The organism is Saprospiraceae bacterium (assembly GCA_016714025.1).
GTDB lineage: Bacteria > Bacteroidota > Bacteroidia > Chitinophagales > Saprospiraceae > Vicinibacter.
On the sequence record JADJOB010000002.1, the window covers coordinates 1267672 to 1498357 of the forward strand.

A 230686-nucleotide genomic window follows, 5' to 3' on the forward strand; every position below is an offset into this window, starting at 1 on the left:
TTGTATCGTATCGGGAAGGCAAATCTTTTGTTATGGCCGATATACCGGGTATCATTGAAAATGCACACCAGGGTAAAGGTCTGGGATTGCGATTCATAAGGCATATCGAACGCAACAGCGTTTTATTGTTTATGATTCCTTGTGATAGTCAGCATATCAAGCAAGATTATGAGGTTTTATTGAATGAGTTGGAACAATTCAATCCAGAATTGTTGGATAAGCCTCGACTGATTGCGATCACAAAAATGGATATTGTAGAACCAGAATGGAAGAATCTGATTCAGAAAGAAATTCCATCGGGCATTCCGCATGTTTTTATTTCAGCAGTTACCGGACAAGGTTTAGACGAATTAAAAGACCAGATTTGGCAAGAATTAAACCGCACAGAGCACTAAATCTGCTTACAACTCTTTTTTTGGATTTTGATTTTCTTTGGGTATTGATTGTTCGACCTGATTTAAGGCATCCTGAGTTTTTTGCCAGAACTCAGAAAACAGAGGTTTGCATTTATCAATAGCCCAACGGGATTTGGCGGGCATGGCTTCCAATAAGGGATAAGTAAAAGAGGCCGATTTATTTTCATCGGTCAAAAGTCTTAGTTTATTGGTAAAATAAATAACGGAACTAAACAAAGCCAATGCAATGAGGGCAGATGCAAGTCCGCCGGCTAATTGATTGATCAAATTGATGTGAGCCGTTTCGAGGACTCGCTCAAATCCACTGCCAGCCAATCTGATACAAACCATGACAATTAAAAAGGTAAAGACAAATCCAATCAAAATGCTCAATCTTGGATCTGTATGCATCATCCGTTCAACAATATTGATGGTTACAAATGAAAATTTAAGTGTAAACAAAACGGCAAAGAGAATACTCAAAATTCCAAATACAGATTTAATGATGCCTTTTGAATAGCCCATGTAGAAACTGGAACCAACTATAATCAAACAAAGAATATCAATCACCATAGCTTGTTATTAATTTGAAATGGACTGCAATATTCTAAAAAAATAGCAATTTCTGAAATTGATTTTTTCGAAGGGCCCTGGATTTAAAAATAGCAGTAGTTTTGTTTTAGTAATGATTTAAGGAGTATATGCTTTTTTTTAAAATGAAATATGATGTTGGTGTTTCGGATTAGCTTGATTTCATTGTTATTTTTTCTATTTAATTCATGTACAAAACATGAAAGCCTGGATTATCATGACTATATAAAAATTAGCGATAAAGAGTTGACAGGAATTTGGTTTACAGATTTAAATCAAGCGTTTGTGGTTGGTGGTACCACTTGGTCTGCAGGAATAACTGCAAGTACAAAAGATGCCTGGAAGAATTGGCAACTGGATTCACTTTCCGATAAAGAATTATTTTGTATTTCCGGTACTCCCAATGGTCAGGTTATCGGAATGGGAATTGAATTGTGGGCATATCATCTAAATGAAATTCCAATCCGTATTCAAAAATTAAAACATGTGGGTCCATTTCGCTTTGTTAGATCCATCGCTGCTTATAGCAATGAACTAGTAATGTCAGTCAATGCAAACGGGAATGGCAGTATTGAGCGATTTTCCATTTATGCCGATTCAACGCAAACCGTATTTGAAAGCCGACACGAACTAAATGCCATTTGTTACTTAGATAGTTTGAATTGGTTGGCTGGTGGCTATGGTTTGGTAGTTCATTCAAAAAATGGAGGAGAAAGCTGGGATACGCTGGATATTCAAGGCGATCAATTTGTAGATTTTTCAAAAACAGTTCATGGATCATTATTCATGTTAGGCGTCGCAGGAACAGTTTATAAAATAACAAACAATCCTCTTCGATTTGAAAAAATTCGTAAAGGTGGAGTCATAGGATCGCAAGCGCCATTGCATGCAATATGTTTCAAAGATGCAAATGAAGGAATGATTGCAGGTGAAAATGGATTTATACAAATTACCAGAAATTCAGGAGATGACTGGATTGTAGTAGATGATTTACCGGTATTTGATGTAAAGGATATTTTTTTTGATGGAACCATCTATTGGCTATGTGGCTCGGAAGGAACGATTATGTCCTTGAAAATTTAAAGCGAAGGAGAATTTTCCAATTTTCCAATTTTGCAATGCTGCAATAATGGATTATCCGATGAAGTGGACATTCATTAGTCATTGCACATTGAGCATTGTATATTGAGCATTAGATTTTTCTTTGGAGCATGATTTTTAATGTTCAATGCTCAATGTTCAATGAACAATGTTCAATAGAGGAATAACAGACATTCTTGTTATTTAATTGCTCAGTAAAAGGAAACTCCTTTCTTCCGCAATCGAATTTCCTTTCTTTGATTTTTACCTTATCAAGGTCACGCTTCCGCGAAATACTTTTGCTGAGCCGCATTCTGTTTTCATGGTTGCGTAATAGGTATAGGTATCAATGGGTGCTTGTGCACCTTTGTAGTCTCCATTCCAGCCTTCATCAATTTTATTGCCGGTAAAAATTTTCTGTCCCCAGCGATTGTAAATTTCAATATGGTAATCTGAAATGATTCCATTATATTTTACAGCTGGCTTATATATCTGATTGATTTTTATTTCTGAATTTGGAGGAAAAACATTTGGAAATAATAAATAGGATTCCGAAAAATCTTTTACTTCAAAATCATGTACAAATTCTTGATTACAATATTTCATTGTAACGCGATAGTTACCGATCCGATTGACTTTTCGATTTCTGGAAGTATCACCATCTTCCCATTCATACGAATCTGCATAATCAATAAATGGCACCAATGCGATGCTATCTTCTTCAATAATTGCACAGGAATCCTGTAATACTGTAGATTGATTATTAAATTTTTCTAAAGTAATATTGTAAGTATACCGGAAAGAATCCAGACAATAATAATTTACAACGGTATATATACCAGGATTATTTATTATCCGCAATCCTTTAGAAGTATCTCCATCTGTCCAACGGTATTTAACCCCATCTCTTCCGGTAAATCCGTAAATTGGATAAGGATATTTACAAACATTAAAATCAAAATTTTTATTGGGCATCGGATCCAATCCGACATCAAATGTAATTTTAAAATTGGACTGACAATAATTCACATTAGCAGTGTATTTCCCTGGTCCGTTAATGACTCTAAATCCAGTGGTATCTCCATTATCCCAAACAAAACGGGCACCTGGTCCAACAAATTTATTAGGAAATAAAAAATCCGGATAATTACAAATCATAAACGGTAAGGTAGTATCACGGAAAGTTTTCAAGCTCACAATAAAACTGATTTGATACGGTGCTTCGCATCGGGTAACAGTAACATTGTAAGTACCTGGACCATTAATATCTAAAAATGGTGTGGTTTCTCCATTGGGCCATTTGTATGTGGCATCAGTGCCCTGTTTAGGTTCTAAACGAAATGGATAATCACATTCCTGAAGTGCAATGGTTTGATCTGGGAAACTGATATAAAAGACTTTATAGGTAATGGTAATCGTCTTTCCACAATAAGAAACTTTCAATGAATAATCACCAGCAACTTTTACCCAGGTTCCGGATTGGTTACTTCCATTACTCCAGGAATAGGTTGCATTGGGTAACAGAATCCCCTGTAAAAAAACCGAATCTCCTTTGCAAAGTGGGGTAGGAACCTCGCCATCTTTTAAATCAAAGATTTCGCAATCGCGTGGAAACTTCAGGGTATCTACCAAACTGCGCAATGCAAAATCCAAAGTAGAAATAGGTGCATCTGTTAAATCGCTCAAAGCATTGTTTTGAATTAAAATAGGTGCCCTGACAGAATCTTTGTGACTATCATTTTCACAAGTTTCATAGGTCATGCTGGTTTTAGCATTGAGGATCCCACGATCCATGGCAATATTAACTGCAAAATTGCCATCATTTAGCAAAGCAGATTTATAATCAGTGACTTTTGAAGTTGCAGACCAGTATTTTGATCCGGTTGCATTACCCAAACCATTCCAACTGTGCGCAAAGATTGAGGGAATTGAATCTCCTTTTATAGTATCAATTGTATTTAAAACAATGTTGCTTCTTCCATCAAAAAATAAACGGCTGTTGTATTCAGCTAAAAATGTATCATTGCGATATGCGCGAATGCGATCCGTAAACCATAAAAATTTACCATCCTCATGCAATGCAATCACTTGTTTGTATCGCGGACGTTTAATTGCTGCAGTATCAGGTCTTGAATCTATAAAATCGGTTGAAAAATACAATGCGGTATCATTGCTGAGTACACTGTTAAACATCAATTGATGATTTGCTATGTTTTTTGACCATAAATTTTTTCCACTGGTATCAAATTTCATAACATTGGATCCTGCTCCAATATAAAAATCATTTACCCCCGACATTTTTACCCATCGCATCGGTGTATTTAAAGATAAGTCTTTTGACCATCGGCTGACTAAATTGCGATTCATCATAAAAATCCGACCATTGATGGAATCCGGATTGTTGCCATAATTAAATGCAATTAAAATATGATCCTGATCATAAATAGAAACAAGCGGTTGGAAATTCGAATTTACAGTTGTCGTTCCAAAAACTTTTGACGCCGGAATAGTTCCGGTATTGGTATAAATAAAACTAAGTATTCTTGAATTTGTACCTGTGCCAACGGTAGCCATTACCAAGTAAGCATCTTGTCTAAGGTAGCTTAATTGTACATTGCTTACTTTAACAGAATTGGGAATTTGTAAGGTATAACATCCAACCACCTCACCACAATGATTGAATTCGGTCATTGTTAGACTGGAATCCACACGCAGCATTGCACACATCCATCCCCCTTTATTGTTGGTTACTACATCGACTTCTTTAAATGAAAGGCTGTCGTGTTTGTCGATAAATTGCAGGGGTTGACTAAAACCAGCAATTGAAAAACAGACAAAACACAGTATAAAAGCTAGATAACGCATGATCCATTATTTTTGGAAGCTACAAAATTAGACAAATAAGGGTAGAGCAAGTGTTAAAATTTATTAATGTGCTTATCTCAAAACGTTCTAAATTTCGAATTCGTTGGCTTCTGGGTAAATATTTTAAGTTAAAATGCATCGTATTATACATAAATTATTTTTATTATTTATAATTATGCTGATTAACAGCAATATATATGCTCAATCAGCTGATCACATTCAATTGCTTTCTCAGATCAGGATAGCGGAAAAAGCCAGCAGCATTTGGGGTTACACAGATTCCAGTGGTTTGGAGTATGCTTTATTAGGCACCAGTCTGGGTGTCAGGATCTATTCATTGGCCGACCCTTATAATCCAGTCGAATTAAAATTTATCCCGTGTTCTACTTCCATTTGGAGGGAATTAAAGACTGCCGGAGCTTATGCTTATGTGGTTACAGAATCCGGTGATGGTTTATTAATTATAGACATGAAAACACTCGATCACCAATTTGTAAAAACTGTTTACAATGTATCGGGTGATAGTTTGCGCATTTTATCTTCCCACACACTTTATGTTGATGAGAATCAACTCATTTATTTGGCAGGCTCTTCCGGAGTGGGAGGGTTTATCATTTTAGATCCAGGAAAAAATCCCTGGCATCCCGAATGGTTGAATGCCAGCAGTTTTGAATACATGCATGAAGTACATGTTTACAAAGACACCTTATATGGTGCAGCGATTTACAATGGAATTTTCAGTATATGGGATGTAAAAGATAAAAAAAATCCGATACGCATCGCGGAGCATGAAAGTTCGGGTCATTTCACTCATTCCGTTTGGATTGAAAAGAATCGTCCGATATTATACACTTCCGATGAAACCTCCGGAGCCGCTGTAGAAGCCTGGGATGTTTCGGATCCATCTTTCATTCGCAAAACAGATGAGTTTAAAATTGCCGGAGACCAGGCTCATACGTTGGTTCCACACAATGTTTTTCATAAAGAGGATAAATTATTTGTTTCATATTACACAGAAGGGCTTCGAATTTTAGACACAAAAGATCCATCCAATCTATTGGAAGTGGCATATTACGATACAGATACCTTATCAAAACAATCCAGTGGATTTCGTGGATGCTGGAGTGCGTATCCATTTTTTAATTCAGGAATTTGCATTGCTTCCGATATTGAAAATGGAATGTTTGTTTTGAAATATGATGGCAATGAACCTGCTTACTTACATGCAAAAATTGTTGATTCCATTACCCAAGAGCCTATTTACAATGCCAGATTGACCATCGAGCAAAACGGTCGAAATCAAGAAGCCCGCTCCAATTTAAAAGGTGAGTTAAGAACGGGTTTTCCGGAAGCTGATAGTGCCACGGTGCATGTATACTATAAAGGGTATTTTGAAAAAACCATCCGGGTTTATTTGCAACGCAATCAAATTTTAAAATTAGACATTGCATTGGTGGAATTGCCAAAGCACCAAATACAAATACGCATACAGGATAAAGAAACGCATGAAGCCATTTCATTTGCAAAAGTATTTTTGTCAAATCCAGACTATGAATATGAGTTAATTGCAAATGATTCGGGTGTAGTAATTTTTAATAGCATCTATGAACAAAGCTGGGATCTTTATGCAGGAAAATGGGCTTACAAACAAGCATGGATTCCATCATTTGTCTTGCAAAATGATACCATCATTCACATAGCTCTTGAACCGGGTTACGAAGATGATTTTGTCCTGGATTTAGGTTGGCAACATTTTGGTGCGGACTTAAATGTGCGATGGAAGCGAGGAGATTTTTCTGAAATACCTATTCCATCCAGTAATTTTCCTTCAAAGGATATTGAAGGCGATTTAGGTGCCAAATGTTTATATACAGACAATTTTGATAAGGACGAAAGCGTTTATCGATTTATAGATACCTCGTATTTGTATTCGCCCTGGATGGATCTGAGTAAATTTGATCAGATCGAACTTAATTATACTGCCTGGGCCTATGGCGGAAACAATTCTACTAAAGAAGTATTTTTAGTTTTTTCAGATACCAGCTATTTATTGGAATCGGTCCCAGAAAAACTAAACGGTCAATTTAATGCTGCTTCTTTTTTTCAATTCGGTATTCAAAATAGGAAACGGGATTCGGTCCGTTTGTTATTTAAACTGTACAATGATCCGATGACAGCACAACAAGCCATTCGTATGATGGCTGCCATTGATGGATTTCGATTGACAGGAAGAAAACTAAGTACGCCTGTTTCTTCTTTTGAAGCAAGTGATATTCAAATTGTTCCTAATCCGGCGAGTAATAGAATTAAAATACATTCACTAACATCACTTGTTGAAAAGACCTTAAAGATTTATAATGCTTTGGGAATCATTGTATGTCAGGAGAAGCTGAATACCGATCAATCAATTGATATTTCAAAAATGGATGATGGTGTATATTTTATTTGTGTTGAAGGAATTGCAAACTGTGTTAAGTTTATTATTTTTAATTAGGCATTCGCATTGTTAGAATAACTTCTTTTTCTTTCCAAATTAAAATTTAATAGAAAATGAGTAACTGCAAATCAGTTAGGCTTCACATTTGTAGTATCTTTGCGTTCCAATTTAATACATATGCAATTTCGCAAAGAAAAGGACACCATGGGCATCGTTGAAGTTCCGGCCCATGTGTATTGGGGAGCTCAAACACAGCGTTCGATAGATAATTTTAAAATAGCACGGGATACCGATCGGATGCCGATTGAAATAATTTATGCCTTTGCCTTTCTAAAAAAAGCAGCAGCATTAACCAATCGGGATGCAGGGGTTTTAACTGAAGAAAAATGCAGTTTGATCGCCCGGGTGTGTGATGAAATTTTGGAAGGCAAACTGGATGATCAGTTTCCATTGGTCGTTTGGCAAACTGGCTCCGGAACCCAATCCAACATGAATGTAAATGAAGTGATTGCTAACCGTGCACATGTATTGCAAGGCGGTCATCTTGAAGATGAGAAAAAAGTCATCAATCCCAACGACGACGTCAACAAATCGCAGTCATCCAATGATACCTTTCCTACGGCAATGCACATCGCTGCCTACAAAATTTTGGTCGAACAAACCATCCCAGGAATTGAGAAATTGAGAGATACCCTGAATCATAAAGCAGCTGAATATTATCGATTGGTAAAAATTGGTCGTACCCATTTAATGGATGCAACCCCATTGACACTGGGACAGGAATTTTCCGGTTATGTATCTCAATTGGATCATGGGTTGCGTGCAATTCGTTTTTCATTAAATCATCTTTCGGAGTTGGCTTTGGGAGGAACCGCTGTCGGAACGGGCATCAATACGCCTCCTGGCTATTCTGAACAGGTAGCCAAACACATTGCACAATTGACGGGATGTCCATTTATTACCGCTGAAAATAAATTTGAGGCCCTGGCCTCGCACGATGGCATTGTGGCTGCCCATGGCGCTCTAAAATCAGTTGCAGTGAGTTTGATGAAAATTGCAAATGACATCCGACTGTTGGCATCCGGTCCACGTTGTGGAATCGGTGAAATTTTTATACCGGACAATGAACCTGGTTCTTCCATCATGCCTGGAAAAGTCAACCCCACCCAATGTGAGGCCATGACCATGGTCGCCGCCCAAGTTATGGGTAATGATGTTGCCATAAACATAGGTGGTTCGAATGGTCATTTTGAGCTCAATGTCTTTAAACCGGTCATGATTGCTAATTTTTTGCATTCTGCAAAACTGATTGCCGATGTTTGTGTTTCCTTTAATGATAAATGTGCTTCCGGAATTCGTGCAATTCCAGAAAACATTAAGAAAAATTTGGATAATTCATTAATGCTCGTAACTGCTTTGAATACTAAAATTGGCTATTATAAAGCGGCAGAAATTGCCCAAACTGCACACAAAGAGGGACTGACTCTTAAACAAGCAGCTCTAAATCTTGGCTATCTTACAGAAGCTGAATTTGACCAATGGGTGATCCCTGAACTCATGGTTGGTCCCCTTGATCTCTTTTCTAAATCCTGAATCTGAGTTCTTCAGCCAACTTGTTAATTCCCCATTTTCAAAAATACCATTTGGATAATGGACTGACCGTGCTATTGCAACCGGATCCATCAACAGCTTTGGTCGCTGTATGCGTATTGTATAAAGTAGGATCGAGAGACGAACAAGAATCAAAAACTGGCATTGCACATTTATTTGAACATCTGATGTTTTCCAATAATGGGCCGGGCATTGATTTTGATTCCATCCTTCAAAATGCGGGGGGAGAATGCAATGCATTTACTACCACCGACACAACCCAATATTATTCTATAGCTCCCTCCAATCAATTGGAATTGCTGCTTTCTTTAGAATCCAATCGGATCAGTGGTTTTCATGTCAGTCAAAAGGATTTTAAAACGCAACAACGCGTAGTGATTGAAGAATTCAGTGAAATGTATCTCAACAATCCATACGGTGATTTTAACCACATCCTGATGCAGATGGCGTATAAAACACATCCCTATCGCTGGCCGGTTATCGGGTTTAATCAGGAGCAACTCAAGCATTTAAAATTAGAAGATGCGGAGCATTTTTATCATACGTATTATACCCCTTCCAATGCAATCCTTGTAATACATGGAAACTTTAATGTGGAAGAAACCAAAAACTTGATTCAAAACTATTTTGGAAAAATAAAATCCGGAGCTTCTGTCAGTCGCTATTATCCGGCTGAAGAAAAAATAATCGTACATCGTACTCAGACACTGCATAAAGAATTACCGGAAGAAGGATTTTATTTGGCATTTCCTTATTGCGGACGGATGGATCCTGATTTTTATGCCGTCGATTTTATGACAGATATATTATCAGAAGGGAAGTCCTCGCTTTTGTATAAAAAACTTCGGAAAGAATTGATGATTTGTTCAGGGATCGATTGTTACATTACGGCTACGACAGATCCGGGTCTGATCCTTGTCGAAGGTAAAATTAATCCGGGGCATACTATTGAAGAAGCAGAAGCTGTTTTTTGGAATATCATCGCAGAATTACAATCCAAAGAATTAGACGACCGCACCTGGGAAAAGTATATGAATAAAAATGAATCTGCTTATTTGTTTTCACAAATGGGTGCCATGAATCAAGCATTGAATTTATCGTATGCCGAGTGGTTGGGAAATCCGGAATTGATTTACACCGAACTAGAGAATTATCTCCAATTAACCAAAGAACAAATTCAAACTGCAACGAGAAACTATTTTTCAAAAGAACATTCTTGCAGTTTGTATTATCGTTCATCCCAATAAGTTTTACAAGCTACGGGATTTATTTCCGAATTCCTTTTCTAAATTTCAACACGGAATCAAAATGTATCTGTTGATTTAAATACATTTTGCATTCATCAGGGAGGCTTTGAATTTGCAATGAATTTGGATTTATTTTATAGGGCAGTAACTGCCAAAAAACATTAAAATCGTAAATTCGCTGAAGGGCTTTACTATTTCGTAATGCTACAAGTTTTAATAAGACTTCATCAGACCAAAACAACTTTTCATGTCTTATAAACATCAGGAAAGCTTCTAAATCAATCGCATCTTGCTCTGCTTCGATCCACAGAACGCAACAATGGTTAAATACTTTATGATCCATTCCATGTGATAAATTACCCAAAGCAAGCTGTTCCGTTAATAATTTTTGTTCGAGTAAAAATTCAAAACAAGCAATGGCCAGTTCAATATAGGCCTGTTCTTTTAAAGCAGTCAATAAAATTGGAAACAATTCTTTTTCCTGAATCCATTTTAAATAGGTATGGAAGTTTTCTTGAGTCGTCATAAAACGAAGCGGACTCAAGCGAATGGAGTGTTCGATCGTTGGACTGATTTTTGAATAATATTCGTCCAGACTGTTTTCCGATAAATAATAATGGAATTGAACTAGTTGATTTTTAAATGCAGTTTCGTCCACTGAAAGTTTTAAATAAAGCAATTCTTGGTGCAGTTGTATCTTTTTTGGATTGATGAGAATCTGCAATGCATTCCATTCTGTTTGGGATAATTTAGGATGCAAGATTCGAAGCCATTTAATTTTTTCAGGGTCTTTAAGTTCCTGATGGGTTTGTAAAAAATAATTAAATGCATTTTCCGGATTTCGTTCTCTGAATTTTTCAAAGGCATAAAGCCGTTGATCCAATTTTGAAAACTGCAAAGGATGTTCCTGGTGTTGTTCTGATAAAATGTGAAATTCCGGAAACAGAGTAGCCAGTTGTTGTCCAACGGGTCCAAGAAAAGCTTGCATAAAATTTGCAACGTTCAAATCAGTTCGCGCCCATTCCATTAAAGGAACCAGGATATTTACCGGAAACGAAATTGACTTTCGCTTAAGAAAATGAGTCCATTCAAAAAACAAATCCGATTCTTTTAATTGGATGCCCGCCAGAAGAAATCGATGCAAAGGAGCAGATTGGCATTGAGTGGGAATGTCCACGGTATGGTCAATATCAAGGCTTAAATAAGATGCTCCTTTCACAAGAATGTAAGATTTTACGAGATCCTGAATGGTAATTTCCAGTTCATTTCGGTTAATTCCATACAAGAGACGGGCTGATAAGCTTTCTAAAAGATTAAATTCCTGATTTTCAGTTGATTCGATATTAGAATGGGAATGTGTCAAAGGATTGTCAATAGTTTGGTGAATCGATCCGGATGTATATATATTTGCGCGTCTTTTTAAAACATATATTCAATAAATCATATGACAAACATAGGTCGCGTATCTCAAATCATTGGTCCTGTTGTGGATGTTAGTTTTTCAGGAGAAGGCTCACAGCTTCCAGAAATTTATAATGCCTTGTGTATCAAGCGCCCAGGAAAGGATGACCTCATCCTTGAAGTGCAACAGCATTTAGGGGAAGACAGTGTACGTGCCGTGGCAATGGACTCAACAGACGGTTTAACCCGTGGTGCGGAAGTTATAGATTTAAAAGAAACCATCTCCATGCCGGTGGGAGAAGACATCAAAGGCCGCCTTTTTAATGTGGTGGGTCAGGCCATTGACGGTTTGGGAGATGTATCAAAGAAACATAAATATTCCATTCATAAGAAACCACCGACCTACGAAGATTTATCTACCGAAACGGAAGTTTTGTTTACCGGTATCAAGGTGATTGACCTGATTGAACCTTATTCAAAAGGAGGAAAAATTGGTTTATTCGGAGGTGCCGGTGTTGGTAAAACCGTATTAATTCAAGAGTTGATCAACAACATCGCAAAGGGTTATGGTGGATTGTCTGTATTTGCAGGAGTAGGAGAGCGTACCCGTGAAGGAAATGACTTATTGCGTGAGATGATTGAAGCAGGAATTATTAAGTACGGCGATGATTTTATCCACAGCATGGAAAGCGGTGGATGGGATTTGAGTAAAGTAAACATGGAAGGATTGAAAGATTCAAAAGCCACGTTTATTTTTGGACAAATGAATGAACCACCAGGTGCCCGTGCCCGTGTTGCGCTTTCAGGTTTAACGGTTGCAGAATATTTCCGTGATGGCGATTTAAATGATCCAGCCGGAGGAAAAGATATTTTATTCTTTATTGATAATATTTTCCGTTTCACACAAGCCGGATCAGAAGTATCGGCTTTATTAGGTCGTATGCCATCAGCGGTAGGATATCAGCCAACCCTGGCATCTGAAATGGGTTTGATGCAAGAACGGATCACTTCTACCAAGAGAGGATCAATTACCTCTGTACAAGCAGTTTATGTGCCTGCGGATGACTTGACGGATCCAGCTCCGGCAACTACGTTTGCTCACCTGGATGCTACTACTGTATTAAGTCGTAAAATTGCTTCATTGGGTATTTATCCTGCTGTGGATCCATTGGATTCAACCTCACGAATTTTGGATCCGCTGGTTATTGGAGAACATCATTACAATACGGCACAACGCGTAAAAGGAATCTTACAACGATACAATGAATTGTTAGACATCATTGCCATCCTGGGGATGGAAGAATTGTCTGAAGAAGATAAATTAGTAGTACACCGCGCTCGTCGTGTACAACGTTTCTTATCACAACCATTCCACGTAGCAGAACAGTTTACAGGGATTAAAGGTGTATTTGTTCCAATTGATGAAACCATCAGAGGATTTAATATGATTATGGATGGTGAAGTGGATGAATATCCGGAAGCTGCTTTCAACTTAGTTGGAACGATCGATGATGCAATTGCAAAAGGTAAAAAATTATTAGCAGAAGCATCCAATTAATCGGAATGAAAGTCTATATCCTTACACCTGAAAAAACATTGTACGAAGGAGAAGCAAAAGCAATCATCGTACCTGGAACGCATGGCCAATTTGAAGTGTTGGATCGACATGCACCCATTGTTTCTTCATTAACCAAAGGAAGTGTACAACTCACCGATGAAAAAGGTCAAAAACACGATTTCCCCATCTCCAAAGGTTTTATTGAGGTGATGCAGAATGAGGTGAATGTGTTGGTGAGACAGGGATAATTCAATTAAGAATTAAAAATTAAGAATTAAGAATTACGAATTATGGGAGCGGTTCGAGAATCCTGCGGACTCTCGGGAAATATTAATTTATTCGACAAAAAAAAATAGATTTTTTTGACAACTGTACACTCACTCCTGCCTCTTGATCTATGGCTTCATATTTCTTGTTAGATTTTCCTGCTTAACTGCTTTTTCGTATTTGCTGTGAAATTGATTTTGAATGGTTTTAAAATCGGATTCGGATTTTGAAACTTCTGCTTGCAATGTTTGAATGCGATCGATAACTAAATTGGAGGGTCGTTGTTCTTCGCTTACCACACTGGCGTATGCATCAGAAATTCGTTCGCGTAATTTTTCTTCGTCAGCAAAAATGGATTTTTGTTTAGTCGCTAATAAGTTACTGCGTAATTGTTCTAATGAATCAAGGTATCGTTGCGCCAGGATCACATTCTTTTTGTTTTTCATTTTATCTTTTAACTCGCGAATCTCTTTTTGTTGATTGGAAATTGATTCTACTGTGCGCGCGAGTTGTTCGTGCATATAATAATATTTCATGCAAACTTCGTACTGAAGTTTACGATCGGAAAGAGAATAATTTTCTTTATCCTGGTGAATCAATTGAAAGGTATCGAGATAAGTTTGGTTTCCTACAACCAATTTTAGTTGATAATTTCCTGGCAATACTTTTGGAGCTCCGAAAGCACCAAAATCCAACTTGGTTCCACCTTCAGCGACTTTTGCAGGTTTCATGCGTTGATTCCAGTACACTTTATTGATTCCTTTTCTTTTAGTCGTATTGAGTGCCTGAATTAATTTTCCTTCCATATCCAGCACTTCCATTTTAACTTCACCATTCATTACACGATCTTTCAAATAATATTGAAAGGGTTTTATATCGTCTGGATTTCCTGCAACCCAGCCTCCACTAAAAGGGGATCCTCCTCCATATTTTCCAGTTGTCAATTCCATTTCTTTTGTATCAAACAGCACTACGTTTTTTTCAGCAATGCTTTTACTCATGTTTCGGATTACAGAAATATCATCGATGACATAAATCCCACGGCCATGGGTTCCTACGACCAATGAATGTTCGCGTGGATGAATTTGAATATCCCGTGTCAATGCATAATCCGGAATATTATTCTTCATTCGAAACCATTCCATTCCACCGTCTAAACTGGCAAACAATCCCAATTCAGTTCCCAGAAACAATACATTTTTATTGACGAGATCTTCTTTGATTTTATGAGCAAATCCAGTAAACTCTTTACTTTGAATTCTGGTAAATGTTTTACCCAAATCAGTTGATTTGATTACATAGGTTTGATGATCTCCATAAGTATGATTGTCTAAGGTTATGTAAACAGTATTTTGATCGAAGTTGGATGCTTCGATACTGCTGATCCAGGTCTGTGGAGGGACGCCTGTTGCTATATAATTGCCAGATAAGTTTTTCCAGGTTTTGCCGCCATCAGTTGTGAGTTGTAAATTTCCATCGTCTGTGCCGGCCCAAATTAAATTTTCATTGAGTGGAGATTCTGTAAGGGTGAAAATAGTACAATGGTTTTCTGCGCTGGTGTTGTCTGCGCTTAATCCACCACTGTTTTCCTGTTGTTGTTTTTTCTTGTCATTGGTAGTGAGATCCGGCGAAATAACAGACCAGTTTCTTCCTTGATCTGTTGATTTGAAAATATATTGTGCGGCAACATAGAGGTTTTTCTTATTTTTTGCACCACAAACAATTGGACTGTTCCAATTCCATCGTAATTTTTCTTGTGATGCGGTTTGCTGTGGTTTTATATTATAGGATTTGAAAGTCCTTAAATCAATCCGGGCTGAATTGCCTCCCTGACTTTCAGCATAAACAATGTTAGAATCCAGTGGATCCGGTACCGTCCAAAATCCATCTCCCCAATAGACCGTTTTCCAATCTCCATTGCCAATGCCACCGGGATTTGCACTGGGACCTACCCAGGAACCATTGTCCTGCAATCCGCCATAAATTCTAAAAGGATTTTCGTTATCAATCGCTACATGATAAAATTGACCAACAGGTAAATTGTGACAAAAAATCCAGGTCGCACCCCGGTCATTGCTGATGTATACGCCTCCATCGGTTCCCAGATACATGTTGCTGGTATTTTGTGGATTGATCCAAAGGGCGTGGTGATCACTGTGTACCCATCCGCCATCGTAACTCGCATCATTGAATGAATAACCACCATCATCTGAATATGAAAATTGAAAAGCCGGACGATACACCCGTTTAGGATCTTTTGGATCAATAACCAAGGTTGAAAAATAAAATGGGCGAGACACCACATTGAGTGTGGCACTTTGTGATTTCCAAGATTCCCCATGATCTGACGAAATGTATAAGCCGGTATTGTTGGATTCTACAATAGCCAATAAATTTTCAGGGGCGCTGGGTGCCAATGCAATCGCCACCCTGCCAAAATCACCTTCTGGCAATCCTTTGGTTATTTTGCGCCAGTTTGCACCCCCATCTTCACTTTTATAAAAAGCAGATCCTTTTCCACCAGATTCAAACGTAAAAGCTTTGCGTCTGAATTCCCAGGTGGTGGCATAAAGTATGTTGGGTTGATTTGGGTGAATTGCCAAATCGGCGCAACCTGTTTTTTGATCGATGTATAATATTTTGGTCCAGCTTTTACCGGCATCGATGGATTTATAAAGTCCGCGATGCGGACTGTCAGACCACAAAGCACCGGGAGCGGCTACATAAATGGTGTTTGAATTTTTTGGATCAATTATAATTTTTGAAATGTGTTCGGTACTGTCCAAACCAATTTTGACCCAGTTTTCACCCGCATCCGTAGATTTATACAATCCCACCCCAATGGATACGGAGTTACGCATATTGCTTTCTCCGGTACCTACATACAGTGTGGAAGGATTTGCCTGATCAATGGCGATGGCACCAATAGACTGGCAATATTTATCAAAAATGGGTTTGAAGGAAGCACCGGCATTGGTAGATTTCCAAACGCCTCCACCAGCAGTTCCAATGTACAAGGTTCGGGGTTCAGTATTGACGCCTTCAATGGCTGTGATTCTTCCGCTCATGGTCCCAGGTCCCAGTGCACGGGCTTCCAGTGATCCAAAGGTTGAAGCATTGATTTTGGTTTGTGAAAAGGAATTGTGCGTAACCAATAGGCAAAACAGACAAAGAGCTAAAAATCGCATTGTATTATAGTATTTAAGTTCAAAAATAGTCTTTAGTTCTAATGCAGTTAGATTCATAGACTAAAAGCAAGGAATTAACGACAAAAATACCCGGTTTTATGTAAATACGAAGATATTCGTAGGAAAAAATAATCCCAATGTTTGTAAATAAATGTGCTAAATTTGAAAGACCTGAAATAGAATCTATGAAACCAAGTAACACACATGAGTTAAATACAGAATATTTTAGGAACTTACAAAGCAGGATCCTATTCAGTATTCTTTTAATTTGCTTGTTCATTCCAAAAATTTCGGATGCACAAGATTGCTTTCCAGATACGGAGCCACCGGTTTTAATTTGTAAAAAGATAGACACATTAATGCTTGGTTGGTGTGGAAATGTACAGATTTATGCTTCTGAATTTGTAAAATCTGTAGTTGATAATTGTTCACCCCGGGTAAAAATTACCTTTGACAGGGAAGGTAGATTAGAAGATGCTGATTTGATTTTATTATTAGTTGGTTTGGATACTTCTAATAATTTCATCACAATTTATGCGCACGACAATGCGGGAAATGTAAGTTCGTGTAGTTCCTTTTGCTTTCCGGTTTCAATGCTTAATTTGAAGGTAGATTGTAATATTTTATCAGATTATCGCTATTTTGAAGATGAAACAAATAAGATTGAATTAAGTATAAGAACAGAAGATAATAAACTTCATCCAACGACAATTACTAACAAATGGTATCCAATGCGATTTGAAGGGACTATTTCTTCTATATCAAATCCGAAATCAATTGTTATAAATTCATTAGATTTTGCTTTTGATCATTGGAATATTTCACCAGCTGATATCATCGAAGCATCTCGTATGATTGTTCATTCGAGTCGATATCCATCAGCCATGAATTATTTAAGTGCCGATACCAATTGCGATGGAGAAATTAATTTGCTGGATCTTTATAAAACACTCCAATTTATACTTGGGAATATTGTTAAAGATGATTGTATCGCAAAACCTTTGGCAAGATTTTTAAATGATTCCGGCGTTTTATTAGGCACAGAAACAGATCTTAACTTTAATGCTAATACATTACAAAAAATGGGATTTTGTCAACGAGGTGATATTGACAGAGAAAATTTATTTCCAAACGTTTCATTCTTCAATCCAGTAAGTCAAATCCAAGGTGACCCGGTTAATTGGAAAGTAAAAAATCAATTATTGGAAAGAAATCTTAACTACGTGTTAGATTTTGAATTTTCAGATAGTATGAAATTATTTGGTTTGCAATTCAATGTTAATTTTGATACAAGTTTGGTCCATATTGACACAGTTTATTCAAATTTTATTGGAACTCAATTTAATCGGATTTATCCCAATGATATTCAATGGGTTTGTTGGAATACATTAGACCCTCAAATAGATCATGTTTTACCTAGGATTACATTCCACCTTACCGCTAAAGAAGATGCTAAAGTTGGTGAAGTATTTAAACCAACGGTTCAAACCATTAGTAATTTTTTAGTAGAAGCATCTGGTAACGCACGTCCCATAGGAATTGAGTTTTCAAAAGTAGCAGGTAATCATACTACATTAAATGATGCTGAATGGTTGCAAGCAACTCCCATACCATCTCAGGGCATTGTTAGAATTTCAGTGTTGGTCTCCAAAGAACAAGTAGGTCAATTAGAACTGATTGATGTACATGGGATTCTTGTTCATAAACAACTATTGAAATTTCAGAATGCTCCTTTGCAAATAGACATACCTAAACTTAAGAGTGGAATGTATTTTGCTGTATTAAGATTTGCTGAAAGTAAACCAATACAAAAAACATTTCTAATGATTCGAGAATAATATGTAGGATCTATTTAATAAAATTTGTGCTGTATTAATTTCCTATGAAGAAAAGTTAATCTGAATACACCCTGAATATTGTAATTTGATGATACTTTTTATTGCATTTGGCTTACTCTTCATGATCCTTGGAAATTGCTTTATATTCTGCAATCAATTTTTGTTGAATGTCTGGTGTAACCGGAGCATATTCTAAAAAATGCATGCTGAATTTTGCTTTGCCCTGAGTCATCGAGCGTAAACTGGAAGAGTAATTATGCATTTCAGCTAATGGGACTTTTGTTTTGATTTTTTTGTAATGACCCTCAGAATCCATTCCTAAAATGATAGCGCGTCGTGTTTGTAAGTCACCCATTATATCACCCATGGCATCATCTCCACAAAGTATTTCCAATTCATAAACCGGTTCCAAAATCTGAGCACCGGCCGAGTGAAACGCTTCTTTAAAAGCCATGGTTCCTGCAATTTGAAAAGCCATATCATTGCTGTCAACCGGATGCATCTTTCCATCAAACACTGAAACACGAATATCGGTACAATAAGATCCAGTCAAAGGACCTTCGATCATTTTATTCATTATCCCTTTTTTGATAGCAGAGGAAAATTTAGTGTCAATTGATCCTCCAACGATGCACCATAAAAAGGATAATTTGCCACCCCAACTCAATTCTTCAGCTTCGCGTTGTCTGACATTTAATCCCGCCGGGTCTGCCATTCCTTCATGAAAAGGTTCTACGCGCATGTGCACTTCTGCAAATTGTCCTGCTCCGCCGGATTGTTTTTTATGTCGGTAACTGGTATCCGTTGCTTTGGTAATGGTTTCGAGATAAGGAATTTTTGGTTTTAAAAAATCAATGTGCAATCCATGAAGTTTTTCAATCCGATATTTTAATAAGTCCATGTGCAACTGTCCCTGACCATGCAATAAATTTTGTTTAAGTCTTTGGGATTGTTCCAATACTAAAGTGGGATCTTCTTCCTGTAATTCATGAATCGCTTTAATCAATTTTTCAAGGTCGTTTTTATTTTCTGTTGAAATAGCTGCCCGCGTTCTTGGTTCTGGAAAAGGGATGGGTTCTACTTCTGCATCATGACCTTTTATGCTCAAAGTATTGTTGGTATGACTGTCTTTTAATTTTACAACCACTCCTAAATCTCCAGCAACCAACTCATTGACTGCTTCACGATTTTTTCCATTGGAAACATAAATTTGATTGAGCCGTTCGTATCCCCGATTTGCATTATTATTTAATTCATCACCTGTTTTTACTTTTCCTGAATATACTTTGAAATAGGATACCCGTCCAACTTTAGGTTCACTCATCGTTTTATAGATAAACAACGTTGTCGGACCGGAGGCATCCACTTTTAATTCTCCATTTTTAAGTTTGGCATTGGGTCTATCGGCAGGAGACGGACACACATCATTGATAAATCCCATGATTCTGCCACTTCCCATATTTTTTATAGCAGAACAACAAAAAACAGGAAATAAACTTTGATGAGCGATCCCTTTGCGAAGTCCATCTGCCAATTCTGATTCATCCAGATTGCCGGTTTCAAAAAAATGTTCCATTAAAGTATCATCATTTTCTGCGGCTGCTTCGACAATTGCTGTATGCATTTCCTGAGCTCTGGCTTTTTCAGATTCAGGTATTTCTTTTTTAACCGGTTTACCTCCATCAGCAGGAAATTCATACATCACCATGCGCAATGCATCGATGATGGCATTAAAATTTTTACCTGGATTTAATGGATATTGAAAAGCAATCAGTTTATTTCCAAAACGAGCTTTTGCTTGTTCCAGTGAAGTATCAAAATCTGCTTTTTCATGATCGCATTGATTGATCACAAACATGGCGGGAAGGTGAAATTTTTCTACATATTCCCATATTAATTCTGTTCCGACTTCCACACCATGCGAACCATTAATCGTCATAATTCCCAAGTCCGCTACTTTCATAGATGATAATATTTCACCTACAAAATCATCAGAGCCAGGTGTGTCTATGATATTTATTTTAGAATCCTTCCAACTTACGTGCATGAGTTTGCTAAACAAACTCGATTTGCGCTCTTGTTCGATATCCGAAAAATCAGATACGGTATTACCGGCATCAATCGTACCGCGACGTGTAATGGCTTTGGCTTCGTAAAGCATGCTTTCTATCAGGCTGGTTTTTCCGCTATGCGAATGGCCCAGCAAGACGACATTCCTGATGTGTTTGGGATCCTGGCTCATAAAAGCAATGTTTTTATTGGTTAAGAATAGTTGCTACAAGTTATCTGTATTGAAATTATTTGCAAATGATTTCTGAATATTAATTTTAATATAAAAGCAAATTATTGTATACCAATAAACTATATATATAAACTAAAATGTATTTCAATGTCAAAAACCTAAACGCTTTGTTGGATGGGATTCGAAGCTTTCTGAATCATCCTGCATAGGGTGTCCAAGCGACTGGGTGTTTAATAATTACAATTTTCAACAATTTCTAGATTTTAAAGTGTAATCCCAGCTCCTTTTTTCAAAGCAGATCTGCGTCCAAATTTCCTCTGAATAGGGATCAAGCAGATCGGTTCTTAACAGGTAACCTGGGATTATTTGTATTTAAATCATTGATAATGAATAAGATAAACTAATTTAAATCTAATAGAATTCTAAGGCATATTTTTTCAATAAAAACCATTTTTTTCCGTAAAAGATAGTATTTTTGCAGTCCAATTTTAAAGACCTTAGTCATGATCGCAGTGGTTAATATAGCAGGGCAACAATTTAAAGTCAGTAAAGGCCAAAAATTGTATGTTCACCGTCAGGAAGCCGAAACCGGTAGTCAAGTAAATTTTGATCAGGTGTTGATGCTGATAAATGGTGAACAAACTACCATTGGAATGCCCAACATTGCAGGTGCAAGCATTTCTGCTAAAGTGTTAGATCATATCAAAGGTGATAAAGTAATTGTGTATAAAAAGAAGCGCAGAAAAGGCTATGAAAAAAAGAATGGCCACCGTCAATCTTTTACACAAATTCAGGTTGAATCCATCCAAATTTAATTCTATAAAATTTTAAGCCATGGCACATAAGAAAGGGGAAGGTAGTACTAGTAACGGTCGCGATAGCAACAGCAAACGTTTGGGCGTAAAATTATTTGGAGGTCAGGAAGCAATTCCTGGAAACATCATCGTGCGCCAACGGGGTACAAAATATCACCCTGGTATTAATGTTGGTGTTGGAAAAGATTTTACATTATTTGCTCTTAAAGCAGGTGTAGTTACTTTTAAAAAGACCCGCGAAGATCGAAACGTAGTACACGTTCTCTAAACTGTTTTTCTTCTTATTTATTTATTGAATACCCTGGAGTTATAGAATAACCCTTGTTCCTTTATTTAATTCAACCCAACCAAAGTCTAATTCGGTGGTTTGAACTTTAATCCACCCCTGGATCTGATCTTTTATTTGCAAATAGAGTCCGGCTTTTAGATCATCCTTTTTACTACTGCCCGGATCGGGTGATAAATACAATGGACTTGCCTGTAATAATACAAACCCATTCTGATCATTTCGAATCGAGTCCCGGTGTACCGCCAACAACAAGGAAATGCAAGCAAACAACAACACGAAACGAATCGATTGAAGTGACAGAGGTATTTTGTCTTTGAATAAATAGCCTGCAATCCCTATGGAAACAGTCAAAACAAAAAGCATAAACCAATGAAATGCTTGCATGCTTAATAAGATGGATTTATAAATCTTGAAAAGTATAAATTCAGGTAATTCAAATGTTTCGATCCCTGCTGCTGCCTCGGCGATTTTTAAATTTTTAATGCATGCAGCACAGTTTGGATCCCACTTCAATGCTTTTCGGTAATACAGGATCGCTTGTGGATACTCTTTTAAACCAGTATACGTATTCCCGATATTAAAATAGAGATCTGCTCCTCGCATTCCATTAGCAAGAAGCTGATTCCATTCTGTTAACGCGGTATGATAATCTTTGGCTTTATATGCCTGGATCGCTTTTTCGACTTGAGAAAAACAAACTGTCGGAGCTAAGAATAATAAATAAAGAGCCAGACGTTTCATTTGAATTCCTTTTTAATAATTTCCTCTAATGATTGTGGTTTTTCCTTATTCCTTGGATTAAATCCATCCAGAAATTTTTTACGCCCATCTTGTAAAGGCAACATATTTCCTTTAGGTTTAGTAAAAAAATCGATAAATTCAATCTTTTCATCTGCATTAAAATTCAATCTCATGCTGCTGCACTGAATAAAATTGGTTCCTATAAATCCTTTTTCATCATCTTTTATAAAATATACAGATTCTGCATTGCCTTGCACATCCATGTAATTTATTTTCTTAAGTTCAAAATGTGCTTGAATATCTCTCCCTTTCAATTGGTTTTCAAGATTGGTAAAATCATGATTGATAATAAATGCTTTTTGTTTTAAAAAGATGTCTTTGAGTGATTTTCCGGATAAAAGCATGTGAATCGTATCTCCAGTAAATTGAGTCGTATCTGACCACAATACAGGCTTTTCAAATAAATAGAATGTGGAATCTTTTCCAGAAAAAAACAAGGAATCGCATAAGCCTTGCAATCGCGGACTCCAAATTTTTACCTTACCCCAGGCATACAAAACCTGAAAACTATCAGTACCCGATTGCAATCGTTCTGAAAACAAACTGTCTGCTGATAAATACAAACTGTCGCTGTTAAAAGCTGATGCAATATAGGGTCGGTGGCTTGCACCAAGTGCCCGATATTTGTAATTGGTTTTACTATAAATAAATGTATCGCACACAATGGTATAACCACTGCTGGTATCTTTAACAGAAACACCGCCACTGGCTTGCCCCAGGTCTTTAACTCCGTCGTATTTTAATTGCAGGGCTTCAATGGTTCGACCACTTTCTGTAACACTGGTTTTTCCGGAAACATTAAGCGACTTACTTTTTCGATTGTATTCGATTAGATTTCCAGTAAGCAATCGTTCACCTTCTTTATAACTCGCATTCCGAAACAGCTTTACATCTTGTGTAATTTCGTTAATAACGATGCTATCAGCTCGTGCTTCTTGTTTTGCATCGCGAATGTATCCATCATGAACCAAGGTGATTGTATTTTTAATTGCATCGTGGTAAATATCACGTGCATCTGCAATTTGATTGCCCCGACGATATCTTGGATAATTTCCAAAATAGGATTGTTGCAATTCAACATTGTAATACCCTTTTTCACAATAAATTTCCAAACTGTCTTGCTCAATTAATGTAGGACCGGTAAATCGAACCAATTTATTTTTTGTCTCATATACCAGGGAATCGGATAACAAATTCAGACTGTCATTCAACAATACGATTACGCTGTCTTTAAAATAAGCCGTTCCAGTTTTTGCAAAATAATATCCCCGATTGCTTTTAAGCCGGGCGTTTTCAGATATTAAAATTCCTTTTGTTGGGTATCGTGCAACCCGTGATTTCAAGTCATAATTCAGAATGCTTGTAAACAATTCCTGATCCCGGTGTTTCAAAACAATGTTTCCAATAAAATCTGCCTGTGATAATTCACCATCATATTTAAGACTGTCACCAAAAATTTGTAAACTATCTCCTTCTACAATCCGCACATGCCCCATTGCAGTCATTTTATTTCCATCTATGATTGCTGAATCACACAAAAGAAAGGTTGCTTTATGTCGTACCAATACATCATGCGATAAATATTGAATTTCCCTGCCACCAAATCGCTCAAATTGAAATACGTCTGCATGAATAACCTGGATCTTATTTGAACTGGTGTCAACTTGAGATTGCGCATGCAATGAAAAACATGTCAGGCATGATAACAGAAAACACCCGATAATTCTTAAGTAGGATAGACTCATGCGAATGCTTCATTTTTGAGCAGTAAGTCTGCAGCTTCTTCACCAACCAGGCTACCGATTGCTACACCCATTCCGCCTAGTCGAACAGCCACATAGATATTTTGAGATAGTTGTTTGATAATTGGCTTTTTTACTTCTCCTAAACCCAGTATTCCAGACCATTGTTCAACTACGTTCAATTTTTGACCGGGAAGAATGTACTGTCTTACTAAATCAATAAGATACATTTTAATTGTTTCATTAATTCCAAAAGCATCGGTGGATTCTGTTTTAAAATCCAAATTACGACCCCCTCCAATTAAGAGCTTTCCATCTAATTCGCGGAAATAGACATATCCGCAATTTATGTGAAAACACCCTCTGAATGGAATCATTTTTTCAGCTTCTATAAGCAAGACTGAATTTCTGGCCGGATTTACTTCCAGTTCCGGAAAAAATCGTTTTGCAAAACCATTAACGCAAAAAAGCAATTGTTTCGCATGAAATCGGAAGGTGTCTTCCAATTCGATTTCAACATCTTCTTCCCGGTTTTGCCATGACTTGATGCCAATTCCATGAATTAATTTGCCTCCTTTCGATCGAAATAGCTCCTGGAGGGTATGAATCATCCACATGGGATTGATGCAAGATTCATGTTCATTTGCAATCAGGGATGTAAATCGATTGAATCCCCAGGGTTCCAGGTCCTCGTTTTTAAACCGGTAATAGGATTTTAGTCCGGTTTGATGTTCAATTTCCTGATTTAAATAGTCTAATTCTTTTTGACCCACCTGGATCCGGCTCAATTCAGGATGGATTAATTCGTAACCTCCATAGGGTTTCAGATCCAGCGCAGTCGGTCCGGTCCGTTGGATGAGCTTTTGAATGCCTTGAAAACGCCTGTTAAATAGTTGGAATACCTGTTCAGCATTGGATTTACTTAAATCGTCCAAAAGTTCAGAAGGACTGCCAAAACAGGCAAAACCAGCATTTTTTGTACTTGCACCTAAAGGCAGGTAGTTTTGCTCAATAATTAAAACCCGCAAATGCGCTTGTTTTTCTAAAAGTGAAATCCCTGTACTCAAGCCAACAATACCACCACCAATGATAACGACATCAGTATTTTTAAAGTAAAACGAATTTTCCCAATAACTTAAATGAGGCATAGTCGCGGTTTGGAATTTGGCAAAATTAACAGGAAACAGGCAGTATTTTTTGTCTGCTAATGCCCAATTCTAGCTAATTTTCGGCCTAAATTCATCCAATGATTCAACGCATTCAAAGTATTTATATGTTTTTGGCAGCGATTTGTTTTGCTGCTTTGTGGTTTCCTTCCATGATTTTATTAAAAACAGAAAATCCGGGAGATGCCTATTTTTCAGACGCTATATTTTATGCCAATGAAAGTATGCTCATCATGATTGGTTCCGGTGTTTCGGCTCTAATGGCCCTGATTTCCATATTTCTTTACAAAGAACGAGGGATGCAAATCATTTTAGCAGCCGTTTCCAGTTTGATGCATATGCTATTTTGTATTGGCGCTTGTTTCTGGAGTGTTTTTAAATATCAGAAATTGGCTGAATTTATTCCTGCAAATGGAATGTATTTTAGTATGGCCGGCATCGTACTCGTCTGGTTGGCTGTAAGAGCCATCCGTCGGGATCAGGACCTGGTAAAATCTATGGATCGTCTGCGCTAACTATTCATCAAGCTATTTGTCTGGTCCCGCTGCTCTTATTGTATTTATTAAAAATCCTGTATTAGGCCGGGTTAAAACACGCATTGCTGCCACGGCTGGCGAGGTCCCAGCTTTACAAATCTACCAGCAGTTGCTTGAGATTACTCGGAAACAATGCGCGGACTATTTAGGTACAAAGTATTTATTCTACAGTGATTTTATCGAGCTGTTTGATGCCTGGGATCCCAATATTTTTATTAAAAAACTGCAAAGCGGAAACGATTTGGGTTTGCGCATGCATAATGCATTTAGTGAAGTATTTCAAAAGCATTCAAAAGTAATTATCATCGGCAGTGATTGTCCCTATCTGACAAGCCAACACATCGAACAAGCAAATTCAATATTGGATACTGCGGATTGTGTCATTGGTCCAGCTCTTGATGGCGGTTATTATTTACTTGGATTGAACAGCATACATGAACGTTTATTTCAAAATAAAAATTGGAGTAGTTCAACAGTACTGAAGGACAGTCTTGTCGATTTAAAACAACTTAATTTAAGCTATCAGTTGATGGAGTCATTAGAAGATGTTGATAGCCTGGAAGCATGGAACCGATACCAGAAAAGAAACTAAAAGAAGTAGTCTAGACGAAATGGCATAGAATGAATTTCAATGCTCAATTTTCAGTGTTCAATAAGGATCATTAAACAGAGTTTATTGAATTGGTCAATAATGGATAGACGTAGGCTAAGCCTACGTCTAGCATTTGGAATAAAATTTTATTTCGATGTATGATTTAGTTTGATCAACTTTCTATAAAGTATTATCACCAATTCCAATTTCTTCAGGTTTATGCTAATTATTTTTTATCATTCCAATCTAAACAACAAATTCTTGTTTTAATTCTGGAATCTCGATGGAATTAAATCCTTTAGTATGCAAATAGTTTTTATATGCTTGTTGTGTTTCATATTCACCATGTACCAAAAATAATTTTTTGCAAGTACTGTTTTGATTGCTTAGAAAATCACTCATTTCTTTTTGGTCTCCATGTGCAGAAAATGAATCCATGATTTCAATTTGTGCATTTACTTGTTTGACATCTCCTAATAACTTGATTTCAGTTGCGCCGCGTTGCAATTGTCCGCCGGGAGTATATGGAGCACAGTAGCCAACCAATAAAATGGTGTTGTTTGGATTTTCAATGTTGTTGTACACGTGATGCTGGATACGACCTGCATTTAACATGCCTGCAGCCGAAATAATAATGGCAGGTTCTTTACTGCTGTTTAGTTTTTTTGATTCGCGAACATCTACAATATAACTCAGTCGTTTAAATCCAAATGGATCCGGATCTTTTACAATGTAACGATGCAATTCATCGTCAAAACATTCTGAATGTGCTTTAAAGATATCGGTAGCATTTACCGCTAACGGACTGTCAACATAAACCGGTAGATTGCCTAAGCTGCCTTCATTAACCAGTTGATCTAAAATAAAAACCAGCTCTTGGGTTCTACCTAAACTAAATGCAGGAATGATTACTTTTCCACGACGTTGAAAACAAGTTTGATTTACAATTTCTAAAAAACGTGCTTTTTCTGCTGGTTTTTCTAAATGCAATTTATCCCCATAGGTAGATTCTGAAATAATGACATCCGCAGGCCACATATCCTGAGGATCCCGTAATATGGGTCGGTTGGGTCTTCCAATATCTCCGGTAAATGCAAGTCGCATCTCATCTCCTCCGGTATTGATTACCAGATTTACGCTGGCAGATCCTAAAATATGACCTGCATCTGTAAAAATAAGTTTTACACCTTTCACCAAGTCAATCCAGCGGTCGTAAGACACTGAAACAAAAAGTTTCATGGCTTGTGCAACATCGGCGGCATTGTAAATGGGTTTAACTTTTGTATACTTGAAATTTGGATTGCGTTGTTTTTTTCGTTCAAGATGTTTGTTGTCAAACTCGGCATCGCGTTCCTGAATATGTGCCGTATCCATCAACATGATAGAAGCGAGATCCCGTGTCGCATGCGTACAATATATGTTTCCCCGAAAACCATCTTTTACAAGTTTTGGAATACGGCCACAATGATCTATGTGCGCATGTGATAAAATCAATAAATCAATTTCTGCTGGTTGAAAAGGCCAGGTGGCATTGATTGTATCATCGTCTTCACGCCTTCCCTGAAACATTCCACAATCCAATAAGATTTTAAACCCATTGTCTAAGGTAAGTAAATGACAGGAGCCGGTAACTTCCCTGGATGCACCGCAAAATTTTAATTTCATATGCTTTGATTAATGGGCATTTGTTTAATAAACAAATTTATTTTTTGAATTAATTTAGTTTTTCCCTGAAAGGCAATCATTTTAAATACATCCGGTCCGGTTGGTATTCCGGTCATGCATACCCGCAATAATGGAAATAATTCTCCGGCTTTGATCTGTTGGTTTTTAATAAATTCCTTCAATTCAGATTCAATCGGTTCAGCTTGCCAATTGATTTGATTTTCTAAAAAGCCAATTACCTTGATAAGTATACTTGAAGATTCCGGTTTTAGTTTGCTTTGTATAAATTGTGAATCATACACAAGTTGTTCTTTGAAAAATGGATGGGATTGTTCATAAAAATCTTTAAAAAAATGGATCCTGTCTTTGTACAATTTACAAATTGTATTCGCTTCGTCAATTGATATTGATTGCCCCTGCATTTTATAATCATGAAGAATTCGATGGACACATGCTTCATCACTTATTCGATGCATGTATTGTTGATTAAACCATTTGCCTTTTTCAAAATCAAAACGCGCCCCGGATTTTACAATCTTATCAATTGAAAATGCTTGAATCATTTCGTCAAGCGTAAAAATTTCTTTATCCGTTCCATCATTCCAACCTAGAAAGGCTAAAAAATTGAGTAAAGCATCTGGTTCGAATCCATATTCACGAAACCCTTGATAGGTTTCGCCTTCAGCTGTTTTCCAATCGATGGGAAATACCGGAAAACCAAATTGAGCACCATCCCGTTTCGAAAGTTTGCCATTACCCGTTGGTTTTAAAATCAATGGCAGATGCGCAAATTCAGGCATCCGGTCGGTCCATCCAAATGACTGATACAACAACACGTGATGTGCTGTTGAAGACAACCATTCTTCACCTCGAATTACGTGTGTGATTTGCATTAAATAATCGTCTACTACATTGGCCATATGATAGGTTGGCATGCCGTCTGATTTTATAAGCACCTTATCATCCAGATCCACCGTATGAAATCTTACGGAACCCCTCACCAGATCCTGAATCAGTACATCTTCATTGGCTGGTACTTTTAAACGGATGACATATGGAGTATTGTTTGCCAGTTCCTGTTTACAATCTTCCTCTGATAGCGTTAATGAATTTCGCATTTTAGAGCGGGTATTAAAATCATATTTTTGATTTCCCCCGTTGGATGCTCTGAGTTCATTTAATTCGGTTTCTGTATCAAATGCAAAGTAGGCTTTCCCTGAGGCAATGAGCTGTTGTGCATGTTTCCAATAAAGCTCCTTACGCTCTGATTGGCGGTATGGCCCAAATTCACCTCCAAAACCCGGACCTTCATCCGGAATCAAGCCTACCCATTTAAGGCATTCGATGATATAGGATTCGGCTCCTTCAACATATCTCCCTTGATCGGTGTCTTCAACCCGTAGAATAAATGTCCCGCCCTGTTGTTTTGCAAACAAATAATTGTACAAAGCGGTTCGGATTCCGCCAATATGAAGCGGTCCGGTTGGACTGGGAGCAAATCGTAATCGGACAGGTCTAGGCATATTGGTTGAATGTGTTTTGCAAATATCCAAAGTCCTTTTCAAAATAAGACCTAAAATCAGGGGATTTAGATTATAAGGTATTGTTAATCACTAAAATATTCCTAAAAAGCCGAAATCCAAAAGCCATCTTTACACGTAGATTCTTATATCTCCATGTATCTGAGTTTTACACCTCGATTTTTGCAGAGCATGTTTTCAGAGCTTCTGTGGCGGGTTGAAAGCCAAAGGCCCGAGCTATTCCTTACATTTGATGATGGTCCGATCCCTGATGTAACTCCCTGGGTACTTGATCGATTGGAAGAATTTGATGCCAAAGCCAGCTTTTTTTGTGTCGGACAAAACATCGAACGGTTTCCAGGAATATTTAATCAGATCATAGAGCAAGGCCACACCATAGGTAACCATACCTTCAACCATTTATCAGGTTGGTGTACCGACAATCCTACGTATTTTCATAATGTACAGAAAGGAGCCAAAATCAGTGGATCGAATTTATTTCGTCCGCCTTATGGGCGATTGCGACCTTCTCAAACCAGATTTTTAAAACGGCATTATCAAATAGTAATGTGGGATGTATTGAGTGGAGACTTTGATCCCAATCTAAGTGCAGATGCCTGTTTTAGTAATGTTATTAAAAATACACAACCAGGATCCATCATTGTATTTCATGACTCATTGAAGTCAGCGAAAAAATTGTACGAAGTCTTGCCCAGAATTTTAGAATACTACAGTTTGTTGGGCTATCAATTTAAAGCTTTGAATCCTCAAGGAGTGCACAGCTATTCAGACAAAGAGCATTATTCTTTTGCCTGAGTTTCATAAATCCGGATATAGTCAATTTCAAACACAGCTGGAAACAATTTTGATTTTAATAATTTCCCATGCTTATTGGAATCAATCCCCAAACCTGCAATGATGCGCGCTTTTGTTTTAGGAAAATGTTCCACTTGATTGTAAATCCCTGGTTTTAATTTGTAGGATTTAATCCTTCGATTCGATGAACTGGATTCATATCCAGCAAGCGTCCGTACCAATTTATTATTGACATACCATCTGATAAAAAACGGATCCCATTCAATGGCAAATACATTAAACCCTTCATGCAATGCCGGACTTAAATGCCATTTCGGATCCTGACAATTGTTGTGTGCTTCATAACAATGATGGTAGTTGGTTTGAAATTGTCTCATATACCGTCCATTAATTTCAAACACATCAATTTCTTCCAATACGCCTTCTCCAAGAGTCCAAAACGCAGGCCACATCCCGTATCCGGAGGGCAATTTGCAACGAATTTCAAATCGGCCGTATAAAAATCCTTGTTTTGAAAATAAATTTCCGGAAGTGTAAGGATACTCTTTTCCATACCAACTGGACTTCTGTTTTTTTCCAATAATTTTTAAAGTACCATTTGAAATCACCAGGTTGCTGTCCATTAATACCAAATCACCTCCCAGGGTCCGGCAGGCAGGGCAGGTATCCAATCCGGAGGCAGTGTACGGATAATAACTAAACCATTTACTGACATCCAGTTGATTTCCATCAAACTCATCATGCCAAACGAGTTTCCAGGATTTGGGTGTATCCAGTCTATTGGATTCGTTGGTAATTTCAAATACTGCTTTTACCTGAGCTGACAATTCGAATTGTACCAACAGGCAAAAAACAAAAACTATATTTTTCAAACTCAACTTATTTTGACAACAAGTAAATACTTGGTGAATCATAATATTTTACCAGATCTTGAAGATTCCATTTCTTAATTAAACGGGATTCAATGACTTGATCCGGACCGGTTAAATTGGATGCAATGCAAAGTTTCATATCCGATGGAATGTGCGTCAGAATCAATTCAAGAATTTGTTTGTTGCGATAAGGAGTCTCCATAAAAATATGCGTTGCATGGGATTTACGGATTTCATTCAAAATCCAAATCAATTTGTGTCTTAATTCTTCTTTTTTAGCTGGCAGGTAGCCATGAAAATGAAATTCTTGTCCGTTAAATCCACTGGCCATCAAAGCCATTAATATGGAATTGGGTCCCGGATAAGGAAAAACTGGAATTCCATTCTGATGGGCTTTTGAAACCAAAAGAAATCCAGGATCGGCGATACAGGGCATGCCAGCTTCTGAAACCATCCCCAAAGGTGTCCCGTTTTTAAGCAAATTCAGCATGTCTTGATAAAACAAGGATTCGTCTTTTGGAGGAATTTCAAAAATCTCGATGAGATTGATGGGCGTTGGGTGCTCAATTAATTTAAGATAGGCTCTGGCAGTCTTAGCCCGCTCAACCACAAAATGTCGTAAAGATCTGGCTGCTTCCAGGGAGGATTCACTCAAAGAATTTAAATTTCCTCCGGCAATGGGAACCGGAATTAAATGCAAACCTACTACTGACATAAAAGCTAAGGTAAAGGAAGAAAACCCATCTTACAGAAAAGCACAAGCTTCTTCGGAAGAAACCGCAATTTTTAAGTGCCAGCCCTCATATTTTCCCCGAAAACCCAATTCATTTACCGTAACTTCGCCTTCCTTTTTAGAATAAAATGAATACGTATACCATTAAGTTACAGCAGTTTGAAGGTCCCTTTGACCTGCTTTTATTTTTTATCGAACGAGATGAACTTGATATTTACGATATACCCATTGCTAAAATCACCGAAGATTTTTTAGCCTACGTCCGGCACATTGAGTCCCTGAATTTAGATTTGGCCAGTGAGTTTATTTTGGTTGCAGCAACTTTAATTCGGATTAAAGCAAAAATGCTCCTTCCCCGTAAAGAGCTGGATGAAAACAACCAGGAAATTGACCCAAGAAAAGAATTGGTCCAAAGACTTTTGGAATATAAATCGGTCCGTGAAGTGATTGATGAAATGAGCAAGATGGAGGACGATCGTTATTTCCGAGTTCCGCGTGGAAATATGAAAAAGGAATTTGAAAGTCTTGCAAGCAAAGCTTTAGTTGATGCGGAATGGGAGACGCTGAATCTTTTTAACCTGATGAAAGTATTTCAAAAGGTCATGCAGCGCTTTGAAGAAGGTCCAAAAACAGTAGTACATAAAATCTATAATTACAAATTTGAAATTGTAGACGAACAAGAAAAAGTCATTCACAAAATCCATCTCAGTGGAAAAGTAAATTTTGAAAACCTGTTTGAGGAATGTGAAAACCGCATCCATGCCATCATCGTTTTTTTAGGCATCCTCGAGTTGGTCAATCTTCAACGCATTCACATTTTAAAAGGCGAAACCATTAATCAATTTTGGTTGATGGAAAAACCAGAAGAAGAAGAAGGACTGGAAGAAGAATAGGGTGGTTAGTTGATAGGTGATCGTTGTTAGTTGATAGTAGGAGCTGTTTTTTTTTACCTTTTTAGTTTTTTGCCTTCTTAGCTTTCTTGCGTCTCTGCGTCTTTGCGTGAAATCAATTAGTTGATAGGAGGAACATGTGTATTTCTGTGGATCTCTGTTAGAAATCAATTAGTCATTGCTCATTGAGCATTGAATATTGAGCATTAGATTTTCCTTCGAAGCATGATTTTTAATGTTCAACGCTCAATGTTCAATTATCAACGCTCAATTTATTTAAAGAAACGGTCAGATTTAGTAATGATTCCACTAGTCATTGAGCATTGAATATTGAGTATTAGATTTTCCTTCGAAGCATGATTTTTAATGTTCAACGCTCAATGTTCAATTATCAATGCTCAATTATATATTTATAACCAACATAGGAATTATTCATTGACCTATATAGTTATTTTGGACGATGCAATCTGCTAGTAAATGAATGTCCAATCCACCCCTAATAATTCGTAATTAATTATTTCTCCCTTGAGTACATGAAATTTCCACTATGCTAAATAGATCTTAATTGATTATATTTACTTCAAATTCACTGCAAATGATCCGCTTATTCATCACGCTTTTCCTTTTGGCTTATTTGCAGCCTGTCCATTCACAATTGCCCAATGGATCGGTGGCGCCGGATTTTGATGTAGAAGATGTTAATGGCAATATCTACAGTTTGTATGCCATGATGGGCAATAATAAATCGGCTTGTGTTGGGTTTGAAGCGACCTGGTGTGGTTTCTGCTGGCATTTTCATGAGAGCCATGTCCTGGATCAGGTCGTCAATAATTTAGGAGCAAGCACCACCGCAATCATGTTGGAAGCAGATTGGAAAACCAATACCGAATGTTTATTTGGTCCAGCCGGATGCAATGATTATACTTGGGGAGATTGGGTTACCGGAATGCCTTATCGAATTGCTAATTTATCTGCTACCAATGGTCCTACTGTTGCCAGTGAATATTATCATAGTTATTATCCATTGCTCTATGTTATTTCACCTGATAAACGTACTTGGGAAATCATTGAGCGGACCTATTCCAATTATTTCAATTGGATCACCAAGAGTTTTGCAATGAATGCTACTCCGGTAATTACACATTCTACCTGTGGAGATAATGGGAAAATAAATTTAAATGTGACCGGTGGACATGGATCGATTACTTATAAATGGACGAACGGTGCTAAAACTAAAGATCTGAATAATTTGCCGGGTGGAACGTATTCAGTTACACTGACTGATGGAAATGGCTATTTTAAAAGCTTTGGACCTTACACCATTGAAGGTCCCTCAAAAAGAGTCGATGTAGTTGGATTGGATCTCAATCATGTCAAGTGTTATAATGAAGCAAGTGGAAGTATTACCGTTCAAATGGATTATGGTAATCCACCCTACCAATATAAATGGTCCAACAATACATCGCAGGCAGCCAATCTGAATTTAAAAGTCGGTACTTATAGTTTAACAGTAACCGATGTAAAAAATTGTAGCATGGTTCGTAATTATACGCTTACACAACCTACAGATTTAACTGCAACAGCTACATCTCAACGAGACAACTGCGATCAACAAGATGGTAAAATATCAGTAAAAGCATTTGGCGGATATCCGCCATACACCTTCGATATTGGTGATGGCAGTCAATCAAAATCCGAATTTACCAATCTCGTTGGGGGTAAAGCATATTTTGTTACCGTAACAGATGCAAATGCTTGCACCGAAATTATTAAGCAAGATGTTGATATTACCCATAAACCAAAAGCTGAAGCAGGTTTAAACGATAGCTGGGATTGTATTAAAAAATTTGTAAACTTAAACGGAACCAATTCCGAACAGGCAGCCTGGTTTAATTATTTGTGGAGTAGCCCTACCGGAACCATCCTGGATGGTGCAGAAACACTTACACCAAAAGTGGCAAATCCCGGAATGTATTTCTTAAAAATTACCAATACAAATAATGCTTGCAGTGCAATTGATTCAATGCAACTTATAGATGCACGTATTTTTCCTCACATACAAGTAGCAGGAGATACCAGCTTGAATTGTGCATTTTTTGAAACCACTATTCAAGGTGAAAGTCGGAACCAGGCAATAAAATATTATTGGTCAAAAGTAGAAGACAGTACTTTTTATGCAATACATAAACAGCTTTTCCTCACACAACCCGGACAATATGTTTTTCACGTATACGATACGATCAATCAATGCATTTCACTGGATACAGTCCGCTTACTTGAAAATAAAATAAAACCACTTGCAGCAGTGGATGATTCTTCTTATTTAAGTTGTTTGGATACCATCATATCATTAAACGCAATCACTTCTTCGAATGGATCTGAGTTTGAATATTATTGGTCAACTTTAGATGGTCACTTGGTTGATGGAATCAATACACTAAACCCTACAGTGGATCTACCAGGAAATTATATTCTGGAAGTAAAAAACAAACTGAATTATTGTGTAGCTTCAGATACTGGAATCGTTCATCAACGCAACATTCCTCAAGCGACATTTGATCAAGCGATTCAAGCTAAAGACGTATTGTTTACCGATCAATCCATTGGATTTCCAACTACCTGGAATTGGTCTTTTGGAGATAGTGCATTCAGCGCCGAAAGACAACCGCTGCATACCTTTCCATCAGAAGGAGCATATGAAGTCTGCTTAACAGTGCATAACGATTGTGGTTCAGACAGCATTTGCAAAAACTTGTTGATTGGCATCGCTTCAAGTCTTTCAGTAGTGCATGTTGAACTAAAACCAGTCAGTTGTTTTGGTGGAAAAGATGGATCCATCCAACTGACCATACAAGGGGGAATTCCACCCTATACATATCTATGGAGCAATCAACAAGCGAGTAAAGACCTGATAGACATTCCTACTGGAGATTATCGGGTAGAAATTTCCGATCAGCAAGGAACTAAAATTTTTCAAAATTACACGGTGAACCAGGCGAGCCAAATTAATTTAATTAAAGCTGACATCAATCCATGTAGTTCCGGTGCTATTAACGGTGCAATTTCTTTGCAACTGGAAGGGGGGAATCCACCTTATCAGTATCATTGGTCAAATGGTTTAGCGACCAATCCAATTGTGGATTTGGCCCCAGGAAATTATTTCTGTACCCTTACAGATGTTACAAACTGTCAAAAGGAATTTGGTCCGTTTCATGTTAAAGAACTTACAGCAACAACTAATAGTAGTTTTATAAATCGATTTGAATTAATTCCAAATCCGGTAAATCAACAGGGTCTTATTTTAGTACAATTAAACGAACGTAGACCGTATAGCATTCGCATTGTAAATGTATATGGACAAACAATATATTCAATTCAATCCGATCAGCTCAATTTAAAGTTACCGTTTGATTTTTCAGCATTTCCTAAAACACTTTATTTTGTTGTTCTGAATTCGGATTCATTGAGTCGAACTTTGCGTTGGATGGTCCAAGAGTAAGCTTAGTTTTTAAATTTAAAATTGTATTTTTATTTAACTGAATAAATAAGTAATATGAAACAAATGAAGCGCATCAACAATTTTTGGATAGGCTTGGTTATCCTGATCAGTTTTCTTTTTAGCCAGTCATTTTCTTGTGAGAAAACCGAACACAAGAGCTTATTTGTGATAATAGAAGGCAAATTTAAAGCTGGGGAGGCTGCTTCCGTCGAAGTAAACGGGCAGGATTTTGGTTATGCTACTGAAACAGATCCTCTGATTGCAAAATTGGAACCAGGAGATTATACGATTAAAGCTACTACTCAAGTAGTCCCGGGAACATTTGTTGCAAGTTTTACCAAAAAAAATACCAATGACTATATTTTTAATGTACTATGCGATCCGGCCGAAGTAACCATCAAAGCGCATGCAGACTTTGCATTTCTGGATCAAACATCTTTGATTGAACCTACACATTTTCCTGGGGTTGAATTTTTACCCGGGACTCCTGTAACTGTGAAGGATGTTAAACCATTGGGTAAAACCACCTACAGTTTTTATGATAACAAAGGTCGTTTGCGTTATTCTGTTGTAAAATCTTTAATTTATAGAGAAAAATGGAGTTTAGATATTCCTTATACTCCATAAGCAGGGCAATTCTATATTTTAGATAATAAACCTTCTAGTAATTTTTGTCGTTTTGCATCCAGTTTTATTTTGAATGCAACGCCAGATTCTAAAGAAATTGTTTTTTGTTTGAGTTGATTCAGGATACGCCTTTTTTCTGAGACTGCAACAGATTCAAATACACGTCGCATTAATGGCAGATAGGAATTAAAATGCAATTCATCCAAAGATTGAATCCAATCATCAAGACATTCTAATATTTCAGGATGCATTAAATAAAAGACAGTCTGATTGTGTAAAAATCCTTCAAACCACAATGCAGATTTTGGAATGTCAGAAGATTGTGAAAACTGAAATTTCATGAAATCTATAAATTTATCCCACGGAATTTCTTGTCTTTCCAACATTATATACCATAGTTTGCCTTGCAATCGGGGATGAGTTAAGGCATCGTGAACCATAATCAACCGTTGTTCTTTCCACAGATCTGCATATTCATGTTGCTTGAATTTATCAAAAAACAATTGGATTACCGGAATGACTTCCAACATTTTCAAGCTGCGTTCATCGTCAATAAATTTTACTGCATCGGGTAAATTAATCAACAGTTTCGGCAACAATTTGTCGAGTACATTTTTAATAAACAAGGTATCCATTTTGTGAATGGAACCATACTCTAATCCTGAAAGCAAAGGACGAATCAAACTGCTTAATTGCAACACATCGGTATGGCTGATAATTATCGATTCGATCTTATGGGATAGCAGCGGAAGTATTTCCGGAAAATCTGCTTTGAGTGCATGAACCAGATAATCTGCTAATCGAAACCAGGGAATATTTTTTTCAAGTTCAATTCCAATAAATTTTCTAGCGGCTTCTTTGAGTGTGTTTCCATATAAGGCAATTCGCACTAAGGTAATTTCCATATCAGCCTTCCATTCAAACTGCCAATGTTCATGAAAATTTCCCAAGGCCTGTGTTTCAAGTGCTTTTTCATGAGCCCAATTCAAATGAAACAGTTGTGTATAATTTAAAAATCTGGAAATCTCAAGATGCTTTTCTTTTCTTAGATCCAATTCTAAAATCTGTGGCCCATCATCCACCCAAAAACGATTTAATCGAAGTCGTTTAAGCAAACTCTTAAAAATGCGTATAAACGGCAAGGATTCATCCCCTAAATCAACAGATCCCTGAATACTTCCACAAAGTAATTTTTCTCTTAGCAATTCTAAAGATTCAGAATTCCCAATATTAAAAACAGTGAGGCAGCTTTCCAATAATTCATCAATACCGGGAAATGGAATCTCTCGCATCAATGCCAACATATTCGCCAATCGTTCTGCTTCGATTGCTGAAGCCGGACTCATTTCAGCTCCTTCATTTCGCATTTGATGCATTGCATGAACCAGAAAATTTGAAGCAGCCATTTTTGGATTTTTAAAAAGTGCTTCATGCCATATCGGTGAAACAATTCCTGCACTGTATCCATTGTTGAGACTCATGTTTTTATAGGACCAGGGTATGATACAACAAGCAATCTGATGTGATTGTAATTGTTTTAGTTCATCATTGGTTTGTTTTTCAATAAATTCCTGTGTCAGGACTGGACCATGCCATGCACCGCACACGACCGCAATGCGTTTGTATTTTTTCTTCAACAATTTTCGAAGACACTGACGCATGTATTGTTCACGAACCAGTGTTTCCTCATCATCCAATCCAATGCTCTGATGTCTTAATTCAGCCATAAAGTCCTGAATCAGATCAAAGAGTTTTTCATGATCGGTCCATTGCTCAAAATGGGTTTCCCACCAACGTTCACTATCAGTATAACCGGCTTGTTTTGCAAGAAATGCTATGGGATCCCGTGTTATTCTTTTTTGGTATTTAGTTAAATCAGCCTCGGGATCATTTTTAAAATTTGAGGAAACTAAGGATACTCCAGCAGGTAAATCGATTGGAACACAAGGAATCTGTTGGCGCGTTGCAAATTGTATAGCCTGGTATTCGGGTGAAAACGATGCCAGTGGAAGATAAATCGATTGATCGGGATGATTCGTATTATAATATAAAAATGCAATGGGTGCTTTGACTGCAGGGAGCTGGATTTGTGAAATAAGGGGACTCGATTCTGCAGGCAATTCAATTGCCAGTACATCGGGTTGATATTGTTTTAATGCTTCAAGCAATCGGCGGGAAGATCCTGCGCCATGATGTCTGATGCCAAATAGTTTAATTGAAGACAAGGTTACTGGATTGCAATTTATTTGTCTTTGAAATAGGTATGTAATACTTCATACCAATCTTTAAACTCTGTTCGTTTTTTTATAACTGTTTCTGTGTATTCCTGTAAAATTGTTTTTTCATCATCATCCTGACGGGTGATGGATTGAAAAAGACCAGGGACAATATCTGAAGGCCCAAAAGATTTATCAGAGAAATAATGATGATGAATCCGGGCATGATGTAAAATAGAAATAGCTTCAGCAGGACTTAATCCTGCTTGAGAAGCTTTGATCTTTTGCTTTTTATCGATGCTGTGTCCTTCCCGAAGTTCCCTGAAAATAAGTACCAGTTTCTTAGTCAATGAATCTTTAAGTTGTTCCATTGGAATATTCATTTGTTGTCCGAGTTGTTGCACGCGATCATGGACAATACGAACTTCATCTTCAATGGAATCGGGTAAAGGCATTACCAGGGTATTAAAACGACGTTGCAAAGCAGACGATAAAGGATAAATTCCTTTATCCCGATCATTTGCGGTAGCAATTACATTGAAACCTTGTATCGCCTGAACCTCTTCGTTCAATTCTGCAATGGGAATTATTTTTTCAGATAAGATAGTGATCAGGGCATCTTGAATTTCTGTTGGAATTCGCGTGAGCTCTTCGATACGTACTAATTTACCATTCAACATTGCTTTCATTACTGGTCCTGCAACGAGGGCTTGTTTACTGGGCCCATGCGCAATCAAGTGAGCATAATTCCAACCATACCGTAAGCTATCCTCTCCAGTTCCTGAGGTCCCTTGTACAAGCAAAGTTGAGTCATTGGAAATCGCAGCTGCAAGATGTTCAGACAACCAAGATTTTGCGGTCCCTGGAATCCCGATCAATAATAAAGCTCTGTCAGATAATAGAGATGCAATTGCAATCTCAACTATTTTTTTATCTCCTATGTATTTAGGGGTAATTACAGTCCCATCTTCAAGACGGGTTCCCAGGATATAATTCAATACAGCCCAGGGAGATAATTGCCAACTAGCTGGCTTATCTTTTTTATCAAATTTTTTGAGAGCCTCCAATTCATGAGCAAAAGCTTGCTCTGCATGTGGGCGTATAATTTGTTCCATCGTTTTAATTAAATACCTACAATCTGTTCCAATCTTTATTATTGAGGCGAAAATTTCAAATCAAAATCAATGCGCTCAATTAAAATTTTCTTGATTTTAAATCATAGAGTCATTTTGCATCTGGGCAAACCATTTTATCATCAAATCATTTTTCTTACGCAGCCTCCTTTCCTCTGCGCGAAACCAAGGCATGCACCATGAAACAAATTTACAAACTTTTGGTTCGTCCACCATCAACGGGTACGTTGATCCCGGTTATGTAAGCTGCAAGCGGGCTTGCTAAAAATGCAACTGCATTTGCAATTTCTTCCGGTTCTGCAAATCGCTTCATTGGGATGGCAGCTACAAGTTGTTGTTCAATTTCTTGTTGTGATTTCTGATGAAGTAACTGTTCTTTTTCAATGATGCTTTCCAATCGTTCGGTGCGAGTCGCTCCCGGTAAAATATTATTTACTGTAATGTTGAATGCTGCCAATTCGTTTGCAAGGGTTTTTGCCCAATTGGCTACTGCCCCACGAATCGTATTTGAAACACCTAAATTGTCAATGGGTTGTTTTACAGAAGTGGAGATAATATTTATAATACGCCCATATGCTGCTTCTTTCATGCCGGGAATCAATTGCGAAGTAATCAATTGATTTGCGATTAGATGTTGTTTAAATGCAGATTCAAAGGCCTCAGCAGTTGCAGTATGTGCTGGACCCGCTGGTGGGCCACCGGTATTATTTATTAGGATGTGTATTGGAAAATTTAATACCACATGGTGTATTTTTTTTTCAAGATCCTGTGGATCTTCCATATTTGCTACGACTACATGATGGTTTTGATTATGTGACCTTGGAAGTTGGTGCAACAACTCTTCAAGTAAAACGGCATTTCTGGAAAGAATACAAACCGAAGCTCCTGCCTGAGCCAATCGAATGGCACAAGCTTTTCCAATACCTTTACTGGCGCCACACACTAATGCATTTCTATTTTGTAAATTGATGGGTATCATTATCTAATTAAACTTAGGGATCCGGTTAATTTCGAATTTCTAATCCGATCACAATCCTGGTATTTGAATTCAGCCAAATAAATATATGTGTCCATCGGAATGTCTTCATTAGGTGTCCAGGCTCCGTTTAAATCGGACGTTTCAAATAATTTTTGTCCCCAACGATTGTAAATAAGTAATTTCATTTCAATCACACGATTGGCTTCATGCTTCACAATGGAGGGTCTGAATTTTCGATTGGTTTCTTCTCCATAGGGTGCTAGCACATTTGGAAATTTAATAAACGATTTAATTTCTTTCGTTAAAGCCCGCACGTGAAACGTATCACTTAATTCTTTGCAAATTGTTTTCGCTTTAACAATATAATCACCCGTGTCTCGTACCATGATTTGTTGGGTATTTAATCCGTTGTTCCAGCTAAAATCAAAACAATTACCATTGCAAACTGCATCCAGTTCGATGGTGTCACCAATACACACATTATCAGGCCCTAAAATTTTAATATTAATATTTGGTTCAGTCCGAATGATAACCGTATCACGTAGAATCGTTTTACAGTTATCCTGAAGTTGCACTTCAACCGTGAGAGGTCCGGTTTCTGGCACTTGAATTTCTGCCAGGTTTTCACCGGTACTCCAGCTGATGATCCCTTGATCATAAGGAGCCGGGATGCGGATTTTTTTAATTTCACCGGGGCATAAGAAAATTTCTTTGGGAAGTAAATCTACAAGTTGTGGTGGAGTAATTTCAATCATTTCAAAATCATCTACAAAATAATAGATGGCTACTCCTCCTGGATTGCTAGGTGGATTTGTTCCAATAAAACTGGTATCACCTTTTGATAAAGCTCGGAATCTTCCAACTATAAAATGATCTTCTCCACCGCATGCTGTATAATTGAAACTAAAAAGTTTATAATCTGGTCCTTTTATAAAATCCTGATCTGGAGATTCGTAAGTCGGTTTTAATTGTTTAAGAGGTTCTGCTTGTTTATATACAGCAGGACCGGTTTGAATAAAGACTCCCAATTCATCAATTGCATAAACCGGATTTTGGGTACCGGGCCTGGCCCAAAAACTAAATTGATAAATTGCACCTGCCCTTAATGGATTGGTAAAATGATTGGTCAGGTATTCATGTTTGGCAAATCCTACAAAAAACCCACCGTGCTTTTTGCCCATGTGGGGAGCTATTGAATAAAAATCCGGTGAACCAAATGTAGCTGCAGTCCAATCAATTGGATTGTTTGCACCATAGCCGATTCCCAATTCTTTAAAGCCACGTGCATCGCACTGATCGCATTGTTCGAATCCTGGATTGGGAATTAAATTTTGTGCAGTAATCAGATTCCATTGGATCAATAAAAAACATAGCGAACAAAGTATGCTGCTTTTTAAAGAGCAATGGTAATTATTTTCATATTGAAACAAGTCCATTTTAAGGATTTGAATTACTTTTAAAAAAACCATTTGGGCTGTTTAGATTTGCGAATATACGGAATTCATAGAATGCTAATTTCAATAGGACTAGAATTCATTGAGAATCTATTAGTTTTATAAAGTTTTTAAAAGATGGAAATTCTCGGATTGGTATTAATTGCATTTTTTGCATCCATTTTGACTTTTTACAGTGGATTTGGCCTTGGTACACTCTTGTTACCGGTCTTCAGTCTGATGGTTCCAATTGATCTGGCCATATTAATGACAGCCCTTGTCCATTTTCTAAATTCAATTTTCAAGTTTATTTTGACCCGAAAGGCTTTGCACTGGCCAAGCTTAGCAATTTTTGGAATTGTTTCCTTGATTTTTGCAATTCTGGGTGCTTATTGCCTGCAGTATTTTGTGGTACTTGAATGGATGTATTCTTACACGATTGTCGGGTATGCAGCAAGCACCAATGTATTAAAAATTATTATTGGGAGTTTATTGGTATTGTTTACTGGTATCGAATATTTCGATGTTATAAAAATAAAATCGAATCATCCAATCTATTTAATAATAGGCGGCATATTAAGTGGATTTTTTGGTGGACTTTCAGGACATCAGGGTGCTTTGCGATCTGCTTTTTTGCGCAGTTTGCCTCTGACAAAAGAACAATTCATAGCAACTGGAATTGCATGTGCTTTGATGGTAGATACAGCTCGCTTATTGGTTTATACAAAAATGGATCAACACGCATTCATGAATATTAATTTGCAGTTGGTATTGCCGGCAATTGCAGCAGCCTGGGCCGGAGCCTGGATTGGAAACAAATATTTAAAAAAAATAACCCAGGAACAGATCCAAAAAATTGTTTGTATCTGTCTGATTTTATTTGGCGTATTAATCGGAATGGGATTGATATGAGTGGATCAGCAGTTAGGAATTAGTAGTCAGGGGATTCAGTAGTCAGGAATTAGTAGTCAGGATTCAGTAAGAAGAAATACAAAAGTTCCAAATGCTGTGAGTAGGCTTGGTCTGCGTCCATTACAACAATCCTTAATGAAATGACTATACTATACGATGACCCTTTATTGAAAATTGATAATTGAACATTGAGAGTTGAACGTTTAAAATCTTGCTCCGAAGCAAAATCTAATGCTCAATATTCAATGCTCAATGAGCAATGAATAATTAAATCCTCGCAAAGGCGCAAAGAAATACAAAAGCTCCTTCTATCAACTTTCAACTAACAACTAACAACCATCACCTATCAACTATTTTTTTTTGCAAAAAAAAATCCCGAAGCAATTTGCCCCGGGATTATCTTACCTAGTACGTTTTAGTTTATTCAGATACCACCTCAAAATTAATTTTGGTATGGACATCTTTATGAAAATCGATTGTCGCAGTATAAGTACCTAAAGTCTTGATTTCATCATCCAGATGAATTTTCTTGCGTTGAATATCAAGATTAAATTGGTCTTTCAAAGCTTGTGCTAATTGCACATTGGTAACACTACCAAAGATTTTATCTGAGGCTCCTGTTTTCGCACCGATTTTTAAAACAATGCCGTTTAATTGCTCGGCCATTGCTTTGTATTCATTTACTTTTTTGTTTTCACGGGCATCCTCTTGTTTTCTTAATTCGGCCAGTTTTCGCATATTGGAATCATTTGCCAATAATGCAATACCATTAGGAATTAAAAAATTTCGTCCGAAACCCGGTTTTACTTTTATAACCTGGTGCTTATCACCAAGTTTATCCATATCTTTTAATAAAATAATTTCCATAGCGATAGATTTAGTTTATTTTAAAAGATCGGTTACAAATGGTAAAATAGCTAAATGCCTGGCGCGTTTAATTGCAGTTGCAACCCGTCTTTGATATTTTAGAGAGTTACCAGTTAAGCGACGAGGTAATAATTTACCTTGTTCGTTAACAAATTGAATTAGAAAACTGTCATCTTTATAATCGATGTGTTTTAATCCAAATTTTTTAAAACGGCAGTATTTGGTTTTCTTCTGTCCTATATTAGGATTACTCAGGAACTTTATTTCATCTTGCGTTGCCATGTTTTAGTTTTTATTCTTCTTCAACAATAATTTCTTCCTTAATGATAGGTGCAGGAACCGGGATTGGAGCTGGGGCTGATGTTGGACGAACATATGCTTCAGAACTAGATCCGTCAGCAGATTTGTCTTTCTTTACCCGTTTTCCAATTTTACCATTTCTTTTGTCTTCATTGTACTTGACTCCATATTTGTCAAGCTTGACGGTTAAATAACGCATGATACGTTCATCGCGTTTTAATGCTAATTCCATTTTTCCATTGAATGGTGGATTATCCATTACATATTCAATGCAAAAGTATACTCCGGTGGAGCGATTGTTGATGGGATAGGCCAAAGCCTTTAATCCCATTTCATCTACATGAACGATACTTCCACTTTCGTTTCCGATCATTTCCTTGTAGGTTTGAACTGTCGATTTAACTTCATCGCCCGACAGTACTGGGTCAACGATAAAGCTTACTTCATAATGAGGCATCTTGCTCTAATAATTAGTTTAAAAAGGGTCGCAAAGTTAAGTATTTATCATAAAATCAGTCATTTTTTTCTGATTTTAATAAATTTATACTGGATTGCAGCAGGGAAAGGTAGCTTTGAATAGTCTCCAGGCTTGTCCGGAAACTTAAAATCGCAATACGAATCCAAAATTCACCAACGATGCTGGTAGACGAAACAAATACCCGTCCATCTTCCAATACCAAATCCACCAGACGTTTATTGAATGCGTTAATATCTTGATTTTCAGGTCTATATCTATATATACAGACCGAAGTTTCCGGATAGGGTCCTCTTTCAAAACCCATTTTGCCGATTTCTTCATAGAAATACCTGCACAACAGTATTTTTTCTTCAAGACAAGCCCGAAAAGCATCCAGTCCATAAAGTTTCAATGGAATCCACAATCTCAATCCTCGGAAATGTTTGGTCAGTTCCGGCGATAAATCTGCTGGACTCCATTCCTCCTGTGAACTCAAGGTATCTTGCATATAGGCCGCTTTGTAGTAATGGGCCTTATATTGTGAAACGAGGTCTTTAATTAATACTACACCCAGTCCATAAGGTAAAAACAATCCTTTATGGGGATCTACCACTACGCTATCAGAAAGTGCAATGCCCTTAAAATGGTCTTTTAATTGACTTCCATCCGGGTTTTCCAATTTGCATAAACTAAAAAACCCTCCGTATGCGGCATCGACATGAAACCAGATCCGGTGTTCAGCACAAATGGCTGCCATCGCCTCTAAAGGGTCAATAGCACCGGTGTCAGTCGTGCCGGCACTCCCTACAGCCAGAAAAGGAACCAGACCTTTTTGGATGTCATCCCGCACGATCTGTTTAAATGCGTTCATATCCATTCGAAAGAACGCATCCATAGGCACTTTTCGAATCTGACATTCTGATAATCCTGAAATTCGAATTGCTTTATGGATACAATGATGTACTTGTTCGGTCAGGTAAATGCAGTGCTTTTCTATGTCCCGGGCTGCTATCTGTCGGGCTTCACGAGCTGTTACGATGGCAATTAGATTGGCAATAGATCCACCGCTTGCTAGATTTCCATGACTGGTAATCGGGTATCCAAACAAACGGCTCATCCATCGAATTAATTCGTTTTCTATTTTAACTGCTGCCGGACCACCGTAATAGATACCCGCATATTGATTACTGACTGCTGCCAGATAATCCCCAAGGGCTGCCCCATAAACGCCTCCTCCGGGAATATAACCCAAATGGCCTCCGGATGCTGGATTTAAGCCATAGGAAATTAAATGCGCTTTTAATTCATTAATGACATCAGTTATTGGTTCTGGAATATCAAGATTGCCTTTTAAGTTAAGTACTTGCGACAAACTGCCAAATATCTTAAATGCCTTTTTTGTTGGTAATGAATCAATAAATTCAAACGCAAAGCGTGAAGTTTCATCGGTCCATTCTTTTCTTAATGCGGTTCCAGGCTCCAGTTTACGGGCTTTCAAAGCGCGTTCCTGAATTTGTTCAATTAATTTTTCAGTTTCCATTCTATTTTACAAAGCTGAAAGAATTGTTTTAAATTATTTGCAAAAAATTTCTTAAATCGTTGAAAAACCTAAATGATGATAAGAATTCACCGTATTTTTAGTTCCCTTTTACTAAAATGATGCTTACCCCCTGATTTTTATTAATTTATGCACACAACAGATTTTTTGAAATAGAAACCGATGTACACAAAAGAAGCGATTTACGACGCATTAAAATACCATTTTGGATTTGAACATTTTAAAGATACCCAGGAACACATAATATCCAGCCTTCTAAATGGTAAGGATACATTCGTGATTATGCCCACCGGCGGAGGTAAATCCTTATGTTATCAGTTGCCGGCTTTGATGATGCCAGGGACCGCAATTATCATTTCCCCATTAATTGCCTTGATGAAAAATCAAGTGGATTCAATTCGAGGGTATGGTCAAACGGATGAAATTGCTCACTTTCTAAATTCTTCGCTCAACCGCTCAGAAATTAAACAAGTTAAAGAAGACATCGTACGAAGTAAAACCAAATTACTCTATGTCGCTCCTGAAACCCTGCAAAAAGAAGAAACCATTGAGTTTTTAAATTCCGTCGATTTATCTTTTATAGCAGTAGATGAAGCGCATTGTATTTCAGAATGGGGACATGATTTCAGACCGGATTACCGAAGAATCCGGGATATGATCAATTCGCTTAATAAACACATTCCAATAATTGCACTGACTGCAACAGCTACACCGAAAGTTCAAACCGATATCGTGAAGAGTTTGGAAATGGTTGATCCACATATTTACATTTCATCCTTTAACCGAAGTAATCTTTATTACGAAGTACGGCCGAAAATTACCAGAGATCAAACCATCCGTCAAATTGTACAAATTATAAAATCACATCCGGGTGAATCGGGAATTATTTATGTGCAGGCTCGTAAAACCACTGAAGACCTTGCACAAATACTTTCTGTAAATGGAATTAAAGCGGCTCCCTATCATGCCGGAATGGAAGCCAAATCAAGAACCCAGGTGCAAGATGATTTCTTAATGGAAGAAATTGATATCATTTGTGCAACCATCGCATTTGGAATGGGTATCGATAAACCGGATGTTCGTCTTGTGATTCATTTCGACATTCCAAAAAGTTTGGAAAACTATTATCAGGAAACTGGCCGTGCGGGTCGGGATGGAATGGTGGGTGATTGTTATGCATTTTTCTCAAATGCCGACTTGTTGAGATTGGAAAAATTTCTAAGAGACAAACCTGCTTCTGAACGCGATATGGGTGCCCAATTATTGGATGAAATGGAAGCCTATGTTGAAAGTGCAGTTTGCAGAAGAAAATTTGTACTCCATTATTTTGGTGAAGAATTTGATACAGAATCTTGCAAGCAAATGTGTGACAATTGCAGAAATCCGAAACCTCTGATAGAAGCGAAAGACGATATGCTTTTGGCACTCAAAGCCATTCAAGCACTCAATCAAAATTTTACAATCAAAACATTGGTTGAATTTATTTGTGGTGTTAAAACAAAAGACATTCTGGATTACGATTTGGATCGGAATGAGTTATTTTCAAAAGGAATTGAAAAAGGAAGTTTATATTGGTTTTCACTTTTCCGACAGGGAATTTTAATGAACCTCATCATTAAGGATATTGAAACCTATGGGATCTTAAAATTAAGTGACCTCGGTCTGGAGTTTATCAATAAACCTTATAAAATTCAAATCAGCATTAATCACGATTATGGCGATACTGCATCCATTATCGATGAAGATGCTGCGCCTTCACAAGGAGCTGCACTGGATCCAAATTTATTTAAAACACTGAAAGACATTCGCCTCGAAGTTGCCCGTAAGAATAAAGTGAAACCCTGGGTCATCTTTTTTGATCCTGCTTTGGAAGAAATGGCCACGCGATTTCCAATCACCATCGATGACCTATGTAAAATATCCGGAGTCAGTAAAGGGAAAGCAGAGCGATATGGAGAACCATTTTTAGAATACATCAGGAAATATGTTGAAGAAAATGAAATCGAGCGTGCAGAAGATTTTGTGATCCGGCAAGTTGCTGATAAATCAAAAAACAAAGTGGAAATCATTAAAAACATCGATAAGAAAATTCCTCTGGAGGATATTGCAAAAAATCTTCAGATGAATATGGAGGAGTTGATGGAAGAATTAAATATGATCGTTTCGTCTGGAACTAAAATCAATATAGACTATTACATTAAAGACAATGTGGATGAATATTCAAAAGAGGACATCTACGATTATTTCAATCAGGCTGATTCGGATTCAGCTGAGGAAGCTTATAAATCCTTGAAAGAAGATGATATCACGTTTGAAGAAATTCGTCTGATCCGTCTGAAGTACATGTCTGAAATGGTTAATTAAATGTGGACGATTCCTATCATTCACGGTCCGAATCTAAATCTTACCGGAGCACGTGAACCCTCCATTTATGGAAATCAAACTTTCGAAAACTTCTTTGAGAGTTTGATAACAGAATTTCCAAATTTACAACTGAGCCTCCATCAAAGCAATTCTGAAGGTCAATTGGTTGACTGGCTTCAGGACTTTCGGGTTAAAGCAGATGCAATAATACTCAATCCTGCAGCTTATACCCATACATCCATAGCCATCCGGGATGCAGTTGCCGCAATTAAAATTCCGGTAATTGAAGTACATATCAGTGCGATCCAATCGCGGGAACATTTTAGAAAGCATTCTTTGATTCAAGACTTATGTTTGTTTAACATTCAGGGTTTTGGTTTGAATGGATACCGTATGGCTTTATTAAGGCTCTCAGAAATTCTGGATGCCGATTCACTCAACCCAATTATAAAATAATAATAGTTTTGAAAACATACAGTAGTTTGATTTTTTCAACCGCTCCATGGGAGCGTTTGCATGCATTTTTGGAAAATCAAAAATACAGTGCAATTCATGTGTTGGCTGATGATCAAACCGAAACGTATTGTCTTCCCATTTTAAAAGAAAACCTTCAGCATTCCATTACCAGTTGTTTTGTAATTCAATCCGGAGAATCATCAAAATCTTTGGAATCCTGTATTAAAATTTGGGAGCACTTGCTTCACCAAAATCCGGATCGAAATACATTGATCATCTGTCTTGGGGGTGGCGTTATCACCGATTTGGGCGGTTTTTGTGCTTCGGTTCTTTTAAGGGGAATGGACACACTTTACATTCCTACCAGCTTAATGGCCATGGCTGATGCTGCAATCGGTGGCAAAACAGCCGTTAATTTTGAATATTATAAAAATCAAATTGGCAGTTTCCATGCACCTCTCGGCATTGTAATTGACTATCGGTTTTTAACCACCTTGCCGGATCGACACATGCGCAACGGCTTTGTTGAAATTATTAAGCACAGCTTGATTTCATCACCTTCCTACTGGTGGGATATTACAAATTTAACATGGCCGCTTTCTCCAAGTGTTTTGCAGGATTTTATTAAAAAATCAATACGTACTAAAACTGAAATTGTCGAAAAGGACTACCTTGAAAACGGAAGTCGTAAAGTCCTGAATTTTGGCCATACCATAGGCCATGCACTGGAAAGTTTTTGTATGGCAAATGGACAGGATGTCCTGCATGGAGAAGCCATCGCTGTTGGGATCATTTGTGAATCGTTTCTATCCGGCCAACGCTATCGCTGGAAAACGCATGTAGTAGATCAAATCAAAACGATCTTAAAACCGTTTACAGGCACACTGAAATTTACATCAGACGATTACCCTGAAATAGTAAAGTTTTTAAATGCAGATAAGAAAAAGCAAAACCGGGAAGTCCGTTTTAGTCTGATTGAGCAAATCGGTCAGCCCAATTTAAATCAACGAGTAACGGAAGAAGAGCTGCTCAATTCTTTGGATTATTATAATTTAAGTTAGACTTTTGTAGTTAAAGATTTATGGCATTCTGGAATCAAATAAAATCATCCCTGATTAAACTGTACAAGGAGTTTAAATTTACGGATATTTATTCCGGTAAAACCACAGAAGATAAAGGATGGTTTCCAAATGCCACCTTATTAATTTGGAAAGTTTTTCTCTCAGGAATTGCATTCCTTTACTTGAGTTTGTTTTTAGTGTCTTTTGATAACTTGCCTACATTTGAAGAACTTGAAAATCCATCCTATAATCAGGCATCCATCATTTATTCAAATGATCTGAGCATACTTGGTAAATTTTATATCGAAAACCGGGAATTCATTCCATACGATAGCCTGAATCCACATTTGGTAAAGGCCTTATTGGCAACCGAGGATTCCAGGTATTACAAACATTCAGGAGTTGACTTTTTGGCATTATTGCGGGTTGGAGTTAAAACGATTTTATTAAGCCGCCAGGAATCGGGAGGAGGCAGTACAATTACGCAACAATTGGCAAAATTGTTATTTGAACGTCCAAATCTGGAAGGCAGAAACCCACTCATAAAAATATTTTTAATGCTCCGTATTAAATTTAAAGAGTGGTTAACGGCAATCAAATTGGAAAAGAGTTATACGAAGGAAGAGATCCTTGCTATGTACTTAAATAAGTTTGATTTCTTGTACGGGGCCAATGGGGTTCAAACTGCTTCTCAAACTTATTTTGGTAAAAACCAAAAAGAACTGAGTATTGATGAAGCAGCAACGATTATTGGCATGCTTAAAAATCCTACCAGATACAATCCGAAGCGTTTTCCGAAGTTGGCAACAGAACGAAGAAATACGGTTCTGGCCTTATTGCATGAAAGTGATTACATCAATCAAGCTGATTTTAAAAAATTAATGGCGCTTAAAATGGATGTTACACAGTTTAAAAGAGAATCTCACCTCGAAGGGATGGCCATGCATTTTAGAGCAGAACTGGGAAAGTGGCTTAGAAATTTATTGGATGATGAACGTTATCGGAAAGCTGATGGAAGTAAATACAACTTTTATGAAGATGGTCTAAAGATTTATACTACCATCGATCCGGTTTACCAAAAATATGCTGAACAAGCTGCGCATGAGCATATGATGAAAGTTCAAAAGTCTTATTTTAATATCTGGAATAAAGCAGATCCATGGACGTATGAATCGGATGATAACATGCTAAAAATTCGAAAAGAGGCTTTGAATTTAATGATTAAAGAAACAGATCGTTTTAATACGATTTGGCAACAGCATTTTGGTAGTATTCTGGTAAAAATTGAATCTGAAATTGGCAATGTGGATATCAGTGACCGCACCATTCAACGATTAATTAATGAGGAAAAGGAACCCGGATCTTTAAAAAAGGAATTGAATAAGAAATTAATCAATGAAACGCAATATGATTTTTCTTTGCAGATATTAAAAAGTAAAAACTGGCCGCTATTAAAAAAAGAATGGACCTCATTTGAAACAGATGTTCGGAAAGCAATGACTACACCAATCAAAATGAAAGTGTACGACTATGTGAGTATGAATGAAAAAGATACGGTAATGAGTCCGCTGGATTCCATTAAGTTTCACAGAAAACACATGCAAATTGGATCCATTGCAGTTGACCCGCACACAGGAGAAGTAAAAGCATGGGTTGGGGGTACTAATTTTAAGTATTTCAAATACGATCACGTTACATCGAGAAGACAGGTGGGTTCAACATTTAAACCCTTTGTGTATGCAACTGCAATTGCGCTCCAGGGGATTTCTCCATGCAATGAATTTCAGGATATCCAATATACCATTCCTGCCAATGATCCGAATTTTAATTTACCGGAGGCCTGGTCTCCTGGAAACGCTGTTGAATCTTTTACCGGCGCAAATTTAAATTTGTATAAAGCCCTGGCCTTATCTAAAAATTCAATCACAGTAAAACTGGTTATCTTATTAGGAAGTGTCGAACCTATTCGTGGGTTATTGCACAATATGGGCATAGATTCCTCTTTACGCAGGCGTGATGGGGGTTATTTGATTCCAAAATTTCCATCAATCGTATTAGGTTCTTCAGATCTTTCAGTAATGGAGATGACAGGAGCTTACACAACCTTTTCAAACAATGGAGTGTATACCAAACCAACGTTTGTAACTCGCATAGAAGATAAAAATGGAAAGGTAATTTATCGAAGTACTCCAACAAACAGTGTAGCACTCTCTCCCAATTACAATTATGTGATGGTTGATTTATTGAGAAAGTCTGGCGGTGCCTGGAGTTTGAAAGTGCCCAATGGTGGAAAAACCGGTACCACCAATGATTATGTTGACGGTTGGTATATGGGAATAACACCTAATTTGGTGGTTGGAACCTGGGTAGGTGGAGAAGATCCATGGATTCGATTTTTGTCTCTTGAAATGGGACAGGGCTCCGTGATGGCAAAACCGTTCTTTATGAAGTTTATAGCAAAGCTAGAAGAAGATAAGGATTCTGGTTTTGATCCAAATGTTGAATTCATAAGACCACCGGGGGATTTGGGAGTTGAATTGAATTGTGAAACTTTTAAACAAATGATGGATACACACAATGCCGATCAGTCCTTACAACCAAAAAATAATCAAAATACAACGGATGAAATTTTTGAAGACGCACCGCAGTAATTTAACATTGGCAAGTGGGTGTTTTATTGATTAAATAAATAAGGTATGACAACAAACAAAACGTGTTTACTAAATGGAATCATTTTATTAGCTCTTGGTTTTTGGGGATATGCGGCAAATCAATTTGCCTTGCACACGGGAATCGTTCCTATTGGATTTGGGGCCTACTTATGTTTATTTTCTACAAGACATTCCATTGAAAATAAATCACTTTTCTTTTTTAACGGCGGACTTACCCTTGCATTTATTTTTGCTATGATCCGTCCTTTGCTCCGAAATATCGAGCAAGCAGATTTGGAAGGTATTTGTCGAGTCAGTCTTGAAATGGCTGCTTGCGTAATGGCTGTGATCGTTTATATTCGCAGTTTAAATTCAGGCCACCAAAAGGATGTTGCTTAATGCAAAAAAGAACTTATAGTCTGATCATTGTATTGGGATTACTGTTCCTGATGGGATCGCTTGTGGCATGTTTTCCTCCTGATGATCAGGCAAAATTATCTACTGACTACAATTTAAGGGATCCTGAAATCCGTCAAATTTTAGACGCCTCAGATCGACGTCGTACGGACACACTTTTAGTCTATTTGCAACATGAAAAAGCATCGTTCCGATACCTTGCAGCACTTAGTTTTGCTTCCAACCGGGACACTTTAGCAATTCCAGGTTTGATTCAACTTTTAAAAGATCCTGTAGAAAAAGTAAAGCAGGCTGCTGTATTTGCACTGGGCCAAATTGGAAATTTAAAAGCAGAAACAGCATTGATTCAATCTTTTATTCCTATCGATTCTGTAGGTCCTTATATTCAAACCAATGCCTTGATCCTGGAGGCCCTTGGAAAATGTGGAGGGGATTCAACGCTTAAACTGATTTGTAATATTAGCAGTTATGCTCCCACAGACAGTCTTTTTATTTACGGTCAAATTGCAGCCTTGTATCGATTTGGACTTCGTGAAAAATTTTGTGAAGCATCGGTTGAAAAATTTGTAAAGCTTGCAACTGACAATCAGTATCCGGATAATGCACGATTGCTAGCTGCACATGGATTGCAACGATTCAAATCATTCAAACTGAATGATTATTTTGAACGACTAAAAATTGCATGCCGCGAAGAAAAAAATCCGGATATTCGAATGTGTCTGGTTACCGCTTTGTCCCGAATTCCCGGACCGGCGACCATCAGTACCTTGGAGGAATTGTATTCGCGTGGATTAGACATTCGCATTCAATCCAATATTGTCAAAGGATTGATAAACCAGCAAGGCTTGTCGGCACAATTTTTTGCACTAAAGGCTATTCAAAATCCTTCGCTTCAGGTATCCGTAGAAGCAGCTCAATTTTTAAAAGAAAAAGGATCTTCAGAAATTTCAGAGGAGTTAAAAAAATTATGCGAACAAACCAATCTTCCCTGGCAGGCGCGGAGTCTTGTGTTTGAAGCCGCACTAAAATACATTCCATCCTATTTGGTTTTAACAAAACAATCCATAGAATGGTCGCTTAAAACCAGCATCAATCAAACTAAAAATCCTTATGAAAAAGCTGCTTATCTGAAAGCGATTTCCTGGTTGCCAAAAGAATTGTCATTCATCATCAGCTTGGATCATCCAAAAGCATCCCCCTATTTGCGTACCACCATTGCTGAATGCGTAGAAAAAATTCTCAAGTCTCCGGATTTTACTCAAATCTATAAAGGCAGTTACAATCCAATTTACTATACCTTGTCAACGTATTTTACAAAACAATGCGCTGAAGCAGATCCAGGAGTTCTTGCTATCATGGCTTCTGTTTTTAGTAAACCGGTTCCACTTTCAAAAAAATTCTTTTATGCAGATTCCATGTTGCAACTTTCACAATCAAAATTGAAATTGCCTCAGGACATAGAAACTTATAATGAATTGGGAAAATGTCTTGCATCGCTTCGAAAAACTACATTTACTCCAAAAGTTCCTGAATACAATCATCCGATTCAATGGACTGTTTTAGATAATTACCGGGATACAATTCAAGGAATCATTCTGACCAATAAAGGTGAATTGACGTTCGAACTTTACCCAAAAGAAGCTCCGGCTTCAACAATCAATTTTTTAAATCTCGTAAAAGAGGGTTTTTATAATGACAAAGTATTTCATCGGGTGGTACCAAATTTTGTAGTTCAAATCGGTTGTCCGAGAGGAGATGGTTTTGGTGCGTTGGATTATACCATTCGCTCAGAAATTTCATTTATAAATTATCAAAGCTCAGGAATGATTGGAATGGCAAGTGCTGGTCCGGATACAGAAGCAACACAGTTTTTTATTACCCATTCACCAACTCCTCATTTAGATGGACGGTATACAATTTTTGGGAAATTGATCAGTGGCCAGGAAGTACTGATGAGTATTTGTCAATCTGATGTTATTAAATCCATTCAAATAAAATAAGAAAAAAATTTATGAAAAATACAGCACTAACCGAAGTTCATATTGGACTGGGAGCAAAAATGGCAGAATTTGCAGGATACAATATGCCGATTTCTTATGCAGGAATACGTGAAGAACATGAAGCCGTCAGAAACCATGTAGGCGTATTTGATGTAAGTCACATGGGTGAATTTATTATTCGCGGAAAACATGCACTGGATTTAATTCAAAAAGTAACCAGTAACGATGCTTCCAAATTGAAAATAGGCCAGGCACAGTACTCTTGCATGCCCAACGGTACAGGTGGAATCGTAGATGATCTTTTGGTGTATCGATTAGCAGAATCCATGGGCGATGCAGGTGAACCAGCTTATATGCTGGTAGTCAATGCTTCTAATATTCAAAAAGATTGGGACTGGATCTCTAAACACAATAGTTATGGAGCAACGATGTTGAATATTTCAGATGAAACCGGTTTGCTTGCAGTACAAGGTCCTAAAGCCATTGAATTGTTGCAAAAACTGACATCGGTAGATTTAAGTGCAATTCCTTATTATCATTTCCAAAAAGGAACATTGGCTGGAATTGACAATGTATTGATATCTGCAACTGGCTACACCGGCGCAGGAGGTTTTGAACTCTATGTCGATAACAAACACCTGTTGCATTTATGGAATGAAATTTTTAAAATTGGCAATGATTACAAGCTTCAAGCAGTTGGATTGGGAGCTCGCGATACCTTGCGTCTTGAAATGGGATTTTGCTTATACGGAAACGACATCGATGATACCACCTCCCCACTTGAGGCAGGATTGGGATGGATTACCAAATTGGATAAGGCAGATTTTAATGGCAAACAATTGATGCTCGATCAAAAGAAAAATGGATTGCAAAAAAAATTAGTGGGCTTTATTATTGAAGACCGCAGAGTGCCTCGTCATGGATACCGTGTGATCAATGTCAATGAAGAAGTAATTGGTGTGGTAACTTCCGGAACACAATCTCCTTCACTCAACATTCCAATTGGGATGGCTTATGTTCCAATCGCTTATACCAAGGAAGGGACTCAGATAAAAGTTGAGATGGGTTCAAAATCAGTAAATGCTAAAGTTTGTAAAATTCCATTTTATAAAGCCAATTAAACATTTTCTTTAAGTTCGCTTTGAACCTTTTGCCGGTATTTCAATTTATTCTAAAACCTTTCATTGGAATACAGGGATTGTAAAGACCAGTTTATTGCTACCTGGGGCCAATTAGGCCCACAGTGGGGAATCAATAAAACAATGGCTCAAATCCATGCTCTTTTATTAATTGCTAACGAACCCATGAGTTCAGAGCAAATTCTAACAGAGTTGGCTATTTCAACCGGTAACGTGAATATGAATATTCGTGCTCTGTTGGATTGGGGTTTGGTTTACAAAATCTCTAAAGATGGGGAACGTTGTGAGTTTTACGTCGCAGAAAAAAATTTACACCTGGTTTTCAAACAAATACTCCTCAATCGTAAAAAAAGAGAACTGGATCCAATCCTCAAAGATTTAAATGATTTGGTCAGTTGTACGGATAAATGTGATAAAAGCAAAGAATTTAAAAAAATGGTATCTGAGCTAAATGACTTTGCCCAAAAGGTAGATCATGCACTGGAATTGCTCATTCGAACAGATTCTCATTGGTTTTATAACACTTTAATGAAAATGCTCTGATTCGACTTAAAATTCTCGCTATTTTAGCCCTTTAATTTGCAATGTGAATATTAAACCGTTTCATTACTTATATCCGGATTATAAGCGGATACTCAAAAGTGAAGAATTTTTCAATTCTATCAAGAATACTTTCCCTGATTTACGCAAGGAAGGTCTGTTTCTGGACGGGAATTCTAAATCCCTGTTTGTTTACCGGATAAAATCAAAAATCAAAACCTATCATGGATTACTCGCAGCTATTGATATACATGATTATTTAAAAGGGTTAATCAAAAAACATGAAAATACATTAACCCATCAGGAAGATAATATTAGTAATCTTATGAAGGATCGTCAGGCGATTATCAAACCCGTTTTGATTGCTTACGACGAACAAAAGAAAATCAAAGATTTAATTGCAAGGAGTTTCTTAGGGATTAAACCGAAATTCAAAATTGAATTTGAAAAAGAACAGCAAATCCATGAATTTTTTGAAATTACTGACAAAGTGGTTATTGCTGCTTTTCAAAAAGAATTTAAATCCAAAGTAAAAAAAGCGTATATCGCAGATGGACATCATCGAATGGCAGCAGTATGTAAATTTATTTTACAAAATCCGGAGCTCAGTAAGAAAAGTCTCAATTATATCATGTGTGCATTGTTTGATTTTAACGAATTGAGCATTCTTCCATACAATCGCTTGATTCGGGTGAGTGATGTAATTCCAGTTGACGAGTTTATCAAAGTATTGGGAAAATATGCATCCATAACAAAAATCAGAACCCCCATTGCAAGCTCAAAGAAAAATGAAATCACAATGATCACAGTTAAACAGAGTTATAGTTTTAGCTGGCATAAAGATGTATTACAATACTTCAAACAAAAAAATGGAATTGCTTTTGATATAGATATTTTCAATGAAATAATTCTTCGTGATTTATTGGGCGTGCAAAGCATTCGTTCAAGCGATCGGGTAAGTTATATCGAAGGAATCAAACCACTTAAAACGATCAGTAAGATGGTAACAGATCAACCTGATCATATTGGCTTTGCATTCTTCCCGGTCCGGAAACGTGATTTTATTAAAGTAGCAGACGAACACATGGTATTGCCACCCAAAAGTACCTGGTTTGAACCCCGAATCAAGAATGGGATCGTTGTGCAGGATATTGATCTAAATATGAAATAAGTTGTCAATAGGTACTTGAGAAAATTAACCGCTGATATTATCTATTCCGGAAACCGGGGCTGGTTAAAGGATACAGTGATCTTGGTAGATCACACAGGTCAAATCCTTTCGTTAAGAGATCGATCAGAATTTCAACCCAACGAATACGAATATTTTCCAGGCATGCTGTTACCTGGTTTTATCAATGCACATTGTCATTTGGAATTGTCTCATTTGCGTGGAAAATTTCAAACAGGAACCCAGCTTTTACCATTTCTTAAATCAGTTGTTCAAAATAGAGAAGTAGATCCTGATTTTGTGTTGCAAAAAATCAAAGAAGGCGATGAAGAAATGTGGAAAGAAGGAATTGTAGCAGTTGGAGACATTTCAAATAAAGTGGATACGAAAGCATGTAAAGAAGCTAGTTCAATTTACTACCATACCTTTGTTGAAGCATTTGATTTTTTACAAGAGTCCTTGGCAAGCAGTTTTTTTGAAAGCTATAAATCCGTTTACGATGCATTTGGTAATCTTCCCAAAACGATGGTACCGCATGCGCCCTACAGTGTATCCAAATCCTTATTTTCAAAGATCAATGACTTAAACGCTGGATTTTCAAATATTAACAGCATACACAATCAGGAATGCATCGATGAGGACCTTTTATTTCTAAATAAAACCGGAGGTTTTGTTGAATTTTGGGAATCTTTTGGATTTTCAATGCAGGATTTTGAGCCTATTGGAAAAGATTCAGTATCTTATACGATCAATCATTTGGATCCCTCCCATCCGGTGTTATTTATACACAATACACAAACCAGACTGCATCAAATTCAAACGATTCAACATTGGAATCCTGCTACCTATTTTATAACTTGTCCTAATGCTAATTTATTTATTGAAAATCAGCTGCCTGATTATACGCAATTTAAAAATGCAATCGTATGCATTGGTACAGATAGTCTGAGTTCAAACTGGCAACTTTCTATTTTGTCTGAAATCAAAACCATCCTCAAATATCAATCTTATTTGTCACTTGACGAAGTATTGCGTTGGGCTACTTATCATGGAGCACTGGCATTAAATATTTCTGATTGGGCAGGAAGTTTAGATGCAGGTAAAAAGCCAGGCATCAACTGGATCCAGGATGTTGAACACAATGGAACCGATTGGCAAATAAAACCAGAAGCCAGCGTTTATAAAATTAGTTAGGAATTTTCTTATTAAAGATCAAACGGTATTTGTCTTGCACTAAAACAAAACCCTTGTCAGTTAATTCAGTGATCTTGTATTGATGCAATTGTTGATTTTCTGAATTTTTAAATATAAATTGATCTTCTTTCACTTCCCAGTTAGATCCCATAAATTGAATGTTTTTTGCAAAGGTAGAACTGCTAACCATTTTGCCATCTGCACGCAATTCAACATCCATTTTTATTTTTTGAATTAATTCTTCGGTCATATCCATGGCATTGACTGCAATGTCACCGGCTGCTTCGCCTACCATAATACCCAATTCACCGAGATCTTTTCCAAAGCTGGATAAAGATTTAGCAAATGACTTGGCAATAAATTCCATTTTACCTTCTGCTGTACTTGTATCAATTTTACTGGTATCCATTTGTTGAGCAAACTCAGACTGTGCTTTGGAGATTTCTTCCTTAGCTTTGTTAAGAGCTTGAGTAACACTGTCTTTTACAGATTGTTTGTCAAATGATTTACTATCTAATTCAAGATGGACTGAATAAGTTCCTACCATATTATCTTTTTCTTTTTTATTTTCTTTACATGCAATTAAAATGCATAGACAAGCTAATAACAAACTCTTTTTCATTTAAGTTCCAAATTTTTACAAAGATATGAAATTGAAAATTCATCTAAGAATCAGTCAGTTAATTGTTTGAAATTTTAAATTAGTATGCAAATAAGAGCTAACGGTAAAATTAAATTTTGCTCTATGTCAGCTTGTTAGAAGTTTTCAATTTAACAAAATTATAATCCCGGAATTAGTTATGAAATCCTAAATTTGATCCACATGTAAGATATTAAATATGGATCGTAAAGATTTTTTATCAATTTGGAAGCAAAATCGGCTGGAAAACCGCCCTTCGCCACTGGCAGGCCTTGATCCTTACAATGGACCTTGGACGCAAAAACAGGCTGTCCATTTGTTGAGAAGGCTTTTGTTTGGGGTTAAAAAGGTGGACGTAGACAAGGTTTTAAGCCAGGGGATGACCAATGCACTCAAAGATTTGCTAACGGTAGATCCGATACCTGCTCCGCCCTTAAATGTTTATAGCACGGCTCAGGTTCCAGATCCTGATATTGCTTTTGGTCAAACCTTTGTCAATGCTCCAATTAATGCAGCTCTCCCTCCGGAGTATTACCAGGCCCGTACCGATGTGTTCAAAGCCTGGTGGGTTGGCAATATGCTCAATCAGAAAGCAAATATTACTGAAAAAATGACCCTGTTTTGGCATAACCATTTTGCAGTCGAAGCTGACACAATTCAAATTGCCCAAGCTATGCATCAATATTATAAATTGTTGCGTGATAATTGTCTTGGCAATTTTAAAACCTTAGCCAAACTGGTTAGTATTAATCCGGCCATGCTGCGTTATTTGAACGGATATTTAAACAGCAAGGCAGCTCCGGATGAAAATTATGCCCGTGAGTTACAAGAATTATTTACAGTTGGGAAAGGACCTGATTCGAAATTTACAGAAGACGATGTAAAAGCAGCAGCCAGAATTCTTACCGGTTTTCGGATTAATCCGCTGGTCATGCCGCTGACTTATTATTTTGATTTTACACAACACGATGATAAAGACAAAAAATTTTCTGCGTTTTATAACAATAAGATAATTTATGGAAGGGTTTCAATTCTGGGCGAAATGGAACTCGATGAATTAATTTCCATGTTGTTTGACAACATCGAAACAGCACGCCACATCTGTCGTAAAATATACCGCTTCTTTGTGTACTATGAAATCGATGATCAGATCGAAAACCAAATCATAAGACCATTGGCAGATTACATGGTACAGCAAAAGTTTGATATCCTCAAAACATTAAATCTACTATTCAGTTCGCAACACTTTTACGACAATGCATCCATTGGTTGTGTTATTAAAAGTCCATTGGATTATGCTGTTGGAATGTGTCGTGAATTCAATATTGCTTTTCCGCAACCTGTAAATGATGTGACCCTGATCAATCAATACCTTGCCTGGGGAGGGATAGCTTCACTGGCTGCCTACCAGGGATTAAATATTGGAGAACCACCTGTTGTTGCCGGTTGGCAAGCCTGGTATCAACAACCGCAGTATCATGAAATCTGGATTAACGCCGATTCTCTTGCAAATAGAAATAGGGTAGCAGAAAATATCAACAGTCCAAATGGAGTTCCTATTTTAACTGTCACATTAAAAATTGATCCAATAGAATTTGCTTCTCAAATGCCGAATCCACGTTCCGCTTTTGATTTGGTAAAGGATTCTGTCAGCTATTTGTACAATCATGATTTATCAGACAAATCATACAATTACTTTAAAAGCTTTTTAATTACAGGGTATCCAAACGATAGTTATTGGACCTTAGCCTGGGAGCAATATGCAGGCAATCCGACAGATCCGGTTTTAAAAAATGCAGTCAGCACGCGATTGAGTGCTTTGTATAAAGAAATTTTAAGTCAGGCAGAATATCATTTGTCCTAAGGGCCTTTGTGCTTTCTAAAATTAAAACAATGAAAAGAAGAAAATTCATACAAAATACAGCAGCCGGTGTAGTAGTTCCAAGCTTGATTAATGGCTTATCTGTGCAGGCATACAGCAACCCATCTTTGTTGCAAAATTTATTTGCTCCGGGTGTGGATACCGATCATGTATTGGTATTAATTTATCTCGGTGGTGGGAATGATGGTTTAAATACCTTAATACCGCTGGATCAATATGCAAATTATGTAGCAGCAAGACCTAATATTTATTTAAACAGCAATTCACTATTGCCTTTAAACGGTCAGAGTAAAGTGGCCTTGCATCCTGCCATGAAAGGATTTCAAACACTCTACAATGAAAATAAATTAAACATTGTTCAATCTGTTGGATATCCAAATCCGGATTATTCGCATTTTCGTTCAACTGATATTTGGACCAGCGGTGCGGATTCAAATCAGGTGCTGAGTACCGGATGGTTAGGGCGCTATTTAAATACAGAGTATCCGGGATTCCCATTAAATTATCCGAATGCAAAAGATCCGGATCCTTTGGCGGTTCAGGTTGGTGCTAATTTGCCTTTGTTATTTCAGGGTCCCAATGCACAGATGTCTATGAATGTTTCCAATCCGGATATTTTTGGAGCCTGGCCCAATGGCATTGACGATCCTGCATCAAATGATAATTATGGTAAAGAATTGGATTTTATCCGCACCATTGGAAGACAATCTAAAAGCTATGCCGATGCATTGCTAAATTCTTATATCAAGGGAGTCAATGTTGCGAATTATCCGGCGGGTAATTATCTGGCAGATATTTTAAAAGCGATTGCTCGCATTATTAATGGGGGTTTAAAAACCCGCTTGTATTTAGTGAGTTTGTATGGTTTTGATACGCATTCTGATCAAGTCATGGTTGGAAATAAAACAACTGGCGTACATGCAAACCTATTGCAATCTTTATCTGATGCAGTATTGGCATTCCAAAGAGATTTGGAAGGACTTCGATTAGATGATCGGGTTTTGGGAATGACTTTTTCTGAGTTTGGCCGTCGGATTAAAGATAATGTAAGTGGTGCGAATGGAGCCGGTGGTACTGACCACGGTGCAGCAGCTCCAGTGTTTTTGTTTGGTAAAAATGTTCAACCGGGGATCATTGGTGCCAATCCAATAATTCCTTCCGTTGTAAATGAGTACGATAACATTCCTATGCAATATGACTTTAGATCGGTTTATAATTCAGTACTTCAAAATTGGTTTTGTGTAAAGGATCCTGCATTAACTGAAATATTAATAAAAAAATATCAGGACCTTCCAATTGTAAAAAAATCAAATTGTATAACCGATACAACGGATTTAAACGCGCTAAACGATACCATCGACATTCAGATCTATCCCAATCCATTGGTTGACCGGGTTACAATTCAAACGAAAGTGATTGATGGCTATGCAATCATTCAATTGATCAGCCCAATGGGCGTGGTTGTAAAAACCATCCATAAAGGAAAACTGAATGCAGGAAGTCATTCCTTTGATCTGGAAAACGAACAATACCCAAGCGGCAATTATTATGTTCGCATCCAGCAAGGTCCTGCTCAAAAAACAATTCCATTGATGGTTTTAAAACCTTGATAAGAATATAAAAAAAAGCGCAGATGAGAATCCGCGCTTTTTTTTTTTCAAAAAAATATTTACATTAATCTAAATTCAAAACATAGTCTTTAGGACAAGTTACGGTATAACGCATTTTAATTTTCTTTTGCTCATCGGGTGCTAATTTTAAAACCCAACGGAGTTTACCGGTTTCCTCTTCAATACTTGCTCCGGACAGTTCTTCCCGTTCAACAACAATTTCTTTTTGCGTGGTGACCGGAATTTGATCTTCTAAAATTAAATCAATAGCAACTTTTTTCTTATTCTTTACAACCAGCTCCCAGGCTTTTGCATATTCTTTGTTATCGGAAAAGAATTTATTTTTAGAAAGATCTTTTATTTTATTGCGTTCAATTACAATATTTTTATCTCTACCCAAAGACAATCTCAAGAAATCCTGAATTGATTTCGTGTTGATAAAAGACTTACCTTGAAAATTACCTTCAAAAAACAAATTGGCTTCACCATCCATCAAATTCAAATCTTCCCAATTGTCAATTTCAGCTGTCAGGAAAGCATCGTGATCCAACTTGGGAATTGCAAAATAGATATACTTCGCTGGTACCGCTTGTCTTTTAATTTCAATTACAAAAGGTTTGCTGTTGGATAAGATCGTATAAGGAAGGTCAATGCTGTACAATCGACTGGTAATTTGTTCAGCTTCCTGCACAAAATCCTGAACTCCAGGGGCCGGTGCAGCAGATTCCATCATTTGCGCTTTGGCATTTCCAGCTCTGACTGCATCTCGGTAAACGATTGGTGGTTGATTGCGCAAATACCAGGTGTTTAATTCCGGACGCATGGTCGATTCAAAAGGATTTGAACTTGAAAGATTTACTTTTACTTTTTTCCAATCTTCCCCGGTGTTTTGAACTACGGTAGCTTTGTAAACCAATTCCAATGGACTGCTGATGTCTTTAACCAACATATCATAATGCATGTTCCAATTGGCATTTGGGACATAGTATTGTACCATGAATTTTTGTGTACCAGCAGTTTTTGCAAGTATGCTAAGTACCAGTTGACTGCTAGGAAGGGTGCGGTTTTGATCTACTTCTTGGATTTGTTGATTTATTTTTTCAATTTCAATTTGAATCAGTTGATTTTTTTTATCCAACTCATAGATTTTTGGAAGTAAATCTTCCAAACGCAATTTTTGATAAGCCACCAGTATTTTAAAATCTTCTAGTTTGAGATTTGAATTTGGAACACCTATAATCTGAACCTGATTTTTTTCCAGACTGGTCTTTTCAAATTTTAAAATAGCAATTTGCTGATTAATCTTTGCGGCATCGTCTAGAAGTGCTTCCTTTTTTTTCTTCAATTCAGCAGATTTTGCTTCAGCACTTTGAATGTAGTCCAATTCATGTCTTACAGCCTGTATTACACAATCACCGGAGCTAAAAACCCGAACGCTGTTTGGATCCAGATAAGCTGCCAAGCCGCTTAGATTGATATCTTGAGAACCTGCATTTAATTTCAGTTCGACTTGCCGGCTGACCTGGGCGCCTTGTAAAAATACAGTCACCTCTTTGATTTCTGAGGAGACCACTTGTTGTGCTTCTGTCATGGTTGTTAATAAACTCATTAATATTAAAATATTTAGTTTCATAGTTCGTGTTTGCTGTTTAACGAAAAGTGATTGAATTTAGTTTCTGATTTTCATTAAATTTGATTTAATCATGGATTCTCCTTCTAATGAGGAATCTGGGAAAATGAAATTTAACAAAGTATTAAATTATGGCTTATTTCTAAGGTCCGTATTATTTTTTCTCATGCTCAATCAACCAGATAGCATCCAATGTTACCATGCTATCAACAGAAATCCCTTTTTCAGTGGCTTTCCTTCGGATGTCCCGAATCCAGACAGAATCTGTTGGGATGTATTTTTTTAAGTCATCCAACCGTTCTTCAAAATCCATTTTAAGGTAAGCATTTTGGTCTATCAATTTGGATGTATTCTCAAGAAATCCCCATCCTAAATTGTATAAATTGGCATCCGTAGCCAGTACAATAATTACATCTTCGTCCCGCAAAGTTTTTTTAAGAATCCGTTCATTTGGAATCTGTTCTGGAAGTCCGCCGGTATGATAAATAATAAAATTATAATACCAAAAGGCATTGGATGCAAATGCATTTCCAATTCCCATATTAAACAAAGACCAATAATAACTATCGGATACTACGGTCACTTTTGGTTTTGAATGCGTGCCTTTATCATCCAAATAAATTTTAGGATAGGCAAGTTTTGGACCGCTTAAGGGAACAAGTAAGTTAAGTCCTTTTTCTATATCATTGTCATCAAATCGGGCCGCCGCCATTTCAGTTTCTTTCCATTCCAATTCGGGAAGATCGCGATTGGTTTTTTGTTCGATGTAATGCAACAGGGAATCAGCAACCAGGCATGCAGAATAATACGACCAATGGATTCCGTATTTTGTATACAATGGATACGGTGATTTATTTTTCATGCTCAGGATCCAGGTATTAAAATCAATGAAATTAACGCCTGCTTCTATTGCATATTTAATGTGCATTTCAAAGTTGGTAGTTTTCTTATCGCGGATCGAACTGTCCGGAAAATATTCCGGGTAAAATTGTCCTTTGCTTGCAGCAAAAACCAACAAAAAAAGTTTGTTGCGTGCTTGCAGTGAATCCTGAATAATTTTTATTTGATGCATTCGATTTCGGATGCTATCAGCTCCGATATAATCCAGGCCATAATATGTTTTAATGTAGTTGTATTCGTACAGGTAGTTTTCTTTTCCGCGAATCACGGATTGTGCATGCAATTTATCAAACAACCAAAAGTCGATTTGATTATGCAGACGTACAAAGGATGGGCGAAAACCAAATTCATTATTTAAGTACTGTTCTTTTAAATCTTGATAACGGCCCTCAAACCAATTCCTGTCATTAAGAATCGGATTGTAAGATTTTTCAACAGCTCCTTTAAGTTCTTTAACTTTAATAAGTTTGAATGTACCTTGAAGCCAGGGCAAAAAGAGCACTATCAAAAGCAGTCTGAATAAATATTTTTTTAAATCTACCTCCATTCGCATCGCTTAAAATCTAAAGTAAATGAATGGATTAAAACCTGAGGATGAAATCATTGCAACACAAACTGCAAACAAAAACAGCATGGCACCCAACATGGCAACATGCATGCGGTTTGAAAAGCTGTGAAAATAAATCTTTTGTTGGATTTGGTTTCCCCGCTTGGTTAATGTGAACCACGAAAATATAAATGCCAATGCCAAATAAAAGAGATAGCTAAATTGAAAATCAATGTTTTTGAATGAATCAAATGCAACTAGTTTGGATAAGAATAAAAATGCATCAGAAATATGTTCAATTCTAAAGAAGACCCAGCCAATTAATACGATGAAGAAACAGCAAATTACAGAAGGCCATTTTCCAATAATTGAATAAAATTTATTTAAAAACGAGCGCTCCAGAATTAAAAAAAGTCCATGGTAAGCACCCCACAAAATAAAACTCCAGGAAGCTCCATGCCAGAGTCCGGATGCAAGGAAAACAAGCCATAAATTAAAATACAATCTGGATTGAGACGATACCTGATTTCCTCCCAATGGAATGTATAAATAATTGCGCATCCAATTTCCTAAGCTAATGTGCCAGCGACGCCAAAATTCTGTAATGCTTTGAGAAGTATAGGGGTTGTCAAAATTTTCAGGAAATCGAAATCCAATCATTTTACCAATTCCTATGGCCATATCGGAATACCCACTAAAATCAAAATAGATTTGGAATGTATAACACAATATTCCCAACCAGGCTATTGGACTGGATAATACATTGAAATCTCCCTGAAAAATTGGGTCTGCAATTGCACCTAAGGGATTGGCAAGTAAAACTTTTTTGGATAAGCCAATTACAAACCGGTAAAAACCGCTGAGTCGGGTTTCGTATGAATCATTTGCACTTCGGTCTTTAATTTGATCAGCCAATTCATGATATCGGATAATTGGACCTGCTATTAATTTGGGAAATAAAATGATGTACGTTTGATAATCCCAAAAATGATCCAGTGGTTTATGAACGCGACGATATACATCTACTACATAGGTGATGGTTTCAAATGTATAAAATGAAATTCCAATCGGTAATAACAACTTGGTCCAATGAATGGATTCTGTTCCAACTAATTGAAGCAATCCATTCAGGTTTTCAATAAAGAAATTGGAATATTTAAAATATAAAAGCAATCCAAGATTAATAGAAAGGGATAAGATTAAAAATACGTTACGTCGCCAGGATGTTTTACTTTCATCCATCCATTTTACAAGATGAAAATCCAGCAAGGTAGTTCCCAGGATTACGAAAATAAATTTTGGGGCCCCCCAGCTGTAAAAGAAAATACTAAAAGCGAGTATGACCAGATTTTTATAAGCTTTACCTACAAGGTAGTAGCATGCCAGAAACAGCGGAAGAAAGTATAATAAGAAAACAATACTGGAAAAAACCATAATGAATTTGGCAAAAATAGAGAAATTGGCCAAATAAATTGTTGATGGCCTCACAATAATGGCACAATAGAACGCCAAAACAGCCTACTTTAGGAATAAATGCATATCTTGCAGCAGCTTTGAGAGCCCCGCCTATTTTTACAACAACATCTCCTTTCTATTAATCTATGCCATTCAAGTCATTAAAAATTATTGAGCCCATATTAAAAGCCGTTTCAGAAGAAGGCTATACCATTCCAACACAAATTCAAAAAGAAGCCATTCCGCTTATATTAAAAGGGCAGGATGTATTGGGTTGTGCGCAAACCGGCACCGGAAAAACGGCTGCATTTGCTATACCAATCATACAGGCATTGTTTGAAGAATCTCCAAGTGGACCTAAACGAAAAATAAGAAGTTTAATTATTACGCCTACCCGTGAATTAGCCATACAAATTGCTGAGAGCTTTGCAGCATATGGCAGACATTGTGGATTAAAACATTGTGTCGTTTTTGGTGGAGTCAATCAAAATCCTCAAACTGCAGCTTTACAAGCCGGTGTGGATATTCTGATTGCAACTCCAGGCCGATTGTTGGATTTGATCAATCAAAAATTTATCCAATTAGCAGATGTTAAAATATTTGTGTTGGATGAAGCAGATCGAATGCTCGATATGGGATTTGTCAATGATATTAAAAAATTATTGGCCATCCTTCCAAAGAAAAAACAATCCTTATTCTTTTCTGCTACCATGCCACCGGAAATTACCAAGTTGGCAAATTCTTTTTTATATAATCCGGCTAAAGTTTCTGTTACTCCGGTTTCATCAACCGTTGATATCATCAAACAGGAATTGTACTTTGTAGATAAAATCAATAAGAATTCTTTACTACTCGAGCTGCTGAAAAACAGGGACATTAAAACAAGCCTTGTTTTTACCCGTACGAAACATGGAGCAGACAAAGTCGTTCGCATGTTGCGTGCCAATGGAATCAAAGCAGAAGCCATCCATGGCAATAAAACACAAAAAGCCCGTCAGCAAGCGCTGACTAATTTTAAAGCACAAACCACCCGGGTTTTAGTAGCAACCGACATTGCAGCCCGCGGCATTGATGTGGATGATCTGGAATTTGTGATCAATTATGAAATTCCAAATATTTCTGAAACTTATGTTCACCGCATTGGAAGAACAGGTCGTGCAGGTGCTAAAGGAACCGCCATTTCATTTTGCGATGAACATGAAATTGAGTTTATCATGGATATCGAAAAATTGATTGCAAAGAAAATCCCAGTAATCGAAGGGCATCCGTTTCCATTGAAAGCTTTTTATCCGGGAGCTAAAGTTTCAGCCCCACTTGCTAAAGCACCAGCTCATTCAAATTCCAGACCTAACAAATGGAGAAAATTTCCTAATCGGAAACCGAGTGTAACTGCCTAAGTCTTTTTTTTTTTTTTTTTTTTTTTTTTTTTTGATAAATTTAGTTTCATACTAAATTTAATTCCAAACTGTTGCACTTTCAGTTTGATTCAAGATTTAAATTCGAAAATTGATTAAAAAGAAATTCTGCGAATTTCATTGGATGCAATTGCTTTGTCTTAAACAGAAAAATTGCCGGACTTTAGTATAATTTACTCAAACGTTATGAAGATAAATTTTTAGTTTGAAATTTGAAAATATACTTCAGAATCAATTTCCTCCAATCACTATCACCCATTCCCCAACAATTTTTTCTGAGGCAAGTTGTTCCTTTATTTCTTGCAAGCTACCAGTGATATATTTTTCAAACAATTTTGAAATTTCTTTTGCAAAACAGGCTTGTCGGTTTTCTCCAAAATGTTCGATCAGTTCGTCTGTGCATTTCAACAATCTATGAGGAGACTCATACAACACAATGGTACATTCCAGTGCGGCCAACCATTTTAATTGAGTACTTCTTCCTTTTTTTTGTGGAAGAAAACCATTGAAGAAAAAACGATCGCAGGGAAGGCCGGAAGCTACGATGGCTGGTACAAAAGCAGTAGCACCTGGCAATGCAATCACAGGAATATTTTCTTTGCGACAAGCTCGCACCAACAAATAAGCTGGATCTGAAATTCCGGGAGTACCGGCATCCGTTACCAAAGCAATTGAAGCACCTTCTTTTAATTTATCTACAATGGATTGCAGTGCTTTGTGTTCATTCTGGCTGTGAAAACTTCGAAGGCTTTTTTCAATATTAAAATGCATCAACAATTTATTGCTGACCCGCGTATCTTCTGATAAAATTAAATCAACTGCGGATAACACACCCAAAGCCCGTGGAGTCATGTCTGATAAATTACCAATTGGGGTTGGTACCAGATACAAACAGGCTTTGATTTCGTTTTTTACAGGAGACATTCCGTAATGAGACTGCTATTGCTGCTCAGCAATACTAAAAGCATAGGTTTCTGTAATTAAATTCGTCAATAATTTTCTGCAGCTTTCATCAACAACTGCATGTGCAGCAGTCTCATCTGCTGCTTCAAGTACGATTTCAATATGCTTGCCAATTCGAACATCCTGTATCCCATGAATATCCAGATGGTGAATATTTTTTGTAACTGTTTTGCCTTGTGGATCCAACAGCTCCTTGTGAGGCATGATATCAATTTTTGCTTTATATACTTTCATCAATAAATAATTATTTGGATTGAGTTAATTGGATTGTAATACTGTAAACAATATGCAGGGTGACCGCTAAACTTAATGCAATAGGTCCGATCCAGATCCAACTGAGCATGGCTGCACCTAATAAGATCAACAGACTGTAATAACGGCTTAACCAGTTTTTTTCAACATGAATTTTTAATATGCGAAACGGACTGATCATCAAATAGGAAAAGAAACCAATAAATAAAAGGATTGCAATGCCTGAAACCTCGTTGATTCCCAAATACCTTCCCTGGATTTCAAGTCCTAACAAACCTGTAAAAAATAAAGCGTTTGCCGGCACGGGCAATCCCTCAAAAAAGTATGCTTCTCCTTTTCCGGTTAGATTGTATCGTGCTAAACGAAAAGCGGCCATCAAGGCGATTAAAAAACTTACATACGGCACATAGGGATATTCTGGATAATTGACTTCCAAAAAATGAAACGCTATAAATCCTGGAACGACTCCAAATGATACGACATCAGACAAAGAGTCCAATTGCAGTCCGAATGCACTGGTTTGTTTTAAAGCCCTGGCTACAAAGCCATCTGCAAAATCTGCCAATACAGCCAATAAAATCCAGCATAAAGCCCATGGGTAATTGGCTTGTTGAAGACTTACCAGGGCACAACATCCAAAAAAGAGGTTTAAACTGGTGATTAGATTGGGTATTGTAAACATGCGTTTTGAAACTGCAAATTTAGACCAGATTTTAATTGAATTCGTTTGAAACTCAAAATATCAAAAAAGACAAGCTGCCTCACAAGAAACTTAATGAGAATTGAGTCCTATTTAAAACTGGACAAGGCCCATTGAAACAGAACTACAGGATAAGGCTGGTTTTATTTAAATTTGAGCTTTATTAGGCATTTTTCATTATTTTATCTTGTTTTTAATGTCTAATTACCGCAAATATGCGTTATAAAGAATAATCCATTTGAATGATCAGATCGTACCTGCTTAGTTTAGTAATCGGTTTAACGATAAGTACCAGTTTCGGCCAGCCGTCTTATGACAATTGCAATAACCCAGTTGTAATAAACGATGTAACAAACTATTGCAGCAAAGTTGCCGAATACACCAATATTATGGCAACGCCATCAGGCTATGGTTCAGCCACGTGTTGGAGTGCAACCAATACCGATGTCTGGTTTCGGTTTCGTGCCTTCTTTACCGATGTAAACATTACCATTATCGGCACCAATGCCCGGGGTGGCGGCACGCCCGGTGGTACCATGGCACGCCCGATGGTGGCACTTTACCGGGGTATTTGTGGGGGCACCATTTCCGAATTAGAATGCGGTGCAGATTTGAGTGGAAATGGCGTACTGAGTATTTATCAAGGGGGTTTGATCGTGGGCTTGGATTATTACATCCGGGTGGATGGAGTCAACAGTTCGACCGGTACATTTCAATTGTGCATCAATAATTTTAATCCTCCTGCTTTGCCTGGCCAGGATTGTAGAACAGCCGGCGTCTTATGCGATAAATCGCCTTTTGTAGTTCAAAAAGTGAGTGGTGGAGGCATAGACCCGGATGAAGCGTTCAATTCTTGTTTGGGTGATAATTCAGGCACCAATTCAGAATCTTCTTCAGTATGGTTTACCTGGAAAGCAGCAACAAGCGGAACCCTGACTTTTATTTTAAAACCTTTGAATCCTTCTGATGATATAGATTTTGCAGTCTATGAATTGCCTTCGGGCATTCATGTCTGTGATGATAAAGTAGTCTTGCGTTGCAATGCCACAGCACCTCCTTGTGCCGGACCAACGGGTTTGAATTTAACAGATCCCGACATTACAGAAAATCTGAATTGCAATGCAGGGGAAAATGGTTTTTGCAAATACATTGATATGGTGCAAGGAAAATTTTATGCCCTTGTTGTCAATAATTTTACAAATACCGGAGTAGGTTTTGGGGTGGAGTGGGGCGGTACCGGGGAATTTGCCGGTCCGGAATCTAATTTTGGAATTTATCCTCCCAGTGGTTTAAAATGTGAAACCGATTTTCAAGTAATCGATTCTTCACAATTTGCAACAGGAAGCATCATCCGGTGGACCTGGAATTTTGGCAAGGATGGAATTCCTCAAACCTATGTGGGTCAGTTTCCTCCGCCAATCCGATACAATTCCTTTGGTGAAAAATTTGTAACCTTAACGATTGAAACAGATATCGGTTGCAAAGTCACTGAAATTCGCAGACTGTATGTCGAACCATGTTGCGAAGATTTACCAACACTCCAATTGGTGATCGACAGCACCAGAGATTTGACTTGCTTTAAATCCAATGATGGAATGATCGCGGTACATGGATTGCAAGGAACACCCTTTGATGAAGATCTCAACGGAGTAATTACCTATTATTATCAATACAGTCTGAATGGACAAGATTTTACTTCGACAAACAGATTTACAAATTTACCCGCTGGAAAACATACCATTTATGTTCAGGATCGGAAAGGTTGTTTGGATACACTGGAAGTCACCATCCAGGAACCTCCCGAAGTAATTGCAAATGCAGGTACCGATCTTGAAATTAATTTAGGTGAAATAATAGATCTCAATGGATCCGCATTTCCAAATGATGCATATACCTACAATTGGTTGCGTGGACAAAATATCAATTGCAGCGTTTGTCAAAATACCACTGCACTGCCTACAAAAGATGGGTATTATACCGTACTGGCTACCAATGACCGTGGCTGTTTTGGTTTGGATTCCATTTTTGTACACGTCATAAAAAATTACGATGTCTTTACACCAAATGTCTTTTCACCCAATGGGGATAACATCAATGATCTCTTTTATATTAATGGGCCTAAATCTTTAAGCAAGATTGATTTACTCCAGATTTTTGACCGTTGGGGAAATTTAATTTATGAAGGCAAAGATTTAATTCCAAATAACCCTTCTGTTGGTTGGAATGGCAGAGCCGGTGGACAAGCCTGCAATCCGGGTGTGTACGTGTATGTGGTGAAGGCCCGGTTTTTAGATGATTATGTAGAATCCATCAGTGGTGATTTAACCTTGTTGCGTTGATGTATCATTCAGTTGGATTTAGTTTGTTATTGTTTTGTTTGCTGATTTCTTGTTCAGAAGAACAGAAAATTTATTCTGATGCAGATGCTTCCAAATTAATCAATCGGGAACTTTTAAAAGATGTACACATTATCTATAGCGATTCTGCAAAAATCGAGTTGCGGATTGTTGCTCCTGAAATGATTCGCTACACAGAATCTTCAATGGAAAAGGAAGAATTCCCAAAAGGTTTACAAGCATTTATTTACGATGATCAGAATCAATTGGTAAATACGCTGGCATCCAAATATGCCATTCGGGTGCGCAGTGAAGGAAAAACTTATTTACGGGACAGCGTTGTTTTTTCGAGTGTGAATCAGGAAGTTTTAAAAACTTCTGAGCTGATTTGGAATGAATCATTAGGTAAAATTAGTACGGATAAATTTGTGCGGATCATCCGAAAAGAAGAATTGATTCAGGGCTATGGCTTTGAAACAGATCAACATTTCAGGAAAGGCACAATCAAAGCCATTGACGCAATAATTCCTGCCAATAAACTCTACAAAGAAGAGCTTCCCTGATTACCTTTGTCCATTCTATGACTTTTATTTTAATCATTATCTTCTTATTAATCACAGCTTTATTTGCAGGTGCAGAAATTGCATTTATTACTGCCAACAAACTAGCTGTCGAAATCAGAAGAAGCAGAGGCAGTGGTTCCGGTTCAATATTGGCTCGTTTTTTTGAACATCCGGATGATTTTATCGCAACGCTTTTAGTTGGAATAAATATTTCAATTGTTGTTCTAAGTTATTTGATAACTGATTTTTTGACAGCTCCCATTGGATTAGTTACTGAAAGTCCGGGTATCAGGATTTTCTTAAATACTTTTTTGGTTACGTTAATTATATTAATACTGGGAGAATTTATACCAAAAGCATTTTTTAGATTATACTCCAATCAGTTCCTCCAGGTCACTGCGTATCCTTTATTGTTTTTTTATTGGTTGTTATACCTCCCTGCTAAATTGCTTTCCGGAATTGCAGGATTTGTAATACGCAAAATTCTAAAGCAGGAAGACTCAAAATCAAGGCCCCGCTTCAGTTTAATCGACTTAGAAAATTATTTGCACGGACCCATTAAAGTTTCTGAAGATGATGTCGACACCGATATTTTTAAAAATGCACTCAACCTAAGACAGATTCGGGTAATCGAATGCATGGTGCCGCGAACAGAAATGGTTTATGTAGATGTCAACGATCCACTCGAAGAATTAGTTAAAGCATTCACAGATTCTAATTTATCCCGCATCATTGTAGTTGATGGAGATATTGATAATGTGATGGGTTACATTCACCATCAGCAGCTTTTTAAAAATCCAACAGATATCCGTTCCATTGTAATGGATATGCCATTCGTTCCAGAAACCCAGAATGTTTATGATTTGATGTTGCGAATGAATAAACTTCGGTTATCAATAGCATGTGTTGTAGATGAATTCGGGGGAACTTCCGGAATTATTACCCTGGAAGATATTCTGGAAGAAATATTCGGAGAGATTGAAGACGAACACGATCAGGAAGAATTTATAGAGCAACAAATTAGCGAACGCGAATACCTGTTTTCCGGTAGATTGGAATTACAGTATTTGGAAAATGAATTCGATATCAAATTACCGGAAGGGGAGTATCACACATTAAGTGGTTATCTTGTAACAACTACAGGTTCCATTCCAACTCAAGGTTCAGAAATTGAATCTGATGGCTATAAATTTATTTTCGAAATGGTCAGCGATACCAAAATTGAAATGGTCCGAATGATCCGCCTGGATTAAAAATCAAAATTCAGCCAAATTTAGTAGTCAGAAATTAGTGGTCAGGAATTAGTAGTCAGGAATTAGTAGTCAGTGGTCAGTCAGTGTCCTCCAGCCCCAAAATCAGTGGTCAGTGGTCAGTATTCAGGGGTCAGTAGTTGTACTTTGTTCTCCAGCCCAACAATCCCAACAGCCTAACAGTCTAACAGTCTAACAGTCTAACAGTCTAACAGTCTAACAGCCCTTCAGCCCTTCAGCCCTCCAGCCCCAAAATCAGTGGTCAGTGGTCAGTATTCAGGGGTCAGTAGTTGTACTTTGTCCTCCAGCCCTTCAGCCCTCCAGCCCAAAATCAGTTGTCAGTGGTCAGTATTCAGGGGTCAGTAGTTGTACTTTGTCCTCCAGCCCAACAATCCCAACAGTCCAACAGCCTAACAGTCTAACAGTCTAACAGTCCTCCAGCCCCAAAATCACTTACACACTTCCTCAACTGAAAGCTGTGTATGATTTTCTGATTTCAGTGTGATTGTTGTCCAATCGCCGGGTATATTTTCCCAGGCACCTTTATTCTCATTGAGCAATACCGGAAAATTCTTTTGTGCGAATTGAATTTCCTGGACATCGTCGGTGCAGGTTTGTCCTTTTTCATTGCAGGAAAATGCAGAAAGATTTAAAAGTTTATCCCAAATGATTTCGTAGTTTTTTCCTTTAGAAATTATGGTCATTGCCTGATCAAAATATGCGGCAGATTTTAATTTTGCCCAGTTAATGTTTCCTTCAGGATTCATTTCCAAAAAAACGATGCCACCTTTTTTGGAATAGCCATCTCCTAAAACAATTAAATTACCGGATGATGTGAGGCAGGCATTTTTGAAAGCATATTCATTGCCGTTATTTGCTGCATAGGTATGACTCCAAATGATTTGGCCATCGATTGCCGTTTTTATAATAAATGCTTCCTGCCTGTTGCTGTTTCGATATTCAATTTTTCCGATGAAGTATAAATTTCCTTTTTTATCCTGTAGCAATTTATTGAAATGCCAATCTGTAATTAAATCATATTCAAAATGAAAATTGCGATATTGTACTAATTCTCCAATTGGATCTACAATCTGAAACGTATTGATCCAATATTTCTTGCGCAATTCTCCATTGATATAGGCACCTTTCTGCTTATAGCTAATCATAAATTTTTGATTATTCAATACAATTACATCTTGCCATACTTCAATGGCTTTTAATTTTCGGGACCACTTACATACACCGCTCGCATCAACTAAATGTAAACACGCTTCATAGGCATCTGAAGAGGGATCCTTTGTAGGGATCAAGCAATTTCCAGCCAGGTCCACAGCCAGATCTCCTTTGTCTATCGTTTTATAAATAGTGGATCCCAAGGCCCACACCAATTCATTCTTACTTCCTAATTTGCAAATAATCTTATTCTTGTCTTCGCCATAATTTCCTGAAATAAAACGATCCCCACCATTCGGACAAATTTGTTCAAATCGAACCGATTTTCCGTCTATTGCATAAGTGGTTAGTGCAGTGTTTTTTCCGGTTGTGCTTGTTTGAAATAGATAGGCATCTTTTAATCCGCTGGCTTTTGAATCGGGTCTTGCATACGATGCAGTCTCACCACAAATTAAAAGTTCACCTGCATTGGTCAGCACTGCATCACAAGTAAGCCCTTTGGTCTGCAACAGAATCGCTCGTTGATCCGGAGCCACTTGCGAACAAGCAATAAATATAAACGAGAATATAAATAAATTACAGGTAAGACAATATTTCATGGATATGATTTTATAGTATTTTAAAATTTCATAATAAAGACTCAAGAAAATGTTTGACTTCCATTTGCTTGACTTTTTGACAAGATTTTGGTCAACCTATTTCAGGCACAGACCACCTACCAACTATCACCTATCACCTACCACCTATCACCTACCAACTATCACCTACCAACTACCAACTATCACCTATCACCTATCACCTATCAACTATCACCTATCAACTATCACCTATCAACTATCACCTATCAACTATCACCTATCACCTACCACCTACCACCTATCACCTATCACCTTTTCAAACATCAAACTCAATCGTATCCCCGGCTTTATAGCCACCAGATTTTAATGCTTTTTTAGATGGTTCCTTGCTTTGATCGACTACACTGATTAACGGCACGTCTTCAATTTTATTTCCAATGGCTTTCCAGCCTTTTACATCGACAAACTGATGAACCGTTAATATTTCATCCATACGTTCTTTGCGCTGTTTGTATGAGAATAAAACTTCAGGTTCAGGATGTGTGGTGACATAATAAAGTTTTGAATCTTTATGGTCCGTGATGAAACTAAATTTAGTATTGAGCGTCGTGGTTTCAATTTGAAAACGTTTGGCCATAGACCATCCTTTTTCACCTTCAAAATAAATGGCAGTAATAATTTGAGCCGGATTGTATTTTATAATATAAATTAAATCCTGGTAAGAATACCGATTGTTTAAATCATACTCCGTTAATTCATAAGTACCATTTTTGTAAATGGTCAGAATTTTATCGCCCCGATTGAGTCCACCTAAATATAAACCACGCTCCTCAGTTATTAATCTTCCGGTATTGATATCATACCAAATTTTTTGCGCACCTAAAGTACTCTTGCCTTTCTCTTTGAGTGTAATTTTTCGAACCGGATATTTTGTGACGATATTTCCCTGACTACTGCGTCCTTTGATTTCCAATTCGCTAAAGTCAAAATCAAAGCTTTTAATTTTTGCTTTGCAACCGGGAGTTAAAAAGACGGTCACGAGTTCCGCTTCACCTTCCGGATTTCCGCTAAAATAGAGTGTTTTAGATTTGGGATGCCCTTTGGTTAAATCATATTCTTTATCACGGGTTATACCGGTTACATTAAATCGTTTCGCCATGGAACGACCAGTTTCGCCATCTAAATAAATGATGTTGTAGGTAGTGCGCTCATCGCCTTTTTTCCAAACATCTACGTAGATGATATCCTTTCCGACAAAGGTCTTTTCTGATATTCTGCTGACGATCATTTTACCATCTGCCCGAAATACAATGATATCATCGATATCACTGCATTCTTTTACAAATTCATCTTTCTTTAATCCATAACCGATAAAACCATCTTCCCGGTTGACATAGAGTTTGCTGTTGTTCGCTACGACCTGAACCGCCTGAATGGATTCAAATTCAAGAATGCGCGTTTTGCGCTCTTTACCTTTCCCATACTTGCTTAAAATATTTTCAAAATATGCAATGGCATATTCGGTAAGATGTTCTAAATCATGTGCAACCTGAGCAATTTCTGCATTTAAAGATTTGAGTTGTTCGTCCGTTTGAAACTTATTGTATTTGGAAATTCGTTTGATGCGAATTTCAGTCAAGTGCAGCAGATCTTCTTTTGTAATTTCCCGGATCAATTTAACTTTTCCGGCAGTAGCTTTTACTTTAGAAGAAGGAGTAATTACATAGTTTCGCAATCCAGCTTCGATAACCTGTAATACCTGTTCGAAACTCGTACATTCTTCAATATCCCGATAGATTCTGTTTTCAATAAAGATTTTTTCAAGAGAAGTCAACTGCCATTTTTCCTGTAGCTCACTGCGCTTGATTTCTAGTTCTTTTTGTAATAGATCTTTGGTATGAAAAGTTGAAATTTTAAGAATTTCATTGACCGATAAAAACAACGGTTTGTTATCAACAATTACACAACAATTCGGAGAGATGCTGACTTCACAATTTGTAAAAGCATACAATGCATCCAGACTTACTTCAGGAGAAACACCTGCTTGCAATTCAATGCGTATTTCAACATCTTTTGCAGTGTTGTCGGAGATTTGTTTGATTTTAATTTTTCCTTTCTCTGATGCTTTAACAATGCTTTCAATCAAAGAGCCGGTTGTTATGCCATAGGGTATTTCACGAATGACCAACATTTTTTTGTCTTCGATTTCAATCTTGGCGCGAACTTTTACTTTACCACCGCGTAAGCCTTCATTATATTCTGCCACATTGATAGAACCTCCGGTTTCAAAATCCGGATACAGGTCTATTTTCTTTCCTTTCAGTACCTGAATGGAAGCCTTTATCAATTCAATAAAATTATGAGGCAATATTTTAGTTGCAAGTCCAACAGCGATTCCTTCAACCCCCTGCGCCAGCAACAAGGGAAATTTCATTGGCAGGGTTTCCGGTTCTCGGTTTCGTCCGTCATAGGACAATTGCCATTTGGTGGTGTCAGGATTGAATGCAACTTCCTTTGCAAATTTGGTAAGCCGCGCTTCGATGTACCGCGGTGCAGCAGCTGAATCGCCGGTTCTAAAATCTCCCCAGTTTCCCTGAGTTTCAATCAATAAATCTTTTTGCCCGAGGTTTACCAAGGCTTCCCCGATCGCAGCATCTCCATGTGGATGATATTGCATCGTATGACCAATCAGGTTGGCCACTTTGTGAAAACGACCGTCTTCTTTCTCATCCATGCTGTGAAGGATGCGGCGTTGTACTGGTTTTAATCCGTCTTCAATAGCCGGGACCGCTCGTTCCAGGATGACGTAAGACGCATAGTCCAGAAAATAATTCTGGTACATGCCATCCAGGGTAATGATGTGGTCTGAAGAATTATCGGGGTTCTGGGTTTTCATACATTGTATTGAATTGCAAAGATAAACCCTTGGAAATCATATTAAATATTTATTATATATAAAATTAGGGGTTTATCCATCCTTTAAAGTTTGGTTAAAAACGAAAAGAGATTAATCGCTTGATTGGGTAGATAGTCAAACCTACATAATTATTTATTTAAATTCTAAATCATGAAAACACACATTTTAATTTTGACTTCCCTCTTGGTGTGGGGAGTTACCCTTGGAAATGCACAAACTGCATACCGGGAAGGTCATCACAAACATTGGAATAAACGGGAACGCATCGAACATGGCCGCCATACTGGAAAATTAAGTCCAAGAGAATGCCATAAGCTCCGTGCAGAAGGGCGGAACATCCATAAAACAAAACGATACATGCTTCGGGATGGTCGCCTGGATCATAAGGAAAGACGCCAGCTTCACCGGATGCACCATAGACACGACAGAAGCATTTGGCGTGAAAAACATGACAGAAATCGCTGGTAAAACAGCTTCGGTTTTGTTAAATTCAGTTTGCAGGGAAAAGCACTCCTAGCATTCATCGGATGCAAAACTAAAATAATCGTTAATTTCAGGCAGTTTACCCGAAATTCTGCTCCAAAAAATGGTCTTTGACCTATCTTTGATAGCTGAATTAACCGGGTAATTTGCCTGGTTTTAAACTCAAATTAAAAATGAATAAATTTCTTGCTTTTATCTGTTTTTTCTTTCTTGGAAACGCTTTTGTTTCTGCTCAAACTGTTGATGAAATTATTGACAAACACATCGCCGCTTTGGGTGGAAAGGACAAATTGACCAGCATCAAATCCGTTGTGATGGAAGGCAAAGTGAGTTCACAAGGAATGGAATTTCCAATGACAACTACCATCTTAAATCACAAAGGTTTTCGTCTGGATTTTGCTGTGATGGGTATGAATGCCTGGATTATTATGAGACCGGATTCCGGATGGTCGTTTATGCCATTTCAGGGTCAAACAAAACCAGAGCCCATGCCAATGGATCAAATTAATGAAAGCATTGACCAATTAGATCTGTCTGGTCATTTATTAGATTATAAATCTAAAGGACATACCGTTGAGTATTTAGGTCTGGACGATGTGGAAGGAACGGAATGCCATAAATTGAAAGTTACTTCAAAGAGTGGAAAATTAACCTACTACCTAATCGATCCTACATCATACTATATCGTAAAAACAGTTTCAAAACAGAAATATGGCGGTAAAGAATTTGATGCAGAAACCAAATTCAGTAATTACAAAGAAGTCGAAGGTGGATTGATATTTCCATATACCGTAGAATCTATGAACGGCCCGGTGGATATGACTAAAATCACCATCAATTCTGACATTCAGGAGAGCCTGTTTAAACCTTAATTTAGGAGGGTTTATTAAATGAAATTTGCGTTGATTTAATAAACCCTTATTTTTTTTCTGGTGAAAGAACAAGAGTACATCTTTGGGCTTGATCAATTGGATGAAATTTCTAAAAAGCTATTAGATCAAATACTGCCTTATCAGATTATCGGACTTCAGGCAGAAATGGGAGTCGGAAAGACTACACTGGTGCGTTCTATTGGCAAAAACCTGGGATTTGAATCTGAAGCAGGTAGCCCAACCTTTTCTATTATCAACGAATATCATTGTAAGCCAAATCCATGGGCAATCCAAAAGCTGTACCATATGGATTTGTACCGATTAAAGAATCTGGAAGAAGCATTAAATTTAGGGATCCACGATTATTTCGACAGTGGGATCCACTGTATTATTGAATGGCCGGAATTAATTGAACCTCTTTTAGCTTCCGAAAATTACTTGCAGGTCCAAATTGAACGATTGGAAAATCAACAAAGGAAGATTATAGTAACTTTGTAGCATCATCCGTTGATTTTTAGCAAGATACAATTATGGATTCATCCTATGCCACCAGCACACAGCGAGAGTTTTTAACCCAGCCGGAAATGCTGGAGCTCTACCGGGCAAAGTCTTCAATCAAAATAGGGATTCCTCTGGAATCTGGAATGCAGGAAAACCGGGTGGCATTAGTGCCGGTTTCTGTAAGCAATCTTGTAGCACGTGGCCATTTGGTTTATGTTGAATCCCAATCAGGGGTCAAGGCGCATTATTCAGACATTGACTATTCAGAAGCAGGTGCCATCATCACACATGACCGGAAAACGGTATTTGAATGTGATATTATTTTAAAAGTGGCTCCTCCTACTTTAGAAGAATTGCAATGGTTTCATCCCAATCAAGTATTGGTTTCGCCACTTAATTTTCCAATTATTGACAGCGAATACATCCAGGCACTCCGTCAAAAAAGAGTTACAGCTATTGCAATGGAGTACCTCCAAGCAGATGATGGTACCTTTCCCTTAGTCCGGATTATGTCAGAAATCGCAGGAATCTCCGTTGTGCAAACAGCTGCCGAATTATTAAGTCATCCGAAACAAGGAAAGGGATTGCTATTAGGGGGTATATCGGGTGTGCCCCCCGCAAAAGTGATTATATTAGGTGCGGGTGTTGTTGCAGAATATGCAACACGGGCAGCTTTGGCTTTAGGGGCTTCTGTGCGCATTTTTGATGACAACATTCATAAGTTAATCCGGATTCAAAACCGGATGGGACGTCAATTGTATACCTCGTCATTAAATCCCATAACGCTGACTCAACAATTAATGACTGCTGATGTGGCCATTGGTGCCATTCACAGTAAAACGGGTCGTACGCCGCTGTTGGTTTCTGAAGAAATGATTCTTCAAATGAAACCCGGCTCTGTAATTATTGATGTAAGTATAGACCAGGGTGGTTGCTTTGAAACCAGTCAGTTGACTACACACGATCAACCCATTCGGATAGTACATGGTGTAATTCATTATGGAGTTCCTAATATCGCATCTAAAGTTGCACGAACTGCTTCTATAGGAATCAGCAACATCATTACAACGATCTTACAACAAGCAGGAGATGCCGGCGGAATCGATCATGTAATTTATTCCCACAAAGGTCTGCGAAATGGAATCTATACCTATAAAGGCTGTCTGACTAATGAGTATTTAAGTCAGCGTTTTGGAATTAAATACACCAATCTGGAATTGTTGCTGACAGCGACAACCTAAATTTATAAAGGAGATTTATTGCAATTTGTGTTCGTTGATGCTATATGTTTTCAATTCATATTTTTTTGAAACACATAGGGACATAGGGATTTAGGGAACATTGATTAGGAATTCTATGTGATGCCTATTGTTAACCATATACCTATGTTTTTCAATTCATATTTTTTTGAAACACATAGGGACATAGGGATTTAGGGAACATTGATTAGGAATTCTATGTGATGCTTATTGTTAACTATATACCTATGTTTTTCAATGGTGCTTTTTTTTTGAAACACATAGGAACATAGGGATTTAGGAAACATAGATTTAGAATTCTATGTGAAACCTATTGTTAACTATATACCTATGTTTCAATTCATATTTTTTTGAAACACAAAGGGACATAGGGATTTTGGAAACATAGATAAAAGTCATTGGGATAACTTGGTCTATCGTTTACTAAAAAGGACTGCTATTAAATTGTGGGTTAAACTTATTTTACTCTGGAAGTTATGTAATAACTTAATTTTACAAGGGCTTCGTGAGCATCGTTGTGTGGTAAATTTTGCAGATGGGCTAATGCTTCGTCGCGGTAGGCATACATTTTTTGTTCAGCAGTTTCTATACCATTGTATTCATGAATAAAGGAAACCACTTCCTGAATTGATTTAGGATTTTCATTGTGATTTCGAATGAGTGAAATCATTCTGTTTTTTAATGGCAGGGGAGCTTTTGTTAATGCCGCAATCAGAGGCAAAGTCATTTTCTTTTCTTTAATATCCAAGATCTTTGGCTTGCCGGTAAAATCCTTGCTTAAATCCATCAAATCATCTTTGATCTGAAAAGCGATTCCAATTTTTTCTCCGTAGTCGCGGATGTTATTGAGATAATCAAGCTGATCTGTCGTACTCTTAGCTCCACACAAACAAGCCGAACGAATCAAGGAAGCTGTTTTTTGTCGAATGATTTGAAAGTAGATCGCTTCATTAATGTCCAATCGGCGTGCTTTTTCCAATTGCAATAATTCCCCCTCACTCATTTCACTTACGGATGACGAAAGAATTTCCAATAAATCAAAATGGGATCCTTGCAAGGCTGTCAATAGACCTCTTGACAATAAATAATCACCAACCAAAACTGCAATTTTGTTTTTCCATAAAGCTTTAATTGAAAAAAATCCTCTGCGCTGATCGGATTCATCTACCACATCATCATGCACCAGAGTTGCCGTATGGAGTAATTCAACCAGAGTTGCAGCAGCAAATGTTTTTTCATTAATTTCTCCGAAAAGTTTTGCAGAAAGCAAACTCATTAAGGGCCTTAATTGCTTACCTTTTGTTTTGACCAGATAATAACTGATTTGATCCAATAAGGCCACCCTGCTTTGCATTGCCTGCCTGAAATGGGCATCAAAAGCTTTAAGCTCTAGTGTAACGGGTCTTTTTATTTCCTCCAGGGTATATTCCGGCTTCATCAATCGGTAAATATAAGCTATGGCGTTTGGCGAATGGTACCATCTTGATTTCTGATTCAAAGAGGTATTCAGGGGCAAATGTAATCGATTTCTGTAATTATATTTAAAGCATTCATTTTTAACTGATTAGATGAGAATTGTAAAAAAAATTGGTATGAAGAATAACCCTTGTTCTATGAAGTATAAGATGCGGAGAGCTTAAAGTGGGGTTTGAAATTTTTTAATGCGGAGTTTCCGACTGTAAATGAGCTGTTTAAATAAATTGGATCCCGAAGAATACTTGGTTTTTAGAGATTCCCTTAAAAATTGGATTAATTTTGATTCTACAATTAAACCGCTTGCTCGAATTATTTAAGAGAAATACCTTTATGGGAGCATTATTGCTAATACCCTATGCCATGGTATTGCATGCCAGCAGCTGGTTTAATAAAGTAAGTTGTCCCGTTTCTGATTCTTGCTGGCTATTTCTGAAACTATTTAAAGAGCTCTCTGAAAACAATGCCTTCAATATAACCAGTTCCTTAGTTCTAATAGTTTTACAGGCTCTTTGGATTGGCCGGATGGTCAGTCGTTTTAAATTGACCGGTGAAGGTCAACTTTTTAGTTCTTTGTTTTTTATTCTGTTTTGCGGCTTTCATTATTCTACCCTTTGCTTTGGTCCGGTCTTGCTTGCAAACTTTTTTTTCACCCTGGCCCTGCCAGAATTATTTGGAATTTATCTAAAAAAGAAACCGGCTTTAGCGCTGTTTAATTACGGCTTTTTGGTAGGATTGGCAAGTCTATTCTATCCCCCGTATTACATCTTTTTAGTTTTAGGTTTGGTAGGTATTTTGGTTTTACGCGTCTATCAATTAAAAGAAATCCTTCAAATAGTAGGAGGTTTTTTTAATGTTTATTTTTTACTTTTTGTAAGCCTTTATTATTTTAATCTGCACACTGAATTTTGGGATGTGCAAATTGCAGGTTTTTTTAGACCGTTTATATTTTCTATGAAATTTGGCAGCATCGGCTGGATTGCATTTGCCTTGTTATTTATTTTTGTTTTAATCAATTTAATTCAATATCCGTTTTTTCAGTTTAAGAGGTCTATCATGGCACAAAAACAGTTTGACTTATTGTTTTGGGCTATTCTGATCAGCGGGTTTAGCATCCTGTTTTTACAAATTGATCAGGTAAATCATTTGATCATTTTATATAGTCCCCTGGCACTTTTAACAGGTGTATTGTTAACTAAACCTAAAAATCCACTAATCCAGGAAACCATTCACCTGTTTTTACTGCTTTGCTCCTTATTTTTACAATTTCAAAATTGGTAATATGAAATTTGGCGTGGTTGTTTTTCCCGGATCAAATTGTGATGATGATCTGATGTATGTGATTGGTGATGTATTCAAAAAGCCAATTGAGAAAATCTGGCACAAAGAACATTCTTTAAAACAGTTCAATTCGGGTGATTGCATATTCCTGCCGGGTGGATTTTCTTTTGGAGATTATCTGCGTTGCGGTGCCATCGCTAAATTTTCACCCATTATGCCTGAAGTAATCCGTTTTGCAAATGAAGGTGGATTGGTGATCGGCATTTGCAATGGATTTCAAATTCTGTGTGAATCCGGTTTGCTTCCAGGACAATTGCTGGTCAATCAGAATGAAAAATTTATGTGCAAAAATGTCTACCTCAAACCAGGCACGATCGATTCTCCACTCAGTTGTTTGTTAGACCCTAATAAAGCCTACAAAATACCAATAGCACACGCAGATGGACGTTATTTTGCCGACGAACAAACCTTGAGTGAATTGAAGTCTCAGGGTCAAATTATCTTTCAGTATTGCGACCCATCAGGCCGTATAGACGAGGCATCCAATGTAAATGGTTCTTGTTTAAACATTGCAGGAATTTGTAATAAGGAACGCAATGTATGTGGTTTGATGCCGCACCCGGAACGCGCTGCTGAAACTGCTCTGGGCAACACCGATGGCCGCCCCATCCTTGAATCCATCTTTGAATGGATTAGACAGTATTCCAATTCCATAGCATAAGCTAATTACAATTTCTCAATCCAAAATTTCCAAAACCCAGGGTTTAAATCCTGGGTTTTGGAAATTTTGGATTGGGAAATTTTGCGTCAAAAACGTTAAAGTGAGGTTAATCTAGGCTTTCAAAGCCTTTAATAAACACCCTAAGACCGGCCGTTTCGTTTATTTTTGTGTTCCTTTAAGGTACTAAATTTCTTTCCATGAAAATTGCCAGAGTATTTCTACAGCTTGCTTTTATTTTTTCATTGTGGAATGCATCAGCCCAAATCCTGCAGCCGGTTCATTGGACTACTGAGGTCAAACAATTGGATAAATCACACTATGAGATCATCCTGAAAGCTAAAATGGATGATGGCTGGGCGATTTACAGTCAGACATCCGATCCCAATGCGGCACAACCCAGTGAAATCACCCTGGAGAAAGGCAAGCATTTTGAATTGATTGGCAAAGTAGAAGAACGCGGTAAAAAGAAAGAAGGTCCGGAACCATTATTTGATAATCTGGTAGTTTCAAAATACTATGATCATGTAGATTTTGTGCAGAAGATTAAAGTCAGCGATGCTTCCAAACCAATCAAAGCATCGGCTTATTTTATGAGCTGTAACAGCGAGAAATGCATTCCGCCAACCAATGAGGATTTTGTAATTTCTTTAAATGGGGAAGTGCCTGAAGAAAAATCAATGGGCGGCATGCCTGCAGGAACTGGTTTGATTCCTTCAACCCCTTTGACTGCTAACGATCAAAACAGTAATTTACTGGACCCTGTCAAAGTAAAATCAGAATTGATTGATAAAGGAAATGCCACTTATGGTTTGAAATTTACAGCGACTATCCAGGACGGTTGGTATATCTACAGTCATAACATTCCTCCGGATGGTCCGATCCCTTCAGATATTGTTTTGACTGAAGATGCAGGCTATGAAAAAATAGGGAGCATTCAGGAATTGTCAGATCATCGATTAGAAGGATTTGATGAAATTTTTGAAATGAAGCTCATTAAATTCAAACAGGAGGCATCATTTATACAGGAAATTAAAGTCAAGGATCCTTCCAAGCCTATCAAAGGATATTTTACCTATCAAACTTGTGATGCCAGTCGTTGCTTACCCTATAAAAACCTTGATTTTTCATTTGACCCGGTTTCAAAAACTTTGAAATTTGATTCAGAAGAAATTCCAATAGGATCTCCTTTATTAAAAGATGGAAATACCATCGATCTGAGTGTACCTAGTTTAATCGAAACCCAAAAAAATCCGGTAGGACAATGTGGAGAAGAACGCATTGAAGGAAAAAATCATTGGTGGACTTTTTTGTTTGGGTTTCTGGGCGGATTGCTCGCTTTATTGACTCCTTGTGTTTTTCCTATGATTCCTTTGACGGTTTCGTTTTTTACAAAAGATACCAAGCGCAAAGGCTTTCAAAATGCATTGATTTATGCATTATCGATTATTGTGATTTATGTCGCCATCGGAATTTTAATTACAGCAGTTTTTGGCGCTACCGCACTCAATGAATTATCTACCAATTGGATTGCTAATACCTTGTTCTTCATCATTTTTATTGTCTTTGCATTTTCGTTTTTTGGATATTACGAAATTACGCTTCCCAGTTCGTGGGCCAATAAAAGCGATCGGATGGCCGACAGCGGTGGATTGATTGGCATTTTTTTTATGGCTTTTACTCTGGCAATAGTCAGCTTTTCCTGTACGGGTCCGATCATTGGTTCGGCGATCGTACAGTCGGCAACTTCAAAAATGGGACCTTTTGTAGTGATGCTGGGATTTTCAACTGCATTGGCCATTCCATTCGGATTGTTTGCTGCATTTCCTGCTTTTTTAAATACCTTGCCGCGTTCGGGTTCCTGGATGACGAATGTAAAAGTAGTCCTGGGCTTTTTGGAATTGGCGCTTGCATTTAAATTTCTATCAGTTGCCGACATGACCCAACACTGGGGTATCCTGGGATATGAAATTTTCATGGGTGCCTGGGTGATAATTTTTGCGTTGATGGCGCTGTATCTTTTTGGTTTTATTAAATTTCCTCACGACAGTGCAGTAAAAAAACTATCTCCGGCCCGATGGTTTTTTGCTTTGTCTTCATTGGCTGCTACCATCTATCTGGCTACCGGATTTACATACAATAAAGACCTGCATTCTTATAATGCCCTGAAGTTAATGAGTGGATTGGCTCCCCCTTCAACATATAATTATTTCTTACCGGCCCCGGAATTGAATGCAGAGATTAAAAGCAAATATCCTTCATTTACAAAATGTGCAAACAATCTGGATTGCTTTAAAAATTATCACGAGGGTTTAGCCTATGCAAAAGAAGTACATAAACCCATGTTGGTTGACTTTACAGGATATGGTTGTGTCAATTGCAGAAAAACAGAAGAACACATTTGGGTCAATGATAAAGTGCGTCAACAAATCATGAAAGATTATGTCCTGGTGTCGTTGTATGTAGATGATCGTTCGCCACTCGAACAAGAATTGTATTCAGCGGTGCGAAAAACACCGATAAGAAATGTTGGAAACAAATGGGCTGATTTTCAAATTGTCAATTTCAATCAAAACAGTCAACCTTTATATGTTTTGGTAAGTCCGAAAGAAGAAGTACTTGCAAAACCACGCGGTTACCGGGAAGGCGTTGAAAGCTATTCAGAATTTCTTAATTGCGGACTCGACGCGTTTCGGAAGACAGAAGCTGTGGGAAGCAATGAGTAATTAAGAATTAAGAATTAAGAATTAAAAATTACGAATTGAATACTATGTCATTGGTTCGGAATGTTGGATTTGGTATTTTAGCATTGGGCTTTGTGCTTACATGTTGTCAGCCGGTACGATCGCAAATCAGTTTTAGCAATCAGGCTGAAGTACCCAAAAAAGCATTTGCAAAAATTCAGTTTGATTCTAGTACGTATCATTTTGGTGAATTGGTACAAGGACAAATTCTGGATAAGGAGATCTGGTTTACTAACACCGGAACCAGCGATTTACAAATAGAATTGATCACCGCATGTGAATGCACCACCCTGGATTGGACCCGTTTACCGGTTGCTCCTGGAGCCCGCTCAAAAATTAAAATCCGTTACAACAGCAAAGACAAAGACGGTCCGCAGATTGTCGATGTGGAAGTAATAGCCAATACGGAACCCGCATCGAGTTATACCAAGTTTAAGTTGGAGGTTAAGAAGTGATCTGATAAATAAATTTGGTATTAGAACATTTACACCAATTCAAAAGCATTTTCTCAAATGGTCATTGCTGATTGAGCATTGTGTATTGAGCATTAGATTAAGCTAAAAAGCTCAATAGCTAAAAAGCTAAAAAGCTCAATAGCTTAACTGCTTAACAGCCCAACAGTCTAACAGCCCAACAGCCCAACAGCCCAACAGCCTAACAGTCTTCATTTCAAGCGATACTTTAAAATTAACTTACCCCACACAATTTTACTAATATATACAAATTTGTTACATAAAATATTGATAATTAATTAAATATCTATTAATAATTCAAAATATTAATTACATTTTATTATATTCCTATCAGGGGAAACCCTGAATTTCTAAAAAATTTCTTAATGAAATTAGGATGCTACGGAAGCAAAGTGCTATTTTCGTGTCGTATTCTTCCCTTTGTTACTTTAGATCGTTCTGATCTAATGCCTCAATCACATTGTCTGGTTTTGTCAATGAATGGCTTCCCCAGATTTTGGTAAGCATTGAAAACTATTAAATATTATTATCATGAGGCATTTAGTACAATTTAAAGCATCCCCCGTAAACTACTGCTTGATGGTGGCATTATTATTAATGACTGCCTGTACTAAGGACGAATCTAGCGTAGTCATCAGTGAACTCAGTAAAACCAAACTGGAAAATGGCAAAATTGCCAATGACTGGATGGCTTTGAGTTTGCAGTTGACGTCCGAAACTCCTGGTTATACAGCACCCATCGCCAGCAGAGTGTATGCCTACTTAGGCCTTGCTATTTATGAAACCGTTCAATTAGGTATGGATCGCCAACCTAGCTTGCAGGGTAAATTAAATGGCCTTTCTAACAACAGCCTTCCCATTATTGCTGAAGGTGGAGAAGTGAGTTGGTCACTGGCTGTAAATGATTGCATGTATGCATTGTTTAATCATTTTTACAGAAATACAGCTCCGGCTGGATTGAAAAAAATCCAGGACTTGTATCAAACCAATGACATTGAGTTATCAAATACAGTAAACCCTGACATTGCTAGAAAATCCAGGTTGTTTGGACAAATGATGGGAAAAGCTATTTATGAGTACTCCCTTACAGATGGACAAGATTTGGCTTATCTAAACAACTATCCTGTAAATTATACCCCCCCACAGGGTCAGGGTTTATGGGCTCCAACTTCCAATCAAATTAAAAAACCACTCTTGCCATATTGGGGAGAGGTTCGAAGCTTTGTAAAGGAATCTCAAGAAATTGATTTAAATACACCTCCAACTTATTCTAAATCTACCAGTTCAGTATTCTATGCCTATGCATTGGATGTAAGAAACAGAGTAAAAAATTTAGATGCCAATACCGTAAGTATGGTTAAGTATTGGAATGATGATCAGGACAATGCAATATCAGTTTCAGGCCATATGATGGCCATCCTGGTAAGCATTCTGAATAAAGAAAATAAAGACCTGGCGTTCACTGCAAAAGCATATGTGATGTTGGGGATTGGATTGCATGACGCAACCGTTGCTGCTTGGAAAGTAAAATATAAATACAACATGCTTCGTCCGGAAACCTACATCCGCGAAAACATCGATGCGGATTTTGAATCCTTAATCAGTTCGCAGGCAACTCCGGAATATTCTGCTAGTCCATCTGCAGTAGCAATGACCAGTTCAGAAATTTTAAATGAATTGTTTGGTTACAATTACGCATTTACGGATCGTACCCACGAGTTCAGAAAAGATATCAACGGTGCACCACGGGCTTATAAATCATTCCAGCAAATGGCGGATGAAATCAATATGTCCAGTTTGTATGGAGGAATCCACTACCGTTTTAGTCTGGAAGCCGGACAAAAACAAGGAACCTACATCGGCAAAACCATCAACAGTCTAACAATGTAAGTATAATAGGGCCCAAATTCTGACCTGAAATAGCTCCTCAAAAGGGAGCTATTTTTTTTTTGTTCAGGTAGAAACCTGGGGTTTAAATCCCAGGTTTTTAAGCTTGGAATTTGCAAATTGATTTTAACACATTTCAAACCAATCTCATTCACAAACAATTTCATGCTTTTTAATGCCTGCTTTTGATTTTATAAGCATTCCGCAAATGCCCATCCAAATTCTAATTTGGAAAATTGACAGGTAAATGTATATTTATACTAAAATTGTGAACATGAGAACTTTAATAAACCGCTCTTTAGGGGTAATTCCCATTTATATTTTATGCATACCGCTTGCAATGCTTTGTTTTTGCAATACCGGATTTTCTCAACAGGCCTGTGATATTTTGCAATGCAATGATGCTGCAAAAATTAAAATTGAGATTGGAAAAAGCTATCCAATTTCAGCTGCTGATTTATTAGACATTGGATATTGTACCGACCACAGCTATAAATTAGACTATTTGTACAAGGGTATTTTGAACCCATTGGATACCATTACTTCAAACACTCCAAGTTTTTTTCAATACCGTATAGTGGATCAAACCAATGGAAATTCGTGTTGGGGACACATTACGCTTATAAAATTGGATTGCATTGATGATTTTATTCCGGTAAAGAGCAATAAATCGTATAATTTATTTTGTTACGAATCTTTTAAGGTGGATGACTTGGGTTTTAATATTCCGGATAGTGTGGAACTGATTAAAACGGGCGACAATCAATTTACTGCCAGTAATTGGGCGCGTTGCGGTGCGGTTAAAATCAAAGTCGTACGAGATTTTACAATCCACGGTACCTGCGATTCATCATTTATGCAAATTATATACAGGACCTGGCGAGTAACCAGTCCGGATAATCGGAGTTTTGATTTTACAGACACCATCACAGTATCTTATTGGAATATAGACTCCAGCTATAAATTACCGGATTACAATGGGATAGATCAGCCCGTTTTTGATTGCAGAAACTCCTGGCTTCGCGGCCGAAACGGAAATCCGGATGGCACATTAAGCTTTGAGAAAAATTACAAAGCCTGTAATACCTTGGGTACCACCTATACGGATGATACCTTATCAATCCAACCGGAAGGATGTCATCGTATTTTAGAATTGAGAAGAAACTGGTTCATTCTCAATTGGTGTAATTTTGAAACGTTTAATCTTTCACAACTTGTTTATGTGCGATGTTACAACGACAGTATTAATCCTGTGGCTCTCTGTAAATCTGGAATCATTGAATTCCAATTAAATCAAAACAATGTATTAACCCTTAATGCAAACGAACTTTTACAAGATGCTACCGATAATTGTGGATTAGCTCAAACCAGTTGGGATGAAGCAGGATTCATCCAATCAAAACAATTTGGATTGGCGGATACCGGAAAAATTCTTGATTTGAAAGTATGGGTCTATGATTCATCCGGAAATAAAACTTCTTGCGATGTGCAAGTTAAAATTCTGCCCAATCAGATCGTACGTATAGATCCCATGTTGCAAACTGAAAATTTAAAATTGTTTTGCATTCCTAACCCGATGCAAACGTCCTCAACCATTTTTTTTGAATCTGATAAATTCCGGAATGGGAATATAAATATTCGGAATCAGAATGGCGAGTTAGTTTTTAAAATGCCAATCATATCAAATTTATCTAATAAATGGGTGTATTATTTGAAAGATTCAGACCTTCCTATTTCAGGAGTCTATTATTTGACATATCAAAATGAGGGAATATTTAAAACGGTTAAGTTGGTACGATTCTAATTTTCGGATAAGCAATTAATATTGAAGATGAATGGAAGAAAAGCCACGAATTAAAGACGAATTGAAGATGGGATAAAAGCCACGAATGCACGAATTAAAATTTGGAGTATAAAGCCAACTTTTCAATCTAATAGCGTCTAACAGTCTAATAGTCTAACAGCCCAAATTCAGCAATCAGCAATAAGTGGTCAGTAGTCAACTTCATTAAAGTCGTTCAGTCCTACAGTCCTACAGTCCTACAGTCCTTCAGCCGTTCAGCCGTTCAATTACTTTGCCCTTCAATCCTTTCAGCTATTTTACTACACTACCTAAATACCAATCTTCTTTGGCACTGATGAAGGTCAATCTACCATCAGCATCTTCTGCCATAAGGATCATGCCGTTTGAATCGATGCCTTTTAGTTTGCGGGGTGCAAGATTCGCTAAAAAAACAACTTGACGGCCGATAATTTCTTCTGGTTTGTAATATTCAGCAATGCCGCTTACAACAGTTCGTTTTTCGAAACCTAAATCTATTTCCAGCTTCAATAGTTTATCTGCTTTGGCAACTTTTTCTGCAGCAATGATTTTTGCAGTGCGTACATCAACTTTGGCAAAGTCATCGTAGCTGATGGTTTCTTTTAATGGCAAATGTTTTGATTCCATATTAGTTTCAGAATTTATTGGTATCGTTTGATTTTCGCTGTGGTGAAGTTTGTCAATTTGTTTTTGAATGAGTTCGTCATCCAGTCGTGTAAATAAATACTGCGCTTCCTCAATTTTATGACCGGCTTCAATGATAAATTCCCCTTCAGCAATTTTTGTGAGCATATCCTCCAATTCGCCGCTTGCGTTTAGATCCGGAAGATTCAACATCTTTCGAAGTTTAATGGCCGTAAATGGTAAAAATGGTTGCATGGTCATACTCAATGCTGCAACATAATGTAAAGCCAAATTCATAACCACCTCAACCGTTTCAGGTTGAGATTTTTGAATTTTCCAGGGTTCGTTATTTTGTAACAATTGATTTCCGGCAGTACAAATATCCATGAGTGCTTTAAGTGCAGCGCGAAAATCGTATTCCCGGATGTGTTGATTGACTTCCTGGATCAGATCAAAGAGGTAAATTAATTCGGCATCATGAAATCCACCCAATTCATCTCCTGCAACACCTTCAATAATTTCATCCGGATCAAAATCGGGAACCACTCCTTTGTAATATTTGTGAGTAAGTGATAAGACCCGGTGAATAAAATTGGATAAGTTATTTACCAGTTCATTGTTATGTGCATCCTGAAACCCTTTCCAGGTAAATTCGCTGTCTTTTTGTTCCGGCATATTTTTAATCAAATAATACCGAAGTGAATCTTCTAAACCCGGAAGTTCTTCTAAAAATTCATGCACCCATACTGCCCAATTTCTGGAAGTCGAAATTTTATTTCCTTCGAGATTCATAAATTGATTGGCCGGAACATTGCTGGGTAAATTGTAGCCACCGTGGACTTTTAAGATGGCCGGAAAAATGATGCAATGAAATACAATATTATCCTTTCCAATAAAATGGATTAATTCAGATTCCGGATCTTTCCAATATGATTCCCAGTCTTTATTTTGTTCTTTTGCCCATTGTTTGGTTGAAGAAATATATCCTATGGGTGCGTCCATCCAGACGTATAATTTTTTTCCTTCAGAGCCAGGTATTTCTTTGGGTACATCCACACCCCAATCCAGATCACGGGTCATTGCTCTTGGTTGCAGGCCTCCTTCGATCCAGGATTTACATTGACCCAGTACGTGATTTTTCCAGAGATCCGGATCGTGATGTTCCTGACCATCCAGGCTGCCATTTACGATAAAATCTTTGATCCAGTTTTCATATTCATCCAGTGGAAGATACCAGTGTTTGGTTTTGCGTTTTTCCGGAGTTTCCCCGCTGATCACACTTTTTGGATTGATGAGGTCGGTAGGATTCAAAGAGCTGCCACAGTTTTCACATTGATCGCCGTATGCATTTTCGTTGCCACATTTTGGACAGGTACCCACAATGTAGCGATCTGCTAAAAACTGTTGGGAACTAAGGTCATAAAATTGTTCGGATTCTATTTCGCGAAATGCTCCTTTATTGTAAAGATTCAGAAAAAATTCTTGTGAAGTTTGATGATGCAAAGGATCTGAGGTCCGATGGTAGTAATCAAATGAAATTCCAATCCCCTGAAACGTTTTTTGAAATAACTCATGATAGGTATTGATAATTTCAGAGGGTGTTTTTTTTTCTTTAAGAGCCCGCATGGTAATAGCGGCCCCGTGTTCATCTGATCCACAAATGAAGACAATATCTTTACCCATCAATCGCTGAAACCTTACATAAATATCAGCAGGCAGATACGCACCACAAAGATGGCCCACGTGCAAAGGCCCATTTGCATAGGGAAGTGCAGCAGTAACCAAATGACGTTTGAATTGGATCATCCTTGTTTTTAACAAATTCGAACAAAGATAAACTTCTGGTCTTATATATAGAATTTTTATATATAGGCTAAAATGATGTGAGTAAGCCCCGGAGGAGGCTATTAAATCAGGAAATGCGCTATTTTTGCCCTATTGGATTTTGTACAGCCGAAGTGGTGAAATTGGTAGACACGCACGTTTCAGAGGCGTGTGTTCGCGAGGACATGCGGGTTCGAGTCCCGCCTTCGGCACCAATCAGGTTCGGGTGCAGACGAAGCTTCGCTTGTCGGCATGGTGACATCCAATAAAGAAAATATTGTGTGTAGAATAAACATTCATTGGATCGTCAGCATCCCTCATTTAAAAGGAAGGCAAGCCTTCCTTTCTGATATTAGTTCGTGTTGGTATTTCAAAGATTTATTAGCTTTCCTAAAATTTAGTGTATGAAATCATCGGTTGGTTCCTTTGCTTGGGCAGATTTAACAGTAGAAAAAGCACCCGAAATCCGCGATTTTTATGCTTCGGTCGTAGGATATTCATTTACAGAAGTCTCAATGGGCAATTATTCAGATTATTGTATGAATTCATTAGACGATGGCCAAACCAAAGCAGGTATTTGTCATGCCCGCGGTGGAAATGCCGAACTGCCTCCCATGTGGTTGATTTACTTTAATGTCCGGGATTTGGACGCCAGTTTAAATAAATTAAAAGAATTGGGTGGAGTAATTCTAAGCGGACCAAAATCTTATGGTGGAAATTCCCGCTATGCAGTCATAAAAGATCCGGCAGGAGCATGTTGTGCATTGTTTCAGGAAGAGTAGGATCAAAGACTAATTTTTAATTTGGTGGACAAGCCTTATCAATGTCTTATTCATTTTGCTTAAAAAGCTAAATTTCAACCATGCATAAGATTTTAAAATCTGTAAGTTCATTCAATAACTACATTTGTTTAAAAAATATTTCTGAAATACTAAGCAGCAAAAACTAAAATATTATTTGAATTATTTTATTAATAAATACAATTATTAATATACTAAAGAATAAAAAGACAGAGGAATAAAATTCAGACGGTTCATATTTCCTTCAAAGCATTACTTAAAATATTAAACATTGAAATATACCTAAAGTAAACTTGTAGAATTTCATCATGAAGGTATTCCTTACTGAAAGCATGGCAACATACTAACATTATAAAAATTAGAACATTATTGCATTGTGCATTGCAAGATTGCAGCATTTTCTATAGACTAAAAACTTCTTTTCTAAAGACTAAAATTGCAGCATTGCAATATTTTATTTTCTCGAATAATTTGGCGATTCTTTGGTAATGGTAATATTGTGTGGATGAGATTCATTGATTCCGCTGTTGGTGATGCGCACCAATTTTGCTTTTTGTAAATCTTTAATGGTCTTAGCCCCTACATATCCCATACTGGCTCTCAGTCCGCCGATGTATTGCACCATCACTTCCGAGACCGAACCTTTAAAAGGGACACGTCCTTCAATGCCTTCCGGTACCAATTTTTTTATATCGTCTTCTACATCCTGAAAATAACGGTCTTTGCTACCCAGTTGCATAGCTCCTAAAGATCCCATGCCGCGATAGACTTTGAATTTTCGACCTTCATAAATGATGGTTTCACCGGGTGCTTCTTCGGTTCCTGCAAATAAGGAACCTCCCATAATTGAATGTGCACCGGCAGCAAGCGCTTTTGGAATGTCTCCGGTATAGCGAATGCCTCCATCGGCAATAATGGGGATACCTTTCTTTTGAATTGCTTTGGCGGCTAAGGCAATTGCAGTCAGTTGGGGCACACCAACACCGGCAACGATGCGTGTAGTACAAATGCTGCCCGGACCTACGCCAACTTTTACTCCATTGACTCCGGCGGCAACCAATGCCAGAGCTGCTTCTCCGGTTGCAATGTTGCCTCCAATGATTTGAAGGGATTTAAATTTTTTACGAACCTGTTTAATCATTTGCAAAACGCCCTGTGAATGTCCATGTGCCGTATCAATACAGATGACATCGACATCTACCTGTACCAGGGCTTCAATCCGTTCCATGGTGTCTTTACTAATGCCCACAGCAGCTCCGACTACCAGCCTTCCCAAACTATCCTTACAGGAATTTGGAAAGTTCTCCAATTTCATGATATCCTTATAGGTAATCAATCCAATCAGGGTCCCGTCTTTTTTTACGACCGGCAATTTTTCAATTTTATGCTTCTGTAATATGGATTTTGCCTGATTTAAGGTAGTTCCAGCAGGTGCAGTAATCAGATGTTCTTTGGTCATGATTTCTTTAATCGGCCGGTTGGGATGGGCTTCAAACCGAAGGTCCCGGTTGGTTAAAATTCCAATTAATTTATTGGCATTGTTGACAATCGGAATTCCCCCAATCCGGTGTTGAGACATGAGATTCAGAGCATCTTTAACCTTGGCTTCTGTATCCAGAGTAACCGGATCTATGATCATCCCGCTCTCCGATCGTTTGACACTTCGTACCTGCCGTGCCTGGGCCTCAATGCTCATGTTTTTGTGAATAATTCCGACCCCTCCGGATTGAGCCATAGAAATGGCCATATCCTTTTCGGTTACAGAATCCATCGCGGCGGAGAGAATCGGGACATTGATTTTAATATCCGTGGTTAATCGACTGCTGATGTCAGTATCTCTCGGAAGTACGTCCGAAAAAGCTGGTACTAATAAGACATCGTCAAATGTAAGCGCTTCCTGAATCGGAAACTGATTGGTAAAGAACTGGGTTTCCATGTGCAAAGATATAACTTTGTCCGGATTCTAAAAATGATCCTGTGATTAAGGTATTTGACGATAAAGCGTTTATGAAAATGGCCCTGGATGAGGCTAAAAAAGCAATTGCAGCCGGAGAAGTCCCAATTGGTGCTGTCATTGTTTACAAACAACAGATTTTGGCAAAAGCCCACAATCAAACCGAATTACTAAAAGACGTAACCGCCCATGCTGAAATTTTAGCCATCACAGCGGCTTCGCAGCATGTAAACAGCAAGTATTTGAAAGATTGTACCATTTATGTGAGTCTCGAACCCTGTCCCATGTGCGCAGCAGCCTTGCGATGGGCCCAAATCGGTCGATTGGTGTATGCAGCAGAAGATGAAAAAATGGGTTACATGCGTTTTGGAAATGGCTTGCTCCATCCTAAAACTAAAATTGAATTTGGCTTGCTCCGCACAGAAAGCAGTGATTTGATTAGTACCTTTTTTAAAACAAAAAGAAAACCCAAATAGATGGTTTGGATAGTTAATGAATAGACTCATCAAAAAATCTGTTAAATAAAATAAAACATTTTTTCAAATTAGGTTAAATAGTTTTAAAGTTTCCGAGTCTAATAACTATTTAACATACCTTCGGTAAAATGAAATCTATGAAATCAGTATTGTTCTTTTTTGCAGGGCTCTTCCTGTTCGGAATGTCTTGTTCACCCAGTTTAAGTCCATTCACCCAAAAATTGTATGATGACTATCATTGGAATGCAGATGATTTAAAACAAATTCAATTTTACATTTCCGATGATATTGTATTGCGTCGCAAGGCCAGTGAAGGGGAAACCAAAATTCAAAATGGAAAAATTAAAACCATTAATGGTGAAAAAATTGAAGAATTGATTTTTAAACGAGGCACCCCTTGTGTGTATTTATTTTCACCAAAAGAAGAACGCTTTGCCATTAGTTTTGAGCAAGCAGATCCTCCGCGGTATTTAATGTTTGGACCCAATCCAAAATACAGCAACCGCTACGTCATTTTGGCAAAAGAATGGGATCGCAATCGGGGAATCATCACGTATGAAGGTTCGGAATGGTATACAACCACAGAATCTGCTTATGCTTGTTTATTAATTGACATCAAACGGGCAACCAGTGTTCAAAGAAAATCAACAGTTGTAAAAGGTCAAAAAGTAGGGGAGTAATTCCTTCCTCTTTTGTAAATTTTAATAAGTCATTTAAAATGACTTATTTAAATTTTTCAGCCAAACTTTGATCGCGACTAAATATATCGAGTGTACCATTTTCTAATTTAAGTACACCACGTGGACAAACGGCTGCGCAAATGCCACAACCAACGCAAGAAGCGCGGACTATATTTTTTCCATTTTGTGCATACGAGCGTACATCGATACCCATTTCACAATAAGTAGTGCAGTTGCCACAGGATATGCATTGTCCGCCATTGGTAGTAATGCGAAACCTGGAAAAGAATCGTTGTTGAATGCCAAGGATGGCAGCCATTGGACAGCCAAATCGGCACCATACGCGACTTCCCATCAATGGATAAAATCCAACGCCAATTACTCCGGAAAATGCGGCACCAATTGCAAATCCATATACCGAACGAATTTTTGCTGTTGAATATCCATAAAGGGTTTCTTCACCTGTCAGGTAGGTATAAATTACACCGTAGGTCATTACGATAACAAAAACTAAAATGGAGTAAATTAAAATTCGCTCCATATTCCAGGCTGTTTTTGATTTGTTTGAAAGTTGACGAAACGAATCACCGGCTGTTTCTGCCAGTCCGCCGCAACCACAAATCCACGAACAATACCACCGTTTACCAAATAGAAATGTAAGGATGGGAGATCCTGCAATGATCATCAAAATTCCACCCATCAACATATAGTAACCAATTTCACCTTGTGCTAAGAGTTCATCAATATGCCAGCCATCAAAAAAATAATAGTTTAATGGCCAAATGTTTTTAAAATCATGATAGGGTAAATTCATACGCAACATCAATTCCGGTAAAATAAAAGCAAAGGCCGTTTGAAAAAACATAACAGACAATGTTCGTATGATTTGATAGCGGCTGTGTCTGTATTTAATGATAAATTTAATTCCAAAGAAAAAAATGGCCCAGGTATATAACACCCCATAAACAAACCACTGACTTGCGGGCTGATTTTTTATATAATAACTGAGAGGATCAAAAAATGCAATGAATCCGCTATTCCCTTTTACATCATAACCCAAATAAGAAGGATACCAATAGAGGATACAATAAAACACCGTGAGTATGCAAGCCAATAACCAGGCTAGCCATTTTCTGGAACTGATGGATTTAAACCAAACCCCGTCGTTTTTAATTCCTGCAGGTTTGCCCCAATACAAACTCAAACAATACAAGATAAATCCTACAGAAATATAAGATAAGGCATGGATAATAAAATTGAGATTGTTGTATAAGATTTTATTACAAGCCAGGATGATAAGTGTGATTCCAAAAAGTATAACTCCGATCGCAGTAATTTGAATTAAATCACGATGGGTGAAACCAATTTTATTCAAAAGTAATTTCATTTGTTATTGCTTTTTAGAACGTTTAAAAAATCTGAGTACACTGTCAAAAGAACCACGTGATCTTAAATAGGAAGCTTTGCCAAATTCTATGTTAAATTTTTTCATATACCGTCTCGCAATTCCTTTATAAAATTCCGGTTCAAAAAAAGCCATTCGGATGGTTGAAACTACATGTTCAAGTACCATTTTTTGGCTTATCCATTTTTCACAAACATCCTGACGAAATCGATATCCCATCAATAAAAAACCTTTCACTACTTTGGTATCATGATCATACGTTATTCGGATGCTTTGTCTGCCATTGGGTGATTCCAAATGTAAGCTATTGAGGGGATAATGAATTTGTGCGGGGACAAATCCGTAAACCTGATATTCAATATCAAAAAATTTAGCAGAATTATACCAGGTGATTTGTTGATACGCAGTAGCTTCTTTGCAAATATGATGTGCTAGCGTTTTACCCATAGCCCGCGCGATGTACCATGCAGTTTCGATAGATTTTCTTCCTAAGATTGGATTTCGAAGTTGCGCGCAATCACCGATAGCATACACATGCTCGATATTGGTTTCAAGGAAATCATTTACCAGGATCCCTTGATCACATTCAAGCTCCGTATTTTGAACACACTCGATATTTGGTTTAACCCCAACAGCGATTCCAACGAAGTTACAGGTAATTTCATGTCCATTATTGGTAACAACTGCTCTTACACGACCTAAATCATCTGAAAGGATTTCGCTTACTTGAGTTTCCAGGTGTAAATCAACACCATGGTCCTGAATGTGCCTGGTAATCATCCGGGCTTCGTCTTCCGGAAGTACCTGCGCCCAATAATCAGATTCGCGAACCAGCATGCTTACGGGTATTTTACGTGAACAAAACATTTCTGCCAGTTCGATTGCGATGAGACCTCCACCAATGATCACGGCTTGTTGAATCGATGGTGTCAAGTTTTCGATATGCTCCAAATCCTGTTTGGAATACAAACTACAAACCCCTTCCAGTTGATTCCCTGGAATTTCAATTGTTCTGGAATTGGAGCCTGTAGCCAGGATTAAACGATCGTATGAAAGTGGCTTTTCATTTTCAGTAATTACACATTTGGAGTGAAAATCAATGGACAAAACCCTGGTGTGCAGCAAATCGATTCCGTTTTTGCTGTAAAAATCATGTGGATAGGGCTCAATATCCTTCCATCGCAAATGGCCCATATAGACATACATCAATGCCGTCCGAGAGAAAAAATAGGCTGATTCTGAGGATATTACACAGATTTTGACCTCGCTGAGTTTACGCAATTCGCGTGCGGCAGTTATTCCAGCAATGCCATTCCCTACTATTACTATTTGCTCCATTTCCTTTTCTGCCAATTTTTCTTTGGATTTTAATGGAAAAACTTATTACGAAAATTACTGTAGAACGTTAAAATTCAAAATTAATTGAAATAATAATATATTTTTGCTGCCTTAATCTTATTCCACAACAAAACAATTCCATATGAAACAAATTTACATTCTTGTTTTCTTAGGAGTTTTGGCAAGTTCTATCGCATACAGTCAGGCACCACGCCGTGTTTTAGTAGAAGAATTTACCCAGGCTTCTTGTCCTCCCTGTGCTGCTTACAATCCGGGATTCCATAAAATAATATTTACACCCGGCAATGAATCAAAGGTGACCTTATTGTGTTACCAGACCAGTTGGCCAGGCACAGACCCAATGAATTCTCAAAATCCAACCGATGTTCAAAGTCGTGTTACCTATTATGGTGTGAATGCAGTACCCGATTGTTTGGCAGATGGAGGTGTAACCCAGGCAGGGGCCCCCATTTTTCATGGAAATATTGCAGATTTTACTCAAGGGATTATCAATACCCGTTCAGTTGTAACCAGTCCGGTTGAAATTACTGTGAATCATGAATTGGCTACCAAACTGGATTCTGTCACCATGACAGTAAGTGTTAAAAATGTAAGTGCCAATGTATTGCCCGCAGAATACACCATGCATGTAATTTTAATTGAGAAAGTGGTTGAATTTCATATTCCACCAGGTACCAATGGTGAGTTGGAATTTTATTCAGTAACCCGTAAAATGGCACCAAATGCTGCTGGTACTAAATTAACAGCAATTGATCCTGGAGCAAGTTTGGATTATACCTTTAAGATTGCCATTCCAAGCTATATCTACAACTTGAGAAACTTAGGAGTCGTTGCTTTTGTGCAGCATACTGCAAAAAAAGAAGTGATTCAATCAAACGAAAGTTTTCCAAAAGCAATTCCAGGTGCAAGTACCTATGTTGATTTAGGAACCTCAGCTACCTTATCAGGTTTTTCTGGTATTTGTGATAATAACATAGCTTTTAAAGTTGATTTTGAAAACCTGGGTACAGATACCATCCGCACCTTATCAGTTGATTTGATGATCAACAACGTGAAGAAAACCGGACAAACCAATTTGGCAGTTAATATTCCTGCTGGTGGAACTGGATTTTACGAATTTAAAAATGTAAACATTACACCAGGAAAAGCTCAGATTAACTACAGGATTAACAATGTGAATGGTGCAAGTAAAGACATCGACAAACTCAATAATACCGGCCCACACAGATTTTTATATACAGTAGATCCAACTCCTTTCACTGAGGAATTGCACGAAGCATTTGAGGTGAGTGCCCGCGGTGTTATTCCAGCTCATAATTATGTTGAGAATTATTCTACCATGCGCGTATATCCTGCTGATAAAGCATTTTTTGGTGCACCTGAAGAAATTGGAGCTTTTGGAAATTCTGTGTATTCATTATTCTGGGATTTTTATTTCGGACCAGAAAATACAGAAGTAGGTTATTTCTTTGACAAAGTAAATTTAACCAATAGCAAAAACACAGCGTTTATGATGAGTCGTGCATTTGCTACTAAAAATAGTGAAGCGGTAAGTCTGATTGTTGAAGCATCTAAAGATTGTGGAGCTAACTGGACTACGATTTACTCAAAAGTTGGGGATGAATTGGCTACTGTTGCACCAATACCTGGTACTTATTTTGCACCAAGTTCAGCAGATTGGATCCGGGATACTACAGACATCAGTCAATTTGATGGGGAAGCTGAAGTAATCTTCCGATTAAAAGGATTTAATCCTCCTGGTGGTTCCAATTTATTATTCCTGGACGATATCGATATCGCTCCTTTGTCACCTGTTGGTGTTGAAGATGCAGGTATTTTAACAAGAATGGAAGTATTTCCAAATCCTGTGAAAGATCAAATAAATATTCAGGTGAACTCTCAGGAAAAAGCAACAGCAAGTATTCAATTGTATGATGTTCATGGAAAAATGATCAGCGTTTTAGACAGGTCACTTAACTTGTTTGCTGGCGAAAACCAAAAATCTTACAACGTTTCTGCTATTCATTCAGGCGTTTATAATTTGAAAATTGTTACAGACAAAGGGGTGAGAAACCACTTTATTCAAATTCAATAAATTACTTGACATAAAAGGGCGTTTTAAAGTTCCCTTGAATTATAAAAAGCCGGTTTCTTTGAAATCGGCTTTTTTTATGTGATCCATTGAAATTCTCGAATTTTTTTCCAATAAAAAAGCCCTTTGAATTCATACTAAAAAAGTATATCTTTACAGATTAATGCTAAGCTCCAGGCCTATGAAATATATATACCTGATATTCAGTCTTTTGTGTATACATGTGGGATTCGCTCAATCACCAAAAGTGAGTGTTAATCCAAATCCGAATACCATTTTTTTTGTTCCGGATATGACAGACCATTTTGCACATGGCAAAATGAAGAACAAGACCAATGCAACCATCAATGCATTGTGGACCCGTCAAATTTCAATGTTGCCTGCTGGTTGGAGTACCTATATCTGTGATGCCAATAATTGTTATGCGGATCATGTAGACAAATGTCCATATAATAACCCCAATATCATAGGAGCTAATGACTCTGCCACCCTGGATGTTCATATTTTTGATGACGGCAACATGGGAGAAGCCCATATTATTATGTGGGTTTATGAAAAAGAAGACACACTGAATAAGTTTAGAGCAGACTATTCTTTTAATAAAATTGTATCAAATAAAGACGTTAAAAACATAGCCATTAAAGTTTACCCAAATCCGGCATCCAATTCATTTTCAGTTGAATTTAACACCGGACTTACCCGAGTTGATTTATACTCTATCTTAGGTAAAAAAGTAACTTCATATCCTGCAATTCAAAAAGGCAGTTATGATATCAGCTGGTTGGATGATGGTCTTTATTTTGTGAAATTGATTGGTCCAAACGACCAGATGTTACGCACTATCAGACTTCAAAAGCGCTCTTACAAACCCTAATTCATTGAATTAGAGGATTCTAAAGGATCCGCTTAAGTACAAAATATATTTCAAGCAGGGTATTCCACAAAATTCCTGGGCGTTTCTGACAATCTGATATGGATGTCTAAATGTTCAGAAATTACTTTTCGAAGAATTTCATAGATCAGAATGCAAATATTCTCTGCAGTGGGAACCTTGGATTTAAATTCCGGCAAATCCAAGTTCAGATTTTTGTGATCAAAATACAGTTCTACGTGCTGCTCTAAAATTTCCTTCAAGGTTTTCAGATCCATGAGGATTCCAGTTTCCGGATCCAATTCGCCACTTATTTTGACATCCAGTTCATAATTGTGACCATGAAAATTTGGGTTGCTGCAGATTCCAAAAACAGAACGGTTTTTCTCATCAGACCATTCAGGTTTATATAGTCTATGGGCTGCATTGAAGTGGGCTTTTCTGATTATTGAAATTCGCATGGTGTGAAATTTAAACAAAAGTAAGAAGTTTATAAAAAGCCTTGTTTTAATCCTCCAAAAGCCTGGAAAATACTATCATTTGTGCTTAAGCGCCGTTATATTTGCGCCAATTATTAAGGCCGTATGGAGGCACAACACGTACCTTTTGACTATATACCAATTCTAATCCAGTTGCTTGTTGCAATGGGTTTTGTTGTAATTACCCTGATAGGAACCCATTTATTGGGTCCAAAGCGGTCCGGGAAACGCAAAGATGCCAGTTTTGAATGTGGTTTAGATGCGGTAGGAAATGCCCGAAGCCCTTTTTCGATTCGCTATTTTATGACCGCTATCTTGTTTGTACTGTTTGATGTGGAAATTATATTTATGTATCCCTGGGCAGTCAATTTCAGAAAGTTGGGCTGGTTTGGCTTTGCGGAAATGTTTATTTTTCTTGCTTTACTGATGGCTGGTTTCTATTATGTATTGTTGAAAGGAATTTTAAAATGGGAAACAAACGAAGAACATTAAACTTGTTTCAGGACGTGAATTGATTGACAATTAAAAATGAGTACAGTAAAAATAGTTGAAGCACCGGAAGGAATTGGAGGACAAGGTTTTTTTGCAACCAGCCTGGATTCCGTTGTTGGTCTAGCTCGTAAAAACAGTATTTGGCCACTTCCGTTTGCCACCTCTTGTTGTGGAATTGAATTTATGTCCACGATGTCATCTCATTATGATTTGGCTCGTTTTGGATCGGAGCGTTTAAGCTTTACACCTCGTCAGGCAGATTTGCTCATGGTGATGGGGACGATTGCTAAAAAAATGGGACCCGTTTTAAGACAGGTCTATGAACAAATGGCAGAACCCAAATGGGTCATTGCGGTCGGAGCCTGTGCATCGAGTGGAGGAATCTTTGATACCTACAGTGTTTTACAAGGCATTGATCGCATCATTCCAGTGGATGTTTACGTTCCCGGATGTCCTCCCAGACCGGAACAAATTATTGAAGGAGTTATGCGCATTCAGGATTTAATTGGGAAGGAATCAATCAGAAGAAGAAATTCTGAAGAGTACAAAAAATTAATGGAAGAATATCTTGTGAAATAATGGAACCCATCAATCTCGCAACAATTCAACATCACATCGATGCACATTTAGCTAATGGAATCCAGATTTCACAAGATGCATTCGGGGTTTATACCTGCGAACTTGATGTGAAGCAATTGTATCAGTTTGTTCATTTTTTATACAAGGATGAAGTCCTTGCAATAAATTTTTTAACAGATATCTGTGGCGTTCATTTTCCTGATCAGGCATTAAAAGAAATTGGAGTAGTTTATCATTTGCAAAGTATGAAACATCATTTGCGCTTGCGAGTGAAAGTTTTTGTTTCTGAAAGCAAACCGGAAGTCCCAAGTTTAACGGGTATTTACGGATCTGCAAATTGGATGGAACGCGAAACCTATGATTTTTACGGTGTTCAATTTTTGGGTCACCCAAATCTTAAACGCATTCTCAATATGGATGAAATGGTAGCATTTCCCATGAGAAAAGAATTTCCACTAGAGGACCCGAACCGGGAAGATAAAATTGATTACCAATTTGGAAGATAAGAGGGATGAAGACCAACTTAGAATTTTTAGCAAACATTAAATTGCCCGATAAACCGGAGATTCCATACAATACGCTTAATTTGGGTCCAACCCACCCTGCAACCCATGGTATTTTTCAAAACGTGCTCACCATGGATGGAGAACGCATCGTACATGGCGAACAAACAATAGGATATATTCACAGAGCTTTTGAAAAAATTGCAGAGCGCAGACCTTTTTATCAAATTACTCCGCTCACAGATCGTTTGAATTATTGCTCTGCACCCATTAATAATACAGGCTGGTATTTAACCGTAGAAAAATTATTAGGAGTTCAAGTGCCAAAGCGCGTGGATTATATGCGTGTAATGGTTATGGAACTTGCCCGCATTGCAGATCATATTATTTGTAATTCGATTTTAGGCGTTGATACCGGTGCTCTCACTGGGTTTACCTATGTGTACCAATGGCGTGAATTTATCTATGAAATTTATGAAGAAATTTGTGGTGCTCGTTTAACAACAAACATGGGCCGTATCGGTGGATTTGAAAGAGATTTTAATCCCATCGTATTTGAAAAAACAAATAAATTTTTAAAGGAATTTCCACCGGTTTGGCGAGAGTTTGAAAGTCTGCTTTCACGAAATCGGATTTTTATGGATCGAACCATTGATACCGGTGGACTCAGCATGGAACGTGCATTGAATTACGGGTTTACTGGTCCGAATTTAAGAGCATGTGGCTTGGATTACGATGTGCGCACAGCAGAGCCTTATTGTTCTTATGAAGATTTTAAATTTGAAATACCAGTTGGTACTACTGGAGATACTTATGATCGATTTGTAGTTCGTAATGAAGAAATCTGGCAAAGTTTGAGTTTGGTTGAACAAGCCATGCATAAAATTCAAGCGTTGGAACCTGGAGTTTTTCATGCCGATTGTGATAAATATTATCTTCCTCCAAAACAGGAAGTTTATAAAAATATGGAAGCATTGATCTACCATTTTAAAATTATTATGGGTGAAATCGATGCTCCTAAAGGTGAAGTATATCAGGCAGTTGAAGGTGCAAACGGTGAATTGGGTTTTTACTTAATCAGCGATGGCGGAAGAACTCCGTATCGTCTGCATTTTAGAAGACCTTGTTTTATTTATTACCAGGCATTTCCGGAAATGGTCAGAGGACAATTGCTCTCTGATGCCATTGTTGTAATGAGTAGTTTGAATGTAATTGCCGGTGAACTGGATGCTTAAATTAAAGTAATTACGAAGTAGTACTTGCGAATTAATAAATGTTGTGGTTTGAATAATGGTTTTAGTGAAAAATAAATATGCCATTTACAAGTGAACGGTTAAAACAATTTGAGGATATTAAAAAAAGATATCCGGAAGGAAAGCACAAATCTGCTTTGCTGCCAATATTGCATTTGGTTCAGGAAGATCATGGCTGGTTGCCGGTGGATGCCATGAATGAAGTAGCAGAGGTATTGGATATTAAACCCATTGAAGTATATGAAGTCGCAACGTTTTATACGATGTTTCATGTAAAGCCGGTTGGTAAATATGTTTTGGAAATTTGTCGTACCGGCCCTTGTTGTTTAGTTGGAGCAGAATCAATGATTCAATATTTAAAAGAAAAACTGAATGTTGAAGAAGGGGAAACTACTCAAGATGGTTTATTTACAATCAAACCCGTTGAATGTCTTGCTTCTTGTGGTACCGGCCCTGTATTGCAAATTGGCCCTGATTACAAATACCATGAACACCTGACAAAAGAAAAAATAGATTCATTGATTGACGAACTTAGGTCTAAAGGATAATAGAGGAATGAAATTATTACTAGAACATATCGATAAACCTGGAATCCAATCAATTGATGGATATATAAAAAATGGAGGCTATCGCTCCGTTGAAAAAGCACTCAAACAATTAAGTCCAGATCAACTGGTTGAAGAAGTCAAGACTTCCGGATTAAGAGGTCGAGGAGGAGCAGGATTTCCAACTGGAATGAAATGGTCTTTTCTCGATAAAAAATCAGACAAACCGAAATACCTTGTTTGTAATGCGGATGAATCCGAACCGGGTACTTTTAAGGACCGTTTTTTAATGGAACATATTCCTCATTTGTTGATTGAAGGAATGATTGTTTCTTCTTTTGCATTGACTGCAAAAACATCTTATATCTATGTTCGGGGTGAAATGATGTATATCATACGCATTCTCGAAAAAGCAATTGCAGAAGCATATGCTAAAGGCTATCTTGGAAAAAATATTTTAGGTAGCGGATATGATTTGGATTTATTTGTTCAAGCTGGTGGAGGTGCCTATATCTGTGGTGAAGAAACTGCCTTACTGGAATCACTTGAAGGCAAACGCGGCAATCCAAGAAACAAGCCACCATTTCCAGCAGTTTGGGGTTTGTATGGTTGCCCAACGGTAGTAAACAATGTAGAAACAATAGCAGCAGTGCCATGGATTGTCAATCAGGGTGGTGCGGCTTATGCTGCAATCGGGATCGGAAAAAGTACCGGTACCAAATTAATTTCAGCATGTGGAAACATAAATAAACCGGGTGTTTATGAAATTGAATTGGGATTGCCGGTTGAAGAATTTATATACAGCGATGATTATTGTGGTGGAATCGCAAATGGAAGAGAACTAAAGGCAGTTGTTGCCGGTGGTTCTTCAGTACCCATTCTCCCAAAAAATCTGATATTAAAAACAGCCAGTCAGGAAGCTCGTTTAATGAGTTACGAATCACTGTCTGATGGTGGATTTGTAAGTGGAACCATGTTAGGTTCTGGTGGTTTCATCGTATTCGATGATCAAGCCTGCATTGTGAGAAACTTGTGGAATTTTACCCGTTTTTACCATCATGAAAGTTGTGGACAATGCAGTCCATGCAGAGAAGGTACCGGTTGGATGGAAAAAGTGTTACACCGCATTGAATATGGTCATGGCAAATTGACTGATATTGATTTATTGGTTGATGTAGCTAAAAAAATAGAAGGAAAAACAATATGTCCTTTGGGGGAAGCAGCAGCATGGCCGGTAGCCAGTGCCATTCGCCATTTTAGGGATGAATTTGAAGCGCATGTCAGGAATCCGGAATCGTGTAATGCCAGGCATTTACATTTTGAAACTGCAATGAGCCATTAAATAAAACAAGAATGGAAAATCTTTTTAAAGTAACCATAGACGGTAAAAGTATTGAAGTTCCACCCGGAACGACCATACTTCAAGCTGCAAGGCAAATCGGAGGAAAGTATCCACCCGCTATGTGTTATTATTCTTCTTTGAAAGACACGGGAGGAAAATGCCGCGTATGTCTGGTGAAAGTTGCACAATCCAGTGAAGCCAATCCCAGGCCTATGCCAAAATTGGTCGCAAGCTGTCTTACACGCGTTGAACATGGAATGGTGGTTGAAAATGAAAGTTCTCCGGAAGTACTGGAAGCTCGCAATGGAGTCGTTGAATTTTTATTAATCAATCACCCCTTGGATTGTCCTGTTTGCGATCAGGCAGGAGAATGCGATTTGCAAAATCTTTCCTACGAACATGGTACTGAGGGAACCCGCTATGAAGAATCAAGAAGAGAATTTAATAAGATAGATATTGGACCTTATGTCCAATTGCACATGACCCGCTGTATTTTATGTTATCGTTGTGTTTATGCGGCTGAGCAACTTACAGACTCACGCGTACACGGTGTTTTAAATCGTGGAGACGTTTCAGAAATCAGTACCTACATTCAACATGCAATTGATAAAGATTTTTCTGGAAATATTATTGATGTTTGTCCGGTGGGTGCATTGACAGATAAAACATATCGATTTAAACAACGCGTATGGTTTTCAAAACCATTTAATGCACATCGTTCCTGTTCTAAATGTTCAGGTAAAACAATAGCCTGGATGAAAGGCGATGATATTATTCGAATTACAGCCAGAAAAAATGCATTTGGGGAAGTGGAAGATTTTATTTGCAACGAATGCAGATTTGAACATAAAGAAACAGCAGATTGGCACATTGAAGGTCCAAGAGATATGGGAGAAGATTCTGTGATATCTGCAAATAAATATGAATTGCCGGTGATTTCACCTGCAGTAAATGTGGACGCCAAATTTGTTTCAGAATGAGCGAGCTGATTTTTAAATTAATATTCATTTCAGTCATATTTGGCTTGTCTTTGTTTATTGCGATGTATTCTACCTACGCAGAACGAAAACTAGCTGCCTTTCTGCAAGACCGATTGGGACCCAATCGCGCCGGACCTTTCGGATTGTTGCAACCTTTGGCTGATGGGATTAAATTATTTTTTAAAGAGGAATTTATCCCAAAAGCTTCAGATCGGTGGTTATTTATTATGGGTCCTGGTTTTTTTATGATTACTGCATTGATGACAAGTGCTGTAATCCCTTTTGCACCCGATTTGCCTTGGAATGGTCAGATTTTTTCAATGCAAGCCACGGATTTGAATGTGGGTATTTTATATTTATTTGGAGTCGTTTCGTTGGGTGTATACGGGATCTTGATCGGAGGATGGGCTTCTAATAATAAATTTAGTTTATTAGGTGCAATTCGCGCTGCATCTCAAAATATCAGTTACGAACTGGCCATGGGTTTGTCTATCGTTTCACTGATCATGGTTACATCCAGTTTATCGTTGCGCGATATCGTAGATCAACAAAGCGGTTGGCATTGGAATGTAATTTATCAGCCCCTGGGTTTTTTAATATTTATTATATGTGCTTTTGCAGAAACCAATCGCGCTCCATTTGATTTGCCTGAATGCGAAACAGAATTGGTTGGCGGATATCATACAGAGTTTTCTTCTATGAAACTTGGTTTTTATCTGTTTGCAGAATATATCAATATGTTTGTAAGCAGTGCAGTGCTGGCAACTTTATATTTTGGTGCATACCAATTTCCTTTTATTAGTAGTATGGATCCTGGTTTAACTAAAACATTATTAGGAGCTGGTGTCATGTTCGGAAAAATTTTCTTTTTCATCTTTTTATTTATTTGGATCCGATGGACCTTACCTCGGTTCAGATATGATCAATTGATGAATTTAGGTTGGAAAGTTTTAATCCCACTGGCGGTGTTAAATATTATTTTAACCGGTGCATTTATATTATTTAAATCGTAACAATGATTGAATATAAACTGACGAATAAAAGAAAAATCATGTTTCGTAAACCGATGACGTTTATGGAACGGATTTATCTTCCGGCCGTGTTGAAAGGAATGGCAATTACCTTAAGTCACTTATTTAAGAAAAAAGCTACGATTCAATATCCGGAACAGAAACGTCCGATGAGTGAAGTATTCAGAGGATTGCATATTTTAAAAAGAGACGATCAAGGTGCAGAACGTTGTACAGCATGTGGATTGTGCGCTTTGGCATGTCCAGCAGAAGCAATTACCATGACCGCTGCAGAGCGGAAACCAGAAGAAAAGAAATTGTACCGCGAGGAGAAATATGCATCAGTTTATGAAATCAATATGTTGCGATGTATCTTTTGTGGTTTGTGTGAAGAAGCATGCCCCAAGGCCGCGATATTCTTACAAAATGATGTCATGGCTCCGGCAAGTTTCGAGCGGGAAGATTTTATATATGGAAAAGATCGATTGGTTGAACCCTTGAAGTTAAATTGATGCAAAACCTGTTTTATATTTTATCCGGCTTAACCATTTTTGCAGCAATTATGGTTATCATTTCTAAACATCCGATCCGGAGTATTTTATTTTTAGTATTTACTTTTTTTCTGATATCTGCACATTATGTGTTACTCAATGCTCAGTTTTTAGCATTGGTAAATGTGGTGGTTTATGCAGGTGCAATCATGGTGTTGTTTCTTTTCGTTGTCATGTTTTTAAATTTAAATCAGGAAATTGAACGATTTAAATCCTGGATTCCTTTAAGCGCTGCTGCAATTTCAGGAGCTTGTTTGTTTTTAGTATTCTTCTCAGCATTTAGAACAGCTGCATTGACACAGCATGACAATACCGGTGGATATCAACACGGTTTGGTAGAAAATTTAGGAGAAGTTTTATATCGTGATTATTTATTTCCAATGGAAATTTGTTCCGTTTTGTTTTTAGTAGCAATGATCGGCGTTGTTTTATTAGGCCGTAAAGAACGGGTCGAACCAGTTAAAATTAATTTACCATGAATTCAATTCCGGAGTTAATACGCACAGTTCCGTTAGAGCAGTATCTCATGCTGAGTACCTGTTTGTTTTTTATCGGTATGATTGGCGTATTGGTAAGACGCAATATTATTATAGTGTTTATGTGTATTGAAATCATGTTAAATGCTGTAAATCTATTGATGGTCTCCGTTTCAGCATATCGGGGAGAAGCCTCCGGACAAATTATGGTTTTATTAATAATGGCAGTAGCTGCAGCAGAAGTTTCTGTTGGGCTGGCAATTATCGTGATGATGTATAAAAATTTAAAAACAACCAACATCGATTTATTTAATCAATTGAAAGGTTGAGCAAGAGGAAAACAGCATGGATGCAACACTAATATTACACATTATACTTTGGCCACCACTTATCGGATTTTTGATAAATGGTTTATTTGGTAATTCATTTCCTAAATGGGCTGTTAGTATACTAGCATGTTTGGGCCCGCTTACCAGTTTCGTTGGAACCGTTTTAGCTTATACCTATTTGTCGGGTCCGGCTCATTCAATTCCACTTTACACCTGGTTTATTGTTGAAGGAAGTGCAAAAATTAATTTTGGCTTTTATATAGATCATCTGGCTATCATTATGTTATTTGTTGTAACAGGCGTTGGAAGTTTAATACATGCCTATTCTACTGGTTACATGCATGATGATAAGGGGTATTCCAGATTTATGTCCTACATGAATTTGTTTTTATTTTCCATGCTCTTGCTGGTCCTTGGTTCAAATCTGGTGGTCTTATTTGCAGGTTGGGAAGGAGTTGGCTTGTGTTCGTTTTTATTGATTGGTTTCTGGTTTGAAAATAAAGAATACAATCGGGCTGCTGCAAAGGCCTTTATCATGAATCGGATTGGGGATCTTGGATTTTTAGTTGCTATATTTTTAATAATCAATAAGTTTGGAGGAATAGAATTTACAGATATCCATGAAACCATTATGGAAGAAGGTCAATTGCATGATCCTCAAATATTATTAATATGCCTCTTGTTGTTTTTAGGTGTTTGTGGAAAATCTGCTCAAATTCCTTTATTTACCTGGTTACCGGATGCAATGGCTGGTCCAACACCTGTTTCAGCTTTGATCCACGCTGCGACTATGGTTACCGCAGGGATCTATTTGATTGCAAGAATGTACTTCCTGTTTGATTATGCACCTCAGAGTCTAACCATTATTGCTATTACAGGATGTATTACTGCATTGGTCGCCGCAACCATTGCATTAAAACAAAACGATATTAAAAAAATATTAGCCTATTCAACCGTCAGCCAATTGGGTTATATGGCTGTTGCCTTAGGTGTTGGTGCTTATATATCGGCAGTATTTCATCTGATGACCCATGCATTTTTTAAAGCCTTATTGTTTTTAGGTGCCGGCAGTGTGATTCATGGTTTACATGGTGAACAAGACATCAGCAAAATGGGCGGATTGAAGTCAAAGATGAAATGGACCTATGCTGTTATGCTGATTGGTACCTTAGCCATTGTTGGGTGTCCTCCGTTTGCAGGTTTCTTTTCTAAAGATGAAATTTTAGCTGCGGTGTATTCTAAAAACTTTTGGTTTTTTCTAGTATTGGCATTTGCTTCCGTTTTTACAGCATGGTATATGTTCCGATTATTATTTGCAACCTTTCATGGACAATTCAGAGGTTCGGAAGAAAAACTGAACAAGGTTCATGAATCTTCTTATAGTATGGTAATTCCATTAGTTGTGCTAGCTGTATTTTCTATCCTTGGAGGCTTTGTCGGATTGCCGGAAATTACCGGAGGTGATCATAAATTATATAAATTTTTAGTTCAATCCATTGCACATACCCGATTTAAAGTTACCCATTTATTTGAATACAGTTTATGGGGTGTAACTGTCCTAGCTCTAGTGTCCATTGGTTATATAACTTTTAAAAAATACGCAACTTCAGATACTAAAGTTTTTGAACCAGGAAATTCACTGATTTCCAGAATCATTGTAAATAAATTTTATCTGGATGAATTGTACGCAATGCTTTTTGTTAATCCTTTAAAGAAAACTGGAAGCTGGATTATAAATCAATTTGAATATGGAGTAATTGATCGGTTGATTCGAATACCAGACAACCTCATTGAGTCATCAAGTTATGCACTTAAAAATTTACAATCGGGTAAATTGAGTTGGTACTTGTTAAGTACTGTAGTCAGTATATTATTAATTGTCTTAGTGTTTATTTACAGATAAGCTATGAATTCAGCAGGAGTCCTTATATTAATTCCATTCATTTTTTCCTTACTGAGTTTTGTATCCGGAAAGAAATGGTCTTCCATAATTGCTTTGATTTCATCCGTTGGAAGCTTATTTTATTTTTTATTGCTATTAAGTGCTTATAATGTAAAAACAAATTACGTTGCTTTTGGATATTATTACGATTGGATTCCTTCCATACGTGCTTCACTGAGTTTTGGAATGGATGCTGCCAATTTATTGGTTTTGATGCTCACACAAATTGTAGTGTGTTTAGCTGTATTGGCTACGATGGTAAAGGGCAATGACCGGACTGGAAGTTATTATGGATTGATAGGCCTGACACATGCGTTTCTAAATGCTTTTTTTAGCGCTCAAAATCCAATGACTTTTTTAATCTTTTTTGAAGCGACGCTGATTCCGATTTATTTTTTAATTCTCAATTTTGGTGGGCCAAAACGGAAACAGGCTGTCTTCAAATTTTTTATTTATACGGTATTTGGAGGTTTACTTATGCTATTGGCAATCTTGTTTTATCAGTCCAATATGTTTCCACAATTGCGATTGGATAGCTGGGCTGATTTTTATCAATACAAACTTTCACTGAAATATCAATATTGGTTGTTTACAGCATTTTTTATTGCTTTTGCAATTAAAGCGCCCCTCTTTCCATTTCATACCTGGCAAGCGGATTTGTATTCACAAGCAGACCGCCCTACATTAATGATATTGGCTGCCCTCTTATCCAAAATGGGCATTTATGGATTTGTTCGATTTAATTTCTTCTTCATTCAGGTTGTGTATGATTGGTTTAATTACATTGCCCTGTTGTGTGTGATCGGAGTAGTTTACGGAGCAATCATAGCATGGCGGCAAAAAGATATCATCCGACTCATTGCATATTCCTCCTTATCACATATCGGCTTAATGGCTGCGGGCACCATGACCTTAACAAATATTGGAATGCAGGGTGCAATGTTTGCTATGTTGGCTCATGGACTTGCAGTTGCAGGTTTAATTTTTGTTGCCGATGTGATGATTCGACGCACCAATGAACACAGTGTAGATTCCTTTTCTGGAATTGCCAGAAATAATCCTCGCTTTGCAGTTTATTTTTTCATCATTTTACTTTCTGCCGTAGGCTTGCCACTTACTTGCGGATTTATTGGTGAGTTTTATTTGATTTGGGCCTTGGTGGAGTTTAAATTTTATATTGGCCTGGTAGCAGCATTGACTTTAATATTTGGAGCTGCTTACATGTTGCGTTGGTATCAAAAAACAATGTTTGGAATTCCTTCCTCTAATATTATAGGTTTCCAAAAATTAAGTCTCTCAGAAGACTATATTTTTCTGATCCTTGTTATGTTAATTCTTATACTAGGATTATTTCCTGCAGACTGGATAGGTTTTGGACAGTTTGCTTATAAATACATGAACTTCATTCCAGATAATTGATGAATCTATGATGCTTGCATTAATCATATTAACCCTTGCCGGATTGCTGATTCTTTTCTTAGGATTTAGCGGAATGCGGAATGTACTATTGCCTGTTGCCATCATAGCAATTTGTGCTGCTATTTTTTCTTTGAGTTCGCAACAAACTTTCTGGAATCATTACCTCGCAGACATGGTGCAAGTCGATGGACTTTCTAGAAAAATTTCATTGATATTGATGTATGCTGCATTGGGTTTATTGCCATTTTTTAATTTATTTAAAAACCGGGGGCAGGAAGAGCTTTCTGATTTTTTAGGCATTTATTTATTTGCAATTCTTGGTTCGATCTTAATGGTCAGTGCCTTAAATTATATGAGTTTATTTCTTGGGGTTGAAATTCTTTCCATCAGTATGTATGTGTTAGCCGGAGCAAATCGAAGGAGTATTCTCTCTAATGAAGCATCATTAAAATATTTTATCACAGGATCTTTTACCAGTGCAATTATGTTGTTTGGTATAGCCTGGATATATGCTGAAAGTGGTTCACTTTCTATGATTCAGACCAGTGGAGTTGCAACAAGTATGATGAGTTTCGGATTCATATTTTTGTTTACGGCATTTGCATTAAAAGTTGCTTTGGTTCCATTTCATTTTTGGGCACCCGATGTTTACCAGGGAACGCCTACTTTATTTACAGCCTCTATGGCAACCCTCGTTAAAATTGCAGCCATCGGCGCTTTTTATAGATTGGTACAATTAAATCATGCTGTATTGCCGGAATGGATCAATTGGTATTTTGTATTACTGATATTAGCCACATTAATACTTGGAAACATATTGGCTGTTACACAAGATAGTGTGAAACGATTGTTTGCTTATTCTGGAATCGTTCAATCTGGTTTTATATTAATGGGATTTTTATATCAAAGCGCCTATGTGGATTGGACCATGTTGTTTTATTTTATTGCTTATGCATCGGCATCACTTGTTGGATTTATTGTAATTCATTTTGTAGAAGTACAAAGTGGTTCAGACAGTTTGGATTCATTTGCAGGTTTATCTAAAAGCAATCCGGGTTTAGCACTCGTTTTAAGCATTTCATTAATTTCTTTGGCTGGAGGTCCTCTGACAGCTGGTTTTATGGCTAAAATATTTATCCTCAGCCAATCAATACAAAATAACTTTACAGCGCTTGCTATGGTTGCAGTGATCAGTGCTGTAGTTTCAATGTATTATTATTATAAAGTGATTAATGCCATTTACAGCAAAAGTTCGGACCAACCCTGGTCTGTTTCGATCTATTATAGGGGACTATTATATGTATTTACCATCATTACCCTGTTGGCCGGTTTGCTACCTTCTGTTTTGATAGGAATCCTAAAATAAAGGGAGGCAATTTTTAAAATTTGAATGGAGTGGGGTTTTTAATTACCCATGCCGCGATGTAATGGCTTGAATCTTAGATCAATATCTATAATAATAATATATTATTTAATATGTAAATAACTCTAAATCAATTTATTAATTAAATTTATTTTTTCCTAATTTTGTGAATTAGGTATCAGCATGCTTTTTGGTAAAGAAGATATGATTTTGAATGTTAAGCAGGACCGGTGGTCCGACCAACTGGTTTCTCAACATCACTTGTTTGAGAAGCTCAATCGGTCCATTCAGCAAAATCGTTTTCCTCATTTTAGCTTGTTGTTGGGAAGACCTGGAAATGGTCAACTCTTATTGGCACTCTCAGTAGCTCAATCGATTTTATGTATTTCTAATGAAAAGCCTTGCGGAAGCTGTGAAGCTTGTTATAAAGTGAGCAAATTAATTCATCCGGATTTGCATTTTTCATTTCCACTCAACAGTCCAAAAGAAACGTGCCAACAACATTATAAAGAATGGCGATCTGCAATTCTGGAAAAACCCTTTATGGGAATATCCCAGTGGTTTTCATATTTGGAAGGCGATAGTAAAAATGCAAATATTTCAGTAACTGAAATTTCAAATGTATTAAATACACTTTCTTTAAAACCTTTTGAATCTAAAAATTCAGTATTAATTGTTTGGCTTCCTGAATACCTGGGAAGAGATTCAAACAGATTATTAAAATTTTTTGAAGAACCTCCTGATCACGTCTTTATTATTTTAGCGGCAGAAAATCAAGAGTTAATCTTGCCAACCGTATTGTCGCGCGCGCAGATCTTTAGGATGAATGCAATCCAAATGGATGATGCAATTCAAACATTATCAGCCAAAGAGCCTTCATGCAATCAAGATGAGTTGGTTTCAGCATGGTTGGCTGGAAATGGCAATATGCAGCAGACTTTAAATGTTTTAGAGAATCAAAACAATCCATCTGTTGAATATTTACGAAAATTATTACAAAGTGCATTTACTTATAATGCAATCGAATTAACCGAATGGGTCGAACAATTTGCAAGCTTAAATAAAGAAGAACAGAAAAACTTTTTGCAATGGATTCAGCAATTTTTATCCCTGGTGATCCGGGAGAAATTTAAATTAAATCCAGACCCGGAATTTCAAAATAATCCTGTGTTGCAGTATGCAAACAAACTTTCAAATTCATTGAGTGTTTCGCAAATTGAACATTGGGATGATTTACTTAATGATGCTTTATTGTATTTACAGCGGAATGCAAATGTAAAATTGATGATGACAAATTTTAGCATCAAGCTTTCACATATTTTAAGAAAAACTAAACCCTTGAATTAAATACTAATTATTATGGGATGTACGAGTTGCGGCACGCAGAAAAATGGAATGCCTACCGGATGTGGGGATAAAGGCCATTGCGCCAGTGGTGGATGTAATAAAATGAATACCTATGATTGGCTGACTGTTTTGGATTTAGAAGATCCGCAGGAAGTAAAATTGGCAGAAGTAAGTTTTAAAAACGGTTCACGTAAAACATTTTATAGGATTCCTGATTTTCAACGCTTTACTACAGGCGACCTGGTAGTTGTAGATACCGGATACGGTGGCTATGATGTTGGGCGGGTCAGTTTGATGGGTGACTTGGTAAAACTACAAATGCGTAAGAAAAATTTTCAGGAAAACCGGATTACGTTTGATATACTAAGACGTGCAAATCAAAGGGATATTGAACGCATGGAAGAAGCAAGAGCTCTTGAACGTACTTTTTTAGTTAAAGCCCGTGTAATTTCAAGAAATCTCAAATTAGACATGAAAATTGGAGACGTTGAAGTACATGCTGATTTAAAAAAATCTACTTTTTATTATACTGCAGACGGGCGTGTAGATTTTCGTGAATTGGTTCGTTCGTATGCAAAAGAATTTAGAACCAAGATTGAGATGTGGCAGATCGGAGCGCGACAAGAATCTGCACGTATCGGAGGGATCGGATCCTGCGGTCGGGAATTATGTTGTTCAACCTGGCTTTCTGATTTCAAAACAGTCAACACAAATGCAGCGCGTTATCAGAATATAGCCATCAATCAATCTAAATTAACAGGTCAGTGTGGACGATTGAAATGTTGTTTAAATTATGAATTGGATTTGTATGTAGATGAGTTAGACAAATATCCATCAAATGTTGACGAATTGTATTCGATGAAAGGAAAAGCAAGCCTGGTGAAAGTTGATATATTCAGAGGTGTGTTATACTACGCTTATGAACCAGAAAAAGGTCGTTCCATGGTAATGCCTTTGACCCCGGAATATGTTCGTGAAATAAAATCCATGAATGATAAAGGACAACGTCCGGATGAAATTATTGCAAAAGAAGATACGAGCGAGGCAGCAAAAAAAGTTGAAAATGAATATGTGGATGTGACTGGTGAAATTGAATTGCCAGATAACAAAAAGAAAAAGAAGAAAAAATTCAGAAAAAGACCATTCGACAAAAACAAACCAGCTAATAAGTAGTTTCCTGTTTATTACCTTCTTTATAGAAAAAATCTAATTAAATGAATGTCGTAATCATCGGATCTGGTCCTGGTGGGTATGTTGCTGCTATTCGCTGTGCCCAATTAGGGATGAAGGTTGTACTGATTGAAAAATATAGTACTTTAGGAGGTACTTGCTTAAATGTTGGATGCATTCCTTCCAAAGCACTTTTAGATAGCAGCGAACATTTTTATCAGGCTCGTACCCATTTTAAGTCCCATGGAATTCTGGTTGATAACTTGCAAGTGGATTTAAAACAAATGATTGCAAGAAAAAATGATGTAGTGAATCAGAACGTGAAGGGCATTGCTTTCTTAATGAAAAAAAATCGCATTGATGTAATTCAAGGAACTGCTTCTTTTGAAACCACAAACTCAATTCGTGTTACAAAGCCTGATGGTTCAGTTCAAATGATTCCGTTTGACAAATGCATTATTGCAACAGGTTCAAAACCCTTTCTTCCGACTTCATTAAATTATGATAAAAATAGAATAATAAGTTCGACAGAAGCACTTAACATTAAAGAAATACCAGAAAGCATGACCGTTATAGGGGCTGGTGTAATAGGGTTGGAATTGGGGTCCGTATTTGCGAGATTGGGAACTCAGGTTACAATCCTTGAATACATGGATCGGATTTTACCTGGTATGGATTTAGATTGTGCAAAGGAGCTGCAAAAATCGTTGAGTAAAACCGGAATCACATTTCATTTGAATCGAAGCGTAAATCAAATTGATTATAATAAAAAGTCTAATAAAGTAAAACTTACACACCTATCGAAAGATCAAAAGGATTCCTCAGAAATCGAATCAGATTATTGTTTAATTGCTATCGGGCGTCGAGCATACACCGATGGTTTGAATTTAGAACGCATTGGGGTGCATACCGATGAGAAAAGTAAAATTACAGTAGACAAAAATTTGCAAACCACACAAGCTAATATTTTTGCAATTGGGGATGTGATTTCTGGACCCATGCTTGCACATAAAGCAGAGGAGGAAGGTGCTTTTGTTGCTGAGTATTTAGCGGGACAAAAACCGCATAGAGATGTTCATTTGATTCCAGGTGTTGTTTATACCTGGCCTGAAATGGCAGGTGTTGGATATACAGAAGAGCAATTAGTAGAAAAAAACCGGGCGTATAAAGTAGGAAAATTTCCATTCAAAGCACTTGGTAGAGCCCGCGCGAGCATGGATGTAGATGGCCTGGTTAAAATATTGGCTGATAAAACTACTGATGAAATATTAGGAGTACACATTGTAGGTGCACGTGCTGCGGATTTAATCATGGAAGCCGTTTCGGCAATGACCTATCGGGCCAGTGCTGAAGATTTAGCCAGAATGTGTCACCCACATCCAACGTTTACTGAAGCCTTAAAGGAAGCAGCCCTGGATGCGAGTGGCTTGGGTGCTATTCATTCATAGTATGATCAGACCTTAAGATATGCTTTTACTTTAGTATTGATTTTTATTTAATACAAATATCAATTTTAAATCTGTTAATAATTCTATCACCACTTAAACGGTACAGTAATACCCAACCAGGGAAGCACAAAAAGTTGATCGATTTCACTGGTTACAGGAATAAATCCTCCAAAATCAATAGCGAGTTTACGACCCATGTAACGTGCACCTCCACTGATAAAGCCAAAAGAATCAGAATCACCTACAGCAAGTAAATAATTCTCAGTGAGTAAGGCCCATTTTTTTGAAGTTCTGAATATTGCACTTAATGAAACCGTTGGTGTGCTGGTAAATCCTCCGTTGGATGAATAGCCATATCCTAAACCAAGTGTCAATTGTTTATCACGATTCCCAAAGGTATTTGTTCCGTAGAGTATCCCTGCAAATTCTGATGAAGCTCCAAGCACTCCAAAAACGATGGTTCCAACACCATAAGCGCCTTTTCCATTTTTATAGTTAAAATTAAACTTAGGAGTAAGCCATGCAGGAGTTTCTGCAACGCCTCCAAAAATAAACAAAGGGATGATTCCAACACCCAAAGTAAAATGATCTGAAAAACCATAACTCACTTGATTAAAAAATATCCAGGAGTTTTGATAATAACCTTCTCCCTTTCGTAAACCATACGAACTAGGTCCCCAGAAATGTCGAGTGGAATGGGGATTTTCAGGCCAGTATTCTCCATGTACCAATTGATATTTTTCTGGTTGTGTAATTGATCGAATAGTATTTTTAGGAATCTTGAGGATTCCAATTTTTGTATTGATCTCAATTGGATCCGTATTGAAATTTGAAACAGTTCCAATGTAAGTATTCCCATCAGTCGTTTCAATTACCCAAAGACTGTCCTTAGTCCTGGAAGTTTGTGAATGACTCGTGGTACTAAATCCAATCAGGAATAAAACAAACAAGTAATATAGTACTTTAGGCGGTTTCATGTCTATCTTTTAATTACTCTAAGATAGATGCAGTATTCTTAATTACAAAATATTTTCCAATGGGGTGGAATGCAGTTTAGAAATTGAGAAGTTTATTAAAGCATGAATTTTAGCTTGCATGCTTTGATATTATTAAAGTAGGAATCTGATTAATGGTTGTCTAAAACAATTATTTTAATGGTTTTCTGAAAACGTGTATTAAAAAGATTTAATAAATATATTCCAGGAAATGGAGGTGATTGTATTTCAAAGAATGACGTACCCTCTAAATTTTTTATAATTCCGTCGAATTTAGAATAATTCACAAGCTGAATCCAGGAATACTGGATTGGCTCAATATGTTTTTCAGTTGTTGTATATACGGTGAATACTTCATTCATTAAAACAGGATTTTTAATTTTAAAATCAATTCTAAGTTCAAGTCATAAATGCAAGGAAATATTGTAAAAATTAAAAGGAAGCAAGAACTTTATGGTGTCGAATCAAAAGTTTTGCTCCCTTTCAATATTTCCGTATGTGTAAAGTTAGGACATTTTCTCAAATGAGTTTTGAAGAAAGATTAAAAATTAAGGCTTTGTTAGAAACTGGTCATTCTCAAAAAGATATAGCTCAATTATTGAATCGATCTGCATCGACCATTAGTAGAGAGTTTAACCGCAATATTGCTAAAAGGGGAAGAGGATCAGGACATTATTGTGCTGAATCGGCACAAAGAAAAACAGTTCAGAGGCATAAAAAATAAACCAAAGGCAATCAAACTCACAGACGAGCTTAAGTGCAAAATCAAAAAACTGATTGTACATGATAGGTTATCTCCAGAATTAATAAGCGGCAGAGCTAAGTTGGAAAAAGTTGAGATGGTAAGCCACGAAACTATTTATAAGTTTATCTGGACATCAAAACATGGAAACAAAAGATCTGGTAAGGCATATAAAACTTTGCATAAATTCCTCAAGCACTACGGCAGAAGGCGTAAACGAGGAAATGTATACGAAAACAGAGCTCGAATTTTAAATAGAATACCAATCAGCCAAAGGCCAGATCATATTAATTTAAGAAAGCGATTTGGGCATGCAGAAATGGATATAGTTTTAGGAAAAAATCGTAAACCTGGTATTTTAATAATACAAGATAGAAAATCTCGTAAAACATGGTTGAAAAAAATTGAGCACAAAAATGCTAAATACATAAATTCTAAAATAAAATCAATACTTAACAGAACTGAAAAACCAATACGCAGTATAACAACAGATAATGATCTCGCATTTGCTAATCATCATCAATTAAATATTGATGTTTATTTTACAAATCCCTATAGTTCTCAAGAAAAGGGAAGTGTCGAAAATAGAATTGGACAATTAAGAAGATTTTTTCCGAAAAGAACTAATTTTGATGAAGTATCTGAAAGTCAGATAAACAAAGTTGAACATTTACTCAATAACAGACCCTTGAAAATGTTTAACTATAAAACACCGAATGAGGTCTATTTTAGCAATACCCTTGCATTAATGAATTGAATTCAGCAATTTATTTGTATTCAATCCTGTTATTAATTGTTTTTTTATCCAGGTTTTTAAATATTTTTTAATTAAGTAGGTATTAATAAATAAGTACTTTTTGTAAGCCTCTGACACCATCCGCTTCTAGTTGTAGTAAATACAGTCCGGCTTGAACAGGAGCCTTGATTTCACAAATCGAACTGCAATCAGAATTGTAAACGGTTCCATTTAATACAGTAGATCCTGTTAGTTGAATCCAACGATACTGAATCCGTTCAAATAAAAATGATTCATTAAATTCAATACGGGTGCGTCCGATACCTTCAATAGGATTAGGAGTTATAAAATTGATTGTCTCTCCGGGAGTTACCATTTGCTGGTTTCGTTGATTTTGTTTTTCAGAAACAAATGGTGTTTTTTTAACTAAGATTTTCGGGTAGGTGAAAAATTCTATCTGTACCGTATCTAAATCATGGCATCCGTAATTGCTGGCATCCCATTCCAATTGGTAGGTTCCGGTTTTACTGACGGTTATCCGTGATTTAGGATCTCTTGGATTGGAAAAAGCTACTGCACCCGGACCACTGATTTTACGCCATAATCCGGAATTCACTTTATTTGCATTTAAATTTGTTTTTAATCCAAATACTTTAAAATCAGCACCGGCTTCTGCAGCTTTAATAACTGTAATTTGTTTGCATAAAAAGCAAGTATTTATAGAGTCGTTTTTAAAACTCAGACATACTTTTTTTTGCCCTTTAGTAGTCCAGCTGGCTTCAATGGAATTTGATAATTCAGGAATTGGAGAAACTATGTTTCCATCCGGACTTAATTCCCAAAAGAAGTGTTGGATTCCCGGAACGTGCGTGGTATCAAAGGATATCGTATTTATTTCATTTATACAAACAGTATCTTCAACTGCAATTACTAAATTGGGGTGACTGGTATCATTTGGTACTTCATAACAAAAAGTGGATATGCAGGTTTTACTTTGGCCTTCAAACAGTGTAGTCAATAAAACTTCAATGCAATAGGTTTCAGGTTTTGTAATAAAAATACGCTCATCTGTACTAATACTTTTTTTTGTGGGATCCAGCTGACGATACCAAAAATAAGAATAACTAAAGCTTGCATTTGAATTACAGGTATCCTGAATAGTTAAATTTGAAGCGATGATTGCGATTCCCTCATTGCAGGTTTGTGTAAAGTGAGGAATTACAGTTGGGTAAATTGAAGTTAAAAGACCGGTACTGTCACATCGAAATGCATCCTGAGTTTTTCCTGCATTGAATTCATAATTTTTTTTGCATCCGGGAATTGTTATGCCCAAGGGCGATTTATAGGCTTCCCCATTGCAGCCGATGTATGTTATTTTTTGTGGAGCAGGTTTTGGCAAAACTGTAAAATTGACCACTGAATCAAATTTACAGCAGTTGGCATCTGTAAACTGTTCACGATATTCACCCGTATTGAAAACGCGTTGTGAAAACCAGGTGTACCCTCCGGGATTTGCTTGTTCATAACAAATGGTCCTTGGCACACCTATTCTGTCTGGAATTGGGCGAACTAGCACAGTAGCGCAAACAGGACCTTCCTGGGAACAAATAGAACCACTTGAAGGATTTCCAATGTAGGCAGTGACACAAATTATAAAATCACCCTGATCCGGAAAATCTAAACGCAATTCGTTTGAATTTCCCCCTACTTCGTCGCCATCCAAAGTCCAAACGTAGGTTGGCTCGCATCCACCGGGTTGAGGATTTACAAAAAACCTATAATTGCAGGCACCTACACAAACAGGTTCAATAATTCTACTCGCTACATGATTTATTGGATCTAAAGGCGTTAATTGTGGTGGTCCACCTCCTGAAGTATGGAGCGTAAAATCGCAAACATCTCCAGAGCAACCGTCCACCCATAAGTAGTAAGTTTTGCAAGCGGTAAGATTTACGTTAACAGTCGCACTGGAATTTGGAGGAATGCAAGGTATAGAACGGCAAGAAATTTCTTCCTTACAAATGCAATCGCCCCAAATTCCAAATTGAAGCCCCTGGGAGGATGGGCATCCGCCAATATCCATGGTAATCGTAATATTGCCACCATTGGTTACAAAGCCCCACCAGGAGGTATTGTGACCGACACCACCTTGTGAACACAGTGGTCCACAAGGACTAGGAATCGTACTGGGATTGTTGCAGGTATATCCGTTCAATTCATCCAAAGAACAAAGCACGTTAGATTCATCGCAAAATTCTGACATTGGGGGCGTGCATTGTGCAAATCCGTTGTAATCAAAATTCAATAGCAAAAATGTAATGAGAAGAATTGAAAAGAAGAAAGATCGGATGAGATGGAAAGAGGGTAGTGCATTTTTCATAAACTCGTAGGGTTGGTTAATTAAAGTCTGATTTCCAGGGATCTGAGTATGCCTTACTATCAGGAGGCATTAAATCAAGGATTTGTTGCCTGTGGTGTAGGGCAGCTACACAAAATCTTCTGTAAGTTAAACGAATTCTCAGATCGAAACGCTGCAAGCAATATAAAACACAGTGGATTCAAACCTCCAAAACATCACACAAAGCATTCAAAGTCAATCATATACAAATAAATAATAATATGTTTATACATTATAATTATAATTAATATAAATACATATATATATAGATAATTTGTAATGTATTGTATATCAATTTAATAAAAATATAATTAAAAAATTATATTTAAAATATTAAAAAAATATGTAATATGTATTTATGTTTGCCTGAGTTTGTGGAAACCGACTACGGCAAAGCATTGTATTTGATATTTTTTGATTTCTGGTACAATATTTGATTTTAAGATTTCCGCAGACTGAATTCTGGTGTAGAAGATAGCATCATGTGCTAAGTGGGTAAGTAGGATTCTCAAGGATCGAATTGTAAAGTCTCAATATATGAAAACTACAACAACGCAATCATTGCGTATGTGGATGCTATGCATCGTAATGTTTACTGCTGCAATCCTTTTAGCAGCGAGTATAAATTATTCGGATTTTAATCTATCCGGATCTTTTCTAAATCTTTTATTTAATCCCGGCTTATTTACAGCCTTTGTTGCAGGCAGCTTCATCTTATACGGCTGTATGTACCTCTTTAATTTTCTATTACAAATAAAAGATGGATTTTATAAACAATGGATCAAACCGGTTTCCTGGGATTCAGGATCTCTAACTGGTAATTCATTGCAATCAAAAGCATCCATTTCAACTAATTCAAACATCAACTTAACTAATAGTATGTCAAAGTTTACATTCTTACTCGTCGGCTTAACAATTTGTATTGTTGGCTTTACTTCTAACCTACAAGCACAACTTGTAGCGGAAAATCCATTGGAAACCAGAGTCAAAGAAACCTTGAAGCAAAATGCAGAGGTATTGCGATTTATGGAAAACAAAGGCCAATTGGAAAATAAAAACATACTCTATTACCTCAATGGAAAACAAGGTTCCATTTATATAGAGAAGGATAAAATCCGATTTGTAGCCAAGGATTATCTGTTTGTAAAGAATGAAAAAACAAAAGAGACCGATCGTTTCTTTAATGGCGCGCATCAATTTACTTTAAATATGGAGCATTCGAATCCGAATGCTAAAGTTGTTTTAGGTAAATCGTTTGGAACTAAATACAATTTCTTTATTGGAGAAGATCAGTCCAAATGGGTTTCTGGTGTTCAGGCAGCTAAAGACATTACACTGGAAGAGGTATATCCTGGGATTGACATTCGTTTATATAGTAATCAAGATGGTTCTTTGGAATTTGACTGGATAGTTGATCCGGGTGCAGATTATAAAAATATTGACCTTCGGTTTGAAGGACAAGATAAATTATCTGTATCTAAAGATGGTAGTTTGAATGTTGGTCTTCGTTTTACCGATGTAAAGTTTCACATTCCTGAAACCTATCAGGTAACTGAAGCCGGAAAAGTTCCTTTAGACTTTGCTTTTAATGTAAAGAATGATAAGAATGTAAGTTTTAAATCTAAATCTAAAATAGATCCGAATTATCCAACAGTCATTGACCCGGTTTTGAGTTGGGGTACGTTTATGGATGGCAATGATCCGGATTTCGACCAATATCTTTTTGCAATACAAGTGGATCCCAACAACGGGATGGTGTATTGTGCAGGTGCAACCAATAGAAATATTCCTACCGGATCTGCTCCTTATGATGCTGATGGTTATTTAAATTCTATTTCTGGTTTTGGTACCGGCGCAACTCCAAGGGTTGCTATTGTATATCGTGTCAACAGTACCGGTTCTGATTTGGTTGACTTAACCATGTACGGACCTGGTTCTGTATCCGGATCAAATACGGTAGTTGCTTATGGATTAAGTCTTTCAACGAATCGGGTATTTATTGGAGGTCGTACAACAGTAAGTGGTTTACCAATGGCCGGTTCACCTTTCGATAATAGTTTTGATAACAACGATGGTTTTGTGGCAGTCTTTTCAAGAGACCTGGGTACCCTTCATTACTCAACTTATTTAGGTGGTACGGGTTCTGAAGATTTAGGTGTTACATCCATTCGAGCCATTGATGATAATTCTTTTGTCTGCGGTTTGACCGCAGAAGCATCTTTACCAGGAGCTTATATTTCTGGAGGAGCTGCTCAAACTGGATTTGGTGGTGCCAGTGATATGTGGATTGGTAAATTTACCAGTTTGAATACCTTGAGTTTTGGTACCTATGTAGGTGATGCTGGAACTGAAATTTTTAATGACCTGGAATTATTTGCAGATGGTCGTGTTGCCTTCGCAGGTTCTGGAACAGGTTCATTAACTGAAGTAAATAGTGCTGCGAGCAGATCTACTGGTTCAGATCTTGATGGAATCGTTGGTGTATTAAATGCCAATGGTACTGCATTTAACTACCTGGATGAAATAGGTGGTGCTGGAGATGATAAAATTAATGACTGCGGTATAAATGGCAGTACCATATTCTGGACCGGATCATCAGCCGATGGATTTCCTACCTCATCTGGAGCATATGATGCTACAAATAACGGCGGATTAGATGTTGTAGTTGGTTCTGTCAGTGATGTGGGTGGAGCTGCTTCTTATAAAGCTACACTTTTTGGAGGTGGTGGTGATGATATAGGTAGTGCAATAAAAAGAGTCATGCAAACCCAGTGCGATGGTACAGAGGAAGCCTTTCTCTTGGTGTTTGGTACCACAGAAGATAATGCAAATGGAATTCCTACGGTAAACATCAATGGAGATCCATTTTATGATGCAACTAATAATGGTGGTTTGGATATTTATTTTGCAGGTTTTTCTGACAATGTTTCTTCACTTGTTTATGCCACCAACATCGGAGGCCAGTACAACGACTATTTAGGAGATACAGGGGAACCACGAGGGGGTAATCACCTTTGGGTAAAAGGGGCAAATGTATATTGTGGTACAACTACGCACAGTGCGACCCACACCCCGAAGATCGTTGACAATACTGGTTTTGATCAGGTAAAAACAAATCATGCGAATCCAGCTTCTGATGATACACACGTTTTATTTTCTATACAATTTACTTCGTTGTTCGAAACAGATTATTCAGATGCACCTTCATCGTATGGAACTCCTTCTCACATTTTGGATTGTGCTCATATCCGCATCAATACTTTAGATGCTGAAACTGGTGCAACTCCTGGAGTTAACGCCAATGGTGATGACAATGCAGGTATCGACGATGAAGATGGAATTTCAACTTTTCCAATTTATCAATCCGGTGGTCCACAGAATATCAGCATTACAGTAAACAGTGTAATGAATTCAACTGGTCTTTCTGCAACACTTTATGGATGGATTGATTTAAACAATGATGGAAATTTTGATAACAATGAAATAGCAACTACTCCAGTTGCCAATGGATTTAATGGTTCAAAAACCTTAACCTGGTCTGGTGTTACTGTAACAGGAAATCCATCCAATCAATATTTAAGATTGCGTCTTACAACCGATGCATTAGCAGATGATGTTAATACAACGGGATTAGATGAACGTTCTACAGAGAGTGCTGAAAACGGAGAGGTTGAAGACTATTATATCTGTGTGAAACCAAAAGCTGGTGCAGATAAAAATGTAGATTGTATAGCAACATTTCCGGGTGGATCAACAACTATGGCTGCAAGTGGAACAGGAACCTGGTCAGCAGGTGCTGGAAATCCAGGGACCGCTTTGATAGTAACTCCTGGTTCACCAACTACAGTTATAAATAGTTTTAGCGCTGCAGGTACTTATACTTTTGTCTGGACTAATGCAACCAGTTGCGCAACTGATACCGCTTTGGTTACAGTAACTGCAAAACCAAACGCAGGTGGAAATCAAACAGTAAGTTGTGTACCTTCTTTTCCAGGTGGATCTGCCACCATGGGCGCAACAGGTGTTGGAACCTGGTCTGCTCAGGCTGGAAATCCAGGTACAGCTACTATAACATCTCCAAACTCTCCAACAACTACAATAGTTAATTATTCTATTGCTGGTTCTTATAATTTTATTTGGACAAATACCAGTGGATGTAACGATACCGCCACAATTACAGTTACTGCAAAACCCAATGCAGGAGTAGATAAAAATGTAAGTTGTGTTCCAAGTTTTCCTGGAGGCTCAACTGCTATGGCAGCAACTGGAAGCGGAACCTGGACAGCTCATCCATCCAATCAAAGTTCAAACATAGTGAGCCCTTCTTCACCGACAACAACTATTAATAGTTTTGCTGGAGAAGGTACTTATTTATATATATGGACTGTCGGCAGTTGTACAGATACTGCTGCAGTGATCGTATCGAAAGGACCTGTTGGTTCAGCCTCACCGCAATCCATTTGCAGTGGTACAACTAGCAGCGTAGCTTTAAATTCATCTGTTCCAGGAACCACTTTTACGTGGACTGCTGCTCAACAATCGGGTGCAACCATTACAGGTTATAGTGCTTGTAATTCAGCTTGCGGAACAACAATAGCTCAAACATTAACAAACACAACCAATAACGCATCTGGTGTTGTTAGATATACAGTAATTCCAACTGCTCCAAACGGTTGCGTTGGAAGTTCATTTACAGTGGATGTAACAGTGAATCCTACCCCAGTTGGATCAGGTTCAAATCAAGAAATTTGTAGCGGAGGTACCACTTCGATTAGTTTATCTTCTACTGTAGCTGGTACAACATTTACATGGACAGCAGTGCATACTTCAGGTGCAACCATTACCGGTTTTTCTAATTGTGTTTCTGCATGCGGAAATACAATTTCTCAAACTCTTACAAATACAAGCAATAACGCATCTGGTGTAGTTTGCTATTACGTTACACCGCTTTCTCCAAACGGTTGTCCCGGTACAACATTTAAAATAGATGTTACTGTAAACCCAAAACCAACAGGTTCTGCTAATGCTCAAACAATTTGTAGTGGCGCGACAACATCTGTTGCATTAAATTCAACTGTGCCTGGAACTACATTTACCTGGACTGCTGCACAACAATCTGGTGCAACAATTACCGGTTTTTCAAATTGCGCTTCAGCATGTGGTACTACCATTGCTCAAGCATTAACAAATACAACAAACAATAATGCAGGTGTAGTAAGATATACTGTAACGCCAACGTCTCCTGATGGTTGTGTTGGTGCAACATTCCAGGTAAACGTAACGGTTAATCCAAAACCTGGAGTTTCAGTAACAACTACTCCAGCTTGTATTGGATTCAGTAATGGAACTGCAACAGCAGTTGTAACAGGTGGTTCTGCGCCATTCTCTTACGATTGGAGTAATGGTCAAAATTCTGCAACAATTACCAATTTAGCTAATGCAACATATACCGTTACGGTAGAAGACAATAATAATTGTACCAATACAGCAAGTGGTACCGTTCAACAACAAGGTATCAGTGCGATGAGTGCTAATCCAAGTGCATGTAATCCTGCAAATAATACCTATAGTGTATCAGGAAGTTTAACTTTAGTTAACCCTCCTTCAAGTGGTACGTTAACAGTAAGTATAGGTGCAAGTCAACAAGTATTTAATGCACCATTTAACTCACCTACAAATTATACAATTACTGGTTTGACAGCAGATGGTGCCGTTCATACTGTTAATGCAGTATTTAGTGGTGGTACGCAATGTTCGAAGAGCGTAAACTATACAGCACCTGTAAATTGTCAACCAATTATAACACATAGCAAAAGCTTTGTTTCTGCAACGCAAACCGGTGCACACAGTTTTTCAGTAGTCTATACAATTACTGTTGGAAACACCGGAGGTGATGGCCAATATGATTTAAAAGATGTTCCTGGTTTTGATGATGATATCGCAATTACCAGTGCATCATTTACTTCAAATGCTCCTGGAAATCCTGGTGGAGCATTAGCAGGAACGGGTCCATGGACACTTGCTAACGACCAGGCTATTTTAACAGGCCAAACACATACCTATACCTTAACCGTAAATGTTACCATTGATTTAAGTGCAGGAAGTAGTGGAAATAATTCTTATACAAAATGTGGAACTGCAACTCCTGGAAATCCAACATCAGGTGAAGGTTTATATAATGAATCAAGATTAGATACAAACAACGATGGAACTCCGGAAGAAACTAAAAAAGCTTGCGGCGATATTCCATATTTAGATATGACTAAATCCGTTGCATCAATAAATCCATTAGGAGGTAATATGTATAATGTATTGTATACAATTACTGTAAAAAATCTCGGTGGTGCAAATGGACAATATGATTTAACAGATGCTCCAGCATTTGAAAATGATATTACAATTGGAAGCGCTTCTTATACATCCAATGCTCCTGGAAATGCAGGAAGTGCATTAGCTGGAACTGGTCCTTGGATTTTAGCAAGCGATCAGGGAATTATAGTAGGTGCTACCCATACTTATACCTTAACAGTAAAAGTTACTTTAGATCTTGCAGGCGGCGGTGGAGATAATGTCTACACAAAATGTGGTGCAGCAATTCCAGGTGACCCAAGTAGCGGAGAAGGTTTATACAACCAATCGAAAATGGATACCAACAACGATGGAACCATTGATGAAACGGATGAAGCGTGTGGTGATTTACCTTATGTTACTACAACAAAATCAGTATCAAGTATAGTTGCATTGGGTGGAAACATGTACAATGTAATTTATTCGATTACAGCTCAAAACTTAGGAGGTGCAACAGGTCAATACGATTTATCCGATGTTCCTAATTTTGATGATGATATTACAATCGGCAGCGCCAGCTTTACTACCAATGCTCCTGGAAATCCAGGAGGTGCATTGGCAGGAACAGGTCCATGGACTTTAGCAAATGATCAAAACATTAGTGCAGGTGCTACGCATACGTATACACTGACTGTAAAAGTTACAATAGACCTGCGCGCAACAAGTGGAGGAAATAATGTGTACACCAAATGTGGAACGGCTACTCCGGGAGATCCGGCTGCCGGAGAAGGATTGTACAATCAATCCAAAATGGATTCCAATAATGATGGAACACCAGAAGAAACACGCGAGGCTTGTGCAGATTTACCTTATATAGTCAATACAAAATCAATTGCAAGTATTTCCCCACTGGGTGGAAATATGTACAATGTGGCCTACAGCATTCAGGTTAAAAACCTCGGTGGTGTAAATGGTTCATACGACTTAATCGATGCTCCTGGTTTTGATAATGACTTTTCAATCAACAGTGCTTCTTATACATCCAATGCTCCGGGTAATCCAGGATTAACTTTAGTTGGAAGCGGACCTTGGACCTTAGCAAACGATCAGAATATAGTTGCAGGAGCAACACATACATATACATTAACTGTAAAAGTTACACTTGATCTTACCCCGGGAAGTGGTGGTGATAATGTGTATATTAAATGTGGAAATTCCAATCCGGGTGATCCACAAAGTGGAGAAGGATTGTACAATCAATCCCGCGTAGATTCAAATAACGATGGCATTGCAGAAGATACCAGTGAAGTGTGTTCAGATGTGCCATATGTTACTACTACTAAATCTATTACCAGTATCAGTCCATTAGGTGGAAACATGTACAATGTCAGTTATACCATCACTGCTCAAAATATTGGTGGAATCAATGGACAATATGATTTAACAGATACTCCGGGTTTTGATGATGACATTACTATTAACAGTGCATCATATACATCCAATGCTCCGGGAAATGCAGGTTCAGCTTTAGCTGGAACCGGACCCTGGACGCTTGCAAATGATCAATCAATTTTGGTCGGTGCTACACATACCTATACCCTTATAGTAAAAGTAACACTTGATTTAAGTGCAGGCAGTGGAGGAAATAATACTTATAAAAAATGCGGAACTGCTACACCAGGAGATCCGGCTGCAGGAGAAGGATTGTATAATCAATCTACTATGGATACAAATAATGATGGTGTTGCAGAAGAAACTAAAGAAGCTTGTGGTGACTTACCATATATTACTACCACTAAATCAATCTCTGCAATTTCCAACTTAGGAGGTAATATGTATAATGTTACCTACAGCATAACAGCTCAAAATTTAGGTGGAACTACAGGCCAATATGATTTATCGGATGTACCAGGATTTGATGACGACATTACAATAAATAATGCGTCATATACATCGAATGCTCCAGGAAATGCAGGTTCAGCTTTAGTTGGTACCGGACCATGGACTTTAGCAAATGATCAATCCATTGTTGCAGGGGCAACGCATACCTATACCTTGGTTGTTAAAGTTACTTTAGACTTAAGAACAACTAGTGGAGGTAATAATAGCTACACAAAATGTGGAACTGCAACACCTGGTGATCCTACCAGTGGAGAAGGTTTATACAACCAATCTAAAATGGATACCAACAACGATGGTACTCCTGAAGAAACTAAAGAAGTTTGTGGAGATGTTCCATACATAACTACAGTAAAAACAGTAAACAGCGTTACTCCATTAGGTGCTAACATGTTTAATGTTTCTTATCAAATTCAAGTTAAAAACACAGGAGGTGCCAATGGAACCTATGATTTAATCGATGCTCCAGGATTTGATAATGACTTTGCGATCAACAGTTCGTCATATACTTCCAATGCACCGGGAAATGCAGGTTCTGCTTTAGCAGGAACCGGACCTTGGACCTTAGCAAATGATCAGGCAATTCTTACAGGTGCAACACATACCTATACTGTTGTTGTTAAAGTTACCTTAGACTTAACAGCAGGCAGTGGTGGGGATAATGTTTATACGGCATGCGGTAGTGCAACTCCAGGTGATCCAACATCTGGTGAAGGATTATACAACCGTGCTCGAGTAGATATTAATAATGATGGAATTCCTGAAGATACCAGTGAAACCTGTGCAGATGTTCCTTATATAACCAGTAACAAATCGTTGACTACAATTGCTCCTTTGGGTGGCAATATGTATAATGTCACTTATACGATTACAGTTCAAAACTTAGGTGCTTCTGCAGGACAATATGATTTATTGGATGTTCCTGCCTTTGATAATGATATTACGATCGGTTCTGCTTCTTATACAACAACTGCTCCTGGAAATGCAGGAGGGGCGTTAGCAGGTACTGGACCATGGACCCTTGCAAATGATCAGGCGATTGTTGCGGGTGGTACACATACATATACCCTGGTTGTTAAAGTTACCTTAGACTTAACAGCAGGTACCAGTGGAGATAATATCTATACGAAATGTGGAAATGCAACTCCGGGTAATCCAACTGCAGGAGAAGGCTTATACAATGAATCCAGAATGGATTCAAACAATGACGGTACACCAGAAGAAACTAAAAAAGCTTGTGGTGACTTACCTTATATCGTAACAACAAAAACATTTACATCCAAGACAGATCTTGGTGGTAATATGTATAATGTAAACTATACAATAACAGTTCAAAATCTTGGTGGAGCCAATGGTCAATACGACTTGACGGATATTCCTGGATTTGATGATGACATAACAATTAATAATGCTTCATATACTTCAAATGCTCCAGGTAATGGAGGTGCTGCTTTAGCAGGTACCGGACCATGGACCTTGGCAAATGATCAGGCTATTTTAGTTGGAGCGGTTCATACCTATACCTTGACAGTGAAAGTTACCTTGGATTTAAATCCTGCAAGTGCAGGAAACAACACTTACACAAAATGTGGTGCTGCAATACCGGGTGATCCTACTGCAGGTGAAGGATTATACAACCAATCTAAAATGGATACCAACAACGATGGCATTCCAGAAGATGTGGATGAAGCGTGTGGCGATTTGCCATATGTAAGCACAACTAAAACAGTTGCAAGCATTGCTGCTTTAGGTGGCAATATGTTTGAAGTAAAATATACGATTAAAGTAACCAATTCAGGTGGCGCAAATGGTCAGTATGACTTAACAGATATCCCTGGATTTGATGACGACATTGCAATAAATTCTTCGTCCTATGCTTCTGATGCTCCGGGTAATAGCGGTGGTTCTTTAGCAGGTGTTGGACCATGGACGCTTGCAAACGATCAGGCAATAGGTATCGGTGCAATTCATACATATACCATCACGGTAAAAGTTACGATCGATTTAAATCCTGGATCAGGTGGAAATAACGTTTATACAAAATGTGGTTCCGCAATTCCAGGCGATCCTACCAGTGGAGAAGGTTTATACAACCAATCTAAAATGGATACCAACAACGATGGTATACCTGAAGATACAGATGAAGCATGCGGTGATTTACCTTACATTACTTCGAACAAATCCATTACAAACATTGCACCTTTAGGTGGCAATATGTATAATGTTACATACAATATTACAGTTCAAAATCTTGGAGCTGTTAATGGTCAATATGACTTGACAGATATTCCTGGATTCGATAATGACATCAATATTGGTTCAGCTTCTTTCACAACAACAGCTCCTGGAAATCCTGGAGGTGCATTGGCAGGAAGTGGACCATGGACGCTTGCAAATGATCAGGCGATTACTGCAGGTGCAAATCATAGCTACACAATTACTGTGAAGATTACTTTAAATCTTGAACCGGGTAGTGGTGGCGATGATGTGTATACAAAATGTGGTGCAGTAACACCAGGCGATCCAGCTGCTGGTGAAGGTTTATACAACCAATCTAAATTAGATTCAAACAACGATGGTGTTGCAGAAGAAACGAAAGAAGCTTGTGGTGATATTCCATATGTTTCTGCAACTAAAACCATTACAAGTACAGCTCCGTTGGGCGGAAATATGTATAATGTTACCTATTCAATCGTAGTTCGTAACTTAGGTGGCGCTGTTGGTCAATACGACTTAAGCGATGTACCTGCTTTTGACAACGATATCACAATAGGATCTGCATCTTATACAACAACGGCTCCTGGAAATCCTGGAGGTGCTTTGGCAGGAACAGGACCTTGGACTTTAGCAAATGATCAATCCATAGCAATCGGTGCGACGCATACTTATACATTAACTGTAAAAGTTACTTTGGATTTAAATCCTGGTAGCGGTGGTGATGATACGTATACAAAATGTGGTGCAGTAAATCCGGGAGATCCAAATGCAGGTGAAGGATTGTACAATCAATCAAAATTAGATTCAAATAATGACGGTACTCCTGAAGATGTTGATGAAGCCTGTGGTGATCTTCCATATGTAACATCAACCAAAACAATTACAACAATCACAAATTTAGGTGGCAATATGTATAATGTTAGCTACGCTATTGTTGTAAAAAATCTTGGTGGAGTTAATGGAACATACGATCTTTCAGATGTACCAGGATTTGATAATGACATTGCAATTGGTTCAGCTTCATATACTTCAACTGCACCTGGCAATCCGGGTGGTGGTTTAGTTGGTGTCGGACCATGGACTTTAGCAAATGATCAGGTGATTGGTGTTGGAGCAACCCATACCTATACCTTAACTGTAAAAGTGACACTTGATCTAAGAGTAGGTACCAGCGGAGATAATATTTACACTAAATGTGGTAATGCAATTCCTGGTGATCCAAGCAGTGGTGAAGGTTTATACAATCAGTCAAGATTGGATTCAAACAATGATGGTACACCAGAAGAAACCAAAGAAGCTTGCGGTGATTTACCATACATCATAAATACAAAAACTGTAAACAGCTTGACACCGCTTGGTGGAAATATGTTTAATGTGAAATACAATATTGCTGTTAAAAATATTGGTGGTGCAAACGGTCAGTATGATTTAACAGATGTACCGGGATTTGATAATGACTTTGCAATCGGTTCAGCTTCTTATACCTCAGATGCTCCTGGAAATGCAGGCAATGCTTTGGCAGGTAGCGGACCATGGACCTTGGCAAATGATCAGGCAATTACGGTTGGCGCAACACATAATTATACCGTTACTGTAAAAGTTACCTTAGACTTAAGTCAGGGTAGTGGTGGTGATAACGTATATACTAAATGTGGTTCAGTAAATCCATCAGATCCAAATAGCGGAGAAGGTTTATACAATCTTTCCAAAGTGGATATTAATAATGATGGTATTCCTGAAGATACGTCCGAAACATGTGCTGACATTCCTTATGTAACCAGTGCTAAAACAATTAACAGCATAACTTCATTGGGAGGACACATGTACAATGTAGTCTACAAAATTGTTGTAAAAAATCTTGGTGGAGCAGCAGGTCAATACGATCTGTTGGATGTGCCTGGTTTTGACAATGATATTACAATCGGTTCTGCTTCCTATAGTTCTGATGCACCAGGCAATGCCGGCGGTTCTTTAGCTGGTGTTGGACCATGGTCATTAGCTAATGATCAGGGAATTAATGCCAATGCAACACATACGTATCTGGTAACTGTAAAAGTTACATTAGATCTGAATGCTGCAAGTGGTGGTGACAATATCTATACGAAGTGTGGACAAGTAAATCCAAGTAATCCACAAAGTGGTGAAGGATTATACAATGAATCCAGAATGGATTCAAACAATGATGGTACACCTGAAGAAGTAAGTAAAGTGTGTGGTGATTTACCATATGTAGTAAGTAGTAAAACGGTTACTGGTGTTACTCCATTGGGTGGAAACATGTTTAATGTAACATACAAAATGGTCGTTCAAAACTTAGGTGGAATCAGCGGTCCATATGATCTTACGGATGTACCAGGTTTTGATGATGATATTACAATCAACACAGCAAGCTATACAACTGATGCGCCTGGAAATCCAGGAGGTCCATTGGCTGGAGTAGGACCATGGGTTCTTGCAAACGATCAGAATATTGTGAATGGTGCAGTTCATACGTATAACTTGACTGTAAAAGTTACCTTAAATTTAGATCCTGCAAGTCCTGGTAATAATTCTTACACGAAGTGTGGTGCTGCTACTCCTGGTGATCCAACAACTGGAGAAGGATTATACAATCAGGCTAAACTGGATATTAATAATGATGGGGTACCAGAAGATGTTGATGAAGCATGTGGAGATGTGCCTTATGTTACTGCAAGTAAATCAATTGCTTCTATAACTCCATTGGGAGCAAACATGTATACAGTTAAGTATCAAATAAATGTTCAAAACTTAGGTGGAACTGCAGGCATGTATGACCTGGTAGATCAACCTGGTTTGGATGATGATATTACAATGGGTTCTGTATCTTATACATCCGATGCACCAGGTAATTCTGGTGGTTCGTTGATTGGTACAGGTCCGTGGACCTTAGCAAACGATCAGGCGATTGGTATCGGTTCAACACATAGTTACATCATTACTGCAAAAGTTACTTTAGATCTTACAATTGGAAGTAGCGGTGATAATGTATATACAAAATGTGGTAACGCCATACCTGGTGATCCTACAGCTGGTGAAGGATTATACAATCAATCCAAACTGGATAACAACAACGATGGTATTCCAGAGGAATTGGATGAAGTGTGTGGTGATTTACCATACGTAACAACAACCAAAACACTTACAAATATTTCTAATTTAGGAGGTCACATGTATAATGTAACCTACCAGTTAGAGGTTAAAAATTTGGGAGGTGCAAATGGTCAATATGATTTAACAGATGTACCTGGTTTTGATAATGACATTGCAATTGGTTCTGCAACTTATGTTTCAACGGCACCTGGAAATCCAGGATCTGCTTTGATTGGTAGCGGTCCATGGAATTTAGCAAATGATCAAAACATTGGTGCATTCTCGACGCATAATTATACGCTTACTGTTAAAGTCACTTTGAATCTTGAAACAGGAAGTGGTGGAGATGATATTTATACTAAATGTGGTGCTATCACACCGGGTGATCCAACAACTGGAGAAGGATTGTACAATCAATCAAAAATGGATTCCAACAACGATGGAATTCCAGAAGAACTTCGGGAAGCTTGCGGTGATTTACCATATGTTGTGAATGCAAAAACAATTGCTTCAATAACACCATTGGGTGGCAATATGTATAATGTGGTTTACCAATTGGTAGTTAGAAATCTTGGAGGTACAGGAGGCATTTATGACTTGACAGATATTCCAGGATTTGATAATGACATTGTAATCAACAGTGCATCCTTTACAACAACAGGCCCGGGTGCTGCAGGTGCATTAGCTGGAGTAGGTCCTTGGACTTTGGCAAATGATGCAGTAATTGCTGCAGGTGCAACACATACATATACCATTACCGTGAAAGTAACCATCCAAATGGAAGGTGGAGCTGGTAATGATGTTTATACAAAATGTGGAAACGCAACTCCAGGTGATCCTACAGCAGGTGAAGGTTTATACAACCAGGCTAAATTGGATATCAACAACGATGGTACTCCAGAAGATGTTGATGAAGCTTGTGGGGATCTACCTTATGTTACAGCTGCTAAAACAGTTGCAAACATTACCAACTTAGGTGGACATATGTATAATGTTACTTACAATGTAGTTGTAAGAAATTTAGGTGGAGCAATTGGTCAATATGACTTGAATGACATTCCTGGATTTGATGATGACATTACCATAAACAATGCATCCTTTACATCAAATGCACCTGGAAATGCAGGTGGACCATTAGCTGGTTCAGGTCCTTGGAATTTAGCCAACGATCAGAATATCAATGCTGGTTCAACGCATACCTATGTATTAACAGTGAAAGTGACCATTGATTTACGTGCAACAAGTGGTGGTGATAATATTTATACTGCTTGTGGTCAACTTTCAACACCTGGAGATCCATCTCCTGGTGAAGGCTTGTACAATCAGTCAACTATGGATTCCAACAATGATGGAATTCCAGAGGAATATGATGAAGCATGTGCGGATCTTCCATATGTTGTTTCTAGTAAAACAATTACAAGCATTATCCCACTTGGTGGCGGAATGCATACTATAAATTATCAGTTAAAAGTTCAAAATCTTGGAGGTGCTATTGGACAATATGATTTGACAGATGCTCCTGGTTTTGATGATGATTTAACAATAAATACAGCATCTTATACAACAACAGCACCTGGAAATCCAGGCGGTGCATTGGCTGGAAGTGGTCCGTGGGTTCTTGCAAATGACCAATCTATTGGAATTGGTTCAACGCATACCTACAATCTTACAGTGAAAGCAACCCTTGATTTCAGACCAGGATCTGGAGGCGATAATGTATACAGTGAATGTGGTAAAGCAACTCCTGGAACTCCAAAAGCAGGAGAAGGAGTCTTTAACCAATCCAGAATGGACATCAACAACGACGGCACTCCGGAAGATGTGGATGATGTGTGTGGTGATATCGATATCGTCGACATGGCGATTCGCAAAACGACGGTTACCGCAGCACCTTACAGTTATGGACAATTGATTACGTTTAATTTGGAAGTGTTCAATCAAGGTAATATTCCATTGACAAGTATTGTTTTAAATGATTACTTGCCAAGTGGATTTACCTTCAGCCCTGCTGACAATATCGCAGGATGGAGTCAAATCAATCCGGCATTATTGGAATACAATGCAGTAGCAAACGTTCCAAAATATTCTTCTGTAATTGTACCTCTTAAATTAAGAGTGGCAATGAGCAGTGGATACAAAGCGTGGTTCAATTATTCGGAAGTCAAATCTTATAAAGATGTTTCTGGAAATGACAGAACGTTTGAAGAATTAGATAGTAAACCAAACTCCAATACACCTGCTGAGTTGGCAGTGTTACCGGGTGATCCAGGTGATGACAATATCAATACAATGGATATTGGAGGAAATGAAGATGATCACGACCCTGCTGGATTTAATGTGTTTGACCTTGCATTGCGCAAAATAGCTAAAGGTGCGAATCCATTAACCTACGGTGAAGTGGTTCCATTTGAAATTACCTTGTTTAATCAGGGAAGTATTTCAGCGATGAATCCTCAAGTAACGGATTATGTTCCAGCTGGATTCCAGTTTGTTCAAGCAAACAATCCAACATGGACATACAATGCAGGAACACGTGAAGCATTGACAACGTATTCCGGAAAAATTAAACCGGGTGATAGTGTGAAAATTACCATCAATTTAACCTTGTTGCCAAACCTTGGCAATCCAAGAGCATGGGATAACATTGGTGAAATTGAAACGGTCACAGATACTTTAGGAAATGTAATGACTGATTTTGACAGTAGCCCTGGTGGTACTAAAGATGATGATGGTCCTGCGATTGATGATGCAATCAATGATCCAAATGATCAGGATGATCACGATCCATCGATAGGCCCAGTGTTTGACCTTGCCTTGAGAAAATATGTTAAAAACAAATTACCATATTATGCTCCGGGTGATGTAGTACCTTATACCATTACTGTATTCAATCAGGGTAATATAACTGCTAAGAATATTCAGGTTAATGATTACATGCCTCAAGGATATGTCTTTGAAGCAGGTTCAAATCCTGGATGGGGATTTGTTGGTTCGACTTTGGTTTACAATAGTATTGCAAAATTGTATCCGGGCGATAGTGTGCAGTTGACATTAAATCTGAAAGTACAGATCGCAGCAATTCCAACTTTATTGGATTGGGATAATTATGCAGAAATTCGTACGGCAAATGATACCTTAAATGTAAACAGAGACAATGATGATGCAGACAGTAAACCAAACACCAACAGTGCTTGGGAAAGACAGGTTGTTGAAAATCATCCTTGGGATAATGTGATTGATGGAAATGGTCAAGTCGAAAACGAAGATGAAGACGACCATGACTTCGAAAATGTAAAAGTAACCGGTGCAATTGGTGACCGCGTATGGGATGATTTGGATGGAGATGGTATTCAAGATCCAGGCGAACCAGGATTACCAAATGTAATCGCTAACTTATACGATTGCAGTACGCTAGCACTTGTTAAGAAAGATACTACAGATGCAAGCGGTATGTATTTGTTTGATTTCTTATTACCATTGAAATCTTACTTTGTTAAATATGACTTCGGTTTAGTGCCTCCAGGTTATGGATTTACTTTCCAAAATCAGGGTGGTGATGACACGAAAGACAGTGATGTTGATGCAAATGGAGTTGGTCCATGCTTAACCATCCAACCAGGAAAGAGAGATTCAACTTATGATGCCGGTTTAGTTAAATTAGGTTCCTTCTCTGACTTTGTATGGGATGATAAAGATGGTGATGGTATTCAGGATCCAGGTGAAACTGGAATTCAGGGTGTCGTTGTAACTGTTTACAATGCAGTTACGAAGCTGCCAGTGAAAAATACCATTACAGACGTAAATGGATATTATTTATTGAAGGATTTATTACCTCAGGATTATTACCTCAAGTTTGAAGCACCTGCTGGTTATGTGATTACTTTGGCTAACGCCACTGCAGATCATAAGGACAGTGATGTAGATAATACAAATGGTCCAGGTACAACTGCAACCACACACCTGTCACCTGATGAAGATGACACAACCGTTGATGCAGGTTTCTACCGATGCATTATGGTTTGTGGTGATGTTTGGTATGATTTCGATATGGATGGTATTTACGATGCGGCTGAGAAAGGAATTAACGGTTTGCGTGTTTATATTATCGATGCAATCAGTGGTGCAACGGTTTCAACCTTGACTACCAGCGTAAAACCAGGTACACCTTCTGATGATGGTTACTTTAAAGCAGCATGTCTCAGACCAGGAACTTATTACATACGTTTTGAAAGACCGGGACATTTAGGAGCTAGTGAACCTTACAAAGGAAGCAATCCAAATAAAGACAGCGACATCTCTCACGAGAACGGTGTAAACACTACTAAGAAGTTTATCGTGGTGAGTGGGGATATGGTTTGTGGATATGGTGGTGGATTCCAGGTTAAGTCGATCGTAGGAGACCGTGTTTGGGTTGACCAAAACTTCAACGGAATCCAGGATCAGGGTGAAGCACCATTATCCGGTGTAAAAGTAGCAGCTTATAAGAGTACTGGAACGATGGTAAGTGAAGGTGTAACAGGTACTGATGGTCAATTTACATTGGACGGTATGATTCAAGGAGACTACTATGTTAAATTTGAATTACCAGGTACAAGCTATGGCTTTACAAGACCTCACGCTGGATTTGATGAAGTAGATAGTGATGTAGATGGAACATTCGGATACGGTAGTACTCAGATGTATAGAATTCAAAGTGGTGAAGTCAGACCGACAATTGATGCGGGTGTTGTATCTCAGGTACTTGCCGTTGAATGGTTGAGTTTTGATGGAAACTACAATGGAAGCTTTACTGAATTGGATTGGACGACCCGTGTGGATATCAATACAGATCACTTTGTAGTAGAAAGAAGACATGAATCCGAAACTGACTTCAAAGAAATCGGACAAGTGGAAGCAAATAGCGACATGACATTGACTTCACATGAATACAACTTTGATGATTTTGATGTGACGCAATCAGGTGTTTACTATTATCGCTTGAAACAATTTGATAAGAATGGCAGATTTACTTACAGTAAGATCATTTCAATCCGCGTAACAACAGAAGATGAATTAAATGTATTCATCTATCCAAATCCGGTAAATGACTTGTTGAAAGTTGAACTCTGGATACCACAGGATACTGAATTGGATGTAAGAGTATTTGATCAGAATGGTAAAACGGTATTGTATGCTCCATTTAGTGAATACAAAACTAAAGGTAAATACAGCGAACTTTTAAGTACCGCCAATTTGATTCAAGGTCAATATGTATTACAAATTAAAACGGTGTCAGGTGTAATTAACAAGAAGTTTACCGTTTCGAGGTAAAAAAATATAGAACAAAATGAAAGGGCCTGCTTCAATTTATTGTAGCAGGCTCTTTTTTTTTTTTTTTTTATAAAAAAAAATAGACGACTGGACGGCTGAACGACTGTTGGACTGGACGACTTAATACCATAAGTATTGAATATTTGATTGACAGTAGGTGTAAAAAATTTATATAGTAGTATACAAAATTTTGAATTAGATAAATTCGAAGGATTTATTAAATTTGAATATTTAACGCCTAAAAATTAATACTGTGAGAGATTACACAAAACTTGATGCATTTAATTTGTCCGATGATTTAGTATTGGAAGTTTATAGACTGACCAGCCAGTTTCCAAAGTTTGAACTATATGGCTTGACTTCTCAAATTAGACGGGCGATTATTTCTGTGCCATCCAATATTGTCGAAGGAAACTGCAGAAATAGCCAAAAAGAATATTATAGATTTCTAGAAATAGCCTTTGCTTCATTAAAAGAATCTAGATATCAAATGAATCTTGCATCTAGACTGAATTACCTTGAACTAAAAGATTTTCAATCGTGTGATGAAAAGTTTCAAAGAGTTGAACATGTTTTATTTGCTCTGGTTAGGAGTATGAAATGTTAGTCCCAGTGATATGGCTAAATTTTATGGAATTGAAGGGATAAATAGAATTTTTTAGTTTTACAGGCCCCCGAAAAAACATAAATCATTTAGGTCCACACTCAATCCGTCCAGTCCTCCATCCGTCCAGTCCTCCAGTCGTCCAGTCCTCCAGTCGTCCAGACCTCCAGTCGTCCAGACCTCCAGTCGTCCAGTCGTTCCGCCCTTCAGCCTTCAGCCTTCAGCCCTCCCGTCCTTGTCCGACTAAAACATCCCAATGTTCAAAGTATGCTGCAACACTTCATTCATATCTTTAACGTATATAAAATCTAATCCTTGCAGATGTTGAGGATTTACCTCTTCTATATTTGCTTTGTTTTCAGTACACAATATGATGGTTTTAATACCGGCTCGTTTTGCAGCCAATACTTTTTCTTTTATTCCACCAACCGGCAATACCTTTCCACGTAAAGTAATTTCTCCGGTCATTGCTAAAAACGATTTGATTGGTTTCTTTTTAATTGCAGAACAAATTGAACTTAACATCGTGATACCAGCTGAAGGTCCATCTTTTGGAATCGCACCTTCCGGTACGTGAATATGAAAATCATAATTTTCAAAAAAGTCGGATTCAATTTGCAATTCTTCTGCATGCGCTTTAATAAAACTAAGCGCTGTACTGGCAGATTCTTTCATTACATCACCGAGATTACCAGTCAACACCATTTTACCTTTTCCTTTTGAAATGCTGGTTTCGATGTATAAAATATCGCCTCCTACACGCGTCCATGCCAATCCAATCGCCACACCGGATGGAAGATTTTCCTGATAATTATCGTTAGTGAAACGAGGTATACCCAGAATTTCTTTTAGAGAATCTTTTTTTATCGTGACATTTTTCTTTTTATCCATGGCGATGGTACTCGCTGCTTTACGCATCAAGGATGCCAATTGCCTGTTGAGTCCGCGCACACCGGATTCCCGGGTATATTCCTGTATAACGCGCTCCAACACCTCATCGCTTAATTTAACCTGAGTTGCTTTGAGTCCATGATCGCTTAATTGCTGTGGAATTAAATGATCTTTTGCAATTTCAATTTTTTCTTCAGTACTATAACCCTGGAGTTCGATAATTTCCATGCGATCCATTAAGGCAGGTTGGATGGTACTTAATGAATTAGCTGTTGCAATAAACAACACTTTTGATAAGTCAAATTCTAAGTCAAGGTAGTTATCATGAAAACTGGAATTTTGTTCGGGATCCAACACTTCCAATAAAGCGGAAGAAGGATCTCCCCTGAAATCTTTTCCAATTTTATCAATTTCATCTAAAATAAAAACCGGATTGGCAGAACCTGCTTTCCGAATGGATTGAATGATTCGACCCGGCATGGCACCGATATACGTTTTTCGATGGCCGCGAATTTCTGATTCATCGTGCAATCCTCCTAAAGACATGCGAATGAATTTTCGATCCAATGCTTTTGCAATTGATTTACCCAAAGAGGTTTTGCCTACACCCGGTGGACCTACCAAACATAAGATCGGAGATTTCATGTCTCCTTTTAATTTTAGAACTGCCAAATGTTCGATGACCCGTTGTTTAACTTTTTCCAAACCTTTATGATCGGCATCCAAAATTTCCTTACTCTTTTTTAAATCATAATTATCCGTCGTGTAATCATTCCAGGGAAGGTCTACCAATAAATCCAAATAATTCATTTGCACAGAATATTCTGCGACTTGAGGATTCATCCGTTTTAATTTCGCAACTTCTTTTTCATAATGATCTTTAACGTGTTTGGTCCATTTTTTTTCAGAAGCCTTTCTGTTTAATTCTTCTATATCTTGTTCTTGCGGATCCTGTCCAAGTTCTTCCTGAATCGTTTTTAATTGTTGATTTAAATAATAATCTCGTTGTTGTTTTTCCAGATCAGTTCGAACTTTTGATTCAATCTGATCTTTGACTTCCATCAATTGCAATTCATTATTTAAATAACCCATTAAAGTTTCTGCTTTTTTATGCAAGTCATCCATTTCCAACAACTCTTGTTTTTGTTCGATTGGAATGTTGAGATTGGATGAAATAAAATGCAATAAAAACCGGTCGTTGTTGATATTCTTTAATAGAAGTTGTGCTTCATTGGGTATCTGAGGAGACAATTCAATAATTTTTCTGGATTTTTCCTGTATCGAACTAATCATAGCTTGATATTCCAGGTCCTTCGAACTGGAAGTATGTTCTTTCTTAACAATACGTGCTTCAAGGTAAGGTTCTTCTTTGGTCCATTCACTGATCTGAATGCGTTTCCGGCCTTGAAGAATAACAGTTTGTCCCCCATCCGGCATTTTAAGCAGTTTCACGATGCGCGCTACAGTTCCGGTTTGATATAAATCCTTAAATCCTGGATCTTCTGTCCGATGATCAAGTTGTGTTAATACAGCTATGTATTTATCGGTTTCTTGAGATTTGGCCAACGCACGAATGGATTTATCTCTACCCACGGTAATTGGAATGATGACCCCGGGAAACAACACAGTATTTTTCAAAGGCATCACGGGCAGGACCTCCCCATATTTATCTTCGCGGACCGGTTCTTCATCTTCAGCTACAGCTACAAATGGTAGCAACTCCTCATCTTCCTGAAGTTTTGAATCAAATATTATATTGTTAAAATTCATAATGTATAATTCGTTATAATTAATAGATCTTCGATCTGGTATGTATTATTCCTCAACAGCTATGCCATTATCCCAAAGGCTGAATTAATGGACAAAAAGTCTAATTAAAGAAGACAATTTGTCAAAACGGAAGAGAAGTCTATAGCTAAGAAGTCTGTAGCCATAACTTTATTGTGGACAATTCCTTCAAATGCTATTATGGTAAAACGGTTGAAACTAGCTTATTCTGAATGCGTCCTTATTCGTCTTTAATTCGTGCATTCGTGGCAAATCTTTCTTCTTTAATTCGTCTTTAATTCGTGCATTCGTGGCAAATCTTTCTTCTTTAATTCGTCTTTAATTCGTGCATTCGTGGCAAATCTTCCTTCTTTAATTCGTCTTTAATTCGTGCATTCGTGGCAAATCTTTCTTCTTTAATTCGTGCATTCGTGGCAAATCTTCCTTCTTTAATTCGTCTTTAATTCGTGCATTCGTGGCTAAAAAATAAGGATGCCAATTTTCAGTGTTCTGATTTTGACAAACTACAATTTCACAAATTTCAACATTGAAAAATTAAATAATTCCAGCATTCAAACCTAAAAACTTCCTACATTAAAGACTTCCTTTCCAAAGACTGCCACCCTAAAGACTTGCAAGGCTTTCTAAAATTTAAGGAGCTATACAATTTATTTCCCAAATGTCATTTTTCAATTGATACTGAAATCGATCGTGCAAACGATTTTCTCTGCCTTGCCAAAATTCAAAATAATCAGGGATTAATTTATACCCGCCCCAATGTTCGGGTCGTTGTACCTTGTCTGGATTTTCTTCAAAAAATTTAATTGCCATTTCCAATTCATCCCGGTGTTGAATCAATTGACTTTGTGGAGATACAATGGCTCCAATCTGACTAAAAAATGGACGCGACTTAAAATATCTTTCAGATTCTTCCGAAGAGATTTTTTCAATCATCCCTTCAATTCGAACCTGACGTTCAAATTCTTTCCAAAAAAACAACAAACAGGCATTGGGATTCAAAGCCAATTGCTGCCCTTTCCGACTGTTGTAATTGGTAAAAAAATAAAAATGACCGTTTTCTACATTTTTAAGTAAAACAACCCGAGAAGAAGGACGTCCGCGATCCGATACTGTAGATAAGACCATCGCATTCCCATCCGGCAACTGGTTTTGTAAAACTTCATCAAACCATTTTGTAAACTGATCCACAGGATCCAATAACAGCTGATTAAATTCTAATGTTGAATGTTTGTATTCTTTGCGTAAACTATCCATGGAAATCAATTACGAATTACGAATTACGAATTACGAATTACGAATTGCGAATTACGAATTACGAATGATTGAATGTGATTGAAATTCGTAATTCGTAATTTTTAATTCGTAATTAATCAAATCCTTCCCATACTCTTATCCAAATCTACTTTTGCCTGAATCAAATTGATTTGTGCTTCCAGTAAATTGGCTTGAGCCTGATAGAGGTCCCGTTCAGCATTGCTTAATTCTAAACTGGAGCCAATCCCTTCTTTAAATTTTATTTTGGTGGTATTGTAAATATTTTCTGCGAGTGCTACCGTCTTCTTTCTGGATTCGATGGTGACACTGGCATTCAGGTATTGAATTTTAGCATTTTCAAATTCCAATTGTGCTCCACTTTCAAATTCCTTTTGTTGTAATTTCGTTTTATCCAACAACATTTTTGCACGCATGATCTTACCCTTCTTGTCAAAACCATCAAAAATTGGAACACTTAAATTAAGTCCTACTAAACTGGTAGGAAACCAATCATTGTCTTTTGAATCAAATAATTTATTGCGTTGTAAACTTTCTTGAACACTTGCAAATCCAAACAAAGATGGCAGGTAAGCCATTTTGTAACGTTTTACATTTATTTCTGCCAATTGCAATCCTTGTAAAATGACAGGGTATTCAGGCCGGGCATTGTAATTCAATTGGATGGATGGATCCATAATTTCCAGATAGGAAGTATTCAACAGCGCATTCAGGGAATCACTGAGTGTAAGTTCCTGTTCATAAGGATAATTTATCTGAAACTTTAATACATTTAAAGTGATGGTTGCCAATCGCTGCAATTTTTCTTTTTCCGTATTCAGATTTTGTAGAGACAATTCGATGCGATCAACATCTAATTTTTCAATTAAGCCGGATTTATAAAATTCATTCAGATCTGAATTTACTTTTTGTAAATTGGAAATATTTTTAGTCAGTATTTTTAAATTTTCCTGAATAGCCAATGCTCCCAAATACGCTTTGGTTACATGATATTTAACTTCAGATTCCGTTTGGTTGATTTGTTTTACGATCAGGTCTTTATACAAGCGCTGTGCTTTTAATCCAACAAAAAAGGAACCATCAAACAAAAGAGTAGAAAATTCCAAACCTGCGGTTAGATTGTTTTTAGTTCCAAATTGGACTGGTACACCAGGACCGGCATCAATGTCCCGTCGTGGCAACAGGTTTTCATCAAAAAGAACATCATAAATCGCCGGACTAATAAAATTAGGGAATATGCTGGTGGGTAATTTTAAGAAGTAATTGTAAGAAACGGAACCTGATAATTTAGGTAAACCGATTGCATAATATTCTTTCAATTGACCTTCAACATCCTGAATATTTAATTTTTGAATGTTTAATTGCTGATTATTGATTTTGGCATAATCAATTGCTTCTTTAAGACTAAAACTTTTTTGTGCCTTGGTTTGATTTAAAATCGAAATCACACAAACGGCCAGAATTAAGAAATGCTTCATTCAGAAAATTTTACAAAGATGATTAGAAACCGTTTGAATCAGACTTTATTAAATTCTGATTAACGTACGGATAGTGACTTTTATAAAAAGCCATGGAATTAAAACTAATTTTACGCCCTGATGTTTACAAAAACAGCTGAAAATGAGGATTTTTTTAGTCAGTTGGGCTATTTTGATTGGTGTTTTGCTATTTGGATGCCAGGAATCTGCTTCTAATAGCAAAGTTGGTAAGGAGCCTGACGGTCCGAATCTGTTTCGTCGCTATTGTGTCAATTGTCATGGCTTGGATGGATCTTTGAAAACCAATGGAGCCAAAGACCTCCGGTATTCAATATTAAGCCTGGAAGAGCGGATTTTAGTAATTTCTGAGGGGAGAAATGTAATGACCGGTTTTAAATCCATATTGGAAGATGCTGAAATTCGTGCACTGGCGAAGTTTACGCAAAGCCTGAATCAAACTCCAGCAAATGGGCAATAAGTCAATTTTTTTGACAGGTGCCAGCGGCTTGTTGGGGAAGGAGATTCTTTCTCAATTGCTAGCTTCCAATTTTTACGTAAAACAACTTACCAGAAAACCACGGGGAACGACCTCAGCGGCACAGCTAATTGTTGGAGATTTATTGGATCCGGTTTCTTATGAGCTCGCATTGGAAGGCGTAGAAACCATCATCCACTGTGCGGCTATGATATCTTATAACTCAAAGGATCGAAAGCAATTGTATCGGGTTAATGTTGAAGGTACCCGCTCATTGATCAATGCAGCGTTATTTTATGGGATCAAGAATTTTATTTTTATCAGCTCCGCAGCGACCATGGTTCGCTCTGCGGATGAGTTATTGGTATCTGACCAGGCTGTCGGACAGCCCGTATTCAGAAGCTATTATGCAGAAACTAAATATCTAGCAGAATTGGAAGTTTGGCGCGGGGCAGCGGAAGGATTAAATGTGTGTATCCTCAATCCAAGCTTGATTCTTGGGGATGCATCATGGGATCAATCTTCCATGCAGCTATTTCAAAGAGTTAAGACCGGTTTATCCTTTTATCCTCCTGGAAATGTGGGTTTGATTGCTGCCGATGACATTGCACGCATTGTATTGAAAGTCCTCAACGAAAATCTATGGAACAAACAATTTTTACTCAATGCAGAAAGTTGGACTTACCAGAGATTTTTAAATGCGATTGCAGAATCTTTGGATCAAGCACCCATCAATAAAAAAGCAAATAAATTGACTGCACAGCTGTTGGCTTTCTTTGACGGTTTAGCTTCCCGTGTGATCAACAAAAAATCATTGATAAATCAGGAAACCATTCGGACAAGTTTCAGCAAACTAACTTACAAGGACGAGTTGAGCCGAACAATTCTGCAACCGGAATACCAACCTATCCAGGAAAGGATTTACAAAATATGTAGGAAATCGACTTTAGATTCTAAGTAAAATTAAGCCTTTTAATTTCAATTATCTTCACAAATATTTGAAATTTAATATAATATATATATTATATAATAAAATATGAATACAATCTTCCTGCATTCGTTAATCAATTGTAAATTTATAGTTCAATCAAAAAACTATTATATGAAGAAAGCTTTACACCTTTTATTTTTATCACTTTTTGCTGCAAGCTCGTATGGGCAAGCAGTAGTAGTAAATTCACCCACTTCAATTGCTGGGGTTTATCAGTTTGGAGTAGCCACAGCTTGGGGAGCTGATTTACTTTCTAATGTTTGGACAGCAGATGCAGTTTTAGTCCAAACGAACAATCCGACAACACCCACACAAGGTTGTGATACGATTGTCAACAAAGCGGAAATTGCAGGTAAGATTGCTCTGGTTGATAGAGGTACTTGTAATTTTAGTTTTAAAGCTTTAAATGCACAAGATTATGGTGCCATTGGATGTATAATTTTTAACAATGCTCCGGGTGCTGGAGTTGCAGGTATGGGTGCAGGAACTTTTGGTGGATCTGTTACCATCCCAGTAGTTATGTTGTCCTATGAAGATGGAGTAAAAATTAAAGAAGCTTTAGCAAATGGCGCTGTAAATATTTCAATTGGAAACATCAGATTTGCAAATGACTTGGCTACCAATAATCGCGAAGGAGTTTGTCATGCTCCATTTGGAACTTATCCATTTTCATGGATTAAAAAAACTGGAGATCTTGAATTAACTCCCGGTGCAACAGCAACCAATAAGGGTAATAATTTAGCCTCAAATGTAAAAGTGAATGGTAAAATCAGTTTCACACCAACTGGTGGTTCTCCAAGTCAATTTTACGATAAAACATCTGCTGATGGAGTTTTTGTAGAAGTGGATTCAAGTTATGATTTATTTTTAGAGCCACAAGATTTGTTTGGTCATGCAAGTACAACCGGGAAGGGAAGTATATCCTATTTAATCAGTTCTGATAGTTCTGAAGCTTCAGGTGGAGATAATGCTGCAGTATCTGATTTTTACTTATCTAATAATTTATTTTCAAAAGCTCGTTTAGCTTCGAATGGCAGAGATCCTTTTATTACTAACAATTATAGAAGAGGAGATGGAACCAACGCCGAATATGTAACTGGTTTTAAAATTCCATATGGTAAAGGATGCAAAATAGATACCATACTTTTTAATATGGCTGTATCTGCGCCCGCTACATTAGCAGGATTAACTCCAGAAGCTACTTTATATGGCTGGCAGGATTTAAATGGTGACGGAGACGCAACTAATGATGAATTGAGTTTTTTAGCATTAGGCACTTATACCTTTGATGCTGCAGATGCAAGAACATCAGCGGTTGTTCGGGTTCCTTTGGAAGATTTCAATACCAGTGACCCAGGTTATACAATTCCAGATGATAACATCGGTGTTTTTGTTGGAGTTCGTTATTCAGGAACAGATCAAACACCATTTTTTGGCTTTGATGAAGGCATGGATTATTCATGTAATAATGCGATTCGTGATGCTGCAGGAACATTAGCAATAACTGATTTACCCTATTTAGGAATTACTGGATATGATGCGAATACTGGAGTACCGGATTTAGATAATGCCGCATTTACTTTTACCGGACTTACTAGCGCTTTGGCTGTATCCATGGTTTTTTCAGGTCCATGTATTATTGTTGGCAACGATCAATTATCAGAATTAGATGCACAATTGAGTGTTTACCCAAATCCTGTTAAAGACCAATTAGTTGTTGGCTTAAGCTTAAAAGAAAATTCTTCAAAAGTCGTTTATAATATCATTGACAATTTAGGAAGATTGATCAAACAAGAAATTGATCCAAACAATAGCAAAGAGTATCGCGCAAGATTTGATGTCCATAATCTGACCAATGGCCAATATCATTTGCAAGTACGCACAGACAAAGGCTACAAACAATTTAGTTTTGAAGTCATGAAGTAATTCGTAAAATTGATAGAATAAAGAAAGGCTGTCTGCATTATTGTTGACGGCCTTTTTTAGTTTTATCAAAGAATTTTAGATATTAGAAAATATGTTTAATTTCACTTATTCAAAATAAAAACCAAATTATGAAAAGAACAGTGTTGTTTCTATTTTTTAGCCTGTTGTATTTATTACAGCTTGAAGCCCAACGCATCATAAATGGTATGGTACAAGATGCCACCGGAAGTCCGCTCATTGGAGCCAGTGTGTATGTGGTGGGTACTACTACGGGCACCGTATCAGATGCAAATGGTCGGTTCAGTATTAAAATGAATGAAGGGCAGCAATTGCAAATTAGTTTGGTAGGTTATAATCCGGTTACAATTTCTGATTTTAACAATCCAAATCTGATTATTAATATGGAGCCTTCGATGACGGCTTTAGAACAAGTGGTTGTCGTCGGTACCCGCAGAGCCAATCGCATCCAAACCGAAACTCCCGTTCCGGTTGATGTATTGCAAGTGAGTCAAATGCAATTTCCAACCGCAAAGATGGACATCACATCCATGCTCAATTTTGCAGCTCCTTCTTTTAACTACGCCAAACAATCTGGATCGGATGGTGCCGATCATATTGATTTAGGTACACTCCGCGGAATGGGACCGGATCAAACCCTGGTCTTGATCAATGGTAAACGTCGACATCAAACTGCTTTTGTTTCTGTATTTGGTACCCGAGGTCGAGGTAATTCTGGAACGGATTTAAATGCCATTCCTCAATCTTCGATAGACCGGATTGAAATCTTACGGGATGGTGCATCTGCACAGTATGGATCCGATGCAATCGCTGGGGTGATGAATATTATTTTAAAAAAGAATCCTGGTAAACTCACAGGAAGTGCAGGATATGCAGCGTATTATGACAATAAATACAATACCATACTTTCTAAAGATCAGGGCTATCAGGAATACGATAAAAAATTGGATGGAGCTACTTTTAATGTTGGCGCCAACTATGGCATTTCTCTTGGTAGTAAAGGAGGTTTTTTAAATATTGGAGCTGATTTTGCACAGATTGACAAAACCTATAGACAGGATCCCGACCAAATCCTTCCATTCAACATCTATCGCAGAACACATGGAGATGGTTCTGTAGATGCATATGGCAGTATGGCCAATTTGGAATTGCCATTAATGGATGATAATAAATTAAACGTTTATGCATTTGGAGGATATAATTTCAAGAAATCAGATGCCTTTGCATTTACCCGCCGTTTTGATGACAATCCGGAACGTTTTCCAACAGATGATCAGGGAAATTTAATACCTGTACCCGGAATCATTAAAGCTACTGCAGATGGCAGTAGTTTTTATTACAATCCACACATTCAAACTGAAATTAAAGACCTATCCGGTGTAGCAGGTTTAAAAGGTCAACTAGGTGCAGGTTGGGATTGGGATCTGAGTGGAAGCTATGGAAAAAATGATTTTCATTTTTTCGGGGATCAAACATTTAATGCCGGGTTAGGTGCGAGTCAAACGCATTTTGATGATGGTGGATTTAGTTTTTCACAAGCCATCGGCAACCTGGATATTGGAAAAGAATTTCCATCCATATTGAGTGGATTGCATCTAGGATTGGGTACTGAATTCCGTTCAGAAAATTATCAATTGACTGCAGGAGAAGAGGCCTCTTATGCAAATTATAATGTTGATAAACCCAGCGGTTCTCAAGGCTTTCCTGGTTATCAACCGGGTGATGAAGCAGATGAAACCAGATCAACTTTTGGTTTCTATACGGATCTTGAATTGGATGTTACAAAATCCTTTTTAGTAGCTGGTGCCGTAAGACTGGAAAATTATTCTGACTTTGGTTTTACCGACAACTATAAATTGGCTGCTCGCTATAAAGTTGATAACATGACAACATTGCGCGGTTCTGTCAGTACAGGTTTCCGTGCACCTTCCTTACAACAAATAAATTTTAGTTCCACCTTTACCACGGTGCAAGGTGGATTGATTTCAGAAGTAAAAATTGCACCCAACTCGAGTCCGATTACTAAGGCAGCCGGTATCCCCGAATTGAAAGAAGAAGTTTCAACAAATTATAATGTAGGTGTCAGCATTCGCCCAAGTAACAACATTACCTTTTCAGTAGATGCGTATCGCGTGCTTGTAAAAGACCGGGTTGTTTTATCCGGACAGTTTAGTGCAGATGATGCCAGCTTGAGTGCTGAATTGCGACAAACTTTACAGGATTTGAAAGTGAGTTATGCCCAGTTTTTTGCCAACGCGGTCAATACAACAAATTCCGGTGTGGATGTGGTGCTGGATTGCAATCATAAATGCGGTATGGGAAGCTTGCGCTATTTGTTTACAGGAAATGTTCAGCGTATGGAAATTGATAAAATCAATGTTCCGAAAGCATTAAGTACTTCCGCTTCCAATGTAGAATACTTTTACAGCGTTCGCGAACAAAACTTTTTGTTGGCTTCTGCGCCAAAAACAAAATTCGGAATGAGCCTGGATTACAATTATAAACGTTGGACGATTGGAACCCGTGTTAATTATTTCGGACAAGTTAATTTATATGGTTATGGTGATTTCGCAAGTTTATTACCCGAAGTTCCAACAGATGCAGATGAAAATGTGCGGGTTGCAGATTTGTATTTATACAAACCAAAATGGGTTCAAGACGTATATGCGTCTGCACGAATTATCAACGGACTGACCCTCTATCTGGGACTCGACAATATTTGGAATGAACATCCAGACCTGGGTTATGTACCGGGTGCTGCAGGATGGGCATACAATAATGAAACCGGTGGTCCCTGGGATGCAGTTCAAATGGGTGGCAATGGTCGAAAATTGTTTGCCCGCTTAGGATTTAATTTCTAAGATTCGGTTTTCTAAACCTTCTTTTCTTTGTTCCTGTTCCCAAGCCCAGAGTTTGCCCTGGGTTTGGGAACAGGAACAAAGAAAGGCTTCGTGTTTTAGAAATCAAACCATGCCACAGCTCTCCCGTCAACTCAGCTATTCAACACTTCTGGCCATTGTCATAGGAGCTGTTATAGGATCGGGTATTTTTTTGAAGCCGGCATCCATGGCCAGCCAATTTCCTTCTATTTATGGGATTCTGATTTTGTGGTTGTTTGCAGGAGCAATTACCCTCATTGGAGCATTGACCAATGCAGAAGTTGCTTGCTTGTATCCGGAAACAGGCGGACAATATGTGTTTTTTAAAAAGATGTTTGGTGATTTTGTGGCGTTTTTATACGGTTGGGCCTCCATAGTTGTTTTTAATACAGCAGGCATCGCATCCATTGCTTATGTGGCTTCTTATTATCTCGATTATCTATTCCCATTATTCCGGTTTTCAACAAACATCGAGTTGATGTATTCTTTTCATTTGCCGGGCGTGGGTACGTTTTATATTTTAGAAATGTTTGGCAGAAAAATTCTCACGATCGGAGTGATCATTTTTTTTACCATTTTTAATTGTTACAGTACACAGCAAAGCAGTTGGATACAACGTTTTTTGACCGGATTAAAACTTGGCAGTATATTTTGTGCAATCCTTTTTTTGTTTTTGTTTTCACAAAATAATTTTATTGTTCAACCACAAGCACCACTTCTTGAAAGTAGTTTAGGATGGTCAGGATTTATAGCAGCACTGGCCGGTGCATTTTGGTGTTTTGATGGGTGGAATAATCTCAGTTTTGTTGCAGGTGAAATAAAAGATCCAAATAAATCCATAGCCAAAAGTTTACTTTTTGGTTTGTTGGTATGCACTGGAATTTATTTATTATTTAATACCGTATTGTTTTATGTACTTCCGTTTAATGAAATCCAACAATCAGAATTTGTAGCCGCAACAGCTATGGAATATGTTTTTGGAAATACCGGTGGATTGATCATTAGTTTTATAGTCATTATTTCAGTATTGGGCGCTGTAAATGGCAATGTGTTTGCTTGTTCACGGGTGACCTATTCGTTTGCTGTCGATCATCGATTTATGTCCGGCATTGGTACGATTCATCCAAGATACCAAACTCCATTTAAGGCCATTATTGTCAATTCAGTCTGGGCTTGTTTATTTGTGTTGTCAGGTTCGTTTGATCAATTGACCGACATCTTGATTTTTGTAAGTTGGATTTTTTATGGATTGAGTGCAGCCGGTGTTATTATGTTGCGATACAAAAATCCGCATCTTGAACGACCTTTTAAAGTACCATGCTTTCCGTATTTGTCAGGATTGTTTGTAGTGTTTACTGGATTTTATTTGTACACCACCATTTACAATGATTATATAAATTACATGAACGGTTCACAACCGGTGCTCAAATGCATTGTAGGCCTGCTCTTAATTCTGGCAGGAGTTCCTTTATATCTTATTTCGAAAAAGGCAAAAAAAAATCGCCACGATTAAGTTCAATCCTGGCGATTTTATCTTGTTTTGATTTAATTATTAAAAACGAATCAACCGGCTGGTGCCGATCAATTGATTGTTTTGATTTAGTTGAATAAAATAAACCCCACTGTTTAGATTTTTTAAGTTCAATGGAATTTGATTCAATCCACTTGTTATATAAATTGATTTTTCATCAAGCTGATTTCCGTTAACATCCAATATCAATAATTGAGCAGTTCCTGATTGATTGCTGTTGTATTCAAGGGTACCAAAGTCATTGACAGGATTTGGAAATAGTTTTAAAAGATTTGCGTTGGAAACATCCTGATTTGAAACAGTAACCGTATACGTACCAAAATCACGCTCTGCTGTACCAACACCCAAGACTCTTTGTTGAATGATCAGGTTTATTTGTTCATCAAAAATTTTATACGTACCATTCAAACTGCTGGTTGAGTTGTTCGTTTGCACGGTATAACAACGGTCTTTATCTAGATTCAGAAAATAGGTTCTGGCCATGTTATCAGGAAACGGACCATCTGACAAAATCAATTTACCCTGATCGTCTTTAATGGTGAAACTCAGTAAAGAAGGTTGTGCACCCGGCTTCATTTCAAACGTAGAATTCAAAGTGGTGGAAGGAGCCGCCTGAAATGTCAAGAGTGACGAATTATTGATGGTATTGATGTCGCTGCCTCCATTCACTTGTTGTACTTCAATTTGCATGGTATTCTGACCTTTGTAAGCGGTAAAATTGATTGCAGGCAATACGATGTCTACTTCTTTTAAGAAATCCAGTTTACCGGTCCACTGATAGGTAGAAGGGCTGCCGCCATTTACACGATAACTGAAATCAAGCGAAGTCACAGATTGATTTCCAGTATTGATGATTTTTACAATCGGGGCAGTTTGATTTCCACAAATGACAGTATCTGTAAAGTTACCGGTTGGGTTTGCCTGTTTAATAGCGACATCCAATCCTGCAGTTGGAGTAAAGAGCACTTCTTTGTTTTCAGATTGATGAATTTCTTTTGTGGCATCATCCTGAATAAAGGCAGCGGTCTCCAAATTTTTAAAATTGTACAGCTTGTCAAATTTATAAACGTATTTAAATGTTTTCGTTTGACCAGGTTGATTGATATCTGAAATCGAAATTCCTTTTGAATTTGGTAAGTATTTTTTCATTACATGGTAGAAATTCTTTTCACCATTGTTACCCGGTGGACTGGTCCAACTTATAATTTTTTCCAAAACGGCAATGCGCAATACAGGTTTAGTAGTGGTTGCACCGGTCAGCTTAACCGTTACTTCAACTTCAATTGAGTTGTAATCAGGCAAAACAGTATTGTTGATGCTGATTTCATAAGGTGAAGGTTTTAAATATTCATTTTGAATGCTGGCATCTGTGATGGTGGCAGTTGGATTTCCTGAGCTGTAGGCATCGAGAAAAATATCAGGAACCCCCGTAACACCATAATAATTTACCCGGTCCTGTACTTCTCCAGGATTGTCTTTGTTCATAGGGTCCACGCCTGGCCAGCTCACCTGATGCGTGATTTTTGTAATCTTAGTTTTGTTGCGTTCCAGAATGGGTTGCAATTGCGGATTGATGGCAGCACAAGGGCCACAGGAAGCCTGAGTAAAATGTTCAATCAACACTTTACGCTGGGATTGCCCCAAAAGGGAAGCAGTCCAAAGACAAATAAATAGAATGCTTAGGTTGAAGGATTTCATAATTTTGTAAATAAGGACTTAAAGGTAATGGAAGTATACAGATTTTGGAGGGGTCCTGGCCAATTTTAACGTTAAAATTCCCGGTCTTGATAAATATTAGCATAATTTCTGAAACCAAATAAAACATTGTCTGTTTGCATCAGAACGGAAGTATCCGAAAGAGACTCCCCGGTAGTTGTCTTATAAATCTGTCAAAGGACAAAGGTTGGTTATTGTTGCTGCCGGGGATTTTTTAAAATATTGCTTCTTTTTCAGGAGTCAGCAAAGAAGCATTAAAGCTGTTAAGCTGACAAGCTTTAAAAATCAGACTCCTTTTGTCCTCCTTTCCTCTTATACCCTTATCTACTTCTCCTGTTCTCCCTTTTAGGTACTGGATCTTCTCCACTGGAACCCCATGGATGGCATCGGCTGATGCGTTTAAGTCCGAGCCAACTGCCCTTTAAAACTCCCCATTCTTCAACAGCCTGGATCATGTACGTTGAACAGGAAGGTTCGAAACGACAATTTTTTCCCAATAGGGGAGAAAGCAGGTACTGATAAGCTTTAACTGGAAGTATAATCAGGTATTTTAGCACTGTAGCTTAGGTTGATTTGGATTATTTTATTTTGTCTTTTATGATGTTTTTAACCTGGCTTTTAAGTTTTTCAACCGCATCTAATAAAATCGTTTCGTTGCTGGGAAAAGCCACTAAACGTCCTTTTAATTTGCGTTCGCACTCATCAGTTACATAAGATCGATCCCCTTTAATTAAACGGGCCATTTTGTTTTCAAACACTCCTTCTACCTGTAAGCTTTTGGTAAATTCAATATCGGTAGAACGTACGTTGATAAATTCCAGGCGACCTCCAACCAATACGGATTTGAGTTGACTGATTTCTTCAATGGTTGCAACATAACGGGTTACCACTTTTTCTTTAATTTCTTTACCCAAGGTATCTCTTCTTGGTTTTCCATTTCGGTCTTTCACAACTTCTTCGGTTGTTATTTCATTTACATCATCATAAATCCGGGTTTTTTCACGCTCCGGACTAAATTCCATTTGAGTTAAATTGAGTAGGATGTAATGATCGTAGTTTAATGCAGGATTTGCTTTAACATCAAAATTTTTAAATTTAGAATTTAATCCATCTACACTCCATTTTAATAATTCAGCTTCAACATCTGCAGGAATTATTTGGTTGGTTTGATTATTTATTTTAACCAGATAATTTTCCATACTTAAATTGAGTGCATCTTTTTTTAGCTGTTCTTTTTCTTTGTATTGACTAAACAATCCATCAATTTTATTGAGGTAATTATAAGCTTCCCGTGCAGCATTTTTATCGCCACTTCTTCTGGATTCATCAATCAGACTGAGTGCGGATTGATAATAAAAATCAGCGGTATTGCGCTTGGATTCTTTTTTAAGTTCGTCGATATTTACAAAATTAAAAGTAGCCTGATACCCATCATTTGTTTCCAAAGGCAATAAACCTTCAATTTTATTTTGACGGGAAGTAATTTGATTGTGAATAGTATAAACACGGGTCCAGTTTTCTGGTATGTTTTCATCACGCAAGGTTTTTTCAGTTCTTAAATCACGGTCCTGTGCTTTTTTAAACGCATATTCCAATGCAATGACTTCATCTTTCTTTTTATTTTTCTTTCCGGCAAGTCTATGTACCAATTTATCAATAGCCTGATCGTATTGACCCTTGTCTATCATTTTATCTACATTAGCACACGAAGTCAAAACCAGTAAAGAAAGCAAATAGCAATATAGATTTTTCATTTCATTTGAATTTATAATTACGAAAGTAAGACTACAAAAAAATTGTATTTAGTTATAGGATTTAAATTGGTGCAAAACGCTTAATAAGTTAAAAGGATTTAATAGAGTTTTAACGGAACTGTTAAGGAATGTTGAAAGGAAAGTTTCAACTTTTTTCCAAAACTACAATGGTTCAATTCTGCAATGCTACAATATGGCACTGTTTACAATTTATTAAAATGTATTTAAAAAATTGTAGCATTGAACCATTCCAAAATTGCAACATTCCTTCAAATCTTTCTTAACAAGTGCCCGGAACAGAAGTCGAATCTGCACACCTTTCGGCATACGCCCCTCAAACGTACGTGTCTACCAATTTCACCACCCGGGCAGAATGGGGCAAAGATAAAACGGGAATGCTTGTTTTTTTCTACTCTTGATCGCGGTAAAGGATAATTTGTTGATTGGTATTTAGCTTCTTTTTTATTCTAATATCGCAATCCAAACAGGCTTTAATGCCCTAATTATCAAGCCTGATATGCAGATCAATAATTTTTAATAAATATTTAATATTATTATAATATGTAATATATAATCAGTTTATTTGCAGCGTTTAATATGTATTAAAACTCCAAGCAGCTTAAGGTCTTTATAATTAATTATATTATATATAAACTTTTTTTATAATATTTTTCGTTGATTATTTGGATATTTGGATGCTAGAATTTATTTTTACGTCAAATCCCAGCGACAGTATATCTATAACGATCAGATACCCTATCGCTCCATTTTATAAGATTTATTTCAAATTGGTTTATCCAATTCAACCAGACATCTATTTAATTTTAGATAAAGAACGTAGTTTTCTTATTTTGAGACCTTAGTCGAAAGAGCCTGAATTTGCGCCTTGCAAATTTGGGCTTTTTTTTTCTGACAGAAAATCAACTAAATTAGGTACAACCTGCAAACGAGTTTTAATTAAGCATTTTTTAAGCTCCATTCTAAAAGACTACAGACTACAGACTACAGACTAAAGACTAAAGACTACAGACTAAACATCTTTTCAACCCTTCAACTCTTCCCAAAACTCAGCCGCCCTTCTCGTATGTGGAATACAGATTGAACCCCCCACCATATTTGCGATTGCAAACACGTCATAAATCTCTTCTGTACTTACCTCATTTTCAGAACATTTTTGTAAATGATATTTGATGCAATCATCGCAACGAAGGACCATGGAAGCAACAAGACCCAGCAATTCTTTGGTTTTTACCGGAAGGGCTGATTCCTGATACATTTGATGGTCCAGCGAAAAAAACGTTTTAAAGGAAGGTGATCGTGTGATAAGATCACTTCGTTCATACGAGATCTGTAATCATTAAATTCCTCAACAAGTGACATGGTTTTATTTATTTTGAAAAAGCAAAGATTAAACTGTATTTCGATTGTATTGTTTCCAAATACTTGCAATCATTTTTAAGGGAATGCAACATCCGGAAAAAATAAAAGCACTGGCAAAAAAGATCATTTCAGTTCGTATATAAACGGACAAGCTGGATTGATCGGCTTCATTGAGATGTGAAACAAATTCCTGTATTCCAACTTCATCCAGATACCCTTTGAATCCATAAAACGATGTAATACCCCAGAATACGACCGGAATCATTAAAAAGAGCACTACCAATTTAAAAGGGATCCACCAGGCATACGGGGTGTATTTCCAAAGAAAGATCCATCGGACAAATAAGATCAATCCCAAAATATAAAAAAAGTTGACCTTATAGAATTCAAATTCAATTTTGTAAAAATGGATTGGAAACAGAATAAGTGCTGCCAAAAGTGCTGCTGATATCCACCAGATTAGTTCGATTGTCCAAATATTTCGAAGAACGTTCATGATTTGTTTTTAATAGAATTTTTAGATCAATCCATGGAAAAGCGTGTAAATGTAAGCTACAGCTTCCTCATTGAATTGTATCTTTACTCCATGTGGCAAAAATACTACCGGTACATCATCGGGATCGGTATCTTGATCTTTTTATTATTTGTACTGAGTTATTTCAGTGAAGTCGTTAGTTATATTCTGATTAGTTGGGTGCTCAGTATGATTGGTCAACCCATTATGGGTTTCCTATTGGTCCGCCTCCATTTATTGCGTTTTTCGTTTGGAAAATCGCTGGCTGCCCTGTTGAGTCTGATCAGCATGTTTAGTATTTTAGGGGTGTTGTTGTGGTTATTTGTACCCTTGGTGATTCAACAAGCGGTGGTATTGTCTAAAGTGGATTTCAATGCAATTTCACTGGCTCTTCAGGAACCCATTGATAAGCTGAATATTTGGCTTCGTTCCCTGGGCCTGGAACCAGGACCCAGCGCGGGGGATCAGGTAAAATCGTTTATAGGCTCTTATTTTGATCCCAGTCACATCAGTGATTTTTTTGGAACCTTACTCAGTAAAGCCGGTTCAATTTTTATCGGTTTGTTTTCTATACTTTTTATCAGCTTTTTTTTCTTGAAAGAACGAGGCTTGTTTACAGAAATCGTGGAGTCATTCGTACCTACTGGACAAGAGCGTAAAGTGCGCAATGTAATTGACGATGTAAGTATATTATTAACCCGTTATTTTGGAGGGATCGTTTTGCAAATGACAATTCTGATGCTCCTTTCAAGTGGACTTTTAAGTTTTTTCGGAATTAAAAATGCATTATTGATTTCATTTTTTTACGTTGTCATGAATATCATTCCTTATTTGGGTCCGGTTATTGGAGCTGCGTTTGCTTGTTTGCTTACAATTTCCTCTAATTTGGAAATGAATTTTTATTCTCAAACACTTCCCTTGTTGTCAACAGTATTGTTGGTGTTTATCGTCATCAAACTATTAGATGATTTCATTATTCAACCGTATATTTTTTCAAAACGTGTACAAGCACATCCTTTGGAAATCTTTATTGTAATTATGATTGGAGCCCGTGTTGGTGGAATCATCGGAATGGTGGTTGCTATACCGGCTTATACTATTTTCAGGGTATTGGCTAAAACATTTCTCAGTGAATTTAAAGTAATCCGAAAAATTACTGAAGATTTAACAACCAAAGAATTGTCAACCGAAGAAGACTAAGATTTTAAATATATTTGTTTATAAGTTGCGTCAAATAATAAATTATGTATTCCGATATTCAACATGCATTTGAAGGGTATATGCAAAGTTTAAGCAGCATGATCCCTCCATAGTAAATGCTTTAATTATTTTAATTATCGGATGGGTTTTAGCAAAAATTATCCAATGGCTGGTTTATAAATTAAGTCATGCATTGGGAATCGATCGACTGGCTCAAAAATCCGGCGTACATCGGTTCCTCGCAAAAAGAGGCATTAAACGGGGTTTTTCCGGACTGGCATCTTCTATCTTTTTCTGGATGATCATTTTGATTGTGATGGTCAAATTTTTTAATCTCCTGGGTTTAGAAGTTGTATCCGATTTACTCAATCAGTTTTTGTTTTTTATCCCTAATGTATTAATCGCTTGTGTTCTCATTATTCTTGGCTTTTATCTTGCAGAATTTGTTTCCAGCCTCGTAGTAGGATCATTGGAAGAAAGCAGTTTTGAAAATCCGGAGTTGATTGGCAAATTGGTTTTCTACTGCATTGGCTTTTTTACACTGGCTATAGCCTTAACCCAAATTGGAATTGGTGAAACCCTCATTACCAATGTAGTCAGTATTTTCTTTGGATCCATCGGATTAGCTTTTGCCATCGCATTTGGACTTGGAGCCAAGGACTGGGCCTCAACCATCATGAACAAATATTTTCGGAATTCTAAAGATTCGGAAGAATGAAAATTGGGAGCAATGTTCCAATTTTCCAATGCTGCGATGTTCCAATGTGGTAATGTTTCAATTTAATATCCGTAGCTAGACGTAGCTTGGAGCTACATCAACGGGCAGTGTTTTTTTACGATAAACTGCTGGTTTCAACTTTATATTCCAACAATACTTCAAACGGAATGTATTTTAGAACATCTTGATTCGTTGATTCCAAAATAATTTCTGGAGCAGCGCCGGCTTCCCAGGCCTCTTTCCAACGCAAGGCACATAAACACCATTGATCACCGGGCTTAACTCCGGCAAATTGATATTCTGGTCTTGGGGTGGACAAATCATTGCCTCTGAGTTTTGAGAATTCAAGAAATTCAGTGGTTGCGCGGATGCATATCGTGTGCATTCCAAGATCATCAGCCCCAGTTGTACAACAGCCATCACGATAAAACCCGGTTAAAGGATCCATACTACAAGGCACTAATGGCTTTCCAAATACATTTAATTTTAAATTCATCAATCTATATTTAACAGAATATCAATGTTATATATTTAAATAGCAACTCTATTCAAAACCCCTTCAGCCCCGGAATCAGTAGTCAGGAATTAGTATTCAGTAGTCAAAAATTTTAGCAACAGCCTAACAAATTAACAAGCTAATAAGCTAACAAGCTAACAAGCAAATAAGCTAATAAGCTAATAAGCTAATAAGCTTGCAAGCTAACAACCCTCCAGCCCAACAGCCCAACAGTCCAACAGTCCAATAGTCTAATAGTCTAACAGTCTAACAGTCTTATAGTCTAACAGCCCTCCAGCCCTTCAGCCTTCCTTCCCTCCAGCCCTCCAGCCCTTCAGTCCTTCCGACCTTCCGTCTATTTCCTCTTCTCCATACCATTAACATATATTTTATCAATTAAACCAGCCAAAATTGTACTTTTGTGGCCAATTTTAAAATATTTAAACAATATACCAAAATGAATAAGATTGTAACGCTTGCTTTTTCTGTTTTGTTCTTAGCTTCTTGTGTATCCAGTAAAAAATACAAAGATCTTCAGTCTGAAATGGAAAATGCTAAAATGAGTTTGCAAAAATGCAATGACAACCTTGCAAACTGTGAATCGGAGAAAGCTAAAATAGCCTCTGATTGCAAAAATCAGGTAGCTACTTTAGATGCTGAATCCAAATCCAAATCAAGTAAAATTAAATCGCTTGAAGAGCAAATGGAAATGTTGAAAAAAACCAATAACAATTTATTGGATCGTTTATCTGATTTATCCATTGTAAGTAAAGCAGGTGCAGAAAGTATTAAAAAATCTTTGGATGCCTTGAATGAAAAAGATCGCTACATCAAGGATCTTAACAATGCAATGGCTCGTAAAGATTCACTCAATATGGCATTGATCCTTAACTTGAAAAGATCACTTTCTGGTATTAATTCTGAAGACGTAAATATCGAAGTTAAGAAAGGCGTTGTTTTTGTTTCGCTTTCTGATAAAATGTTATTTAAAACAGCCAGTGCAAGTATCAATGAAAAAGCAGGAATGGTACTTGAAAAAATTGCTAAAGTCTTAAATGACCATAAAGATTTAAACATTATGGTTGAAGGTCATACAGACAATGTACCAATGTCTAATGACTGCGTAGCAGACAACTGGGATCTGAGTACAAAAAGAGCAACTGCAGTAGTTCGTATGCTGGAAAAGAAATACAAAGTGAGCCCAAGTCGTATGACTGCAGGAGGTCGCTCAGAATATGATCCAAAAGCATCTAATGACAATGCTGACGGCAGAAAAGCCAATCGTCGGACAGAAATAATTCTGGTACCACAATTAGATCAATTCTTTAAATTGATCGCTCCTCAGAGCTAAGCGCTGATAAAAAATCAATAGCTAAAATGCCATGTACATTCCTTATGTACATGGCATTTTGCATTTCTAATGACTCAAAATATTATTTTGCGAGCCAAACAGCATGGAAATCCACCAAAACCTTAAAAATTGGAAAGTTTCAATGCGTTCTCCAGATTATATTTTGGTAACATTAAAATGTTTATTTTATTTTTAATGTATATAATCTCAAATAATAATGGATTATGTATTATAAATAAATTTAATATATTTTTTTTTAAATTTCCATTTCCTGCAAGCACATTTTTTCAACGAAATCGTTTTATCATTACGCAAACAAGAGGAAATACCGCTATGCTAAAACTTTGCATTTGTTTGGTTTGGCTGTTTTTTCTTCTATCATTTTAGAATAAAATTTTTTAATTCATTCAAAACTGTTAATTCCAGTCGGTTATGAGTAATCCAAATGTAAAGGGTGCTGAAGCATCCAGTAGTAAATTCAGTTCGTTATTTGCAGCCATTGTAATTCCTTTGGCACTCTTTGTAGGGGTATTAGTTTACAAATTTATTCTGGGAAATTCAGCCCATTTTGAAGGTGGCAACCCAGAGGGTCACCCCCACCCAGGTGATTATTTAGGCATGATGTACAAAGGGGGGAATTTTGGTACCGGTCCTTATGGGTCTGTTTATGATAGTAATTGCTGTCATTATCGAACGGATGTTGACCATTGGTGCTGCATCAGGTAAAGGTTCGATTCAGGGATTTGTTCGCAAAATCAAACAACTCTTAGATGGAAATCAAATCGATCAGGCCATTGCTGAGTGCGACAAACAAAAAGGTTCTGTTGCCAATGTGATCCGTGAAGGTTTGACAAAGTACAAAGAGATGACAAAAGCTACTGATCTTGATAAAGATCATAAAGTTTTGGCTATCCAAAAAGAAATTGAAGAATCCACTTCTTTGGAGTTACCCATGTTGGAAAAAAAACCTGGTAATTCTCGCAACGATTTCTTCAGTAGCAACCTTGTTTGGTTTATTAGGTACCGTATTTGGGATGATCCGCGCATTCTCTGCGATTGCAACAGCAGGAGCTCCGGATGCAGTAGCCTTATCAACGGGTATTTCTGAGGCTTTGATCAATACCGCTTTAGGTATCTCTACCTCTGCGCTCGCCATTGTTTCATACAACTACTTTACAACCCGTATTGATGGCTTGACTTATGGTATTGATGAAGCAGGTTTTACTATTGCTCAAACATTTGCTTCCAAGCATTAATCTATAAACCACTAGCATACCATTATGCCAAAGGTTAAAGTTCCACGAAAAAGTACGGCCATTGATATGACTGCGATGTGTGATGTCGCATTCTTACTATTGACCTTCTTTATTCTTACTACCAAATTCAGGCCTCAAGAGGTTGTGCAAATTGACATCCCTTCTTCAACTGCCCAAATTCCAATTCCGGATAAGGACATATTAATGATTCATATTTCTCCGGATGGAAAAGTATTTATGGGTTTGGATGATCAAAATACCCGTTTGGCTTTATTGGATAAACTGGAGGAAGCCTACAGTATAAAATTTTCACCAAAACAACGGGATGCATTTCGACTCACTGAATTGTGGGGTATGGATATTCGCCAGTTGCCTCAATTTTTGGATCAGGATATTAATACCCGTGCAACCGCTGCACAACCAGGGATGAAGATTGATACTACTGGAGGTGAACATCAATTGCAGGACTTGATTTTATTTTCAAGACGTGCCAATAATAATTTAAGAATTGCCATTAAGGCAGATAAGACAACTGAATACAAAGCCTTTGATAAAGTAATTGAAACGCTACAGGAACAAAAAGTCAATCGTTTTAATTTAATTACATCGGCTCGAACCGGTAAAGAGTAAAATCATTTTTAAAGCAAACAATTCAAATGAATTATGGCTGAAATGAATGTCCCCGAAAGTGGGGCGAAGAAAGGAAAAAAGAAGGCACGATCGAAAAAGATGTCTACTCGTGTAGACCTTACCGCGATGGTGGATTTGGGCTTTTTATTGATTACCTTCTTTATGTTGGCTACTACCTTCAACAAACCCAAAACCATGGAGGTCAATAAACCGGCCAAACAAAAGGAGGATGTTGAAGAACCACCAATAAAAATGTCAAAGACTGTCAATTTTTTATTGGGGAATAATAATTTAGTGTATTGGTATGTTTCCCCGGATGAAATCAATGCCGATACTAAATTGGAATTGGACAGTGTGGATTACAGTGCCAATGGCGTCCGCCAAATTATTAAAAGAAGAATCAAAGAAGTTCACGAAATGTGGACGGATACGACCAACTTGTTTGTAATGATTAAACCCTTACCAGGGTCTAAATACAAAAACATCGTTGATATCCTGGATGAAATGACCATTAACAATGTTCGGACTTACGCAATCTTAAAACCCAATGATCCTGTGGATAGTTTGGTTTGTTTAAAGATTGGTCAATCCAGGAAATAAATTGAAGAAATTTTTGTTATACCATTAATACGCTTAAATAAAAAGCAATGGAGAATAAAGATTATATGAAACTTAGCATGGATGAAATCGTCTTTGAAGGACGAAATAAATCCTATGGTGCCTATTTGTTGCGTAAAATTTACGACGACAACATGGCTCGTTCGGCCATTCTGGGCATTTTGCTTTTTATATTGGGAATCAGTATGCCCATGATCATTAAAATGGTGAAAGGTTGGATCCCTGAAAAAGCGGATAAAGAAATTATGAAAGAAGTGGTTTTGGCTGATGCTCCACCGCTGGATCCTAAAAAACCACTACCACCACCTCCGCCTAAAGTAGAGCCTCCACCAATTAAAGATCAAATTAAATTCGTTCCTCCGAAGGTTAAAAAAGATGAGGAGGTAAAAGAAGAAGAACCACCTCCTCCAACCATTGAGGAAATGAAGGATAAGGAAATCGCCACAGAAACGAAAGAAGGCGATAAAGATGGAATCGATGCATCCTTGCTTGAACCTCCTCCACCGGTAGTGGAAGAGAAAAAGGAGGAAGAGGTTTTTAAATTTGTTGAACAAATGCCCGCATTTCCGGATGGCGATGCAGCTATGATGAAATACATACGGGAACACATCCGCTATCCGGCTATTGCCAAAGAAAATGGAATTGAAGGAACTGTGGTAATCCAGTTTGTCGTTACTAAAGATGGCGACATTCAAAGGGTACAGGTTGCCAGAGGTATTGGCGGAGGTTGCGATGAGGAAGCTTCACGCGTTGTCAAATCCATGCCAAATTGGAAACCGGGTAAACACAATGGCAAAGCCGTTCCGGTGAGTTTTACGCTCCCGATCCGATTTAAGTTGGAGGGTTAGTGCTCCTTCGAAGGATATTTTTCATATTATTGGGAATTAGCTACATCGTATTGGGCGGGTATGTATATTTCTATCCTATCATTTCAGCACCTTGGGGCTATGTGTTTTCTTTTGCCTGCATCCTTTACGGGATCTGGAGAATTTACAGAGGGCTAAAACTGACAGAATAATTAATTAAACCCACCCTTTTCTAGATTTCCCCAAACTTTTCCAAAACTTAGGGTTTAAACCCCAAGTTTTGGAAAAGTTTGGGGAAATTTCAAAACCCGGGATCACTCAAATTTGTTTTAATTTTAATCCATGCAATCATTTGATTTTATTTCGCTCTTACTCGGGCTTGCAATCGGTCTGATAATTTTTTTACTCAATTATTTAAACCAAAATAAAAAAGGAGAAGCACTCAGAAATTTGTGTAGTTCGCAGGAAGCCCGCATCAAATCATTTGATGAACGACTCAAGGATTATGAAACACAAGCAACGCAAAGTCATTTGAAACTTGAACAAAAACAAGTGGAGCTCAATAGTTTAATTTCTGAAAATGCATCGTTGTTGAGTCATATTCAAAATGCTAAGGAACAGTTGCAAAAAGCGGTTGGTGAATTAACTGAACAAAAAAATGAGAATTACGCGCGCCAAAATGAAATTAATCAACTGAAGCAAAACCTCGCTGAGAGTAAAACTCAGAATCATTTTTTTCTTGAAAAATTGGAAAATCAAAAACGTGATTTTGAAGAAATGAAAAATCGTGCACAATTGGAATTTCAAGAATTGGCACAAAAAATTCTGGAAGAAAAATCACAAAAATTTACATCTGCCAACAAAGAAAATTTGGACAGTCTTCTAAAACCTTTAGGTGAAAATATAGATCAGTTTAAAAAGCGGGTTGAAGAAACCTATGATAAAGAATCAAAGCAACGTTTTTCTCTGGAAGAACGTGTCAAGGAGTTGGTTGAGATGAATCACAAATTAAGTAAGGAAGCCAATAACCTGGCATCGGCTCTTAAAGGACAATCCAAAAAACAAGGAAACTGGGGTGAAATCATCTTAGAGAGTATTTTAGAAAAATCAGGTTTGCAAAAAAACCGGGAGTATAAAGTTCAAGTTAGCCTCCAAACCGAAGATGGTAAACGCCTTCAACCGGATGTTGTGGTGTATTTGCCTGATAACAGGACGATCATCATTGATTCAAAAGTTTCACTCATCGCTTACGATCGTTTTTCATCTTCAGACACAAAAGAAGATCAGGATGCAGCGCTTAAGGAACATGTAAAATCCATGTACCAACACATTGATCAATTGGGTGATAAAAAATACGATACCTTAGTTGAAAGCCTGGATTTTACTATGATGTTTGTCCCCATTGAACCGGCTTATCTCATTGCAATGCAAGAGGATCAGGAATTATGGGCTTACGCTTATGCCAAACGGATATTGTTGATCAGTCCGACGAATTTAATCACCTCCTTAAAATTAATTGCAGACCTCTGGAAGCGCGAACAACAAAGCAAAAATGCGTTGGAAATTGCCAAACAAGGAGAACGCATGTACGACAAAATCATTGGATTTTTAGAAAGTATGGAAGATGTTGGCAAGCATCTCAATAAATCACAGGATGCTTATCACAAAGCAGTCGGACAGTTACGTGATGGCCGTGGAAGTTTGGTCAGCCGCGCTGAAAAAATGAAAAAGCTCGGACTCAATTCTCAAAAAGAAATACCCGGAACCCTCATGTCTTTTGATGAATCAGAAGAAGAAGAGGAAACAGAAAAATTTAATTATTTATTAATGTAATGTTCAAGTAGTCGAAAGCTAGGTGTTGGCCAAGAACGGACGTAGGCTGAGCCTACGCCCAGCGATGAATTTTTTTAATAATATATTATAATTCAAATTAGTAATTTTCAAACTAAACGAAAGCTAGGCGTAGGCTGAGCCTACGTCAAATGTGCAGATGAATTTTAGCAAAATCAATAGGTATGATGCTGGATGAACGGGCGAGAACGGACGTAGGCTGAGCCTACGCCCAGCGATGAATTTTTTTAATAATATATTATAATTCAAATTAGTAATTTTCAAACTAAACGAAAGCTAGGCGTAGGCTGAGCCTACGTCAAACGTGCAGATGAAATTGAGCAAAATCAATAGGTATGATGCTGGATGAACGGGCGAGAACGGACGTAGGCTGAGCCTACGCCCAGCGATGAATTTTTTTAATAATATTTTATAATTCAAATTAGTAATTTTCAAACTAAACGAAAGCTAGGCGTAGGCTGAGCCTACGTCAAACGTGCAGATGAAATTGAGCAAAATCAATAGGTATGATTCTGGATGAACGGGCGAGAACGGACGTAGGCTAAGCCTACGCCCAGCGATGAAATTTTTAATAATATTTGATAATTCAAATTAGTAATTTTCAAACTAAACGAAAGCTAGGCGTAGGCTGCGCCTACGTCAAATGTGCAGATGAATTTTAGCAAAATCAATAGGTATGATGCTGGATGAACGGGCGAGAACGGACGTTCCAATTTGAAAATTCAATCGATATCCAACTAATCAATTTCTAATAAAGTCTCCATCGATAAATAATTTCGTTGACTACTATAAAGCCAATCTTCTGCATTTTCAACCCATCCGGCCCGAATTGGATTTTCATGAATGTATGCCATCTTTTGATTAAGAAATGGCATAGTTTCTAAAAACACCGCATGATTTTCATGCGTCCAAAATTGAAACTCAGAATTTCTTTGATGTTTGTCAGCTGCGGATTTAAATAATTGCAACATCCACTTTTTGCGGCTTTCTGGAATTGCTTTTATTTCTCTTAAAATTTGATTTGCTGTAAAACTTTTAAAATCTCGAATTATATCTGATAAGTTATTTTCCTTGGCACTTAATATTGCATGTACATGGTTCGACATGATTACATATGCCCAAATTTGTAAACCTTTATTTTTTCTGCAATAATCCAAACTATTAATCAGGATATCTCGATACGTTTTTCTGGTAAAAATATCTACCCAATTAATAACCTGAAAAGTTAAAAAATAAAGTCCATCCTGATTATCTATTTTATAACCGGTGCTCATTTTTAGTGTATTTATTTGCAATACCTAAAAAAAATTCAAATTAATGCTCCCATAAGCTAGGCGTAGGCTGGGCCTACGTCAAATGTGCAGATGAAATTGAGTAAAATCAATTGTATGATGCTAGAGAAACGGGCGAGAACGGACGTAGGCTGAGCCTACGCCCAACGGTGGAAAATTTTTGGTAATTCAAATTAGTAATTTTCAAACTAAACGAGAGCTAGGCGTAGGCTGAGCCTACGTCAAACGCACAATTGAATTTGAGCAAAATTAATAGGTATGATGCTGGATGAACGGACGAGAACGGACGTAGGCTGAGCCTACGCCCAGCGATGAGCCAAGCATAAGCTAATCCTACGCCCAGCGGCAAAGAGCATAAGCCAAACCTAATCCCACAATACGGATCCATTTCAACCACAAAACGTTAATTTTCAACTGATTTTTAATCTAATCCTTATATTTGAAGCCTTAATAATTTATTCACAGAAAAAATTACTGATATGAAGAGAATTTTACTATTGATTTTCATTGGAGCAAGTTTCAGCAATGTGTTTGCCCAAAATTCGTTTTCGGACGATTTTGAGGCTTATACAGCTGGTGCGTTCCTTGGTGTTAGTTCAACAAAATGGTCAACCTGGAGTGGCGTAAAAGGAGGTGCAGATGATACCAAAGTGAGCAACGAACAAGCACACAGCGGCACAAAATCCATTAAATTTTTAAGTACCACTGCAGGTGGAGGTCCAGCTGACGTGATTCTTCCATTTGGAGGCCGAAAAACCAATGGAATATTCACTTTGGAAATGTGGATGTATGTAGTGAATGGCACAGGTGGTTATTTTAATTTTCAGGGAAATGCTGCAGTCGGAGGAATCTGGTCTTTGGATGCATTTTTTGATCCTAATGGAGATGTTCGATTTACCCTTGGTACAGGAGGTGCAGGAACAATCGCGAAAGGTACTCATCCAAAGGATGCCTGGTTTAAAATAAAAGTGGTTGCCAACATGACCGATAACAATTGGGAAGCATTTATTGATGATGTATCCCTTGGATCATGGACAAATCCAAACAATGCCGTGGCTTCAATGGATATATATCCAACAAGTTCAAATAACCTTTCTACCTATTACGTCGACGATGTAAGTTATACCTACGAGCCTTTTGTAGCACTTAATCTGGATGCTACCTTATCTGGTGTTACCGTGAGACCTAAAAATTTAACCGGTGGAACAGCTCCTGCATCTATAAAAATTAAAAATGTTGGACGTACTAAAATAACTGCTGCTGAAGTGCAATGGTCAGTTAATGGCGGACCAATAACCACAGAAAATTATGCTTTGAACTTAGACAGTTTAAAAGAATCTGCTATCCTGCCCTTGACTGGAAGTATTAATTATGCTGCAGGAATTGGTAAAATAGATATTGCAATTACTAAAGTAAATGCAAGTGTAGATGATAAGCCATCTAATAACAGCCGCTCTGTACCATTAGAAGGAGTTACTCCGGCACCACACAAGAAAATTTTTGTTGAAGAAGCAACTGGTACCTGGTGTCAATGGTGTCCAAGAGGTGCAGTTTACATGGATTCATTAACAAAATTGTTTCCAAACCATTTTGTTGGAGTTGCAGTTCATAATAATGATCCAATGACTGTTAATGAATATGATGCAGGCTGGACCAGTGTTCCCGGATTCACAGGTTACCCTAGCGTATTAACAAATAGAAAGACATTGGGTGATCCAAATGGTTTAGAACCTGTATTTTATGATCAAATTGTTGAAATTACTCCCGTTAAAATTGAATTGGGGGCAAGTTTTAATGATGTAAGCAGAGAATTAAAAGTTGAAATAAAATCAGACTTTATAGAATCAGTATCCGGAGACCATATTATTAATTTAATTATTACGGAAAATGGAGTTAAAGGAACCAATTCATCTTACAATCAAGCTAATGTATATTCAGGGGGATCTTATGGAGTAATGGGAGGATTTGAGTTATTGCCTAATCCAGTACCTGCAGCTAAGATGACATACAATCATGTAGCAAGAGCTATTTTGGGTGGATGGGCAGGTATACCTGGAGATTTCCCACAAGATATTCCTTCGGGGTCTAGTTACATAAAAGCTTATAATTATATTGTTCCACCAAATTTCAATATATCGCAACTCAAATTAATTGGAATAATATTAAATCCTAATGGAGAAGTTTTAAATGTAAATGAATCCTCAATTGACGAAGCAATCAAATCTGGATTGTTTACTTCAACAGGAGATGTTAAATCAAGTCATGAAAATATTTCAATAGAGCCTAATCCAGCTAATGATTTCGCTATTTTGTATCCGTATAACCAAGTACATCTTGCACAATCAAATGCCACCAAATAGCTTTGTGAAAATTTAGTTTATGACAAAGCAAGAATTTGAACAACTGAAAATTGAATTGGAAACTAGCGGAATGTCGCTTAAAAGTTTTATGGCAACAAAGGGGCTCCCAATACATCAATTTCATTATTGGAGAAAGAAGTACTGTTTAAAGGAACCATCAAAATCAAAAAATGAATTTATTCAAATTGGATCTATCCAACCACCAAATTCAACAATCCGATTGGAATATCCTAATGGAGTGACGATCAACTTTCGGGCGAATCCCGGATCAGAAACATTATTGAAACTGATCAATTCCAAAAATTGATTCCGTTTACTAGCGGACACCGTTATTTTATATATACCGGTATTACAGATTTCCGCAAAAGCTATGACGGACTGTTTGGAATTATTAAAACAATCATGGAAAGTAATCCATTGAGCGGAGACGTATATCTATTTACTAATAAACGGCGTAATCAAATACGGATGATGGTTTACGATACCGGAGGATTAGTATTGTTGAGCAAGCGTTTAGATAGAGGTACCTTTGAAATTATGGAATCACAAACTAATCCTATAAAATTGAACATCAGTTGGACGCAATTAATGTGTATCATGCAGGGCATTAAACTGAGCAGTATTCGTTATAGAAAACGACATATAATTGGCGAAAAATATTTGAGAAATAATTATGTAAATTGAAAATAAATTACGATCTTGTTGTTGTGATACAAGATTCAAATAAAGAAATTACAAATGAATTTTTGCTTACGCAAATTGCAGAATACAAGAAGGAAAACGAATACTTACGCCACGAATTAGCGCAATTAAAACGATTAATATTTGGAGCAAAATCAGAGCGATTCATAAGTAATGAACCACCTCTCCCACCGAATACTTTATTTACACAAACGTACGATGACAATCAGCCCTTAGAAAATTTAACTGAGGAAATAACATACACACGAGATAAACCCATTCATAAACGTGGGGGAAGAAAAGAGCTTCCGGCTCATTTAAAGCGGGAAATAATAGTTCTGGAACCCGAAGGAAAAACGGATGATATGAAATGTATTGGCAAAAAGTCACTGAAGAATTGCAGTACATTCCAGGAGTTGTCTATGTAAATCGCTACGAAAGACCTAAATACAAAGACCCAAAGTCAGAAAAAATAATCATTGCTCCGATGCCCTCAAGGGTCGTTGATAAATGTATAGCAGGGCCTGATTTTATGGCGTATGCTATTATCGGTAAGTATATGGATCATAATCCATATTATAGATTTCTTCAACAACTCAAAAGAATGCATCAAGTGGATATCTCTCGTTCTACATTTGGGGGCTGGGGCAGTCAATATGTGAATGCATTGGAGCCCATTTTTAGTGCTCATCAAAAAGAAGTTCTATCCGCTAATTATTTACAAACTGATGAAAGCCCAATCAAAGTGCAATCAGATGAAGTAAAAGGGAAATGTCATTTAGGATATATGTGGGTCAGCAGAGATCCACAAAAAAATTTAGTCCTATTTACTTATCAAAAAGGAAGGTCCGCAGAATATTTTAATAATCATATTCAGGGATTTAGAGGTAAGTTACAAACAGACGGTTATAGCGTTTATGAATCCTGTGATAAAAATCCGGATTTTATTATGTTCAGTTGCTGGGCACATGCCAGAAGATATTTTGAACAAGCACTTGATAATGACAAACAGCGCGCAGATTACGTGTTAAGGCAAATTCAAATTCTTTATAAAATTGAGGAATCTGCCAAAGAACAAAAACTATCCAAAGAAGAGCGACAAAAATGGCGACAAGAAAATGCCACTCCGGTTTTAAATAACATTAAAGAATTTCTTGATAAAAATGTAGAATCTATACTTCCAGCCAGTGCAATTGGAAAAGCTTTTGGATATGCAATCAAACGATGGGATAAGCTACTGGCATATACAGTTCATGGTGAAGTAGAAATTGATAACAACCTTATAGAAAATTCTATCCGTCCTTTAGCTCTGGGTAGAAAGAATTATTTGTTTGCAGGTTCTGACGATTCAGCCCAAAGATCAGCTATGGTTTATTCCTTGTTTGCAACTTGCAAGCTTCATGACATTAACCCATATGATTGGTTAACCGATGTCTTCCACAGAATTAAGGATCATCCTATAAATCGTATCTCAGAACTACTTCCGCAGAATTGGTGCTGGTCAACCGCGAAGAAGAACATTGACATTGTTGCCTAAGTGTACTGCGTGGGACGGATACGCTATTTTAAAAATGAGGTTATTAGAAAACTCAGATATAAAAGTTGAATTAATTGAACTTTCAGGCAATTTAATTTCTAAGGAATTTTTTCCAAATCAAATTGGTGATTTTAAACATATTATAAATACGGAATTATTAAAATCGGGTATTTATATTGTTAAAATACAAAATAATACTAAAACCTATTCTGATAAATTGATTGTCATTAAATAATTTAGTTTAATATATTTAAATGAAGCCTTTCGTTACTGAAGGGCTTTTTTTATTTGGCATTATTAATGTTTTGCAAAATATATGTGATTAAGCAAATTTATAGCTACCATATTAATAAACCTTTATAAATTTTAATTGAGTTGAATATATTAAATACTATTAATGTGTAATTGAACATATTGTTGAGTTAATATAGCTTAGAATATTATTTAATCAATTAAAACTCTAAAGCTATGAAAATTACAACTCTGTTATTTGGATTTTTTATATTCATATCTTGTAATGATGAAGGAAATCCAGAATTTAATAAAAATCTAAAACTTGATTTCCGAGATCCACCTGGGTCAAATCAAAAGTGTATTCTAAAATTTAAAATTATATCCGACACTTACACTAATAGTCCGGATCATTACATTACTGAGTTTGTAACTTTAAATGATTGTAATCCATCTCCTCCTCCTAATTGCTATTTCTTTAGAACATTTTTATTTGATTCCGGTAGTAGTGGTTGTTCACATGGAAACAACTCCAGTTGTGAAATTGATAATCCTACATTAAACAGCTTTTATGATGCAAATTGTGAATTAAACCCATATTTTTCTTACATAAGAGTTATTTATCATCCAAACGAAATAACTACAGGATGCACTTTAAACTCAACACCAGGTACAATTGAATACGAGTTATCATCTTCTCCTAAATATACTACTGGAGATTGTCCTTATCCTATTTCTAGCGTTATAGGAGGTACCCTCTCAAATGGTTCAGCATCAATTGTGTATAAAGATTATGAATTATATGGAAATTGTGGATGTCAAATTAGAGAAAAGTAGTTAAATATTTTGAATGAAGTTATCTAATATTTCATTTGTATATTAGATAACTTCATTTTAAAAATTTCATCGGATTTGTAGGTGTTTTACCTTCCCAGGTTTCAAAATGGAGTTCATAAAATCCCTGTTCGTTTTTAGCTGCTTGACCGATATTGGTTCCACTTTCTATGCGTTCTCCATTCCGAAGTAACACAGAATTTAAATTGGAATACACAATATAATTATCATCAGATTTTGTAATTAGTAAATACAATTGATTGGGCATTTTTCGGATTTGAACTACTTCTGCCGGATTGGCTGCACTTACAAAAGGGTTTTGTGATTGAAGATCGATTCCATTATTGCGAATGACCAGGTTTTTATTACCGGATTCCATGTTTTTCCCAAACCTCGATATAATCGTAGGGGACTGCATGGGATAACGCATCCTTTTAACCTGTTTGTTTTTTGAAGTGGATGTTTTTGTTTTTACCAATTCATGAACGCTGGCCTCAATCCATTTAGTTAGTTCTTCTTTTTTTCTTTTGTAATTCGTGAGGGTTGCATTGAGATTTGCCTCTTTACTATCTAATTCTTTTATAAGCTGTCCTGAACTGGATAGATCTTGTTTTAAACGCAGTTCTTCGGATTGAATATTTTTCAACAAGGAATCCTGGGTATTTAATTCCAGTTTAAGCTTTTGAAAGTTTTTTGTATACAACTGATTCCAGGTTTTTAATGAGTCCAACGTTTGCATTCGTTGTTTTTCCAATTTTTCCAATAGATACCATTTTAAAACTTTGGCATCCAGATCCTCCGGATGTAATAAAGTCAACATGGGATTATAGGTGATACGGTGTATGATCTTATTCTTTACCAATACAGCATATTGTTCTTTAAAACGCTGCAGTTTTAGTACATTGGATTTATTTTGTTCCTGAAGATTTTTTAATTCATTCTGTGTAGTGGTCAATTCATTTGTAAGTGCATTTTGTAATTCAGTTCGGTAGGAAATCTGACTTTGATACAATTCAAGATTTTTTAAAAGTTGATTTTTTTCCGATTTATTTTGCTTGATCAATTGGTCAGTCTGGTCAATGGCTTGTTGAATCTCTTTAATTTGACTATCCTTAGGTTTATTTGCCGGATTGACTTGGCTAGTTAATTGGTACCATAAAATAATGCCAATAGGTATAAACAAACTGCTGCAAATCGCATGAAAAATGTACCGATACTTTGGATGCGAAGGGTAATTTATACGAATGGATTTTAGGGTGAATTTGTTCATCGTTTTTTATAGTGATCTGGAATGTTAAATTTTACCTGAATGATTGGATCCAACTTAATTTCATCCCAAATTAAATCCAAATTTAAAACAGATCGATCGATAGATTCAAATTCTATTTTAAATTTTGATGGAATGGACCTGTTTTCAAGTTTTAAATAGTCGCTTACGATAAAATTTAATGCATATTGTGAATTTTCCAGCTTAAAATCTTTACACAACACTTCTGGATTGGACAGCGTATATGCAACAGCATACGATTTAGAGCTTCCTTTTAGTTTTAAATTTAAAGCAGAATCAATCATTTGGTAGTCCATGGCTTCTTTTATAAAGCATCCACTGCTTAACAAATTTTGTAACCAGTCAAATTTGATTTCCAATTGATATTGGTTTTGTAAATCGGAATAGTTGAGATTTGAATATTCCTGATTTAAGCGATCTATTACAAGAATGTGATCGGGCATTAGCAAGATTCTAAAAGCCTCGACGCCTAGTTTTTTTAATGAAATTAAACAGAGGCTATCTTTTATTGCATAGAGAGTCAAGCGTGCATCCTGACGTTCATTTTCAAATTGATACCGAATGGAACCTTTACCCATGAAGTAGTGTAGATTTTGATTTGCAGTTATTTTATTAAGCAAACAATCTACATTACAGGAGTCCAGTTTTTTTACGTTCGAATTGTGATCGATTTCGGTTAGCTTTTTAGCTGGATGGCATGAAGCAATCAGAATACACAGGATTAAGAAATTTAAATACAAAAATTTCATTTTCCTTTGCTTTGAAGCATAAATGGATACTCCATGCGTTCTTCTGAAAATTCATTGGCTGTTACTAAAGAGAGATTTGCTTGCTGCGTATCTCCCAAAGCTTCATAAATGGATGCTGCCATTTGAAACATTTCTTTGTTTTTCGCAACTGGGAATTTTAATGCTTCTTCGAGGTAGTTGCGTGCTTTTGCAAAATCTTTCCGATTGAAATAAATTTGTGCAATTTTGTAAAATTTAATCGCTGGATGAATTTGACCTGATTTCACAAGCGTAGCAAGTGTGGCATCACTAATGGAACCATTGATAACTGATTGATCGAGTGAATATTCCAATAAAGCAAGTTCGTTGTAGTTTGAACGCAAGGCTTGCTGCCATGCAGAATCAGATGCTACCAACAATTGATTCATTTTATACAGTCGTGCAGCGAGAATAAGTGCATCTGTATTTCTGATTGGATTGTTTTTAGCTTTTATCAGCAGAGACTTTAATTCAGATTCAGAAAAATCAAGTTTATGTAACTGTAATGAAGCTAAGAGTTGACTGTAATTAGGAAAACTTTGTGCAGGATAATATTCCATACACATGTTGGAATAATAATAAAGTGCATTCCAATGTTTTAACGAAATAATACAATTCAATAAATTTTCCCAAACTGAATAGGGGACTGTTCCTAAGGAAATTGTTTTAGTGTAATACCGACATGCGTGCACGATATCGTCCATTTGAAAATACAAATCTGCCATTAAAGCATATGATTTTGGACTCTCCGGATATTGTTTGATTAATTCACTGGTTAATGGAATCAGCGATTGTATTCCTTGTGTATTCGAATTTTTTATGTAATCAGTCAGTGTTTTGATGATTGATTTAATTTTTTCATCCAAAGAAACTGTGGTGCTGTTTATTAAATTTGTTAAGTCTTGCTGGGCTTGTTGATTTTGTGAATCGACATCAGCAGATTTAGGTTTTAAACCATATTTAGTTAATATGTCTGTGTTGTTTTCTTCGAGAGCTATGGTTCTGATTTCTTCAATTATTTCTAAATGACCAGGATATTTTATCAAACATTCTTCCAACAAACTCAACGCTTTTTTTGATTTTTTCTGTAGAACCAATATTTTGGATTTTTTAATTCCAATGGGTGGAAGGAGTCCAAAATGCAATTCCGATGCATTTAATACGATCAAGGCTTTATCAAAATCTTCAGCTTTGAGATAATTTAATGCTGCATTGTCATAATAAGTATAATTATCAGGTTCCAGCTGACTTAATTTCTGATATACATCTGCAATGATTTGAAACTGCCCGTAATCTTCCGCCAGGTTCGCTTTCAGAATCAAGTACCATTTATTCTGCGGTTCAGCGGCGATGCTTTCGTCAATGGCACTCATCGCCTCGTCATGTTTGCCTTGTTCCCGATAAATACGAGCCAAATAATAATTGCTGACTCCTTTGGTTTCAGGAGCATATTTAAGCTTAATGAACAAATCGATGGCTTTTTGCCGATTCCCAATTTGTTCTTCTTTTAAGGCATCAATTAAAATACCTTGGTTCAGCAGGTTTTTTTCAACTTCCTGACTAAATGCGTTGAAAGAAACTAAAATGGTGATTAAAATTGACTGATATATTCTGTACATGGTTTAGACAAACGTGCTAAAATTATTCTACTTCAGTTACCTTGAGCATGTTGGTCCGCAATTTTTTATGAATGGGCATGCTACCGGTATTAACAACGAGATCTCCTGCTTTCAGTTTATGATCTTTCTTTAAAATTTCAATAAGATCTTCTATAGTTTCATCAGTCGAACTCATTTTATCATAATAATAACATCGAACGCCCCATACCAGATTTAAAGTTCCCAGCATGTGCGTTGCACTGGTAAAAATATAAATCGGGCAATGGGTTCTGTAGGAAGACGTTTTAAAGGCAGTGTAACCGGAAATTGTGAGACCAATGATTGCCTGGGCTTTGATATCTTCTGCCGTTTTAGCAGCATTAAAACAGACAACATCCGACAAAAAAGTAGAGGATTTATCGGAAGGACGGGGTCTTTTAGTTAAAATGGCATAATGCCTTTCTGCTTCAAAGATAATCTTATTCATTGCAGTGACCACTTTTACGGGATGTTTACCCACTGAGGTCTCAGCCGATAACATGACCGCATCTGTACCATCCAATACTGCATTGGCCACATCGGTTACTTCCGCGCGTGTTGGACTCGGATTATTAATCATACTATCCATAAGCTGTGTTGCCACGATCACCGGCCGGGCACGTTGAATGCATTTGGTGATGATTAGTTTTTGAATTGTTGGCAATTTTTCAATTGGAAATTCAACCCCTAAATCCCCACGGGCGATCATGATACCGTTACTGATTTTAATAATGGCATCCAAATTTTTAATTGCTTCCGGTTTTTCAATTTTGGCAATCACCTTTGCCGGATGTTTGGCTTTTTCTACTAATTGAATGAGCTCTTCAATGTCTTGTGCTTTTCGTACAAAGGAAAGGGCAATCCAGTTGACTTTATGTTTGAGTATAAAATCAAGGTCTTTGAGGTCTTTTTCAGTTAATGAAGGCAAGGATATTTCAGTATCCGGAAGGTTAACGCCTTTGTTTGAGGATAAAATGCCTCCAAACAAACATTTCAATTGGACTTTATCAATTCCATTGGTGGTAAGAACCTCAAAAACAAGTTTTCCATCATCAATTAAGATGGTTTCTCCAACTTTGACATCTCGGGCAAAGTTTACATAACTCATGTAAATCTGTTCTTTTGTTCCAATGCATGGCTTATTGACAAAGTTTAATATCTCACCCGGTTGAATTTCCAAGGCATTGTTTTCGATGGTTCCAATTCTTAATTTCGGACCCTGTAAATCGCATAAGATGCCCACATGGGTATCAAATTTTTCATTGATAGCGTGAATATGCCGAATTACCTGTTCATGGTCTTCATAGCTACCATGTGAAAAATTAAGCCTGAATACGGCTACGCCTTCTAAAGTCAAAGCCGCCAGTTGTTCATAAGATGCTGAGGCTGGTCCGACGGTTGCTACAATTTTAGTATTATGGTGAATCATATAATAATTATCAGATTTGGGGAATTATTTAGCAAAACTTTGGTTTACAATGTAAAACAGGGCTAAGGTCTTTAAAAAAAGCGAAAATTATTTTGGTAATCCTTTAATGAATCCCTTAATTTGCGCCTTGATTATAAAAAAATCTAAATTATCATGTCAACAATTGCTGAAAGAGTTAAAAAAATTATCGTAGACAAATTAGCTGTAGATGAGGCTGAAGTTACCATCGAAGCGAGTTTTGTTAATGATTTAGGTGCAGACTCCCTTGATACTGTGGAACTTATCATGGAATTCGAGAAAGAGTTTGATACATCTATCCCAGACGATCAGGCAGAAAAAATTCAAACTGTAGGGCAAGCTATTGCCTACCTTGAGGCTAACTGTAAATAATCAATTTAATAATTTGTTATTTTAGCATGCCATTTGAATGATTCAAGGGCATACGAACAATAATTAGCGAATGAGACGGGTCGTAGTTACCGGAATCGGCGCATTAACGCCTATTGGCATTGGTCAGGATGCTTTTCTTGCAGGTTTACAGGCAGGAATGAGTGGTGCATGTCCAATCAGCTATTTTGATGCAAGCCTGTTTCGGACACGGTTTGCCTGTCAACTTAAGGATTTTAATGTTGAAAATTTCTTAGACAAAAAGGAAGCCCGAAAGATTGACCCATTTTCTCAATATGCCTTAATTGTAGCTGAAGAAGCGATGAAAGATTCAGGGATCCAATTGGATCAAGTGGATTTATCCCGATTTGGGGTGATCTGGGGATCTGGAATCGGTGGATTTAATACGCTTGAACATGACATTTCTGAAGCGGCTTTAGCTAGCGGACCCCCACGATACAGTCCTTTTTTGATACCTAAACTTATTTCAGACATTGCACCAGGTCATATTTCCATAAAATATGGCTTGATGGGTATTAATTACGGTACAGTGTCGGCTTGTGCTTCCTCAGCGCATGCCATTTCAAATGCATTTGATTATATTCGTTTAAATAAAGCGGATATGATGGTAACAGGAGGTTCAGAAGCAGCAATTACCCGCGCCGGAGTAGGAGGATTTTCCTCCATGAAGGCCTTGTCTGAGCGCAACGATGATTTTATGACGGCATCCAGGCCTTATGATAAAGATCGGGATGGCTTTGTTTTGGGTGAGGGCGCTGGTTCGTTGATTTTAGAAGAATATGAATCTGCCAAAAAACGCGGAGCTAAAATTTATGCAGAAATGGTAGGTTCAGGTGCCACTGCCGATGCTTTTCATATTACGGCTCCCCATCCGGATGGACTGGGTGCCAGTACAGCCATGCGTTTGGCTTTAAAAGAATCCGGCTTAACCCCATCGCAAATAGATTACATAAATACCCATGGCACGTCCACACCTTTAGGTGATATTGCTGAGGCCAAAGCAATTTTAAATGTTTTTGGGGATGATGCTTATAAAGTTAATATCAGTTCAACTAAATCTATGACCGGCCACCTCCTGGGTGCTGCTGGTGTCATAGAAGTTATTACTGGAATTATGGCCATTTTGCATGATTTTATACCACCTACCATTAATCACTTTACTGAGGATCCTGATTTGGATCCAAAACTAAATTTTACTTTTAATGAAGCACAAAGTCGAAAGGTAAATGCTTTTTTAAGTAATACCTTTGGATTCGGAGGGCATAACAGTTCAGTGATTTTTAAAAGATGTTAGGATTCTTAGTTAAGTTTTACAATAAGACCAATCACAAGTTTTTCTCTAAGGATAAACATTTTGCAGAGCGGCTGCATCATTTAATTGGATTTACTCCATCCAACATCTATATTTTTAAACTTGCTTTTTATCACAAATCCACACTCAATAATTTTCCTAACGATACCAATGGGTTGTATCAATCCAATGAGCGACTGGAATATCTTGGTGATGCTTTATTGAGTTTTGTAGTTGGTGAGTATCTGTTTAAAAAATACCCTTCTGCCAATGAAGGCTTCCTGACCAAAATGCGATCTAAAATTGTAAAGCGTAAAATGCTTAATTACATAGCCGAACAAATGGGCTTGGATCATTTGATGATGGAGTTTAATCAAACAGCCATATCACAATCGATGTTGGGCAATGCATTGGAAGCATTGGTGGGTGCAATCTACATTGAACGTGGATTTGAATTTACAAAACATTTTATACTCAGTGCCATCCTCAAGAAATTCATCAACATGGATCAACTGGAAGAATTTGATGATAATTACAAAAGCCAGTTGTTGGAATGGTGTCAAAAGCATTCCAGGGAAATTGATTTTAAAGTATTGAGTAAATATAAAGTAGATAAAAGGGATCGCTTTAAAGTGGGTGTATTTATCGACGGACAAGAAATATCTTCTGCAGAAGATTACAATAAAAAAAGTGCGGAACAATTTGCATCCGAATTGGCAATCCAACATCTTGGGGTTAAGGATGATCCTGATAAGGATTAAAGCGCATATTGATTATGGCGGAAGCCCAATATTTTAAAAGGCTCAATTTTCAAAAGGAGCAAAAGCTTCTGGAAGCCGTTTCACTATTTAATAGTTGGTTAGATGAATTATTGATTACAGGCATTTCACAACTGCAACATGATCCTGTTAAATTGAATGAAATTGCAAGCCGAATGGTTGATTACGGTGCTCCAGGGATTGCAAGGAAATTGCGCATGATTCCAGAGCGAATAGCTAAAGGATCCAATTGGATGGAATTTACCTTCCAGCAATTGGGTGAATTTTATTTCGTAATAAACTCTTTCAAAAACATTGCTGCGTTGAATGACTTTGAAAAGGAAGATTTATTAAGCTATTGCGGAATACCATTTACAAAAACCAGTTTTTCTGAAAGTTCTTTTTATACAGATGATTGGCTCTATCTCGGAACTGTTTCAGAAAATGAGGATAAATTAATAGTAAATAGAAACTGGTTTTATGGTTTGAATTGCAAGTCTTGTGTCTTGTTTTTAGAGTTTCAATTCAATCGGTTCGTTCCAATTAAGCAATTTAAGTATGGCTTCATTTACAAGAGCGCTGTCCAGTTTTATCCATCTGCTTCACCACAACGAATTAAAGAAATACAATCCGAGTCCAGTTACCTTGCTGCGGAGTATTCTATAAAATCACAAACGATTGAAACCGCTTTGGACCTTTACTGCGAGCGGATTTCTATAAATCCACTATTAAAGCAGGATTGCTTTATTCTCAATTCTGTAAAATTTACTTTGCATCAGGATACCTGGTATTTAAAAAGTGAATCCGGACAATTGATTCGATTGGCAAATAGTATTACTGAAATTCAAGAGCTGCTGACTTATACAGCGAATGTTCGAAATTTTATTATCGGAGAATATGAAAACAATTCTTTAAAAGTATTTTCTGTAATAATGGATTATGAAATAATTAATCTAAAGCAATAAGTTTCGTAGAACTCAACTCCGTGAATTAAAATTTTGTCGGCGGAGGTTTAATTACCAGAAACTCAAATTGATTATTCCATAGGATTTTTTGGAAATCAAACTCAAATTAATTTGATTAAAAAGCCCAGTTCCCGAAGATTCTATGTAAACAAAAAGGTCCTAGATTAAGATGGTGGTCAATAATTTAGCCACAATTTTATAACTCTTTAAATCTAAGACCATGACAAATTTAGCCAAATCAATTGATTTTTCAGGACAGAAAATTTACGTAGGCCTGGATGTTCATGCATTGAACTGGAATGTTACGACGTGTTCGGATCACATAATTCTTAAGACTTTTCATATGGCAGCTGATTTGAATTTATTAGTAAATTATCTAAATTCAAATTATCCGGGAGCAAGTTTTGAAATAGCCTATGAAGCTGGGTTTTCTGGGTTTTGGTTACAGAGAAAGCTTCAGCAATTAAATTTTCAATGTATAGTTGTAAATCCTGGAGATGTTCCTCAAACAAATAAGAATGCTCTAAATAAGACAGATAAGATAGATTCTAAAAGGATAGCATTAGCATTGAGAACAAGGCAACTAAAGGGTATATTCATACCATCAGAAACCCAAGAAGATGACAGAATTATTTTAAGACAAAGAGCTCAATTAGTAAAAAGTATAACCCGAACTAAAAATATGATTAAATCATTTTTACACTTTAAAGGGATACAAATACCGCAACCATTTAAAAATCACGCTAGTAAAAAATTTATAACCTGGTTAAAATCTATAGAACATAAGGAAGCGTCTTCACGACTTGCACTCGATCAGAAAATAAAACATCTAGAGTTTTTACGAAGTGAATTATCAGAAGTTACAAGGCATATTAGAATGCTTATGAAATCAGATAAGTATATACAGCACACCACTGTATTGCGCAGCATACCAGGCATAGGTGAAATTATATGTTATGCGTTCATTACAGAAATCGGAGAAATAAAAAGATTTGGCTCCTTTTAAGCATTTAATTCGTTTGTTGGATTTTGTCCAACCGAACATAGTTCTGGTCAATCTGTACACAAAGGCAAAATCACACCTAGGCATAATAAAATATTAAGAAGTTTACTTGTAGAAACTGCATGGACTTCCATTAGAATAGATCCATCCATGACGTTATACTATTTAAAATTGATAAAAAGAATGTCAGGAAAACGAGCTATAATTCGTGTAGCAAGAAAACTATTAAACAGAATATACAATCTATGGATAAAAAATATAAAATACGAAAACATGAAATAATAAATTAGTTTAATTAAATCTTATTTACAAATCTTAATAAATGAATAGCAAGACCACCAGGGGACGCATGTATTTAATTACTCTCGAAGATTGTGGCTGTTATATTACAAATTAATAAAATGGTGTGGCATTAAAAATCGACCACTAATAGGAGCTTGAGATTTTTATATAAGATTAATTGAATTAATGTAAATTTGTATCAGGCAAAAAAAATCTTGAGAAGGCAAGGGCTCTTTTCCAGCCTTTGCTTTCGAAAGAAATTTGATCTCCCTTTTGTTTAGCACTTTTTGTTACATAGGAGTCGTCCCCGCCGAGGGTTAAGGGAAGTATATCTCAACGAAGTAACTCTTAATTTAAAAACAAGATTTATACTTTTAACATATATTGCTTAACGAATCATTGGCGTGTACATCTTAAGAATTGGATCGTAATAAATTTAAAAATCCAATTAATAATTCCCTTTTATTTTTTGAATTGACTACTTAGAGAAATACCTTTCCTCAATTAACTACAACAGCCAGGGGCACAGCAAGCCGATTTATTTTTTGGTTTACTTGCAAAGACAGTAATGCTTTCGATGCCATAGTTTCCGACATGATACTGAGCCAATTGATTCTCATCCAGATACTGGTTTAAAATATCATCTGGAATCAGTATGGGTTTTTGTTTTTGAATTTGGATGTTTTCAAATTGAAGCTCCTGAATGTGGTCGATATAGCTTTGTTTTTGAATTGCACCGGAAACACATCCAGCATACATTTCGGCGCTGGCTAAAACTTTTTCTGGCAGTTGACCAAATAATACGATATCCGAAATACTAAAATGTCCACCCGGTTTAAGCACCCGATAAATTTCAGAAAACACCTGTTTTTTATTGGGTACTAAATTTAAAACACAATTACTCACAACGACATCCACCGTGTTATCAGCCACTGGCATGTGTTCAATGTCACCTTGTCTGAATTCAACATTTTGAAAGCCAAGTTTTTCAGCATTTTGGCGTGCACGTTGAATCATAGCTTCTGTAAAATCGATTCCAATCACTTTGCCGGTTGCACCGGTTTCTGCACGCGCAACAAAACAATCATTGCCTGCTCCAGAACCTAAATCCACAACGACATCGCCTTCTTTAATTTGGGCGAATGCAGTTGGAAGACCACAGCCCAATCCGAGATCGGCGTCTTTTTCATACCCACTTAAGTTTGAGTAGTCGTCGGTCATTATATTGTAAACCTCTGTACTGCAACCGGATGCACCGCAACAAGACGCTTGATTTAAGTCCTTATCCTGTAAGGCGATTTCCGAATATTTCTGGCGAACCATTTCTTTAATTTCAAAATCTGTTTTCATAAATTATTTTTTTATTAAAACGTAATATTACGATAAAAGGTTTTGATTAACAACAATTATTTATAGATTTTTGTCCGATATCAAAAAATTTCCCGATACTTTCACTCATAGCCGACCAGGTTTTGGGATCTATGCAATAACAAACAGCAGGACCTTCGATAGTCCCCTGAATGATTCCGGCATCTTTTAGTTCTTTTAAATGTTGGCTAATAGTACTTTGTGCAAGTTGGATTTCATCTACGATGTCACCACAAATGCAGCGTTGTTTCTTTAGTAATAGTTTGATAATTGCTATCCGAGCAGGATGGGCCAAGGCTTTGGCAAATCCTGCTAATTTTATTTCGCTCTTTGAAAATAATTCTGTTTTACTGGCTCCCATCTCTTTTTATCGCAAAAATACGATAAAAAGAAGAAATCTGCAATAATCAGGCAGCAATTTTAAGCCATTGCAGGATGGCCTTGGTTGGTTTTTCTGAAGTTATCTCAATATCATGTTCTTCTCCAATTTGCATGGTAATAAAATCACCGGCATTCATGAAAACCTGCCTCGTGTTTCCGTTTATGTCTTTAATGTGGCAGGTACAACTTCCTTCCAATAGCATAAAACTCTCCAGTAAATCGTGATGTACTTCTTCTGGTACCAATTTCCGAACCCAGGCCACAAATAATTGGACTTTTTCATCTTGATGGATAGGTTCTAAATGGATATCCTCAAAGTCCATTGGTGGCTCAATTCCTTTTAATGCAAGTGTCCAATCAAGGAGGTTGGATTTTTCAGTCAAAAGAGGCGGGTTTTTTAAATCTATAATTTGACGGCCGGCATTTAGCCCGGAAATTTGTTCTAGTATTCGATTCTTAAGGCCAACGGGTGGGGTCTCTTGAAAACAAGCTGCATACTGCTCCAAAGCATGTTCAGTTTGCTGGATTATTTCAGGATTCTCGTTTTCAATCCACTCTGAAATTTGAGTTTTGTTAATTGTCAGATCTTTTCTCAAGTTAACTTTTTTAATTTAACGGAATTAAAAGGATTTTGGTTGTTCAAATAATTCTCTAAGCTCCCTCAAACCATTCCGGGCACGCGTTTTTACCGTCCCAAGCGGTAAGCCGTACTCTTCAGAAATTTCCTGTTGAGTAAGGCCATCAAAATACATCCACTCCAAAACCTTTCGGCAGGAAGGATCGATTTTTAATACCAATTGACGCAAATCAAGGGTATCTTCTTGTTGAGAAACAGATAGAACACGGCTTTCTATAGATACGAGAGAATCCAGATTTTGGTTTTTGGTTTCCCTTATAAAATGTTTAGATCTTGTATGGTCAATTGCTGTATTTCGGGCAATGTTGATTAACCAGGTTGCCAGACTCCCTTTTTCCACTTCGTAAGTTCCTATATAGCGCCATATTTTCACAAAGCAATCCTGCAACAGGTTTTCAGCATCTTCCTCTTTTGTTACAATTCTTTTAATAATCCCAAATAGGGTGGCGGCATAATGATCGTATAAATATTCAAATGCAGCATTGTCCCCTTGTTGCAGTCGTTCGATCAATTTCTGGGTATCCAGTTGGCTGTATTTTTAAATTGAAAATCAGAATATTACATAAAATGCTCGCACTCGCGATGAATTTTAACCAAAGATAAAAAAAGCCTCGTATGTTTTTGCTGAAATCCAGATCTATCTTGAAATCGTATACATAGGTATCTGGTTTAAGCGATAAATTTGATTAATTTTGATGATAGTTGTAAATCGGGACAATTTTAATTTGTTCCTCTTGAGATAAAATTGGTTTTCATCTTGGATAAGCTGTTTTTTAAAAAAAATATTTATAGTATGAAACAAGTTATTTATGTGTTCTTAATAATTTTGGCTGCATCCTGCCAGCCAAATGATCAAAAGACATCCATGGGCAGATCCGTTTCAGAATATTGTGATTTGGTTGAGACCGGGATTAAATCGGGAGGGGTACGCCAGATTTCAGTTGAAAATGGAAAATACAAGGTATGGACCAAGCGTATTGGCAATAATCCCAAGATAAAAGTATTGCTACTACATGGTGGCCCGGGTGCAACGCATGAATATTTTGAATCGTTTGAGAGTTTTTTACCAAAAGAAGGCATTGAATTTTATTATTACGACCAATTGGGTTCTGCCTATTCCGATCAGCCAAAAGACAGCAGTCTCTGGGTGTTAGATCGTTTTGTGGAAGAAGTTGAAACAGTTCGTAAAGCCTTGAATCTTGATAAAGACAATTTTTTTCTGTTGGGTCATTCCTGGGGTGGTATTCTTGCAGCCCAGTATGCTCTAAAATATCAACAGCATTTAAAGGGCTTGATCATTTCAAACATGATGATGAGTGCACCCTTGTATGGAAAGTATGCAGAAGACGTGCTAGCAAAACAAATGGATTCTGTGGTACTCAAGGAAATTCGTGAAATAGAAGCAAAAAAGGATTTCAGCAATCCACGATATATGGAATTATTAATGCCCAATTTTTATACCAAGCATATTTTAAGATTGCCCATGGAAGAATGGCCTGATGCAGTGAATAGAGCTTTTGCTAAATTAAACAATACAATTTATACGATGATGCAAGGTCCAAGTGAATTTGGACTTTCCGGAAATTTGGAAACCTGGGATGTTACCAAAGAATTAAATACAATCAAAGTTCCAACGCTTGTGATTGGTGCAAACCACGATACCATGGATCCGGAACATATGAAATGGGTAGCAGGTCAATTCGAAAAGGGTCAGTTTTTATTATGTCCCAATGGCAGTCATATGTCCATGTGGGATGATCAAGTTATCTATTTTACGGGTTTGATTTCCTGGTTAAAAACAAATGGAATTTAAGTAAATTCATTTTAATAAACTGATATTTCCTTTTTTTGAATAGTTTCTGCCTCCTATGCAAAGGACTTCAAGATAATAAGCAAAGACATCCGGACTTAATTTCTTGCTTTTGTAAGTTCCGTCCCAACCTACATTCAATTGGTTGGACTCAAAAACTTTTTCTCCCCAACGATTGTAAATAATTAAATGAATCTTATTGATATTGTTGCCTCTGACATAAAGTATATCATTGTGTCCATCTTCATTGGGTGAAAATGCGTTTGGAATAAACACAGTGCTCGAATCGCAATCAGGAAATACAACTTTAATATTAAATTGAAAAACATGAGGACAATTGAAACGATCGATTACAGTGACTTTTAAGCTAAAATCATTTTTTGGGATAATTGTGATACAAGGACAATTAGGACAATCAATAAATTCATTGGATTCCCATTGATATTTAATACCTCCTTCAACACAAAATGTTGCAGCCTTGCCCGAAAACAAAATGCTGTCACCTATAAATCGGATCGTATTGGTATCTTCCAATACTTTTAAATAAAAAGTGTCTGTTCCAGAGCAAGAAAATTCATCTTTATAATGAAGTAAAATGCGTTCATCCTTCCAAATAGGCAGGAGTTGCTGATAAGCTCGCTCATCAGAAATGGATGTACCTTCCCATTTATAATTTTTTCTGTTGCCGGCATCCAGAGTAATAAATTCTCCTGGGCATGCCTCATAGTAATAGACTTTATTTTCTGGAAGTTTCCTTAAGTTAAGTTTATAATGAATGATTCGGTTGCATTGATTAGGAAAGGACTCTAGCAAACTCCATTCTAAAGTAGAATCCTGGCTTAAATTTATATTTGAGTGGAATACAAATTGACTGCAACTGTCACAATTTGTTGTTCCTTTTGTCCATCGATACTGTGCAGCAGAATTTGGCAATATTCCAAGTTGGATGCTATCGCCAGCGCATATTGAATAGGAATAATATGCTTCGCTTGTTTGGTTGATATGGACAGCAAGAGTATCTGAACGGCACAGGCAATTTTGTGTAACTAATAAGTAGTCGCAATTTCGAATGCCGGATTCAAATGGGATGCTATCAAACAAATAGCTCGAATCGCTCTTGAAATAGGCTCTATCAAAACAAAACACAAAGTAGCCCTTATCGGTAGAGTCAATTATTTGATTTGAATTTAAATCTGCATAGAGTTTGAAGCATATCTTGTTTTCTTGTATCAACTGGACATTTTTTAAAGTAAAAGAAAGTCTGAGCAATTGGATCAGACTATCGGTAGAATTGTAAATATGCAAACTATCCAGATCAATAGAAGGGGCTTCCAGTTTAAAGTTTTGTTTATTCATTCCAGACTCAATGAAAACAGGACAAAGTTCTTGATTGGATTTACACTTAGTTTCTACATTCCGAAAGCAAATTAATTGAATCTGAAATTCCTGACATTGCAATTTAGACAATCCTTTCAATTTAAATACGAACTGAATGCTGTCTCGGGCTGCAATGTTTTCCGGAATTTTTAAATGCAATACAGTAAATCCATTTTCTTGAATAATAATTGGATTTTGTTGATTGAAATTTTTAATGGGAATCAAAGAATTTATTACATATTCCAAGGCTTCAGGTATCACAATCATTATGCTATCGCCAGGATTCGTTATGCCATTTCGGATAAGATTCACGTAAACTGGAAATTCATCAACACAATTCACTAGGGAATCTGCTCTGAAATTTACAGAATATTTCAAGGGAATTTCAAGTCCACTGATTTTAATCAATTGACCCGTTTTTAAAATGGAATTGGTGGGTCTTTTGCAAGCATCAAATCCCTTAAACTCAAATTCAGGAAATCCGTTTACGACAGATTGGCAACTTGTCAATAGTTTTATTTTTACTAAAATACTGTTATTAGGAGTTTCAGTTATACCTGCCAAACCATTGGACTCGATTAGAGGGATGAAATTTGCGAAAGTCCATCTGAACAGACCCGGGGAAATCATAACTGCTGCGGGCAATGGTTTAAATGGACTTCCTTTTGGATAACTGTATAAAGCCTCCGCAAGCTCAATACCGGGAGGAAGGGTATAATTCAATAAAATATCATAAGCTGCACCCTTATCCGCATTATAAAGTTCCAGTTCAATTTCAGGTAGTGTGTCACATAGCAGCACTTCTTTTTGCAATTGATTCAGATCGAGTTCGAGTTCCGGTAGATCTGGTAGTAATATAAAAATAAACGTATCCAAATTGCAAGTATCTTGGACTTGGATATCCTGAGCTTCACAAAACCAACGACTCAAGAGAATTAAGCTGTCTGTTTCGCAAGCCTGGAAATCCGCCAGAATATTCAATTGGTAATTTTGTAATGGTTTCAAATCACTCAACCTGAAATGCATATTATCAATTGAGTCAATTTGACCTTTTGGATTAATTTGTAAACGAATATTTTTTAATGAATTGTTTTTTGATATAATTTTAAAGTCAAATCCGCCAGGAAGTTTTAAATTATTAATAAGTGCGCTTGCTGAAATTTTTCCTGAAGATCCAAATAGTATTTTTGATGAAAAACTGAATTGCTCATTGCCATTATAAATTTCTAAATTATTAGCACTGGAGTATAGTATTTTTTCATAAAATCTTGAGATGCTATTTATATCATAAAATTTTGTTTGTTGAATTCCATTGATAAAATAACTTGAAATCAGCGTATTGGATCCATCTCGAAAAGTTTTACAATCCGTAACATGTGCATATGGAGTTATTCTGATGGTATACGCTTCATCAAATCGGTAGGATGCTAAGGTATCGGGCGGAATTTCCCAAAAAGCACCCCGTTTTCTGGCTAAAAAATATTTATCAAAAAGGAGTTGATTGCCGCTTGAGTCTGAATAAAAGAATTCCAGTCGAATGCTATCAACAATAATATTGTTATTGTTGATTTGAATGCGGAATGAATCTAAGCCATAAAAGGGTCTGAATTCATATGGAAAAAAATTATTGAGCTCCTTAGTTCCTTTAATGCTTGCCCTGGATAATTCTATGTAATTATTACATATCAATAAATTAGTGGAGTTTTGATTAAAGGAAATCCCCAGGCTTGCTTGAATAATGGTATCAATTTCATGCATGCAGGAAAAGGGATCCACTGTTAAATGCGCTCTGTCAATAAAAAAAGCCCGGTAATTGATCGGTATACTTAAAATTCGTTCACCGACAAAATTTGCAATTCGTCCAACGATTACCGCATGGATTTGATCGCCTTGTTCGAATCTAAACCCATTTGGTAAATTGGCTCCATAAGTATTAAGAAGTTCCGGGGTTATTGGAATCATGATACCTCGTCCATAACCCGTTCGGGAAGCAACCGTATATTCACAGTTGGGGATTCCTCCAGGTTGTTGATAATTTGTAAAGAGTGGATAGGAACATTTGTAAATAATCTGTGTCGAACTGTCTGTTATTTCCAGTTCAGTAAATACCGTATCATAACTTAAATTCGAACTTACCAGAAATACAATGGAGTCGTAATTATATTTTGATTGATCTTTAACTACCCTGGTAAAATATTCATGCACAATGGTATCTCCGGTTATAAATCGCTTGGTTGCTACCTTGCTTAGATCCAATGGACCTGTTTCAAACATACGATCATTATCAGAATCTGCAGAGCCATAATTTTTCCGATATGTTTTAATGCTTCCATCCAAATAGGCAAAAATACTGTCTTTGTGTGCGGGAATTTTTTTGCATTGAACATCAAAATTATAAACAGCGGTGTTGCATGGACCGCAATCGAATTCACGATCCGGACAACTGAGTTGGGCAAATATGCAAATTTTAGCAGCAAGACTTGTAATTAACTGTTGTTGATTGGGACAAGAAGAAAGAAAGAGTGTATTGAAAAAATTTTGATTTTTAGTCTTGCATAAAAAGTCGCAATCTAAATAAATAGGAAATTCATGGAGGAGATCTGAATTAAAAGGAGGTGCATAGGTTAATTGGATTACCAGACTTGAGTCATCCAGTATTTGTTTACTTACAGGTGCTTTCCCATTTAAAAGGAAACTTGTGTCTGCAAGCCGGATTGGGCATGGGAGTGCAAAATTGAGAATCAGGTATTGATTGCTTATATTTTTAGCGAATTTGAATTTGCTTTGAATTAAATAATTCTTGTTCTCAGACAATTCACCAAATGCATCCTTGATGGTATAGTCTGTAGTGAAATTTCTTGATGGGTTAATAATTTCTCGTGTATTGTTGACGCTAATTTGTTTGCTGTTTTGCACACAACGCGATTCATATTCATATGAAAAATACCAAAACATATTAGACTCAATCTGACAAGCAAGGCAGGTCATGTAATTAAATTCAATTTTAGCTTCCTGACCGGGTAAAAGCGATGCCATTCTTAAATGAACATAGGCATAGCCATCTGAAGTTTGACAAGTGGATAAATTTACTTGTTCCATAAATTGAGTATCAAGGATCGTTGATGCACCGCTCATTTTAAGACTATTCCTCAATATTCCAAATGGATTTTGTGGACTTGGATTTAAATTAGTTCTTAAAATAATATGAATGCTATCTGCAACTTGCATTCCTGTATTACGAATCGTTAATTCTTGAACAGCACCTTTATCTGTGCAGATGCAGCTTGGATAATTTGTATTGCTGGAAAATTCTAGTTTAGCTAATTGGGTAGGTTCGAAAAAATCGATAAAACTAAACTCTTCATATTTCTGGCAGCTGTCTTGAAAACAGGTCCAGTATGCATTAAATTTCGATTGGATTATTTCAACTTCGCAGGAGTTTTGTTCTATTTGTTCTGTTATTATAATCGTTTCATCCCGTTCAAATAAACTATCCCGATCTCCAATTTGGGTAAAATCTGTTTTCGTTAATTCTAGTTTTAATAATTGATCTGTTTCAAGAATTGTTTTACCGTTTGTAGAATAAACCCTGATTGGATTGTGGTGATCTTCAAAGAAAAAGGATTCCAATGAACCTAACCGACTGTTTGTGATTTGAATGTTTCGCTGCAGTTTTGATCCTGTGGGAGTGCTAATGGGGGAAACGTCTTGAATTACCAAAAATGGAGTTGCTATTTTATAGGGTTGCAATGAACTCGCAGAATCTGCGCTTATCAAACTGTATAAAGCCCATTGATTACTAAAGCTTATGGATTGATTGATTTGATCTAAAAGGCTGCATTTAAAGTAAAGGCTCAATTGAATTTTCAGACTATCCAAAGCTTTCAATAAATCAACTCGAAATTGAACCCGATTTAATTGGGATATATTAAGTTCACTGGCACCTTGTACACTTCCGGGAACATATTCTATTCCGGTGGGTAATTCAAGCCACAAAGTCGCATTGCTAATATCAATGGTGCCCGTATTTATCAATTGGCTACCCGCTTCTGCGGTTTGACAAAGCTGGGCATTTACGGGGTCATAAACAAGCAACTTGACTTGTTGGCTTAGGCTAAAAAAATGACTAAAAAGGACAAATAGCAGGGTGTTAAAGCTGCGATTACAAAGAAAATCCATTTGAATTTGCTGAATATTCATCATGGGAATTATCAGGGTCGGCTTAGCAAATATAAAAAATTTAATGATAATCAGCAAATTGAAACACAGGCTTTTAACACGTTTGTTTCAAATTTCAACCCTGTATAAGCTGGTTTATAATAGGATTTTGTTTTAGGATTTGTATGCTATGATTTGTGTTTCCCCTAATTTTAAAATCACAATAAACACACATTTACTTAACATAAAGATCAAATAAGGATAATATAGGCTTAATGGATTTGGAGTCACGCCTGTTGTAATTTTGTATTGTATACGTTTAAAGAAAATGTTGAAATATCTATTGTTGTTTTATTGTTATTTTTAAAACCCTAAAATTTACAATAGTAAACAATAATACTTAAACAGGCGGATTGGTTAAGATTAAAAAATTTGTATTTCTACAAATTTTATGAATCAAACAAATAACAATGCAAGTAAGCAACGAACTATTTTTGTTAGTGTAGAGAATTGCATGTTTCAATATTATTTTAAAAGTATTTCAAACAGAGTATATTCAATGAATTTAATTATTATTTTTTCTACATATTAATTTAGAAAAATTAATATCTTATAAAGAATCATTTCAACACTTTTTTACAGCAGCTACCTGTTTGCTCAGGTGGCTGTTTTTATAATTTATTTGAATGATTAATTTATTTATAATGTTTAAGAGTTCAAATTATTAAAAACTATAGGTACCAAAAGGCCTGAAATATGGGGCTTTCATGGATTTTTTGATTTTTTGAATATAGATTTTGTTTCAATTTGATTTTATGCGTAAGAAAATATTTGATTATTTTATTTTGCAAATTCAATTAGATTATTTTCCCGTTTTGTTTTAGCTACTCTTTTATTTATTTCTTAGAAATCTTTAAAATAACTTCACAAATAAGCTATATTTAATATTAACTTAATATTACATTGAATTCATTTGAGATTGTCAGCGGTAACTTTGCAGCGTAAATATAAACGCAATGAAATTAACGCAAATGAACCTAAACTACAAGAGAAGCAATTTTCTTTTGGTTTTTTTATTCCCGATGTTGACTTCCTTTTCAATATCTCAAAACCTCAGCATTATTTCTGGAAAAATTATTGATAAAACCAATGGTGAAGCATTGATTGGAGCAACAATAATTTTAGAAGGAACTACAAAAGGTGCAGTAACAGATATTGAAGGAAATTTTAAACTGGCAGTTGAACCTGGCACTTATACGGTTAATATCCGATATATTGGTTATGAACCTGGAATCATCAAGATTGAAACCAAATCAGATGAAGTAATTCACCTTGATTTTGCAATGGAAGAGGCAAAAGCGCTTTCATTAAATGAAGTCGTTGTATCGGCTACACTTGAAAAATCAAGTGATGTTGCCATGAACATTGAACTAAGAAAAGCAGCTCTAATAGCCAGTGGAATAACAGCATCCGAAATTCGAAAAACCCCGGACCGTACTGTGGGGGATATACTCAAACGAGTTACCGGTGCTTCTATTCAGGAAGGTCGTTTTGCAATTATCCGTGGCATGAACGACCGATACAATGCCGGTTATCTGGATGGTGCGTTATTATCTTCAACCGAATCTGATCGTAAGGCATTTGCCTTTGACGTGGTTCCCGCCAATTTAATTGACAATTTAATGATCGTCAAGGCTGGTTCTGCTGAGTTAATTGGTGATTTTGGGGGGGGTGTAATTAAGATTAATACCAAATCTGTACCAGATAAACTGGTTCAAAATATATCTGTTGGTGCCCAATACCATTCGCTGACAACATTTAATGACTTTAAGCAATTTAAAACCTATGCATCGGAAAAGTTGAACTTTTTGAGTGAAAAGCGCAATATTCCGACTTTTGAAGAGGGTGCTTTAAAGTTGTCTTCAACTTTTCCAAGCAATGCAGATAAAATTAGACTGGGTAATATTTCCAAGAACTTCAATAATGATTGGTCCAGCAGTTCCATCAATGTAACTCCCAATGCTCGTTTAGCCTATTCTATTGGATTTCCAATTCAATTGAATGATTATAAAAAATTGGGTGTGATTTTTGCTTTAAATTATTCCAATACACGCAGAATATCCGGAAACGAAATCAATTCGTATGATGGTTCTGGACAGGTATCAGGATTTACTGATAAATCCTATCTTAGAAATATCACCACAGGAGGAATTTTTAATTTGAATTATATAGGGGCGAATACGCAAATTAATTTTCATAATTTAATGAACATTAATACAGACAATAATTCAATTTACAGAACGGGTACTGCAAATTTTACCGATGTTTTAACGGTTCAAAATACAGCAAACGTTATAAATTATAATAGCTTATACAATGGCATAGCTTCTTTGAAGCAACTTATAGGAGACAGTATATTATGTGTAAATGCATCTTTAAGCTATTCAAACGTTCACCGTGAAATACCTGATTACAGAATTGCAAGTTATTTCAAATTGCCTGATTTCCCATCATACCAATTGACATTAGGTGATTTCTTTAATTCTAGTACCGGACGATTTGCATCCATGCTGGATGAAAATTTATACAGTGGTACAATTGAACTCACTAAGAAAATCAGAACTTCTAAAATTAAAACTGAATTTAAGACAGGTTATTATTTTCAAACCAGGCATAGGACTTTTGAAGGAAGAAGTTTTGTTTATGGCGGGACTCCCAATGAGACCACTTTAAATCCTGAAATTGATTTGGGCCAGAAGAATATTGACGCAACAAAATTATTCCTTATAGAAAAAACATCAAACGACCTTGCATATTATAGAGGTAAATCTTTTGTAAGTGCATTTTATGGTTCTGTTGATCAGAATTATTTCAATAGATTCAGAGCAATTTATGGTTTGCGTTTTGAAGATATTGATTTGAATGTAGACAATCAAAAAGTAAATACCCCAATAGCAGACATTAAGAAAATGTCCATTTTGCCTTCAGTAAACCTAACTTATTCCTTGAATGAAAAAACGAATATAAGGGCAAGTTATTTCTCTTCAGTAAACAGACCTGAGTTTCGTGAACTAGCACCTTTTGCCTTTTATGTATTTGATAAAAATGCAGAGATCAGAGGGAATAATGATTTGAAGATTGCTAATCTAATGAATTTTGATGTTCGTTATGAATTTTACCCTCAAGGCGGCCAGTTGATTTCAATTGGAGGATTTTATAAATCAATTCAAAATCCTATTGAACTGAGTTTAGATATAACTCAGGCCCAAACAACATTTACCTTTCACAATGAAAAAGCATCCAGAATATATGGTATTGAGTTAGAATTGAAAAAGAAATTGGACTTTATTGGAAGATCTGATTTATTCAGAGACTTTGCGGTTTATTCCAATTTTTCAATAATTCATTCCGAACTCAGTTTTAAGGATGGATCACAAGCTAAGTCTAACAGACCATTGCAAGGTCAATCTCCTTATATTATAAATGCGAGACTTCAGTATGAAAACCCAAATAATGGATGGTCTTGTAATATTGGTCTGAATCGAGTAGGACGTCGGATTGCATATGTGGGCGTCGATCCAAAATATGGTAATACACGACAGGATATTTACGAAGAACCCCGTACAGTGCTGGATTTTCAAGTGGGTAAAACATTTAATAATATCAACATCAAGTTGACTTTAGGGGATTTGTTGCATAAAGATTTAATTTATTATCAGGATGTAAATAATGATGGTAAATACACTTCCTCAAATTTGCCTAATTCTGATCGATTGATGTTCATTTTTAGCAATGGATTTAGCTCGACATTAAACCTTAGTTATTCATTTTAAAATTGATAGACACAATAAAGATATATGCAATTATTGGTTTCGTCCTTACAGATCTAAGACTAATAAAAATAAAACTATTTGAAATCTAAAATAAACTAATCAACATGAAATTAAATTTACTTGTAATTATTACTTTGTCGATATTTATTGTAAATAGCAATAATGCTCAAAGTAATTTTAAACTCAGCTCCACAGATTATGTGGGTGCGTTCTCAAAGGACCTAACAAATGATTGGACAACAGGCTGGACCAACTTTGATCCAAAAAATACAAATTATCCTGATCCAACAGACACCATCACATTGAATGGAATGTTGTCAAGTTTGGCAATACCGGGAGAAAAGAATATTGACGGAGGCACGACACTTACTTTGGATGCATCAAAAGTGTATTTACTTAAAGGATTTGTAGTAGTAAGAAATGGTGGTAAATTGGTTATACCTGCCGGCACAATAATCCGTGCGATAGCAGATTTGAATGCATCACCAAAGAATTATGCATCAATCATCGTAGAGCGTGGAGGCAAAATAGAAATAACAGGAGATAAAAATAATCCTGTTGTAATCAGTTCAGCAAAAGCGGCAGGTAGCCGGGAACGAGGAGATTGGGGAGGCCTGTTGATCGCAGGAAGAGCCTTCCATAATTTATGGAATGCAGGCACAGATGCCGTTCAAATGGAAGGATTTAACAATGTAACATTTGATGCAAATTTGGCTCGATTTGGAGGAACAGATCCACTTGACAATTCAGGTATCATAAGTTATCTGAGATTGGAATTTGGAGGATTGGCATTTGAAATCAATAAAGAGATCAATGCATTAACCTTGGGAGCAGTTGGATCAGGAACAGTAATCAACCACGTACAGGCATCCTATTCAAATGATGATTCATTTGAATGGTTTGGCGGTTCGGTAAACTCAAGCCATTTGATAGCATGGAAAGGAACAGATGACGATTTTGATACCGATAATGGATATAATGGGATCAGTCAATTTGGACTTGGAGTACGGGATTCATCGTATTATGATTTGACATACGCGCTGCCATCAGGATCATCAACATCAGAAGGATTTGAAAGTGATAATGAAGCAACGGGAACAGCAAATTTATCTGGTCCGTATACAAGTGGAGTATTTTCGAATTATACGATGGTAGGCCCGGTTCCGGTAGGCGCAAAGTATACAGACATGAATTCAGTGACCCGGGCAGCATTTCGTCGCGGAGCCCGGATCAGAAGAAATTCAAGTTTAAGAATCGTCAACAGCATCTTCATGGGTTATAGAAATTTCTTAATGATTGATGGAGATAGTTGTGTTCGGAATACAAATTATCCAACCGCCCTGTCATTGGTGAATCCGAATACACCAGTTGATGTAAAAAGTAAACAGATCTCATTTGCAAATAATTTAATTGTAAATACCTCATCAGCATATACAACAGCCGGAGATACAACAGCAAATGGATTGGTAGAGGTATCAAGAGGGGCAGGTTGTGGACCTAAATTAAATGCCTTGACAAATTGGGTAAAGAGTGGAGGAGACTTAGCAAATAATATAGATCCAGTGCCATTTACGATGGGTACTGTATTGATAAATCCATTAGCTGCTTCAACAACTCCGGACTTTCGTCCAGTGTCAAATTTATCACCGGCATTAAATGGTGCTAATTTTAATAACAATCCGGTAATTGCTGGTTTCAATTTAAATCCGACAAATTTTGTTGGGGCTATGTCAGCAAACGATGATTGGACAACAGGTTGGACCAACTTTGATCCAAAAAATACAAATTATCCTGATCCAACAGACACCATCACATTGAATGGAATGTTGTCAAGTTTGGCAATACCGGGAGAAAAAAATATTGACGGAGGTACGACACTTACTTTGGATGCATCAAAAGTGTATTTACTTAAAGGATTTGTAGTAGTAAGAAATGGTGGTAAATTGGTTATACCTGCCGGCACAATAATCCGTGCGATAGCAGATTTGAATGCATCACCAAAGAATTATGCATCAATCATCGTAGAGCGTGGAGGCAAAATAGAAATAACAGGAGATAAAAATAATCCCGTTGTAATCAGTTCAGCAAAAGCAGCAGGTAGCCGGGAACGAGGAGATTGGGGAGGCCTGTTGATCGCAGGAAGAGCCTTCCATAATTTATGGAATGCAGGCACAGATGCCGTTCAAATGGAAGGATTTAACAATGTAACATTTGATGCAAATTTGGCTCGATTTGGAGGAACAGATCCACTTGACAATTCAGGTATCATAAGTTATCTGAGATTGGAATTTGGAGGATTGGCATTTGAAATCAATAAAGAGATCAATGCATTAACCTTGGGAGCAGTTGGATCAGGAACAGTAATCAACCACGTACAGGCATCCTATTCAAATGATGATTCATTTGAATGGTTTGGTGGTTCGGTAAACTCAAGCCATTTGATAGCATGGAAAGGAACAGATGACGATTTTGATACCGATAATGGATATAATGGGATCAGTCAATTTGGACTTGGAGTACGGGATTCATCGTATTATGATTTGACATACGCGCTGCCATCAGGATCATCAACATCAGAAGGATTTGAAAGTGATAATGAAGCAACGGGAACAGCAAATTTATCTGGTCCGTATACAAGTGGAGTATTTTCGAATTATACGATGGTAGGCCCGGTTCCGGTAGGCGCAAAGTATACAGACATGAATTCAGTGACCCGGGCAGCATTTCGTCGCGGAGCCCGGATCAGAAGAAATTCAAGTTTAAGGATCGTCAACAGCATCTTCATGGGTTACAGAAATTTCTTAATGATTGATGGAGATAGTTGTGTTCGGAATACAAATTATCCATCCGCCCTGTCATTGGTGAATCCGAATACACCAGTTGATGTGAGAAGTAAACAGATCTCATTTGCAAATAATTTAATTGTAAATACCTCATCAGCATATACAACAGCCGGAGATACAACAGCAAATGGATTGGTAGAGGTATCAAGAGGGGCAGGTTGTGGACCTAAATTAAATGCCTTGACAAATTGGGTAAAGAGTGGAGGAGACTTAGCAAATAATATAGATCCAGTGCCATTTACAATGGGTACTGTATTGATAAATCCATTGGCTTCTTCAACAACTCCGGATTTTCGTCCAGTATCAATGATTTCACCAGCATGTGAAGGTGCTAATTTTAATAACAATCCGGTATTGAATAATCTTGTTAGTACACATGAAGAAATTGAAAAAGCAAAATATCAGGCAGTATATCCAAACCCAGTAGAAAATGGCATTCTGAATTTTGGACATGAAGTACTTTCATTTGGTATATTTGATCTTTCAGGAAAGTTAATACTACATGGATTTGATTCAGACCATGCTAAGGTGAATGGATTACCTCAAGGAATATACTTGATCAAATTGGAAGGTAGAATTCAAAAATTTATTGTACAATAATCTGATTTGAGCTAATAAGAACTCGTGGTTTCATAGCAAGTAATATTTTGTAAACACATTGTTTATATTTACACCAGGCCATTTCGTTGCGGAAATGGCTTTTTTTTTTGGTTGGAATTATTTATGAAATGATTAGATGGGATATTGTCAGATTTAGAATTAAATCTACAAATCGTTATTAATTACTTAATATTTTAATTGAAAATAAACTGTGCACCAACAGTATCTTTGAGAAGTAATTGAATTAATTTTTTAAAATAAATTCTACATGCATATTGAGTATTCATGACTATTTTAAAAAATTGTTTACAAGCTTAGGAGCAAATATTTAATTACTACTACTATATATATGATATTATTTTGAAGGTTCTTAAATAAAATGGTTCTTGTTGGTTAAGACCTTCTAAGTCTTTATAAGAAGAGGATCTAAATCGTTAGATCCTCTTTTTATTTAGAAATAGAATTATGAGATTTTTTCAAAGTAGGTAATAATATTATTACTTTGTAATTTGATCCGATTGAAGTGTATTGTCTAATATTTGTTTGAATTCTTTATTGATTTCCTGATAATCCAAAATTAATAGAGCATCAAGTGCATTTTGAAATTTAGGGTCTTTATTGAATGCAAGTACTTTTGCATTTTGCTTTAGATATTGTCTAAGGAGCACCGGTAGTTTAATGGCATCTGCTTGAATTTCTGAAATGAGCTGGTCGAATTTTTGAATATCTTGTTCAAAATTCCGAATAATAATATTTTCAGTCCCCCGAATGTTCACAAATTTATAGGGCTTGCGGGGTTTAATAAATGGACTGAATTCCTTGTGCTTATAAAATTTACTTAGGTAATCAATTATGAGCAGCCTGCTTATTTTTGAATATTCCTGGCTTATACTTACTGGTCCAATGATATACCGATTTCGTGGATCTTTGAATATATATTGATAAAGCGCCTTCCACATAAGCAATAGCAGGAAATTGGATTTTTGATATTCAGGTATGATAAAGGATCTGCCGAGTTCGACGGTTTGGAGCAGCGTTTCTGTAAATTCAGTTTTAATTTTAAACAAACTTGAAATATAAAAACCCTTCTTCCCAAAATTTGGTATGATTTGGTGGCCTTCTGCAAAGCGATACCCTCCGACAATTTTCAATTTAATTGAATCCCATACAAACAAGTGTTTATAGATTGGATCATATGAATCCAGGTCTACAACAAATCCAGTGCCTTCTTTGGCATTTCTGAATGTCAATTCGCGAAGTCTGCCAATTTCAAGCATGCAATTGGGCGCTTTGTTAAAATCTATTATATAAAGCTCAAATTCATTCCATTTTGCAATGCAATGTTCGACTTTTAGTTTTTTTATTTCATCCGATAATGCGCTTGTTGGTATTGGGCTAATTATTTCTTGCGGAATGGTATTTCCTGTAAGCCATTTATTTAATTGAATTAGTTTGTTTTCTTTCGCTCCAATTTCCAAGATTTTAAGTCTGCTAATTAAATACCTTTTAAGTTGAGAAATTCCAACAATAGATTTAAGTTCGGAATATTGAATTGAATGGCTGACTCTTAAGATGAATTTTATAGAATCCGTTTCTTTTGGATTTGATATTTCATTGGATTTAAACACAGTCTTTAACAGTTGTTTAAATACTTTTGAATGGTCTGTGATCAAATTGCAAACTACGAAGCATGTTTTAGATTCCAGTAGTTGTTGTAATTTGTTATTTTCAGATTTTACATTATTCACTATACTAAGCCAGTCAAGGATTTGTTCCTTGGTATTGGTACCGAGTAGAAGAACAGTAATCGTTGGATTAGGGGTTACTAGATTTGAGGAAGGTGTATCCACAGAAATTGAATCAACGGCAGATCCAATATTAGCTGGTTTAAATAATTTTATATCATGATGAGGATTCTGACTTTTAATAGTTTGCAATAACCAATTTAAATTTTTTTCAGATATTGATTTGTTACAAATTATTAAGCCCTGATCTTGGTTTATTTTGAGTCGCTTGCAATCCTTATTCGAAACATAAACGATTGGGCTATTTATTTGCGACATGTTATATATAAAATATTAACTCAAATATAGAAAGCCTGATTTGAAATCCATCGCGTATCATGTAGCGATTCTATTTGTTTACATTTTAGTAATATTAATTTAATAATATATTTACAAACGGAATAATTCTCTTGGATATATTTAATATTGTTTTAATGTATAAATAATAATTCGATAATGCCCGTTTTTATTTAAATCCATTTGGCTCACGCTAATTTTGTGCTTATAATCCAATTCCGATGCGTGACTTATTTTTAATTATTTTAATTGTAATCTCGTGTATTACATTTAGTTTATACGGAGCAGAAAGAAAGGTATTGCTGATTGGGATCGATGGTCTGCGTTCTGATGTTGCATTTAAAGCAAATACGCCTAATCTTAAATACTTAGCAAACAATGGTTATGGCACATATAATTCATGGCATCAGGATATAACCATTTCCGGTCCATCCTGGTCAAGTATACTATGTGGTGTTTACCATGACAAGCATGGTGTTTTAGATAATACATTTAATGGAGCTTGTTATAAAGAATATCCTATGATCAATACATTAGGTAAATGGATAAATCCAAATTTAAAATTTGGAATGTATATGGAATGGGATAAATTGGCTTATCAATGCAAGCAATTGCAATGGGATGAGCTAATTCAAGGAAAGTTGGGCAGAACGGGTCGAACGCAGCGAGAAGGAACGCAATGGTTGAAGCAGACTGATTTAGATTTTTGTTTTATTTATCTCGGTGCTGCGGATTGTATTGGACATATCAGTGGATTCAGTTTAAATAATCCATTTTATGTCCATGCTGTTGAACGAATTGATAAGGCAATTGGATCTTTTATTGAAGCTATTAATAGCAGACCAAATTATGAAAATGAAGATTGGTTAATTCTTTTGACCACCGATCATGGGGGTTACTTGTTTTCACATGGTGGACTTTCTGTGAGCGAAAGGCAATTAGTTTGGATAGCCTATAGCGATAGAATTAAAAAAGTGAAGGTTCAAACTGTTGATTGTGGAAACATGAATGATGCTTGTAATCCTTTTACTAGTAAGGATTACAGAAGCTGCCCTGTTCAGGTTGATATTGTTGCAACCGCTTTGGATCATTTATTATACAGCGAAAATGAAGATTTATATAGTTGCAGTAATTGTAACATTGAAGGTAGATCATGGTTAAATGAAATGGGATTAAGTAACAACAGAACGAACGATACTTACATCGCTTTGAATGGTTCTGGATTGCGTGGAAGGAAATGAAATTAATAATGTAAAATAAATGGAACGTTCACTTCGTATTGTTGTTATTTCTGATGTGCATTTGGGAACATTTGGTTGCCAGGCCCGGGAATTATTAAATTACTTGCAATCCATTAAACCAGAAATATTGATTTTAAATGGTGATATTATTGACGGTTGGCAGTTTAATAAAAAATATTTCCCTCCAATTCATATTCAGGTTATTTATGAAATAATGAAAATGGCCATGCAAGGCACTAAAGTTTATTATTTATCTGGTAACCATGATGAGTTTATACGAAAATTTATACCATTCTATTCCGGGAATATTTATTTTCGAGACCAACTGTTATTGGAAATGGATGGGAAACGGCATTTCTTTTTTCATGGAGATGCTTTTGATTTTTCATTGCAATTTTCTCCATTTCTGGCTAAAATAGGTGGAATCGGTTATGATACTTTGATTCGGATCAATACAATTCTAAATAACGTCCGATTTAAACTGGGATTAGAACGTATATCGTTTGCACATCGAATTAAATCCAGTTTAAAACAAGCAATTAATTTTATACAAAATTTTGAGGATGCAGCAGCACAATATGCTCATTCGAGAAATGCAGATGTAGTCATCTGTGGTCATATTCATATTCCTAGGATGAAAAGCATTGATTTAGTGAATAAAAAATTAACTTATTTAAATTCCGGAGATTGGGTGGAAAATTTAACTGCCCTGGAATATAAAGATGGAGCCTGGTCAATCTATCAATATGATGAAATGGAATACCAATATTTAAATCGTCATCTAATTTTTAAGGAGGCTCCGGCAAAAGCATTTAGTGAGGTAATGTCTTTAAGCCTCTGAAAATTATTATTTGAATCAAATCAATTTAACATCATGAGTTTCCAATATAATTTTATATCCAACTCCTTTGATTGATTTAATAAAGCTTTTGTCAATTTTTTTTCTTAATTGTACTATGTGTACATCAACAGTGCGATCATTCGACAACAATGGGTTGTCCCAAATTTGTTTATAAATCTGTTCTCTGGTATACACACGACCAGGATCTTTACACAGAAGACTCAATATTTGAAATTCCTTTCGGGTCAAATCCTGGATAATCTGTTCATCCTTAACTACCTGATGACGGGTGCTATCTACAATGAGTTTCATTTTACAGGTTGTTAGTGTATGCTATCTAACCGTAAAACTACCAGCAATTTGTAAGTCTAAGGTTTAGTCTAAATTATGAAATTATTAAGTTTATAAAATGTCCATAAACGCAGGTCCTTTGGGCAACCTATTTTTTTAGGGAGGCCATTTGATGTAGTAAAATCGAATTTTAGAAAATCTAGAGACCTCGTCTAGAGGGTTTTTGAAGAGCCGTTAGCTTAATTAAAAGTATTAAATGGAATCTGTTCCAATACGATTCAATTCTTCTACAAGCTTATTAAAATTAGTTTGACTCATAGGGACAAGCGGCAATCTCAAATTATTTTCACACAAACCCAAATGAAATGCAGCTGCCTTAACTCCTGATGGATTACCATCGATATAAAGCCATTTATGCAAGTCAAATAATTTTAAATTCAATTGCTGTGCTTTAGTGAAATCACCATTTAATGCAAATCGGATGATGTTTGAAAACATGCCAGGATAGATATTGGCGATTACAGAAATCACACCGGTTCCTCCAATTCCAATTAAACCCAAGGCCAAAGGATCATCACCAGAAAGAACTTGAAAATGAGCCGGTTTATCTTTTATAATTTTTGTTGCTTGTGTCAAATCGCCGGAAGCTTCTTTGATTGCTGCAAATTTATCTGAAGCAAATGCCAATCGAAGGCAGGTTTCAGGACTGATATTTGATGCAGTTCGTCCGGGAACATTGTAGATTACAATGGGTAAATTAGAGTGTTCCGCCAATTCCATATAATGTCTGTAAATCCCTTCCTGGCTAGGTTTATTGTAAGCTGGACTGCTGGATAAAATTCCTGAAAGTCCTTCAGGATTGAGCAGTTTGCATTCCCGAATTAATTCTGCAGTATTATTCCCACCAACTCCAGCAAGGATGGGTATGCGGCCATTGCAAATTTTAATCGTGTGGTAGATCACTTCCAATCGTTCATCAAAACTTAAAGTCGCCGCTTCTCCGGTACTGCCCATGCTCACCAAATAATCCACCTTTCCATGTATACAATGGTTAATTACAAGATTAAGTGAATCATAATCTATATGCCCTGTTTTAGTAAACGGTGTTATCAGTGCAACGCCAGTGCCGCGTAAAAATTCGTAATTTGTATTCATGGCAAATTTAGTTTCTGAACGGATCGAAGAAAGGTAAAATTAAATTTGATTATGTTTTAATGGGTTCTTCAATAAATTTACCCATAGCATTGTATTTATCAATTCGTTGGCTTAATAAAGATGCAACAGGTAATTGTTGTAGTTCATTAATTTGATTCAGCAAATGATTTTTTAAAGTAATCGCCATGTTTTCAGGATCTGAGTGAGCTCCTCCAATAGGTTCATAAATAATGCCATCAATTAAACCGAATTCTTTCATGTGATCTGCGGTCAACTTTAAAGCCTCAGCAGCTTGCTCTTTAAAATTCCAACTACGCCATAAAATAGAAGAACAAGATTCCGGTGAAATTACCGTGTACCATGTGTTTTCAAGCATAAATACGCGATCACCAACTCCAATACCCAATGCACCTCCGGATGCGCCTTCTCCAATGATATAACAAACAATCGGAACTTCCAATTGGGCCATTTCAAACAAATTCCGTGCAATGGCTTCTGCTTGTCCTCTTTCTTCAGCTTCAATTCCAGGGTAAGCACCTGGAGTATCAATTAAAGTGACAACAGGGATTTTAAATTTTTGCGCCATTTTCATAAGACGCAATGCTTTGCGATATCCTTCCGGATTGGCCATTCCAAAATTTCTTAATTGGCGCATTTTAGTAGTATTGCCTTTTTGATGGCCAATGATCATTACAGTTTGCCCATCAATTTTACCAAGTCCTCCAACGATGGCCTTATCATCCTTTACTGTGCGATCCCCATGAAGTTCAATAAACTTTGAACACATGTTTTTAATATAGTCTAAAGTATAGGGTCGATTGGGATGTCTTGATAGACTTACCCGCTGCCAACCAGTTAAATTACTGTAGATTTCTTTGCGTTTATCCGAAATTTTTGATTCAAGTTCTTTTATTTTTTCGGACATATCAATGTCGCTATCTTTTGCAATTTTCCGCAGCTTTTCCAGATCTCCAAATAGTATTTCCAGAGGCTTTTCAAAATCCATAAATATCATAAAATCAAAATTTTATGGCATTTCAGCCGTAATCAATCCGTTTCGTTTTAAAAGCCAAGTTAAAGGAAAGTCAGCTGAGAATTTTATTATCGGGTTACTTTTTGTTAAACACCATGTAATTAATTAATATATACAGTTGTATATATTATAGTTAATTGTAATTTGTTCTTAATATTTTAGCTTAAAAACCTGATTTTTAACAAGAGTCGATTTGTAAATTCGAGAATTTTGAACTAAAAAATCGTTTACCAGATTTTTTACATTCTTGCCATAGTAATTTAAGAAATCTATTTGAAGTAGAGAACCCGATCGCTTTGGGATAGGCAAATCAAAAATGAATCAACTCATTGAAAGATTGAAAAGGATTATTCTATTTTGATTTGATATTGAGATTGAAGAAATTCAATTACAATAATCTGCTTGGGTAAGTTAGCGGAATCTGAATAAAGAATAGAATCCTGTTCATGTTTGTAAAATAAAAAAAATGATCAAGCGAATTCAAATAGCAGTAATATTATTCAATGAAATAACTAACAGAAGAAATTTCTGATTAATATTCTTGTAGCTAAATGTATTCAATAAAATTTAAAAAGGAATTTTTTCTTGGCATTTCAGATACCCTCACAAAGCTGTGGGGGAACCCGAGTTACGGACCGGACGGGAACCAGTCCCCACAATCCTGTGGGGATGACAGGGCGGCATACAAACAATGAGGAATTTAGAATTTAAGGAATAAAAGTCTTGACAATATTTTTAGGAGAATCAATCAAAGCCAAGATCCTTTCATTAGTCGCTTTTTTCAAATTTTTTTCCCTAATCAAAGCATCAGACTTGGAAGAAAACTGCTCAATATAAACCAGTTTCCAAGGCATAAATTTGGAAGTATATTTGGATAGACCATCATTATGTTGCTTAAGTCTAAGAACGGGGTTCAGAGAAAACCCTTTGTAAAAAGTACCATTTTGCAAACTGACAATGATGTAGACAAAAAAAGGCATATAGAAAAAAAAAAGCTCCACCAAATAAGTGAAGCTTTTGCGGACCGGACGGGAACCAGTCCCCATAGCATTGTGGGGCTCGAACCCGTCCCCACAGGATTGTGGGGATGACAGGGCGGCATACAAACAATGAGGAATTTAGAATTTAAGGAATAAAAGTTTTGATAATATTTTTAGGAGAATCAATCAAAGCCAAGATCCTTTCATTAGTCGCTTTTTTCAAATTTTTTTCCCTAATCAAAGCATCAGACTTGGAAGAAAACTGCTCAATATAAACCAGTTTCCAAGGCATAAATTTGGAAGTATATTTAGATAGACCATCATTATGTTGCTTAAGTCTAAGAACGGGGTTCATAGAAAACCCTTTGTAAAAAGTACCATTTTGCAAACTGACAATGATGTAGACAAAAAAAGGCATATAGAAAAAAAAAGCTCCACCAAATAAGTGAAGCTTTTGCGGACCGGACGGGACTCGAACCCGTCCCCACAGGATTGTGGGGATGACAGGGCGGCATACAAATAATGAGGAATTTAGAATTTAAGGAATAAAAGTCTTGACAATATTTTTAGGAGAATCAATCAAAGCCAAGATCCTTTCATTAGTCGCTTTTTTCAAATTTTTTTCCCTAATCAAAGCATCATACTTGGAAGAAAACTGCTCAATATAAACCAGTTTCCAAGGCATAAATTTGGAAGTATATTTGGATAGACCATCATTATGTTGCTTAAGTCTAAGAACGGGGTTCAGAGAAAACCCTTTGTAAAAAGTACCATTTTGCAAACTGACAATGATGTAGACAAAAAAAGGCATATAGAAAAAAAAAGCTCCACCAAATAAGTGAAGCTTTTGCGGACCGGACGGGAACCAGTCCCCATAGCATTGTGGGGATCGAACCCGTCCCCACAGGATTGTGGGGATGACGGCATACAAATAATGAGGAATTTAGAATTTAAGGAATAAAAGTCTTGACAATATTTTTAGGAGAATCAATCAAAGCCAAGATCCTTTCATTAGTCGCTTTTTTCAAATTTTTTTCCCTAATCAAAGCATCAGACTTGGAAGAAAACTGCTCAATATAAACCAGTTTCCAAGGCATAAATTTGGAAGTATATTTGGATAGACCATCATTATGTTGCTTAAGTCTAAGAACGGGGTTCAGAGAAAACCCTTTGTAAAAAGTACCATTTTGCAAACTGACAATGATGTAGACAAAAAAAGGCATATAGAAAAAAAGCTCCACCAAATAAGTGAAGCTTTTGCGGACCGGACGGGAACCAGTCCCCATAGCATTGTGGGGCTCGAACCCGTCCCCACAGGATTGTGGGGATGACAGGGCGGCATACAAACAATGTGGAATTTAGAATTTAAGGAATAAAAGTCTTGACAATATTTTTAGGAGAATCAATCAAAGCCAAGATCCTTTCATTAGTCGCTTTTTTCAAATTTTTTTCCCTAATCAAAGCATCAGACTTGGAAGAAAACTGCTCAATATAAACCAGTTTCCAAGGCATAAATTGGGAAGTATATTTGGATAGACCATCATTATGTTGCTTAAGTCTAAGAACGGGGTTCAGAGAAAACCCTTTGTAAGAAGTACCATTTTGCAAACTGACAATGATGTAGACAAAAAAAGGCATATAGAAAAAAAAGCTCCACCAAATAAGTGAAGCTTTTGCGGACCGGACGGGACTCGAACCCGCGACCTCCGCCGTGACAGGGCGGCATTCTAACCAACTGAACTACCGATCCAAAGTAGAAATTGGAGGTGCAAATTTACAATTATTCTATTGTTTTCAAAGGATTCGAAATAATAAAACTAAAATCACATTAAATTTAATATAAATATATAAATAACTTATAATCAAAAATTAATATATTTAATATTTATTTAATTTGGTTGATTCTTGTATTTTTGAATGGCTTCGCGAATCCGTTCGATCCGATTTTCAGGATCCGGGTGTGTGCTCAATCGCTCCGGGGTTCTGTTTGGACCGCCTGCTGCTTTTAAAATTTCCATGACTCCAATCAATTCTTCTGGATTGTACCCGGAATCCATCATGAGTTTCACACCAATTTCATCGGATTGCAATTCCTGGTCTCTCCCATAAGGCATGGAAAAAAACTGGTTTAGTAAAGCAGAAACACCTTGTCCGGTTGCATAATCTCCTGTTGCGACCGTTGCAGCACCCGATAGACCTTCAAAAAGTTCGGTCTGTGTGATCCGCTCACCACCGTGTCGTGCAATAACGTGGCCTATTTCATGACCAAATACCCCAGCCAGCTGATCTTCATTTTTCAATTTATTAAATAATGCTGCGGTTATAAATACCTGTCCTCCTGGCAACGCAAATGCATTTATAACCTCTTCATCAGCCAATAAATGAAAATCATATTGATACGGTGTTTTACTAGCTATGGTACTTTGTACCAGTTTCCGCCCAACGCTTTTAACCAGATCTTGTCCTCGTTGATCAGGGTGTAAACCTCCGTGTTGTTGAATCATTGCCGGAGCTGTATTTAAACCAAGCGCGATTTCTTGTTCCGGACTAATACCAACATGTTGGTATTTGCCGGTATACTCATTGTAAGTCTTTGTGCTACAGTATTTAAAGTATGAAAACCCTGCAATGATCAAAGCCAGTATTAAAGTGCTTCCAATTCTAGAGTTACCGAATCCCATCTGACTCACTTGGTTTTGCTCGTTAGACCTTCTAAAAATACTCATTTCTATATTTTTTCCAAATCTACAAAAGCTTTTTTTTGATGCACTATAAAATGAATATTTGCGTTTAATTTGTTTCTGTAGTACATTTACAGAACGAATCGCCCTCTTTCAATATTCTTATAAAGCACTAACCCTATTTTCAGGGAAATCTTTTTGATAACCTAAATTTATTAGTATTATGAAAAATTCAGTTTTTACTACTGCAATTGGAATCCTTTCCATTGTTTGTTCATTTTTTGGTTGCGGGTCATCAGACGATGGTCCTTCCGGCCCATCCAAACTTATGTTTATAAATGGTATTTTAGATGGAAAATTAAGTACCGTTTTGGTAGAAGATTCCGTAATTGTAGCTCTTACTGCTGGTTTCGGCGGCATTACGCAATATCAGGAAATCAATAGTGGGAATCAGAATTTTAAAATTCGGGATAATGTATCAAATACTTTTGTCGTAAATGCCAATTTTAATATTGGATCTGCTAAAAATTATTCACTGATGGCTATTGGAACACTAAGTTCACCCGAGCTTATAATCAACGAGGATGATTTAAGTGTTGCGGATACAACCAAAGGCTATATTCGGTTGATCAACTTGTCTGCAAATTCCAATCCTATGACCATGTCCATTAGCTCCGGAGCTGATTTGGTTACTGGAGTAAATTATAAATCGACCTCCTTGTTTACTAGTTTGACACCTGCTAAACACGACCTGACCATAAAATCCGGTGCGACCGTAGTTGTTAGCATATCAAACCTAAATATTCTTCCAAATAAGAAATACAGTATTTTGATCACAGGTTTAGTAAATCAGACTCCAAAGGCTAGCTATAACATCATTGTCAATAAACTGTAAGAGTGGATTTGATTTAACTTTCTGATACCTGCTTGTTTAATTGTTTATTTTAAACACATTTACCAGGTTTCGATAATTCATGCAACAAGTTATTGCATGCAGCTGTGAAGTCTATTTTGTAATATTCCCAATGAGTAATTTATACCTCAATGGTTTATATTTTTAAATCTGAATATGTTTTAACAATTCTCTAAACTCAGGAATTTGTAAGTTAATTGAAAAGCTAACTCGGTTCCAATAGGAATTGTTTTCAACAGAATTGTACAATGTATTAATATACGCTGAATTAACCAATGGGAAGTAAATACAAAACCGATCATACAGTAAATTCAACTGGATTCCACCACTATAAATAATTCTGTTTTTTGATTCTATTTGTTTTTGATCGTAATACCCTAAATCTAAATAAGGTTTAATAAAACTGCCAATTTTTGGAATTGGTAAATCCGTTGTTAGGTTCAAGGAAGCTATAAATCGATTGCTATTCCCAATATTATCACGTTGACTTGCTCCATGATTCAACTTAAATCCGCCCTGGCGAATAAAAATTTGTTGGGAACTCAATCCATGATCTGCTGATCTTCCAAGAAAGAGGGCTTCATTTTCACCATCTAAATAATTTTGAAATGCCAGGCCAGTCGATCCAACATAAGAAGTCGATTTAGAGCGACTGGAAATTGCATCGGAATGTCGTTCACTATTGTATGGGTAACACGATACATACATCCTGGATGAAAAATAGCGCTTATTACTATAACGGAACTCCTTCAGAAATTGCATTTCAAGGTTGACAAGGGATTGTGTTCCACCGTAAACCAACCCATGTTTGTAAAAGTTTAGGTGTAAAGCCAATTCGGAATTTCCTAAAATTGAAAACTGATTGTATTGATAGTTTAGTTTATGCGCTGAACGCCAGAAATCTGATACTGTCCCATGGTTTGTTAAACTATCATTAAAGCGAAGGTATTCATCCTTGATAAAATAACTGGTCCATTGGATGTTTGAGGTTCGGTTTAAATAGGCTTCATGACTAAAATCAAATTTTAGGTAAGGGCTTAATTGGTAATATGCTAATGTGTTTCCTAGTAATTCATTGTATGCATAGGTTTTTAAATTTAATCCAAGCTTGATTGAATGAATGGATTGATCCGCTATATACCAGATATAACTTAGTTTGGATTGGCCACTTAACGAATTGCTTTTTAAACTATATAACGGCAATAGATCAATTCTGAAATTTTGACTGGGAAGCCAGGGTTTAGAAATGAACATTCCAATTTGAAAACCATTGTATTGATTGTATCCCAGACAGGGTGTTAAACCAATATCTGTTTGATGGTTTTGATCAATCAAGGGAAACAAATGGAATTTTAGCGCTTCGGTTTTTTTAAAAATTCCTTTTGGCCTGGTGTAATTGTTGTAATCATTTAAATCAAATGAAATGTGGTCTGGGTCCAGGCTGATATAATCAAAAGGTATTTTGGGAAGGTGTATTGTTTTCAAACCTTTAAATCCATCAATCCATTTTACATAGACCACGCTGTCATTTTTAATCATACCAATTTGAATCGGTGCATCAATTGATTTTCTGTTGCAGATGGTTACCGATACACTATCTCCCTTAGTTTTTATTTTAGACAAAGCATAATCACATTTTCTTTCTGAACTAAGCAATCCATCAAACAGCCAGGAATAATTGCTGAATGTTTTTTGATGGAAAATATTATGCAAATCTTCCGGATAGGGATGTTTAAATTTCCAGGTTTCATAGTAAGATTGCATAATTTCTTTAAATGTTGTCTTTCCTAGATATTTTTCTACATATTCAAAAAACCATGCTGTTTTATAATATACATCCAGCCCATAGTTTAATTCACTAAACATTTTAGAATGCTTGTTTGGGTATTGATCTATGGCTTGTTTTGCAAATAATTGATACTGTAATTGTTTAAAATTGGTATTGCCTGTAATCTTTTTTAAAGGACCTGTTAGTTCAACGTATGTTGACGGTACATCCACACCACGAACATACTGGTTCTCATAAAATGTATTGATCCCTTCATCCATAAACGGATGTTCACGTTCATTGCTTGCTAAAATTCCATACAACCAATTATGTCCGACTTCATGCGCAATGACTTCGTCTAAATACGTTTTACTATAACTTGGACCGATCACGGTAATCATGGGGTATTCCATACCACCACCTACACCCAAACTGCTTTCAACAGCACTTGCTTGAGGATAAGGATAGGGTCCTAATTGTTCTGAATAAAATCGGATGGATTTTTTAACGGAATGTATGGATTCATCCCAAAGATCTGGCGAAGTAAAATAACTTTGACACAATACCGAACGTACGTTTGTTAGTTGCACTGTATCCTGTTGAATCAAGAAGGATTTGTCAGCAAACCAGGCAAAATCATGAACATCTTTAGCTGCAAATTGAATCGTTTTAAATTGACCTGCAGACTCAGCTAAAAACAGACTGTCTGCCTCCGTTTTATTTGAAAGAACATCCTTGGTGAATTGGATTCGTTGATTGATATATTCGTGTTCGTTTGCAGTTTCCAAAGTTCCCGTTGCGGCAACAATGTAATTTTGTGGAAGTGTTATTTGCACATTGAATTGAGCAAATTCAGAATAAAATTCACCTTGATCCAGATAGGGCATTAGGTGCCAGCCTTTGCGATCGTACACAGCTGGCTTTGGATACCATTGACTGATTTGGTAAGTTTGTCCAATATGCCCCATTCTACTAACTGTTGTGGGTATTTTTACATAAAACGGGGTTTCAATTAATACACTGTCACCGGGATGCAATACCTCGGGTAATTGGAGCCAGGCCATATCTTCCGGCAAATTGGTTTGATCGAGGACAGCATTTAAACCGTTTACTTTAAATTGGAGGCTGTCTATGTATCCTGTTTCCGATGCATTTGCGTGGTAAAATTTTAAATCTCCTTGTCGTATTTTCTGTCTGGCAAATTCAGTTTTTTGATTCTTATAAGCATTCGGCCATAAATGAAATCCAATTTTATCCAATAAATCCGGACTGTTGTTTACATATTTTATTTTGAGGAATGCTGAGAGCGCATGGTTTTGATCATCCAGGCTAAGCTGGATTGTGTAATCCAATCGTTGCTGAAAATAAGGCGTTTGAGCCTGTACTTTAATGCTCCAATCAAAAATTATACAACTGACCAGGATTACGAATTGAATGAAAAAATTAGATGAGCAATTACGTTTGTGGTGTATTTTCTTTAAAGCATTTTGAATGCTGTTGTAAGTTGATATGACTGGTATAAAAAGCATTTTATGTGAGGGATGGTTTATTTAAAATTGTATTCTATTGAAATGGATTTCGTAGTAACTTTAGGACAAATAAACCAAAATTTTATGAGTGCGTTTGATGATAAATTAGATTTTCTGCTTGGTGAAGCAACTAAATTGGGCTTGAATATAAATCTGGACTTGTTTTCAAAGGTTGCAAAAGGCCTCGGTCCAAGTTTATACAGCGACGATGCCGCCCTGGTGTCCAGTTCTGATCCGGATGAAATGAATCGGGTTAAAACCAGTTTTTTAAATGGAAAATTAGGAATAACCGATGACCAAGCCATTGAAGAGGCTTTGGCAGAAGTTGTAGCCCAGTTTGGCTCCAGTAATCGCAATAAGTATCGGGCAATTTTTTATTACCTTTTAGTAGAAAAATTTGGAAAAGCCTCTGTTTATGGGGATTAAATTTTAATAATTTACATTTTTCCAAAAAGAATTTGTTTGAATATTTGATTTTTGAACTCTGCTGTGATTATGGTAAATTTGCGCTATGTCACATGAATTGTACGAGTTAAGAGTACAAAATATAAGCCGCGAAACCGATGATTGTGTAAGTGTTGAATTTGCAGTTCCGGATTCATTACATGATATTTTTCAATATACACAGGGCCAATACATTAGTCTGGAAAAGGAACTAAATGGTCAACTTTTACGCAGATCGTATTCCTTGTGTTCAGCCCCTTTTGAAAAAAAATGGCGTATTGCAGTTAAAGAAGTACACAACGGGGTTTTTAGTTGTTTTGTGAATCAACAACTTAAAATTGGAGATGTCCTTTCCGTTCAGGTACCCGCTGGACGATTTTTTACAAAACTGAATCCAGCCCAATCCAAGCGCTATGTATTTTTTGCAGCGGGAAGTGGCATCACACCGATACTGGGAATTATTAAACAAATTTTAAAGGTAGAGCCCGAAAGTTCTGTACTATTATTTTATGGCAGTCAACGAACGGAGCAAATCATATTTCTGGAAGAATTATTAGCGCTAAAAAATTTAAATAAAGAACGACTTGCGCTTCATTTTTTACTTTCCAGGGAAGAAACTGAAGAAGAATTATTTCACGGTAGAATCAATGCAGAGAAATTAAAACGATTTGCCCAAAGCATCTTTAAAATTGAAGACATCGATGAGTTTTTCATGTGCGGACCAGAAACCATGATCCTTGAACTCCGCGAACAACTTCAGCAAATGGGAGTGGATCCTCATCATATCCATATGGAATTGTTTGGGGTGCAAATCCAAAAACCAAAACCACATTTTGATCATGCTGCTGAATCAGACAACTGTTTGGTACGGATGACCTTGGATGGACGCACCTTTGAATTTAATTTACCATTCAATACAGATAATTTATTGGATGCAGCTTTAAAGCAAGGTGCAAATTTACCTTATGCATGCAAGGGGGGAGTTTGTTGTACTTGCAAAACCAAACTTGTAAAAGGCGATGTAGAAATGATGGTTAATTATGGATTGGAAGTTGATGAAATTGAAAATGGATATATTTTAAGTTGCCAATCTTTTCCTAAATCTTCAAAAATTGAAGTCAATTTTGACAAATAACAAGCATTTAATTAATTGAACCTAGTAGTAAATAGTACAGCCTATGATGCGCATTGATTTGGAAGGACATTTTCAGGAAAAAATTGATAAAGAAGAACGGATTGAAGCTAAAGATTGGATGCCTGAGGCCTATCGTAAAACTTTGATTCGACAAATCAGCCAGCATGCTCATTCTGAAATCGTTGGGATGCTTCCTGAAGGAAACTGGATTACCCGAGCTCCCAGTTTAAAACGTAAAGCCATCTTGTTAGCAAAAATTCAAGATGAAGCAGGTCATGGATTGTATTTATACAGTGCGTGTGAAACCCTGGGAATTGATCGGGAAGAATTACTCAATGAATTACATACGGGCAAAGCAAAATATTCTTCGATTTTTAATTATCCGGCATTGACCTGGGCAGACATGGGTGCCATTGGCTGGTTGGTTGATGGAGCGGCCATTATGAATCAAATCCCTTTATGCCGAACTTCCTACGGACCTTATTCAAGAGCCATGATCCGGATTTGTAAAGAAGAAAGTTTTCATCAACGGCAAGGTTATGAAATTATGCTGACGCTTTCCAAAGGAACCGAGGTACAAAAAAATATGGCTCAAGATGCTTTAAACCGATGGTGGTGGCCAAGTATCATGATGTTTGGTCCGAATGATAATGATTCAACTCACTCTGCTCAAAGTATTAAGTGGAAAATAAAGCGCTTTTCTAATGACGAATTACGCCAACGATTTATTGATATGACCGTTCCACAAGCTGAATTAATTGGTTTGAAAATTCCAGATCCGGATTTGAAGTGGAATGAAGAACGCAAATCCTATGATTTTGGAAAAATTAATTGGGATGAATTTTGGAATGTCGTCAAAGGAAATGGTCCTTGCAATAAACAACGTCTGCATGACCGAATTAAAGCCTATGAAAATGGTGAATGGGTTCGGGATGCTGCGGTAGCTTATGCGGAGAAGAGGAGGGAGAAATGTAATTAAGAATTAAAAATTAAGAATTAAGAATTACGAATTAAGAATTACAATGATTTTATTTACCAACAGCCCAACAGCCCAACAGTCTAACAGCCCAACAGTCTAATAGTCTAATAATCCTACAGCAAAAAAACCTCCTATGAAAAATTGGCCCTTATTTGAAATATTTATCCGGAGCAAATCTGGATTGAATCACAAACATGTTGGAAGTCTGCATGCAGCAGATGCACAAATGGCGATTGAAAATGCGCGAGATGTTTATACGCGCAGGCAGGAAGGCATTAGTATCTGGGTTGTTGAATCAAAATATATTAGTGCTTCGGATCCGGTAGATAGTGATCCCTTTTTTGAACCTGCTTTGGATAAAATTTATAGGCATCCTACTTTTTACGATTTGCCGGATGAAGTAAAACACATGTAAATGAATACCAATTCTCAACATAAAATTGATTACCTGCTTTATCTTGCGGATACTGCATTGATATTGGGTCAACGCCTTGGGGAATGGTGTGGCCATGGACCGGTTTTAGAGCAAGACATTGCCATGACCAATATTTCATTGGATTACATAGGTCGCTCCAGATTACTTTATCAATACATTGCTACTCTTTCTGAAACAGAAACAGATGAAGATCGGCTTGCTTTTTTAAGAGATGAGCGTGAATTTAAAAATGTATTGTTAGCTGAACATCCAAATGTTGATTTTGCATATTCTGTTGGCAGGCAGTTTTTATTGGAAGCTTTTCATTTTCCCTATTATACTGCTTTAAAAAACAGTGCAGATCCTAAGCTTGCAGCAATCGCAGAAAAAACGGTGAAAGAAACAGCTTATCATTTAAAATGGAGTGCAGAATGGGTCATCCGATTGGGTGATGGCACCTCCGTTTCACATCAAAAAATGCAAACGGCTTTGGACGAATTATGGTCCTATACTGGAGAATTATTTACACCCGCCACATACGAGCAAAGCATGTTGGAAGAACAAGTAGCACCAGATTTAAGCTTAATTCAAAACAGCTGGAATCAGAAAGTACAGCAAGTCCTTGTTGAAGCAACTTTGGTTCAACCTCAAAATCAGTGGATGCAATCAGGGGGAAAAACAGGTATTCACACAGAAGCCATGGGTTATATTTTAGCAGATATGCAATACATGCAACGCTCCTATCCGGGATTGACCTGGTAAAGGTTTATATATGGATAGAGGTCCAGCCTTTTTTTGATAATAAACAAGATGATCACAAGGGAACATATTTTCGAAATTTTAGAAACTGTATTGGATCCTGAAGTTCCCGTATTGAGTGTCGTTGATTTGGGAATTATTCGCAAGGTAGAAATCCTCAATGAACACGTTAAAATTCAAATCACACCTACTTATACCGGTTGCCCTGCAATGAAATTGATAGAAATGAATTTGCAAGCGGCCTTTGATGCAGAAAAAATTTCAGTAAGCATCGAAACGATTTTAAGTCCAGCCTGGACTACCGATTGGATGAGTGCCAATGGAAAACAAAAATTAATAGAATACGGCATTGCAGCTCCTGTTGGATTTTCAGGACGCATTCCGGCATTATTCGAAAAAGAAATTGCGGTTGCTTGTCCGAGATGTCAGTCAGAACACACGGAAAAAATCAGCGAGTTTGGTTCGACAGCCTGCAAGGCACTTTACCGATGTTTGGATTGCAAAGAGCCCTTCGATTATTTTAAATGTCATTAATGCGTATATTTGAAAGTATGGAATTTATAAATTATCAATTGGAAGATTCAATAGCCTGGATTACCTTAAATCGGCCACAAGTTTTTAATTCATTTCATCGTGGAATGGCTATGGAATTAATTCAATTATTGGATGCCATTCAAGCAGATGATTCCGTACGTTGTGTAGTGATTACAGGAACAGGGAAAGCATTTTGTGCCGGACAAGATTTACAGGAGGCCATGGATCCAAACGGACCTGGATTGGAAAAAATATTGAAAGAACATTACAATCCAATCATTCTAAAAATCAGAAATCTGGATAAGCCGGTACTTGCTGCTGTAAATGGGGTTGCTGCCGGAGCAGGTGCCAACATAGCATTGGCATGTGATGTGGTGGTTGCCAGTGAATCGGCTTCATTCATTCAGGCATTTTCAAAAATTGGATTGGTACCAGATAGCGGTGGCAGTTATTTCTTGCCCAGATTGATAGGGTGGAATAAAGCTTCAGCTTTAATAATGACAGGCGATAAATGTACAGCCAGTGAAGCATTCCAATCAGGAATGATTTATAAAATGTTTAAAGATGATGAGTTTAAAGAGGAGTTTCACAAGCTTGCACTTAAAATTGCACAAATGCCAACCAAAGCATTGGCTTTGACTAAAAAATTATTGAATCAAAGTTTTAGCAATAATTTAGAAGAACAATTACAGGCCGAATTAAAGTATCAAAAAGAAGCCGGTGAGACGGCAGATTACACAGAAGGAACGCAGGCGTTTTTGGAAAAACGGTTGCCAGTTTTTAAAGGCAAGTAAGACCATCAATTCATGAAAACATTTAAAATAGGAGTCATAGGTGCAGGTACCATGGGCATTGGAATTGCTCAACTTGCAGCACAATCTGGTCATGAAGTGATCTTGTATGATGAAATGGAGTCAGCCATGCAAGCTGCACAAAAAAAATTACAAGAGGTATGTAATAAGCTGGTAGAGAAATCCAAATTAACTCCACAGGAAGCTGTGGCGATCATGGGTCGGCTTTATTTTGTCAACCAGTTGCAAGCTTTTGAATCCTGTCATTTAATTATTGAAGCCATCGTTGAAAATTTACAAGTCAAAAAAAGTTTATATTCAAAGCTGGAATCGGTTGTTTCAACAGAATGCATACTTGCAAGCAATACCTCTTCATTGAGTATTTCAGCATTGGCCGCAGCGTGCAACAATTCATCGCGCGTTATTGGACTGCATTTTTTTAACCCGGTACCATTAATGCCATTGGTTGAAATCATTCCGGCTGTTCAAACCAATCGGATTCATGTAGATTCATTGCAATCTCTCATGGAGTCCTGGTCAAAATGGCCGGTAGTGGCAAAGGACACACCCGGTTTTATTGTAAACCGTATAGCGCGTCCGTATTATTCAGAAGCGATACGTATCTACGAAGAAGGCTTTGCAGATTTTGCCAGCATTGATTATGCCATGACCAGTATTTATGGTTTTAAAATGGGACCTTTTGCGCTGATGGATTTTATTGGCAACGATATAAATTATGCGGTGACCCATTCTGTTTGGGAGTCTTGTTTTTTTGAAAGCCGATACAAACCTTCATTTACGCAACGCAATTTAGTGGCTGCAAATTGGTTGGGAAAAAAAACAGGGAAAGGGTATTATGATTATTCAAAAGAATTGCCAGTGCCCAATGCAAGCGACCCTGAATTAATTAAAAATATTGCCTGGCGTATTTTAGTCATTCTGATCAATGAAGCCTACGATGCTTTGTATTATAAATTGGCAAGCTATCAGGATATTGAAGCGGCTATGACCAAGGGCGTCAATTATCCAAAAGGCTTATTGTCCTGGGGCGAAGAAATTGGAAAACAACATTGTATTGATACCATGAATCGCTTGTATTTGAATTATAAGGAAGAGCGATACAGACCCAGTCAGGGACTTTTGTAATTGGATTGTTTGTCTTATATTGCATGTATAAATTAATATCAAATTACTGAATTAGTTATTTTTGGACAAATTGATCAGTCTGATGCAGTGGTACCAGCACAATCGGCGCAAAATTTTCCTGGATGTACCAATCGAAGAGAAATGCTAAAAAGCAACCACCAACAAATGAGAAATGATTCAAATACAAAATTACGAATGGATGAGTTGTTGTATGGAGAAATTGGAACTGGTATGCAAGTTTATGATTCATTTTTTCAAACACCTCGAAAATAAGAAATGAAATTGAATTTATTTCTATTTGTGGTTGTTTTGTTTTCAAACTGTAGCGATGATATTGTAATTCCGGATTTACCGCCAGTTGTTCCAAAAGATACTCTTGTTATAAAATGGAAGCAATTATTGTCTGATGATTTTATTTCACGATACAATTCAAAACCATTAATAAAAGATGACCAGGTAATTTCATCAAAATACGATTTACTCTCAACTGAAATTGAACCAATCTATGCATTTAATAAGCACACAGGAGCCATAAATTGGGTCTGGAATGACTATTTATTTCCTGAGAATGGGGAAGATGTTCGCTGGTGTCAATC

At 37.0% G+C, this 230686-nt stretch carries 175 protein-coding genes, 3 tRNA genes and 4 pseudogenes (2 of these 182 running past the window's edge); 112 read left to right on the forward strand and 70 right to left on the reverse strand.

The genetic code is table 11. The features are described from left to right. Nucleotides 1-395, forward strand: partial view of a GTPase ObgE gene (gene obgE, locus IPJ80_08290; GenBank protein MBK7913485.1) — the final stretch only. The gene continues 607 nt to the left of window position 1, outside the view; the window shows 395 of its 1002 coding nt (coding positions 608-1002); its start codon lies off the left edge, out of view; the stop codon is at nucleotides 393-395. 6 nt (nucleotides 396-401) lie between these two features. Here the strand turns inward: obgE and IPJ80_08295 are convergent, their stop codons facing one another. Continuing rightward, a complete protein-coding gene (locus tag IPJ80_08295; protein ID MBK7913486.1) occupies nucleotides 402-968 on the reverse strand; it encodes a CvpA family protein in 567 nt (188 codons plus the stop codon). A 150-nt stretch (nucleotides 969-1118) separates the two neighbouring features. Here IPJ80_08295 and IPJ80_08300 point away from each other — a divergent pair, with 150 nt between their 5' ends. Continuing rightward, nucleotides 1119-2069 carry a hypothetical protein gene (locus IPJ80_08300; protein ID MBK7913487.1) on the forward strand — a complete coding sequence of 317 codons (951 nt, stop codon included), beginning with the start codon at nucleotides 1119-1121 and terminating at the stop codon, nucleotides 2067-2069. 261 nt (nucleotides 2070-2330) lie between these two features. Here IPJ80_08300 and IPJ80_08305 read toward each other — a convergent pair whose 3' ends face one another. Further along, entirely contained in the window at nucleotides 2331-4931 is a 2601-nt protein-coding gene (locus IPJ80_08305) for a gliding motility-associated C-terminal domain-containing protein (protein ID MBK7913488.1), read from the reverse strand. Between the two features lie 133 nt (nucleotides 4932-5064). Between IPJ80_08305 and IPJ80_08310 the strand changes: the two genes are divergently transcribed. The 3 genes from IPJ80_08310 to IPJ80_08320 all read left to right on the forward strand — a co-directional run bounded on the left by IPJ80_08310 (nucleotide 5065) and on the right by IPJ80_08320 (nucleotide 10226). Next, nucleotides 5065-7425 carry a choice-of-anchor B family protein gene (locus tag IPJ80_08310; GenBank protein MBK7913489.1) on the forward strand — a complete coding sequence of 787 codons (2361 nt, stop codon included), beginning with the start codon at nucleotides 5065-5067 and terminating at the stop codon, nucleotides 7423-7425. 120 nt (nucleotides 7426-7545) lie between these two features. Next, a complete protein-coding gene (gene fumC / locus IPJ80_08315; GenBank protein MBK7913490.1) occupies nucleotides 7546-8961 on the forward strand; it encodes a class II fumarate hydratase in 1416 nt (471 codons plus the stop codon). 50 nt (nucleotides 8962-9011) lie between these two features. Then, on the forward strand, nucleotides 9012-10226 hold the full coding sequence (locus tag IPJ80_08320; GenBank protein ID MBK7913491.1) for an insulinase family protein: 1215 nt from the start codon (nucleotides 9012-9014) through the stop codon (nucleotides 10224-10226). 19 nt (nucleotides 10227-10245) lie between these two features. On the opposite strand, the gene IPJ80_08325 is transcribed toward IPJ80_08320, so the two are convergent. Beyond that, nucleotides 10246-11589 carry a hypothetical protein gene (locus IPJ80_08325; protein ID MBK7913492.1) on the reverse strand — a complete coding sequence of 448 codons (1344 nt, stop codon included), beginning with the start codon at nucleotides 11587-11589 and terminating at the stop codon, nucleotides 10246-10248. Between the two features lie 81 nt (nucleotides 11590-11670). Between IPJ80_08325 and IPJ80_08330 the strand changes: the two genes are divergently transcribed. Together IPJ80_08330 and atpC are read left to right on the forward strand one after the other, a co-directional pair. Further along, nucleotides 11671-13185 carry a F0F1 ATP synthase subunit beta gene (locus IPJ80_08330; GenBank protein MBK7913493.1) on the forward strand — a complete coding sequence of 505 codons (1515 nt, stop codon included), beginning with the start codon at nucleotides 11671-11673 and terminating at the stop codon, nucleotides 13183-13185. 5 nt (nucleotides 13186-13190) lie between these two features. Then, entirely contained in the window at nucleotides 13191-13433 is a 243-nt protein-coding gene (atpC, locus tag IPJ80_08335; protein MBK7913494.1) for an ATP synthase F1 subunit epsilon, read from the forward strand. A gap of 147 nt (nucleotides 13434-13580) precedes the next feature. Here atpC and IPJ80_08340 read toward each other — a convergent pair whose 3' ends face one another. Beyond that, nucleotides 13581-16640 (reverse strand): glycosyl hydrolase, encoded by a 3060-nt coding sequence (locus IPJ80_08340; protein MBK7913495.1) that lies wholly within the window; start codon nucleotides 16638-16640, stop codon nucleotides 13581-13583. Nucleotides 16641-16825: 185 nt separating this feature from the next. Here IPJ80_08340 and IPJ80_08345 point away from each other — a divergent pair, with 185 nt between their 5' ends. Next, nucleotides 16826-18478: a hypothetical protein gene (locus tag IPJ80_08345; protein ID MBK7913496.1), complete on the forward strand. Its 1653-nt coding sequence runs from the start codon at nucleotides 16826-16828 to the stop codon at nucleotides 18476-18478. 112 nt (nucleotides 18479-18590) lie between these two features. On the opposite strand, the gene IPJ80_08350 is transcribed toward IPJ80_08345, so the two are convergent. Next, entirely contained in the window at nucleotides 18591-20720 is a 2130-nt protein-coding gene (locus tag IPJ80_08350) for an elongation factor G (protein ID MBK7913497.1), read from the reverse strand. Between the two features lie 503 nt (nucleotides 20721-21223). Here IPJ80_08350 and rplU point away from each other — a divergent pair. Continuing rightward, nucleotides 21224-21535, forward strand: a complete 312-nt coding sequence (gene rplU / locus IPJ80_08355) for a 50S ribosomal protein L21 (protein ID MBK7913498.1) — start codon at nucleotides 21224-21226, stop codon at nucleotides 21533-21535. Between the two features lie 19 nt (nucleotides 21536-21554). Beyond that, nucleotides 21555-21803 (forward strand): 50S ribosomal protein L27, encoded by a 249-nt coding sequence (gene rpmA / locus IPJ80_08360; GenBank protein MBK7913499.1) that lies wholly within the window; start codon nucleotides 21555-21557, stop codon nucleotides 21801-21803. Between the two features lie 39 nt (nucleotides 21804-21842). On the opposite strand, the gene IPJ80_08365 is transcribed toward rpmA, so the two are convergent. Genes IPJ80_08365 through IPJ80_08375 form a run of 3 tightly spaced genes read right to left on the reverse strand, consistent with a single transcriptional unit; the run spans nucleotide 21843 to nucleotide 25515 of the window. Next, nucleotides 21843-22565 (reverse strand): tetratricopeptide repeat protein, encoded by a 723-nt coding sequence (locus IPJ80_08365; GenBank protein MBK7913500.1) that lies wholly within the window; start codon nucleotides 22563-22565, stop codon nucleotides 21843-21845. Next, complete coding sequence (locus tag IPJ80_08370) at nucleotides 22562-24370, reverse strand: hypothetical protein (GenBank protein ID MBK7913501.1); 1809 nt, start codon at nucleotides 24368-24370, stop codon at nucleotides 22562-22564. Before IPJ80_08370 ends, IPJ80_08365 begins: the two co-directional genes overlap by 4 nt. Further along, nucleotides 24367-25515 (reverse strand): FAD-binding oxidoreductase, encoded by a 1149-nt coding sequence (locus tag IPJ80_08375; GenBank protein MBK7913502.1) that lies wholly within the window; start codon nucleotides 25513-25515, stop codon nucleotides 24367-24369. Before IPJ80_08375 ends, IPJ80_08370 begins: the two co-directional genes overlap by 4 nt. Before the next feature lie 98 nt (nucleotides 25516-25613). On the opposite strand from IPJ80_08375, the gene IPJ80_08380 reads away from it, so the two are divergent. Further along, nucleotides 25614-26048 (forward strand): DUF4293 domain-containing protein, encoded by a 435-nt coding sequence (locus tag IPJ80_08380; GenBank protein ID MBK7913503.1) that lies wholly within the window; start codon nucleotides 25614-25616, stop codon nucleotides 26046-26048. Between the two features lie 16 nt (nucleotides 26049-26064). After that, entirely contained in the window at nucleotides 26065-26661 is a 597-nt protein-coding gene (locus tag IPJ80_08385; protein ID MBK7913504.1) for a TIGR04282 family arsenosugar biosynthesis glycosyltransferase, read from the forward strand. A gap of 246 nt (nucleotides 26662-26907) precedes the next feature. On the opposite strand, the gene IPJ80_08390 is transcribed toward IPJ80_08385, so the two are convergent. Then, the gene (locus tag IPJ80_08390; protein ID MBK7913505.1) at nucleotides 26908-28326 is read right to left on the reverse strand and encodes an MBL fold metallo-hydrolase; all 1419 of its coding nucleotides are present in this window, start codon (nucleotides 28324-28326) and stop codon (nucleotides 26908-26910) included. Beyond that, nucleotides 28323-29849 carry a glutamate--tRNA ligase gene (locus tag IPJ80_08395; protein MBK7913506.1) on the reverse strand — a complete coding sequence of 509 codons (1527 nt, stop codon included), beginning with the start codon at nucleotides 29847-29849 and terminating at the stop codon, nucleotides 28323-28325. Before IPJ80_08395 ends, IPJ80_08390 begins: the two co-directional genes overlap by 4 nt. A 153-nt stretch (nucleotides 29850-30002) precedes the next feature. Here IPJ80_08395 and IPJ80_08400 point away from each other — a divergent pair, with 153 nt between their 5' ends. Then, nucleotides 30003-30662 (forward strand): polysaccharide deacetylase family protein, encoded by a 660-nt coding sequence (locus tag IPJ80_08400; protein ID MBK7913507.1) that lies wholly within the window; start codon nucleotides 30003-30005, stop codon nucleotides 30660-30662. Here the strand turns inward: IPJ80_08400 and IPJ80_08405 are convergent. Beyond that, entirely contained in the window at nucleotides 30647-31576 is a 930-nt protein-coding gene (locus IPJ80_08405) for a glycoside hydrolase family 16 protein (protein MBK7913508.1), read from the reverse strand. The genes IPJ80_08400 and IPJ80_08405 overlap by 16 nt on opposite strands. Next, a complete protein-coding gene (locus tag IPJ80_08410; protein ID MBK7913509.1) occupies nucleotides 31542-32249 on the reverse strand; it encodes an SAM-dependent methyltransferase in 708 nt (235 codons plus the stop codon). The genes IPJ80_08405 and IPJ80_08410 overlap by 35 nt, the downstream gene beginning before the upstream one ends. A 146-nt stretch (nucleotides 32250-32395) precedes the next feature. Between IPJ80_08410 and IPJ80_08415 the strand changes: the two genes are divergently transcribed. From IPJ80_08415 to IPJ80_08425, 3 genes are all read left to right on the forward strand, one after another. Continuing rightward, entirely contained in the window at nucleotides 32396-33160 is a 765-nt protein-coding gene (locus tag IPJ80_08415; GenBank protein ID MBK7913510.1) for a segregation/condensation protein A, read from the forward strand. A 592-nt stretch (nucleotides 33161-33752) separates the two neighbouring features. Continuing rightward, nucleotides 33753-36656, forward strand: coding sequence for a T9SS type A sorting domain-containing protein (locus IPJ80_08420; protein MBK7913511.1), 2904 nt, complete (start codon nucleotides 33753-33755; stop codon nucleotides 36654-36656). 54 nt (nucleotides 36657-36710) lie between these two features. After that, nucleotides 36711-37283, forward strand: a complete 573-nt coding sequence (locus IPJ80_08425) for a hypothetical protein (GenBank protein MBK7913512.1) — start codon at nucleotides 36711-36713, stop codon at nucleotides 37281-37283. 11 nt (nucleotides 37284-37294) lie between these two features. Here the strand turns inward: IPJ80_08425 and IPJ80_08430 are convergent, their stop codons facing one another. From IPJ80_08430 to IPJ80_08445, 4 genes are all read right to left on the reverse strand, one after another. After that, nucleotides 37295-39508, reverse strand: a complete 2214-nt coding sequence (locus tag IPJ80_08430) for a hypothetical protein (protein MBK7913513.1) — start codon at nucleotides 39506-39508, stop codon at nucleotides 37295-37297. A 17-nt stretch (nucleotides 39509-39525) separates the two neighbouring features. Next, the gene (locus IPJ80_08435) at nucleotides 39526-40614 is read right to left on the reverse strand and encodes an AAA family ATPase (protein ID MBK7913514.1); all 1089 of its coding nucleotides are present in this window, start codon (nucleotides 40612-40614) and stop codon (nucleotides 39526-39528) included. 208 nt (nucleotides 40615-40822) lie between these two features. Beyond that, nucleotides 40823-41608 (reverse strand): SDR family oxidoreductase, encoded by a 786-nt coding sequence (locus tag IPJ80_08440; protein ID MBK7913515.1) that lies wholly within the window; start codon nucleotides 41606-41608, stop codon nucleotides 40823-40825. 2 nt (nucleotides 41609-41610) lie between these two features. Beyond that, entirely contained in the window at nucleotides 41611-43080 is a 1470-nt protein-coding gene (locus IPJ80_08445) for a gliding motility-associated C-terminal domain-containing protein (GenBank protein MBK7913516.1), read from the reverse strand. Nucleotides 43081-43182: 102 nt separating this feature from the next. Between IPJ80_08445 and IPJ80_08450 the strand changes: the two genes are divergently transcribed. After that, nucleotides 43183-43956, forward strand: coding sequence for a sulfite exporter TauE/SafE family protein (locus IPJ80_08450; protein ID MBK7913517.1), 774 nt, complete (start codon nucleotides 43183-43185; stop codon nucleotides 43954-43956). Nucleotides 43957-44376: 420 nt separating this feature from the next. On the opposite strand, the gene IPJ80_08455 is transcribed toward IPJ80_08450, so the two are convergent. The 4 genes from IPJ80_08455 to IPJ80_08470 are packed head-to-tail and all read right to left on the reverse strand — an operon-like array spanning nucleotide 44377 to nucleotide 47120. After that, the gene (locus tag IPJ80_08455) at nucleotides 44377-44823 is read right to left on the reverse strand and encodes a 50S ribosomal protein L9 (protein ID MBK7913518.1); all 447 of its coding nucleotides are present in this window, start codon (nucleotides 44821-44823) and stop codon (nucleotides 44377-44379) included. Between the two features lie 15 nt (nucleotides 44824-44838). Further along, nucleotides 44839-45105, reverse strand: a complete 267-nt coding sequence (locus IPJ80_08460) for a 30S ribosomal protein S18 (GenBank protein ID MBK7913519.1) — start codon at nucleotides 45103-45105, stop codon at nucleotides 44839-44841. Between the two features lie 10 nt (nucleotides 45106-45115). Next, the gene (rpsF, locus tag IPJ80_08465; protein MBK7913520.1) at nucleotides 45116-45580 is read right to left on the reverse strand and encodes a 30S ribosomal protein S6; all 465 of its coding nucleotides are present in this window, start codon (nucleotides 45578-45580) and stop codon (nucleotides 45116-45118) included. Between the two features lie 55 nt (nucleotides 45581-45635). Beyond that, the gene (locus IPJ80_08470; protein ID MBK7913521.1) at nucleotides 45636-47120 is read right to left on the reverse strand and encodes an amino acid decarboxylase; all 1485 of its coding nucleotides are present in this window, start codon (nucleotides 47118-47120) and stop codon (nucleotides 45636-45638) included. Nucleotides 47121-47300: 180 nt separating this feature from the next. On the opposite strand from IPJ80_08470, the gene IPJ80_08475 reads away from it, so the two are divergent. From IPJ80_08475 to IPJ80_08520, 10 genes are all read left to right on the forward strand, one after another. Continuing rightward, on the forward strand, nucleotides 47301-49502 hold the full coding sequence (locus IPJ80_08475) for a RecQ family ATP-dependent DNA helicase (protein ID MBK7913522.1): 2202 nt from the start codon (nucleotides 47301-47303) through the stop codon (nucleotides 49500-49502). After that, nucleotides 49503-49958, forward strand: coding sequence for a 3-dehydroquinate dehydratase (locus IPJ80_08480; GenBank protein MBK7913523.1), 456 nt, complete (start codon nucleotides 49503-49505; stop codon nucleotides 49956-49958). Nucleotides 49959-49966: 8 nt separating this feature from the next. After that, complete coding sequence (gene aroB, locus IPJ80_08485) at nucleotides 49967-51019, forward strand: 3-dehydroquinate synthase (GenBank protein ID MBK7913524.1); 1053 nt, start codon at nucleotides 49967-49969, stop codon at nucleotides 51017-51019. Between the two features lie 20 nt (nucleotides 51020-51039). Next, nucleotides 51040-53670: a transglycosylase domain-containing protein gene (locus tag IPJ80_08490; protein ID MBK7913525.1), complete on the forward strand. Its 2631-nt coding sequence runs from the start codon at nucleotides 51040-51042 to the stop codon at nucleotides 53668-53670. Nucleotides 53671-53715: 45 nt separating this feature from the next. Then, nucleotides 53716-54069 carry a hypothetical protein gene (locus IPJ80_08495; protein ID MBK7913526.1) on the forward strand — a complete coding sequence of 118 codons (354 nt, stop codon included), beginning with the start codon at nucleotides 53716-53718 and terminating at the stop codon, nucleotides 54067-54069. Then, a complete protein-coding gene (locus tag IPJ80_08500) occupies nucleotides 54069-56087 on the forward strand; it encodes a peptidylprolyl isomerase (GenBank protein ID MBK7913527.1) in 2019 nt (672 codons plus the stop codon). Before IPJ80_08495 ends, IPJ80_08500 begins: the two co-directional genes overlap by 1 nt. 11 nt (nucleotides 56088-56098) lie before the next feature. Further along, the gene (gene gcvT / locus IPJ80_08505) at nucleotides 56099-57208 is read left to right on the forward strand and encodes a glycine cleavage system aminomethyltransferase GcvT (GenBank protein ID MBK7913528.1); all 1110 of its coding nucleotides are present in this window, start codon (nucleotides 56099-56101) and stop codon (nucleotides 57206-57208) included. Between the two features lie 63 nt (nucleotides 57209-57271). After that, nucleotides 57272-57769, forward strand: coding sequence for a transcriptional regulator (locus IPJ80_08510; protein ID MBK7913529.1), 498 nt, complete (start codon nucleotides 57272-57274; stop codon nucleotides 57767-57769). Nucleotides 57770-57812: 43 nt separating this feature from the next. After that, nucleotides 57813-58937 (forward strand): DUF1015 domain-containing protein, encoded by a 1125-nt coding sequence (locus IPJ80_08515; GenBank protein MBK7913530.1) that lies wholly within the window; start codon nucleotides 57813-57815, stop codon nucleotides 58935-58937. A 15-nt stretch (nucleotides 58938-58952) separates the two neighbouring features. After that, nucleotides 58953-60128, forward strand: coding sequence for an amidohydrolase family protein (locus IPJ80_08520; GenBank protein ID MBK7913531.1), 1176 nt, complete (start codon nucleotides 58953-58955; stop codon nucleotides 60126-60128). On the opposite strand, the gene IPJ80_08525 is transcribed toward IPJ80_08520, so the two are convergent. After that, nucleotides 60121-60750 (reverse strand): hypothetical protein, encoded by a 630-nt coding sequence (locus IPJ80_08525; GenBank protein MBK7913532.1) that lies wholly within the window; start codon nucleotides 60748-60750, stop codon nucleotides 60121-60123. The two genes, IPJ80_08520 and IPJ80_08525, sit on opposite strands and share 8 nt — an antisense overlap. Before the next feature lie 217 nt (nucleotides 60751-60967). Here IPJ80_08525 and IPJ80_08530 point away from each other — a divergent pair, with 217 nt between their 5' ends. Both IPJ80_08530 and IPJ80_08535 read left to right on the forward strand, forming a co-directional pair. Then, nucleotides 60968-62632, forward strand: coding sequence for a DUF1800 domain-containing protein (locus tag IPJ80_08530; GenBank protein MBK7913533.1), 1665 nt, complete (start codon nucleotides 60968-60970; stop codon nucleotides 62630-62632). A gap of 29 nt (nucleotides 62633-62661) precedes the next feature. Continuing rightward, nucleotides 62662-64260, forward strand: coding sequence for a DUF1501 domain-containing protein (locus tag IPJ80_08535; protein MBK7913534.1), 1599 nt, complete (start codon nucleotides 62662-62664; stop codon nucleotides 64258-64260). A 64-nt stretch (nucleotides 64261-64324) separates the two neighbouring features. On the opposite strand, the gene IPJ80_08540 is transcribed toward IPJ80_08535, so the two are convergent. From IPJ80_08540 to IPJ80_08550, 3 genes are all read right to left on the reverse strand, one after another. Further along, complete coding sequence (locus tag IPJ80_08540) at nucleotides 64325-65893, reverse strand: DUF4139 domain-containing protein (protein MBK7913535.1); 1569 nt, start codon at nucleotides 65891-65893, stop codon at nucleotides 64325-64327. Nucleotides 65894-66044: 151 nt separating this feature from the next. After that, nucleotides 66045-67337 (reverse strand): hypothetical protein, encoded by a 1293-nt coding sequence (locus tag IPJ80_08545; protein MBK7913536.1) that lies wholly within the window; start codon nucleotides 67335-67337, stop codon nucleotides 66045-66047. 9 nt (nucleotides 67338-67346) lie between these two features. After that, the gene (locus tag IPJ80_08550) at nucleotides 67347-68771 is read right to left on the reverse strand and encodes an MBOAT family protein (protein MBK7913537.1); all 1425 of its coding nucleotides are present in this window, start codon (nucleotides 68769-68771) and stop codon (nucleotides 67347-67349) included. A gap of 167 nt (nucleotides 68772-68938) precedes the next feature. On the opposite strand from IPJ80_08550, the gene IPJ80_08555 reads away from it, so the two are divergent. Continuing rightward, nucleotides 68939-70189, forward strand: coding sequence for a DEAD/DEAH box helicase (locus tag IPJ80_08555; GenBank protein ID MBK7913538.1), 1251 nt, complete (start codon nucleotides 68939-68941; stop codon nucleotides 70187-70189). A 249-nt stretch (nucleotides 70190-70438) separates the two neighbouring features. Here IPJ80_08555 and rsmI read toward each other — a convergent pair whose 3' ends face one another. The 3 genes from rsmI to IPJ80_08570 are packed head-to-tail and all read right to left on the reverse strand — an operon-like array spanning nucleotide 70439 to nucleotide 72104. After that, nucleotides 70439-71131, reverse strand: a complete 693-nt coding sequence (gene rsmI, locus IPJ80_08560) for a 16S rRNA (cytidine(1402)-2'-O)-methyltransferase (GenBank protein MBK7913539.1) — start codon at nucleotides 71129-71131, stop codon at nucleotides 70439-70441. Between the two features lie 15 nt (nucleotides 71132-71146). After that, on the reverse strand, nucleotides 71147-71404 hold the full coding sequence (gene purS / locus IPJ80_08565) for a phosphoribosylformylglycinamidine synthase subunit PurS (protein MBK7913540.1): 258 nt from the start codon (nucleotides 71402-71404) through the stop codon (nucleotides 71147-71149). A gap of 10 nt (nucleotides 71405-71414) precedes the next feature. Further along, a complete protein-coding gene (locus tag IPJ80_08570) occupies nucleotides 71415-72104 on the reverse strand; it encodes a CDP-alcohol phosphatidyltransferase family protein (protein ID MBK7913541.1) in 690 nt (229 codons plus the stop codon). A gap of 260 nt (nucleotides 72105-72364) precedes the next feature. On the opposite strand from IPJ80_08570, the gene IPJ80_08575 reads away from it, so the two are divergent. From IPJ80_08575 to IPJ80_08585, 3 genes are read left to right on the forward strand one after another with little or no spacing between them, the layout of a single operon-like run. Continuing rightward, entirely contained in the window at nucleotides 72365-74461 is a 2097-nt protein-coding gene (locus IPJ80_08575) for a gliding motility-associated C-terminal domain-containing protein (protein ID MBK7913542.1), read from the forward strand. Continuing rightward, nucleotides 74461-75021 carry an LPS export ABC transporter periplasmic protein LptC gene (gene lptC / locus IPJ80_08580; protein MBK7913543.1) on the forward strand — a complete coding sequence of 187 codons (561 nt, stop codon included), beginning with the start codon at nucleotides 74461-74463 and terminating at the stop codon, nucleotides 75019-75021. The genes IPJ80_08575 and lptC overlap by 1 nt, the downstream gene beginning before the upstream one ends. A 17-nt stretch (nucleotides 75022-75038) precedes the next feature. Continuing rightward, the gene (locus IPJ80_08585) at nucleotides 75039-76274 is read left to right on the forward strand and encodes an HlyC/CorC family transporter (GenBank protein ID MBK7913544.1); all 1236 of its coding nucleotides are present in this window, start codon (nucleotides 75039-75041) and stop codon (nucleotides 76272-76274) included. 446 nt (nucleotides 76275-76720) lie between these two features. On the opposite strand, the gene IPJ80_08590 is transcribed toward IPJ80_08585, so the two are convergent. Both IPJ80_08590 and IPJ80_08595 read right to left on the reverse strand, forming a co-directional pair. Further along, the gene (locus IPJ80_08590) at nucleotides 76721-78043 is read right to left on the reverse strand and encodes a hypothetical protein (GenBank protein ID MBK7913545.1); all 1323 of its coding nucleotides are present in this window, start codon (nucleotides 78041-78043) and stop codon (nucleotides 76721-76723) included. A gap of 295 nt (nucleotides 78044-78338) precedes the next feature. Then, nucleotides 78339-80918: a DNA gyrase/topoisomerase IV subunit A gene (locus IPJ80_08595; GenBank protein ID MBK7913546.1), complete on the reverse strand. Its 2580-nt coding sequence runs from the start codon at nucleotides 80916-80918 to the stop codon at nucleotides 78339-78341. Between the two features lie 171 nt (nucleotides 80919-81089). On the opposite strand from IPJ80_08595, the gene IPJ80_08600 reads away from it, so the two are divergent. The 4 genes from IPJ80_08600 to IPJ80_08615 all read left to right on the forward strand — a co-directional run bounded on the left by IPJ80_08600 (nucleotide 81090) and on the right by IPJ80_08615 (nucleotide 84036). Beyond that, on the forward strand, nucleotides 81090-81407 hold the full coding sequence (locus IPJ80_08600; GenBank protein ID MBK7913547.1) for a hypothetical protein: 318 nt from the start codon (nucleotides 81090-81092) through the stop codon (nucleotides 81405-81407). Between the two features lie 188 nt (nucleotides 81408-81595). Further along, the gene (locus IPJ80_08605) at nucleotides 81596-82294 is read left to right on the forward strand and encodes a hypothetical protein (GenBank protein MBK7913548.1); all 699 of its coding nucleotides are present in this window, start codon (nucleotides 81596-81598) and stop codon (nucleotides 82292-82294) included. Nucleotides 82295-82354: 60 nt separating this feature from the next. After that, the gene (gene tsaE, locus IPJ80_08610) at nucleotides 82355-82792 is read left to right on the forward strand and encodes a tRNA (adenosine(37)-N6)-threonylcarbamoyltransferase complex ATPase subunit type 1 TsaE (protein ID MBK7913549.1); all 438 of its coding nucleotides are present in this window, start codon (nucleotides 82355-82357) and stop codon (nucleotides 82790-82792) included. A gap of 86 nt (nucleotides 82793-82878) precedes the next feature. Beyond that, nucleotides 82879-84036: an alanine dehydrogenase gene (locus IPJ80_08615; protein ID MBK7913550.1), complete on the forward strand. Its 1158-nt coding sequence runs from the start codon at nucleotides 82879-82881 to the stop codon at nucleotides 84034-84036. A 475-nt stretch (nucleotides 84037-84511) separates the two neighbouring features. Here the strand turns inward: IPJ80_08615 and IPJ80_08620 are convergent, their stop codons facing one another. Next, nucleotides 84512-85492 (reverse strand): polyprenyl synthetase family protein, encoded by a 981-nt coding sequence (locus tag IPJ80_08620; protein ID MBK7913551.1) that lies wholly within the window; start codon nucleotides 85490-85492, stop codon nucleotides 84512-84514. 368 nt (nucleotides 85493-85860) lie between these two features. On the opposite strand from IPJ80_08620, the gene IPJ80_08625 reads away from it, so the two are divergent. From IPJ80_08625 to IPJ80_08650, 6 genes are all read left to right on the forward strand, one after another. Next, nucleotides 85861-86808 carry a hypothetical protein gene (locus IPJ80_08625; GenBank protein MBK7913552.1) on the forward strand — a complete coding sequence of 316 codons (948 nt, stop codon included), beginning with the start codon at nucleotides 85861-85863 and terminating at the stop codon, nucleotides 86806-86808. 1 nt (nucleotide 86809) lies between these two features. Further along, entirely contained in the window at nucleotides 86810-87529 is a 720-nt protein-coding gene (purQ, locus tag IPJ80_08630) for a phosphoribosylformylglycinamidine synthase subunit PurQ (protein MBK7913553.1), read from the forward strand. Nucleotides 87530-87726: 197 nt separating this feature from the next. After that, nucleotides 87727-90252: a thioredoxin family protein gene (locus tag IPJ80_08635; protein MBK7913554.1), complete on the forward strand. Its 2526-nt coding sequence runs from the start codon at nucleotides 87727-87729 to the stop codon at nucleotides 90250-90252. Nucleotides 90253-90287: 35 nt separating this feature from the next. Then, the gene (locus IPJ80_08640) at nucleotides 90288-90725 is read left to right on the forward strand and encodes a DUF1573 domain-containing protein (protein ID MBK7913555.1); all 438 of its coding nucleotides are present in this window, start codon (nucleotides 90288-90290) and stop codon (nucleotides 90723-90725) included. 549 nt (nucleotides 90726-91274) lie between these two features. After that, the gene (locus IPJ80_08645) at nucleotides 91275-92633 is read left to right on the forward strand and encodes a vanadium-dependent haloperoxidase (GenBank protein MBK7913556.1); all 1359 of its coding nucleotides are present in this window, start codon (nucleotides 91275-91277) and stop codon (nucleotides 92631-92633) included. Between the two features lie 271 nt (nucleotides 92634-92904). Next, nucleotides 92905-94434, forward strand: a complete 1530-nt coding sequence (locus IPJ80_08650; protein MBK7913557.1) for a T9SS type A sorting domain-containing protein — start codon at nucleotides 92905-92907, stop codon at nucleotides 94432-94434. A 291-nt stretch (nucleotides 94435-94725) separates the two neighbouring features. Here the strand turns inward: IPJ80_08650 and metG are convergent, their stop codons facing one another. Further along, complete coding sequence (gene metG, locus IPJ80_08655) at nucleotides 94726-96882, reverse strand: methionine--tRNA ligase (protein ID MBK7913558.1); 2157 nt, start codon at nucleotides 96880-96882, stop codon at nucleotides 94726-94728. A gap of 146 nt (nucleotides 96883-97028) precedes the next feature. On the opposite strand from metG, the gene IPJ80_08660 reads away from it, so the two are divergent. Together IPJ80_08660 and IPJ80_08665 are read left to right on the forward strand one after the other, a co-directional pair. Beyond that, nucleotides 97029-97115, forward strand: a tRNA-Leu gene (locus IPJ80_08660). Between the two features lie 189 nt (nucleotides 97116-97304). Beyond that, nucleotides 97305-97682 carry a VOC family protein gene (locus IPJ80_08665; GenBank protein ID MBK7913559.1) on the forward strand — a complete coding sequence of 126 codons (378 nt, stop codon included), beginning with the start codon at nucleotides 97305-97307 and terminating at the stop codon, nucleotides 97680-97682. Nucleotides 97683-98154: 472 nt separating this feature from the next. On the opposite strand, the gene guaB is transcribed toward IPJ80_08665, so the two are convergent. Further along, entirely contained in the window at nucleotides 98155-99636 is a 1482-nt protein-coding gene (gene guaB / locus IPJ80_08670; protein ID MBK7913560.1) for an IMP dehydrogenase, read from the reverse strand. 71 nt (nucleotides 99637-99707) lie between these two features. Between guaB and IPJ80_08675 the strand changes: the two genes are divergently transcribed. Beyond that, nucleotides 99708-100130: a nucleoside deaminase gene (locus tag IPJ80_08675; protein MBK7913561.1), complete on the forward strand. Its 423-nt coding sequence runs from the start codon at nucleotides 99708-99710 to the stop codon at nucleotides 100128-100130. Between the two features lie 137 nt (nucleotides 100131-100267). Then, complete coding sequence (locus IPJ80_08680; protein ID MBK7913562.1) at nucleotides 100268-100810, forward strand: hypothetical protein; 543 nt, start codon at nucleotides 100268-100270, stop codon at nucleotides 100808-100810. A gap of 43 nt (nucleotides 100811-100853) precedes the next feature. On the opposite strand, the gene IPJ80_08685 is transcribed toward IPJ80_08680, so the two are convergent. Beyond that, complete coding sequence (locus IPJ80_08685; GenBank protein MBK7913563.1) at nucleotides 100854-102197, reverse strand: 4Fe-4S binding protein; 1344 nt, start codon at nucleotides 102195-102197, stop codon at nucleotides 100854-100856. 3 nt (nucleotides 102198-102200) lie between these two features. Continuing rightward, nucleotides 102201-103553 (reverse strand): NAD(P)/FAD-dependent oxidoreductase, encoded by a 1353-nt coding sequence (locus IPJ80_08690; GenBank protein ID MBK7913564.1) that lies wholly within the window; start codon nucleotides 103551-103553, stop codon nucleotides 102201-102203. 142 nt (nucleotides 103554-103695) lie between these two features. On the opposite strand from IPJ80_08690, the gene IPJ80_08695 reads away from it, so the two are divergent. Then, nucleotides 103696-105669 (forward strand): Omp28-related outer membrane protein, encoded by a 1974-nt coding sequence (locus IPJ80_08695; GenBank protein MBK7913565.1) that lies wholly within the window; start codon nucleotides 103696-103698, stop codon nucleotides 105667-105669. A gap of 178 nt (nucleotides 105670-105847) precedes the next feature. Next, the gene (locus IPJ80_08700; protein MBK7913566.1) at nucleotides 105848-106540 is read left to right on the forward strand and encodes a T9SS type A sorting domain-containing protein; all 693 of its coding nucleotides are present in this window, start codon (nucleotides 105848-105850) and stop codon (nucleotides 106538-106540) included. 50 nt (nucleotides 106541-106590) lie between these two features. Here the strand turns inward: IPJ80_08700 and IPJ80_08705 are convergent, their stop codons facing one another. Then, a complete protein-coding gene (locus IPJ80_08705) occupies nucleotides 106591-106998 on the reverse strand; it encodes a 6-carboxytetrahydropterin synthase (protein MBK7913567.1) in 408 nt (135 codons plus the stop codon). Nucleotides 106999-107121: 123 nt separating this feature from the next. Between IPJ80_08705 and IPJ80_08710 the strand changes: the two genes are divergently transcribed. The 17 genes from IPJ80_08710 (at nucleotide 107122) to lpdA (ending at nucleotide 123765) form a co-directional block, all read left to right on the forward strand. After that, nucleotides 107122-107508: an NADH-quinone oxidoreductase subunit A gene (locus tag IPJ80_08710; GenBank protein MBK7913568.1), complete on the forward strand. Its 387-nt coding sequence runs from the start codon at nucleotides 107122-107124 to the stop codon at nucleotides 107506-107508. A gap of 36 nt (nucleotides 107509-107544) precedes the next feature. Beyond that, nucleotides 107545-108087, forward strand: a complete 543-nt coding sequence (locus tag IPJ80_08715) for an NADH-quinone oxidoreductase subunit B (GenBank protein MBK7913569.1) — start codon at nucleotides 107545-107547, stop codon at nucleotides 108085-108087. Continuing rightward, a complete protein-coding gene (locus IPJ80_08720) occupies nucleotides 108087-108593 on the forward strand; it encodes an NADH-quinone oxidoreductase subunit C (GenBank protein MBK7913570.1) in 507 nt (168 codons plus the stop codon). The genes IPJ80_08715 and IPJ80_08720 overlap by 1 nt, the downstream gene beginning before the upstream one ends. Nucleotides 108594-108598: 5 nt before the next feature. Then, nucleotides 108599-109825 (forward strand): NADH-quinone oxidoreductase subunit D, encoded by a 1227-nt coding sequence (locus IPJ80_08725; GenBank protein ID MBK7913571.1) that lies wholly within the window; start codon nucleotides 108599-108601, stop codon nucleotides 109823-109825. Between the two features lie 77 nt (nucleotides 109826-109902). Next, on the forward strand, nucleotides 109903-110391 hold the full coding sequence (gene nuoE, locus IPJ80_08730; protein MBK7913572.1) for an NADH-quinone oxidoreductase subunit NuoE: 489 nt from the start codon (nucleotides 109903-109905) through the stop codon (nucleotides 110389-110391). A gap of 7 nt (nucleotides 110392-110398) precedes the next feature. Then, on the forward strand, nucleotides 110399-111730 hold the full coding sequence (gene nuoF, locus IPJ80_08735) for an NADH-quinone oxidoreductase subunit NuoF (protein MBK7913573.1): 1332 nt from the start codon (nucleotides 110399-110401) through the stop codon (nucleotides 111728-111730). An 11-nt stretch (nucleotides 111731-111741) separates the two neighbouring features. Then, the gene (locus IPJ80_08740) at nucleotides 111742-112710 is read left to right on the forward strand and encodes a (2Fe-2S)-binding protein (GenBank protein ID MBK7913574.1); all 969 of its coding nucleotides are present in this window, start codon (nucleotides 111742-111744) and stop codon (nucleotides 112708-112710) included. Further along, nucleotides 112707-113723, forward strand: a complete 1017-nt coding sequence (gene nuoH, locus IPJ80_08745) for an NADH-quinone oxidoreductase subunit NuoH (protein MBK7913575.1) — start codon at nucleotides 112707-112709, stop codon at nucleotides 113721-113723. The genes IPJ80_08740 and nuoH overlap by 4 nt, the downstream gene beginning before the upstream one ends. A 53-nt stretch (nucleotides 113724-113776) precedes the next feature. Further along, nucleotides 113777-114232 (forward strand): NADH-quinone oxidoreductase subunit NuoI, encoded by a 456-nt coding sequence (gene nuoI / locus IPJ80_08750; GenBank protein MBK7913576.1) that lies wholly within the window; start codon nucleotides 113777-113779, stop codon nucleotides 114230-114232. Then, the gene (locus tag IPJ80_08755; GenBank protein MBK7913577.1) at nucleotides 114232-114750 is read left to right on the forward strand and encodes an NADH-quinone oxidoreductase subunit J; all 519 of its coding nucleotides are present in this window, start codon (nucleotides 114232-114234) and stop codon (nucleotides 114748-114750) included. The genes nuoI and IPJ80_08755 overlap by 1 nt, the downstream gene beginning before the upstream one ends. After that, nucleotides 114747-115076 carry an NADH-quinone oxidoreductase subunit NuoK gene (nuoK, locus tag IPJ80_08760; GenBank protein MBK7913578.1) on the forward strand — a complete coding sequence of 110 codons (330 nt, stop codon included), beginning with the start codon at nucleotides 114747-114749 and terminating at the stop codon, nucleotides 115074-115076. The genes IPJ80_08755 and nuoK overlap by 4 nt, the downstream gene beginning before the upstream one ends. Before the next feature lie 16 nt (nucleotides 115077-115092). Beyond that, nucleotides 115093-116979 carry an NADH-quinone oxidoreductase subunit L gene (gene nuoL, locus IPJ80_08765; GenBank protein MBK7913579.1) on the forward strand — a complete coding sequence of 629 codons (1887 nt, stop codon included), beginning with the start codon at nucleotides 115093-115095 and terminating at the stop codon, nucleotides 116977-116979. Nucleotides 116980-116982: 3 nt separating this feature from the next. Next, entirely contained in the window at nucleotides 116983-118437 is a 1455-nt protein-coding gene (locus IPJ80_08770; protein ID MBK7913580.1) for an NADH-quinone oxidoreductase subunit M, read from the forward strand. 7 nt (nucleotides 118438-118444) lie between these two features. Continuing rightward, entirely contained in the window at nucleotides 118445-119803 is a 1359-nt protein-coding gene (locus IPJ80_08775; protein ID MBK7913581.1) for an NADH-quinone oxidoreductase subunit N, read from the forward strand. 180 nt (nucleotides 119804-119983) lie between these two features. Further along, nucleotides 119984-121147, forward strand: a complete 1164-nt coding sequence (locus IPJ80_08780) for a hypothetical protein (GenBank protein ID MBK7913582.1) — start codon at nucleotides 119984-119986, stop codon at nucleotides 121145-121147. Nucleotides 121148-121159: 12 nt separating this feature from the next. Further along, nucleotides 121160-122320, forward strand: coding sequence for a hypothetical protein (locus tag IPJ80_08785; protein ID MBK7913583.1), 1161 nt, complete (start codon nucleotides 121160-121162; stop codon nucleotides 122318-122320). 41 nt (nucleotides 122321-122361) lie between these two features. After that, nucleotides 122362-123765 (forward strand): dihydrolipoyl dehydrogenase, encoded by a 1404-nt coding sequence (lpdA, locus tag IPJ80_08790; GenBank protein MBK7913584.1) that lies wholly within the window; start codon nucleotides 122362-122364, stop codon nucleotides 123763-123765. Nucleotides 123766-123851: 86 nt separating this feature from the next. Here the strand turns inward: lpdA and IPJ80_08795 are convergent, their stop codons facing one another. Next, complete coding sequence (locus tag IPJ80_08795; protein MBK7913585.1) at nucleotides 123852-124742, reverse strand: hypothetical protein; 891 nt, start codon at nucleotides 124740-124742, stop codon at nucleotides 123852-123854. A gap of 149 nt (nucleotides 124743-124891) precedes the next feature. Beyond that, the gene (locus tag IPJ80_08800) at nucleotides 124892-125122 is read right to left on the reverse strand and encodes a hypothetical protein (GenBank protein MBK7913586.1); all 231 of its coding nucleotides are present in this window, start codon (nucleotides 125120-125122) and stop codon (nucleotides 124892-124894) included. A gap of 161 nt (nucleotides 125123-125283) precedes the next feature. On the opposite strand from IPJ80_08800, the gene IPJ80_08805 reads away from it, so the two are divergent. Together IPJ80_08805 and IPJ80_08810 are read left to right on the forward strand one after the other, a co-directional pair. Next, nucleotides 125284-125484: a helix-turn-helix domain-containing protein gene (locus IPJ80_08805; protein ID MBK7913587.1), complete on the forward strand. Its 201-nt coding sequence runs from the start codon at nucleotides 125284-125286 to the stop codon at nucleotides 125482-125484. Beyond that, complete coding sequence (locus tag IPJ80_08810; protein MBK7913588.1) at nucleotides 125405-126259, forward strand: IS30 family transposase; 855 nt, start codon at nucleotides 125405-125407, stop codon at nucleotides 126257-126259. The genes IPJ80_08805 and IPJ80_08810 overlap by 80 nt, the downstream gene beginning before the upstream one ends. Nucleotides 126260-126341: 82 nt before the next feature. Here the strand turns inward: IPJ80_08810 and IPJ80_08815 are convergent, their stop codons facing one another. Beyond that, a complete protein-coding gene (locus tag IPJ80_08815; protein MBK7913589.1) occupies nucleotides 126342-128618 on the reverse strand; it encodes a hypothetical protein in 2277 nt (758 codons plus the stop codon). 555 nt (nucleotides 128619-129173) lie between these two features. On the opposite strand from IPJ80_08815, the gene IPJ80_08820 reads away from it, so the two are divergent. After that, entirely contained in the window at nucleotides 129174-147461 is an 18288-nt protein-coding gene (locus tag IPJ80_08820; protein ID MBK7913590.1) for a DUF11 domain-containing protein, read from the forward strand. A 253-nt stretch (nucleotides 147462-147714) separates the two neighbouring features. After that, the gene (locus IPJ80_08825) at nucleotides 147715-148068 is read left to right on the forward strand and encodes a four helix bundle protein (protein MBK7913591.1); all 354 of its coding nucleotides are present in this window, start codon (nucleotides 147715-147717) and stop codon (nucleotides 148066-148068) included. 240 nt (nucleotides 148069-148308) lie between these two features. On the opposite strand, the gene lon is transcribed toward IPJ80_08825, so the two are convergent. The 3 genes from lon to IPJ80_08840 form a co-directional block, all read right to left on the reverse strand. Further along, entirely contained in the window at nucleotides 148309-150726 is a 2418-nt protein-coding gene (lon, locus tag IPJ80_08830; GenBank protein MBK7913592.1) for an endopeptidase La, read from the reverse strand. Nucleotides 150727-151374: 648 nt separating this feature from the next. Then, complete coding sequence (gene pdxH / locus IPJ80_08835) at nucleotides 151375-151998, reverse strand: pyridoxamine 5'-phosphate oxidase (protein ID MBK7913593.1); 624 nt, start codon at nucleotides 151996-151998, stop codon at nucleotides 151375-151377. Nucleotides 151999-152114: 116 nt separating this feature from the next. Beyond that, on the reverse strand, nucleotides 152115-153494 hold the full coding sequence (locus IPJ80_08840; protein ID MBK7913594.1) for a TolC family protein: 1380 nt from the start codon (nucleotides 153492-153494) through the stop codon (nucleotides 152115-152117). A gap of 142 nt (nucleotides 153495-153636) precedes the next feature. Here IPJ80_08840 and IPJ80_08845 point away from each other — a divergent pair, with 142 nt between their 5' ends. From IPJ80_08845 to IPJ80_08865, 5 genes are all read left to right on the forward strand, one after another. Further along, nucleotides 153637-153972 carry a cytochrome c gene (locus IPJ80_08845; protein MBK7913595.1) on the forward strand — a complete coding sequence of 112 codons (336 nt, stop codon included), beginning with the start codon at nucleotides 153637-153639 and terminating at the stop codon, nucleotides 153970-153972. Continuing rightward, on the forward strand, nucleotides 153962-154930 hold the full coding sequence (locus IPJ80_08850; GenBank protein ID MBK7913596.1) for an NAD-dependent epimerase/dehydratase family protein: 969 nt from the start codon (nucleotides 153962-153964) through the stop codon (nucleotides 154928-154930). The genes IPJ80_08845 and IPJ80_08850 overlap by 11 nt, the downstream gene beginning before the upstream one ends. 141 nt (nucleotides 154931-155071) lie before the next feature. Then, nucleotides 155072-156886 carry a T9SS type A sorting domain-containing protein gene (locus IPJ80_08855; GenBank protein ID MBK7913597.1) on the forward strand — a complete coding sequence of 605 codons (1815 nt, stop codon included), beginning with the start codon at nucleotides 155072-155074 and terminating at the stop codon, nucleotides 156884-156886. 128 nt (nucleotides 156887-157014) lie between these two features. Further along, nucleotides 157015-159765, forward strand: coding sequence for a TonB-dependent receptor (locus IPJ80_08860; protein MBK7913598.1), 2751 nt, complete (start codon nucleotides 157015-157017; stop codon nucleotides 159763-159765). Between the two features lie 109 nt (nucleotides 159766-159874). Further along, nucleotides 159875-161296 carry an amino acid permease gene (locus IPJ80_08865; GenBank protein MBK7913599.1) on the forward strand — a complete coding sequence of 474 codons (1422 nt, stop codon included), beginning with the start codon at nucleotides 159875-159877 and terminating at the stop codon, nucleotides 161294-161296. Nucleotides 161297-161335: 39 nt separating this feature from the next. Here the strand turns inward: IPJ80_08865 and IPJ80_08870 are convergent, their stop codons facing one another. The 6 genes and pseudogenes from IPJ80_08870 to IPJ80_08895 form a co-directional block, all read right to left on the reverse strand. Continuing rightward, complete coding sequence (locus IPJ80_08870; protein MBK7913600.1) at nucleotides 161336-163012, reverse strand: Omp28-related outer membrane protein; 1677 nt, start codon at nucleotides 163010-163012, stop codon at nucleotides 161336-161338. Between the two features lie 338 nt (nucleotides 163013-163350). Then, nucleotides 163351-163587, reverse strand: a complete 237-nt coding sequence (yidD, locus tag IPJ80_08875; GenBank protein MBK7913601.1) for a membrane protein insertion efficiency factor YidD — start codon at nucleotides 163585-163587, stop codon at nucleotides 163351-163353. A gap of 21 nt (nucleotides 163588-163608) precedes the next feature. Continuing rightward, nucleotides 163609-164784, reverse strand: coding sequence for a hypothetical protein (locus IPJ80_08880; protein ID MBK7913602.1), 1176 nt, complete (start codon nucleotides 164782-164784; stop codon nucleotides 163609-163611). A 288-nt stretch (nucleotides 164785-165072) separates the two neighbouring features. Continuing rightward, nucleotides 165073-165154, reverse strand: a tRNA-Leu gene (locus tag IPJ80_08885). Between the two features lie 672 nt (nucleotides 165155-165826). Next, nucleotides 165827-166164 (reverse strand): annotated as a pseudogene (locus IPJ80_08890) (carboxymuconolactone decarboxylase family protein). Nucleotides 166165-166192: 28 nt separating this feature from the next. Then, entirely contained in the window at nucleotides 166193-166660 is a 468-nt protein-coding gene (locus IPJ80_08895; GenBank protein MBK7913603.1) for a hypothetical protein, read from the reverse strand. Nucleotides 166661-166693: 33 nt separating this feature from the next. Between IPJ80_08895 and IPJ80_08900 the strand changes: the two genes are divergently transcribed. From IPJ80_08900 to IPJ80_08910, 3 genes and pseudogenes are all read left to right on the forward strand, one after another. Next, complete coding sequence (locus IPJ80_08900; GenBank protein ID MBK7913604.1) at nucleotides 166694-167878, forward strand: AI-2E family transporter; 1185 nt, start codon at nucleotides 166694-166696, stop codon at nucleotides 167876-167878. Nucleotides 167879-167987: 109 nt separating this feature from the next. Further along, nucleotides 167988-168086, forward strand: a pseudogene (locus IPJ80_08905) (transporter). Then, nucleotides 168072-168596 carry a hypothetical protein gene (locus IPJ80_08910; GenBank protein MBK7913605.1) on the forward strand — a complete coding sequence of 175 codons (525 nt, stop codon included), beginning with the start codon at nucleotides 168072-168074 and terminating at the stop codon, nucleotides 168594-168596. Before IPJ80_08905 ends, IPJ80_08910 begins: the two are co-directional and overlap by 15 nt. Nucleotides 168597-168711: 115 nt before the next feature. Here IPJ80_08910 and IPJ80_08915 read toward each other — a convergent pair whose 3' ends face one another. After that, nucleotides 168712-169092: a DUF2237 domain-containing protein gene (locus IPJ80_08915; GenBank protein ID MBK7913606.1), complete on the reverse strand. Its 381-nt coding sequence runs from the start codon at nucleotides 169090-169092 to the stop codon at nucleotides 168712-168714. Between the two features lie 457 nt (nucleotides 169093-169549). On the opposite strand from IPJ80_08915, the gene IPJ80_08920 reads away from it, so the two are divergent. The 6 genes and pseudogenes from IPJ80_08920 to rmuC all read left to right on the forward strand — a co-directional run bounded on the left by IPJ80_08920 (nucleotide 169550) and on the right by rmuC (nucleotide 175586). Further along, the gene (locus tag IPJ80_08920; GenBank protein ID MBK7913607.1) at nucleotides 169550-170443 is read left to right on the forward strand and encodes an OmpA family protein; all 894 of its coding nucleotides are present in this window, start codon (nucleotides 169550-169552) and stop codon (nucleotides 170441-170443) included. A gap of 432 nt (nucleotides 170444-170875) precedes the next feature. Further along, a pseudogene (locus tag IPJ80_08925) lies at nucleotides 170876-171699 on the forward strand (MotA/TolQ/ExbB proton channel family protein). A gap of 24 nt (nucleotides 171700-171723) precedes the next feature. Beyond that, on the forward strand, nucleotides 171724-172329 hold the full coding sequence (locus IPJ80_08930) for a biopolymer transporter ExbD (GenBank protein MBK7913608.1): 606 nt from the start codon (nucleotides 171724-171726) through the stop codon (nucleotides 172327-172329). 33 nt (nucleotides 172330-172362) lie between these two features. Next, nucleotides 172363-172929 (forward strand): biopolymer transporter ExbD, encoded by a 567-nt coding sequence (locus tag IPJ80_08935; GenBank protein MBK7913609.1) that lies wholly within the window; start codon nucleotides 172363-172365, stop codon nucleotides 172927-172929. Between the two features lie 47 nt (nucleotides 172930-172976). Continuing rightward, a complete protein-coding gene (locus IPJ80_08940; GenBank protein MBK7913610.1) occupies nucleotides 172977-173795 on the forward strand; it encodes an energy transducer TonB in 819 nt (272 codons plus the stop codon). A gap of 300 nt (nucleotides 173796-174095) precedes the next feature. Continuing rightward, on the forward strand, nucleotides 174096-175586 hold the full coding sequence (gene rmuC, locus IPJ80_08945; protein MBK7913611.1) for a DNA recombination protein RmuC: 1491 nt from the start codon (nucleotides 174096-174098) through the stop codon (nucleotides 175584-175586). A gap of 755 nt (nucleotides 175587-176341) precedes the next feature. On the opposite strand, the gene IPJ80_08950 is transcribed toward rmuC, so the two are convergent. Then, entirely contained in the window at nucleotides 176342-176878 is a 537-nt protein-coding gene (locus tag IPJ80_08950; GenBank protein ID MBK7913612.1) for a transposase, read from the reverse strand. Nucleotides 176879-177375: 497 nt separating this feature from the next. Here IPJ80_08950 and IPJ80_08955 point away from each other — a divergent pair, with 497 nt between their 5' ends. The 7 genes from IPJ80_08955 to IPJ80_08985 all read left to right on the forward strand — a co-directional run bounded on the left by IPJ80_08955 (nucleotide 177376) and on the right by IPJ80_08985 (nucleotide 182542). Next, nucleotides 177376-179256: a hypothetical protein gene (locus tag IPJ80_08955; protein MBK7913613.1), complete on the forward strand. Its 1881-nt coding sequence runs from the start codon at nucleotides 177376-177378 to the stop codon at nucleotides 179254-179256. A gap of 19 nt (nucleotides 179257-179275) precedes the next feature. Next, entirely contained in the window at nucleotides 179276-179563 is a 288-nt protein-coding gene (locus tag IPJ80_08960) for a hypothetical protein (GenBank protein MBK7913614.1), read from the forward strand. Then, the gene (gene tnpB / locus IPJ80_08965; protein MBK7913615.1) at nucleotides 179560-179940 is read left to right on the forward strand and encodes an IS66 family insertion sequence element accessory protein TnpB; all 381 of its coding nucleotides are present in this window, start codon (nucleotides 179560-179562) and stop codon (nucleotides 179938-179940) included. Before IPJ80_08960 ends, tnpB begins: the two co-directional genes overlap by 4 nt. Continuing rightward, complete coding sequence (locus tag IPJ80_08970) at nucleotides 179937-180365, forward strand: transposase (GenBank protein ID MBK7913616.1); 429 nt, start codon at nucleotides 179937-179939, stop codon at nucleotides 180363-180365. The genes tnpB and IPJ80_08970 overlap by 4 nt, the downstream gene beginning before the upstream one ends. Beyond that, nucleotides 180308-181474, forward strand: a complete 1167-nt coding sequence (locus IPJ80_08975; GenBank protein ID MBK7913617.1) for an IS66 family transposase — start codon at nucleotides 180308-180310, stop codon at nucleotides 181472-181474. The genes IPJ80_08970 and IPJ80_08975 overlap by 58 nt, the downstream gene beginning before the upstream one ends. A 34-nt stretch (nucleotides 181475-181508) precedes the next feature. Further along, on the forward strand, nucleotides 181509-181709 hold the full coding sequence (locus IPJ80_08980; GenBank protein ID MBK7913618.1) for a T9SS type A sorting domain-containing protein: 201 nt from the start codon (nucleotides 181509-181511) through the stop codon (nucleotides 181707-181709). 233 nt (nucleotides 181710-181942) lie between these two features. Next, complete coding sequence (locus IPJ80_08985; protein MBK7913619.1) at nucleotides 181943-182542, forward strand: hypothetical protein; 600 nt, start codon at nucleotides 181943-181945, stop codon at nucleotides 182540-182542. Between the two features lie 52 nt (nucleotides 182543-182594). Here IPJ80_08985 and IPJ80_08990 read toward each other — a convergent pair whose 3' ends face one another. Genes IPJ80_08990 through pyk form a run of 4 tightly spaced genes read right to left on the reverse strand, consistent with a single transcriptional unit; the run spans nucleotide 182595 to nucleotide 187660 of the window. Next, a complete protein-coding gene (locus IPJ80_08990; GenBank protein ID MBK7913620.1) occupies nucleotides 182595-183809 on the reverse strand; it encodes a peptidoglycan DD-metalloendopeptidase family protein in 1215 nt (404 codons plus the stop codon). Next, nucleotides 183806-184576 (reverse strand): DUF4292 domain-containing protein, encoded by a 771-nt coding sequence (locus tag IPJ80_08995; protein MBK7913621.1) that lies wholly within the window; start codon nucleotides 184574-184576, stop codon nucleotides 183806-183808. Before IPJ80_08995 ends, IPJ80_08990 begins: the two co-directional genes overlap by 4 nt. After that, nucleotides 184573-186213 (reverse strand): hypothetical protein, encoded by a 1641-nt coding sequence (locus IPJ80_09000; protein ID MBK7913622.1) that lies wholly within the window; start codon nucleotides 186211-186213, stop codon nucleotides 184573-184575. The genes IPJ80_08995 and IPJ80_09000 overlap by 4 nt, the downstream gene beginning before the upstream one ends. A 22-nt stretch (nucleotides 186214-186235) precedes the next feature. Further along, nucleotides 186236-187660, reverse strand: coding sequence for a pyruvate kinase (gene pyk / locus IPJ80_09005; GenBank protein MBK7913623.1), 1425 nt, complete (start codon nucleotides 187658-187660; stop codon nucleotides 186236-186238). A gap of 153 nt (nucleotides 187661-187813) precedes the next feature. Between pyk and IPJ80_09010 the strand changes: the two genes are divergently transcribed. From IPJ80_09010 to IPJ80_09035, 6 genes and pseudogenes are all read left to right on the forward strand, one after another. Then, nucleotides 187814-188050, forward strand: a complete 237-nt coding sequence (locus IPJ80_09010) for an acyl carrier protein (GenBank protein MBK7913624.1) — start codon at nucleotides 187814-187816, stop codon at nucleotides 188048-188050. Between the two features lie 70 nt (nucleotides 188051-188120). Next, the gene (fabF, locus tag IPJ80_09015) at nucleotides 188121-189362 is read left to right on the forward strand and encodes a beta-ketoacyl-ACP synthase II (GenBank protein MBK7913625.1); all 1242 of its coding nucleotides are present in this window, start codon (nucleotides 188121-188123) and stop codon (nucleotides 189360-189362) included. Nucleotides 189363-189433: 71 nt separating this feature from the next. Next, nucleotides 189434-190120 carry a ribonuclease III gene (rnc, locus tag IPJ80_09020; protein MBK7913626.1) on the forward strand — a complete coding sequence of 229 codons (687 nt, stop codon included), beginning with the start codon at nucleotides 189434-189436 and terminating at the stop codon, nucleotides 190118-190120. A gap of 14 nt (nucleotides 190121-190134) precedes the next feature. Then, nucleotides 190135-191082, forward strand: a complete 948-nt coding sequence (locus IPJ80_09025) for a hypothetical protein (GenBank protein ID MBK7913627.1) — start codon at nucleotides 190135-190137, stop codon at nucleotides 191080-191082. A 220-nt stretch (nucleotides 191083-191302) separates the two neighbouring features. Beyond that, entirely contained in the window at nucleotides 191303-192088 is a 786-nt protein-coding gene (locus IPJ80_09030) for an IS110 family transposase (GenBank protein ID MBK7913628.1), read from the forward strand. Between the two features lie 3 nt (nucleotides 192089-192091). Next, nucleotides 192092-192367: pseudogene (locus IPJ80_09035) on the forward strand (IS110 family transposase). Nucleotides 192368-192871: 504 nt separating this feature from the next. Here IPJ80_09035 and IPJ80_09040 read toward each other — a convergent pair. The 4 genes from IPJ80_09040 to IPJ80_09055 are packed head-to-tail and all read right to left on the reverse strand — an operon-like array spanning nucleotide 192872 to nucleotide 195264. Further along, nucleotides 192872-193717 (reverse strand): arsenite methyltransferase, encoded by an 846-nt coding sequence (locus IPJ80_09040; GenBank protein MBK7913629.1) that lies wholly within the window; start codon nucleotides 193715-193717, stop codon nucleotides 192872-192874. Between the two features lie 46 nt (nucleotides 193718-193763). Next, a complete protein-coding gene (locus IPJ80_09045; GenBank protein MBK7913630.1) occupies nucleotides 193764-194096 on the reverse strand; it encodes a winged helix-turn-helix transcriptional regulator in 333 nt (110 codons plus the stop codon). A gap of 46 nt (nucleotides 194097-194142) precedes the next feature. Next, complete coding sequence (locus IPJ80_09050) at nucleotides 194143-194712, reverse strand: hypothetical protein (protein ID MBK7913631.1); 570 nt, start codon at nucleotides 194710-194712, stop codon at nucleotides 194143-194145. Nucleotides 194713-194736: 24 nt separating this feature from the next. Further along, nucleotides 194737-195264, reverse strand: a complete 528-nt coding sequence (locus tag IPJ80_09055; protein MBK7913632.1) for a sigma-70 family RNA polymerase sigma factor — start codon at nucleotides 195262-195264, stop codon at nucleotides 194737-194739. A 282-nt stretch (nucleotides 195265-195546) separates the two neighbouring features. Here IPJ80_09055 and IPJ80_09060 point away from each other — a divergent pair, with 282 nt between their 5' ends. Beyond that, nucleotides 195547-196566: a proline iminopeptidase-family hydrolase gene (locus IPJ80_09060; protein MBK7913633.1), complete on the forward strand. Its 1020-nt coding sequence runs from the start codon at nucleotides 195547-195549 to the stop codon at nucleotides 196564-196566. 6 nt (nucleotides 196567-196572) lie between these two features. Here IPJ80_09060 and IPJ80_09065 read toward each other — a convergent pair whose 3' ends face one another. Next, on the reverse strand, nucleotides 196573-199902 hold the full coding sequence (locus tag IPJ80_09065) for a gliding motility-associated C-terminal domain-containing protein (protein MBK7913634.1): 3330 nt from the start codon (nucleotides 199900-199902) through the stop codon (nucleotides 196573-196575). A gap of 3212 nt (nucleotides 199903-203114) precedes the next feature. On the opposite strand from IPJ80_09065, the gene IPJ80_09070 reads away from it, so the two are divergent. Further along, the gene (locus IPJ80_09070; GenBank protein MBK7913635.1) at nucleotides 203115-205931 is read left to right on the forward strand and encodes a TonB-dependent receptor; all 2817 of its coding nucleotides are present in this window, start codon (nucleotides 203115-203117) and stop codon (nucleotides 205929-205931) included. 104 nt (nucleotides 205932-206035) lie between these two features. After that, nucleotides 206036-209374, forward strand: a complete 3339-nt coding sequence (locus IPJ80_09075; GenBank protein ID MBK7913636.1) for a T9SS type A sorting domain-containing protein — start codon at nucleotides 206036-206038, stop codon at nucleotides 209372-209374. Nucleotides 209375-209871: 497 nt separating this feature from the next. On the opposite strand, the gene IPJ80_09080 is transcribed toward IPJ80_09075, so the two are convergent. Continuing rightward, complete coding sequence (locus IPJ80_09080; GenBank protein MBK7913637.1) at nucleotides 209872-211311, reverse strand: GNAT family N-acetyltransferase; 1440 nt, start codon at nucleotides 211309-211311, stop codon at nucleotides 209872-209874. A 365-nt stretch (nucleotides 211312-211676) separates the two neighbouring features. Here IPJ80_09080 and IPJ80_09085 point away from each other — a divergent pair, with 365 nt between their 5' ends. Both IPJ80_09085 and IPJ80_09090 read left to right on the forward strand, forming a co-directional pair. Further along, nucleotides 211677-212696, forward strand: a complete 1020-nt coding sequence (locus IPJ80_09085) for an alkaline phosphatase (GenBank protein MBK7913638.1) — start codon at nucleotides 211677-211679, stop codon at nucleotides 212694-212696. A gap of 19 nt (nucleotides 212697-212715) precedes the next feature. Further along, nucleotides 212716-213537, forward strand: coding sequence for a UDP-2,3-diacylglucosamine diphosphatase (locus IPJ80_09090; protein MBK7913639.1), 822 nt, complete (start codon nucleotides 212716-212718; stop codon nucleotides 213535-213537). Between the two features lie 15 nt (nucleotides 213538-213552). Here the strand turns inward: IPJ80_09090 and IPJ80_09095 are convergent, their stop codons facing one another. The 10 genes from IPJ80_09095 to IPJ80_09140 all read right to left on the reverse strand — a co-directional run bounded on the left by IPJ80_09095 (nucleotide 213553) and on the right by IPJ80_09140 (nucleotide 219677). Beyond that, nucleotides 213553-213849, reverse strand: coding sequence for a winged helix-turn-helix transcriptional regulator (locus IPJ80_09095; GenBank protein MBK7913640.1), 297 nt, complete (start codon nucleotides 213847-213849; stop codon nucleotides 213553-213555). Nucleotides 213850-214080: 231 nt separating this feature from the next. After that, complete coding sequence (locus IPJ80_09100; protein ID MBK7913641.1) at nucleotides 214081-214983, reverse strand: 4-hydroxy-tetrahydrodipicolinate synthase; 903 nt, start codon at nucleotides 214981-214983, stop codon at nucleotides 214081-214083. 49 nt (nucleotides 214984-215032) lie between these two features. Further along, nucleotides 215033-215998, reverse strand: a complete 966-nt coding sequence (locus IPJ80_09105; GenBank protein ID MBK7913642.1) for an acetyl-CoA carboxylase carboxyltransferase subunit alpha — start codon at nucleotides 215996-215998, stop codon at nucleotides 215033-215035. A 725-nt stretch (nucleotides 215999-216723) separates the two neighbouring features. Continuing rightward, nucleotides 216724-216996, reverse strand: a complete 273-nt coding sequence (locus IPJ80_09110) for a GIY-YIG nuclease family protein (protein ID MBK7913643.1) — start codon at nucleotides 216994-216996, stop codon at nucleotides 216724-216726. A gap of 145 nt (nucleotides 216997-217141) precedes the next feature. Then, nucleotides 217142-217414, reverse strand: a complete 273-nt coding sequence (locus IPJ80_09115; GenBank protein MBK7913644.1) for a GIY-YIG nuclease family protein — start codon at nucleotides 217412-217414, stop codon at nucleotides 217142-217144. A 120-nt stretch (nucleotides 217415-217534) separates the two neighbouring features. Then, nucleotides 217535-217927, reverse strand: coding sequence for a GIY-YIG nuclease family protein (locus tag IPJ80_09120; protein ID MBK7913645.1), 393 nt, complete (start codon nucleotides 217925-217927; stop codon nucleotides 217535-217537). A 19-nt stretch (nucleotides 217928-217946) separates the two neighbouring features. Continuing rightward, on the reverse strand, nucleotides 217947-218219 hold the full coding sequence (locus IPJ80_09125; GenBank protein ID MBK7913646.1) for a GIY-YIG nuclease family protein: 273 nt from the start codon (nucleotides 218217-218219) through the stop codon (nucleotides 217947-217949). Between the two features lie 142 nt (nucleotides 218220-218361). Further along, nucleotides 218362-218634, reverse strand: a complete 273-nt coding sequence (locus IPJ80_09130) for a GIY-YIG nuclease family protein (protein MBK7913647.1) — start codon at nucleotides 218632-218634, stop codon at nucleotides 218362-218364. A 38-nt stretch (nucleotides 218635-218672) separates the two neighbouring features. Then, nucleotides 218673-218746: transfer RNA gene (locus IPJ80_09135), tRNA-Asp, on the reverse strand. A gap of 139 nt (nucleotides 218747-218885) precedes the next feature. Beyond that, nucleotides 218886-219677, reverse strand: a complete 792-nt coding sequence (locus IPJ80_09140; protein MBK7913648.1) for a M48 family metallopeptidase — start codon at nucleotides 219675-219677, stop codon at nucleotides 218886-218888. A gap of 223 nt (nucleotides 219678-219900) precedes the next feature. Here IPJ80_09140 and IPJ80_09145 point away from each other — a divergent pair, with 223 nt between their 5' ends. Continuing rightward, entirely contained in the window at nucleotides 219901-220572 is a 672-nt protein-coding gene (locus IPJ80_09145) for a DUF4397 domain-containing protein (GenBank protein ID MBK7913649.1), read from the forward strand. Between the two features lie 162 nt (nucleotides 220573-220734). Here IPJ80_09145 and IPJ80_09150 read toward each other — a convergent pair whose 3' ends face one another. After that, on the reverse strand, nucleotides 220735-223887 hold the full coding sequence (locus IPJ80_09150; protein MBK7913650.1) for a M1 family metallopeptidase: 3153 nt from the start codon (nucleotides 223885-223887) through the stop codon (nucleotides 220735-220737). A gap of 84 nt (nucleotides 223888-223971) precedes the next feature. On the opposite strand from IPJ80_09150, the gene IPJ80_09155 reads away from it, so the two are divergent. The 9 genes from IPJ80_09155 to IPJ80_09195 form a co-directional block, all read left to right on the forward strand. After that, entirely contained in the window at nucleotides 223972-224313 is a 342-nt protein-coding gene (locus tag IPJ80_09155; GenBank protein ID MBK7913651.1) for a DUF2853 family protein, read from the forward strand. A gap of 85 nt (nucleotides 224314-224398) precedes the next feature. Beyond that, nucleotides 224399-225466: a 2Fe-2S iron-sulfur cluster binding domain-containing protein gene (locus IPJ80_09160; protein ID MBK7913652.1), complete on the forward strand. Its 1068-nt coding sequence runs from the start codon at nucleotides 224399-224401 to the stop codon at nucleotides 225464-225466. Between the two features lie 43 nt (nucleotides 225467-225509). Next, nucleotides 225510-226445 (forward strand): 1,2-phenylacetyl-CoA epoxidase subunit A, encoded by a 936-nt coding sequence (gene paaA / locus IPJ80_09165; protein MBK7913653.1) that lies wholly within the window; start codon nucleotides 225510-225512, stop codon nucleotides 226443-226445. A 133-nt stretch (nucleotides 226446-226578) separates the two neighbouring features. Further along, complete coding sequence (gene paaB, locus IPJ80_09170; protein ID MBK7913654.1) at nucleotides 226579-226860, forward strand: 1,2-phenylacetyl-CoA epoxidase subunit B; 282 nt, start codon at nucleotides 226579-226581, stop codon at nucleotides 226858-226860. Continuing rightward, the gene (gene paaC / locus IPJ80_09175; protein ID MBK7913655.1) at nucleotides 226861-227622 is read left to right on the forward strand and encodes a phenylacetate-CoA oxygenase subunit PaaC; all 762 of its coding nucleotides are present in this window, start codon (nucleotides 226861-226863) and stop codon (nucleotides 227620-227622) included. Between the two features lie 48 nt (nucleotides 227623-227670). Beyond that, nucleotides 227671-228153, forward strand: a complete 483-nt coding sequence (gene paaJ, locus IPJ80_09180; GenBank protein ID MBK7913656.1) for a phenylacetate-CoA oxygenase subunit PaaJ — start codon at nucleotides 227671-227673, stop codon at nucleotides 228151-228153. A gap of 17 nt (nucleotides 228154-228170) precedes the next feature. After that, the gene (locus tag IPJ80_09185) at nucleotides 228171-228947 is read left to right on the forward strand and encodes an enoyl-CoA hydratase/isomerase family protein (GenBank protein MBK7913657.1); all 777 of its coding nucleotides are present in this window, start codon (nucleotides 228171-228173) and stop codon (nucleotides 228945-228947) included. Between the two features lie 12 nt (nucleotides 228948-228959). After that, the gene (locus IPJ80_09190; protein ID MBK7913658.1) at nucleotides 228960-230090 is read left to right on the forward strand and encodes an NAD(P)-binding domain-containing protein; all 1131 of its coding nucleotides are present in this window, start codon (nucleotides 228960-228962) and stop codon (nucleotides 230088-230090) included. A 276-nt stretch (nucleotides 230091-230366) separates the two neighbouring features. Then, a protein-coding gene (locus IPJ80_09195; GenBank protein ID MBK7913659.1) for a PQQ-binding-like beta-propeller repeat protein crosses the window boundary here: on the forward strand, nucleotides 230367-230686 show its 5' portion. Its footprint extends 931 nt past the window's final position; only the first 320 of its 1251 coding nucleotides appear in the window; the start codon lies at nucleotides 230367-230369; its stop codon lies beyond the right edge, outside the window.

Bases quoted from the DNA above. Each gene is read 5' to 3' on its own strand.
- IPJ80_09145 (MBK7913649.1), top strand. From the start codon at position 219,901: ATGAAAAATTCAGTTTTTACTACTGCAATTGGAATCCTTTCCATTGTT.
- IPJ80_08305 (MBK7913488.1), bottom strand. From the start codon at position 4,931: ATGCGTTATCTAGCTTTTATACTGTGTTTTGTCTGTTTTTCAATTGCT.
- IPJ80_09155 (MBK7913651.1), top strand. From the start codon at position 223,972: ATGAGTGCGTTTGATGATAAATTAGATTTTCTGCTTGGTGAAGCAACT.
- IPJ80_08770 (MBK7913580.1), top strand. From the start codon at position 116,983: ATGAATTCAGCAGGAGTCCTTATATTAATTCCATTCATTTTTTCCTTA.
- IPJ80_08930 (MBK7913608.1), top strand. From the start codon at position 171,724: ATGCCAAAGGTTAAAGTTCCACGAAAAAGTACGGCCATTGATATGACT.
- IPJ80_09040 (MBK7913629.1), bottom strand. From the start codon at position 193,717: ATGAAAACAGATTTTGAAATTAAAGAAATGGTTCGCCAGAAATATTCG.
- IPJ80_08450 (MBK7913517.1), top strand. From the start codon at position 43,183: ATGGAAATTCTCGGATTGGTATTAATTGCATTTTTTGCATCCATTTTG.
- IPJ80_08710 (MBK7913568.1), top strand. From the start codon at position 107,122: ATGGAGGCACAACACGTACCTTTTGACTATATACCAATTCTAATCCAG.
- IPJ80_08300 (MBK7913487.1), top strand. From the start codon at position 1,119: ATGATGTTGGTGTTTCGGATTAGCTTGATTTCATTGTTATTTTTTCTA.
- IPJ80_08785 (MBK7913583.1), top strand. From the start codon at position 121,160: ATGGGATGTACGAGTTGCGGCACGCAGAAAAATGGAATGCCTACCGGA.
- IPJ80_08805 (MBK7913587.1), top strand. From the start codon at position 125,284: ATGAGTTTTGAAGAAAGATTAAAAATTAAGGCTTTGTTAGAAACTGGT.
- IPJ80_09070 (MBK7913635.1), top strand. From the start codon at position 203,115: ATGAAATTAACGCAAATGAACCTAAACTACAAGAGAAGCAATTTTCTT.
- IPJ80_08995 (MBK7913621.1), bottom strand. From the start codon at position 184,576: ATGAAATTTTTGTATTTAAATTTCTTAATCCTGTGTATTCTGATTGCT.
- IPJ80_08950 (MBK7913612.1), bottom strand. From the start codon at position 176,878: ATGAGCACCGGTTATAAAATAGATAATCAGGATGGACTTTATTTTTTA.
- IPJ80_09115 (MBK7913644.1), bottom strand. From the start codon at position 217,414: ATGCCTTTTTTTGTCTACATCATTGTCAGTTTGCAAAATGGTACTTTT.
- IPJ80_08850 (MBK7913596.1), top strand. From the start codon at position 153,962: ATGGGCAATAAGTCAATTTTTTTGACAGGTGCCAGCGGCTTGTTGGGG.
- IPJ80_09110 (MBK7913643.1), bottom strand. From the start codon at position 216,996: ATGCCTTTTTTTGTCTACATCATTGTCAGTTTGCAAAATGGTACTTTT.
- IPJ80_08340 (MBK7913495.1), bottom strand. From the start codon at position 16,640: ATGCGATTTTTAGCTCTTTGTCTGTTTTGCCTATTGGTTACGCACAAT.
- nuoE (MBK7913572.1), top strand. From the start codon at position 109,903: ATGCCATTTACAAGTGAACGGTTAAAACAATTTGAGGATATTAAAAAA.
- IPJ80_08480 (MBK7913523.1), top strand. From the start codon at position 49,503: ATGTGGACGATTCCTATCATTCACGGTCCGAATCTAAATCTTACCGGA.
- IPJ80_08585 (MBK7913544.1), top strand. From the start codon at position 75,039: ATGACTTTTATTTTAATCATTATCTTCTTATTAATCACAGCTTTATTT.
- rmuC (MBK7913611.1), top strand. From the start codon at position 174,096: ATGCAATCATTTGATTTTATTTCGCTCTTACTCGGGCTTGCAATCGGT.
- IPJ80_08530 (MBK7913533.1), top strand. From the start codon at position 60,968: ATGGATCGTAAAGATTTTTTATCAATTTGGAAGCAAAATCGGCTGGAA.
- fumC (MBK7913490.1), top strand. From the start codon at position 7,546: ATGCAATTTCGCAAAGAAAAGGACACCATGGGCATCGTTGAAGTTCCG.
- IPJ80_08725 (MBK7913571.1), top strand. From the start codon at position 108,599: ATGAAGACCAACTTAGAATTTTTAGCAAACATTAAATTGCCCGATAAA.
- IPJ80_08600 (MBK7913547.1), top strand. From the start codon at position 81,090: ATGAAAACACACATTTTAATTTTGACTTCCCTCTTGGTGTGGGGAGTT.
- fabF (MBK7913625.1), top strand. From the start codon at position 188,121: ATGAGACGGGTCGTAGTTACCGGAATCGGCGCATTAACGCCTATTGGC.
- IPJ80_08780 (MBK7913582.1), top strand. From the start codon at position 119,984: ATGCTTTTTGGTAAAGAAGATATGATTTTGAATGTTAAGCAGGACCGG.
- IPJ80_08330 (MBK7913493.1), top strand. From the start codon at position 11,671: ATGACAAACATAGGTCGCGTATCTCAAATCATTGGTCCTGTTGTGGAT.
- guaB (MBK7913560.1), bottom strand. From the start codon at position 99,636: ATGGAAACCCAGTTCTTTACCAATCAGTTTCCGATTCAGGAAGCGCTT.
- IPJ80_08690 (MBK7913564.1), bottom strand. From the start codon at position 103,553: ATGGAGCAAATAGTAATAGTAGGGAATGGCATTGCTGGAATAACTGCC.
- IPJ80_08470 (MBK7913521.1), bottom strand. From the start codon at position 47,120: ATGGAAACTGAAAAATTAATTGAACAAATTCAGGAACGCGCTTTGAAA.
- IPJ80_08425 (MBK7913512.1), top strand. From the start codon at position 36,711: ATGAAACAAATGAAGCGCATCAACAATTTTTGGATAGGCTTGGTTATC.
- IPJ80_08685 (MBK7913563.1), bottom strand. From the start codon at position 102,197: ATGAAATTACTTTTGAATAAAATTGGTTTCACCCATCGTGATTTAATT.
- IPJ80_08840 (MBK7913594.1), bottom strand. From the start codon at position 153,494: ATGAAGCATTTCTTAATTCTGGCCGTTTGTGTGATTTCGATTTTAAAT.
- IPJ80_08435 (MBK7913514.1), bottom strand. From the start codon at position 40,614: ATGGAACAAATTATACGCCCACATGCAGAGCAAGCTTTTGCTCATGAA.
- IPJ80_09060 (MBK7913633.1), top strand. From the start codon at position 195,547: ATGAAACAAGTTATTTATGTGTTCTTAATAATTTTGGCTGCATCCTGC.
- IPJ80_09000 (MBK7913622.1), bottom strand. From the start codon at position 186,213: ATGTACAGAATATATCAGTCAATTTTAATCACCATTTTAGTTTCTTTC.
- IPJ80_08420 (MBK7913511.1), top strand. From the start codon at position 33,753: ATGATCCGCTTATTCATCACGCTTTTCCTTTTGGCTTATTTGCAGCCT.
- IPJ80_08870 (MBK7913600.1), bottom strand. From the start codon at position 163,012: ATGAAATCCTTCAACCTAAGCATTCTATTTATTTGTCTTTGGACTGCT.
- IPJ80_08350 (MBK7913497.1), bottom strand. From the start codon at position 20,720: ATGAGCCAGGATCCCAAACACATCAGGAATGTCGTCTTGCTGGGCCAT.
- IPJ80_09095 (MBK7913640.1), bottom strand. From the start codon at position 213,849: ATGAAACTCATTGTAGATAGCACCCGTCATCAGGTAGTTAAGGATGAA.
- IPJ80_08475 (MBK7913522.1), top strand. From the start codon at position 47,301: ATGTACACAAAAGAAGCGATTTACGACGCATTAAAATACCATTTTGGA.
- IPJ80_08935 (MBK7913609.1), top strand. From the start codon at position 172,363: ATGGCTGAAATGAATGTCCCCGAAAGTGGGGCGAAGAAAGGAAAAAAG.
- IPJ80_09105 (MBK7913642.1), bottom strand. From the start codon at position 215,998: ATGATATTTATGGATTTTGAAAAGCCTCTGGAAATACTATTTGGAGAT.
- IPJ80_08595 (MBK7913546.1), bottom strand. From the start codon at position 80,918: ATGAAAACCCAGAACCCCGATAATTCTTCAGACCACATCATTACCCTG.
- IPJ80_08680 (MBK7913562.1), top strand. From the start codon at position 100,268: ATGAAATCAGTATTGTTCTTTTTTGCAGGGCTCTTCCTGTTCGGAATG.
- IPJ80_09010 (MBK7913624.1), top strand. From the start codon at position 187,814: ATGTCAACAATTGCTGAAAGAGTTAAAAAAATTATCGTAGACAAATTA.
- IPJ80_08550 (MBK7913537.1), bottom strand. From the start codon at position 68,771: ATGGTTTTTTCCAGTATTGTTTTCTTATTATACTTTCTTCCGCTGTTT.
- IPJ80_08990 (MBK7913620.1), bottom strand. From the start codon at position 183,809: ATGAACAAATTCACCCTAAAATCCATTCGTATAAATTACCCTTCGCAT.
- IPJ80_08855 (MBK7913597.1), top strand. From the start codon at position 155,072: ATGAAGAAAGCTTTACACCTTTTATTTTTATCACTTTTTGCTGCAAGC.
- IPJ80_08815 (MBK7913589.1), bottom strand. From the start codon at position 128,618: ATGAAAAATGCACTACCCTCTTTCCATCTCATCCGATCTTTCTTCTTT.
- IPJ80_08695 (MBK7913565.1), top strand. From the start codon at position 103,696: ATGAAACAAATTTACATTCTTGTTTTCTTAGGAGTTTTGGCAAGTTCT.
- IPJ80_08755 (MBK7913577.1), top strand. From the start codon at position 114,232: ATGCAAAACCTGTTTTATATTTTATCCGGCTTAACCATTTTTGCAGCA.
- IPJ80_09185 (MBK7913657.1), top strand. From the start codon at position 228,171: ATGGAATTTATAAATTATCAATTGGAAGATTCAATAGCCTGGATTACC.
- IPJ80_08455 (MBK7913518.1), bottom strand. From the start codon at position 44,823: ATGGAAATTATTTTATTAAAAGATATGGATAAACTTGGTGATAAGCAC.
- IPJ80_08895 (MBK7913603.1), bottom strand. From the start codon at position 166,660: ATGAACGTTCTTCGAAATATTTGGACAATCGAACTAATCTGGTGGATA.
- purQ (MBK7913553.1), top strand. From the start codon at position 86,810: ATGAAATTTGGCGTGGTTGTTTTTCCCGGATCAAATTGTGATGATGAT.
- IPJ80_08900 (MBK7913604.1), top strand. From the start codon at position 166,694: ATGGAAAAGCGTGTAAATGTAAGCTACAGCTTCCTCATTGAATTGTAT.
- IPJ80_08845 (MBK7913595.1), top strand. From the start codon at position 153,637: ATGAGGATTTTTTTAGTCAGTTGGGCTATTTTGATTGGTGTTTTGCTA.
- IPJ80_09130 (MBK7913647.1), bottom strand. From the start codon at position 218,634: ATGCCTTTTTTTGTCTACATCATTGTCAGTTTGCAAAATGGTACTTCT.
- IPJ80_08570 (MBK7913541.1), bottom strand. From the start codon at position 72,104: ATGTTTACAATACCCAATCTAATCACCAGTTTAAACCTCTTTTTTGGA.
- IPJ80_09190 (MBK7913658.1), top strand. From the start codon at position 228,960: ATGAAAACATTTAAAATAGGAGTCATAGGTGCAGGTACCATGGGCATT.
- paaJ (MBK7913656.1), top strand. From the start codon at position 227,671: ATGATCACAAGGGAACATATTTTCGAAATTTTAGAAACTGTATTGGAT.
- IPJ80_08980 (MBK7913618.1), top strand. From the start codon at position 181,509: ATGAGGTTATTAGAAAACTCAGATATAAAAGTTGAATTAATTGAACTT.
- IPJ80_08665 (MBK7913559.1), top strand. From the start codon at position 97,305: ATGAAATCATCGGTTGGTTCCTTTGCTTGGGCAGATTTAACAGTAGAA.
- IPJ80_08490 (MBK7913525.1), top strand. From the start codon at position 51,040: ATGGCATTCTGGAATCAAATAAAATCATCCCTGATTAAACTGTACAAG.
- IPJ80_08775 (MBK7913581.1), top strand. From the start codon at position 118,445: ATGATGCTTGCATTAATCATATTAACCCTTGCCGGATTGCTGATTCTT.
- IPJ80_08625 (MBK7913552.1), top strand. From the start codon at position 85,861: ATGGGAGCATTATTGCTAATACCCTATGCCATGGTATTGCATGCCAGC.
- IPJ80_08720 (MBK7913570.1), top strand. From the start codon at position 108,087: ATGGAACCCATCAATCTCGCAACAATTCAACATCACATCGATGCACAT.
- nuoK (MBK7913578.1), top strand. From the start codon at position 114,747: ATGAATTCAATTCCGGAGTTAATACGCACAGTTCCGTTAGAGCAGTAT.
- lptC (MBK7913543.1), top strand. From the start codon at position 74,461: ATGTATCATTCAGTTGGATTTAGTTTGTTATTGTTTTGTTTGCTGATT.
- IPJ80_08400 (MBK7913507.1), top strand. From the start codon at position 30,003: ATGTATCTGAGTTTTACACCTCGATTTTTGCAGAGCATGTTTTCAGAG.
- IPJ80_08860 (MBK7913598.1), top strand. From the start codon at position 157,015: ATGAAAAGAACAGTGTTGTTTCTATTTTTTAGCCTGTTGTATTTATTA.
- IPJ80_08545 (MBK7913536.1), bottom strand. From the start codon at position 67,337: ATGGAGGTAGATTTAAAAAAATATTTATTCAGACTGCTTTTGATAGTG.
- IPJ80_09030 (MBK7913628.1), top strand. From the start codon at position 191,303: ATGACAAATTTAGCCAAATCAATTGATTTTTCAGGACAGAAAATTTAC.
- IPJ80_08920 (MBK7913607.1), top strand. From the start codon at position 169,550: ATGAATAAGATTGTAACGCTTGCTTTTTCTGTTTTGTTCTTAGCTTCT.
- IPJ80_08310 (MBK7913489.1), top strand. From the start codon at position 5,065: ATGCATCGTATTATACATAAATTATTTTTATTATTTATAATTATGCTG.
- IPJ80_09025 (MBK7913627.1), top strand. From the start codon at position 190,135: ATGGCGGAAGCCCAATATTTTAAAAGGCTCAATTTTCAAAAGGAGCAA.
- IPJ80_08375 (MBK7913502.1), bottom strand. From the start codon at position 25,515: ATGCCTCATTTAAGTTATTGGGAAAATTCGTTTTACTTTAAAAATACT.
- IPJ80_08915 (MBK7913606.1), bottom strand. From the start codon at position 169,092: ATGAATTTAAAATTAAATGTATTTGGAAAGCCATTAGTGCCTTGTAGT.
- IPJ80_09140 (MBK7913648.1), bottom strand. From the start codon at position 219,677: ATGGGATTCGGTAACTCTAGAATTGGAAGCACTTTAATACTGGCTTTG.
- IPJ80_08460 (MBK7913519.1), bottom strand. From the start codon at position 45,105: ATGGCAACGCAAGATGAAATAAAGTTCCTGAGTAATCCTAATATAGGA.
- IPJ80_09075 (MBK7913636.1), top strand. From the start codon at position 206,036: ATGAAATTAAATTTACTTGTAATTATTACTTTGTCGATATTTATTGTA.
- gcvT (MBK7913528.1), top strand. From the start codon at position 56,099: ATGAAAAATACAGCACTAACCGAAGTTCATATTGGACTGGGAGCAAAA.
- IPJ80_08955 (MBK7913613.1), top strand. From the start codon at position 177,376: ATGAAGAGAATTTTACTATTGATTTTCATTGGAGCAAGTTTCAGCAAT.
- IPJ80_09085 (MBK7913638.1), top strand. From the start codon at position 211,677: ATGCGTGACTTATTTTTAATTATTTTAATTGTAATCTCGTGTATTACA.
- IPJ80_08535 (MBK7913534.1), top strand. From the start codon at position 62,662: ATGAAAAGAAGAAAATTCATACAAAATACAGCAGCCGGTGTAGTAGTT.
- IPJ80_09065 (MBK7913634.1), bottom strand. From the start codon at position 199,902: ATGATTCCAATAACCCCGGAACTTCTTAATACTTATGGAGCCAATTTA.
- IPJ80_08295 (MBK7913486.1), bottom strand. From the start codon at position 968: ATGGTGATTGATATTCTTTGTTTGATTATAGTTGGTTCCAGTTTCTAC.
- IPJ80_08635 (MBK7913554.1), top strand. From the start codon at position 87,727: ATGAAAATTGCCAGAGTATTTCTACAGCTTGCTTTTATTTTTTCATTG.
- nuoL (MBK7913579.1), top strand. From the start codon at position 115,093: ATGGATGCAACACTAATATTACACATTATACTTTGGCCACCACTTATC.
- IPJ80_08540 (MBK7913535.1), bottom strand. From the start codon at position 65,893: ATGAAACTAAATATTTTAATATTAATGAGTTTATTAACAACCATGACA.
- nuoI (MBK7913576.1), top strand. From the start codon at position 113,777: ATGACGTTTATGGAACGGATTTATCTTCCGGCCGTGTTGAAAGGAATG.
- IPJ80_09160 (MBK7913652.1), top strand. From the start codon at position 224,399: ATGTCACATGAATTGTACGAGTTAAGAGTACAAAATATAAGCCGCGAA.
- IPJ80_08445 (MBK7913516.1), bottom strand. From the start codon at position 43,080: ATGGTTTTTTTAAAAGTAATTCAAATCCTTAAAATGGACTTGTTTCAA.
- IPJ80_08740 (MBK7913574.1), top strand. From the start codon at position 111,742: ATGGAAAATCTTTTTAAAGTAACCATAGACGGTAAAAGTATTGAAGTT.
- IPJ80_08700 (MBK7913566.1), top strand. From the start codon at position 105,848: ATGAAATATATATACCTGATATTCAGTCTTTTGTGTATACATGTGGGA.
- IPJ80_08795 (MBK7913585.1), bottom strand. From the start codon at position 124,742: ATGAAACCGCCTAAAGTACTATATTACTTGTTTGTTTTATTCCTGATT.
- IPJ80_08525 (MBK7913532.1), bottom strand. From the start codon at position 60,750: ATGAAAAAGAGTTTGTTATTAGCTTGTCTATGCATTTTAATTGCATGT.
- IPJ80_08800 (MBK7913586.1), bottom strand. From the start codon at position 125,122: ATGAATGAAGTATTCACCGTATATACAACAACTGAAAAACATATTGAG.
- paaC (MBK7913655.1), top strand. From the start codon at position 226,861: ATGAATACCAATTCTCAACATAAAATTGATTACCTGCTTTATCTTGCG.
- atpC (MBK7913494.1), top strand. From the start codon at position 13,191: ATGAAAGTCTATATCCTTACACCTGAAAAAACATTGTACGAAGGAGAA.
- IPJ80_08620 (MBK7913551.1), bottom strand. From the start codon at position 85,492: ATGAAGCCGGAATATACCCTGGAGGAAATAAAAAGACCCGTTACACTA.
- IPJ80_08495 (MBK7913526.1), top strand. From the start codon at position 53,716: ATGACAACAAACAAAACGTGTTTACTAAATGGAATCATTTTATTAGCT.
- IPJ80_08370 (MBK7913501.1), bottom strand. From the start codon at position 24,370: ATGAGTCTATCCTACTTAAGAATTATCGGGTGTTTTCTGTTATCATGC.
- IPJ80_08960 (MBK7913614.1), top strand. From the start codon at position 179,276: ATGACAAAGCAAGAATTTGAACAACTGAAAATTGAATTGGAAACTAGC.
- IPJ80_08975 (MBK7913617.1), top strand. From the start codon at position 180,308: ATGTATTGGCAAAAAGTCACTGAAGAATTGCAGTACATTCCAGGAGTT.
- pdxH (MBK7913593.1), bottom strand. From the start codon at position 151,998: ATGGATAGTTTACGCAAAGAATACAAACATTCAACATTAGAATTTAAT.
- IPJ80_08500 (MBK7913527.1), top strand. From the start codon at position 54,069: ATGCAAAAAAGAACTTATAGTCTGATCATTGTATTGGGATTACTGTTC.
- IPJ80_08985 (MBK7913619.1), top strand. From the start codon at position 181,943: ATGAAAATTACAACTCTGTTATTTGGATTTTTTATATTCATATCTTGT.
- IPJ80_08715 (MBK7913569.1), top strand. From the start codon at position 107,545: ATGAGTACAGTAAAAATAGTTGAAGCACCGGAAGGAATTGGAGGACAA.
- IPJ80_08605 (MBK7913548.1), top strand. From the start codon at position 81,596: ATGAATAAATTTCTTGCTTTTATCTGTTTTTTCTTTCTTGGAAACGCT.
- IPJ80_08410 (MBK7913509.1), bottom strand. From the start codon at position 32,249: ATGTCAGTAGTAGGTTTGCATTTAATTCCGGTTCCCATTGCCGGAGGA.
- IPJ80_08405 (MBK7913508.1), bottom strand. From the start codon at position 31,576: ATGATTCACCAAGTATTTACTTGTTGTCAAAATAAGTTGAGTTTGAAA.
- lon (MBK7913592.1), bottom strand. From the start codon at position 150,726: ATGAATTTTAACAATATAATATTTGATTCAAAACTTCAGGAAGATGAG.
- IPJ80_09125 (MBK7913646.1), bottom strand. From the start codon at position 218,219: ATGCCTTTTTTTGTCTACATCATTGTCAGTTTGCAAAATGGTACTTTT.
- IPJ80_08395 (MBK7913506.1), bottom strand. From the start codon at position 29,849: ATGCCTAGACCTGTCCGATTACGATTTGCTCCCAGTCCAACCGGACCG.
- IPJ80_08415 (MBK7913510.1), top strand. From the start codon at position 32,396: ATGAATACGTATACCATTAAGTTACAGCAGTTTGAAGGTCCCTTTGAC.
- IPJ80_08675 (MBK7913561.1), top strand. From the start codon at position 99,708: ATGAAAATGGCCCTGGATGAGGCTAAAAAAGCAATTGCAGCCGGAGAA.
- IPJ80_08390 (MBK7913505.1), bottom strand. From the start codon at position 28,326: ATGAAATTAAAATTTTGCGGTGCATCCAGGGAAGTTACCGGCTCCTGT.
- metG (MBK7913558.1), bottom strand. From the start codon at position 96,882: ATGATCCAATTCAAACGTCATTTGGTTACTGCTGCACTTCCCTATGCA.
- IPJ80_08705 (MBK7913567.1), bottom strand. From the start codon at position 106,998: ATGCGAATTTCAATAATCAGAAAAGCCCACTTCAATGCAGCCCATAGA.
- IPJ80_08555 (MBK7913538.1), top strand. From the start codon at position 68,939: ATGCCATTCAAGTCATTAAAAATTATTGAGCCCATATTAAAAGCCGTT.
- IPJ80_08865 (MBK7913599.1), top strand. From the start codon at position 159,875: ATGCCACAGCTCTCCCGTCAACTCAGCTATTCAACACTTCTGGCCATT.
- IPJ80_08590 (MBK7913545.1), bottom strand. From the start codon at position 78,043: ATGAAATATTGTCTTACCTGTAATTTATTTATATTCTCGTTTATATTT.
- IPJ80_08650 (MBK7913557.1), top strand. From the start codon at position 92,905: ATGAGAACTTTAATAAACCGCTCTTTAGGGGTAATTCCCATTTATATT.
- rpsF (MBK7913520.1), bottom strand. From the start codon at position 45,580: ATGCCTCATTATGAAGTAAGCTTTATCGTTGACCCAGTACTGTCGGGC.
- purS (MBK7913540.1), bottom strand. From the start codon at position 71,404: ATGAAAGTATATAAAGCAAAAATTGATATCATGCCTCACAAGGAGCTG.
- IPJ80_08615 (MBK7913550.1), top strand. From the start codon at position 82,879: ATGCTGGAGCTCTACCGGGCAAAGTCTTCAATCAAAATAGGGATTCCT.
- IPJ80_09090 (MBK7913639.1), top strand. From the start codon at position 212,716: ATGGAACGTTCACTTCGTATTGTTGTTATTTCTGATGTGCATTTGGGA.
- IPJ80_08940 (MBK7913610.1), top strand. From the start codon at position 172,977: ATGGAGAATAAAGATTATATGAAACTTAGCATGGATGAAATCGTCTTT.
- rsmI (MBK7913539.1), bottom strand. From the start codon at position 71,131: ATGTCTCCTGTAAAAAACGAAATCAAAGCCTGTTTGTATCTGGTACCA.
- IPJ80_09150 (MBK7913650.1), bottom strand. From the start codon at position 223,887: ATGCTTTTTATACCAGTCATATCAACTTACAACAGCATTCAAAATGCT.
- IPJ80_08820 (MBK7913590.1), top strand. From the start codon at position 129,174: ATGAAAACTACAACAACGCAATCATTGCGTATGTGGATGCTATGCATC.
- rplU (MBK7913498.1), top strand. From the start codon at position 21,224: ATGATCGCAGTGGTTAATATAGCAGGGCAACAATTTAAAGTCAGTAAA.
- IPJ80_08365 (MBK7913500.1), bottom strand. From the start codon at position 22,565: ATGAAACGTCTGGCTCTTTATTTATTATTCTTAGCTCCGACAGTTTGT.
- IPJ80_08575 (MBK7913542.1), top strand. From the start codon at position 72,365: ATGATCAGATCGTACCTGCTTAGTTTAGTAATCGGTTTAACGATAAGT.
- IPJ80_09100 (MBK7913641.1), bottom strand. From the start codon at position 214,983: ATGAATACAAATTACGAATTTTTACGCGGCACTGGCGTTGCACTGATA.
- IPJ80_08645 (MBK7913556.1), top strand. From the start codon at position 91,275: ATGAGGCATTTAGTACAATTTAAAGCATCCCCCGTAAACTACTGCTTG.
- paaA (MBK7913653.1), top strand. From the start codon at position 225,510: ATGATGCGCATTGATTTGGAAGGACATTTTCAGGAAAAAATTGATAAA.
- IPJ80_08880 (MBK7913602.1), bottom strand. From the start codon at position 164,784: ATGAAAAATCTATATTGCTATTTGCTTTCTTTACTGGTTTTGACTTCG.
- paaB (MBK7913654.1), top strand. From the start codon at position 226,579: ATGAAAAATTGGCCCTTATTTGAAATATTTATCCGGAGCAAATCTGGA.
- IPJ80_09045 (MBK7913630.1), bottom strand. From the start codon at position 194,096: ATGGGAGCCAGTAAAACAGAATTATTTTCAAAGAGCGAAATAAAATTA.
- lpdA (MBK7913584.1), top strand. From the start codon at position 122,362: ATGAATGTCGTAATCATCGGATCTGGTCCTGGTGGGTATGTTGCTGCT.
- pyk (MBK7913623.1), bottom strand. From the start codon at position 187,660: ATGATTCACCATAATACTAAAATTGTAGCAACCGTCGGACCAGCCTCA.
- nuoH (MBK7913575.1), top strand. From the start codon at position 112,707: ATGAGCGAGCTGATTTTTAAATTAATATTCATTTCAGTCATATTTGGC.
- nuoF (MBK7913573.1), top strand. From the start codon at position 110,399: ATGAAATTATTACTAGAACATATCGATAAACCTGGAATCCAATCAATT.
- IPJ80_08380 (MBK7913503.1), top strand. From the start codon at position 25,614: ATGATTCAACGCATTCAAAGTATTTATATGTTTTTGGCAGCGATTTGT.
- rpmA (MBK7913499.1), top strand. From the start codon at position 21,555: ATGGCACATAAGAAAGGGGAAGGTAGTACTAGTAACGGTCGCGATAGC.
- IPJ80_08345 (MBK7913496.1), top strand. From the start codon at position 16,826: ATGAAACCAAGTAACACACATGAGTTAAATACAGAATATTTTAGGAAC.